Source organism: Sporomusa sp. 246TCP1, assembly GCF_057319775.1.
Genome location: NZ_CM170492.1, coordinates 565,188 through 795,873, shown reverse-complemented (window position 1 = coordinate 795,873; position 230,686 = coordinate 565,188). Strand labels below are relative to the sequence as shown.

Here is a 230,686-nt window from a genome sequence, read left to right as displayed (position 1 = left end):
AACAGGATTATCGCATTTTTCCATACACACTTTAGCATCAACTACGGCTAGATTATTATCCATCGTAATGGCACCATGCGGACATTCCTTCTTGCATAATGTGCAGCCGATGCAAGCAGCACTACAAGCTTTTTTAGCTACTGTGCCTTTGTCATGTGAGTTGCAGTTAACACGGACAGCAGCCCCAATTGGCATCATTGCAATAACATGTTTCGGACAGACCGTTTCACACTTACCACAACCGGTACATTTATCCGGATCAATAATCGGCAAACCATCTGCACTCATAGTCATAGCACCAAAAGGACAAGCTTTTACACAAGTGCCTAAACCTAAACAGCCATATTTACAGCTCTTGTGCCCCCCAAATAACAAGTTGGCAGCTACACAATCCTCTACCCCATGATATTCATTAGCTTTAACAGCTTTAGTATGACTGCCTGCACAGCGAACCTGAGCAATACGCGGCTCAACCTCAGCTGCAGCTTTACCTGTCAACTGACCAACAAGTTTAGCCACCGCATCTTTTCCTGGAATGCACAAATTAGGCGGTACATCAGGGTTAATTACCACGGCTTCAGCGTACGCCATGCAGCCAGCATAGCCACAGGCACCACATTGTCCTTTGGGCAACACGTCTTCGACAACGTGAATTAGTGGATTAACTTCAATAGCCATTTTTTTATTGGCATAAGCCAGAACAAGTCCGAATATAACGCCCAGACTTGTCAGAACCGCCAGTATTATCAGCGAATGTTGAACAACTCCATGCATTTATTTCTCACGCCCCTTTCTATTCACCTATAGCGGAATCATACCTGAAAAACCCAGGAAGGATAAGGCTAGCATCCCAGCCAGTATAAAGGCAATTCCCAGACCTTGCAAGGTTTTGGGGACATCCGCATACTGTAGTTTTTCCCGCAAACTAGCCATAAGAATAAGCGCAAGGGCAAAGCCTACGCCTGAACCAAAGGCATTGACAACACTTTTAATAAAACCATAGTTTTCGGTAGCGTTAATCAGCGGTACACCCAAAATAACACAGTTAGTAGCAATTAACACTAAGTAAATACCCCACATCTCGTAGAGTGCAGGTGCATATTTCTTAATAGCAATTTCTAAGAACTGCACGCAAACAGCCATTAATACCACTATTACTACAATTTTTAAAAACACTAAGTCATAAGGAACAAGAATAAAGTTATACACTATCCAAGCAAGCGACGACGATATAGTAAGAATGGAGGCAACTGCCATACCCATACCGATAGAAGCGCTTAAGCTCTTAGAAACTCCAAAGAAGATACACAAGCCGAGGAAACGTGTTAGTACGAAGTTGTTAACAATTGCCGCACCCATAAACAGAGTAAAATATTCCATTATACAGCCCCACTCCTTTGCATAGTAAGCTGCGATACCGCTTTGGCTTTGGCCGCTTGCTTATCCTGATATTCGCCAATAACATTAAACATGCCAATCATCAACCCGATTACCAGGAACGCACCAGGCGCAAGAATCATAATCATAGGGCCGTTATACGTCTCAGGAAACACCTGCATTACCATGGAAGTACCACTAAATAGTACACCGGTACCAAACAATTCACGAACTACGCCAATAAACAACATAGCCAGTGCAAAACCAGCACCCATACCCAACCCATCAATAGTAGAAGCTAATACGCCATTTTTCATAGCAAACACTTCAGCCCGAGCCAGGATAATGGCAAATACCACCACTAATTCCAAGTAAAGACCTAGTTCTTTGTAAACAGCAGGGGCATAGGCTTCAAGAACCAGGATTGTCAAAGTAACAATAGTAGCGATGATAGTGATAAACACAGGTACACGGACTTTAGGATTAACAAAGTTTTTCATGATTGATACAACTGCATTGTTAGCAGTAATAACTGCCATAACTGCAAACCCCATACCTAGTGAATTAAATACTGTTGATGTAACCGCCAGCGCCGGACAAAGACTTAACGCAAGGCGGAATATGGGGTTCATTTCAAAAATACCTTTTTTAAATATTTCCCAATAATTCATATTCACACACCTCACTTCTTCTGACTAGCTGAATAAGCGGCAACAGCTTCTACTGCTTCCCGCATGCCTTTAGTAACAGCCCGGGAGGTAATCGTTGCGCCTGTCAGCGCCTGGATGTTTTTATCAGTGGGAACTTTGACAACTTCCATATCTTTCGACTCTTTATTAGCGAACTGTCCCCGAAATTTCGGTTGCACCATCTTATCACCAAGGCCGGGAGTCTCAGCATGCTTTAAAACCTTAAAGTCCATTGCTTTACCATCAGTTGTTACAGCAGCAAGCATATCGATTTTACCGGCATACCCCTTACCACTGGCAGGTACTACATAAGCAATAACCTTGCCTCCTTTTATCCCCGCATACCAACCTTCTTTGCCATCAATAGGCTTAAAGGATTCGGCCTCTTTAACAAGTTCCTTCATTGCATCATTTTTTGCCTTAACACGTTGTTCAGCAGCGACTGGCTCGGTGATAGCGAACGCAGTCGCTAGAATGACCCCTGAAAGAAAACATGCTACGCCTAAGTTCATAGTTATTTTAAACACACTATTATTTTTGTCGTCATGTGCATCATGTGCCATGGTCATTTACCTCCTAGCCCCAAATTTCGCAGGCTTAACCACCAAGTCAATTGCCGGCGTTACACAGTTCATCAGCAAGATTGCATAGCAAACGCCTTCTGGATAGCCGCCTAGTAAACGGATTAACACAGTAAGCGCACCGGCACCAACTGCAAATATAATTTGACCCTTAAGGGTAATCGGAATGGTAACCATATCAGTAGCCATGAAGAAGGCGCCGAGAATAAGTCCGCCTGACATCATATGCATAATCGGATCATGTCCGAAAGCTGCAGTTAACAGACCGACAGTGCCAATCATACATACCGGAATCTGCCACCTGATATATCCGCGATAAATTAAGAATACACCGCCTAAAATTAATAGCAAGGCCGAAGTCTCACCCATACTGCCGCTGCGAGAACCGATAAAGAGGGATTGATACATTGTTACCTTATCACCAAAAATCGCAATAAGACTTTCATAACCCTGGAGTTTTAAAATGCCTAAAGGAGTAGCTGAAGTAACTCCGTCAATTTTACTTGCCATTTGTGGCCAGGTTGTCATCGCTACCGGCCAAGACGCTAGTAGGATTGCTCGTCCCACAAGAGCCGGATTAAAAATGTTGTAACCCAATCCACCCATAGTATGCTTGGCTACGGCTATAGCTGCCACAGTACCAAATACAGGCATATACCAGGGCAATGTCGCCGGAATATTCATAGCCAGTAAAAGGCCGGTCAAAAAGGCGCTGCCGTCATTAACAGTAATCGGTTTGTTCTGCCATTTTTGAATAAGATATTCTGTTCCCATAGCAACAACAATACAGAGAATCATAGTAGTTAATGCTGGCATACCAAAACGGTATACCGAAAAAAGAGCTGCAGGCGCTAATGCCAGATTAACTGCCCACATAATTTTAGCGATAGATTCGTCGCACCTGATGTGCGGTGATGCCGAAACTGTTAAGGTACCAACGTCAAGTTTTACTTCTGCGCTCATGCCGCCCACCTCCTATTTCTTCTGTGCAGCCGCAGCTGCCGCGTTTTGCGCTTTAGACAATTTAATATAGTGAACAATATTGCGCTTAGCCGGACATACATATACGCATGAACCACACTCGACGCAATCAAGAAGGTTGTACTCTTCCTTGGCAACAGCAAATGCATTTCGCTCGCCAAGAATACTCAGCATACTTGGTACAAGTCCCATTGGACAGGCATCAACACAGCGGCCACAGCGAATACATGGCTGCTCTGGACCAATGTTAACATCAGCAGCGCTTAACGCCAAAATACCAGACGTGCCTTTGATTACAGGTACATCAAGAGTTTGCTGCGCCATCCCCATCATCGGACCACCCATAATAACTTTAACCGGCTGCTCTTTAAAGCCGCCGCACATAGCTACAGCCTGAGAAAAGGTTGCGCCTACCCGTAGCAGTACATTTTTGGGTTCAGCAATAGCACCACCGGTAACAGTAGCCACACGTTCAATAAGCGGCAAACCTTTTTCTACGGCATCAGCTATGGCTACTAAAGTACCTACATTTTGTACAACAGCACCTACATCCATAGGCAAGCCGCCTGAAGGCACTTCTCTGTCCAGGATTACTTTAATTAATGTTTTTTCGGCCCCTTGTGGATATTTGGTTTTAAGAGGCACTATTTCGATACTGGAACCAGCGCAAGCTTTGCGCATAATTTCAATAGCATCTGGTTTATTTTCTTCAATACCAACATAACCTTTACTTACACCGATAATTTTCATGGCAATTTTCATACCAGTAACAATACGTTCGGTTTGCTCTAGCATAACCCGGTGATCAGCTGTCAGATATGGTTCGCACTCAGCTCCATTGAGAATGAAGGAGTCAATGGGTTTTTCCGGCGGAGGCGACATTTTTACATGTGTCGGGAAGGTAGCTCCCCCCATCCCTACCAGACCAGCTAAGCGAACTATTTCTTTAAGTTCTTTTACCTCCATTGACTGCCAGTCACGGTTTAGCGGCAGACCTGGAACCCACTCATCCTTACCATCACCTTCAATGACAACTGCTTGACAGGTGCCAAATACGGGATGAGGATATTCAGCAATTTCCACTACTTTACCTGATGTTGAAGCATGAATCGGACTGGCAACAAAGGCTTGTGCTTCAGCTATTACCTGTCCTTTCTTGACCAAATCACCCACCTTGACTACAGGGGCGCAAGGCGCTCCTATATGCTGCCTGGTAGGAATGATGACTTTTTGCGGTATAGGTGCCACTTCTATAGATTTAGCAGCTGTATACCGTTTGCGGTCGTCGGGATGAACCCCCCCGCGAAAGCTTTTTGCCATATTTTCACTCCTTTTATTTGGTGCAATCTAATCGCTTTATCCTAAAACAGCTATGACAGAATGCGAGTTATGACTGGTCGCATAGTATCATCTGTCCTGGCATGGCGATCAAAATATCTAATATAAATCAGGGAAATAACAACTGCAGCCACCCCGCCAGCAACCTGGTACCATATTGGGTCAGTCACCATTTTGGTAGTTGCCAGGTAAGTACCGGCAAAAGCTCCCGCAACAGCAGCTATAAGCGGTAACATATAAACAATAAATGCCGCTTTTAGCATATTGACTTCTTTTCCCTCAATGATCACCCGCTGCCCTCTTTTAGCTCCCACCGGGTTCAGCACCTCAACCACAATGGCATCATTTCCAGGGCAACTACCACAATTTTCACAATCACTATGGCGGCTGGCCTTTACTTTGGCCATTCCATCAAATACTTCCAATACAATGCCTTCTTGTTGCTTTCCCAAAGGTCCTCCCTCCTTTTCTAGAGGATTAATTTAGATTAGATATTTTTTGCTAAAACAGGTTATATATTCGCTTTATCATAAACATTTACCTGCATATTGATATAATTACTTTTTTCACTATCATTCCCAGTATTTTTAATATATTTTGCGAAATTGCATCGTATTTACACAATACCAGATTTCACGCAAAAATACTATAGTTTTTCAAAGAATCTTTACATAAATCACATGGTTATTTATAGAAACCACGACTTGCCGCGCTGAGCGATTATCCTACCTTTAAAATAATTTACCTACTAATTGGAAAAAAAGTCTCCCGAACAATAATTTGTAATGTACGGAAGACCTAACTTATTTAATTTTTGTTTACTTATATATAATTTTTCTATAAGTAGTTACTCATCCTTAGATTTACTCAATACCGATTTAATAACTTGCTCCTCAGACATTATGATCTTGCCTGGCAACTCCTGTAGCGCCATCAGAAGTTTTGCTCCAGGTTTAAAGTAAAAACGCCTGTTTTCAATTATTCCCCGCAAACCCACAGCAGTATACGCCAGTGTCCATACCTCCCGCCCATCAAGCGCTGAATGAAAACGATATGTCCGCCGAAATTTTAAAACACCCATCAACTGAGGCTTATAGCGATAGACACCCAAAATATCGCTATAGGGAACCTCATGGATGCTCTTGCCTAGCAGCCCGCATTTCGTCAGCCTAAGCACCTTTTTATCCATTTCATAGGTGTATTTGGCAGACGTGCGTTCAATTAGAACAAATAATACTAATGCTTCTGCCATTAATTCTAAAGGTTGAACTACGGTAAGAACAAACCATTTGTAGAGCGACCAAATAACAAGAAGTGCCAAAATGGCTACGGAAACTGTCATAATCTTAGCGTTCTTTTTACTGACCTCAGACCGTGCTACCAATTTGTCCAAATTAATCGAATCCGCTGTCATGGTGATAGCAGGCTATTCTTCGTCTTCATATTCTTCTTCCTCTTCTACTGGCGCAGGAAATGCGGCATGCAAGGCTTTTGTAGCCACAATGAAGACACTGATGACAGCAAACATAGTAGGCAGCGCAACTGTCATCAATGTTACAGCTTTAGAAAATGCACTTTCCATTATTATTCCTCCCTTATTTCGCCAGCGCCGGAATCAGGGCAAGTACTAAGCCGCCAGCCACAACAGAAGCAACCTGTCCGGCTACGTTTACCCCGATAGCATGCTGAATAATGAAGTTTGTAGGGTCTTCTTTGAGTGCCATCTTAGCAATTACCCGGCCAGACATCGGGAAGGCCGAAATACCGCAGGCACCAATCATCGGATTTATTTTAACCGGACTGAACATATTTAAAAGTTTGGCAAACAGTACGCCGCCAGCAGTATCAAATACAAAGGCGACTGCACCAAGTGCCATAATCAAAAAAACATCGAAAGTCAGAAAACGTTCAGCAGACATCGTACCGCCGATGGTGATACCCAGTACCAGAGTAATCAAATTAGCAAGTTCATTTTGAGCAGCGTTGGAAAGATTTTCAACAACACCACTTTCCCGCAGAAGGTTACCAAACATCAAGCTGCCGATAAGAGCAACAGAGATGGGAGCAACAATGCCGGCGATAACCGTAATCATGATTGGGAACAGAAATTTGGTAGTTTGAGAAACAGGTTCTTCCCCTTCAAAGCCCATCTTAATCTTACGTTCACTTTCAGTAGTCAATGCTTTAATAACAGGTGGCTGAATTACCGGTACCAACGACATGTATGAATAAGCAGCAACTGACAATGGACCTAACAGTTCTTGCGCGAAACGGCTGGCTACATAAATCGTAGTAGGACCGTCGGCAGCGCCAATAATACCGATAGAGGCAGCATGTTCAAAAGAAAAACCTACCAGTGTTGCACCAATGGCTGTAGCAAAAATACCAAACTGAGCAGCGGCAGCAAACAACATTACTGATGGCCGGCGAATCAACGGTGTAAAGTCACACATGGCACCAATAGCAATAAAAATAAGAACCGGAAACAATTCGTTAGCAATGCCGGCATTGTAAAGCACAACAAGAAACCCTTCCTCTCCCGGAGTAGCGGAAACTGCTGACGAATGTGGAATGTTAGCCAAAACCGCACCAAAGCCGATAGGGAGAAGAAGTGACGGTTCATAGTCATGTTTTACGGCAAGATAGATGAGCAAAGCACCTATAGCCCACATGATTACATGCTTCCAGGTAAGACCGAGGAAGCCCATGAGCAGCTCATCGAGCCAAGGATACTGCTGAATCAATACGTCCATGTGTGTTTTATACCTCCTAACCTATATTGGGAATAATAATCTTGCTCGGTTCACCGGTTACTATCTGGAATTAATGCGACGTCAGCTTAGCCGCACTAATTCCAGCTTGGCTGGCATTAACCGATAACAGCCATAACTTCACCCGGCTTAACACTTTGACCGGCGTTTACATTGATAGACTTAATCGTACCATCAGCAGGAGCACCAATTTCGTTTTGCATTTTCATCGCTTCAAGAATAAGGATAACATCACCTTTTTTCACCTTTTGGCCAACAGCAGCAACTATCTTAGTCACTTTTCCCGGCATTGGGGCATTTATCGGGGTATCACCGGCAGACACTTGAACAGGAGCAGGAGCAGCGGCAGCGGCTTTTGGAACCGCAACTGCGGCAGGTGCCGCAGCAACCGGAATCACCGGTCGAGGTTGGGCGGCAATAGCGCCCCCTACTTCTTCTACCTCTACCTCATAGGTATTACCATTAACTGTCACATTAAATTTTTTCATCCTAGCGGACCCTCCATTCATTGATGGTGTTCGTATTTTACTTAGGCAAACTGACGACTGTCCATAATCTTTTGCCGTCCCACACTTCCCCACTGGTTGCTGGTGCGAGTAATTCTAACGGCTAGGTTACCTGTTCCCATCATTGCGTAGATACTGGCAGTAATAACAGCAACCACTTCCGGGCTAATATTCTCTGCCGCTACCGCCATCGAAACTGAAGCCGCCATTTCGGTAGTTACTGTTGCATCTGATCTTTTCTTTTTTTTCTTAGCCTTAGGCGGCTCAGGCTTTCCAAATAAGGAATTTAAAAAACCCACATTAACTATCCCCTTTCTTTCCCGATATGAAAGTTCAACGAGAATTATAGCGGAATGTTACCATGCTTTTTGGCTGGCCGTTGTTCACGCTTACTAGCCAGCATGTTGAGTGCGGTAATAACCCGCGGCCGGGTTTCCTTCGGCTCGATAACTTGATCAACGAAGCCTCTTTCAGCCGCTTTATATGGAGTTGCGAAATCTTCCACATATTTCGCTGTTTTTGCTGTTGCGTCAGCATCATTGCGAAAGATGATGTTGGCAGCGCCAGCTGGTCCCATAACGGCAATTTCAGCGCTTGGCCATGCCAATACCTGATCAGCACCTAGATCCTGGGAACACATAGCCAGATAGGCACCCCCATATGCTTTGCGGGTAATGACTGTAACCTTGGGAACAGTTGCTTCACAATAGGCATACAACATTTTAGCGCCATGACGAATTATACCGCCATACTCCTGATCAGTGCCAGGCAGGAAACCCGGAACATCAACAAGGTTAACTACCGACAGGTTAAAAGCATCACAAAACCGAATAAAGCGGGCAGCTTTATCAGAAGCATTAATATCAAGGCAACCGGCCATAACATTAGGCTGGTTGGCAATAATACCTACAGGTTGTCCGTCAAAGCGGGCAAAACAAGTAATGATATTATTGGCATAATGAGCATGCCCTTCGTAGAATTCACCATTATCCACAATTGATTTAATGACATCTTTCATATTGTATGGTTGATTAGGATTGTCTGGTAAAAGAGTATTCAGTCCCTCATCCATCCGGTTAGCATCATCACCAGTTTCAACAACCGGCGCATCGTCCAAATTATTACTTGGTAAGAAACTTAAAAGATAACGAACTTGCTGCATACAGTCATCGTCATTTTCAGTTGCAAAATGAGCCACACCAGAGGTCGCGTTATGGGTCAGAGCACCGCCTAACTGTTCAGCAGTTACTTCTTCAGCAGTAACTGACTTAATAACCTGTGGGCCGGTAATAAACATTTGACTAGTGTTCTTCACCATGTAGATAAAGTCGGTAATCGCCGGCGAATATACTGCACCACCGGCGCAAGGTCCCATGATAACGGAAATTTGGGGAATAACACCTGAAGCTGCAGTATTTTGATAAAATATTTTTCCATATCCAGATAAAGCATCTATGGCTTCTTGAATCCGTGCACCACCTGAATCGTTGATACCAATTAAAGGAGCTCCCATTTTAAGAGCCAGTTTTTGTACTTTTACAATTTTGTTGGCATGCATTTCGCCTAATGAACCACCAATGACAGTAAAGTCTTGGGCGTATACATATACCAGGCGACCATCAATCGTGCCATAACCTGTTACTACGCCTTCGCCGGGAGATTCAACATTTTCCATACCAAAGTTGGTGCAACGATGACAGACAAACTGATCCAATTCAACAAAGGTACCAGCGTCCAAAAGTTTTTCAACACGTTCCCGGGCCGTTAGCTTGCCACCGGCATGTTGTTTATCAATACGCTTTTGACCGCCGCCTAATTTAACCTTTTCCTGGCGTTTTTTCAGATCATCAATTTTTTCCTGGATTGTTGCCATTTAAAAAACACCTCCATTACTTAGAAACTACTTGCGTTCAGACAGTTCTAACAAAATACCACCGGTTGCCTTCGGGTGAACGAAAGCAATGCTGGCACCACCAGCACCATAACGCGGTGTTTCATCAATTAGTCGAACGCCTTGTTCTTTAAGATCAGTGAGCGCAGCCTCAAGGTTGTCCACACGAAGTGCAAGATGTTGGATACCCTCGCCATTCTTTTCAATAAATTTGGCAACCGGCCCATCAGGAGAAGTTGATTCTAACAGCTCAACTTCGCTGTCGCCACAGGGAATAAAGCAAACTTTTACTTTTTGCTGTTCAATAACTTCTTCGCCCGTCGCTGCCATGCCAAGCACATCAGTGTAAAACTTCTTAGCTTGTTCCATATCTTTTACCGCAATCCCGATATGGTCAACTTTAAGCACTTGAAATTTGCGAGCATTAACACCGCAATTACAATCTTGACACATATTCCTGCCTCCTTGCTACAATTTTGACTGACTAATCTAATCTTTATATATAATACCATATTTTAATATCAGGTACTATAAATTCCTATTGTTTTTTTAAATTTCATTAACGCAGTACTTGCCGTAATAAATCAGCAACAACGCTGTATGGATCTCTTTCCCGTCTTTCAACAGCAGCTACCACAGAATCAAAATCCCCACAGACTATAACATTCTGAAGCACATACCGGCCAATTTTTTCATCAAGTAATGCCAGCAGTTCATTTCGGGTTCGCTTTGTGCGCTGAATAGATAGTTGACCAGAGCTGTGCAAATAACTGCTATGATCTTCTATAGCATTGTACAATTCAGTCAGTCCTTCTCCTCTACTGGCGGCAGTTCGTTTGACTGGCGGCCGCCAATCAACTTTGGTTTGATTCAATTCAAGCATCATTTCAATTTCGGTATTTAGCCGTTCAACGCCATCCCGGTCGGCTTTATTGATTGCAAATATATCTGCAATTTCCAAAATACCCGCCTTAATGGCCTGGATATCATCGCCAAGACCAGGTACCAGTACAACAATCGTAGTATCCGCAGCCTTGATAATATCAACTTCAGACTGACCAACACCTACTGTTTCAATAAATATAATATCTTTACCAAATGCATCCATAATTTGGACTGCCTCAGCAGTCTTGCGGGACAAACCACCCAGACTACCTCTTGTTCCCATACTCCGAATGAACACCCCTTCATCTAAGGTAAGTTCATTCATACGAATGCGATCTCCTAAAATTGCACCGCCGGAAAAAGGACTAGTTGGATCGACGGCAATTATCCCCACCGTCTTGCCTTGAGATCTGTACTCCCTGGCCAGCTTATCAGTAAGCGTACTTTTACCAGCGCCTGGGGGGCCGGTAATACCAATAACATAAGCTCTTCCGGTATGAGGATAGAGCAGCTGCATAATTTCAGCCGCTTCATCGAAATCATTTTCTACAGCAGTGATAGCGCGGGCCAAGGCCCGTTTAGACCCGGCCAGCACTTGTTCAACAACATTCATCCTTTATCACCTGTCATCTAGCATCTTAACTGCTACTATTTTACATTAGCCTTGATGAACTCAATAATAGTACCAGTCGTAGTGCCAGGCGTAAATACTTCAGCTATCCCGGCTGCTTTAAGACCGGGTATATCAGCATCAGGAATAACGCCACCACCAACAATAAGTACATCACTCATATCCTTTTGCCTGCATATTTCAACAATGCGTGGGAAAAGGTGGTTATGTGCACCAGATAATAGGCTTAAGGCTATTACATTTACATCTTCTTGCAATGCTGCTTCTGCAATTTGCTCCGGTGTCTGCCTAAGTCCAGTATAAATTACCTCAAAGCCAGCATCGCGGAGAGCGCGTGCTACGACTTTGGCGCCACGATCATGACCGTCCAGGCCAGGCTTTGCAACCAATACTCTAATACGTTTTTCCATCATTGTTCCCTCCACTTTAGCTTATAGGCATACATGCGCTTCGTATTCGCCGAATACTTTTCGCATTATGCCACAGATTTCTCCAAGAGTTGCATAGGCCTTAACGGCATCAAGAATCAGCGGCATAAGATTAGTGTTTTCATCTTTACAAGCAGATTCCAGTCGAACCAAAGTAGCTTGAACCGTCATATTGTCACGGTGAGCGCGCAGCTCTGCCAGCTTCTTCTTCTGTAGTTCACCAACAGAAGCGTCAACCCGCAAGAGCCCTGTAACCGGCTTTTCTTCAACTTGAAACTGATTAACACCAACGATAATTCTTTGCTTGGTTTCCACTTCCATTTGCCATTTATAAGCGCTTTCTTGAATTTCACGTTGAATATAGCCTTTTTCAATGGCTACGACGGCGCCACCCATACCATCAATCTTTTCAATGTAGTCCCAGGTTTCTTTTTCTATTTGATTAGTAAGCGCCTCGATATAGTAAGAACCTGCCAATGGATCAACTACGTCAGCCAGACCACTTTCGTAAGCCACGATTTGCTGAGTACGGAGCGCGATACGTACTGAATCTTCGGTAGGCAAAGCCATTGCTTCATCCCTGGAGTTAGTATGCAGCGATTGAGTACCGCCAAGTACAGCAGCTGCTGTTTGCAATGCCACACGGACAATGTTGTTGTCAGACTGCTGCGCAGTAAGCATAGAGCCGGCAGTCTGGGTATGCACGCGAAGCATCCAGGACTTAGGATTAGTAGCACCAAACCGCTCTTTCATTACTTTAGCCCATACCCGGCGTGAGGCACGAAACTTGGCCACTTCTTCTAATACATTATTATGAGCATTCCAAAAGAAGGATAGTCGTCCGGCGAAATCATCAACATTTAAGCCGGCTTTAATAGCGGCGTCAACATAAGCAATACCATCAGCAATGGTGAAGGCAATTTCCTGCGAAGCTGTGGAACCCGCTTCACGGATGTGGTAACCAGAAATGGAAATAGTGTTCCAATTCGGAACATTTTGGGAACAATATTCAAAGATGTTAGTAATAAGCCGCATCGAGGGCTTAGGCGGAAAAATGTAAGTGCCCCGGGCAGCATATTCTTTAAGGATATCATTTTGAATAGTACCTTTGAGTTTATCAAGACTAACACCCTGTTTTTCAGCCACTGCAATATACATGGCAAGCAGTACCGCGGCTGGGGCATTAATAGTCATTGAAGTCGATACTTTACCAAGGTCAATGCTATCAAACAGGATCTCCATATCTGCCAGAGAGTCAATAGCAACGCCTACTTTACCAACTTCACCTTCTGAAATGGGATCGTCAGAGTCATAACCAATTTGAGTTGGCAGATCAAATGCACAAGATAAACCAGTTCCACCTGACTCTAAGAGATATCGATAGCGTTTGTTAGATTCTTCTGCCGTTGAGAAACCGGCGTACATACGCATAGTCCAGAATCGCCCGCGGTACATAGTAGGCTGTACGCCGCGGGTAAACGGGTATTGACCAGGAAAGGCAAGATCTTTTTCATAATCCAGATCTTGAACATCAAGTGGCGTATAAACTCTGTTTTGAGACAGATTTTTGCGTTCTGGAAATTTGGCCAGTGCCTTTTCCACCTTGCCGGTGTACTCAGCCATTTTTTTTACCAGGCTATCTGTGTTAGCTGTGCACATATTATATAATTCCTCCCTTATAAGTATGTATTCCTTAGTCATTAGTACATTTGAAAGAAGTCCTATAGAAAGAAAAAACCTTCTTCCCATTTTATTTTCATACTGCCTGTTTCCAGGAAGCGAGTATGCAGAATTATTATTGTAGGAAAATGGCAAAAAATATACTAGCACGCATTCTACGCACAATAAAAAGCACCTATGGGTTCATTTTGTATTAACAAAACAAGCCAAGGTGCGCTTACCAGTCATCTATTACGGGGCATGTAACAGACCATAATGGCGTAGTATAAGCTATGCTTTTAGGATCAAAATGCCTGTCACCTGTCTGTATACTATGAATTTTATACGATTGTATTATATTATTCTACACTAAATCATAAATTCCTGCTTTTTTGTTAACACAGGGTTCTTTTTCCAAGTTAACAAGTTAATTAACTGTTTTGTCGCGAAAGGTAGTAAGAAATGCTGCTTAACCCTATTGATAAGTCCTCGCTGACAACATAAATATTAGCAGGAACATTTATTTTCATTGGGGCAAAATTCCAAATACCTTTAACGCCGGCTTCAACTAGACGATTCGCCATATCTTGCGCATAGGCAACAGGTACAGTTATGATGCCAATTTGGATATCGCACTTCTGGATAATTTCTTTCATATTGTCAATATGAAAGATTTCTACCTCATTAATATAGCGGCCAATTTTGTCATCATCAATATCAAAAATTGCCCGTATCTGAAACCCCTGCGAAGAAAAATTTGAATAATTTGCCAAAGCCCAACCCATATGGCCAACACCCACAATAGCAAGATTCCAATTGCGATTTAGCCCGAGTATCTCACCAATATTACGCATAAGCTCCTGCACATAATAACCTACTCCTTTCTTACCAAACTCACCGAATGCCGATAAATCTTTACGAATTTGTTCAGGAGTAACCCCGATCTTCCGACCCAATTCATCAGAAGATATGATTTCTAACCCTTCTTCCTGACTAAGTTTAAGGGTGCGAAAATAAAGTGGCAACCGATCAACCGTTGCTCTTGAAATTACCGCATTTTCTTTACTTTCCTTCATTAACAACTCTCCCTAGCAGTAGTCCGCGCTCACATAAGCAGCTTCTATTTTAATTTAAATTAATTTATTATTAGTAGTTTATTCTCACTTTGCGGTAAATTTCCTTCTTAAATATTTCAAAAAGCACCCTATTTGTTATATCTTTTCACATATTATTATAAATTATAATAAAAATCTCAAAAAAGGGACTGTCTTAAAGACAGTCCCTTTCTATTCTTAGCACTTTTCTTGCTTGTGATAGTGGGTATGGAGAAGATGATGTGATTTCTCACCCAGCGGTTTCCCAAGGAAAGTATCATACAATTCCTTAATTGCCGGATTATCATGTGACTTCCGAATCTCAGAAGATCGATCACATTCATAAATAGCATCCAAACGTTTTTGCCGTTTTTCAGCCGAAGTAATAATTGGCTGTCCACCACCACCAGAGCAGCCACCAGGGCAAGCCATGATTTCAATGAAGTGGTAATCAGCTTCACCAGCGCGAATCTTATCAAGCATCACCCGCGCATTTGCTAGTGTATGGGCGATAGCAACCTTCGCAGTTAAGCCTTCTTTTAACTCAACCGAGGCTTCTTTGATACCAGTCATACCGCGTACAGCTTGAAACTCTATATTTTCAAGTTCTTTACCTGATACCAGTTTAGCAACTGTCCGGAGAGCGGCTTCAGTTACGCCACCAGTAGCACCAAAGATTACGCCAGCGCCTGAGCCAATGCCAAGCGGGGCATCATATTCAGACTCAGCCAGCTTAGCAAAGTTAATGCCTGCTGCACGAATCATGCGGCCTAATTCACGAGTTGTCAAAGCATAGTCAACATCCTGATAGCCGCTGGAATTCATTTCAGGACGAGCGGCTTCCGCTTTCTTCGCTGTGCATGGCATGATTGATACGGAAACAATATCTTTAGGATCAATACCAGCTTTTTCAGCATAATAGGTTTTAGCTATTGCACCAAACATCTGTTGCGGCGATTTAGCAGTTGACAAATGATCTAACAGGTCCGGGTATTTTAATTCAATGAAGTTAACCCACCCTGGACTGCAAGAAGTAATCATCGGTAGTGTACCGCCATTAGTCAAGCGGTCAATAAGCTCTGATCCTTCTTCCCAGATCGTGAGGTCAGCACTGAAGTTGGTATCAAATACCTTATCAAAACCCAGTCGTTTTAACGCAGTCACCATTTTACCGGTAACAATAGATCCATTAGGCAAGTCAAGAGCTTCACCTAAGGCTACGCGAACAGCTGGTGCTGTCTGCACAATTACATGTTTTTTCGGATCGCTGAGAGCTGCCCATACTGCCTCGGTATCGTCTTTTTCGACAATAGCGCCGGTCGGACATACGATAGCACATTGACCACAAAAGGTACATGCCACTTGATCTAACCCTAAGCTAAAGGCTGGTACAACAGTGGTATTAAAGCCTCTGTTAGCAAAGCTATATACATGTACACCCTGACGCTCGCTGCAGGCACGGATACATCGACCACACAAAATACATTTATTCTGGTCACGAACTAAACACGGGTTTTTATCATCAAGCGGATAGTTTTTCTTTTCGCCATCAAAACGAATTTCTCTAACACCAAGGTCAGCCGCAATATTTTGTAATTCGCAATTTAAATTACGCTGACAGGATAAGCAATCAGTCGGGTGATTGGCCAGTAACAGCTCAACTACGGACTTACGTGCCTCGCGAACAGCAGCAGTATTAGTACGAACAACCATTCCCTCATTTACCGGATAAACGCAAGATGCAACCAAGCTGCGAGCACCTTCAACTTCTACCATGCACACCCGGCAAGCCCCTTCAACACGCAGCTCCGGATGATAGCATAGAGTCGGAACTTTTATGCCAAGCGAAAGTGCTGCTTCCAAAACAGTCGATGTTTTCGGCACAGCTACTTGCTGTCCATCGATTGTTAAATTAACCATTTCCATCGTCGTGTCACCCTCTCTCTTCTCAATAATTATTAGGCAGCATATTACCAGAAACTAACTGGCAAAGTTAGCTTTTAGCAATTGATTCGAATGGACATTTACCAAAGCAAGCACCACATCTAATACATTTAGCAATATCGATTACATGCTTCTCTTTCTTTTCACCGCTGATTGCCTCAACCGGACATACCTTTTTGCATAAACCGCAACCTTTGCAGGCATCGGTAATGCTGTAATTCAAGAGTTTGGTGCAGGCACCGGCCGGACAACGTTTTTCCTTGATATGGGCTTCATATTCATCGCGGAAATAGTGCAAGGTAGACAATACCGGATTAGGAGCCGTTTGACCCAAACCACAAAGAGCAGTAGTCTTAATGTTTTTGGCCATGGATTCTAATAACTCAATATCGCCTTCACGGCCTTCCCCTTCAGTAATCCGGGTGAGAATTTCCAACATACGTTTGGTGCCTTCACGACAAGGGGTACATTTACCACAGGACTCAGATTGCGTAAAGTTTAAGAAAAATTTGGCAACGTCAACCATACAAGTGGTCTCATCCATTACGACCAAACCACCTGAACCCATCATGGCACCAACTTTAATAAGTGAATCATAGTCTACTGATAAATCTAGCAGACTTTCAGGCAGACAGCCACCAGACGGACCGCCGATTTGAACTGCTTTGAACTTTTTGCCACCTTGAATGCCGCCACCAATCTCATAAATAATTTCGCGCATGGTAATACCCATAGGAACTTCAGCCAGACCAGTATTATTAATCCGGCCAGTAAGTGCAAACACTTTCGTGCCTTTACTGCGCTCAGTACCGATCGAAGCATACCAATCAGCACCCTTAGTGATGAGTTGCGGTACATTAGCAAAGGTTTCAACGTTGTTAATATTAGTAGGTTTACCCCACAAGCCGGAAACAGCTGGGAATGGAGGACGAGGACGAGGCATACCGCGTTTACCTTCAATTGATGCTATAAGTGCCGTTTCCTCACCACATACAAAGGCACCGGCACCTTCTTTGATTTTTAATTTAAAGTTGAAGCCTGAGCCTAGGATATTCTCACCTAACAAACCCAGTTCCTCGGCTTGCTTAATAGCTAGTTTCAGCCGTTTGATAGCCAGTGGATATTCTGCACGAACATAAAGATAGCCTTCATCGGCCCCAATTGCGTAGCCGCAGATAGCCATACCTTCAATTACACGATGGGGATCGCCTTCAAGTACGCTGCGGTCCATGAATGCACCAGGATCGCCTTCGTCCGCGTTACAAACAACATACTTTTTCGTACCCGGTGAGTTACTGGCAAAACCCCATTTCATACCGGTTGGGAAACCGCCGCCTCCCCGGCCACGCAGACCAGCTTTTTTAACTTCTTCGACCACGTCTTGCGGTTTCATTTCTGTCAAAACTTTACCTAAAGCTTCATAACCGCCCTCAGCTATATATTCATTGATCTCTTCCGGATTGATATGACCACAGTTGGCTAATACAAAGCGCATCTGCTTTTTGTAAAAATCCATATCGCTGTACTTAGGAATTTTTTCCTGGGTAACAGGCTCTTTATATAATAACCGCTCAACAATGCGACCTTTGTAAAGATGGCTTTCAACCAATTCAGCCACATCAGATTCCTGAACGCGAACATAGAAGGTGCCTTCAGGATAAACAATGACCAGCGGACCCATTTCACAAAAACCATGACAACCAGTTTCAACAACCTTTACTTCTTTATCCAAACCCTTTTTGACCAATTCTGCCTGGAGTGCAGCTTCAACTTTTTTTGAGCCTGCAGACCCGCAACCAGTACCGCCACAAATAAGCACATGTGCTCTAATATGATCCATATTATCCCCTCCTGTACTCTACAAAAAATTATTCGACGATTTTTCCAACAGCCAGCTCGGCGACAATACGCCCGTTAACTACATGTTCGGCAATAATTTTGGGGACATCTGCCGGCGTAACTCTGCCATACGTTATCCGCGGTTCACCGGGGCGTACAACATCAAGAAGCACTTCTTGTTCGCACATACCGATACAACCTGTTTGCCAGACTTTAACATCTTCCAGTTTCCGCTTGGCAACCTCTTCTAATACTGCAGTCATAACTTGCCTTGCTCCGGCAGCAATACCACAAGTACCCATACCAACAATTACCTGTGTTCCCCCGTCATGACGCAGGTTGTTTTTACTTTTAAGCTGTTCCCGCAGACGTTTCAAATCTTCAATTGTTTTCATCTTCAGCACCTCCGTACAAATTGGCTATGTTTTCTGACAAGTATCCGTGCAACCAGATCAATACATCCGGCTGCGTTAATGGTATACCATCCAAAATATCGGTTATCTCGTGGGAAGAAATTAAGAGACTTTTGTTATTAACGGTATGATGATAGGAAAATTGCAGTACCGGATTCGCAACAAGTATGCTCTTAATTGTTTCCACTAAATTTCCCATTGGTGGCCTATCCAAGTGGCTATGTTGGTACATCGCTTCAATCACTGTTCCCTGACCTTGTATTGAATCAATATTCAAATACCCGCCACAACGCTTAGTAGACATGTCCATTAGTGGTAGCCCCAATCCTACTCGGCGGGTAGTCCTGGTGGTGATAAAGGGGTCAATTACTAATTGCCGCATTTTTTTATTCATACCCCGACCATTGTCAGAAACCCTGATAATCATACTATTCCCAATTATATCTTCAATAATTTCTAATTTGGCGGCTGTCGCCCCAGCTTCAATTGAATTCTGAACTAAGTCAAGAATATGAAGTGATATTTCGCGCATAAGCCAAATGCTAGGCGTATTGGGCCAATAACTTAGGAATTGAGTCAGGGGTCAGGCGACCATGAGTATCGTCATTAATCATCAGTACCGGAGCCAAACCACAAGCACCGATGCAAGCCACGGTTTCTAATGTAAAAGTAAGATCAGGAGTGGTACCACCAGCTTTAATCTGCAGGTTGTCTTCCAGTGCTGCAAGAATAGCCTTAGCACCACGCACGTGGCAAGCAGTTCCCTGGCAAACACGAATGATGTTTTTACCACGGGGATTGAGATGGAATTGAGAGTAGAAAGTCACTACACCATAAATCTGGCTAACCGGGATTTTCAATTCTACTGCAATAGCCTGAATAATTTCTCGCGGCAAGTAACCGTAAGCCTCTTGTGCTTCCTGCAGCACCGGAATCAGAGCTCCTTTTAAGCCCTGCCATTTAGTGAGAATTGCATTCAATTGATCCAGAGCCAGCTTACCTGCTTCCCCGCCACCGCAGCAGCAGCAGTCATTAGTTTCTTTTTCGCTGTTCATGTTAACTCCTCCTTATGAAAAAAATCACATTTATACCTGAAAAACCAATAGTAAATAGTGGTTAAACCACCACCTTTCGCAAATTTTGAGCTAATAATGCCTGTCGGATTTCCCCCAAAGTCGGTTGCTCAATATAGAATACTGTCTTTGGACCATGAATAAAATCATCCATTACATGGGCATCCGAGGCTGTTATTATAGGAAAGCGTCCAATAGTGGGAATACGCTGTGACGCCTGCTCTACACTCATATTTTTGGACACTTCCACCGCGTCCAATTCAATATCAGGTGGAATAAATCCCAGTTGTGAAATTATACTATAGGTTGCCCTGTCTACATGGCTGGCAATACAAATTCCACCAAGTTTTTTCACTTGTGCCGTGATTTCTGCAATACCGGCAGTCAGCGATGCTAATAGCATTTCCGTTTTTTCAGCAACAAAATTATCGTCAGCATCAACAATAAACTGCGCACCAAAACGTTCAGCGTCATTAAGGCGTCCTGACATATGTTGCTGAACAAATTGTTCCCAAGCTTTAAGTTGCTGCATGTTTTCGAATAAAACAATAAGATGAACTTCTTCTTTACTCTCAACTTCCATCCCCGGCAAAATGGTGACAGAAGTAGCTTTTGCTGCCTCTAAAGCGGCAGCGACATTATCACAGGCGTTATGATCGGTAATGGCAACTATATCAACTTCATGTTGCGCTGCATGCCAAACAATATTACTTGGCGTCATTTCAATTTCAGCGCAAGGCGATAACAATGTGTGTACATGAAGATCGGCCACAAACCGTCGCATCATTCCCCCGTGACACCTAACTGATATAAGCGGCCAATCACTTTATAAGCAGAAAGAGTTGTAGTCAGTATAACTATTTCTTCTGTTAGGGCCTTTTGTACAGCCTCCGGATCTGGTTCCACGCCGCCGGCAATAACAATAGCGCTCAGTCCGGCCAGTAACGCTACAGCCACAACATTTTGGTGGCCCTGCATCGTAACCCATATATTACCTGCCTGTGCTTGACCCATGACATTACTCAGCAGATCTGACGCATATCCACCGCTGACCTCCTTATCGAGGTTAGACTGGCCAGATATTACTTTGAAAGGTAAGGCTTTCATTATTTCCTGAATAGTCATAATTATTCCCTCCAAAACTGAATACTATTCTTCTTTCTCTTTATCAAGCGGCGGCGGTAACTTGGCAGCCAGATTAACCATTTCATAGGCCAAATCCCGCACCTTATTGCGCAAAAGAAATACACAGTCAGTCAGGCTGGCTCGTCCCTGGGCAATGTCTTCAGCCAATGCCTTGCAATTGGGCGAACCGCACGAACCACAATCAAGACCAGGTAAACTTTTTAATGTTGCATCCATTATTTCGATTTTGGACATAGCTTTAGAAATATCGGCATCAAGACGCAGCGCCGGTTTAGGTTCAATGGCCCGGCGCCCGGTTAACCCGAGTTCAAAATCAGTGCATGCAGTGCGTGGCAATATACCGCGCTTGGGATCCTGAATTTTTTTCTTTTCAATTCGCCGTTTCATACGATGCTCAGCTACAAAATGGTTTTCTACTGTTAATGCTCCGCCAATGCAACCGCCGGCACATGCCAGCAGCTCAATATAATCAACGTCTTTGAGTTTGCCTAAGGCCACTTGCTCCAATACATTCGTAACATGATTAATATCATGTACTATTAATACGTTATCAACACCAATAGCTGATGTTTCGCCGCCTGATACCGCCCAACCGACACCTACCCAGGAAGCTTGCCGTCTGGCATCCTGAACTTCAGCAGTAACTACTTTAAATAAATCATGAAAAATCTTATTAATGGCAATGGCCCCGCTAATACTTGATTTTTCGATACCAAGAGGCTGGTATACTGCCGTCATTTTCGCCGGACAGGGCGTAATAAACCATACACCGATATCTTCAGATTTGAGACCGTGCAAGCGTTGAGCTTCAACCCTCGCTAACCGGGCTGCCACCTCAACCGGAGCGTCAAAAGGTACTATGTTCTCAATGAGCTCGGGGAATTTGACCTGAATAAGCCTGACAACAGCCGGACAAGCTGAAGAGATTGCCGGGCGAACAACATCCGGACGCTTAAGGTACTCTCTAATTGCCAACGAAATAATTTCTGCGCCATGCGCTACTTCAAATACTTCGTCAAAACCCAGTTTTAACAAACCAGATAAAATAGCTCTAACCGGGATATCAGCATTAAATTGACCATAAAGTGCTGGCGCCGGCAATGCAATATTATGCTTATATTTTTTAAGGTTCCATAGTTCATCGGTCACAGCAGTTTTAGCATGTCCTGGGCAATGCCTGATACATTCACCGCAATCTATGCAGCGAGAAGATGTGATATAGGCTTTGCCACCACGAATGCGGATTGCTTCCGTTGGACAATGTTTCGTACAATTCACACAGCCCTGACACAGTTCAGGTGTAAGCTGCACAGAATGAAACCGTTCCTCCGCCACTTCCATCACTTTCACCACTCAATCTATACAAATATCAAACACTTATAATTAGTGGTAAATAATCATACTAAGCTTTGTTCCAATATCTTTTTCACTTTTGATGTCAAACTTATCTGTACAGCGCACCATATTGGGTAAGCCCATGCCGGCACCAAAACCCATTTCGCGGATATGATCGGGAGCCGTAGAATATCCTGCCTGCATTGCAAGCTGAACATCGGAAATCCCCGGACCTTCATCATCCACAACCAACTCAGTACGATCAGAATAAATTTCTGCCCTCATCACACCGCGGCACGCATGAATAATTACATTCATTTCAGCCTCATAGGCGCTGATAGCGATTCGCCTGATAACATCAGGACGTACTCCAAGTTGCTGCAATGTGCGCTTGATCTTGCTTGATGCTTCTCCTGCACTGTCAAAATCTGCAGCCTCTAATACAAATTCTAGTTCTATTCCTTGTTCCGGCAACAAAGGGGTTCCTCCTTTAGCGTACAACCCGCAAGACCATCTTGATATAACAAACCGCAAGCTTCATACATCTGTTTTCTAGTTGAAAGCAAAGGAATTTCCATGTTCTTAGCCATTGCAACAACCTCTGGCCCTGGTCTTTTACCGCGTACAAACAATATGGCAACTAAGTCACTCACTTCAGCGGTACGAATTACTTGAATGTTTGTCAGACCAGTCAACAAAAGCCCATGTTCTCTAGTAAAAGCCAAAACATCACTCATTAGGTCTGCGCCGCAAGCGCTTTTAATTTCTCTGTCAAGCCATTCTATACCGCAAAGTACCTCAGCATCCAACATAATTTTTATTTGTGCCAGTTTCAACGCGGCACCTCCATGAGCCAAAATTAACTCTTGTTCGAAATTTCACTAAATTCTGCATAAAAAATTAAGGGGCTAATCCCCCTTCTATAATTATAAGAAATAACTCTATATTTGTATATATTCGCGTTATTTTTTATAAATCCTGCTGCGTCTTTAAAATAATTAGGTCTCCTCTCAAAAAACACATGGTATCCGGCAAACGGAAGCAGTAGCTAAAAACGCAGATATATTCAAGGCTTACCGCTGCAAATTGCTCAATTGTTATTAGTTGCAGCGGTCGTTTCCTTGCCATATGGTAATAATTACTGCATTCAGGAGCCAAAACAACATCGACATCTGCACATTAAACATAATATAATCAGTAAAACCATTGACTGCCAAACCTAGAACAGCTGCCACTATGCCAAGCATAAGCCCGGCTACCCAACGATTGTTGGTATGACTTAAAATATCCATTGCTTTCTTAGTATGTCCATAAATAATAATTAAAAAAACAAGCAATCCTGGTATCCCAATTTCAGCGGCAATATGTAGATACATATTATGAGCATGAACAATCCGGGCGGCAGGGTTATTCAGGAAAAAATCATACTCAGGATACACTAGCCAGTAGGCTCCCCAGCCAATTCCGAACAGTGGCTTATCCCAAATCATGGCAATTGTGCTTTCCCATAAGGCTATTCTCAAAGTTGAAGAAGTATCTGTGGGATTAAAAATCGACATTAACCGTTCCATTACTGCATCCTGGCCAAAAAGTGCACCCAGCGGAATTAATAAAAAAAGCCACAGCAACTTGCGATTATAGAACCGCCCGCAAATAGTTGCAACTGCTACTATGCTTAGCCATGCACCACGCGAATAAGTAAGTACCAGACATGTTCCCAGTACACCAACCAGCACAAACAACAATATTTTGTTGCCGATCCTTTCGGTATATAATCCCTGTCCAATCGCTAAGGACATAACAACCACTAAAAAACCGGCCAGTAAATTGGGGTTTTGCAAGGTGGAAAAAATCCGGACTTTTAGGTCTGGAAACTGTTCACCATCCACCCAGTGAAACGTGGAAATATCTACACCGTGTACATATTGATAAAACCCATAGGAAGTTACCAATAAAGCCGAAGCCATAACCGCCCACACTAATCGTTGTACTTGCTGCAAAGAACTTATATTATTAATAACAAGATAATATAGTAATATATATCGTCCCATAAGATGATAATAATTGTAAAAACTAAAGCCCGGGTCTGGTGAGCCACTAATAGACGCTGCTGACAAAATAACCAACAAAGCAATGCTCGCATCAAATGGTGTCCGTTTAAACAACAGTCTCTTCACTGCTATCATCTTAACTATCCATAAAGCAGTTCCCACTCCGAGAAATAAAGTAGCGGCATCCAGCGACATCGGTAAAAAAAAGGCTACAGCCAAAATGCAATGTTCTATGAGAAAGTCAAGACGATATTGGGTTTGACTGTTAAACGAATATGCAATATACACATTTTCACCTACGGTTCAAAAAATTCCTGGTTCGACTTACCTTTTCCTGTTAGGTTTTACAGTTATACCTTTCGCATGCAAAAAGTATAATGAATAGTGGCGCTTGCATTATGCCCCAAGCGCCACTATTCATTATATACAATTATAATTAAAATGTCTACTTATTAAAGATAATCTGACGAGCCTCTCCGATTAAGTATAGCGAACCTGCCACACAAACAAGCCCATCAGAACCAGCCAATTGCTTAGCACGCTCAATACCAGCCTCAATTGTGCTGGCAGCCTCCACATGACGCGCTTCTATTTCCCGGGCAATTTCCTCTGGAGTTGCTGCCCGGTAGGAGAGCGGCTGAACAGTAACAACCGTATCGGTCGTACGAATAAGCTCACGAATAATTCCTGCTACATCTTTATCTCGGAGAATACCTAAAGCAAAAGTAATCTCTCGTCCGGGAAACACCAGATCAAGATTTTTTCGCAACACTCTGGCCCCATCCGGATTATGTGCTCCGTCAATAATAATAACCGGACTACCAGGAACAATTTCAAACCGGCCTGGCCAGCATACTGTAGTAAGGGCGCTTTTAATTGTCTGCAAAGTAATGCGAGACTCCTTAGTCCCCAGAAGGAGTGCAGTCATAACGGCAACTGCACCATTTTCCACTTGGTGACAACCAATAATATTTAGTGCAATTTCAGCTTGACCTAAACCACCGGCATCAATAGACATTTGCTGTTTGCCATTGGCTAACCCTTGAAACTCACTTGAAAAATCCTCTTCTTTCACATACACTCTGGCACCTTTTGCAGCTGCTGTCTGCTTAATAATAGCAAGTGGCTCGCCTTTTGCGGCCGTTACCACCGGCACGCCATCTTTAATTATGCCGGCTTTATGGCGAGCAACATCAGCAATCGTAGAACCGCAACGATCAGTATGTTCCAGGGTAACATTGGTAATTACCGAAATCTCCGGAATAATAACATTCGTAGAATCCAAAAGCCCGCCCAGTCCGACTTCAATAACAGCATACTCTACACCCACAGCAGCAAAATAGTAAAAAGCAGCAGCCGTAATTACTTCAAATTCTGTGGGTTGCTCGAAACCCTCTGCCAGCATCTGTTCAACAAATTTATTAGTATAAGTAATTGCCTGCGCAAATTCATCTTTGGTTATTTCCTGTCCATTGACGACCATGCGTTCCGGATAGTCATGAAGATGAGGAGACGTATACATGCCGTTTTTAATCCCACTGGCGGTCAATATAGCTGACAGCATAGCTGTCGTGGAACCTTTGCCATTTGTGCCGGTAACATGAATAGATTTAAAACGTTGTTCCGGATGCTGCATGAGCTCAAGCAAGCGCTCAATACGAGCCATTCCCAGATTAATACCAAACTTACTCAAATTTTCAAGATAGGCTAATGTTTGTTCATAATTCATCTGTTGCACCTCCGTTTTTTTCATGCACCGACCTTACTATAGCTGAGCCAAATATGCCAAGCGTTCTCTAATAGCTACTTGCTTTTCTACGAATTCGGCCTGTTTAGTTTTTTCCTTCTCAATGACATCAGCAGGAGCCTTGGCGGTAAAGCCAGGATTACCTAATTTACCGCTAATACGTGATAACTCTTTATCCAAATTGCTGAGTTCTTTGTTCAAACGAGCAGTTTCTTTTTCAACATCAATAAGTCCCTTAAGCGGCAAATAAATTTCAACACCACTAACCACCGCTGTCATGGCATTTTCAGGAATGACATCACTAGCTGCAAGAATAGTTATCGGCTCGGCAGCGGCTAACGTTTTAATATAGCCACTATTATCCTCCATTTTCGCTTTGAGCTCACAGGAAGCCATTTTTAAAATTACCTGGCTCTTTTTCCCAGGATGTACATTGACTTCGGCCCGCATATTGCGCACTGCCTTAATGGTTTCCATAATGACGCCCATCAGTTGTTCGTCCTCATGGTTAGTAAGCTTCGTATCTTCCACTGGCCAGCCAGCTGTCATTATGCTAATTCCCTGGTGCGGCAGACTCTGCCAAATGGCCTCGGTAATAAATGGCATAAAAGGATGCAGCAGCTTTACTATATTACTAAGAACATAGTGTAAAAGATATTGCGCCACTTTGCGGCTTTCGTCATCTTCTTCATTATAAAGACGGCTTTTGGCCAATTCAATATACCAGTCGCAGAACTCATCCCAGATAAATTCATATACCATACGAGCCGCTTCCCCCAGCTCAAAACGCTCAAGATTGCGTGTTACATCAGCCACTGTAGCATTATAACGACTCAAAATCCAGCGGTCAGCCAGTGTAAACGCCTTAGAATCAGGCGTAACGTCCTGCTCAAAGCCTTCCAAATTCATCAATACAAAGCGTGAGGCATTCCAAATTTTGTTGGCAAAGTTCCGGCTAGACTCCACTCGCTCCCAATAAAAGCGCATGTCATTACCAGGAGTATTACCAGTTATTAACATAAATCGCAGTGTATCTGCACCGTATTTATCAATTACCTCTAGCGGGTCAATGCCGTTACCCAGCGACTTACTCATTTTCCGGCCTTGACTATCACGCACCAAACCATGAATAAACACATGCTTAAAAGGAATATTTTCCTGAAACTTCAGCCCCATCATAATCATTCTGGCTACCCAGAAGAAAATAATGTCATAGCCGGTTACTAGTACACTTGTGGGGTAAAATTGTTTGAGTTCAGCAGTATCCTCAGGCCAGCCCATGGTGGAAAACGGCCATAACCCGGAACTAAACCAAGTATCAAGCACATCTGGGTCTTGTTCAACCTTACCGCCGCACTTAGGGCAAACGGTTATATCTTCCCGGGATACAGTAACCTCGCCACATTCGCAATACCAAGCCGGGATACGATGCCCCCACCAGATTTGACGGGAAATACACCAGTCCCGAATGTTTTCCAGCCAATTGGTATAGATTTTTGTAAACCGCTCGGGAACAAATTGAATTTGGCCTGAAGTTACGGACTTAATAGCTGGTTTGGCTAGTTGCTCCATTTTAACAAACCATTGCTTGGATACTAATGGTTCAACTACTGTGTTGCAGCGTTGACAATGACCGACCGCATGACTGTGTTCATCAATTTTTACCAAATAACCTTGCTCTTTCAAATCATTTACCAAGGCCTTGCGGCATTCATAGCGATCCATACCCGCATATTTACCGGTCTCAGCTGCCATTGTACCATCAGGATTTATAACGGCAATTTCAGCTAACTTATGTCTAAGCCCCATATCAAAGTCATTCGGGTCGTGAGCGGGTGTAATCTTTACGGCCCCGGTCCCAAACGAAGGATCAACATATTCATCAGCTACCAGCGGCAGGCGGCGGCCAATAAGGGGCAGAATTAAATATTTGCCGGCCAAATGTTTGTAGCGTCCGTCATCAGGATGGACAGCTACACCACTGTCTCCTAAAATAGTCTCGGGCCGCGTAGTTGCTACCGTAACATACTCACTGTCAGTACCTTCTACCAAATACCGGACATGGTAGAGATGACCCGGTTGTTCTTCATGCTCAACTTCAATATCACTTAAAGCAGTATTACAACGCGGACACCAATTAGTGATGCGGTGTCCCTGATAAATAAGCCCCTGCTCAAACAAACTGACAAAAACCTCGCGTACGGCCTTAGAGCAGCCCTCATCCATAGTAAAGCGCTCTCGTTCCCAGTCACAGGAAGCACCTAGCCGCCTGAGCTGATTAGTTATCCGGCTGCCATACTGCCTTTTCCAATCCCAAACCTGACTAATAAATGTTTCACGCCCCAGATCATAGCGGGTTTTACCCTCCTTAGCCAATACTTCCTCCACTTTAATCTGCGTAGCAATTCCGGCGTGGTCAGAACCTGGCATCCATAAGGTATTATAACCCTGCAGACGTTTAAAGCGAATCAGAATATCCTGCAGGGTATTGTCAAGAGCATGACCCATATGGAGCTGCCCGGTTACATTCGGCGGCGGTATTACGATACTAAATGCTTGCTTTTGCGGGTCAACTTCAGCATGAAATAACCTGTTATCTTCCCAAAATTTATACCACTTGGCTTCCACTGCCTGTGGGGCATAGACGGTTGAAATATTGTTGGTCTGTTCCTGTTCCATAGTTCCTCCTTGGATAAATATAAAAATCTCTTTCGTCCTCTAAGGACGAAAGAGATTTTGTTTCTTCCGCGGTACCACCTTTGTTTCCGGCATAAACAACAGCCAGACACTCACATTGCCATTACGTGGCAAAACCGGCTGTACCTACTCAATTTTTCAACACAGCAGTTCCCGGATGACTTTCAGCTTGCGCACTGAGAAACCTTGCAGCCAAAGGCTTCCTCTCTGAACAGTCGCATTAGCGTACTCTTCCGTTCATCACTATTCATCATATATAATTGACCTTATTATACCTATCACAGTGGACAGTGTCAAGTTTTAACCGGTTCATTTTATAAGTGCTCAGCCTAAGTTAAATCTTTTGTGAAACTTAGTACAAATTTTTTTCTAAAAAGAAGGAAAATTAATTATAATGTTGAAGTTCATTATTGAATATTAAAAATATTATGTTCTTATTATCCGTTTTCCCTAGTAGTTTCTATACTATCACAAGGAGTGTGAACACAGTTAATGGTAAAACTTACTATTGATGGACAAGTCATCGAAATTGCCAAAGGAAGCACTGTCTTAGAGGCTGCCCAGCAAGCGGGAATTACTATTCCTACATTATGCCATCTTGCTGATTTAACCCCTGAAGGGGCCTGCCGCGTCTGTGTCGTAGAAGTGGAAGGAGCCAAAGGACTGGTTACCGCCTGCACCTATCCGGTATCTGAAGGGCTGGTTGTACGCACCAACTCGGCAACCATCCGTGAAGCACGCAAAAGTGTAGTTGAGCTTATGCTTGCTAACCATCCACAAGATTGTCTGTCCTGTCAGAGCAACCTGAATTGTGAGTTGCAGTCATTGGCAAACCAATTCGGTATCCGCGAAGTTCGTTTTGAGGGCGCTCGCCGTAAATATGCTGTTGATGACAGCAATCCCTTCATTATTCGGGATAATAACAAATGTATTCTTTGCGGACGTTGTGTCCGTGTTTGCCGGGAAGTACAATGCTGCGATAACCTTGAATGGACAAACCGTGGGTTTGATACCAAGATAGCACCAGCTTTTGACGAACCCATGATTGATTCGGCGAATTGCTTATTTTGCGGAACCTGTATATCGGCTTGCCCAGTAGGTGCTTTGACCGAAAAGCCTATGCATCATGCTGGCTTGCCTGATAAAAAAGTTAAAACAACCTGCCCCTTCTGCGGTGTAGGCTGTAACTTCGATCTAAATGTAAAAGACGATAAGGTCATTGGCGTTACCTCCAATCTAAGCAGTCCGGTTAATGGTCGTCTTACCTGCGTTAAAGGACGTTTCGGTACTGACTATATCCACAGCCCTGAACGCCTTACCACACCATTGATTAAGAAAGACGGCGAATTTGTTGAGGCAAGCTGGGATGAAGCACTTGATCTAATTGCCAGCAAATTTGGTGAAATAAAAACTACCTATGGTGGCGACGCGATAGGAGCACTTAGTTCTGCCAGATGTGTTAATGAAGATAACTATATCATGCAAAAATTTATGCGCGCAGCGATCGGTACCAACAATGTCGATCATTGCGCCCGTACTTGACACGCTCCCACTGTGGCCGGTCTGGCCACTTCATTCGGCTCTGGAGCAATGACTAACTCTATTAATGAAATTCCCCACAGTAAAGTTTTATTTGTAATTGGAGCTAACCCAACCGAAGCCCACCCTGTCATTGGCGCAAAAATGCGGCAAGCCCTTCGCAACGGTGCTAAACTCGTAGTAGTTGATCCGCGAAAAACCGAGCTGGCTGGCAAAGCCCATGTTTGGCTGCGTTTGAAACCAGGTACTGATATTGCATTAATTAACGGCATTATGCGCATCATTATCAAGTCCGGCTGGCAGGATAAAGCCTTTATTGAATCCTGCACCAACGGGTATGAGCAAGTTGCTGAAACAGTTGAAAAATATACCCCCGAATATGTTGAAAACATCACCGGCGTACCAAAAGATTTACTGCATGAAGCGGCTAAAATCTATGGTACTGCTGAAACAGCACAGATTTTTTATACCCTGGGAATAACCGAACACGTATGCGGTACAGATAACGTTATGAGTTTAGCCAACCTTACCTTACTGACAGGTAACATTGGCAAACCTAATACCGGTGTAAATCCGATGCGTGGCCAAAACAACGTACAAGGTGCCTGTGATATGGGTGCTTTGCCGAATGTTTATACAGGCTATCAGAAAGTCAATCTCCCAGAGGTTCAAGATAAATTTGAAAAAGCATGGGGAGTTAAACTATCGAACAAAGTGGGACTCATGATTCCAGATATGTTCGATAAAGCCGTTAGCGGCGAACTCAAAGCCATGTATGTTATGGGCGAAGATCCGGTGCTAACTGACGGCGATGCTAATCATGTACGCAAAGGACTCAAGAATCTGGATTTCCTTGTTGTACAAAATCTGTTTCTCACGGAAACAGCCAAGTTAGCTGATGTTGTTTTACCAGGAGCTTCCTTTGCTGAAAAAGACGGCACCTTTACCAATACAGAACGTCGCATTCAACGAGTTCGCCAAGCCATCAACCCGATCGGCAACAGTCGTGCAGACTGGAAAATTTTAGTCGATTTGTCTACACGGATGGGCTATTCGATGTCCTACAATGATGCGAGTGAAATCATGGATGAAATAGCTTCTCTCACCCCAAGTTTCGCGGGTGTCTCCTATGATCGTCTGGAAGAAAAGGGTCTACAATGGCCGGTTCCGGACAAAAACCATCCTGGTACCCAGTATCTGCATGCCAATGGCAAATTCACTTGCGGTATAGCCAACTTTAAGGCTATTGACCACCAACCGCCTGGCGAAGAACCAGATTCTGAGTATCCGTTCCTGCTAAGCACTGGCCGAATTCTTTATCACTACAACATAACTACCCCTGGTTACTCAAAAACACTGACTGACTTCCGTTCTGAAGAGCAAGCCATGCTGCATCCTGATGACGCAAAACGTCTGGGAATCCAGGATCAAGAAATCATTAGTGTGTCCTCACGCCGCGGCAAAGTACAAACCAAAGCGTGGATTACAGACCGTGTACTGCCGGGAGTTATCTGGATGTCCTTCCACTATCTCGCAACCCCAACCAATGAACTTACCAGTGGTAACTTAGACAAAATAACCAAAACCTACGAATATAAAGTATGTGCAGTCAAAGTCGAGAAGCTTAATTAGTAGTAAAACATAAAATCTGTGGCACTTAGCTAAGTGCCACAGATTTTTTTATAGCAGAGGCTATTATTACCGCAAAGTACGCAAAACACACTAAGGTTCTTTGTGGTTTTACAAACCTAACCCCATAGCCCAAAACCAAACCTATGAATACCTTTTCCTTTTCACACATTGCATTCCATCGACTACTTCAGCATACAAATCACATTTGTATGCTATTTTTTGACAACTACTTGCACTAAGATTCATCCTGCATTTATAATGGAACCTGTATATGCGATTAGATAAAGAAAAGAGGTAATTAATACAATGATTCCAGTAATATCAATTGTGGGACGGTCTGACTGTGGTAAAACTACCTATTTGGAAAAATTAATTCGCGAAATAAAACTGCGTGGCTACAAGATTGCCACAATAAAGCATGATGTTCATGGTTTTGACATTGACAAGCCTGGTAAAGATACCTGGCGTCATGCGCAAGCAGGGGCCGATATTGTTTGCATCTCCTCACCAGAAAAAATGGCAATGATAAAAAAAGTAAACAAAGAATTACTGCTTGAAGAAGTAGCCGCCCATATTAATGGGGTCGATATTATCTTTACAGAAGGCTACAAGCGAGAAAGTAAGCTTAGGATTGAAGTATTCCGCAAAGAAGCCTGTGAAAGCCCGCTATGCTCAAAAGAAGAATTACTGGCAATAGCTTCTGATACAACTATCTATGATGATATTCCTCATTTTTCAGTAAATGATCCTGCTCCTATGGCTGATTTCTTGGAAAAAGAACTCATGCAAAAAAATAAATAAATCCTGACTCGTATGCTAGATAAATTCAAGATACAGGAGGAATATGACTCAAAACCGCTTAGAATGAATAATTTTAAGCGGCTGTTTCTTTCTACGAAGATATTCTCTTTCCCTTTAAACATCTGCCAATAAGATAATCTCAACCTCGGTACCTACCCTTAGTGGCGGCGAATTCTCCGGAATAACAATCAGCGCGTTGGCGGCCATAGCCGATTTTAACATACCATTACCTTGAGCACGTGATGGTTCAACTAAAATATCTGTATCAGCCTGCCAGCACCGTGCCCAAACAAAACGTTTGTCACCTGTCTTTTTCTTAAAAGGAGAAGCCAATATGCCTTTAATTCTCGGTCGCCACCACACCTTACGCCCGGCCATTTTCATAAGCATAGGACGCCCCAATTGTTCAAAAGAAATTGCTGCTGCCGCCGGGTTACCTGATAAGCCCAGAAAGAGTTTTCCATCACGAACCCCGGCTAACACAGGCATTCCAGGTTTCATGCTCACTCTATCAAACAGCAAGGTAACGCCTAATTTTTTGTATACTTCACCAATAAGATCGTAATCCCCTACCGAAGCACCGCCGGTAGTTACAAATACATCACAGTCGGAGGCACTTTCTAATAAATGCGCAATTTCATCAATATTATCGGAAGCGTTACCTAAGAATACTGCCTGTCCACCTGCTTCAGCTACTTGCGCACTAAGCATATAACTATTGGAGTTACGAATTTTACCTGGTGCGAGGGGATAATCAATAGGTATAATCTCACTACCTGTAGCAATAAGTGCTACTCGTGGTTTACGAAAAACATAGGGCTGGCTTTTACCGAGGACGGCTAACATCCCCATTACCCCGGCATTTATGATCGTCCCCTGGGCAACAACCTCTTCCCCCTGAAATATTTCATCTCCCTTTAAACATATGTTTTTTTCTAGGCTTCTGCCATCTAAAATACTGACACTATCGCCATTTACAATCGTGTCCTCTAAACGAATTACGCCGGTAGCTCCAGGCGGTATAGGTGCACCTGTCATGATGCGACTGGTTGTTCCGGCACTAATAGTTTTACTAGGGTTTCCGCCTGCCGGAATATAGTCAATTTGCTTGAGCATTACTGGATTTTCGGAAGATGCAGTAGTCACTTCCTCGGCAATCATAGCATAACCATCCAGCGGCGAGCGATTAAACGGTGGAAAGTCCATGTCAGAGGTTACTGTTTCTCCTAAGATACGTTGCCAGCATTCTTGTAATGCCACTCGTTCCTTGGGCATTACTGTAACTAAATTTAATAAAATTTCCTGAGCAATCTCCAGTTTTACTGACACTAGATTATTTCCTCCTTTATTTTTCACGAATTAACCTGCTAAATTCCTCTGACTCGTTCCGGATGGCTATATACGTTTAAACGTTCACCCCGCGCAAAGCCAATAACCGTTACACCAAGTTCTTCAGCCATATCAAGGGCCAAAGTGGTAGGAGCTGAGCGAGCAATAAGGACCGAGATATTCATTTTACTGACTTTAAGCAATATCTCTGAGGATACCCGTCCGGAAAAAACCAACACTTTATCCTGAGTACTAATTCCTTCCATTAGACAACGACCATACAACTTGTCAAAAACGTTGTGCCGCCCAATATCTTGACTCCAACAAATCAACTCTCCACCAGCGGCCAACGCACCTCCATGCACACCGCCGGTGAGGCGAAAAGTTTCCGACGCTGCCTCTAATAATTTGGAATAGTGCATAGCCTCGCCAGGTGTAATTGTTAAATCTGTCGCCACTGTCTTCGCGGTCAAAATATCATTCACAAAATAAAAGGCACTGCGCCCTTTACCACAGCAAGCAGTCAGATACCGTTTTAAAAACATCTTTTCGGCGGCAATCTGACCTGAAGTTGTGGTAACATGTATGACACCTTTATCTGTATCAATAGCAAGAGTTTTGATATCATCAACCGCCTGGATAATACCCTCTGTAGCCAGAAAACCTACCACCAAATAATTTTCCTCACCAGCGGCAGCTAACATGGTAACAAGTTCCTTGTCATTCAAATAGATCGTAAGCGGTATTTCTTCGACAACCGGTTCCTCTGTCTTGATAATCTCCTGTCCACGAATTTTAATAACTGGATAATTACTCGTTCCTTTGAGTGCATCCATAAGCTCACTCCTTTTGGGTACGTTCCCGGTACAATTCCTTTAACCTGGCCGTAAAACAGCCAGGCCCAATTTGCTGTCTGCCAATTGGGCGGTCGTCAAGCATCTTTACCGGAATCACTTCCATAATAGAACTTGTTAAAAATATTTCATCAGCCTCGGCTAGCTCTTCAGGTTTAACTGGCCTTACTTCTACAGGCATTCCTGAAGCCTGTGCCATTTCAATAATACAATTCCGGGTAATGCCAGGTAAGATCCCACTATTTTCATCTGGTGTAATCAACCTGCCTGCGGTAACAAAAAACAGATTACTCATTGAACCTTCGGCTACAAAACCGGCAGTATTGAGCATAAGGGCTTCCTGAGCCCCCCGCGCTTTGGCCTCATTTTTAGCCAGAATATTGTCAAGATAGTTAGCTGACTTTATCCTTACCAGGGGCGAAGATAAGTTGCGCTGTAGCGTAACCGTAGCTATGCTCCAACCCTCTGGCGGCAGCGGCGCCGGCAGCGGCAAGGCAAACAAAATTATTGCCGGTTGACCGCAACTGCCAGGGTCAGGCCGCGGGTTGCCGCTTCCTCTTGATACAGTCAGACGTACTGAAGCATCTGTTAGCTGATTCTCGTTTAGCACGCTCGTAATAGCCGCCTTGAGTTCAGCGTGCGAAGGAAGTGTCGGCCACAATAAGTAATCTGCTGCATCTTTCAGGCGATCTAAATGTTCTTTTAATCTAAACACCCTGCCATTATAGACGCGCATAGTTTCAAATAAACCATGTCCATAAAGAAATGCATGGTCTAAGGGAGAAACAGCATATTCGTCGGCTGAAATAAGCCGTCCATTGAAATAAATAATCATTCTATCAGCCGCCTTTCGCGTTAGACCTGATAACCTAATGACCGCATAAGTGCCCGTGCCTTATCCAAACTTTCTTCATACTCAAGCTCTGGTATAGAATCGGCTATTATGCCGCCACCCACCTGATAGTACGCATACTCACCTTTAATAACAAAAGTCCGAATAACAATATTTAAATCCGCATCGCCGTTAAAATCAATATAACCAATAGATCCAGTATAAATGCTGCGACGTACTGTCTCAAGCTCATCAATAATTTCCATCGCGCGTACTTTTGGTGCGCCGGTAATAGAACCTCCGGGAAAAGAGGCCATAAGTAAATCAACAATATTTTTGCCTTCAGATAGTTTGCCGACTACTGTCGACACCAAATGAAATACTGTCGCATACTCTTCCAACCTGATTAAATCAGGCACACGGACACTGCCAAATTCACATACTCTCCCCAAATCATTGCGCTCAAGGTCGATAATCATAACTAATTCGGCTCGATCTTTCTCACTGGCAAGCAGTTCTTCGCGCAATAACCGATCAGCCTCAGGATCTTTGCCCCGCGGTCTTGTACCTTTAATTGGCCTGGTCTCTACCCGGTTACCAGTAACTAACAAGTAGCGTTCCGGCGAAGAACTGGCCACAATTACTTCGCCAAAATTCAAATAGGAAGCAAAGGGCGCCGGGTTAATATGCCGCAAATACCGGTATAACTCATAAGGCGGAACCGTTACCTTGGCCTTAAATCGCTGAGTCAGGTTAACTTGAAAAATATCGCCAGCGGCAATATAGTCGATGCCCTTTTGTACCATTGCACAGTGGCCCTCACGGGTAAAGTTAGATTGATAATCACCCTCAGGCACTTGCGGCTCAGGCACAGGTAAAGGTTTAGCCTGAGCAACTAGTGCCGTTAACTCTTCAATACGACTCTCTGCATGCTGCTGCCGGAGCAGTTCATCCTGCTCCGGAAAACCATTAGCGGCAACATAAGCCTTATTAGTATGGTGATCAAAAATCAGTACAGTATCATAAAAGCCTAACATACAATCAGGATTATTTAGGTCATCTATACTAAAATCCGGAATAGTTTCCAGTAAATAGCCCATATCATAACCAAAATAGCCGATAATTCCACCTGTTAAGGGTGGTAACCCGGAGACCTTTTTGGTTTTATATATTGCAAGCAACCGCTTTAACTCAGCAAAAGGATTACCCGCAAAAGTGCGGTCGCTGCCCTTTTTCTCAATGTGTATTGTCTGTCCTTTACTTGAGAACACCAGAAATGGGTCACGGGCAATAAAGGAATAACGCCCCATACCATGAATGTCCTTGCCACTGTCTAAAAATACACTATAAGGCTGCTGTGCAAATAGCACAAACACCTCAGCAGGCGATAAAGTAAGAGTTATTTCACGAATAATTGGTGTCGGTTTCATTTACCGGCTGGCCCCTTTCTCTGGCTTGTCCAGTTTGGGTTTGAAGCGAGGAAGTTAAGTAACATGGCATGTCCATTTTCGGTAAGAATAGACTCAGGATGGAATTGTACACCTTCAATCGCAAATTGTTTATGACGAATACCCATAATTTCGCCTAATTCGGTTTCGGCAGTAATAGCAAAGCAATCAGGCAGAGACTCTTTTTTTACAATTAGCGAATGATAACGAGTAGCTGTCAGCGGACTTTTTATGCCGCTAAAAACGCCTTTGCCATCATGATAGATAAGTGAGGTCTTACCGTGCATCAATCGTGGTGCCCGAATTACATCACCGCCAAATGCCTGTCCAATAGCCTGATGTCCAAGACATACGCCAAGAATCGGAATTTCACCCTTAAAATGATCAATAAGTTCAAGACTAACTCCAGCTTCATTCGGTGTACAAGGGCCAGGTGAAATAATAATATGGTCTGGCGACAACTCTTTGATCTGAGGAATAGTAACTTTATCATTACGAAAAACCCGAACATCTTCTCCCAGTTCGCCAAGGTATTGAACGAGGTTATAGACAAAAGAATCATAGTTGTCGATCATTAGTATCATCTGCCATTCCTCCTCGGCATTATTATACCAGAATTACTACTAAATTTACTATCTCATAATGAAATGGGCCAGGGCGAACCCTGACCCATTTCTGTTTGAATTAGCAGTACTACAAACTCTGCTTACCATTTGCAAAATACATTTCCACAGAATCATACTTTTTCTTTTCTACGAATACTGGAACATTACCAACTGCGGCAAGAATTGCCTTTTGCCCCTCAGTTGCGAAACCATCAGTATATAAAACATTTTTGTTGTTCGGCCAGTAAACCATTGCCCCAAAATCGGCTGCGTCCATGCCGGCATAATTGGAAACTTCACTGGCAATTGCTGCTCTGACATCAGCAATAGTATCATATTTAATGCCTAAGCTATCTAGGGTTTCAATCAATATTTGCAGCGTAGCTTTACCCGTTTTAGGTTGAATTGCCGCACGCACTGCCTGGATGCGACGGTCGCTCCGGGTGTAAGTGCCATTTACTTCAGCACTGCTTACCAGTGGAACTACCATATCAGCGGCAGTTGCTGTCTTGGTCATGAACATGTCATAAACAACCAGGAAGGACAGTTTTTGCAATAAGGCAAATTCTTGCGGATATGCGGCCGGATCCTCGCCAATAACCACCAATGCCTTAATTTTACCGCTTTCAATACCCTGAGCTACAGCGCTGACTGGCATCACAAAGCCCATGTCAACTGCACCCTGCGTATTGTTTTTGGTTCTTACAAGTATAATTCCACGATATGCAGCACCAATTTTACCAGTTAACACTGCCGCATAAGCCATTAGTTTTACCGCTTCTGCACTGACAGTGTCCTCATCAATTACAATGAGTGGTTTTGCTGCTTTCGCATATTTTTGGGCCAAAGCCTGTATTTCTTCACTGACCTTAACATCAGCCAGCGATGCTTTTAATTCGGCAAAACCTTCGGTTTTTTCAGCTACTTTGTTCTCATCCACACCCAAGTTCAGCAGCGCCTTAAGGAATACCTTCATATCTGCAGTATTTGCCAGTGATTGAGGCCAAGCTACGCTACAAACACCTGACAGTCTGATTTTGAAATCCAGTACTGGATGGTTTTCTTTAACATTGCCTAAAGTTAACACAAAGTCGCTATTATCAAGTTCGGCATAACTATTTGTGGAGGCATCATATCCTAGTACAGAACCCAGACCACTGCCACCATCGACACTGTATGAAGTCTTAATGGTTGTATTTACGGCATCAGCAAGCTTTCCAGCCAAGAACAATTCTTCATTGGTTAGCCGCGGAGATACGACTACACCAACACTGTCTTTACCATAAGCAGCGACAACGGCCTGCAGACGTTTAACCACTTCCAAATTGGCTTCGTTCCAGTCTACTTTGACATACTGTCCGTTACGTTTGATAACCGGTGCTGTCAGTCGGGCTTTATCATTAGCATAACCAAGACCGAATTTACCGCGCTGACACAACCAGCCATCGTCGTTAACCCTGTCTGGAGTAACACGGAATACAACGTCACCTTTATACTCTATATTAACGTTGCAGCCTACGCCGCAGTAGCCGCAAACCGAGGCCATGCTGTCCATATTGGCCGGTATTTGCTTATAGCTGACTTGTTTTTCCATACAGGCACCAGTCGGGCAGACATCGACACACTGACCACAAGATATACAAGCTGTCTCACTCAGCGGCAGTTTAAATTCCGGCATAATAACTGAATCAAAACCGCGGCCTACCAGGCCAATGGCAGTTGCACCAACAACCTCTTCACAAACACGGACACACAAACCGCATAATACGCATTTGTCCGGATTACGCTCGATGAATGGATGATTATCAAATTCAGTTGTTTTGTGGCATTCAACCTGGCTGTCTTTTTCCGTATTAACGCCATAATCCTGAATATATTTAATAAGCTGACATTCGAAGTAGTCACGGCAACCGCATTCCAAACAACGCTTGCTTTCGCGCAGAGCTTCTTCTTCAGTAAAGGTTTTTGCGACTTGCATGAAGCTCTGGTTTCTTACGTCAGCGTCTTCCACTGTCAGGCTAACCCTAGGCGCCTTGGCTCTGTCGGCCAAGTCAGCTGCAGTTATGTCCTTTTGAGTGAAATACTGACTATCGGCATGTGGTACCAAGCAGCCGTTAAGATAACTGTCAATTACTTGGGCAGCGTTTTTACCTTGGGCAATAGCATCAATAGCGATCTTCGGACCAGTGACAGCGTCGCCGCCGGCAAATACTTTGTCCTTATTAGTAGTAAATGCACCGCCGTTGACAATAATATTACCGGATTTATCGGTAGCTATATCTTTTATATTGCCGATCACTGTTTTTTGACCGATTGCGGCAATGATTCTATCGGCTTCATATACAACAGTTTCACCGGTAGGCTCAGGTTTTCTCCGACCGGAAGCATCCGGTTCACCTAACCGCATAATTTCACATTTTAAGGCTTTGGCCTGACCATTTTCACCCAATACTTCGACCGGCGCCACCAGCAACTGGAATTTAACGCCTTCTTCCTGGGCTTCATGAATTTCGATTTTTTCAGCCGGCATTTCATCAATGGTTCTGCGGTAGATAATGGTTACTTCTTCAGCACCCAGCCGCTTTGAAGTACGGGCCACGTCCATAGCGGTGTTACCGCCGCCCACTACCAATACTTTGCCGCCTAAGGTAATATTGTTATTCATGGTGACTTCCCGCAGAAAATCTATGCCGCCAAGAACGCCTTCCATGTCTTCACCTTTGCAACGCAGTCCCTGACTCTGCCAGGAGCCAATTCCCAGGAATACAGCATCATAGTTGTCATGCAGATAATCCAGACTGACATCATCGCCAATCTTGGTATTATAAATAATCTCTATGCCCATTTTCGTCATTAGCGCCACTTCAGCATCAAGCAAAGCTTTGTCTAACCGGTATTGCGGAATACCGTAACGCAGCATACCACCGGGATGAGGCATAGCTTCATAAATTACGACCTTATGGCCATCACGCGCAAGAAAATAAGCAGCAGTGAGTCCAGCAGGACCAGCACCCACAACGGCGACTTTTTTACCAGTCGCCGGCTTCATCGGCGGCTGATATTGGTTTCCATTGAGGTCGACCTCAGCAACAAAGCTCTTTAATTGAGCAATAGAAATTGGTTCTTCCACCAATTCGCGCCGGCATGCTGTTTCACAAGGATGTGGACAAATTTTCCCAATACTGGCCGGAATCGGCATTTTATCTTTAATGAGTTTTAACGCTTCTTCATACTGTCCATTAGCAATAAGGCCAACATAACCCTGGCAATCGGTTTGCGCCGGACATGCCAGCATACATGGCGGTCTGCAGTCACCACGATGGTCTGAGGCTAATAATTGCAAGGCAGTTTTCCGAGCTACAACTGTTCTGCTGGTATCTGTTCTAATAACCTGACCGTTTTGCACAGAAGTTGCACAAGAACGGACGAGTTTAGGGCTTCCTTCCACTTCTACCACACAAAGTCCACATGCGCCATATGGCTGGATTCTTTCATCATGACATAAATGCGGTATTTCTATTCCATGTTCAGCAGCGGCCTGTAGAATTGTTTGTCCTGCCGACACAACTATCTCACGGCCATTTATATTTATACTAATTTTGCTCATTATTCACCACTCCCTTCTACTCGACACAAACTGCGTCTAATCGACAAACGCTCGCACAGTTTCCACATTTGGTGCACAATGCCTGATCAATAACATGTGGTTTTTTCTTTTCGCCGGTAATAGCTTGTACAGGACATTTTTGAGCACATAAAGTACATCCCTTACAGTTATCTTGATTGATAGTGTATGTTAATAATGGCTTGCAAGACTTAGCCGGACATTTCTTATCTCTGATATGGGCTTCATATTCATCCCGGAAATAACGGATAGTTGTTAATACCGGATTGGGCGCTGTTTGACCAAGACCACATAATGACCCGTCTTTTATGCTAATAGACAGTTCTTCTAATTCTTCAATATCACCTTCACGGCCTTCGCCTGCGGTGATTCTTTCCAGAATTTCCAGCATTCGTTTCGTGCCGATACGGCAGTAGATACATTTACCACAAGACTCTTTGACGGTAAAATCCAGGAAGAATCTTGCCATGTCAACCATACAGGTAGTTTCATCCATAACGATCATACCGCCGGAACCCATGATAGCGCCGGTTTTATTGATCGAATCGTAATCAACAGGAGTATCCAGTAATTGTTTGGGTATACAACCGCCGGATGGTCCACCCATCTGTACTGCTTTAAATTCCCTGTCGTTGAGAATACCACCACCGATATCATAAATAACTTCCCGCAGTGACATCCCCATCGGTACTTCAACCAAACCGCCATTTTTGATTTTTCCGGCAAGTGCAAATACTTTAGTGCCTTTGCTTTTCTCGGTGCCATAGGCTGCATAGGCACTGCCGCCATTATACATGATCCAAGGAACATTGGCAAAGGTTTCAACGTTATTAATATTGGTAGGTTTTCCCCAGAAACCAGACTGGGCCGGGAACGGCGGTTTAAGACGCGGCATGCCCCGCTCGCCTTCCAGCGACGCAATCAATGCTGTTTCTTCGCCGCAGACAAAAGCTCCGGCTCCTTTTTTAATTTTCATATCAAAGGAGAAGTTGGTCCCCATAATGTTTTTGCCCAACAAGTTGCGCTGTTTGGCATCAGCAATCGCAATTTCCAATCTTTTTATTGCCAGAGGATATTCAGCCCGGCAATAGATGTGACCTTCATTGGCACCAATTGCATAACCGCAAATAGCCATGCCTTCTAAAAGAGCATGCGGGTCACCTTCCAGTACGCTGCGATCCATGAACGCTCCGGGATCTCCCTCGTCGGCGTTACATACTACATATTTGATTTCGCCTTTTGATTGTCTGGCTGCATTCCATTTGAACCAGGTCGGGAAACCTGCGCCGCCACGGCCACGCAAACCTGCTACCTTGATTTCTTCAATAACTTCTTCCGGAGTCATCTCTTTAAGTGCTTTCGACAACGCTTTGTAGCCATCATTTGCCTTATATTCATCCACATTTTCCGGATCTATTACTCCACAATTTCTTAACGCAATCCGCACTTGTTTGGCTAATATGGCATATGGTTTTTCTGTTGTGGATACAATATATTGAGTAAGAGGTTGTCCACCAATGATATGACTGTTGAATATTTCTGTAGCCATATCGGCAGTTACGTTAGCATAACTATATACCTTGTCACCATCAAATACATCGACAATCGGTTCATAAAAGCACATGCCAATACAGCCTGTTGGCAACAGTTCAATTTCTTTACCATGATTTTTAATTTCTTGGGCCAGTCTGTCCATTACTTTACGACCGCCGGCAGCAATGCCGCAACTGCCAAGACCTACTCTAACCTTCACTTACAACACCGCCTTTCTCGGCTTCTGCTATATCCTGTAAAATCTTTCTTACGCTGGTTGGCGTAAGTTTGCCATAAGCTTCACCATTGATCATAATTACCGGTGCCAAGCTGCAGCACCCTAAACAAGCAACATCCTCCAGGGTAAATAGTCCATCAGCAGTTGTTTGGCCGGGAGTAATCCCGAGTTCATCGCAAATAGCACTGCCTATCGCCTTGGAACCAAGTACATGGCAGGCTGTACCCTGACACTGCAGGATAACATATTTGCCGACAGGATTTAACCTGAATTGCGAATAAAAGGTCGCTATCCCATAAATCTTGGCCCGTTTATTATCAGTATTATCTGCTATTGCCTGCAATGCGGCTAATGGCAAATATCCGTAGATTTCCTGAGTTTTTTGCAGTATCCCGATAATACTGCCGGCTTTACCCGCATATTCTTTGAATACGGGTTCGAGCAATGTCAAATCTATTTTATCGGCGGGAAATTTTGTTTCGAGCTCTTTTTCGCACGAATTACACATAATTCTACCTCCTCGTAATTCCCAGTATCTTACGCCTCATATTTAGTTGTATATACAATATAAGATAAATAGTTAGTGAGGTCAGCTGGTTTCAGCTGACCCCACTACTAGGAAACGGCTTCGTCTGAAAACCTAAAGTATATATTTTCACTACAAAGTAACATTCCCTAACTTTATACTTTTGGCCTTGGTAAGAATCCAGCCCCCTTAACAATGTCCGGTAAGGCTGCTTCCCAACCAACAGGCATGATGTGAATACCAGCTACTCCTGGAATTTTCTTGAGTTGGTTGCACAATTCAATCGAAACCTGGATACCCTCTTTTTTCGGGTCCTCTGCTTTCTTCATGCGCTCAATCAAGCTGTCGGGGATTTCCATCCCAGCAACGTCTTTCTTCATGTACTGCAACGCTTTTACCGAACGTACAGGCAAAATACCAGCAGTAATCTTCGTTCTTTCATGAATACCACGGGCTACTACCATTTCCATGAAACGGGCAAATTTTTCAACATCAAATATTGCCTGCGTTTGAATAAAGTCAGCGCCTGCGTTTACTTTCTTTTCAAGACGAATGGCCCGGAATTCAAACGGATCACCAAACGGATTTTCTACGGCACCGATAAAAAACCGTGGTTCATTGGTCTTAATAGCAGCATCAGACAGGAGTTTTTTCTCGTCACGCATTTTTTTAACCATGGCAATTAATTGCACAGAGTCAACATCATATACATTCTTACAGGTCGGGTGGTTACCAAACGATTGATGGTCACCGCTTAGACACAAAACATCACGAATTCCTAAGCTATAGGCACCAAGTAAATCGCTTTGCATTGCAATGCGATTACGATCCCGGCAAGTCATCTGAATAATCGGTACTCCGCCGCCCTTCAAAACATGAACACCTGCCGCAATACTGGATAACCGTACAATAGCCGTTTGGTTGTCTGTGAGGTTAAAGCCATCAACAATATCTTTAAGTTCAACGGCATGATGCTCTAATTCATGACCATCAGAATGTTGCGGTGGTCCAAGTTCGCCTGTCACCACAAAATGCCCCAGAGAGTACAGTTTTTCCAATTTACTGTCTGTTTTCAAAACAGCTTGTTTATCAATTGCTACTTCGCTCATAACCGCACATCCTCCCTCACAATTTTGCGAGGACCGCCGTCTCTGTTTTTTGACCAGTCTTTAGCCGGTAATACTTCTGTCATCATGTCCAGACGTCCTTGGCCTTTTAGGCGGTCATAGATAAGCTGCCATGCACAAGGAGTATCTTTGCTTACTTCACATACCCCATTCTGTGAACCACCGCAAGGGCCGTTTAAGAGACTCTTAGAACATCGGATTATAGGACATACACCACCTGTTTTGGCAAGCACACACTCGCCACAAAGCATACAGCGTTCTTCCCAAATACCGTGTTCAACAGTAGCACCCGCAAATTTAGTATTTTGACCAGGAACAAAGATGATGTCAGGATAGGTTTCCGCCATGAACTGCACGCCAACGCCGCAGGCCATAGACACAACAACATCTACATCCTTGAGATGCTCTTTAAACCTGACCACATATTCAGGATCACATTGACGCTCATAGGTAGCTGTTTCAATTTTCACAGGATGCCCGTCAACTTCCATCTTCATTCGAAGAGCACTGGCCATAATATCAGTTTCTTTCTGTCCACCGGACAGACATACAGTAACACAGCCGCCACAACCGGCAACCAGTACTTTTTTTGCGCCTTTTATGGCTTTTATGGAATCAGCAATTTCTTCAATTGGCTTGATTTCTGCAACTATCATATCGCTTGACTCGTCTCCTTTCTAGGCCTTCCGGGCCTTAAGCGGACTCGGACCTAACTTTTCAAGCAGTCCGGCCATATCCCGGGCGATCTGGGCGAAACGTGGACCATGAGTTCCAGATACATTATACATAACTAGGCGTTCTCCGCCAACTCCCACTTGATCCAAAATTTCTTTGATGTGCTCCAAACGTTTCCGGGCACGGGAACTGCCTTTCACGTTCATGCACTCATGCTCAGGACAGCCAGCGACAAATACAGCGTCAGCGCCTTTTTCAAACGCCTCTAACAGCAGTCTGCCGTCAACTTTACCAGCACAGGGTAACTCGACGGTCTCGATGGTAATGCTAACATCAGCTGGTGGGCCAAGGTCAGAGCTAATTAGTGCGCACATACGACAAACAAATCCTACTACTTTAACATCACTCATAGTTAACCCACCTCCGTCAACGCGGTCTTAACCCGGGCCAGTACCTCATCATCTTGATAATGATGTACGAAAATAGCCTTATTCGGGCATTCTGATGCACACATGCCACAGCCGCGGCAATCGGCAGGAGAAATGTAGGCAGCGCCCATTTCTTTTTTCTCACGCGTAATTTGCGGAATTGTATAAGGACATGTCCGCACACAGGTTAAGCAAGCTGCGCATTTTTCCCAATCTACTTCAGCTACCATACCGCCCATCATTAACGCAGGTTGAGCTAAGATACGAGCAGCACGTCCAGCTACCCCTTTGGCCTGAGTCAAACATTCGACAACTGATTTTGGACCATGAGCCGCACCAGTAATAAAGATGCCGCCACCGGGGAAAGCAATTGAGCCAAAATTAGAGTGAGTTTCTGAAAGGAAACCATCGTCATTTACCTGGATTTTAAAGAGATCGGCAATCTGAGCTGCTTCCGGAGTTGCCGTTTGAGCAACAGCCAAAATCACTTGGTCAGGCTTTAGGTTTAGCTCCAGACCAGACTGCGGATCATTTATTTGCATCGCGAGATTACCAGCACTATCTTTTACTAATACCGGCTTATTAGTTTCTTCATAGTGAATAAACACTACACCCGCTTTACGTGCTTCGCGGTATTTCAATTCAAGGTAGCCTGGTGTACGAATATCGCGTGACAAAACATACACTTTAGCTTCAGGATTTTGCTCTTTAATTTTAGTCGCCGCAAATACCGTTTCCCCGCAACAAGTACGGCTACAGTATTTATGCTCCTCATTACGGGAGCCAACACATTGTACAAAGACGTAAGTAGCTTCCCCTTTAGCCGGTATACGCCCGTCTGCCAAGCGATGCATAGCCTCAACACCGGTAATCACACGCTGATCCTGACCATATAAATATTCAGAAGGAACATAGGAGGTAGTACCAGTAGCCAGAATAACTATTCCATGCTCTACTTTTTTAGTTGTTTTTCCGGTCGCAACTGTTGTAATGAAGTGACCTTGGCGACCACTAAACTCAACAACCTCTGAATTGATTAGAACCTCGATCTTGTTATTTTTCCGAACTTGATTTTCCATTTTATCAATGGTCTGCTTGAGCTCTTTGGTCTCTAAACAACCAGTAAGATCACGAACATATCCACCAAGCTCAGATGTTTTTTCAACAATAGTACAACCAAAGCCGCGGTCAGCTAATGCCAGCGCAGCAGCCATACCTGAAACACCGCCGCCAACGACAAGTGCACGAGATACTACAGGCTCAGCATGCCATTTAAGTGGCTTATATGTTTTGACATCACTCACTGCACGGGTAGTAACCTGCATAGCAGCACTGGTAGCCTTATCTGTTTTTCCTTCCCAAACTTTTACGGGCACAGCAGCCATTTCTACAAGCATTCGGTTTAAACCGGCAGCTTGTATAGTTTCTTGGAACAGGCTTAAGTTATGCTTTAATACACAAGGTGCAACAACAATACGATTCAGTCCTTGTGTAGCAATCAGTTTTTGCATTTTGGCTATCGCCTCAGGCTGACATACTGCTTGCTCACATTCCACCACAGTTACATCTGCCTGTTTTTTAGCAGCAGCAATCACCGCATTAACATCAGCACCCATGGCGGCTAAACCGCCTTTACAGAGGAATACACCAACCCGTACAGGTTCCTTACTGATATCACGCTCCGGTACTGGTTTGCGAGTTGGTCGCGCTTCCCCTTTTCCAAGAGCTTTGGTTGTAGCCGCAGCTGCTGCACTTGCCAATGCCATGGTTTCAGGAACATCAAGCGGCCCTTGGCTGCCACCAACCGAAAAAATACCTGGTTTCTTAGTTACCACTGGATCAAGCGGATCTGCCTGAACAAAACCGAACTCATTCAATGGTATTTGCAATATTCCAGCAGTTTCTTTTAAACGGGCAGATGGACGAATACCTGCAGCCAACACAACCAAATCAAATTCTTCCTTAACCGGTTTACTAGCCGCAGCATAGTTAATTGATAATCTTTCTGTTACCGGGTCTTCTTTTACTTCAGAAATCATAGTACGTATATATTTAGTCCCTAACTCCTGCGCGCGCGATAAAAAGGTATCAAAGTTTTTGCCGCATGCTCTTAAGTCAAGATAATAGACGGTAACGTCAGTTTTGGGAGCAAATTCTTTGGCCAGTATGGCTTCTTTAGCAGTAAACATACAGCAAATAGCTGAACAGTATTCACCTTTGGATACTACATCCCGGGAACCTACACACTGTATAAAAGCAATTTTTTCCGCACATTTTCCGTCTGACGGGCGTCTGATACAATCTGAGCGATAGCGGCTTTCGGATAAGAGATGTTCAAACTCTAGGCTGGTAACAACATTTTTATAGTACCCGTATCCTAATTCGCCTTTTTGGGAAACGTCATACATGCTGAAACCGGCTGCCAGAATAACCGCTCCGACGACAAGTTTTTGGGTAAGCTTGCCGGCTTTGGTATCGCTGATGGTAGCCTGGAAGTGACCTACATCCCCTTGTAATTCGACCAGCTTAGCACTGGTATAGATATGCACAAGTGGATTATTAGCGGCGCGGGTAATAAGTGAACCCAACACCGTACTGGATGCATGAAGATTGCCACCTAAATACAAAGCAGAAATATTTACCTGATCGCCCCATACGCAAGCAGACTGCTTGCTTTCTGAAGAATCAACTAATTTCCCGCCAAGATTTACTTCATCTGTTACCAAATGAACAGGGTATCCTGCCCCAGCTAATTCCAGAGCCGCCTGCAGACCGGCAATGCCACCGCCAATAACGAGCACATCCTTTTGCATGGCTCTCACTGCCTTTCGCTAAAATATCCTATTTTGCCATCATCACCTAGCTGATATAACCATAGAGAAACCGGACATAGCTATCAATATAATAATAGTTCTGCCGGTTTCCCTAACGTGGTTACAACAGGTGCAATGATGTCAAGAGCGGTATGGGATCAGTAATATGTTTCTTCATCCATTTTTTTGCTTGAGGATGTCCAAAACTAATCCCTAACAATTCGGTGAAGAAAAATATGGGTATTGGATTTTGAATTTCTTTCTGCCGGGTTTCCAAAGTCATCTGGCATAAAGGGCACGCAGTTACAATTGCATCGGCTCCTGCTCGTTGCGCCGCTGTTACCAAATTTTTAGTTATCTCATAAACGACATCTGTACGTGGCACCGTCAAACTACCACCGCAGCAGTCCGTTTTATATGACCACCGCTTCACGTCGGCACCAACTAAATTCATTAGTTGATCCATAGCTTGCGGTTGCTCAACATCGTCAAAGGCTACATAAGTAGGCCTTGTAAGCAGACAACCATAATAAGGAACAACTTTGAGACCCTTGAGTGGGTTCTTAACCTGAGGCTTAACTTTACCGACAATCTCTTTCCTCATGATAACTTCCAGCGGATGTGTAACATGGACTGTACCATTATAGGACGATCCCATTATGTTTTTCAGTTCTTCGTTAGCATCTTTAGCTTCCGGAGTACCTTCACGCACATAATGGTCAGCAGCCTTCACAAGGTTATAGCAAGCAGCACAAGGCAAAACTAATTCCTTTTGCTGTTCGACTTCAGCGATGACAAGGTTTCTGAGCGGCAAAGCAAGCGCGAGAAAATGATCCGTGGAGTGACCTGCGGAAGCTCCACAGCAATTCCATTCTGGAAGTTCAGCTAATTCAATATCTAAGGCATCAAATACAGCCTCAGTGGCCATATTATATTCTGCCGCAGTCGAATGAAGTGAACATCCCGGATAATAGCCTAATTTCATGGCGCTTTTTTCTCCTTTGCTCTCTGGAATATTTTCTTGATTTCACCCTTCCGCCGCTTAAGGGCATTATGAGGCAAAAATGGCATCTTGCCACGTTTTGTCATTTCCTTGCCGAGATCCATGTCCGCAAAAAAGTCCCCAGTGCAGAATTTGTACAGTCCCATGAGGCCAAGTTCATAACCCCGGCCTTCGCCGCCGATTATTGGAAACCCTTTCATGGAATCAAGAAACAATTCGTAGAATAATTTGATGTTGTAATGACTGGCCGGAATTTTATCTTCAGCAATGGTTTCCATTTTAATGGCTTCCATAACTTTAGAAGTGTCAATACCGTTCGGACACCTTACAGCGCAAGTTTTGCAACCAACGCAAAGCCAGGGAGTATTGGATTTATAGACTTTATCCTTTTCTCCCAGCTGAATCATCCGCAATATCTCGTAATTGTTATGATCCATAGCAAAGTTTATTGGGCAGCCACCAGCACATTTCATGCAATGATAGCATGAACTAATTGGTTGATGCGATTTTTCTTCAATTTCCTGACAGAAAGAAGCTTTCCCTTTAGTAGGTTGGTTCACTGTTGACATCATTGACCTCCTTTCCTGGCGTAAACCCAGCGATATTACCGCTGTCTGAACACCTTAGCATAGGAGTCGCAGTAAATATCTTGATTAAGAATTAAACGTGCAGTAGCAATAGCATCAACTAAAGCTTCGTCATTAGCATCGCAAATAGCTGAATCTAAACCAGCAGTCATAGCCATTACAGCAAAGGTGCGGTTAATAAGCGGACGAAACGGACTTTTTTGTGAAATGTTGGAAAGACCAACAGTAGTTTTCGGAGGAGGATTAGAAATCATTTTAATTTGGCGAATAGTTTCTAAAGCTTCAACGCCATGTTCCTGAGCCACGTTAACTGGCAAAATAATCGGGTCAATAAACAGATTATCCGGTTGCAAACCATATGCTTCAGCATTAGCAACAAACTCCATGGCCATAGCAACACGATCTTCAGCACTCTTAGGAATACCGACTTTATTAATGCACAGGCATACAACATCGGCTTGATATTTAGCAGCCATTGGGAAAACGCGATCAATTTTTTCTTGCTCGCAGCCAATGGAATTAATTAATGCACCGGGTTTACCATAAGCTATAAGTGCAGCTTCCATAGCGTCATAGTTGGTGGTATCAATAGCCAACGGCAGATCACTAACTTCTTTTACAACATTAATCATCCAAGGAAGATCGATAGTTTGATCTTCGGAGTTAGGTCCAGTGTTTACGTCAAGATAGCTAGCGCCGCCTTCTTTTTGTTTAACAGCCCATTCTTGTAGAGGTTTTGGGTCATGCTCCCGGATAGCTAAACCGATATCTTTGAACATACCATTAATTCTTTCGCCAATGATAATCATTGTAATCCTCCTCGATAATATTATTTTTTTTGGGAACTTTTAATTTAAGATACTTTACTGGAATCCTAATAAAAAGATATTGATTAAATTTCAGGTTTTACCATTAACGCCTCAGCATTAGCTTTGAAGAGACGAACAGCTTCTGGATGCCGCAGTACCATTATATGCGCACCGCCTTGTAATAGACCAGCTGCAGTCATTGCTTCCCACAAGATAGCACGTTCTGCCTGGTTACCCCAGTTAGGGAAATCTTCTTCAGAAGCATTAGCTTCTTTAGCACGCCATGCTTCATAGCCAACTTGGCAAATTACAGGCTGGGACAGCATTTTATCGCCTTGAAGAGCGCCCAGACGGCCACGTTCAAGGATGGAGTAGGTATATTCAATACCATAACCAAGAGCTGCAGTTGAAGGGTCAATAATTACATTTTCCGGACCGAAACCTAGTTCTGAAATAAGAATGTTAAGCTGTTTACAAATGTTGATGTCAAGTGGGCTTTGAGCCAGTACTTTGTGCTTGTGAACCATAGCAGCAGCAGTAACGGACTTGTAGTTGTCTTGCTTAGCCAAGCCAATTAACAGATTTTCACCTGTAGCAGCTTCTGCAACAACTGGCAAAACAGCGTTGTCTTTTTCTTCCTCGCCGCAACCAACAACAATAACAGGTACACCAACAGCTGCCAGTACATCTTTAACTACTTTAGCGCATTCTTCAGGGCTTTTATTGCCACTGTCAGGATGAGCACCGGCAAGTTTAATATAAATCAAATCAGCGCCGAATTCTACGCATTTTTTTGCCCAAGCAACCGGATCATTAATAACATCGGCATACACTTCATTTAATACAGGATGCCATTCAGGATTAATATCCTGAATCTCCATTGCCACAACTGGCTTTAAAGGCATTTCACCTTCAAAATGGAGGAATGGCATAGTGGAATCGCCACCAACGGTTACAGTGCTAGTACGAGTGCCACCCTGTTCTTTGGTTGCACCAATGGTAACGGTATTAATTTTACCGGAATATCTTTCTTTCAACATATTAGTTGCCATAGTTACGCTCCTTCCAAACATTTAGATTTGTGCTTCTTTACAAATGGCGTTGACCGCCTGTACAGCCAGCGAATTATCTGGTAAATCAAACAGTGGCTGACTTAATAAATCAAATTTAGCTACTTGCGGATCATAAGGAATTACACCGATTAATTTAAGACCGGTTTTATCAATCTCTCCTTGCAAAGTAGCAAGATCTTCGTCATTTTGCGTCTTAGTGACAATCAAATAAATGTTTTTCACATCTGATTTGAGTGTATCCACAAGATGACGCACCCGGCCTGCAGACCGAATACTCCGGGCCGAAGCATCACTGACCACAAACATATAATCAATATCCTGAGTTACCCGGCGGCTAATATGCTCCATGCCGGCTTCATTATCCATGAGTACATAGCCATAATTTTTGCCAAGCTTATCCATATAACCTTTTAGAAGGTTGTTGGGAAAACAATAGCATCCAGGACCTTCAGGACCGCCCATCACCAGCATATCAACATAATCTGATTCAACTAATGAGGCTTGGAGTTTATATTCAATATATGTTTCCTGTGTCATGCCGGCAGGAATATTCTTAGGATCTTTGGTACTGGTTAACAACTCAGATATTGTCTGCTCTACTTCCATACCCAGTGCTTCATTCAAATTGGCATTCGCATCAGCATCAACCGCCAGAATAGAGCCTTTATTGTTTTTAACCAGATATCGGATAAGTAATGCAGTAAACGTAGTTTTACCAGTGCCGCCTTTGCCTGCCACTGCAATTTGTTTTGCCATGTCTTGAAACTCCTTTCAATACGCCCGAACTTCAGTTTTAAATCAATTAAATACTGACATTAGGGAATAAAGTTAAATCAGTATGAGGGATAAACAAGGATGAGACAAATTCGTCCATAAACAAATTTCCAACCGACAATTCAATGTATGTCATTTTACCTGCCAGATTGTTAGCTTCCTGCCACGCCTCTTGGGATAAAAGCGCCATACAGGCACCTTTAGCCGAGGTATTACCGACATATTTATATTTTTCAACAGGTATATCAGGCAATAGTCCAATAGCGATAGCATCAGGAATGTTGAGATAGTTGCCAAATCCGCCGGCTACATAAATGTTTTCAATACTTTCAAGCTCAAAACCGACCACATTTAAGAGTGTACGAATTCCGGCAAATACCGCCCCTTTAGCTCTAAGCAGATTCTTGACATCGGCTTCACAGATAACGATATCACGGTTAATATCAGTATCTTCGCGCCACACAAGCACAAACTCAGGTCCTGTCTCTCCAATACGCATCCGTTCCGTAGGCAGGCTGGTTTGAAACTTGCCTGCACGGTCAATGACACCAGTACTTCTCAGCTTTGCCAAGCAGTCGATAAGACCTGAACCGCAGATGCCAATTGCCTTACCATTGTTAATTGTGGTATAAGCTACTTCATAGGTTTGAGGATCTATTTGCATCCGTTCAATAGCGCCATGCATAGCCCTCATACCAAACAGTATCCCTGACCCTTCAAATGCCGGGCCAGCCGAACAGGAACAAGTTACCAGCCAATCACCGGCTCCTAATACCATTTCACCATTTGTACCAATATCAATCAGAAGTGATATTGGTGCATCCTCATTGCCCATGCCTGTAAACAACGTACCGGAAACGATATCACCGCCGACATAACTGGCTACTGACGCATAGCTAAATACTAAAGCGTCAGGGTTAACTTTAAGCCCTAATTCCTGAGCCTTTACAACCGGATAGAAGTTGGCTGTCGGAATATACGGTTCCAGGCGAATGAACTTGGGATTAATCCCCAGGAACAAGTGCGCCATGGTCGTGTTGCCAGCTGTCATCATAACGCGAATATCAGTTTCTCTGATATGTCTTTGTTTCACTAACAAGTCCATAATGAGTGTGTTTATGGTGCCGATGATACTTTGATGAACTGTATTAAGTCCATCAGGTTCCTCGACAGCATACACAATACGGCTAATGACATCATCGCCAAAGCGTGCCTGGCGGTTATGAGTTCCTGCCGTATCAATAACTCTACCTTTTTCGAGATCAAGGAGGTAGGCTACTACAGTAGTAGTGCCAATATCGACAGCGATACCATATAATGGCTGATGGCCATGACCTGGCTCAACAGCAATTATTTCCACCTTACCACCGACCTCAGATAACAGTACAGTCACTTTAAACTGATCAACCCTGAGGATTTCTCCCAACTTCTGAATAATCGAAAGTGGAACATGAATGTCCTTACAGTTAATTTCTTTCTTAAGAGCCATTGTCAGGCGGTTTAGGTCATCACGGTTATCCTGCAGGTTAGCTACAGGCAGAGTTAGCCGGACACGTCGGCAAAGCGGATTAAGCGGATAACCATTAAGCGGGCTTTCTTGCTTTTCCAGAAGTAATTCTTTAAGCTGCCATACATGCAACAAATAATTACTTAAGGCATCTGAAACACCAGCGCCTACTGAAGCATTTTCACCTAGCACCTGATGCTTGCTCATGGACGAGGTATTAGGTATTTCTACCACTAGATCCTCATCTTGGACTAAAGTCTGACACGCTAGATTAAATCCTTTCTCAGCAATTCTTGTTGCTAAATGACTATCTCTTCTGGCTTTAACATTACCACTCTTAATTCGAACCGCACATTTGCCACATGTACCATCACCACCACAAGGGGCTTTTATCTCGATATTAGCTTTACCTGCGGCAGTAAGGAGATCCGTACCTGGCTCTACTTCTACTTGTACGCCTGCGGGAAGAAATGTTACCAACCTGTTTTTCATCCGTAATTTACCCTCCTGACTAGTTGCCCAAGACTGTTTTCTCATTTCAGACAGCAAGGTTGTAAATAGTTATTATTTCATGAGTTGGGGGTAACGAGCCTTGGCAAAAGCAGGAATACCAACAGCTTCTTGTGGTCCAACAATTACGTCCAACCCAGATATTTCTTTGAGTTTGCCGGTGATAATGGCAACATATCCTGGGATAACGATGTTATTATGATTAACTTTATCCATAATGCCACATGCTTTAATAGTCTCATAAATAGGCTCAGCAACGAATTTACCTGCAGCCCAAGCTGTAAGAACAGAAGCACCATCAGTATCAACAGCCACAATGTAGCCGGGGATTTTACTGCCGACAACTTCACCTTCAACAGCGAAGTAGGTAAGAGCAAAGTTAGTGCAGACATATACAGGGCAATCAGGACCAACTTCACCGATTTCATAAACTTTAGCTTCAACAGCCATTGGCTTTTGTGGATCAGTGTAGATGTTCATGCGCCATGCCATTAAAGGCAGTAAATGGTGTTTTTCGTCAGCTTTTAGGCATACGATGCTAGCATATTTAGCAACATAAGTGACTGCTTCTACCACTTCTTCTTTTGGATCAGCAGCTAAAGCGCAGGCAAGCATCGGATAGCCAAATGGACGGAATTTCTTTTTGATAGCCAAACGACGAGCATTAACCATATCACCAAGAGTTTTAGCCGGTGCAGTATTGCCAAAATCAATGACAATTTCTTTATATTCTTTAGCTACTTTTTCTACTAAAGCAGCAACATCATCAAGACCATTGCCTTTTACTACTACCGGGCAATTATTAGCTTTAGCAAGAGCTACAACCTTCTCCCAGTTTTCAGCAGTAGCAGCATGAATAAGAGGCTTCTTAGCAGCTACTGCAGGAACAGCAGCTTCAAGACCAGCTACATCAGCAACCAATAATAACGCAAAGTTAGCTTTAGCAGCTACAGCTTCAACAGCAGCCTTAAAGGTAGCAGCATCGCCGGAGCAATTAGTAATAGCAATCATATCAACAGCTATTCTTTGTCCAACACGATCCATTACCAAAGCGTTAACTTTTTCAATTTTGGCATCCAGCTCAGCACCGGATAATTTGTCGGAAATCTGAATTGCTAAAGCAGTAGGATGATAAAAAGTTTTATCATGACGGAAGAGGACGGTTTCGTCACCCAAAACTACTTCTTGCTCACCAACGCCGACCTTTACAGTTTTTACTGGTGGTGCAGTAGCAGCACCTAATGTTTCTTTAGCGGCCTCAGTTGCATGCGGGCACATATCAAGGGATGCTTTACCATTAGCCATTGCCATTGCAAAAGCTAAGCAAGTAGGTGAACCACAGTCTTTACAGTTTGTTTTGGGCAGTTGTTTGAAAATATCCAAACCGGTTAATGCCATTTTCTCTTCTCCTTTCGAATATAAGAACTTAAAATAAATATGAGAATCGGAACACATCTGATCATTATTATTTTTATCATAATGTGTTCCGAATTCTGCCTTAAATAAATACGTGGGACTTATTACATCATTGGATCTAATGTAAGAGCCGGATGTTGTTTTTCTTCCAGGAATGGCAGGATTTCATCCTCAGTAGTGCCAACAGTTTCGTCAGCAATCTTATCCACGAAATCTGCACCCAGACCATCAGCTACTGCACAATCAATAAGGTCTTGACCTAAAAATTCTTTGAGTTCTTTCGGCATCCAGACAAGACGTGCAAGGCCGCCGTCTGCTTTGATAAACTTTTTACTGGTAATGTACCGGCGACCAAGACCCATAAAACCTGGAGTCTGCATACCGCCACCGCAAGTACCAGCCAAAGCGGAGAAGGTCATGCCGCAAGGAGTATCGCCACCATGTTCACGAGTTGTAATCATGACACCATTACACATCGGCAAAATCGCCATAATGGCTTCAAAGCAACCACAAGAAGTCATCGGGTATTCCATAAGAGTATAGAAGTTTACGGCTTCGACCGTGTTATGGGAATTAGCATAAATGAAGTCATTCAGGTTTTTCCACTGACCTTTAACAGGATCAAGACATTCCCCTTTTTCAATCGGCTGATTTGGGCCAAGAGGATTGATTTCGTTAGAAGCTTTTGCGTCAAGCCAGCTAACAGCGCCGCATAAACCTAAGCGTTCTGGCGATACTACGCACACATGGTTTGGTGCAAAGGACTGACAAAGCAGGCATGAATAATATGTCTCAACATCATCAGTAAGATCTTTGAGTCGGGCATCACGGGTAGCGTATTTTTCAATAGCAATCTTGATTTTATCTTCAATAACATCTTTATCGGTAATAATGGTAACTTGTACGCGGTCAATGATCGCAGGGAAATCGGATTTAAATTTGGCAATCAGGATTTCTCCAAAATCTCTGATTTTGAAACCGGCGGCATGGGCATTCTTACCAATACGCACCCACATCATATTACGTTGGGCTACATGCCACAAGCCTTCACCATAGTTCAGGTTGTAGTGGATACGACGTTCGAGCACGCCTTCAAAGTCTTCCTGCATTTTACGGCCATAGATGTCAATCATAAAGCCAAGTGGGAAGACACTGCCTTCCGGCATCTCGTCAATTTCTGGTCCGATAACTTCAATTTTACCATCTTCAACTTCATCAACACCAACCATCCGAACAAGCTCAAAGCTGGTGGAGCGACCGCCACCGAACTCAACCCAAGCATCTTTCTTACGGATGGTTTCGCCTTCGAATGCAGGTCCAATGGTAATAGGTACAGGGATATCAACAATCTTAATTTTTACACCGCGGATCTCAAGACCCAGTTTGCCGATTTTTTCATAATCAGGCTCAGATTGATACCACTCAGGAATTTCTTCGGCTACCGGCTGATCGGTAACTGTCGGGAAGCCCATGAACATGGCACCAAATTCAGCAGCAGTTTTAACAACATCATTAGGTCCAAGCTGAATGACAAATGCAAAAACGCGTTTCAATTGATATTCTATAGCCCGTTCACGCTGACCGGCAGGAATACCACCGAAAGCGAGACCAGCCCGGAAAGCGAAGTTAACAGCATGGATAACCTGGGTAAAGTTACCGACTGGGAAGGTAATGAATTCAGAACCGATTTTAACGTTTTCTTCAATACATTGCTCAATTACTTCATTAACCAAGAAAATCATAATGCCTTTGGACTGAAGTTCTTTTACCAGTTTGGCAGTGGATTTGCTGTCTTTACCTTTACCAACAATAACGGCAACACCAGGAATTGTCTGGTCAACCAAAGGTACGCCAAATTTACGAAGAACAGGGTCAGTAACGAAGCCGCAATACGGATATACATCCGGTTTTGCGCCATTAATATAGCGCAAAGCTTCAATAATTTCTGCCGCATAAAGAGTTGCTTCACCATTGAGTTTAGCATTTTCCAAAGTCAGTTCTTCCCTGATATTGGAAGTACGAATTCTATTAAGAATTGGTGCAAGATCACCAATGGTATTTACTTCTTCACCGCTTAGAGCAGTGATTACAGGCAGTCGGTAGGCAGTATCAGGATATTTAACCGGGCAATCAGCACCGTGCACCTTAATAGCTTTTGTCAGAAGAATTTCTGCATAGCTGGTAGCTGTGACAGCACCTTCATAGGCGCCTTTAAAAAGCTCCATAGACATATTATTTTTCGTCCTCCTTCATAGAGTCAAATTCTCATTATCTATATAATAGCTAATAACCTCGTCCAAAACGTTAATTAGTTAGCTTCTCGTGCATCACGGGCTTTTTTACGCATAGCATTCTTCCAGTTACGTTCGTCCAGAATATCGACAATTCTGGCAGAAGCTTTATGCGCATCTGGTTCCCAGAAGAAATAACCGCCAAATACATCTTCCGCAATTTTGGTAACAACATCATTAACAAGTTGGCTGCCGACAGTCGGCGCAATTACGCCAACATGGGTTGGGTTACCATAAGCAACGTTCCAGGAACCGATAGCAACAGCCTTTTCAGACATAGCTTCCGGAGCACTGACAACATAAGGGATATCCGCATTATCCACGCCCATTTCATTAGCCATAGCAGTAGCGAAATCCTGGATACGACTGTTGTCAACACAAGAACCCATGTGGAACATCAACGGCAATTCTTCAGTTAAATCTGCTGCTGCGTTTAAACGAGCATAGAATTTTTTCAGTCCTTCACCGGCATATTTTTGTACAGCTTCGCCATTCATCATACCAGCTAAAGCATGGGCTTGAGCAGAACAACCAGTAGCAAGCAATAATACATCATTTTGGGCCAGTTCTTGCGCCATGGTAGTATGATTGAAGTCATGAGTGCCTTTAAGGTTATTACAACCAATAAGAGCAGCAACACCCTTAATTTCGCCAGCTTGAATTGCGTCAATTACAACTTGCATTGGTCTATCAGGGTTAATTTTTTTGAAGATATTAAGCATTGCCTCAAAACTGAAACCTGCTACAACCTTATTTCTAATATCAGGAATGCAAACTTTTGCTGCATCACGGGTTTTATAAGAGTCAATTGCCAGACGAATGATCTCTTTGGCACTATCCATAGCATGAGTCTCATCAAATGCCACATGATAAGAACCAGGAATCTTCATAATTGGCATGGTAGTAACAATCTTGGTATGATAGCACTCTGCTGCTGAACGAATACTTGGCATAATGCATTGAACATCAACAACCATGGCATCTAAAGCGCCTGTCATAATAGCTAATTCTTGGGTAGCATAGTTAGTGGCGATAGGAACACCTTCACGCATAAGCACTTCGTTACCAGTACAGCAAATACCAACCAAGTTAATACCTTTAGCGCCGGCAGCTTTTGCTTCTTCCTGCATCTCCTTAGCCGCATTAACAACAATTTGACTTAAGAGTGGGTTATGACCATGAAGAGCAATATTTACTTTATCGGCTTTAATAGCACCTAGATTGGCTTCCGTAACAACAGGAACCCCAGTCCCAAACAGAATATCTGATAGATCGGTAGCAAGATGTTCACCGGCTACGTCACTAAGTGCAGCCTTGAGTCCGCCAAAAATAATATTAACTGGGTCAGCATCCACACCAATATGAGTTTGATGCAATAATTTGGCCAAGCTAAGATTGATACCAGCAGGCATAATCGTAGTATCCCGGAACTTTTGATTTCTGGTATCATTCGAGTACTTGGCAATCCAAGTAAGCTCCTTGGTTTCATCTACCTCAGCAAATTCTTGTAATGCAAGTTTGCCAATATCTTTAGCAATTGCCAGTACTTCCCGGCCTTCGGTTTCAACACCAATATTTTTGGCTACCTGCATAAGTTTATTAGTATCAGTGATCTTATAATCTTTTACTTTGCCTTCAGCGACATGCATAAAAGTTTCCGCAATTTCGCGGCCATGGTCAGAGTGAGCAGCAGCACCGCCGGCAATATAACGCACCGTATTACGGGCTACAATAGTGTAATCACGCGCACCACAGATACCTTTGTTGCCACCAGGTTTCTTAGGCAGTATACGACAAGGACCTGCCAAACAAATCCGGCAACAAATACCAGTATTGCCGAAGGTACAGCGAGGCTCTTGTGCTTTGGCACGGTCAAATGTTGATAAAAAGCCAATTTCTTTGGCTTTGCCGAGCATTTGGGTTGCTGCCACATCGATTGTGTTGTATTCGGACATTCTTCTTTTCCTCCCTATGTTCATCATAGATGTTTTTCACTTAGGTCCACTTACCAGGAGCTTAGCTACCAGAGCATGTGATATTTTGAGGATTTTTTCACAAACTCTATATACAGGTATTCGCCCTTAGGTGGACGAATACCTGCAAGCTTTAAAAAAATTTTACACAGTAATCAGATTTTTTTGTTTGGTTTATATTGGATTAGAACAAGCCACTAACTTTCCCGGTTTTAACGTCAACATCAATGCGACGATAAGCAGGATCAGAGCTAGTTCCTGGCATCAAGCTGATTGCACCAGCCATCGGGCAGAGGAATTTGGCGCCGCCATAAACAAGGATGTCACGGATCGGCAATCTCCAGCCTTTTGGTACACCTTTCCAGGTAGGTTCATGCGACAAGGACAGGTGACTCTTAACCATCATGGTGCAGAAGTCGGCATACTTAGGATCAGACTCAAATCTCTCAGCTTTTTCCTGAGCAAGAGGAGCCCAATCAACACCATCAGCGCCATATACTTCTTTGGCAATCTTCTCAACACGCTGACGTAATGGCATTTCCAGCGGATACAGGAATTTGAAATCAACTTTTTCTTTACAAGCATCAATAACTGCGTCGGCCAAATCAAGAGCACCATCGCCACCGCTCATCCAATGCTGAGAAACAGCAGCGCGAGCGCCGGCCTGTTCGGCAATTCTCTTAACCAAAGCATGTTCAGCAGGAGTATCAGTGTAGAATGCATTGATGCAAACAACTGGTTTGATGCCAGATTTTTTGATCATGTTGATCAAATGTACCATGTTTTCGCAACCTTTTTCAAGCAGACCAAGGTTTTCTTTAGTATACTCATCAGGCAACGGACGACCTGGGATAACGGTAGGTCCACCACCATGCATTTTGAGGGCGCGAACAGTTGCTACCAAAATAGAAACGTTCGGAGTTAGTCCACTCAGGCGGCATTTAACGTTCCAGAATTTTTCAAAGCCGATATCTGCAGCAAAGCCAGACTCAGTAACATGGTAATCAAAGCATTTCAAACCAATACGGTCGGCAATAATCGATGATTGACCAATAGCAATATTAGCAAACGGACCAGCATGGACAAAGCAAGGTTGACCTTCAACAGTAGCACAGAGTGTCGGATTGATGGTATTACGCATCCAAGCAGTCATAGCACCGTCAACTTCAAGATCACCGGTGGTAACCGGGTTACCTTGTTTATTGTAACCAACTACAATATGTTTGAAACGTTCCCGCATATCGGCCAAATCTTTAGCTACAGCCAAGATAGCCATTAGCTCAGAACCAACAGCAATACCGAACTTGGAATGCATCATGAAACCATCTTTTTTACCGCCAAGACCCATAATAATATTACGAAGACCTTGAGCGGCAAAGTCAATGATCCAGCCCATTTCAATATTTTTCGGATCAATGTCAAGTCTTTTCAGACCTCTTTTAGCCAATTCAGCATCAGTGTAATTTGCTTCATGCTGCATTCTGGCATTTAATGCAACCATACCCAGGTTATGGGCATTCATAATATCATTGATATCACCAGTTAACCCTAGGGAGAACTCAGTCATTGGAATAAGTAAAGCGTTGCCGCCGCCGGCAGCAGTACCTTTAACGTTCATGGTCGGGCCACCGGAAGGCTGCCGTAATGCACCACCAACATTCATGCCGCGTTTCCCAAGACCTTCCATAATACCAATTGAAGTCGTTGATTTACCTTCACCAAGCGGGGTAGGAGTAATGGCTGTTACCTCAATATATTTTCCATCAGGTTTATTCTTTAGGCGGTCAATTACCTTTAAGAAGTCAACTTTCGGAGTTTTTCCGTAAGGAATGATTTCATCTTTTTGCAGACCCATCATTTCCTGATACTTCTCGGTAGAAGGGATATTACCCTCTGCTGCTTCAGCTATTTGCCAATCTTTCAATACTGTAGGATCCCATGCCATAAATCTAAATCCCCCTTTTTTTATTTAGCGTCAAGACTTTGCATTATTGCTTGTCTTTTCGCCGCTAAAATGAATAACACGCCGATAAATTTCTTCCATGCTCGCTTTGAAGGCTCCGGTAAGTATGTCTTCCTCGTTTCCGAGAGCAACATCCAGCAGTTCATCATCAAAACGAATGACGCCTAACAGTTCTTCCGCAGTAAACTGAGCTTGGATAAATGCTTCTTCTTTTGATGAATGTATTTTATTGGCAATTACTTTTGTTACTTCAATTCCTAAATCATTAGCTAACTGCATTACTACCCGTGCTGTCTGAACGCTGGTCTTGCTTGCTTCAGTAACCACAATCATAAGATCCATACCCTTAGACGTGCCACGAGTTAGATGCTCAATACCTGCCCCCATATCAAGGATGACTACATCATCTTTGTCAAGGATTAAGGAATCAACCACTGAAAACAAAAAAGCATTTTCACGACAATAGCATGCTGAACCGCCTGGTTTAATGGCACCCATTCTTAGGAATCGGATGTTACCCACGCTAATGGAATACTCGTCTAATATGTCGTCAACATCCGGATTAAGACTATAAAGTAAGCCACCACCGGCACTCTTTGCCTTAATCACATCTTCCATTTCAATTAAAGGAATTACTTTAGCCAAGATATCATCTGAAATTCCCAAGGCTAGTCCTAAACTTGCGTCCGGGTCAGCATCTACCGCGTATACACGACGGCCTTCACGGGCAAATAATTTAGCCAAACTGGCAGAGACAGACGTTTTACCGACGCCGCCTTTGCCGGAGACTGCGATTTTCAAGTCCTCACCTCCTTAAATAGACTTTTTTCTGAAAATTAAGTATTGTATATTATATATGTAATTGTCTGTCAAATTGTTAGACGTATAATCTCAACTAACTCAGCGTTCGGGATGTTTTATTTAGCAAGCTGGCACCAGCTGCTGCTGCGACTACCAAATCTTCAGTAGGCAGGTAATACTGGGCTGTGGCGTCAAATAATGCTGTAGCATTAGCAGGAAACTCTTCATCTCCCTCCCAAATGACGTAAGTCACTGGAACCCGAGGCAGAATATCCAATGTAATAGCCGCATTACCAAATGTAGCGGTATGACCACCAATTTTTTCGCCTGCTCTGATTAAAAGACTTGCATTTTTTCCAAAGAAAGCTTTAAAACCGCCAAGAACCCGACCATTAAATGGCTGTAGATAAATCATGCCACCCGGTATCTCTTTGAAGGATATCCATTGTCCGGCTAAAGGCTGTCCTTTTGCTGTAAGCAAATAATGCAACAATACAATTTTTGCTGGTATAGGAACTTCTTCCTGACGATCAGCAAACTTTACCTCACCTGCCGGATAGCTGATAGTGTAACCATCATTTATATAGTTAAGCGTAAATAGACCTTTAATCTCATCAAAAACAGCTCCACTGTTCGCGGCCATTTCCGCCGGGTTTCTGGCAGCCAATTCAGCACAAGCTTTTTCATATGCCAACTTATACCCATTCTGCAAACGCTGTGGGATAATAGTATCAGTTTCCATTAGATGTGCCTCCTAGTGCGCTAAAACAAGAATTACAGATACTCGAATACTCAGGTAAGCCATATTTTATACCAAACCGTTTTGCATCTCACAAGCCTGAATAGTCTGTTTACAAAGTACAACTGTGGTGACAGATCCAACTCCGCCCGGAACCGGGGTAATTTTAGCGACAATTGGTTCAACTTCTGCATAATCAACATCGCCGCAGTATTTTCCAGGATTATCCGGATCTTCGTTAATACCTACGTCAATAATTACTTGACCTGGCTTAACAAAGTTAGCTTTAACCATTTTTGCCCGGCCTACGGCAGCAATAAGAACGTCAGCATCAGCGCAAACAGCCGGCAGATTATCTGTCCGGGAATGACAAATGGTTACTGTAGCATGCTCCCTTAAAAGTAACATAGCAACAGGTTTGCCAACTACTTGTGAGCGGCCTAATACTACAGCCTTCTTGCCCTTTAATGGAATATTATAAAATTTGAGAATATCCATGCAGGCAGTCGGCGTACAAGGCGGGAAGCCTGTAGGATCATCTGTGTAAACTTTAGCAGCACTGCCGATAGTCATGCAGTCCACATCTTTTTCGACAGGAATGAGATTGCGAATTTTCTTTTCATCCAGTTGTTTGGGCAAAGGTGCAAACATCAAAATACCATTAATTTCCTTGTTTGCCCCAACACTAATTACAGCCTGTTCAAAAGCAGCCTGCTCTATATCGGCTGGATACTCGAAAACTTGGTAAGCCATTCCAATAGATTCACAGGTTTTCTTGGCGCCGCCTTCATAAAAAAGATCATCAGGACGGGCACCGACCCGGATAATTCCTAGTTTAGGGGTAATTCCCCTGGCTTTAATGGCAGTCACCTTTTGGGAGAGTTCTGCTTTCATAGCATCAGCAACTGCTTTACCGGCTAATCTTTCGGCCATTATCCAATCCTCCTATTTCTTTATTTTACCAAGAACAAGTGCTAAGGTAGCATCAGCAATCTTCGAGCCATCAGCTAACAATTGTTCCATTTCTGCCCGGTTTTTACTAACATATTCTTGGTCTTTTATCGTATTTAAGTTGATTACCACATTTAACATTCCGCTAATAAGCGCTGATTTCAGAAATACAACTCCGCAGCCCACATCAGAAATTGCCAGATTAGTTCCTATCTGTCCCATACGTTCGTGAATTTTTATGCCCGCATAACAGGTACGCATAATCTTCATAGGTCCTTCACAGGCATCTTTGGAGCATTTTTCCATAACTTGTTCTTTATAAGCAATCTGCTCCGGAGTGTCTTTAGGTAAGCCATATGCTTTAGATAGAGGTTCAAAAACTGCAGCATCCTCATCCACCAAGTTTTTTAACTCCGCAATTAACTGTTCACCTTTGATAATTAACTCTTTAACTTCCCCTTCTACTTCGGCATATTTCTTTTTACCCACAGTTAGATTACCAACCATGTTGGAAAGAGCCATCCCAATGGCACCACCAAGGGCTGCCGCACCACCGCCACCTGGCACTGGAGCTTTAGAGGCCAATACTTCCAGAAATTCGGAGCAAGACTTATCAAGCATACTCATACTTTTGAATCCTCCCGTTTCGTCTTGAATTTAACTACGCCTATAACCACTATAATGCTGCGTTTACTGCTGCTGATAAAATTAGTTTGTTATTTCACATACATTCTATTTGGAAAAATTCGCTTTATATTCTGAAATTCCTGCTAGTTTTTCATTATTCAAAAAAAATATTATTGTCAGCTTTTGTCGAAGAAGAGCAGTGTACGAAAAAAGTGCCTCTTGCACTGGGAAAGAAGGCACAAAAAAATAATGTAAAAGATCATGGATTTCGATACAGTAAAGCAATTATTGTAAATATGAATAGCAAGATTCCTACCAGACCATTGCGCATAAAATACCGTTGAGTAACTTTACTTAAATCACCGGCACTAATAATGATATGCTGGTATATAAGAACAATTCCAGCCAGTGTTACGCCGAAATAATAAGTGAAATGCAACTGCAAAAGCACACCCACAAGTACAAAACCAACAATACTAATACTATGCATGATTTTTGACAGCCGCAATGCTCCCTGGACACCAAACCGCACCGGCATGGAGTTTAGTCCATTTGCTTTATCAAAAGCTACATCCTGACAGCCATAAATAACATCAAAGCCAGCAATCCATACTCCTACTGCCAAACCTAAAAACAAGACGGCAAGCGATATGTCTCCCTTAACACCTATCCATGCACCAACAGGCGCGGCTGCTAGAGCTAATCCCAAAACCAAATGACATGTCCATGAGAAACGTTTCATATAAGGATATATAACCAAGGGAATCAAAGCAAGTGGCCAGAGTGTCAGGCAGAGCGGCTGCAACTGGGCTGCCGCCACTAAAAACAACACCAAACAGGAAACAATAAGAATAATGGCTTCCCACGGTTTAACAGTACCTTCAACCATAGGTCTTTTGGTAAAGCGTGGATGTAGTTTATCGTACTTTAGATCAATAAAATTATTAAGTGCCAGCGCTGCACTGCGAGCCCCGATCATAGCTACGGTAATCCAGATAAGGTCATGTCTGCTTGGCACAGAACCGGCAGCCAAGAAAGCCCCCATATAAGCAAATGGCAGGGCAAAAATTGAATGGGACAAAGCAATATTATCAAGATGGGCTTTCAACTTATTCAAGGCCCAGTTCCGCCCACTTGGCATCAACCATTTTTTTTATATCTGCGGACATGACTATTTCATCAGGCCACTCACGGGTTTGGCCTTCCTGCGGCCAGGTTTTGGTCGCATCAATACCCACTTTTGTCCCCCAGTTGGGCATTGGCGATGAATGATCAAGAACATCCAGCGGCCCGTCTACCATGACAATATCCCGTTTGGCATCAATGTTATTAAATACTCGCCACCAAACTTCATTCATATCTTGCACGTTAACATGATCGTCAACAACGATAATCATTTTGGTAAACATCATTTGTCCCATACCCCAGATGGCATGCATTACCTTTTTAGCCTGCTGCGGATAGCTTTTTTTTATCGCAACAACAGCGCAATTATGAAAAACACCTTCCAACGGCAAATTAATGTCAATAATTTCCGGTAATTGAGATTGTAATAGTGGCAAAAAGATGCGCTCAGTGGCTTTGGCTAAGAAACAATCTTCCATTGGAGGTTTACCGACAATAGTTGCCGGGTAAATCGGATTTTTACGGTGAGTTATACAGGTTATATGAAAAACCGGATAGTTATCTGCCAGTGAATAGTAACCGGTATGATCACCAAATGGCCCTTCTATCCTAAGCTCATCCATATTTACATAGCCTTCAAGTATGATCTCCGAACCTGCCGGTACCTCAACATCAACAGTTTCACATTTGACCATCTCTACCGCCTTTTTACGCAAAAAGCCAGCAAACACCATCTCATCAATATCACGCGGCAATGGTGCCGTAGCTGCATAAGTTATCGCAGGGTCGCCACCAATGGCAACAGCTACTTCAATTTTATCTTTGCCTAATTCTCTGTGTGCCCGGAAATTTTCAGCGCCATTTTTATGAATATGCCAATGCATACCTGTTGTCTGCTGATCAAATATCTGTAGCCGATACATGCCTACATTGCGTTTGCCAGTAAGGGGATTCTTTGTAAATACCAATGGCAGAGTAATAAAGCGCCCGGCATCTCCCGGCCAGCACTTCAGAATAGGAAATTTGTCAAGCGATGGCTTATCTTTAATGATAACCTCTTTGCATGGAGCATTTTTTACATACTTGGGGAAATTAATTGCCCGTTTGGCCGTTGGAATAATCTTAACCAAATCAAGTTTATTCTGCAGTGAAATATATGGCAATTTCAAAATTTGCCGTATTTCTTGGGCAATATCGTCAATTTTCTCCACCCCAAACACTAACGCCATACGTTCCATGCTGCCGAAAGCATTCATAAGCACAGGCATATCATACCCGGTAACATTTTCAAACATTAAAGCAACATTCTTATCTCCTTGCATTTTGGAGACCCGGTCAGTAATTTCAGTAATCTCAAGTTCACAGCTAACCGGTTGCGTAATCCGCTTAAGCCAGCCCCGCGACTCGAGTGCGGTAATAAACTCCCGCAGATCATTATAGGCCAAAACAATACTCCTTTCAGCAGAGCAGTAGTATATCTATTTCCGCAATATATATTTTACAATTAAGATGCTAATTTCGTATAACAGAATCATTGGCACTGCCACCATTGTTTGTGAGAAAACATCTGGTGTTGGTGAAATAAAAGCACCAATGACAAAGGATAGAAACAATACCATTTTACGTTTGGCCACTAAAAATTCCGAACCAATAATCCCCAGTCTAGCCATAACGAATATAAATAATGGCAATTCAAAGATGAAGCCAAAAGGCACTAAAAAGGAGATAACAAAAGAAAGGTATTGCCCAATGGAAAACATAGGCTGCAGGTTCTCCGTAGCAAACCCCATAAAGAATTTAATCCCTGCCGGCAAAACAAAGTAATAAGAAAAAAATAAACCAATAAAAAATAATACAATAGATGATGGAACCAATAACAGGCTGGCCGTGCGTTCCTTGTTAGTCATAGCCGGTACGATAAAAGCCCACAGCTGATACATAACTATTGGTAACGCCAATAAAAATCCTGCAAAAAAAGAAACCTTCAGATAGGTAAAGAAAGCCTCGGACGGGTTCATATAATATAATTTCCCTGCTGGCGCCGTTATGAAGGCAGTTATTTCAGCAGCATAAACATAGCAGAATGTACTGCCGATAACAATAGCAGCAATTACCACAATTAGTCGGCGGCGAAGTTCTTCCAGATGATCTAATAGCGACATTGCCCTTTCCGGCTGCTCTTCCTCGCTTGACTCATTGTGAGTTACATCTTCTGCAAGCGGTTCAACCGCTTGCACTATATCTTCCCGTATTACTTTGTCGCTATAAATTACACCTGAGCTTTCTGCAGACTCCGGTATAATTTTTTTATTGTTTTCATCATGCTCTGGCATCAATCAAACAACCTCACTTTTTCTCCTCAGGTTGCTTGCTATCTCTCTCTACCTTGGCCTCGACTTTTATCGGTTCTTCTTTGGGATTCATCATTTCATTGCTGGCCCGACGAAATTCCTGCATGCCTTTACCAATAGCCTTACCAACTTCCGGCAGTTTACCCGGACCAAATACAATCAGTGCAATAACCAATATTACAACCAATTCTGGCATACTAAAACTAAACATACTTCCATCTCCTTTGTAGTTTGTCTACTAGTTCTATTATACCTGTACGTTCAAAAAAAAACAATGCAACAAAATTAAAGCCCAAAAAACGGCTACCTGATATAGTTAGCAAAAGACACACTATCAGGAAAGCCGCAGTTTTTACCGCTGTTAATATTTGCGCAATCCCACAAAATCAGCTATTGACAGCAGGGCCTCGCGCACAGGGCCGTTAAGCGTTATTGGCAAACTATTGCGTGCATGTTGCAAATACTTACTCACTTGTGTATAGCTATATTCTACAGCATCTGTTTCATAAAGAATTTCCAGACCACGTCTAACATCATCATTAGACATATTTTGGTTCACAATGATACGCCTGAGTTCGTCACGGTGGGAACTTGTTTTTAACGCATAAATTGCAGGCAAAGTAACAATTCCCTGGCGTAAGTCATTGCCTACCGGCTTACCTAATTGTTCGGCTGATGCAGTAATATCCAAAATATCATCCGTGATTTGGAAAGCCATACCAATCGCATAGCCATATTCTCGAACTTGCATAACATCCCTGTTATCCAGTCCTCCGGTCAAAGCACCAAGTTCACAGCTGGCAGCAATAAAATCCGCTGTTTTTTGGGCTACCCGGAGACGGTAATCAGCCTCATCCTGCTCAGCGTTAAATGCTTCTTGCAGTTGAATTATCTCGCCTTCACACATGTTTGAAATAACATCAGTTAAAATTTTCAGCATATTCTGTTTAGCCCCTGTGGCTATGGCTGAAAATGCTTTAGCCCATAAATAATCTCCAGTCAATACCGAGCTATGATTACCCCAACGGGCATTGGCAGTCGGATGCCCCCTCCGAGTATCCGCATTATCAATTACATCATCATGCACCAACGTAGCCATATGAATAAGTTCAATGGCTACAGCCATGGGAAGTAATTCGCTGCTGGGATTAGGGTTGCCACCGCGGGCACATAAGAGATACAAGGCGGGCCGTAACCGTTTACCGCCCGCCTGTACCAAATGAACACTAATATCATTGACCAAATCTACCGGCGATTGGATAATAGAATACAGTTCTTTTTCGACAGCCATGAGATCTTCTTGGACTATATCAAATATCTTATTCGGGAATTTATTCACTAGTTAATCACCTACAAGACAAAATCTGTTTCTATAATACACCATTTTACCGGCACTAGTCTACAATATTAGTTGGTTTTATTTATTTTTTTCTACTCGAATGGCGCAATCCGGGCAAACCATCTGACAAATACCACAGATAATGCACTTTTTCATATCGGCTTCAACCCTTGGTGTGCCATATACTCCAAGATCCTCTGACCAGGTTATACATTTTACCGGGCATTTCTCGATGCACAAGCCACACCCTTTACATAAACCAGGAAAATTGGCCCAGAAGCCTTTTTCGCTGTCATAGGTTTTCGATTGCCAATTATCTTTAGCCATTTGTTCCCCTCCTTACATTGCACTCTTAATAAGTTGATAGCCGCGCTCAAGAGCTTTAAAATTCATGTCGCGAAGTACCGGATTTTTCTTAAATTTGTCACCAAGCTTAGTTTCAAGTGCTTTCTTAATAGCGTCCATAGGCAATACTTCTGTTGCCGCAATTACCGCGCCGAGAATAATGATATTGAATACACGTGGATGCAACTCATTTTTTGCAATATCGTTAGCCGGGATGGCCAGAACTTTCTTAACTTCCGGAATGTCACCCGGGTCAACACCAGGACCTGGTTTTGAAAATGAGCAGGTCTTGGGTTCTCCGGCAATCATATCCTGGGGTTGGTCATTATTAGGATGATCGGCAGTTGGACAAGGCGGAGTTACATCAAAATATTGCAGTCCCACAATGTTATCATTTACTTCCCCCTCTTGGATGAGCGAATTGTCATAAATATATACAGTATCTTTGCCTGCATACATAGCGGTCCGCTTCACGGCCCGCGGACTTACCGGAATAAGAATATCAGCTTTGGGGAATTTAGGAAAACCAATTTCATCTTCGCTTATTTGTACAAAAGCGATAGAAACTCCACCACGCTGTTCTACACCGAAGTTAGGGATATATAATGCATTTTTACCTTCTTCGTTAGCGGCTTCAGCCAAAATTTCAGCAATAGACTGAACACCTTGCCCACCTTCGCCGGCTATAGCCACTTTAACCACTTTTGCCATAATTTAGACCTCCTTTGCTTGCGGTGCGCGAAGTTCGCCGACTTTAAAGTATTGAGTCATATCTTTTTCTATAAATTCCCAAGTCTGCACAGCATTAGTTCGCCAGTTAGTTGGGCAGGAGGACAAGCACTCTACAAATGAAAAACCGTTGCCATCCATTTGATTTTGCAAAGCCTTTTTGATGAAACCTTTGAGTTGACGTGGATTAGCTATAGTACCACGGGCAACATAAGAACCTTCCGGAGCAACGGCGGCAACCATTTCCGGACCTTTGGTCGGGGGGCCAGTCTCCTCTATATCACGACCATAAGGCGTTGTTTCAGTTTTCATACCTGGCAAGGTAGTTGGTGCCATTTGGCCGCCAGTCATGCCGTAGTTACCGTTATTACATAGAATAACAGTTATTTTTTCACCACGAACCGCTGCATTGAAAAGGTGCTGCGAGCCAATAGCATAACCACCGCCATCGCCCATATATGCAACACCGATAATATCTGTATTGGCACGCTTCATACCGGTAATTACCGGAGTTGTCCGACCATGATGGGTTTGAACAGAATCAACATCAAAAAAATCCCAGGCTAGTAATGAACAGCCAATATCACAACCGAAAACTATTTTACTTTTGATGCCTAGCTCATCAATTGCCTCACCTAGACATTTCAGAATAATGCCATGACCACAGCCTGGACAAAATTTATGCGGTTTAGTAGCTTCATACCAACTGGTAGGCATAGCTGGCTGAAGAACGTTATCTTCTTTGAGTTCTTGCATGGTAATCCTCCCTCTTGTTTCTACTGCTTGTTATATTCATCAATAAGTTCTTCTGTAGTGATACCTACACCCGGACGAAGCATGGGCACAATTTCTATTGTGCTGCCAAATATTTCATGTTCAACCAGCTTCATCAACTGACCATATGCGGATTCCGCAATAAGTAATTTTTTCGCTCCTTTAATCGCATCTTTGAGTTGTTTGCCAGGGAAAGGCCGCACTGTGATTGGGCGAAAATAACCAACTTTCTTTCCTTCGGCTCGTAGTTGGTTATACGCGGTTAAAGCAGCCCGGGATACAATACCATGGGTTAGAATGATTACTTCAGCATCTTCACACCCCTTTGCATCCCATTCAACGACTTCCTCCGCCATTTTGTCCCAATCACGCTGATTCTTCATAACTACTTCGTAAAGCTCATCTTCTGTATTATACGTATTACGGAGGTGTCTGCTTTCCCGTTCGGGCTTTTCGGTGTTACCAAGCAATGCCTCCGGACTAACCAGTTTCTTGCCTTTTATTTCAGGATCATAAATTGTCAACGGTTCACGCATTTTAGCCTGATAACCATCACCTAATACAAAGGTAGGAAAATAGTAAGTCCAGGCAGCATTAAATGCTTTAATGGTGTAGTCGAACAATTCTTGGTGACTGGCTGTTGAATATACAATCCGATGCCCCTCACCATTGCCGCCAAAAGTAGTTAACGTAGTTTCTTGTTGCGCATAAATGACAGTAGCTGTCGACGGGCCGCCCCGCTGCTGGATAATGTACACGATGGGAAGCCGCATCATTTCCGCCATACCAGCCGATTCCTGCATCAGAACATTTCCCGGACCAGCAGTAGCCGTAAATGCCTTTCTGCCTGACATTACGCCGCCAAGAGTCGTAAAGCCGGCAGATATTTCATCCTCGGTCTGCAAAAAGCGCTTACCGTGCTTAGGAGCAAGCCTTGTCCAATAATGCATTATCTCGTTTTGGGGTGTGATTGGATAACCATACATAATATCGGCTTTAGCGGCTACCGCAGCCCAGGCACACACCTCATTGCCTGTCATGAATACTCTCTGTTCACCTTGCAGTGAAACTTCAGCCATATGAGCACCTCCTGAAATATGTATCCTATATAGTTTAAAGAAAATATAAGAATCTTATACAACAATAGGAAGGTAGGGCTATTTTCCCTACCTTCCTATCATACAGTACACTATAAATTTATATATTCTGCAACTGTTAAGAAAGTAACACTCCTAACGCAATCGACATAAGTTTTGCTTCATAGGTATCAGCCCGCGATGTTACTACCACTGGTTTAGCGGCACCTAAAATCAAGCCCGCCATCTTACCTTTGGCAGCATACACCAACGATTTTCCCAGTATATTACCTGCTTCAATATCAGGGGTAACTAAAATATCAGCAAATCCAGCAACTGGACTGATAATTCCTTTATGACTGGCCGCCTCCAAGCTAACGGCATTATCAAATGCTAACGGGCCATCAACAATAGCACCTCTAATTTGACCGCGGTCGGCCATTTTTGTCAAGGCGGCAGCATCCAGGGTTGCCGGCATATCTGGATTAACCACCTCAACCGCAGCCAAAATGGCTACTTTGGCTGGACTAATTCCTAATACGTTAGCCAGCTGTACACTGTTTTGGATAATATCTGCTTTTTCTTGTAATGCAGGGGCAATATTCATGCCGCCGTCAGTAATCATCAACAACCGCTGAAAACCAGGTAATTCATACACTGCAATGTGGCTTAGTACCCGCCCGGTTCGTAAGCCTACTTCTTTATCAAGTACTGCACGCAGCAAGTCGGCTGTAGTAATTAGTCCCTTCATCAGGACATCCGCTTGGCCACTAGACACCAAGGCTGCTGCCCGGTATGCAGCTCTACGGTTATCAGGTTCATGAATGATGGTAACCCCATCTAGATTAACGCTAAGCCGATGGGCAGTGGCTTTTATTTTGTCAATATCACCTACCAAGGTAAACTCTGCAATTTTTTGTTCACGTGCTCCACGAACAGTCTCAAGAACAGCATCGTCTTGAGCTGCCGCGACGGCTACCCGTCTAGGTATTTTATCTTTTACGGCATTTAGTATATCATCAAAGCTTTTGAGAGTTTTTTCCGGCAAAATTCCGTCACTCTCCTCCAGCATATTCGGGAAAATAAGTCATACTGGTTTTTTTCCATTCACGGGTACTAAATAGCAATTGGTAGTTTTCAAGTCCGGTTGCCTCGGCCAGTTCAGCGGCTAACGCCTGGCATTCCACCCTCGTATGCGCATGAAGCATTGTATAAAAATTATAAGGCCATTGTGATTGGGGAATACGCGAATAACAATGGGTAACTATTGTATAGGCTGCCATAAGCTGCCCCACTTCTTTAAGCCTTGCTTCAGGTACCAGCCATGCACAAAGTGCATTTGCAGCATACCCGACCTCCCTGTGACGTAACACAACCCCCATTTTGCGCAATTTTCCCGTTTTACGGTATTCTGTTAATTTCTCCAAAAGTTGGTGTTCCGTAATCCCAATACGCTGAGCCAGCTCTTTGTATGGCTCAGCTACCAGGGGAAACTCCCCCTGCATAACAGCAATAATCCTTTTGTCCAGATTATCTAACATAAAACACCTCACCAACGCTAAGTCTCATATTATAGATTGAACGCGACGCTCACTTTATACTTTTCAATGGCAGGCAGGCTAATAAGCGCCTCTACCCCAGGCAAACCGCCAATAGCAGCCAATATCTGATCCTGTTCCAGTTGATTTGCTGTGAGAAGTGTAAACCAGAGGTTGTACTCTCCATCCCGTTCATAATTATGTGTAACACCAGCATAGGCATTAATCGCCTGGGCAACTTCAGTCATCTGTTCCGGATATACTTTTGCAGCTGCCAGTGTACTGACATAGCCCAGATATGTCGAGTCAAAAAAAGCACCAAATCGTCTGATATAACCATGGTTTTTGAGCCAGGACAATCGTTCAATCACAGTGTTCTCATCAACTTCCAGCAACTTTGCCACTATCAAAAATGGACGTGATTCAAGCGGTAACCTTGTTTGAATAAGATTAAGTAACTCTTTGTCAAAATTAGTCAGCATATACGCCTCCTTGACTTAGGGAAACAAAAGGAACAGCCGGCTGACTGTTCCCCCCGTATAATATTATCATTTTAGCAAAATATTCTTGATAACGTCAAGAAGATCATTTCTGCCTACACCACTTACTATTGAATAAGGCAGAACCCGCCCTTCAGGATTGAGATTTAACATATCAAGGCCTTTATAAATTTCCTGACTATGTTTCAGAATATGGCTTTTAGGAATTTTATCGGCTTTGGTAGCTACTACCTGAACAGTAAGCCCATGCGCTACTAACCACCGGTAAACATTGCAGTCACTTTCCATTGGCGGATGGCGAAGATCAATCAATTGGCATACTAGTTTTAGCCGGGGTGATGTAAGCCAGTATTCTTCAATAAACTTTGACCAATTCGCACGGGCTGTCTGGGCTCTTTTCGCATAACCATAGCCGGGTAAATCAACCAGCATAAATTCCAGCCTGGATTCATCAGGAAGCTTGCCGGTAAGGGAAAAGTAATTAATGGTCTGTGTTTTCCCTGGTGTACAGCTGGTACGAGCTAACCCATTATAACGGCATAATGAATTAATCAATGAAGATTTACCAACATTAGAACGTCCAATAAAGGCAATTTCTGTTAACTCTCCCGCCGGATATTGGCTGGAATTAACAGCAGTGGCGACATAACTGGCTTTGATAATCGTAAAAGATGCAGTGTCAGACATTTACTCTGTCACCATGGCTGTTTTTAGCACTTCATCCATATGTTCCACCAACACAAAATCAAGACTACGTTTTATGTTTACAGGCAGTTCGTCCAGATCACGTTTATTTTCTTTAGGTAACATCACTTGTTTTATTCCCGCCCGGTGAGCAGCAAGTATTTTCTCTTTGATACCGCCGACAGGCAATACCCGGCCACGCAGAGTTATTTCTCCTGTCATAGCGAGCCCGCTCTTAATAGCTTTACCTGTCAGAGCTGATACAAGGGCAGTAGCCATAGTTATCCCTGCTGATGGCCCGTCTTTAGGAATAGCGCCTTCCGGTAAATGAATATGGATATCCAGATTTTCATGAAAATCTTCTTCGATACCCAAATCCTTAGCCCGTGAACGAATATAGCTAAAACCTGCCTGCGCTGATTCTTGCATTACGTCGCCCAATTGACCGGTTAGCAGCAATTTTCCTTTCCCTTTCATCGTTGAAGTCTCAACAGGCAACACCTCACCGCCGACTTCTGTCCAGGCTAAACCGGTGGCAACCCCTATTTGACTGCTTGCTTCGGCTTGTGCATGACGATATTTTGGGGTTCCCAGAAAGGTGTGCAGATTTTGCGCCGTAATTTTAATAACTGGTACCTGGTCCTGGACTATTTTGCGGGCTGCTTTACGACATAGTTTGGCAATATTGCGTTCTAGATTTCTCACCCCGGATTCCCGGGTATACTCACGAATTATTTTTTGAATGGTTCCTTCAGAAAAAGCAATTCGGTTGTCGGCCAAACCATGATCTGTTGTTTGCTTGGGAATTAAATACCGTTTGGCAATTTCTGCTTTTTCTTCCTCAGTATAGCCGGCAATTGAGATAACTTCCATGCGATCCAATAGTGGTCGTGGAATATTATGCATTCCATTAGCAGTAACTACCCATAATACCCGCGATAAATCATAAGGTAATTCGATATAATGATCACTAAACGTATTATTTTGTTCAGGATCAAGTACTTCCAGCAAAGCAGCTGACGGATCGCCACGAAAGTCAGCACTCATTTTATCAATCTCATCCATGAGGAAAACGGGGTTCTTCGAGCCCACAGTACGCATACCTTGAATAATGCGTCCTGGTAATGCACCGACATAAGTACGGCGATGACCTCTGATTTCAGCTTCGTCACGAACTCCACCTAAAGAAATACGGACAAATTTACGCTCCATAGCCCTGGCGATTGAGCGAGCCAACGAGGTTTTCCCAACACCAGGCGGCCCAACAAGACAAAGAATAGGGCCTTTCATCTTGTCAGTAAGTTTCCGGATTGACAAATATTCTAAAATCCGCTCTTTAACTTTTTCCAAACCATAGTGATCTTCGTTAAGAATCTCTTCAGCAACAGTAATATCTAAACGGTCATCTGTTTCAGTATCCCACGGAAGTGCCAACAACCAGTCCAGATAGGTACGAATGACACCGCTTTCGGCCACCATCGGCGGCATTTTTTCCAGACGATCAATTTCCTTGTTGATTTTTTCTGCTACTTCTTTGGGGAGATTTTGCTCTTTAACCCGTTCCCGATATTCTTCCACTTCGGCTGTACGTTCGTCTTTTTCACCCAGTTCTTTTTGAATTGCTTTTAGCTGCTCCCGCAAATAATACTCTTTTTGCGTTTTCTCCATTTGTTTGCGCACCCGAACATGAATTTTTTTCTCAAGTTCAAGGATTTCCATCTCACGTCCAAGAATTTCACACAACCGTTCAAGGCGTGCAGCAATTCCCACTGCCTCTAATAAGGTTTGCTTATCTTCAATTTTCAGTGATAAATGACTAGCAATAAGGTCTGTCAAGCGGCCTGGTTCCTCAACTACCACTACTGATACCAGTGTCTCAGGCGGTATTTTTTTACTCAGTTTAACCCATTGTTCAAATTGATTAATTGCCGTACGGGTAAGTGCTTCAATTTCAGGCGTCTTGGCCTCGCCCTCGACAAATTCACGAATTTGAACTTGGTAATAGGGGGCCAAGCTGATAAATTCCTCGATTTGACCACGATATAGGCCTTCCACAAGCACCCGGATTGTGCCTCCTGGTAATTTCAATAGTTGCTTTATTTCAGCAACAGTGCCCACAGAAAAGATATCCCCGGGTTGAGGTGTATCATTTTGAGCATCTTTTTGTGTAGCCAACATAATCAGCCTGTCTTGCACCATAGCTTCTTCTAAAGCACTGATGGATTTTTCCCGGCCTACATCCAGATGAATAATCATATATGGAAAAACTAAAATGCCCCTCAACGGTAAGAGTGGTATTGTACGCCTTTTTTCTTCCAACATTGCTTCCTCCCTTCGGTAACCCTGCAGTTATTTAAGTCGATTAACAGTAGTTTCAACACCGTTATATAAAATATTCTAACTACCTGCTAAAAAATCCTTTTATTCCCCAATAAAACAGCCGGGTTTAATTACCCGGCTAAATATTTTACACCTTATCAACACCAGCAGCCGCCAAAACCTTGGGCATAGCCGGCCCTACATCCAGCCTTACTGGTTCACCGGTTTTTACCATAGCATATTTCAGCACTTCTTGCAGTGTTTCAACAGGAATGACTTCGACATCCATATTCTTATATAAATCCTGCCAATTTTCACTAGGAATGATAATACGCTTGGCCCCCGCTTGTTTGGCTGCAACTACCTTTGCACTCACTCCACCAACCGGCTTTACCAACCCCCGAATAGAAATTTCACCTGTCATGGCAACCGTATTATCAATAGGTATATTGGTTACAGCCGAATAAATGGCCGTAGCCACCGTCACACCAGCCGACGGTCCATCGACAGGAATACCGCCTGGGAAATTAACATGTATGTCATAGTTATGATACTCAATACCACACTCTTTTGCTAATACTGTAAGTACATTATCCAGCGACCCTTTTGCCATACTTTTACGCCGCATGGTGCGCCCAGGCGAGCCAAATTCCTCTTCATCAACAATACCAGTAACAGTAAGTTTTCCTGTACCGTAATTATTAGGAACCGCTGTTACTTCCAGTTCCATAAGCATACCGATATTGGCGCCATAGACCGCCAAACCGTTAACTACACCAACCTGGGGGATAACCGGAATTTTTTTCTCAGGCCGTGGACTATATTGGCCAAAGTTAATAACCCATTCGACATCAGCTTGTGTAATGATTCGTTCCTGTTTGACTGTACTTTGAACAATCCCAACTGCTATTTGTATGATATTAACAGCCTCGCGCCCATTAGTTGCATACCGCTTAATTACCTCTAAGGCACCATCATCAAGACTATAATTAACCTTTTTAGCTGCCGTTAAAGCCACTATAGTAATTTCATCAGGCAAAAGCGGTCGAAAAAAAATCTCAACACAGCGTGAACGTATAGCCGGCGGAATGTCCTGTGGCGTCCGGGTGGTAGCACCAATAAGCCGAAAGTCTGCTGGCAGACCATTTTGAAATATGTCATGAATATGCTGGGGAATGTTGGTGTCTTCACTGTTATAATAGGAACTGTCCAGAAAAACCTTCCTGTCTTCCAACACCTTTAATAGTTTATTCATTTGGATATGGTGAAGTTCCCCAATTTCATCAATAAACAGCACTCCACCATGTGCTTTTGTTACCGCCCCTGCTTTTGGCTGTGGAATACCTGCCATTCCCATTTGGCCCGCCCCTTGGTAGATAGGATCATGTACTGTGCCAATAAGAGGATCGGCAATACCCCGTTCATCAAAGCGGGCTGTTGTTGCATCAAGTTCAATGAATTTTGCCTCAGGCTGAAAAGGAGAATAGCCATTTCGTCTGGCCTCATTGAGTATTAATCGAGCTGCCGCTGTTTTACCTACTCCAGGTGGTCCGTAAATGAGAACATGTTGTGGATTACCACCACACAGAGCTGCACGAAGTGCTTTTAACCCTTCCTCTTGACCGACTATTTCCGAAAAGTCAGTAGGGCGGGTTTTTTCAGCCAGTGGCTCAGTTAAGGATATTTCCCGCATTTTTTGCAGTTTATCCATTTCTTTTCTGGATTCGCGCTCTACCGCCATCTTATTACCCTGTTGTGATTTTAGCAGGTTCCAGAAATAGAGTCCAATAACCACGGCGAAAAACAACTGAATCACACTGATAATGTTAACAGCATAATCCAAAATTCCACGAACCTCCTTCCCGGGCAATCTTATAACTGCTTTTACTTTGTAATGAGTCTAGTATTGGCAATGACCATTATTTTATCCTGGCAAAACCCGGCAAGTTAGTTATATAAAAAAAAGAAGCCTTACGGCTTCTTTTAAGCAGATTCTTCTTTCTTCTTGTTTTTACGCTCAACAGCCACTAGCACTGGTTCCTCTTTGTTACTAATAACTTCCTTAGTAACAATGCATTTAGCAATATCAGTACGGGATGGAATGTCATACATAACATTACGCATTATGGTCTCAATGATCGCTCTAAGACCTCGAGCACCGGTATTGCGTTTTAAAGCTTCAGCAGCAATTTCTTTTAATGCTTCATCTTTAAATTCAAGCTGCACATTATCGATTTCCAAGAACTTCTGATATTGCTTAACAAGTGCATTCTTGGGTTCGATTAGAATGCGCACAAGTGCATCTTCGTCCAGAGCATCAAGAGTAACAATTACAGGTAATCTGCCGACAAATTCGGGAATAAGTCCAAATTTAAGGAGATCTTCCGGTAAAATACTGCGAAGCATTTCACCCACCTGTTTTTTCTCCTTGCTACGGACTTCAGCACCAAAGCCCATCGACTTTTTCCCTGTCCTGGCACCGATAATTTTATCAACACCGTCAAAGGCACCGCCGCAGATAAAAAGAATGTTGGTGGTATCAATCTGAATAAACTCCTGATGTGGATGCTTACGCCCGCCTTGCGGCGGTACACTGGCAACCGTACCCTCTAGAATTTTAAGGAGAGCCTGCTGCACACCTTCACCAGAAACATCACGAGTAATTGAAGGATTTTCCGACTTGCGCGCAATTTTATCAATTTCATCAATATAAACAATACCCTTTTCGGCTTTTTCCACATCATAATCGGCAGCCTGAATAAGTTTTAGAAGAATATTTTCTACATCTTCACCTACATATCCGGCTTCAGTTAATGAAGTAGCATCTGCTACAGCAAAAGGAACATTGAGAATTTTAGCTAAGGTTTGCGCTAACAGCGTTTTACCACTGCCAGTCGGGCCAAGCATGATGATGTTAGACTTTTGCAATTCCACATCATCCATTTTTGCACCAAGATTAATCCGCTTATAGTGATTGTACACAGCCACTGCCAGGGATTTTTTAGCTTCCTCCTGGCCAATGACGTACTGGTCAAGAATATCCTTTATCTCTTTAGGCTTGGGAACATCTCTGAGTTCGACATCTATATCCTCACTCAGTTCCTCTTCGATGATTTCATTGCACAATTCTATGCATTCATCACATATATATACTCCCGGACCCGCAACAAGTTTTTTCACTTGCTCTTGCAGTTTACCGCAAAAAGAACATTTCAGTTGACCCCTGTCATCACCGAACTTCAACATATTACCACCTCTCTACTTGGGAGTCTCCTTGTGTCTATCACCCCGCACCACGACAGCATCAATAAGGCCATATACTTTGGCTTCCTCGCTGGACATAAAGAAGTCCCTTTCGGTATCATTTTGGATTTTTTCCATCGGTTGGCCAGTATGGTGGACGAGAATCCCGTTTAAATGTTCCCGCATACGGATAATCTCCCGTGCGTGAATTTCAATATCGGTAGCTTGCCCTTGGGCACCACCAAGCGGTTGATGAATCATAATCCTCGAATTCGGAAGTGCATAGCGTTTGCCTTTGGCCCCAGCGGTAAGCAGCAGTGCACCGGCACTGGCTGCCTGCCCCATGCAGGTAGTAGTTACATCAGGCTTGACATATTGCATTGTATCATACATTGCCATAGCAGCAGTTACTACGCCTCCAGGGCTATTAATATATACGTGAATATCCTTGTCAGGGTCTTCAGACTCCAAAAACAACAACTGCGCAATAAACAAATTTGCTACATTATCGTCAATAGGGCCACCAATAAATACAATACGGTCTTTTAACAGTCGCGAGTAGATATCATACGCCCGCTCACCACGGTTAGACTGTTCTACAACAATTGGTACATAGGGCATTACAAATCACCTCAAACCTAAAATTTATTTTTTTGCTACATTATCGATTATAAACTCAACAGCTTTTTTACGAAGAACAGAAGCCTGGAGAGCCTGGAATCGATTAGTCTCACGAATTACCTTAACAATTTCTTCAGCTGTGGTCTGATAATTCGCTGCCATAGTCTCAATTTCCTGCTGCATTTCCTCAGGCGTAGCAGTAAATTCTTCAGCCTTTACAATAGCTTCTAAAACCAGATCGGTTTTAACATTGTATTGCGCAGAATTGCGGTAGTTAGCACGCAAAGCTGCCATATCCATTTTAGTATATTCAAGATATTTATCAATTTTCATACCACGTTGCTGCAAATTGATGTCAAAATCCTGAATCATATTGTCAATTTGGTTTTCAATCATAACGTCCGGCACATCAACTTCAGCGTTGTCAACTGCCAATTTGATAGCTGCAGTACGGAAATCGTGTTCGGCTTTGGCACTAGCAGCCTGTTCTAACTTATTCTTAATATCGGTTTTTAATTCCGCCAGAGTATCAAATTCACTGGTTTCTTTGGCAAAATCATCATCAAGCTCCGGAATTTCCTTACGCTTTACATCATTAATCTTAACATTAAATACAGCTGCTTTACCAGCCAATTCAGCAACAAAATACTCTGCAGGGAAAGAAACGTTTACTTCCTTCTCTTCACCGGACTTAGCCCCGATCAATTGGTCTTCGAAACCAGGGATAAAGCTGCCTGAACCAATTTCCAGCGGATAGCTCTTACCTTCGCCGCCTTCAAAGGCAACGCCATCGACAAAGCCTTTAAAGTCTATAATAGCTAAATCGCCTTGTTTAAGTTCAGCCTCTTCAACAACTACCATTTTGGCATTGCGGTTACGATTTTTTTCAAGCTCGGAATCTACCTCTGCGTCAGTGATTTCAGCAATAGTCTTTTCTATATCAAGTTCTTTATATTGGCCTAAAGTAACTTCAGGCATTTTTACGACAGTAGCTTTAAATACTAACGGTTGATCTTCTGCCAATGTTACAACTTCGATCTCTGGACGGCCAACCGGGTCAATGTCCTGCTCTTTAAGCGCTTTGGCAAAAGCCTCAGGAGCCAGTATTTCAAATGCCTCATCCAGCAGTGCTTCTTTACCAATACGTGCTTCTATAACTTTGCGAGGGGCCTTACCTTTACGAAATCCAGGGATGTTGACTTGATTAGCCAGCTTGCGGTAAGCCTTTTCCAACGCCTTGGCTACCTCAGTTTGGGGTATTTCTAAATTGAGCATCGTTTTATGATTGTCTATTCTTTCCGCTGTTACCTTCATTTATGTATTTCCTCCTTATGAAATTAACTGCTGACACAGCTTATAACTGTCAACATAGTCCCTTGCAATAGTATTCCCATTATTGACATATATTTCATGGGCGTTCTGGTTTAACCATTATTTTTTTCCAGTATCCACAAATTGCAGCAATGTCATGCATAATATCATACCACACTTAAAAACCAAAGACAAGATATGAGCAAAAAACCCAGCAGAATATGCTGGGTTATATGTGATATGGAGCGGAAAACGAGATTCGAACTCGCGACCCTCGCCTTGGCAAGGCGATGCTCTACCGCTGAGCTACTTCCGCACATGTCTTAACAACGAATTTGATTATATACCATAACCCAATCATTTGTCAACTGTATTTTTTTTGCACGCGAGTAACTCTATAGGCGGCGTTAGTTCAGGTAAGTAAATTATCCACCTGAACTAGTGTTTTAGCTTTATTTTTGAAAACTAACACATATTTAGTGGCTTGCATATTATGTATAAGACACATAAAAAAACCTTCTCCTAAAGGAGGCTGTTCAATTGCATTACTACTTGAAAGAGGAATGCGTACTTGTCGAAGGCAAAACACGCGGAGCTATCTATAATCTAGACTCAGGCCGGGTATATTCAATTAACCGGGGAGCGGTCGATCTCTTAAAAGCATGTCAGGACACAGCATTAGAAACACTACTAGATATAACTCACAAGGATAATAAGCTATACCTGTCCTTCCTTGATACCTTAACTGCCAAAGGATTAGGCGCCTTCTATACTGATCCCCAAACAAACACAAAGAAACACTATCCCCCCCGCTATCAACCGCAATTAGAATTTATTTGGCTAGAACTTACCTCAACCTGCAATAACCGGTGCTTACATTGTTATTCTACCAGCAGCCCGGAAGTACCAGCCGGTTGCGTACCACATAATCGTTGGCTTGAACTTATTACCGAAGCTCGCAAGGAGGGTGCCTATGGCCTCCAGCTTATCGGCGGTGAACCACTGCTCTATCCCAAATGGCGGGAACTAGTAATCAAAGCCCGCGAAGAAAACTATGACTTAATTGAAATATTTACCAATGCTACTCTTGTCGATGATGATTGTATTAATTTTTTCAAACAGTATGATGTCAGTATTGCCACCACGCTCTACGCTAATAATGCTGCAACCCATGACAAAGTGACCCTTCATCCTGGCAGCTTTAAAAAAACCATGACTGCAATAAATAAAATTTTAGCCAAAAATATTCCCCTTCGTATCGCCTCCATTCTTATGAAAGCCAACGAACACGAAGCCGAGAATATTATGGACCTCTGTACTAAACTTGGTGTAGAATCTGCACCTCCAGATGTTGTTCGCCCTACCGGACGCGGTAATGACCAGGATCTATTACCCACAGCCTATACCAAGCAAGCAATCAAACCACCTTTTTTTACTGACCCGGAATCCTTTGTCAAAGCCAAACAATTCCACAGTTGTTTAGCCGGACGCCTAGCCATAACTGCCAGCGGTGATGTTATACCTTGTATCTTCGCCCGCGACCAGGTTTGCGGCAACGTGTTAGCTACATCACTTCATACGATACTTAACGAACAGCCGCTGAAAACATGCTGGCAGACAACCAAAGATTGTATAACTAAATGTCAGGATTGCGAATACCGTTACGCATGTGCTGATTGCCGCCCCCTGGCACAAAGCATGGACACTCACAAATGCTGGACTGCAGCTCCTGCGGACTGTTCGTATAATCCTTATACAGGAAAATGGGAGGATGAATAGCAATGTCTGACGATAACTATAAAAATCCCAAATGGGAAATTCCAGAAATGAATGAATGGGATACCGATTTTGAAGAGGAAGAATTCGGTGAACGCATCACTAATGTTGGCTGCCGCCCTTCCTGGAGTCCTTGCCAGCCCACCTCGGCTCCCTGTTGGCCCCGTCACTGTTTTCCTCGCCAATGCAATCCGCGTCAATGCCGTCCGCGTTTTTGCTGGCCACGTCAATGTCAACCGCGCATGTGTACGCCAATCGCTCATCGCCTATGTAACCCGCTATAAAACAGGACTCACTTCAGGTGTAGTTTTTGCCCCAGTTGAAGTATGACAGCCAACCACATTACCGAAGATTGTTGTTTAAGTTTCCTACTAATATAATTGTTACATGAACAGCAGCTAACAGCGACCCCATTATGTCAGCAATCAAATCAAGATCCGTATCCAGCAAATTAGGTTGGCTTGGCATGCTTGGTTTAGCTATACTATCGCCCAGGAACTCACCAACTTCATATAATGCTCCCATACTGAGTCCTAATGTAAAAATAAAGATAAACGTAAACCCCCGCCCGATCATCGGCTGAGAGAGTTTACAAATAATACTATAGGCAAACAGCGAAAATACGTAGCTGCCAAACACATGCAGAACTTTATCAAAAATTGACGATATAACATAAAAATCCAAATATAAACCGAAATAACAATCACTAGTAAGTACTGTCATTACACTAGCTCGAATATAGTTACTAATTGCAATGCCTGACTTTACTTCCCAAAAAGTATATATTACCCATACAACTATTTTTATAGCTATATTCTGAGCATAGTCGTAGCGTCCCTGTTGCACTAAACTCCAAGCTATAGACGCCAAAACAGCTAGGAAAGTACCAGTAAGAATAAGCATTTTTTTCTTTTGCACAGTCAAGTACGTTTCCCCCATCTTCAGCGAAGTAGAGTTATATTGCTAACTCACGATTTTCATATCCTATTTAGTTTGTCAAATTTTATATGAATTATTTCATGAAACGAGGGAACAGGTAGTGTTTTCATAAAACACTACCTGTTCCCTCGTTTCTATCACGTACGTAACGCAGAAAAAGACTCGTATAACTACGAGTCTTTTTGAATTTGATGGTGCGGGAGACAGGAATTGAACCTGCACGCCTCACGGCGCTAGATCCTAAGTCTAGTGCGTCTGCCAGTTCCGCCACTCCCGCATAGGCTATTACTTTGTGCTGCAGTTGTTATATTACCATAGTTATTTTGCTATGTCAATATCAAATCAAGGAATGTTATGTATATTAGAAGAAAGAGATATTTGGCTCTTTGGTAAAGTGTCAAATATCTCTTTCTTTGCTTATCATTCACTCGCACACAATCAATTTTGAATATTTTTCAAGCTAAATTCCTGGATTACAGTGTCTATCTCCCGCTTCAACGCCTCAGGCAACCCCTCAATGTTCACATTAAGAAAGCCGCGAACAATTGTAGCTACTGCTTCTTCCTCATTCTGACCACGAGCCATCAGGTACTCAATTTCTTCGGGAGCAATCTTCCCGACTGCCGCTTCATGGCTGAGCTCCGCATTACCAGTCCGGGCTTCCAATTCCGGCACGGCATGAATGACTCCTTGTTCTGACAGCAGTAAACCATGGCACTCCAAATGCGCCTTAGTTTCTGGTGACTGTCCCAGCAAATGTCCGCGGTTAATCACCACCCCACCGGTACTGAGCGTACGGGCAATAATCTCAGCCTTGGAACCCGGTGCCGCTAGGATAGCACGCCCGCCAACATCCATATGCGAACCTGGCGGCGCAACCAAAATCGAATTAATACGGGAAACCGCCCCCCGCCCAACCAGCTTAGTCGTCGGATACATTTGCAAATCCCTTACCGGCTGCATACAGATATAATTTGAAAGGTACAAACCGTCTTCTTCAACGATAACACTGGTACGCGGCCTAACCGCAATTTCTTCACCCCAACGATGAATCATGGTAAACGTCAGTTTTCCGCCTTTTTTCACATAGAACTCGCTGATACCAACATGCATACCCTTCTTTACATGGGGATCAGTGGCGCAACCTGTAATAACATGTAGTTCCGCCCCTTCTTCCACAATGATAATATTATGTACATCCTGGATGATATCTTCCTGACCAATATATAGACAAGCCTGCACTGGATGATCTATCTTCGCCCCCGCTAAGGCTCGAATAAAATAGCCGTGTTCCTGATGCAAAGCCGCCCTGGCAGTGTATTTATCAGTATCTGGTTCAACCGCCTGCCACCAATAATCACTCAGCCAATCATACTTTTTCAGAGCCTCATCGGTACTAAGAATCTCTACGCCGTCACTGGCAACATTACAATGCACAACCGAATGATCAATCTGCATATACGTTCCTGATCGTTCTTCTCCCGCTATTTCCATGCCAATACCCTCTAGTTGGGTTTGTTGTTGCATAGAAAGCTGAGCGGGATCGGAAAGATAAGCTTGTTCAATACCCTTGTCAGCAAAAACCGCAAAATCTATATCCGCACCCAGCACAGCCTTTTTCTCAGCTGCGGCCTGCGCCTTGTCCCTGATGCTTGCCTCGTTCTTCATATTTTCACCCCCTCTAATGCGCAATTGATACATTCTTCATAGCCTTTGTCATGAATACAAGCCAGCATTTCCTGAGGATTGCCACTGCACGATAAGGTTCCCTGATACATTACATGAGCCATATCAGCAGGTACATAATCCAAAATGTGACCAGTATGTGTAATTATCAGTCCCGACTTTTGCCGGTCAAGCCGGCGTTTTTTGATAGTTTGACCGTTCTTTCTAGTACCGCGTTCCAAAATATAATTGGCAGCTTGTCCAACCACAGCGATATTATCAATGTCAACCCCGGATTCCGGTTCATCCAACATTAGCAACTCCGGCTGCTGCGCCATCAATTGTAACAGTTCGGAACGTTTGAGCTCACCACCGGAAAATCCTTCATTTACACCTCTATCCAAAAATTCCAGCATATTTGTTTTGCCAGCCAGTATTTCAACATCAGCCTGGTTTTTTCCACAAATATTTACCATTTCCCGCACGGAAAGTCCCCGTAAAGTCGGCGGTCTTTGGATCATAATGCCAATCCCCCTGCGGGCGCGTTCATCTATTGGCAGGTTCGTAATATCCTGTCCTTTAAAATAAATCTTTCCAGCAGTGATTGTATACCTGGCAAAACCCATAATTGCACCAATCAATGTAGATTTCCCAGTGCCATTTGGACCAAACAACACATGTACTTCGCCCTGTTTAATATGCAGGTTTACATCATGCAATATGGGGCGATTATTAACTGCCACCGACAAATTTTCCAGTTTTAACAACAGCATCTCCTCCAACGGCGAGAATAACTTCTACGCATGAATTCTACTCACTATAGTCTTATGACGTAAATAACTACCTTTGTAAACTACTTTAACCATTAAGTAAATAATGATATTATCATTATAACTTCGTTTTTATCTTATATAATCCTTCCAGCAGATTCAAATATTTTCTTTCTTGACATACTAAAATATTATATATTTCACAATTTGAAGGGAAACACTATGCCCCAATACCGGTATTTCCGTGTAAAAGTACATCCCCCCTCAAAAAAGTATCGCCTAAACATAAGTCTAGGCGAAAATAAGGTGCAATACAAAAGCTACGCCTTCCAGCGCCATTTACTGCTCGGCTTACCAAAAGAGCGGTTACAATCAAGCACGTTAAAATTCAAATTATAAAATTCCCTATAAAACATTTTAGCTTCGGAAATTATATCAAAACTAAACATTTCTGGATGTAATACATTGGCAATATACATGAGTCCCAATATCCATCTTGGACTGCCAAAATCCCAGCATGGCCCAGGATGAGTATAAATTCGGTGATTGTTTACCGCATCAATATCAAGCATCTCCTCAGGAAACTCGTGATAAAAATCTTCAACCGTAGAAGACAGAAAAGATGAAATAAAAATCACTTCTGGATTTAAAGACTTTAATACATCATAAGTTATCCCCACTCCCGGCCTGCCACTGCCGCTGATTTTCTTATTCTCGCTAATCCCACCGGCGACTTCAATTAATTGATTTTCAAAACGCTCGCCATTTAGACAGAAGTTTGGTTTGCCCATGGCATAATAGACCCGTGGTTTTTTCTTTATGTCGACAAGCGCTTGCTTAATAACCGTCAGTTTCGTTTCCATATAGACAGCAAGTTTTTCAGCAGCAGCATCATGTTGAATTAATTTTCCGAAATGGCGAATCAAACTAATATACGTTTCCGGATTTTGAATATCATGGTGCAGTTTCATTAAGCCGTTACCGGAAAGTACCTCTTCCCAGGCTCGCAACACCTTTTTCTTATCATCTGCGCCAATTGCAATCAATATGGCTTCAATCATCTCCAAGGCTCTAGTAAAAGGATAACCGCCCTGAAAGCCCTCTTCCCGATATAGTTCTTTCGCTCCACTCCCTGTAAAATTAAGCTTACGCCCACAATTGGGGCAAGTATTGCCTTCAGCCAGCCCCACTCCCGCAGCTCGCAATTTGGCACCCATAGGGCCATAAAAATCCCGTTTAAAGATCACCTCGCCACATTCCGGGCAAAAAGTACTGAGATACTCTGTCCCGGGAGAGTTAAAAACATAGACATAAGCCAACTGTTTCACTAAGATATTCCGCAACTCTTCCGTCTCTCTAATTGCCGGTTCCAATAATGGATCAGCACTTTCCAACGGAATAAACCGCATAATCTGTAAAGGGATTTCCCGGGAGATTTCAGATATTTCCCGGGAAAGGCTTACCAATTCCTCCTGATTATGATTGCAATGAATACAGGAAACCTCGACATGTATTCCCCGTTCATATAAGGCTTTAATGTTTCTAAGCACAGGCTCCGGCGTACTACCGCCACACTGCCGGTAAGCCTGATCTGACAGGCCTTTAACACCTATATTGACAAAATCTAATACCTCTGCAATTCGGTTCAGCGAATCACGGGTAAAATAGCCGTTTGATGAAAAGCCTACCAGCAGACCATGTTTTTTTGCGGTTTTGGCAACTTCTACAAAGGTTAGAAATGAAGCTAACGGATCATTCATTAAAAACACAATCCCGCAACATTCGTTATCCACCGCTTTTTTAATCACTTCTGCCGGTGATAATCTATGTAAAATCTTGCTGGCGGCGTCCATTTCCCTGACAATTACCGTAGAAATACAGCCGGCGCATTCAAAATTGCAGCCTGCTGTACTGATCTGTAAAAACTTCCCCCCCGGATAAAAGTGCAACATAGGCATTGTTTCTACAGAAATTGGCGTTGTAATCAGATATTTGTCGGGAAATAATTCAGTAATTGTTTCTTCTTTATTACCGTACATCCCACAAGCACCTATGCCTCCAGCCGGAATTACACAACCTCGTTCACAAATACTGCATTTCATTTCTTCATCACAACCCATAGACCGGCGTCATCCAGAATGATTTCAAACGTTGCTACGCCCGCCCGCTGCAATTCACCACGAAAAAGCTTCTCATTGTCTTTGCTGATATTTTTGCCAACCTTAGCCTTAAAATTTCCCGTCTCAGAGTTTTTATTTCTTTCCTCAATTCTATCAATAATTTCCCTTTTTAGTTCAGGGGTACCAAAACCTCCACCGACAAACGCCATGCCTCCCGGCGTGAGCACCCGATAAATCTCACGGAATGCCCGGGAACGATCCTCCCAAAAAAATATTGATCCCCTGCTTACAACCAATTCAATTGATTGATCGGAATACGGAATAGCGTGCACATCCCCCAATAATGTACGTGCCTTAGCTGTCAGGCCGTTATCACTAATCTTCCGGGTTACGAGTTCTAACATTTCCACAGACTGATCAAAAAAACAAATAGTTAAATCGGTTATTTGGGCCAACGCCAATCCCAAATAACCGCTGCCACAGCCAACATCCAGGCATGTTCCTTTGGTTATACCGGTTTTTCTTTTTATTTGCTCAGCAATAACAGGATAAATCGGAGCAAACACTTCCCGAGCAATTTCATCATATTTTTTAGCATCAATCTTCATTTTGCAAATTCCTTCTTTCCCTTTTTTTATTTCTGAACTATCTCATAAAAAGGCTAGCGCCTATACTATTAATCCAAATAAAATAACAGCTTTACTATTTTCGCATAATAACCCAAAATCCACCTTGCATTGATATCTTAAAATCTAAAATACCCGCCGCCATCAGCGCTTCTATAATTTTTTCGCCAAAATTTTCTCCAGTAAGCTTTTTTCTTTTCTCCTCCCATGAATCGTTGCTTTCCTTCCTTTTTTGCTCAATTTCAGCACGCAACTCGTCGGTGCCAAAACCACCACCTACATAAGCAAAGCCTCCGGGAGCAAGAATACGATATATTTCCGCAAACGCTTTCGGCTTATCTTTCCAGAAGATAAAAGAGCCGCGGCTGATTACCAAATCAACAGCTGAATCATTCAATGGAATATTATGAACATCGCCCTGCAAGGTCTGCATCCTGTTTTCTAATCCCTCTTCAACGATTTTTTTAGCGGCGAAATTCAATGCATTTTCCGAAATATCAAATAAACAAACATCCATCTCGGTAATTTTAGCGAAAGCGATACCCAAATACCCCGGTCCTGTACCAATATCTAAACATTTCCCCTTGGTTTTACCTGTTGTATTTACGATCTGTTCCGCAATCACGGGATAAATGGGAGCAAATAATTTTCCAGCTGACTCATCATAGGCATTCGCATCGAACTTATCCACAAAAAACAACTCCCTCTATTTTATACTCCAGCTAATACCGGCAAAAGAGTGCAGCATGTTAAAACTTCTTGCTCCATTCAACTCCGTACACGGCGCCGACATCATAATAATAGCCACTATTATATGTACTCACATACCTTTGGTCTGTAATATTGCGACCGTAAATAGTCACTTTTGTCTCCGGGTTGAGCATTTTGCTGAAATTAAGATCAACCCGCGTATAGCCTCCTAATGAAACTATTGGGGCATTCTTGGTGGCTTTAATAGCGTTTTTATAGGAATCCACTGTTCGTAGTGTTAAATTGGTGTCAAACGCCTTCCCGTTATGAGTTAACCGCAGTGAATAAACATTATGAGGCATTGTGGCATTATCTGAAGCATTATCTGATCTAATATAAGAATAACTCAGATAATATTTCAATCTATCCGCCAACTTTCCATCCAAACTCAGTTCCATCCCGTGCTGTTTTACATCAGCAGCTGTATAGACATTCACAATATTCGGGTCAGTACCCACCGTATGATCCACTATTTTATAGTCGTCAATATTGTGCTGGAAAAGTGTCAACCCAGCATGGAGATTTTTACTGTAATCGGCATTAATTCCAAGTTCGTATTTGAACCGCACTTCTGGATCAAGCGATGCATTGTTCACCGTGCTCATAAATGCATCGGCCGGCTGTCTGGAATAGGCTACTCTGGTTGACAATTTATACACAGAATCAAGCTTATACGCCGCCCCCAGCGCATAACTAGTCGCATTATTCATCCACATATCACTGATTACCTGCGTACTGGTTCCGGATGGATTATATTTGTCAATTCCTTTGCTAATATGTTTCCGGTCAATTCGCGCACTGGCATCCAAAGTTAATTTATCATTGACCTTTTGCTCGTCGGAAATATAGTATCCGTAAAATTCCTCTTTCCGCTCTTTTCCTGCATAGTATAACTCTCCGGTCGGAGTGTGCCACAAGATAGTCTGGTTGCCAAATTTCAAAGTGTTTTTTCCTGAATCAGAAATAATCGTGTGTGACAGGTTAAATTCGCGCAAATAGTCACGTTCAGGAAAAGTCGAACCTTTCGCCGTTGTTGTATCTGAATGCATGTCATCCCAAGTCTTGCTAAACCCATAGCTAAAGGATGTTGTATGGGCTTTATCCCATAACCGATTTATATCAAAAGAGAGCATTAATGCATTCAGCGGATCATAACCCCAAAGTGAAGTTGACATCACACCGGTGTTTGTAACACCGCGTTGGAAATTTCTTGAGCCGGTATCATAAAATAAGGAAAGATTGCTAGTTAAACCTTCATCAGCATAACCACCTTTTAAATAAAGCGAACTCGAACTAGCATCATTGTACCAATCATCTTTTCCCGCAGTGTGATACCTGTTAAAATCCGCTACGAAATAAGAATTGCTCGATTTCTCGCCATGATAAGTGTTGAATGAGTAAGTCTGATAAGTGCCGTAACTGGCTTTCACTTCAGTTTCCGCCTTCGTCGGTTTTCTGGTTTTAATAACAATAAAGCCGCCGTTTGGCGATCCCTGGGTTGAAGTAAAAGCAGAAACCGGACCCAAAGTCAACATGGTTGGGTCCCGCACAATTTGAACAGATTCCACAACCTCAAGCGGGAAATTTGCTAACTCGCGACCAGCTTGGGTTTGCGGAACATATATGCCATCAATAATCAAACCCAGACTGCCATTGCCGCGAATCTGAAAGAAATTTAAATTTTTCCGGCCTTGAAAAGTCGTCGTCACCCCAAGACCTTGTTCAATCACATCAATTATGTCCTTGGGATGCATCGCTTCAATGTCTTTGCGAGTAATCGTTTGTGTGCCTGCCTCACCACTTTGCGGAATAGCCAGACGGCTATATGCCGGTTCCTTGCCAATTGGTTCCTCAACAATATCTTTTTTAGCTGTTACCAAAACAGGATTCAGTTCTGTACTTTGCTTATCAGTACTCTCTTCCGCCACCGCAGGCAATGTTGCGCTGAATAGCATTAGTGTAACCAATGCCGGAAGCAGCTTTTCCTTTTTCATCATAATCAACTCCTAACTTAAATAGTGTCATGTTAAGCTAATCCTTCCAAAAAACACCTCCCACCCAAAGAATACAACCGCAGTTTTACCGTTGAACGTCGCCATTTCGCAGAGAATTTTTTAATAAATTTTCCACCTCCTGATCAGTCAGTTCATAGTGATAAAATAGTTTATAAAAATTTTTGGTTTCGCTTTTTATATCTATTTTGACGTAGTCAGGATATAAGAGATTAGCCAGCCAGCGAATTCCAAGAAGACGGTTTATTGACGGCGGACGGTCAAACCAGTTGAATGGCTGATTAGGTATATCATACACTTGCCCTGCTTTAACAGCCTTGATATTTTCCCATTTGGAATCATTGCGGATAAAATCATAAAAATTATCGGAATCGGTTGTTTTCGCATATGTAGCGATAATTACATCAGGATTCCACAGCATGATCTTCTCCACAGAAACAGCGGATTGACCAGAACCGGGATTCAACGGAACCTGTGCAACATTGATCCCCCGGACAAAATCAAGTACTGCGGTATGCCGCGAACCGGCGGGATCGGTTGCAAGCCCTGCCGGGCCTTCAGCATAATACACACGCACTCGTTTTTCTTCCGGAACTTTCTCCACCATTGTTTTCATTTCTATAATCGTATTACGGCAATAATCGGCCAGCATCTTAGCCCGTTCTTCCTGCCCCATTAATTGACCCATAAATTCATACGCTTTGTCCAGACTGGTCAAATTCATATTGATCACAATCACCGGTATTCCTAATTGGCTCTGCAGCCTGTCGGCAGCAGTAACTTCGGTAGCATTGTCTATATCTGACATTGTTGCCGAAATGATAATGTCCGGAGCCGTTTTGATAATTTTTTCCATATTAGCACTGGCACCTTCAGAGCCAAATGTTCCACCTACTACCGGTAAGTTCCGGTACGTCTCCGCTATATATTTTGCATTACTCGCCACAGCATTGTTTTGCCCGGCAACTTTGCCCGGATCAAAAGAATACACCATGATTGTACCAATGGGACTCGTCGAATACACTTTCTTTAGGTTACGAGGAACAGTCACTTTTCGACCAATCATATCGGTCACTTCCACTGTAGACCCGCTGACTTGCCTTGAAACCGCATATTGCCCGCACGCAGTCAACAGTAATGCCAGTACAGCAATCAGAAAACCTATGAGCAATTTTCTTGGCACAAATATACCCCCCTTATCTTGTAGCAATCAACTGCACTTTTTTCCTATTCTTAAGCCCAACCTTTCTTTTTGGAATTGATCAATAAATATAGAAAAAAAGGTGCACCAATCAGTGACGTAAGAATTCCCAGAGGAATTTCAACAGCATACAGTGTTCTGGCCAGATTATCTACCAACAGTAAAAAACAGGCTCCCAGCAACATCGCTGCTGGTAACAACACTTTATAATCCGGACCAACAAGCATTCGCGCCAGATGAGGCACAATCAACCCGACTAAACCGATCATCCCGCTTATCGCGACAGCCGAAGCAGTCATCATGGTGGCACACAGGATGACCACAAATCTCACCCTGCCGGTGTTTACACCTAATGCGCTTGCCTCTTCTTCGCCAAACGACATTACATTCAGGTTCCATCTAACTAGCATTACTGCGGCTAACCCCAAGACGATAGGGATACTGGCCACTTCCACATCATTTATGTTGATCGAAGCCAAACTGCCCATCAGCCAATACGTTATCGTCGGCAATTTGGTATAAGGATCTGCTGCATATTTAATCAAAGAAAGAAATGAAGAAAATAGCATCCCGACTATAATCCCGGTAAGAATCATTACCAGCATGGTGTCACCATTCCGGCCGAGCCATACACTTATGAAATAAGTAATCATTACAGCAAGCATTCCGCCAATAAACGCCCCCAGTTGAATACCGACAATGTTATACGAAAGCAATATTGCCAATGCTGCGCCAAAGCTCGCGCCTGCTGAAACTCCTAATATGCCCGGAGATACCATCGGGTTTTTAAACATACCCTGGTAGGCAGCGCCGGACGTGGACAAAGCTGCCCCAACTAATATAGCCGCAATAATTCGCGGCAGACGAATTTTAAATACAACAGTCTCCATGTCGTTTGTCCAATAGTGCGGCAGAGAAATAAATTTTCCCGCGATAATAGCCAAAACCGTTTCAATGGAAATCGGGTAACTGCCAACAACAAAAGACATGAAAAATACCACTACCAACACAACAGGCAATAGTAACAGCTTTAACGTGGCCCCCTCTGGCTGGGAAACGGCTTTTAACAAATTGTCACCCCCGGTTCCGCCGGTATTAGATCAATGCACCCTCCGTTACGCAAGATATCCCGAATAGAGGATAGTTGATGATCCAATTTCTCCAACAAGACCAAATTATGGCGTTCTTGTTCTGAAGTCACAATGACTTTCTTAATTCCACCGTTTTTGATCACCAACCGCTTATCGCCCGTTAATGCCAAAATCGGGTCGTGAGTAGCCATCAACACAATTTTTTGTCTGTCAACCAAAAGTCGGATTGCCTTTTGCCGGTCAATTCCGGCATTTTCAATCTCATCAACAAGTATAATTGGCGATTTGCTCAAATAGGCCGCATCCGCGATCATCAGAGATCGGGACTGTCCGCCGCTTAAGGAAGTAACCGGCGTACCTGGCAAAAACTTCTCACCAGCTAATTCGTTCGCTTTCACAATAATGTTCGTGCAAACTTCGGCCGCATTTTCCACCATTCTGCTTTCAGCATGCATCAAAACAAATTCCTCTGCCGTCAAATCCATGATAAAATTCATATTCTGCGAAAGTTGCGCAACCAGCTTATGTTCGACGGAAAAGCGCCGTTTCACATCAGGCACCTGATTATTAATCAATATCTTACGTTTGGTAGGTGTATCCCGCTGAGCAATCCATTCAATATCTGCCAACAAGCGGCTTTTCCCTGAACCAGTCGGTCCCACAATGCAAATTATTTCACCGGCATTAATTGTTAATAATATATTTTCACGCTGACCGTCTTTGTCTTGTCCGCCAACAATCGTAACAGACTTGACCAACTCCTCCTCAGTCTGCATTTGCTGCATCTGAGTCATAAAAGCGACAAACTGTTCGATAAGATTCTGCCGGTCCATTCCTACATCCTGTGAAGTTTCTTCATCTATAGAAAAAAAATAATCACGAACCCGGTCAAAATCTTTAATTGGCAATGGTAAAGCTTCGAAAAAATCAATCGCATATGGATATGCTGTAAACAATTCTTGGATAGTCATAGAAGACAGCTTTTCCCACACTTAAAAACCAGTCCCTTCTCAGTCCAAATCCATTTTTTTAACGTTGCCCATTTGGAAGTCTTCGCCAATACGAACTTGTCCCAAACAGTAAGAACAAGTGGCTGCAGGCATGGAAAATCGCAACTGACAGCCTATAAGACTTTCAAACGCCGCGGCTTCACAAAGCAATTCTTTCGCTTCCTGAGCCCCTTGCCCGGTAATACCATTGAAGTGAACAATTATCGCTCTAGGATTAGCCTGTTTGACGCGAAAAGCAAAAACTTCCCTTTCTCCTTGTGAGACGATGTCCCCTTTGGTAATTACCACAATATCAGCCAATTTTAGCATGGGCCCGATTTTTTGCGGGGTATTAACACCGCTCAAATTATCAACCACACATACCGCCAAAGCCCCGCGGATATGTGGCGAACAACGGTTACACAGTCCGGCACTCTCGCTGATTAACATGTCAAAGCCTTTACGGTTTGCCCAAGCTACACAATCTTCAATATTGCTGACGAAAAAATGATCTGGGCAAATGTTACCGGAAAATCCAGTCTTGGCAACAATACCTTTTTTTTGATAAAATTCTTGATCCTTTGTCGACAAACAGTCAAATTTCACAACCGCCACTTTTATTTTGTCATGCTGCAAGATTTCAGCAATCTTAGAAATCACTGCCGTTTTCCCTGCAGAGGGCGGACCAGATACAGTAATTAACTGCATGATTCTCACCCCCATCATATACTCTGTGTATTTAAACTTTCCTTGCCGGGATTACACCCACAAGCTGGAGACGAATTGTTCTCCTGACCGCCCTTGGCAGAATAACTCTCCCAACACTGCTTATTTAGTTTCTCTACCAATTCTTCAACATCGTTTTCTTTTATAAAATCCCATCCCAACCATTTAAACTTAGCATTGGCTGCCAATTTATTATTAACATCTGGATGTAGGGAAGGAAAATAGGCATCGGCACAAAGCTGTCCAAAGCGTGAACTGCTTACAAAATCAATTAATTCTTTCAGCTTTTTTGCTTTATCCGCCTTCACCATAAAGAAGAGCGGCATTACCAATGCCCCGTCTTCAGGCCAAACAATCTCTATATTATCTGAAGTACTTATGGCGTTAGCAAAAAAATGAGACATAATGTAAATAGGCGGCACATCCGCCTTGCTGCTCGTCATCCCTTTAATCATCTGCGCGGCATGTGATCCGCTATGTATTGCCCTGCCAAGCGCTTCAATTCCAGCATCACCAAATTCCTTATAAATGTTTAATAATACAACATCGCTAAAAGTGTCCCCGTAAGTGTTCATCAACACCTTGCGCTCATATTCAGGCTTTAACAAATCGCCCCATGTTCTTGGCATCGGCAAATCACCAAGTCTTGACTTATCCACTACCATAACGTTAGTAGTCAGACCGACAACATGATAATTTTCTTCTTTATCAAGCATATCAATGCCTGTCATTTGGTTATTTATCATCTGTCTTTGTGGCGTAACAAAATATCCGGGCTTAACAAATCGTTCAATGAAATTTTTGTTGAAGAAGTGATATCCTTTTGTCAGCACCATATCCGGTACTTCGTCAATGTTCAAAAAATGGGGTATCCATTCATTGAGATGGAGTAAATCGTTGCAGCATGCTCCGGTGTAATAGTTAATCGGTTCTTCACTATTTTTTTGGACTTGCTGGAAGACCGATTGCAGTTCCCGTTCTAAAGGAACTTTTAGACCACAGGGAATCTGAGCGACAAAGTTGAATCTTCCGGAATTGCTATCAACCATAGAGGTGAGAAGATTGTTAGTATTGGTGACATCGGCAATTTTTTCATCTAGTAGATTTAAAAAAGCTTCAGCCCCTATTTGTTTTGCTCGCAACGCAGTCTTGAGCTTAAGTATTGCTCCTAATTCGTTAATAACTTCTACATCGGCAAACGCTTCAAAACCGTTATTGCTAAATACCTCCAACGTCTCAGGATATTTTGTGACAATGTCCTTAATAGTCCAATCAAGCATATTTTCTTTCATTTTGTCCTCCTCCAATACTTTTCTACAACAAAAATAAACATAAATAAACACATTTACTTTTTTAAATCGTTACTATTCATTATTGTTTGTTTTTGTTGCAAATCATTGTCGATATATAGTATACTCATTTATAAAGCTACTGTCGGTAATCTCGATTACCAATCGAAAAAGGTTGTGATAATATTGCAAGAAGACTTAGTCAAACTAGTTTCAAAATTTGCTATATTCTCCGGCATTTCTGTTGATATGTTAAACACGATGTTTGCCTACCTTAAACCAGAATTGTTACATTACTCAGCCGATTCCTATATTATTAAACAAAATGAAAAAATAACTGAATTAGGTATATTAATTCACGGTAAGGTGTCACTTATAAAAGAAAACCTAACAGGCAAATGCATATTATTTAAAGAATTTGAAAGTGGGGATTGTTTCGGAATTAGAGCTATATTTTCGCAGCAAACTAATTGGCCAATATCTATAGTTTCCAAAACTGACTGTACGGTGATGTTTTTATCGCGTGCAAAAATTGCAGACAACAAAAATACTTTTTTAGGGCTTGAACAATTATTACGAAATATGTTAATGTTGGTATCAAAAAATGTTTGTTTTCTCCATCGTAAGCTGGAATATTTTGCGCTCAAAAGCTTGCGAAAAAAAATTTGCATGTATCTTCTGGAACAATATGAAGCTAAAGGAGAAAAAACGTTTACCCTATTATTAAACCGCAATGAATTAGCTGATTTCCTGTATGTCTCTCGCCCCGCTTTATCTAAAGAAATTTCTCGCATGCGCAATGAAAATATTATTGACTTTTATCACACATCTATCACGCTTCGTAATGTGGATATTTTAAAAGAAATCTTAGAATGTCCAGACTAGATTAGCTAAACAGCTTATCTTCCTCAGGGGAAGAAACATTAATTCAAACAATGGTATATTTTTTATGTGTTTTATTTGAGTATTTAAACTAAAATTGCCAAGCCCTGTCCTCGTGGATAGGCTTGGCAATTTTAGTTTAAGCTTTCCTTAATCGTTGATGTTACTATCTAAATACGATTATTCAAAAATTAGTCGAAAACTATATTATCTGACCAATACTGTCTCAAAATTCAAATATCGCTTCATGAGCATGGTGCCGCCACCTTCCGAAACAATGCGTAACACGGCGTCTGTATCAAGTACCCGGGATCCAGCCACATGGGTGATTTTTGTATCCTTGAAGACGTCACCACACAAAGGTGAAGATGGTCCTAACAACACAGCCGCGCGAGGCTCTCCCAGTCCGGCATTTAATCCGTCAAATGTTCCATTGATTAGCGACGTACCAGTAATGATGGCTACCGTACAAGAGCTCAAGACATTGCCGGCTTTTTCAGGGGGAAGCGTATCGCCGTGCTTATCATTTAATTCCAAGATATCAAGCTGACATCCTGTCTTGCGCAATTGGCCTATTACCGGTCCGAAATATCCAACCATAGCTACCCGGTCATTATGAGTAATATTAAGCGACGAGATGACTTCTTCCTTCAATGTCGAGGGGGTTGACAGAGACGCAAGCAAAGCATTTGCTGTCGCCAGGCCAAGCGCACGCGCCAAGCTAGACACCTCGTCGCTAAGCATAGTTAACAATTCTTTTACCGGGCGCCCAACAAGCGTTCCAGCGCCTTGGAAATGGGTACAGCTACTCGGCGAAGATTTTGGAGTCCACGCCACTCCTCCATGACCATTTTCAATCTTTACTGCAGTATACCCAAGCCCAATGCGTACATCTTTAATTGCTATCTGTTCCGCATGGGGTAGCAAAAAATTAATCAGTCGTTTTTGTACAGTCAACAATATTATTTCCTCCTTTATGTAACGATTAGGGATTAAGCAACTACCTCGCTTTGAGGACTACACAGATAGGCCAAATGAACCGTGTTTAAAGCCGGGTGGAAAGCTGTGGTCGGCAATTCGCATTCATTCTGGCAAAGGAGACTGTTTTTTCGACGCATAGCCAAAAAAGTACCCCGGAATACCGGGGCAAAGAGAGAAGGTTTTATGGCATATATTTTATTAAGAGATAACTATTTGAAGAATTTACGCAAATAAGTTGACAGTTCTTCCCATAAAGTATATATTATATACGGTAGAAATTATGAAATATATTTCAAATAATTAGAGGGATTTTCCGATATCAGGGCCTGGGGACGTTACTAATACTTCTTCAACATCAATAGTTATCACGCCTTTAGCTGTTAACTTAAGGGCGGATGCCATCGTATTACCCTGATCAACAAGCGGGCCTTCACTTAAATATGTAGCAGTCCCTTTAAGCTGGTACCCTTGAAGTTTCTCTGCATTATATACTGCAACTGCTACTTTAGAATTATTTTTAATGTTTTCAAGTGTCTTTTTCATAAAAACATCAACAAGCATCAACCTGTTGTCATCAAGCACCTTGGTAAAATATATAGGCACAGCATTTGGGGTATTTCCCGCAGTTGCAAGTACCCACATTTTATTTGCATCAAGAAAAGCCTTAACTTCCGAATTTAATGCTTTCATTACCTATTTCCCCTTTTATTATTTGTTTTTTCTATTTAGGCAGTTGCTAACATTATAATATACCTGCAGTTCCACAAAAACAAGTATGCACTTTTTGGTAACATAGATAACCAAAAGGTAATTAAACCTACTAACTTAGGTTTCACACATACAGTATAATAGGAGAACAATTTATGGAAATAACAAAATGCCCGATAGAGATAACCCTCTCTCTGATAAGTGGAAAATGGACAATTCTCATAATTCGTGAACTACTGGAAGCTGGAAAGCGCTTTGGTGAATTACATAAAAGTATTCGGCCTATCAGCGCAAAAATATTGACACAACAGCTTCGGGAAATGGAAACTAACGGACTTATTGAAAGAAAAGTATTTTCAGAAATTCCACCACGGGTTGAATATTCATTAACTCCTTTAGGTAAAAGTCTCTTACCAATTATGATTGCTATGAGAAATTGGGGACTAAACGCCACTAGTAAACACAAAACCAAATGCCGCTATTGTAAACAATGCGATCCAGTTTAACATTTGACTCGCGCCCAACATGCGTTTTTTCAATTCATAATAAATTTTGCATAGAAGAATATTCCTTGACATACTGGATAGAATATTATATATTAATTATGAAATATATTTCACAATTTGGAAGGAGCACTATGGCTCGCCCACACAAAGAACGTCGCGTTGAACAACTACCACCAACTACTCACTACAAGCCTGCAGGAGTTCCTTTACACAATCTAGAGGAAGTTACCTTAACAATTGAAGAAATGGAAGCTATTCGTTTAGCTGATATCGAACAACTCGATCAAGCCGCAGCAGCGGAACGCATGGAAATCTCCCGCCCCACCTTTCACCGAATTGTCAATACGGCGCATCAAAAAATAGCTGCCGCCCTATGGGGAGGTCATGCGCTTCGGGTTGACGGCGGAACTTTTCGCATCGACCGCCACTGCCAAACCGATCTACGGTATTTTGTCTGCCAAACCTGCGGTCATAAATGGACGTTGCCGCGTGGCAATGGACAACGTTGCCATGATCTCTCATGTCCCGCATGTCAAGCAACAACTGTCAGTCGCGACGATGAATAATTTATTCAAATTATGTAAATTATGTAATATGCCTCATGATTTACAAAGGAGGAAGCTACGTGCTTATCAGCATTGCCAGCGGCAAGGGCGGTACCGGCAAAACAACCTTAGCCTTATTGCTTGCTGCCGCGCATTCTCAGATCACCCTGATTGACTGCGACGTGGAAGAACCGAACTGCCATTTGTTTCTCCAGCCGAAGTGGCAAGGCCCAGGACAGGATATCACCATTATGGTGCCTCGCATTGATAGTGACCGTTGCAACGGTTGCGGCGCTTGTTCAGCTGTTTGCCTGTTCAGTGCCATCGCAGTTTCCGGTAAATCAGCCCTGTTGTTTGACGAACTATGTCATAGTTGCGGCGGTTGCCTGCTTGCCTGCCAACAAAACGCCATCTGCGAAGAGCAAAAGATAATTGGCACCCTTATGACCGGAACAGCTGCCGCCCAGCCTGGCATTCACCTTATAAACGGTACCCTCAAAGTGGGTACTCCCAGCGCTGTGCCGCTCATTAAACGAATGAAACAAGAAAGCTCACAGCTTACAGGCGATATCCTGCTAGATTGTCCCCCCGGCACCTCCTGTTCCATGGTCACTGCCGTCAAAAACAGCGATTTTTGTATCTTAGTTACTGAACCAACTCCTTTTGGCAAACATGATCTGGAATTAGCCATGAACATTACCCACCTGCTCCAAATACCAACTGGTGTTGTGATTAATAAAAGTGATGCTGCTGCTGGCGACGAAAATATTGAAGCCTTTTGTTCAAGCCGTCAAATTCCAGTCTTGACCAAAATTCCGCACAGTCTTTCCTTTGCCAAACAGTATGCTGCAGGTTGCATACCAGCTGACTTTCAAAACATCGCTGCTGCTATCTGGCAACAACTTGAAGCTGAAAGGAGCGCGAGAGCATGAAAGAATTAGTCATCGTCAGCGGCAAAGGCGGTACAGGCAAAACCAGCATCAGCGCAGCTCTCGCCTGTCTAGCACCGCAAAAGGTAATGGTGGACTGCGATGTGGATGCGGCCAACTTCCATCTGGTTAGCGGCGCTACTATCAAGGAAACCCATGTATTTACAGCCGGATTTCAACCACATATTGATATACAAGTCTGTACACACTGCGGCAAATGCACCGACCTATGCCGGTTTGGCGCCATTACTGCCGGTGTTATTACCACACCGCTAGACTGCGAAGGCTGCGGTGTATGCGCCTTTAACTGCCCCGAACACGCTATCGCCATGCAGGAAAAACAAGCAGGCCACTGGTTTATCTCTGACACTCGCTTTGGCTGTTTAATACACGCTGAACTCGGCCTTGCGATAGAAAACTCTGGCAAACTGGTTAGCAAGGTTCGGCAAGAAGCTAAAAAAATTGCTGCCGCCAGGCAGTTTCCCCTTATTATTACTGACGGACCACCTGGCATCGGCTGCCCGGCTATAGCTGCCTTATCTGGCGCCACTTTAGCACTGGCTGTCGTAGAACCATCTTTGTCTAGCATGCATGACTTAGCACGATTAACAGATTTAGTTGCCCACTTCCAATTGCCCATAGCCGTATGCATCAATAAAAGTACGCTGCACCCGGAAAATACGGAGCAAATAAGAACCTGGTGCCACGGCAAAGACATTCCGATATTTGGCCAAATCCCCTACAGTGACACCTTCCGCAGTGCTATTCAAGCCGGAAAAACAGTATTAGAAGTGGTAGATGGTAATGTCACTGAAGAACTGACCGGGCTATGGCAAAACATCGCAAGCCGATTAAACATCCCCCCAAATGACAGAAAATTTGACTCGTTCCGTCGGAAATTTAATATTTTCCGTTAATAAATACATTTCCAGGGAGTCTAGGCTGCTCCCCCTGTGGAACCGGCCATTCACCTGTGAGAAATAGTGCCATACAAAAAATTCTTAAGAAAGCGAGGAACCACACCATGAAAATTGCCATTACTGCGCACGGCGAAGACCGCCAGGCAACCGTCGATTCCCGTTTTGGCCGAGCCGATTATTTCGTCCTTTATGATCAAGAAAATGATACCTGGGACACCGTATCCAATACGCAAAATCTGGAAGCCGCCCATGGAGCCGGCATCCAGGCAGGACAATCCCTGGCCAAAACCGGGGCCAGCGTACTCATCACCGGCAATGTAGGCCCCAAGGCGTTTAAAGTAGTGAATGCAGCAAATATTGCCATGTATTCAATAGGCACCATGAATGGTACTGTTGAAGAAGCTTTAGCAGCTTTTCTAGCCGGTAAATTAACGCTCATCACAGCACCAGAGACTAAGTGAACTAGTTTCAGCATAAAAATAACATTACTATCAAAATATCAAGGAGATGGATTCTGAAATGGCCTGTAATAGTAGTGATCAAGAATTACAAGCACAAGATCAAAAAATCAACAAATTTTTACAAAATGTCAATCACAAAATTTTAGTCATGAGCGGTAAAGGTGGCGTCGGCAAAAGTACAGTTGCTACTAACCTAGCAGTCTTCTTGAGTAATCAGGGCTATAAAGTTGGCCTGCTTGATGTCGATGTGCATGGTCCCAGTATTGCCGGACTCTTAGGACTTACCGGTCTAAGACTTAATACCATTGGCGACCAATTTCAACCGTATCAATATAACGAGAATCTAAAAGTGGTGTCTATTCAAGGCTTATTGAATCAGCCTGACGATCCCCTTATCTGGCGCGGTCCAGTAAAAATCGGCATTATACGTCAATTCTTAGCAGATGTAAATTGGGGGGCACTTGACTTTCTGATTATTGACAGCCCTCCCGGAACAGGGGACGAACCACTGACCGTAGCCCAGACAGTAACTGATTGCCAAGCTGTCATCGTAACAACTCCGCAAGAAATTGCCTTAGCAGATGTACGCAAATCCATCCAATTTTGCAAGAAAGTCAATATGCCGGTTTTAGGCATTATCGAAAACATGAGTGGCTTTGTGTGTCCTTCCTGCGGCAATATGCATGCCATCTTCAAAAGCGGCGGCGGCGAAAAAACTGCAGCTGATTATAACCTTCCCTTCTTGGGACAACTACCGATTGACCCTAGCGTAGTTACCGCCGGTGATGCTGGTCAAAATATCGACACTTTAACCAGTCATACCAAAGAGAAAATGCAACATATTGTTGAACAGTTTCTGCAAAAACTTCCTAATAAACAGAAGGGTGTTGAAAAAACTATGAAAATTGCTATTCCCATAGTTCAAGGAAAACTTTGTACCCATTTTGGTCATTGTGAACAATTCGCTATCATCACTATAGCTGATGGCAAAATCGTCAAGCATGAGACCCTAACCCCGCCCCCTCATGCACCTGGTGTCATTCCTAACTGGGTAGCCGAGCATGGCTGTACCGACATCATAGTCGGCGGCATGGGCGAAGCCGCACAGGCTATTTTAGAACAACGCGGTGTAAAAGTATCATGCGGTGCCCCTTCAGATACGCCTGAAAACCTGGTTGCTGTATACCTACGCGGCGAACTTGTCGACTCCGGCAACACCTGCGACCACGAACACGGCGACCACGAACACGGTCATGGCTGCGGCGGTCATTAAGTAATTCATTCTCTAAGGCCGGGCGTAACTAGCTTATTCTAGTTGCGCCTTTATTTATCCAGATGAAGAGTAAGCAAATAGGGAGGATAGTATGAATATTGCGGTAGCTGCTGATGGGCAAAATTTAAACAGTGAAGTATCTGAACAATTTGATTCATGCAATTATTTACTAATTGTCAATATGAATAACTTAAATGTCATAGCTATTAAAAATGGAGATGATTTGTCAGAAGAAAAGCTTGCTAATGAAGTTATTAACTATGATTGCGAAGCCATTATTACCGGAAAATTAAATTCAACAGCCTTTGAAATACTAACAGCAGCCTGTGTAACACGATTTTTCGGGGTAGGCTACTCTGTAGAAACTGCACTTGATTTAATGGAACAACAATTATTAAAGTATATTAAAAATCCTGAAGGGACAGATAAATGCGAGGGGCATCATCATAAGCATTAAGAAACCTGGTATAAAAGATGGAAGGAAGAATTACGACAATGTATAAAGAAATTGAGTTTTCTGAAAGTCAAAAGGGATTTGGCTTAGCTTTTACTGATCCTTCGACGGGAATTAGGAACTTGGTAGGTATATTTACTACATATGAAGAAGCTAATAAAAAAGGTCAAGAGGGAAGTAAGCAAGCACTAATGATTAGACCGGAAGTTATAATATGGGATAGAAAGAATTACGAAAAATACGATTGGGTATATAATAAATAAGAAAATAGAGGAGGACACTATTGGAAGAGGCCAGAACAAAACTTACTCAACTAGTAACAACCCGCAAATGGAGTGAACTCGTTTCATCATTTAGGTGGAGATCTACTCCACCTAAATGATGAACGCTGCCTATGGAGGCGGGAGCAACATGAGCCCCCAAAGAATTTTCTTGACATTCCCAGTTACGTATTGTATATTTATTATGAAATATATTTCATAATCTGTATGTTGCTCATATACAAACATCAAACTTAAACCGACCTATCAAACTGCTACTGTTTGTCATGATAAGTAGTAAAAAAATTTCGTTAAATTATGAAATATATTTCATTATAACTCAGCGTATACCTGCTCCAACTTTATGCAACGATTGTAGCCTCTTGTTTTAATTTATATGATCAACTTATCAGGTGGCTTATTTATATTTTTTATAAAAGGAGGTTTCTTTGTGAATGAAACTATCAACTCCTTAAAACAGAATACAGCTCAACTTTCTGTGATCGCCACTTCTTTGCTGTTAATTTTAAAACTACTAGTCGGTATGTATACCAGCAGCATCAGTATCACTTCTGAAGCCATTCACACGGCAGTCGACTTACTAGCAACTCTTATCGCCTATTATGCCGTAAGAAAGTCTTCTTCCTCTCCTGATGCCGATCACCACTACGGTCACGGCAAATTCGAAAATCTGTCTGGTGCTTCCGAAGCATTACTTATCATCACTGCGGCTTTGTGGATCATATATGAAGCTTATGAAAAATATAACCATGCCAATTTCCCTGTCTATTTAGAATACGGAATGATCGTTATGCTCGTTTCTATTATAGTAAATTACTTTGTTTCCCGTAAAATGATGCTAGTCGCCAAACAAACTCGCTCTCCTGCCCTGGAAGCTGATGCACTGCATTTACAAACTGACAGCTGGACATCTGGCAGCATTCTAGTTGGTTTATTTTTTCTCCATCTAACTGGCTGGTCTTGGATTGATTCAGCAATTGCTATAATAGTAGGCCTGGTAATTTTAAAAACAGGCTACTCAATGATCAAAAAAAATCTATCTGAACTAACTGATATCTGTTTACCCCCAAATGAAGAACAAATGATTTCTGAAATCATTAATCGACATGATCAGGTGATATCATTACATCAATTACGCACTCGGCATTCTGGAAGTTATCGGCTAATTGATATGCATCTTATATTAGATAAACACATGCCATTAAATAAAGCTCATGCCATCTGCGATCAATTAGAAGCTACCATTAAACACCAGCTCGGTACATGTGATGTAATAATTCATTTAGAACCTGATAAAGGAAAATCGTCTTTTATACCTAACAACTAAAGCACCGAAAGGAGGTGATTTATACAGCTTATTCCTCCTGCTTACCTTTCTTTCTGCATTCCGGACAGTAGCCATAGACATCAAGCTTATGTCCGGCAATTGAAAAATTCGTTTCTTTTTCAAGGAATTTTTCATAAGACTCTAGCGGACAATGATTGATCGCCAAAATTTTTCTACACCTTATACAGACCAAATAGTGCCTATGCACCATTCTGTTGTATTCAAACAGTGTCCTACTGTCACCTACAATACTAAGTTTTGTTACCAGACTTCTATCAGTCAATGCCTCAAGAGTTCTGTAAACAGTAGACAAATTAATAGATATGTCCTTCTCCTTCAATTCAAAATAAACCTGTTCTGCCGCTATCGGCTGCTCGCTTTGCTCCAAAATTTCAAGTATAATAGTTCGGTTTTTCGTGTTTTTTAACCCACTATGTTTTAAATTATCTCCATAATTAGTATTTTTCTTCATAAAAATACACCTCTAATAATCATTACAACCGCCCCTAAATTGTTACAATCTTTTTTTTCTTAATTTCATGCCTAATGAAACACATCGCACACGATAAAAGATAACATATTACCGATAGAATTACTATAGTCGCTCCTGATGCAATATTAATTACATACGAAATCCACAGTCCTGTTATACAAAAAACATTCCCAATAATAACAGCATACATCATACGGTTTCCAAGTTTTGAAGACAGCATCCCTGCGATTGCCGCCGGAGCTGTAAGCAAAGCAAGCACCAAAATAATACCAACCACCCGAATCAAAACTACCACCGCCATTGCGATAAGAACTAAAAGCAGATATTCCAGAAAAGCAGTTTTTATGCCAATTATTGCGGCGAATTCCTCATCAAAGAGATAAGCTTTCCAATCATTAAACAAGACAAGAATTACGAATATCACAATAAGTGTTAAGCTGATGATTAAATAAAGATTTGATTTTGTCACTGACAAAATATTACCAAAAAGATAAGAACTTAAATCAGGAGGATAACCTGGCATCAAGGCAATAAAAAGAATACCCAGAGCCATTCCTAATGACCACAATAATCCTATTACAACATCAGAACGTGCACCGCCTCTTCTTTTAATAAATCCTATGCTCAATGCGGCACATATGGAAAATAAAAAAGCACCGATAATTGGCTCAAATCCCATAAGATATCCTAAACCAACTCCTCCGTACGAAGTATGAGCTATACCGCCACTCATCATAATCAATTTTTTTTCTACTATAACAACACCGATAATTCCACAGATTATACTGCCAAAAATACTTGCATATAAGGCATTTTGCAAAAATTGATATTCAAATATTGCCTCAATCAATTGGTTTCAACCTCCTTATGCTCTTTCAATACCCTGTGAGGCACTCCATGGGCAATCAGATCAACCGAACAGCCATAAAGACTATTTACAATATTCTCCGTAAGTTCGGGTTCTCCATGATAAATCAGCCGGCCGTTTAGGCAGGCCAAGCTGCGGACCTGTGACGAGATAGCGAACATATCATGTGTTACAAGTATAATAGTCATTTTTTTATTCAATTCTGCAAGCAGATTATATATTTGGTCCCGAGAATTTGTATCCACACTGGCGGTTGGTTCATCCAAAAGCAAAAGTCTGGGGTTTACGGCAAGAGCTCTCGCTATAAGCATTTTTTGAAATTGCCCTCCAGACAGTTCCGATATCTGACGCTTAGCAAGATTTGCGATTCCAACCCTTTCAAGAAGCTCATAGACTATGTCTTTATCTTCTTGTGTAAACTTCAAAAAAGGAGACAACCCTCGCTTTAACCGTCCTGTTAAAACAACTTCGAACAACGATATTGGAAATCGTTTGTCTAATGCAGCAAATTGCGGAACATACCCCACTAATGTTTTATTTTTCCCCGGACTATTCCCATAAACTTCTACAATCCCTGAATTTACAGAAACAAGACCAAGAATAGTCTTTAACAGGGTAGACTTTCCTCCCCCGTTAGGCCCTATAATTCCCAAATATTCACCATCGGTCACATCAAAACAAACACCTGCAATTGCAAGTGTTTGCCCATAATATACTGACAAGTTATCTATGTGAATAGCTGTTTCACTCATTGCATTACCTCTGCCATCGTTTCCGCCATTTTTTTAAGATTTTCAATGTAACTCGCATCTAGTGGAGCAAGCTGTATCGCCTTTCCTCCAATTTCCTCAGCAAATGCCCTGGATTGTTTACTGTCGATTTCTTTCTGATAGAAAATAACCTTAATGTTCTCTTTTTTTGCAAGATCAACCATTTCTTGTAACTGTTGTGCCGTTGCTTCTTTACCGTTCTTCTCCAATGCATACATTTGCAGTCCATAATCGTCGGCAAGATATCCAAAGGCTGGGTGATATACAATAAACTTCTTACTTTGCACACCATTAAGGGCTGATGTTATTTGTTTATCAACTTCGTCAAGCTGCTTGATATATGCTGCGGCATTTTTAGTGTATGTTTCTTTGTTTGCTTTATCAAAATCGCCCATCTCCTGAGCAATTGTTTCTACCATTACTTTAACTCTCTTTGGTGAAAGCCATATATGCGGATCCCTTTCGCCAGATTCAAATTTTCTATCGGAATAAACCGAAGCAACCTTATCCTGAAAAGAAATTACTTTGACATTTCCGATGTTAGGCAAAATATTTGCTTTTTCTGTCGGAACTCCAATAGAAAAATAAAGCGCAGCTTTACTAAACAGTTCTTTCTCTTTTGGGGTCGGCTCATAGTTTTCCGGGCTATTTCCTGGGGGAACCATGGTAATTACCTTCACCAAATCTTTGCAAACTGCTTCCACAAAAGTTTTTTCCGGAATAATAGTTACTGCAATGATTGTTTTTTCACCCGTTTGTTTTGCTGCCTGTTCATTACTACTACAACCGGTCACTAAGAAGAAACAACATACAATCACTAAACTCAACACAGTAAATATAACGTTTTTTGTTTTCATTCTTATCCACCTTTTACAATTAATAAACGCAAATGCAAACTATTTGCATTTATTATATTATACCAATAACTATATGTCAATATTTTCTTTGGTATATTTTTACAAGAAAAAAGGCTAGTCTTATATTTAAAAATCCCATTTCATTTCTTGACATTCACCACTCAGTATTATATACTAATTATGAAATATAGTTCATAATTAGTATGGATATATATAAGTCCCTCCACTATAAAGAACTCGCTTTAAACACTAGCCGCCATTCGCTTGGCGGATATCGAATAATTGACTCAGGCCACAGGAACCGAACAAATGGAAGTATCCTACTATTCATTATATTGTATTATATTGTTAGAATGATTCTGTTACACCATACAAAAGCAACACATCGATTGCGCACCAATGAAACACATGTTTTGCTTTGCCTGCAAAGAAAAGAATAAATTAAATTTTTTCGCCAGATTATGAAATATATTTCATTTGTTAAATATGAGGAGGAGGTATTTAATGTACTCCAAAACAGTTATGGAGCATTTCACTTCACCCCAAAATGTCGGACACATGCCAGATGCAGATGGTGTGGGAAACATAGGAGAACCCGGCTGTGGTGACAATTGCGTAATCTTTATCAAAATTCGAGAAAATACCATCCACGACATTAGTTTTCTTATTTTTGGTTGTGTATCCGCCATCGCTTGCGGCAGTATGACGACCGTACTCGCCAAAGGAAAAACCATCCGGGCAGCTCTAGAAATCACCGAACAGAATATTATTGATGCCTTAGATGGCTTACCCGAAGCGAAACAACACTGTTCTAATTTAGGGGTAGCCGCTCTACAGGCAGCCATCCAAGATTATTTTATCAAACAGGAACAAAGTCTGAAAGAGCACTATTAATTTTCCATCATGCTACATTCCCATTCCAATTCTTATGAAAGGAGGTGATTTTTATGCCAAGAGGAGACGGAACAGGCCCTTGGGGCACTGGACCACAAGGCCGTGGACGCGGTGGTTGCCAACGAATGGGGTTTGGCAATGGCTTTGGTCGTGGTCGCGGCCGCGGCATGCAAGGCGGCTTTAGCTTTACTAGTAACACAACTCCCTTAGCGCCCGAAACCATGGAAGCCCAGGCAGAACGCTTGGAAGCACAAGCAGCTAACCTGCGTAATCTAGCCAAGCAAAACCGCAAGACCGAATAGTCATTGAACCCTAGCTCTTCGCTATTGATAAGCACAGAGGATTCATTTCCCGCTTCCCCATCTGTCAGCTTACGTAGCGAAGAGCCCTTCATTATACATCATATTAAGGAGCCTAAAATAATGACCAAATATATCCCACATGGCGTATGCTGTAAAGAAATATACTTTGATGTTGAAAACGGTCTCTTAAAAAATGTGAAATTCATTGGTGGTTGTCCGGGAAATCTAAAAGCCATCAGCAAAATAATTGAAGGAATGCCGGTAAAAGAAATCATTGCCAAATTCAAAGGCAATCTGTGCCGCAACCAAACTTCCTGTGCCGATCAATTAGCACAGGCATTAGAAAATTATGGAAACGAAGTACGCGATTGAGATACTAAACATCGCCGTCAAAACCATGACCCAATCTGAAAAAAGCGAGGAAAAATAAGATGAAAATTGCCATTACAGCGCATGGCGAAAACCGCCAGTCGGCAGTCGATTCCCGATTTAGCCTGGCCAACTATTTCGTCCTCTATGATGAGGAAAGTAACACTTGGTCGTCCCTAGCCCTAACTAACATACAAAATCCAGAACATACCCAAAGATCAAGCATCCAATCAAGCCAGAACTTAGCAAAAACCGGAGCTAAGGTTCTCATCACCGGCCATGTTGGCCCCAAAGCCTTTAAGGTATTACAGTCCGAACAAATCGCCCTGTATTCTGTAGGCGAAATGAATAGCACCGTGGAGGAGGCTCTGGCAGCATTCCAATCCGGCAAACTGTCAGACCTCAATGTGCCAAATGCACTAGACTTTAAAAAATAATGTATCGTCATATGCAACAAGGTATGTACCTATATATTCATTTTGGCCACTGCAAACATTTGTCTACCGCAACTGTAGAAAAGTACAATACTATAACCTAACTCCGCACCATCACGTACAAGCGTCACCCTCAACTGGGCAAAAAAGCAAGCACATTTCAGACAAATAGTAATGTCTAAAATGCGCTTGTTGTTTTATAACCCTTTTTTCTCTAACCACCGAAATAAAATAACAGTTACCATTAAAAATGGATACAATAACCAGCTAATAATTAACCCCTAATACTTATTATTTTTCGGAAGAAAATGGCCAGGAAATAATCCCGCCTTCCATGACCTTCACATTCTCAAAGCCGGCACCTTCCAGGATTCCTTCGGCATCATAACCCCGTAGACTGATTTTGCAAAAAGCTACAACTTCATCTTGTTTGTTCAATTCCGCCACACGGTTGCGCAGTTGTCCTAAGGGGATATACTTAATACTGGGACTATCTGACAAACGTATCTGCTTGCATTCATCAGGAGTGCGAACATCAAGGAAAACTGTTTTACCATCTTCCAGCTTTTCCTTGGCCACCAGCGGCGAAATACCTTTGAATTTTCCTGCCAGTTTGTTCATGACGGCATTGGCAGCCACCGCTACATTATCAATAGGAGAATTATACGGTGGAGCATACGACAGATCAATATCAAATAAATCGTCAATAGTTCCGCCTAAAGTCAGCACTGCAGCCACCACATCCACACGTTTGGCAACTTCGCCTTCGCCTACTGCCTGCATCCCGAGAACCTTTCCTGTTTGCGCCTCGGCAATTAATTTTACAGTAATCGGCTTGGCACCAGGCATATAATGGGGCTTGTCATGACCTGCAACCATTGCTGTTATGTAATCATAACCAAGCTGTTTGGCATCACGTTCACTTAAACCGGTTTTACCAACAGTAAGATTATGTAGTTTAGCCACAACCGTGTTGAGCACACCTTTAAACTTGGCATGACCACCGCACAGATTTTCACCGATAACGCGGCCATGTTTATTGGCAGTTGAACCCATGGGAGCAAACACCTTTTGTCCAGATAAACGGTTGATATTTTCTATACAATCGCCACCAGCATAGATATCAGGATCGTTAGTGCGCATTTCCTCATCTACCACAATGGCACCAGTAACACCAATCGTCAAACCTGCGGCTTTAGCCAGCTCCACATTAGGCCGCGCACCAATTGCCAGAATAACCAGATCGGCGGGAAGTGTATGCTTGTCGGTTTCAACTGACTCTACGACGGTATTACCGTTAAAGCGAGTCACATTTTCTGACAATAACAAGGAAATCATTTTATCTTGTACATATTTACTTACGATACCAGCCATTTCTGGATCCAGAAACTTCCCAAAAACCTGCCCTTTTCTGGCTATGACTGTTACGGGGATGTTCCACTTACTCAGAGCTTCGGCCATTTCCATGCCGACCAGTCCGGCCCCGATAATAACAGCATTTTTGAACCGTTTCGATTCCAACCCTTCCCGAATTGCTTTAGCGTCATCCGGATGCCAGAGTTGATAGATATTGGCCAAGTCCACACCCGGCAACGGCGGTTTGATAGGTGAAGCACCTGTGGCAATAACTAACTTATCATAAGGTATAGTATCTGTTTCACCCGTAGCCAGCTTCTTCACGGTTACTACCTTGGCTTGCCGGTCAATGGCAGTTGCTTCTGTTTGAATTAAGACATCAAGGTCCTTAACATTTTTGAAAAAAGCTGAACTGCGTACAATACCTACCGGCGTTTTCATCAAATCTTCAATGTCATTAACGTCTCCTCCCACATAATATGGCATGCCACATGCGCCATAAGAAATGATTTTTCCTCTTTCCAGCACGGTAATACTTGCCTGCGGATCACCCCGACGCGCTTTAGCGGCAGCTTTAAGTCCGGCAGCCACTCCACCAATCACAACAATTTTTTTCATACAAATCCCTCCCTATTTATGTTAACATTGCAATACCTTTTCTACACCGACTGCATTTCAGACAATCGCTGCAAACTTGTAATTAACTGTTCTTTTCAGATTTTCTTTACCATAGCAAGCATTGTTTTGGTTAAATTCTCAATTCGCTGACGTACGTCAGCCTCAATATTAACATCATTCAAACAGGCTTCGGTATAACCTTCAAGAATATGCGCACTAAGCTTGTTGACTGCCCCCAATACAGCACTCAATTGAAAGAGAATATCCTCACATTGCTTGTCGTCTTCAACCATTTTTTCAATACCCGCAATATGACCTTTGATCGTACCTAATCTTTGAAGTACGCTTTTTTTCATCTGCTCACTAGCCATAACTCATACTCCTAACCGAAATAATGTTTCATATAGATTATCCACCCCCCCAGGGAGGGGGTTTATTAATACTATACTATATAAAATAGTTAAAATCAACCAAAATATAAAATTTAAACTAAAGCCCTGTAAGCGTATTTTTTCCTCACCGGTTGCATATTTTTCCGTCTATGGGTATAATATAAGAAAAGGACTGACATGTTGGCAGCACGTCAGCCCCACAGTTTGCCTAACCGAACGGTTAGCCTCAGTTTAGGTATTTCAAGAAATAACCGCAAACCTTAGCTAGGGGCGGTTATTTCTTCTTTATGTGCGCACTGTTCTTGAACAATCTGCTCCGAAATGAGCAATAAAATCAAGCGGAATGACAGTAAATCCGAATTTTGCACTCCAATAAACAGGAGAATATCCTGTAACGGACTGGATACCGGCAGACCGGCCCTAATACTCCGACGTGCGTTATGAGAGGTATCCTCATGGGGTACGAAGCTCGGTGAAGTCGGCGAAACGCAGACCTGCGAAGCGGTTAGCAAAGTAGTCGGGGGGCTATAAAACGACCATGTTTACACACCAGGAACTTCCGTATGTACGGCTCGTAAGAAATGAGATTTCTAAATGAAGAAGTCTACTCCCCAGTGGAGTCCAATCATGGAAATGAAGATATAAAACTTGCATTTCTGTCCCATATCAGTAAAGGTATGGAGTTTTTCATCCTCCGGTAACGGATAAAGAAACGGTTGGCGGGTTACAGGAAGGGACTAAAGTCGTCATGTAAAGCCAGAGTGCAAGAAACAGTGGAACTCCAAAAGAGAATGTAAACGCTGATACCAGCAAATGTCTCTAAGCAAGAGGAAATGCTTGCTGAATTCGGAGGGCGGCAGCCCGTAGTAGTGATGAAGCGGAGTAATGACCGTGGAGCAAAGGGGCATAGTCAATCCTTATCGCATTTTTCCAAACAGCCTGTCAGGGAAGGCGTGGCCCATACCTGACATGAAACCGGCAGGCACAATCCATGAAAAGGAGGAATGCCGGCCTGGAACAACAATCTGACTATCCCATCCTTAAACCACCAACTGATGAAATGGGATTGCAACACATTCTGGATCAATTGTATGCGAAGACAAGAGCAGTTCTGGAACAAAACAGACTGCCCAAATTTCACAGCCTGCTTGAATTAATCTCATCATCGGTGACCATTCAGACGGCATTTCACAATATTAAATCTAACAAAGGCGCAGACACAGCCGGAACAGATCATCTCACTATGAGGAATCTTTTGGAACTTCCCTACCCGCAAGTAATTCGTACAATACAACAATCATTGGAAGGTTATCATCCAAAGCCAATCCGCAGACAATACATTCCTAAACCGGGAACCCGCCAAATGCGCAAATTAGGAATTCCAACAGCAACTGACCGTGTGATCCAAGAATGCGTCCGTATGATACTAGAACCCATTCTGGAAGCACAATTTTTCCCGCACTCCTATGGGTTTCGCCCCTACCGCGACACCGCCATGGCTATGGCCCGTACAACTACCTTGGTGCACAATACAGGATATTCCTGGGTTGTAGAGGGTGATATCAAACAATACTTTGACACAATTAACCACACCAAACTAATAAAACAACTTTGGCATATGGGCATTCGTGACCGCCGCGTCCTCATGATCATCAGACAAATGCTCAAAGCTGGCGTTATGAACGAAATTGCGGTAAACCCAATGGGTACTCAACAAGGTGGTATTATTTCACCGTTGCTTGCCAATGTCTACCTCAATAGCTTCGACTGGTTCATTGCTAACTCCTGGGAAAACAAGCGTACTAAAACAAACTATGCTTATCCACGGGGACGCATTAGAGCGTTGAAACTGCGCAGCCATTTAAAGCCGGCGTATTTGATCCGCTATTGTGATGACTGGGTACTGATTACCGATACAAAGGTCAACGCGCAAAAATGGAAACAGATCATTCGTAATAAGCTTGCCACTCATTTCAAGTTGACTTTATCGGAGAAAAAGACCAAAATAACCAATCTCAAAAAGAAGTCCATTGATTTTCTGGGGTTTACTTACAAAATCATAAAATCAACGAAAGCGAGATTTGGTTACATTACCCGCACGAAACCCAATATGACCAGGTTAAAAACCAAAGTCAAAGAGATTGGACAACAAATTCGCCAGTTGTGCACCCATTCAGAGGCAGAACCAAGCGTTAAGAAAATTGAGCTGATTAATAGTAAAATACGGGGTATTATCAACTACTATCAGACGGCTACTCAAGTCATTGCCGCTATGAAGAAATATGCGTGGATTCTGGGCTATCTGTCTTACCGTGAAATGTACAAACTGGGTGCAAAGAAAATCCCGGCTAATCAAACAACCAACCTGCACAAGGTTCACCAAAAGTACAATAGCCACATACCTGCAGTCTTCATTAAAGATCAAATCATCGGACTCACATCATTGCTGTTTTGCCATTGGAAGAAACCGGAGCTGAAAAACCAAAAAGAAATACCCTATTTGCAGCAAGGGCGTAGTTTATATCAGACGCGCACCGGTAAAACTCCGCTTCTTCCTCGTCAAGATGAATTACTCTCTGTTCATCTTAACCAAAGGCTAGGAAAATGTCAGCACAGTTCCCAATATACTTTCGAGTATTTTCTCAACCGTGCTTATGCTTTGAACCGGGATAAAGGGAAATGCAGGGTTTGCGAAAAAACATTGGCCAAAAATGATATTGATTTCCATCATGTTCGTCCTCTATTGCCTGCTTATAGGCTAAACCGGGTATCTAATCTAGCCAGTGTCTGCAAAATGTGTCACGACACAATTCATTCAAAACTGCCGCCGAAAAATACTGCGAAGATCAATCGCAAAATTATAAGGATGAGAGAAAAGCTGTCACTGGAAAGTCATAAGGATTTGATGGAGCGCCGTATGAGGCAAAAGTCTCACGTACGGTGCGAAACAAGGGAAAAGGGACGCCGAACGGCGTATAAATGCGTGCGCGGACGTCCCTTACCTATTGTTGCGATCAAAACAACGAGTGTTGCAAATGCAATCATGAGATACATAGCCTCAAACATTGAAATCATCATACCACCCCCTTCTACAAAGGGAATGGCTAACCGCTCCTCGACAACCTGTTACGTTAATTATAGCATATTTTTCCAGAACGAACAAAATTTTTGTCGCTGGTTTTTATCAGATCACCATGCCGCCTTCTCAACACAAGGGCGGCTATTTTTATTTCTCCGCCGCGCAGCACCCAAAAGCCCCGGATCACGGTGGAAACATCCGCGCTCCGGGGCTTTTTCGTTCACATTGTTGTACGGTTGTTGTAAAAAGCAAAAAGCCTCCTGGAACCTGCGTCCAGAGAGGCTTGAATTTACTGGTGACCCACCCGCGACTCGAACGCGGGACACCCTGATTAAAAGTCAGGTGCTCTACCGACTGAGCTAGTAGGTCAGAAATAAATGATGTGGTGGTGCTTGTGTTAGCAGAGATTCCCACTTCTAACATCCCGCATCGCACATCTCAAATGGCAGGGGCGGCTGGACTCGAACCAACGCATGACGGAGTCAAAGTCCGTTGCCTTACCGACTTGGCTACGCCCCTATTAATATGGGGTGACTGGAGGGTCTCGAACCCTCGAATACCGGAGCCACAATCCGGCGTGTTAACCGCTTCACCACAGCCACCATATTATTGTCGCTAACGACAGAATTTATTCTATCATACCAATATCCTTATGTCAAGCACCCTATTAATCATTATTTGTATGACAGGTTCTGGCAATAAAGAACAGCCGATAATCACAATGCAGTGGTATCAATAAGGCATTATTTAATACGAACACGGTTAGTTGGAGTGGCAGCCAGAGGATTATCAGGCCAAAAATGTTTGGGATACCTACCCATTAAATCTTTTTTTACTTCAAAATAGGTAGTACGCCAAAAGCTGACCAAATCCTGTGTCATCTGCACCGGTCGCCTTGCCGGCGATAGTAGCTTCAGGGTTAACCGGACTTTCCCGCGCGCTATACATGGTGTTTCCTGGAGACCAAACATTTCTTGGATTCTTACTGCCAACATCGGACAATCAGGCTGGCTGTAATCTATAGGAACGTGTTGCTTACTCGGCACAATAAGGTGAGTCGGAGCATACTCAGCAAGCTCCTGCCGTTGCTCCCAGGTAAGCATATTTTCCAAAATAGCAGCAAGATTCAATTGCGTCAATTCTGCCTGGCTTGTTAAACCGTAGGCATAAGGCCCAAGCCAGGTATCCAGAGTGGAAAGAAGTGTCTCATCGGTAACATCCGGCCAGCCTGCTTGCCAGTGGTGAATGAATAGCAGCCGCTCATGCAATTGCCGCGCCGTTCGCGTCCAAGGCAATATCGCTAATCCTTCCTGAGCAATCCCGCTAAGCAAAGCCCCCAAAATGTCTGCTGGTTTGGGTTTAAGGCAAGGGCTAACCTTTAAGGTTAACGAACCTAATCGTTCATACACTCTGGCCCGCACGGCCTGTACCGCCCCATCCCAGGCAACTGTGGTTTCATTTACTATCTGCTGAGCAAAATGGGTTCTAATTTGTTCTATTTCAATAGGTGCCGCAAGAAAAATCCGACTCTCAGTACCCTGTCCATCAAGGTTAGCGGCAACAATATAATCAGCATTCGCTACCAGTTGCCTGTCAAGTAGTACTGCACCGCGTCCACTTTCCAGCAGGTATCTTCCCCCACCCCGCTGTTGCCCAATCCGGTCAGGATAAGCCAAGGCCACTAACAAACCACAATACGCAATATCTGCAGAGCAACTAACCAAATTACCAAATCCCTGTTTCAGGCGGTCACTTTCCTGTTTAATCTGCCAGCATAATGCGTTATCACTAGCTTGCGTTACCATCCGTTTAGGGTTAACCTTTGCATCATCAAGATTATGGATAGTTTCAAGCCGCAGACGCAAATCACTATCTGAACCTTGCAAAAAATCCCGTTCACTAAGAATAGCGGCAAGCTCACAGGCTATCCCGCCCAAACCGAGTTCTGCTGACATAAGTACCATGTGAGCCAGACGTGGGTGTAAACCTGTCTGCAGCATTTGCCGTCCATGTTTGGTAATAGTGCCACCCTCTGCTAACGCCCCCAGCTTGCCAAGCAGCTGTCTGGCCTGCAAAAATGCCAGTTCAGGGGGCAAATCAAGCCACTTGAGTTGCGTAGGGCTGGCAACTCCCCAAGCAGCCAGTTCTAGTACCAGCGGCGTCAAATCTGATGACAAGACTTCGGGAGTAGTATTGGATTCAAGGTAATGATCCTCTTGTTTTGTCCAAAGCCGGTAACACATTCCCGGCCCCAGGCGCCCTGCCCGGCCGCGTCGCTGATCAGCGGCAGACCTTGAGACCCGTATGGTTTCGAGAGAAGTAAGACCGGTACGTGGTGAGTAACGCGGAACACGCATTAACCCGCTATCAATCACCGTCCTGATACCCTCAACAGTTAGGCTTGTCTCAGCTATCGACGTGGAGAGAACCACCTTACGCCCGCCAACCGGACTAGGCAAAATAGCTGCATCTTGCGCAGCTATCGACAAAGCCCCATATAGTGGTGCAACTTGTGCATACCGGGCGATACCGCTTGCAGCCAGTTCCGCCTGAACCCGGCGGATTTCACCCGCTCCTGGCAGAAATACCAGTATATCGCCACTACTGTTGGTTAGTGCGCTAAAGACAGTTCGTACAACACTAGCCTCTATGCCTTCTTCATCCCGTCTTTCAAGATAATGTGTTGCTACCGGAAAGACTTGTCCTTTGCCGTAAATAAGCGGCGCATTGTTGAGCATACCGGCTACCGGCTCAGCTGCAAGAGTTGCCGACATAACTAACAGTCGCAAATCTTCCCGCAGAATGGCTTGTGTTTCCAAAGCCAGCGCTAACCCCAGATCGGCATGAATACTGCGTTCGTGAAATTCGTCAAAAATAACCATACCTATTCCATTAAGACCTTGATCAGTCTGAAGCATACCGGTAAGCACACCTTCTGTGATTACTTCAATCCGTGTCTTAGAACCGATACAAGTATCCAGCCTAACCCGGTATCCTACCGTTTGTCCTACTTGTTCTCCCAGCAGCTGCGCCATATAACGGGCCGCAGTGCGGGCCGCCAAACGCCGGGGTTCCAGCACAATGATGCGCTGCCCCTTGAGCCACTCTTCATCCAGCAGCGCCAGCGGAATACGTGTTGTCTTACCAGAACCGGGTGGTGCTACCAACACAGCGTTTACCTGTGAACCAAGCGTCGCCTTAAGCTCAGGCAGTATTTCATCAATAGGCAGGCTATCCATTTTCACGTTAGTCTACAACCTCTCCTGCCAGATAATCAATAAACTGTTTCGCAATCCGACCCGAACGGCCTGAATGTGACATCTCCCATCGCAAAGCTTCTGCCCTAAGCTCAGCAACCGACATGGGGATGCCGCTCCGGTGTGCAATTTCCTCAACAATCCGGAAATACTCTTCCTGATTAGGTAAGGTAAAGAACAGCGTAATGCCAAACCGATCAGCCAGGGATATTTTTTCATTGATCGTATCCTGACGGTGCAGTTCATTGCCGCTGCGATCATCCCAGGTTTCTTTGATCAAATTCCGCCGATTAGAGGTAGCATAAATCAGAACATTGTCAGGCCGCACCTCTATGCCACCATCAATCAGCGACTTTAAAATTTTGTACTCTGCTTCAAATTCCTCAAACGACAAATCATCAATAAATAGAATGAATTTCTTGCCCCACTGCCGCAGTGCCGCCATAATTTCGGGAATGTGCTTAAAATCAGTTTTGGATATTTCAATAAGTCTAATACCTTTATCAAAATAACGGTTGGCTATCGCCTTAACTGATGATGATTTTCCGGTGCCTCTGGCCCCAACCAGCAGCACATTGTTAGCCGGTTTGTTATTAATAAAAGCCTCGGTATTGCGGACAAGCTCAGCCTTTTGATATTCATAGCCCACAATATCCTTTAGCTGTACCGGATCGGTATATTCAATACCAGCAAGCTCCCGCCGCTCTAAATCCCATTTGAACGCACCATAACCGGCTAGCCTGCCACAGCCATAACGGTCATAATAGCGGCCAAGAGCCAGCACTACCTCTGCCGGCGTATAGTTTTTTGTCACATCAAAAAACAAATCCCTAAGCGTAGACAAGTCCTGGAACTTACCCGGTTTTTTACTTGGGCTCTCCTGGATAGGATGATAGTCATTAATAACTGCCTGGAGTTCCTCACCAAATTGCCGGCTCAACCCTTTGTTTAATAGCGCCTTCCATATTGTTATATCATGGATAGCTGCCTTTAACAGACTCCCTCCCGGCTGACCACCAGTTTTCCCAGCCGTACTGCTGAATATATTTTCATCACAGCCAAGCTGGAACAACAAATAGTTCTCTGCGATATTACCTGCCATACCAGTTTCTTCAGCCCAAATAATAAGACTGGCCGCAAGTGCATACTCATCACACTTTGCAGCCCCCAGTACCCCCAGAGTTTGTAGTTCTTTAACTAAACTATCGTTTAATAAATTGCGATAAACCAGCAATTTGCTAAGGTCAAAGCAAGTATCTGTCACAACAATACCTCCTGCATAAAATCAAAATCTGTTACATGGTAAACCACACTCTACTCCACAACTATTACCCGGATGACGGCCCGGTAAAGCCAGCTTCTTTCTGATTTCGTATAAGGTTTCAATTTGAGTAGTGGATAATTCATGAGCTGTGCCTAATTGTGTTGACAAAAACGTCAGCTTGGCATAAAACTCCACCGATTCCAGCTTATGATAGGCAGTAAGTAAATCCCGCCCCCAAGCTAATGCGCCATGATTTGCTAACAATACTGCATCAAAGTGTTCCAGGTAACGTGCCACCGCATCAGGAACCTCATTGGTGGAAGGAGTGCCATACTCTGCAACAGGCACGCAGCCAAGATTTACGACAGCCTCGGCAATGAGCGGTTTATCGAGGGGAGTACGGGCAACCGCAAACGTAGTGGCATACGGCGGGTGAGCATGAACAACCGCTTGTACATCAGGGCGCTCCTTATATACTCGTAAATGCATCTTTAGTTCCGATGACGGACGCCAACTGCCGGCAGCAGCCAACACCTGGCCCTCGCTATCCACCTTCACTAGCATTTCCGGCGTCATAAACCCTTTACTTACCCCAGTTGGAGTGGTAAGAATCTCTTTCGAATTTAGCTTAACACTGATATTTCCGTCATTTGCGGCAACGAAACCACTGTCATACATGCGCTTGCCGATTTGACATATTTGCTGTTTAAGTTCATTTTCTGTCATTTTTACTGCGGCCTCACTTTGCCAGTTATATGCTTGATAGTAATTTTTATTACGGTTGTTTTGTCCTCACTGTTTTCAATATATGCTTTTCCTTTTTCCAGATAAGCAGGCGAGTATTTAGCCAGAAACGCAAGTAACGCAGCCTTTTTTTCTTCTCCGGTTACTTGACTTGCCTGCCCAAAGATGACAACGCTTTCATAGCTTGTCGTAAATTTTTCTGGCAGTGACTGTTTCCCGCCTACAACACAAAAAGAAACGTTGTGGTTAGCGGCTATATTATCTAATTTGTGTCCTACGGCAGCGCTATGGAAGTAGATACTGGCGTCCTTATAGACATAGCTCAGTGGAACACCATAGGGATATCCGTCCTGGCTTACTGTGGCTAATATGCCATACTCACTTTTTTCGAGTATAGCAACTGCGCATTCCTCTGTACTCTGCCGCTCCTTGCGCCTCATATTTTTAAACATGGTATGCCCCCTTACTGTAGTCAGAAGTCATACCTATATTATTTTGACATTATTTATAAAAAACCTACTAATGTGACGAAAAATCTTATAGCGATGTTTTCATACTTTTACTTGCCGCTGCGTTTTGTGACCTTGCCCTTACTGTTTCTTTACGTTTTTGAGCCGCTGGGTAAAGCATCAGATAATAGGCTGAATCTCTCTTAAATCCAAGCTGCTCTAAAGTAGCTTGTTTATTGGGATCATCACTATAAATAGTACAACTTATTACCCCTTGTTTATAGCTGGCTTCAATCATATCAATGGCCTTTTTTAGCAGCGCAGGACGCAGGTATTCATAGGAGTGGTGAATGATAAGACTGATTATATGATTTTTGGTTTTAACATAACTATTGATTGTTACTAATGCCACTATTTTATCAGACTGCTCAACAACGTAATTGCTTTTCTGTTTACGCATCAAATAGTTTTTTGCCCAGTCCAAATGCCTAACCAGCATGCTGGGATTAAACTCCCGATAGCTGCGTTTAATGACTCGCCGCAGACTAGGTGGTACTGAGGCCTTATATAACCGGTATAATTGGCCTCGATCCTTCGCCGTAAGTTCCCGAAATCCAGGCAATTCATCATCAAGTGACGGTAATGAGCTGGTAGTACCGCCTAAGATCATTTCATAATGCAGTATTTCCGTTACCGCCCTAAATCCCAAACGCTGATACAATTTGTACGCCGGATTGTCAACCCGAACTTCAAGTACAACATCCTGATTATTGGCATCAGCAACAGTCTCAAGCAGCTTAGTTAGAACCCATCTGCCCAACCCCTGCCCGCGATATTGCTTACTAAATGCAATGTAATCAATATGCAATTGTGCAGAATTAAGATATGATAGCTGAATAAATCCCACTACCTGCCCGGCGATTTTTACAGCATATACATCGAAATGGTTTTTTATCCAGCCAGAGAACTTACTTAACGGCTGCAAAATATGATAAAACTGCCGAGCTCGACGGATGCGGCGCTTAATTTGCTGAATATCAATTTCGCCGGCAAAGGCGGTGGCGAATAATTTTTCCAGTTGCTCTAAATCAGAACGCTGTACTTTTTCGATTGTCACATTAGTAAATGGCTTTTTTGACATAGCATTCTCCCTAATAATAGTTTTAGTGCACTAAAATTATTATTAGTTAGAACCGGCTTTTTTACCCTAACAGAAAGCTTACTTTCTGTTAGGGTAAAAAAAGATTGCTAAACTATTGTTTTTGCAATGACAAGTAAGTTACCCGGAGTCATCGTGCACAACAGAATAGCAATCTCTGCTTTTTAATGCTCTATTATTTTCCGTATAATACCGCTAATTGCTTTTTCACGTCAGCATTATCCAAATATTCATCATAAGGCATCTGGCGATCAACCACACCGTTAGGGGTTATTTCAATAATGCGGTTGGCAATTGTTTGAATAAACTGATGGTCATGAGAAACAAACAACAGGGTACCCTCAAAGTTAATTAGTCCGTTATTCAGCGAGGTAATTGATTCTAAATCCAAGTGATTTGTTGGCTCATCCAATAGCAGAACATTGGCGCCACTTAACATCATTCTTGACAACATACACCGGACTTTTTCGCCACCAGACAAGACATTAGCTTCTTTTAAGCTTTCTTCACCGGAAAATAACATTCTTCCCAGAAAACCTCTAATAAATGACTCTTCCTGATCGCGTGAGAACTGCCGTAACCAATCAATAAGGTTAAGATCTACGCCGTCAAAATACTCGGCATTATCTTTAGGAAAGTATGCTTGGCTTGTAGTTACCCCCCATTTGAAAGAACCACTATCTGCTTCCATCTCTCCCATTAGAATCTTAAAGAGAGCCGTTTTAGCAAACCCATCCGGACCGACAAAAGCAATCTTGTCGCCCTTGTTTACGATAAAACTGATATCAGTAAGAACCTGCTCCTCTTCAACTTTTTTACTGATACTATCCACAGTGAGCAGCTGTGCACCTGCCTCGCGGTCAGGCTTAAACGCTACATAAGGATACTTACGGGAGGATGGTCTAATATCATCTATCGTTATTTTTTCTAACATTTTTTTACGGGAAGTAGCCTGCTTGGACTTAGATGCGTTAGCACTAAACCGCTGGATAAAACTTTGTAAGTCCTTAATCTTTTCTTCCTTCTTTTTGTTAGCCTCTTTAGCCAATTGCAAGGCAAGCTGGCTTGATTCCAGCCAGAAGTCATAGTTACCGACATATAGCTGGATATTTTGGAAGTCGATATCAGCAATATGAGTACATACCTGATTTAAAAAATGCCGGTCATGGGATACCACAATAACCGTGTTGGGAAAGTCGGCCAAAAAATCTTCCAGCCAAGTAATTGAGTCAATATCCAAATGGTTTGTTGGTTCGTCCAGCAGCAGAATATCCGGACTTCCAAACAGAGCTTGTGCCAACAACACCCTTACCTTTTCGTTGCCACTGATATCTCCCATCTTAAGTTGATGGAGTTCTTCTTTTATTCCCAAGCCATTTAAGAGTTTAGCGGCCTCGGTTTCGGCATCCCAACCGTTTAATTCGGCAAAATCGCACTCTAGCTCTGATACCCGGATACCATCTGCGTCAGAGAAATCCGGTTTAGCATAAAGAGCGTCTTTTTCTTCCATGATGGCATATAATCGGGCATGGCCCATAATAACTGTTTGTAAAACCTCAAACTCATCAAACTCATAATGGTTTTGTTTGAGCACAGCCAAGCGTTCCCCTGTGGTAATAGCCACATCGCCGGCAGTCGGCTCAACCTCACCGGAAAGCACCTTTAAAAAAGTTGATTTACCAGTACCATTGGCACCAATAAGACCATAGCAGTTGCCTGGCGTAAATTTTATATTTACATCTTTGAATAGAATGCGTTTGCCAAATTGCAATGTCAGGTTACTTGTACTAATCATTGTTATACCTATCTTTCTTAAATATTTATTATAAAGGTTAATAATAACATATTATTGAATAAAAATAAAGCCTGCCGTATTTGCGGCACGCTTTTATTTTTAGAACAACCTACTAACAGCCCATTACTGCCATACCATTGCAACGATATCTCCAGTTGCGGCACAAGCTTATGTTTTTGCCGTTGTTAGATACAAAAAATAAGTGGCTGCTAATAAATCGGCAACGCCGCCAGGACTAATATTACGTTCAATAAAGCTTTGATCAAGGGCACTAATTTTCTTCCTGCCAACACTGGAAAGCATACCGCCCTGAGCGATAATTTGTTTAGCCTGGTTTTGCACAGTTAGCAAAACCTCCATCCCATGACGGTGTAAAATGGTAGTATCCTGCACAACTGTCATCAAACTCATGAGAGTATGCACCAGCGCATCATTGAGCGATAAACCTTGTGCTAACGCTGCCGTTAATACCGGCAGCCCATACTCTCTTATACTGGGCAGACCGGCTTCTATTTCACCCCTGATACCGGTCACGCCATACTGTACATATAATTTTTCTCCTGCTGTCAGTTTAGCGTTACCTTGTCCCTCAGCAAGCGGCGCAAGCTCGCGCGCGACAATTCCCCTTGTAATGGCAGCTGCTGTAGCAAGAATTTGTGCAGCAGCCACACTACTTGATAGCTTTATCGTGTAAGCACTGGCCGCCGCAAGAATACCCAGTAAAAATACAAGTCCTTTTTGCGTATTAACCCCGCAGGTAGCGTGCAGCATCTGCTGTTCACCGTCTTTACCGACATAACGCAGCACTGGTAGTAAATCCTGGAGCAAGCCTTGATGCTGATAACCGGCAGCAGCACAGCGAAACATCGTACCGGCAAGGGCGCTGCTGCTCTTCAGAAACGTAAAAAAGTCCATATCCTGGTGAGCACCGGCATTATCGCGGTCTACCAACCCTGGTGATGGTGTACATGCCGCTTCCATCAGCATAGCCTCCAACGCCCAGGAGCCAATATCTAAAACGGCTTTCGGCCATGGATTAGTCGCTGCAGCGGCAAAGGAAGCTAACCGCTCACCAACATTATTCATAATATCCTTACTGGCGTGGGTACCTAAGCGCCGGCATAAAGCTGCCGCTTGCTTGCACAAAAAACAAGTACGTTCCGTTAGCCCTAAATCGCGGCGGGAAATTTGCCTGCCGGCGCCATCAAATACATCGAGATCAAAAAGTCTGGCAAAATATCCTGACTCTTCAATTATGATGCAAGCTAGTTTTAGCTTGTCCGGGTCACCGGCAACAGCCAGCACAGCAACTGGCCCAGTTAGTGGATAAATAAATCGTTCTTCAACAATAGAAAAGCCTTGTTCCCTGGACATACTCCTTACCCGGTCAACAGCCATCCGCAACAGACTCCGGCTTTCCGGACTGTCTTTGACTGCCCCTGGAATATTGGTGGTAATACTGATAATAGGAATATTATGAAGTCTGCGTAATTCAGCCTGAAGAGAAGCCAGTCGCTCTTTGGCCCCTAAAACGTCTGCTAACGTTACTTGCTGCAACTGCCCATCTCCCCTCATAAATCTCCACCAATTTTACCACAGTTGTGCAAAAATATAAAATTCTAGCCCCGTTTCTTCTCGATATCTTTAATTCTGGCGAAAAACTTTTCCACCTTACCTACCTCGCCGGTTACTTCATATTCATAAAGCCAGCCTGCAGTCTCACTGCGGCTCTCTACAAACCGGACAACTACCAGACATTCTTCACCCAAAATACCAGCACGTCGCGGCTCAAGCGGAGTAAAAATACTTTCAGTAACATTTACAAATTTGCGCATAGTGTAACCTCACTTACTACAACTTAAATTATAGTTACTATTATAACAAGGATACCTGCCAGCAACCATCCTTTTACTATTAACCTTGACTTTTTTTCACTTTCATATTACATTGGTATTGTCGAGATTTATATACTAATATAAATATGATAGGAGTGAAACACTAATTAATGTCTGAAAGAATGAACTTGCAAGATGTTCTGAGAGAGTATGGTATCCCACTCGCAACCCTTAACGTGACAGCATCCCAGCAAGATAGTCTAGCCCTTCGTGAACGCCTGTTAGCAATTAGAGACCTCAGCCAGGGTAAAGAACAGGGATACTTGGAAGTAGCTTGTTCCTTTTATATTGATGTTCATGATATTGACCGTTATTTATCAGGAGAATTGCCCGGTCTGGCTGAAATATACACTTTTCCTGAAGATGTAAAAACCCATAAGGAGGAGTAACCACTACATGAAAAAATTATTATTGCTTACCTTTGTATTCATGTTTGCATGTAACGCAGTAACTTTTGCCGCTATTGGCGGCTCAAAGTCAAAAATGTCAGCCCCTAAATCAAAACCATCAACAACTCAGACATCGCCAGCTCAAAGCGGCTCCAGCGATTATAAGCCTTCAGCACCAGCTCAAAGCTATAGTGAAAAAGCTCCGGCAGCCGCAGCTAAACCTAATACACAAGCGGCGACACAATCAAACAGCGGCGGCTTTCTCCGTACTGCCGGCCTCTTGGGCGGCGGTATGCTGTTAGGCAGTATGCTTGGTGGCATGTTTGGATTCGGTGGTTCAGGTATGTTTGCTAACATTATCGGCATGTTATTCAATGTTATGCTATTAGCCGGAGTATTTATGGCCGGACGCTTTTTGTGGAATAAATTTAAAAACAGAGACAAAGATACTAACCAGCGATATCGGTAATTAGTAACCGGGATGCAAACTGCATCCCGGTTTTTTTGTTTTTTATATCTTTTTCTCAATTGCTTCAATTACAGACTGAATAACCTTGACTCTGGCATATTCCTTGGAATTGGCCTCCACCAATGTCCAGGGTGCATAGCTTGTGCTTGTGCGGAAAAACATTTCATCCACTGCCGCCTCGTACGCTTCCCATTGTTCCCGGTTGCGCCAATCTTCCCCTGTTATTTTCCACTGCTTACCGGGATTAGCCAAGCGTTCTTCAAATCGTTTCTTTTGTTCCTCTTTATCAATATGCAGCCAACACTTGACAAGTACGACCCCAAAGTTTGCCCATTGTGCTTCCATTTCGTTAATCTCTTTGTAGGCCCTTCGCCAGTCACTTTCAAAGCAAAAACCTTCCACCCGCTCAACCAATACCCGTCCATACCAACTGCGATCAAAAATGGCGATATGACCCGCCTTCGGAACATTACGCCAGAAACGCCATAAATAATGATGGGCTTTCTCCTCATCTGTCGGCGCACTGGTAGGAATAACTGTATAACCGCGCGGGTCCATATGCTCAGTAAGGCGACGGATTGCCCCCCCTTTGCCGGCAGCATCCCAGCCCTCAAACGCAATTACTACCGGAACGCGTTTTTGATAGATAATGTGTTCCAGTTCTCTTATCCTTGTCTGGCACAACTTGATTACTTTCTCATACTCTACATCCTTTAACGTTTTTGTTAAGTCCGCCCCGGCAAGAATAGAGGATGTGAATATTTTGGCTGAGGCTAACCCGGACAAAGGGTTGCCAACAATGGCAACGTCAGGACAGCCAGCCGCCTCAGCAAGCGCAAACTGTTTCTCGATAGCTTGGACCACAGTTGCAATAATCTTTAAGATAGCATAACGCCGGTCATGAGCCTCAACAATAGTCCACGGAGCACTCTTGGCATCTGTCTGCTGCAGCATTTCTTCTATAACAGACAGATACTTATTATATTGCCGATGCTGTTCCCAGTCAACTTCTGTAACCCGCCAGGCAGCAGCTGGATCTTGCTCTAATACTTCCAGCCGTTTGCGCTGTTCTTTCTCACTAATATGTAAGAAAAATTTGATGATAAGCGTCCCGGCATCTGCTAGCTGCCGTTCAAAAGCGATGCTGTCATAAAACCTTTTTTCGGTTTCCTGGGCGCTGGCACTCTTACTTACGCGTTCAGCTACTATTTGAGTGTACCAGCTTCTGTCCAAAATAACCATCCGTCCACTTTGGGGGGTTTTGTTCCAGAAACGCCAGAAATAAGGCCGCATAGCTTCTTCTTGATTGAGTTCTCCGATCGAGTAGACATTAAAGCCACGCGGGTCAAGCGATAAGATAAGCTCATTGATTAAGGTTCCCTTACCTGCCGAATCCCAGCCCTCAAAAACTACTAGCACCGGAATTCCCAAATCCCTGGCCTGACGCTGCAGTTCACCCAGTCGCTCGCGTAATCCGTCAACCATACCTTTATACTCAACTTTACTAATCTTTTTCTTTAAGTCCACCTTTTCCAGCATACTGACGCCCCCCATTCCATGTAAGCTATGATACTTATCCCTATTTTACCAAATTCACCGATTCCCGTCACAGGTTAATGCGAATAAATATAGTAGTGGGCTTCTTTTTACCATAACGCTGAGCGGCATAGGTTACCCTATGCCGCTCAAGACTCGCTATGAGTGAAGCGTCCCTCCTTGTACAGTTTTTTTTTAAAATTTTGTGCTTAATTCAATTCCATAAACAGCACCAGGGTCATAGTAAAACCCTTCTGGAGTGCCGGTTCCTTTTTCTGAAACGACGTACTGGGTGGCGTAATGTTCATCTGTAATATTACGGCCGAACAGAGTAAGACTGGTAGCAGCATTTAACGTTTTTGTAACATTCACATCTATGGTCGTATAGTCACCTAAGCATTTACCATATTTGGAGAAGGATCCCACGCTGCGGGCGATAAGATTGCTGTCCCAGTCTTTTACATGATGGTGTAGACGCAATGTATAAAGATTATGGGGAATCTCTCCGTTATCTGTCACATTGCTGGAAGTTATGTAAGAATAACCAAGACTATAACTCCAAACTGGTGATAACCTTCCATAAAAACCGAGTTCCAAGCCTTTTCTTATTACGTCGGTATTATCGTATATATTAACCGTATCAGAACCTGACTTTTTGGTGCCAACAGAAACTTTATAATCATCAATATCATAAAAAAATGCCGTTAAGGAGGCGTTAAAAGCGTTACTATATTTCGCAGCAATCCCTGCCTCATATTTTAATCGAACTTCCGGATCTAAGACCTCATTATTCAGTGTCGTCAGATAACTATCAGTAGGTTGTTTGGAATAAGAAATACGAGTCGATAGACAATACACCGGATCTAACTTATAAGAGGCTCCCAGCGCGTAACTTGTTGCTTTTTCGGCCCACTGGTCTTCAAACCGATCGGTACCCTTGTTGCCGGTCACTAGGTAACGGTTGATACCTTTGGAAATATGTTTTCTATCGACTCGCATACCACCATCCAGAGTGAGCTTGTCATTGACATGGTTTTCATCATAGATGTAAAACCCGTATAATTCTTCCTTACGCTCAATTGTCTCGTAATAAAAAGCTCCTGTTGGCGAGTGCCACAGTAGAGCCTGTCCACCCAATTTTAGTGTATTGTTACCGGAAGTTATGGTATGGGATAAATTGAATTCACGCAGGTAATCTTTTTGATTATAAACGATCCTGCTTTTTTTGGAAAAGTATTCCTGGATAAAATCATCCTCAACCTTGCTGAACCCGAAACTAAACTGGGTTATATTGCGATCATCCCATGGTTTAGCCAGATTGAAGGAAAACATCATGGTTTTCAAGGGATCGTATTTCCATTTTGCATCTGACAGGGTAGAATCGACCGCCCCCCGCTGGAACTGTCGGCTCCCTCGATCCATATACAGAGATGTGCTGTAGGTAACATCTTTCCCCTCATAGCCGCTCTTTAGCAGGAAGCTGCCCGCATCACTGCCATTATACCAGTCGTCCTTGCCGTTCGTACTGGAGCGGGCGTAGCCTATGCCATAATAGTGATTATCTAGTTTTTCGCCATGAAAGATACTAAATTTCTCAGTATCAAAGGAGCTATAGCTGATTTTAGCTTCTGTAGCTGTGGTAGATGGCTTTTTGGTCGAAATGATAATAAAACCTTGGTTGGGTGAACCCAGGTTGGAGGTAAAAGCAGCCAGGGGGCCGACGGTCAAAACGGTAGAGTCGCGTATCAGTTTGACAGACTCGATCCATTCGACAGGCAGATTAACCAATATGCGGGACGACTGGGACCAGGGTATATAGATGCCATCTACGATAATTCCAATGGCATCGCCAGCCCGGCCCTGGACATTATTGAAGTCCTTTCTTCCTCTATAGGAAGTCATTATACCCATTCCCTGCTCAATGATTTCAAACACATCTTTTGGGTGCATGGATTCAATTTCTTTGCGGGTAAAAGTCTCAGTTGCAGTCTGACTGCTTGCGGGAAGAAAAAAACGATTATCGGTTTCTTCCGTTTTATTTATTTCCTCCACTCTGTTTGCCGATACTTTTACCGGGCTTAGCTCCGGAGGACTTTTTTCGGAGTTTTCTTCCGCAGTTGCCTGTACGGCTGAAGGAACGGTAAACATAGCCGCTAATAGCAGGACTGTCAGTATTTTCTTCACAAAATCACCTTCCTAACACTTGAATAAATTAATACTCTTATTTTCTTATTGCCCAAGTTTTCTTCATGTGCATCGACCTCCAAATTTTTATTATCAACTTAGCAGGGCCGCAGTAAGATGCTCCCCACAACGCAGCTGGTTGCGATAGTGAAGTAAAGTTGCATCCAGTGTCTGTAAGTGACTTAGAAAGGATTTTTCTTCTTCTGTTGTATCTATAATTTTATAAATTCCACCATTTTTGATTACAATTCGTTTATTTCCCATTAAGGCAAGAATGGGGTCATGGGTTGCCATCAGGACAATTTTTTCCCGTTTCAACAGTAGTTCTACCGCTTTCTTCCGGTCAATGCCGGCATTTTCGATTTCATCGATCAACACAATGGGCGATGTGCTCAAAAAAGCGGTGTCGGCAATCATTAAAGCACGGGACTGACCACCACTTAAAGCGGTTATCGGGGTGTGAGAAAAGATTTCTTCCCCGGCTAGTGAGTTAGCAATATAGAGTATGGTTTCGATCTTCTTTGCCGGATTCTCAATCATCCTACTTTCGGCGTGCATGCGAATAAAATCCACGACATTCATATCCATGACAAAATTCATGTTTTGGGATAGTTGAGCCACTAATTTATGTTCCAGTGAAAATCGCCATTCTTTTTTGGGTACACTGCCGTTAATAAGAATTTGTCTACCAGTCGGCGTATCATTCTGTGCCATCCATTCAATGTCGGCCAAAAGCCTGCTTTTCCCCGAACCGGTCGGTCCTACTATCGAGAGAATTTCTCCCGCCTTCATCGTCAAGGTAATGTTTTCCGCCTCACCAGATTTATTTCGCCCACCGATAATAGTAACAGATTCAATTTTAAATTCTACACCTTGATGAAGCTGCGACATATGCTGCATAAACAGGCAGAACTGTTCCTTCAGTTGTTCTTTTTCCAGCCCTTTGTCTTCCAAAAGCACGGGATCAAGGTTATTGAAGTATTCCAGCAGAGTAATGTCCTGTTCGGTCAACGGTAGTACCATGGTTTGAAAAAAATCTTTGGCATAACCATATTGTTGCAGAATACAAGGCATCGTCAATTGCAGTAATTTGGGCTCCGTCCTCATGACAAGTCATCCTTTTCATCAAATTGCATTTTACGTACATTGCCTAATTGAAAATCACGGCCTATTTTCGTTTCGCCGAGACAATAGGAGCATAACGCCGCCGGCATGGAGAAGCGAAGCTGACTGCCGCTTATTGAGTCGATATCAGGACTGTCCAGCAGGAGTTCGCTCAGTTCATGCCCGCCTTGACCTGTGATGCCATTTACATGCAGGATGATGCAGCGACCATTGGCCTGACGCACCCGAAATGCGAAAACTTCCCGCTCCGCCTGAGATACCACATCACCTTTGGTGATTACCACTATATCAGCCAGTTTGAGCATCGGCCCGATTTTTTTTGGCGTGTTGATTCCCATCAGATTATCAATTACGCAGACAGCTTTCACATTCTTGATGTGAGGTGCACAGCGATTGCACAGACCAGCGCTTTCCGAAAGCAAAATGTCAAAGTTTTTTTTCATTCCCCAGCGAACACACTCTTCGATATTACTCACAAAAAAATGATCAGGGCACAAATTACCGGAAATTCCGATAGCGACGGGAATTTTTTCCTGTTTATAGAGCAAATGATCATCGGTGGTGAGACAATCTAGTTTTATGACTCCGATAGCAATATTTTTTTGTTTAAAAGCTTTAATTGTATGTAGCAAGACTGAGGTTTTGCCGGACGAAGGCGGGCCAGATACGGTAATAAGTTTCATGCATTAATCCCCCGAAACGATTGAAGAAAAACCTGGTTCAACGTTTCTTTTAATTTTTCGATATCATTTGATTTTAGAAAATCCCAGCCCAACCATTTTAATGATGCATTTTCGGGTAACTGATTTTGGGCTTTGGGGTGAATACTGGGGAAAAATGCACCAGCGAAGATCTCGCCGATTTCCCTGCCGACGATATATTCGGCCAACTCCTTTAAATGAGGCGGCAAACCTGCTTTGACCATCATAATTAATGGATTAACAATGGCTCCGTCTTGGGGCCATATCAGAGTGACATGTTTCTTTTCCTTAACTAATTGAGCAAAAGAATAGGGCATAGCGCTTACTGCCGGAGAATCGGGGTTACCTGAGCCGATATATTTCACCATTTGAGAAGGATGCAACCCGGTTTTTGTTGCCCGTCCCAGCTTTGCGATTCCGTCTAAACCTTGGTCTTTGTAGGTGTTCATTAGAATACCCTCACAAAAATCATCGTCCGTGTGTCCCCGCAAAGCTAAAAGACCGGTATATTCCGGTCTTAGCAAATCAGCCCATGTCTCCGGCAGCGGCAAGTCCCGGTGCAAGGTCCGGTCAACAACTAGTACAGTTGGATTGAAACAGGGAATGGTATACTGGTGAAAAGCGTCGGGAATACCAACGCTTTTTAAGGTTTCATTAGTTTCATAAGGAATAACAAATTGAAAGAACCCCTTGTTGACAAACCGCTCAAGAAATCGCCGGAAAAAGAATCCGCTAAAACCCGGCGCCATCATGATATCCGGCAGTTCTGCTGCATCTTCACACAAAGCCAATTTAGAAAAAAAGCCAAGTTGTTGTGTGGCATTAGATACAATTTGATAATTAAGATCAACAGAATGAGTTCGTTTTAACCCCTGTACAAACATACTGACTTTTTGTTCGAAAGGGATTTTGAGCGGACATGGCATTAAAGCCAATAAATTTGTGTTCACAGTATCATTCTCTCCCCTCAATAGATGGTGCTGTAACGGTACCAGCATCAATACGCAGATTAATGGAACTCAAAATCATTTTTTGACCATAGTAAAAACGCAAATTTTTAACTTCAAGCAAATTAATGCACCTTCGAAAATATTTTCGGGGTATTATTTTAACAAAAACTAACTCATTAAAACAAAACCATGCTATTTGTTACTTCAATCACACTAATCATACTTATAAACAAAATATAACCTAATATAACTTAACTTGTCAATATTTTTCATTTTATACCTTAATTCGTCGTTATTGTTAAACTAACACATATTACAAAAAATTATGTCCTACAATTCAAAGGAATTTCCAAAGAATACTCTGGATATAACAATGGATAAATTACATTGAGGAGGAATAGAACTTGCGCATTCAAAGTGAAGACTACTCTCGTCTCTCAACAATTCAAAATGGAACTGAAAATACATCTTCTTCCACAGCATCACAGTCTGCAGCAACTCAGAGTAAAACTGATGAAAATAACTCAGACGCCTATGCTAAGAGTATTGATGGGGATACCGTTGAATTAAGTCAATCAGCCTTGCAAGCTTCAACAACAGGAACGCAGCCGCAAGCAAGCACAGCTGCTAGTTCCAATACTACAACTACACAGAGTACCGCTGCCGGAACTGAAGCAACCAATATTGATGGGGATACCGCCGAATTAAGCCAACTAGGCATGCAAGCTTCAATGAAGGGAACGCAATCGCAAACAAAACCAACAGACACCAGTACTACAACAGATACAACAGAAACCGAGATTGAAAATCTAGAAAAGAAACAAGATGAACTAGAGAAACAATTAAGCCAAATTCAACAACAAGCTACAACAGATGAAGAGACACAAAAACAAAAGGTACAAACGTTGAAAAATCAGATCCAGCAAATTGAGGCTGAGCTTCAGCAGTTAGAAGCTCAAGCGAGTGAAAGCGCCAATTAGTTCGGGTAACATTGAAATTAATAAAGACTCTGATGATGAGTTAAAATCGTTATCAGAGTCCTTTTATATGCAAGACCAGCATTGGCCGGGAAGAAATAAGTGACTTTTCAAAAGTATTGCTTTACAATTAAAGGTAACATACATAACTATAAAGATAGACAGAAGGAGCTTGTCTATGAGAATACTTTTAGTTGAAGATTCCTGCCGCCTGTCAGAAGCATTAGCCCATATTCTAAAAAAACATGGCTATATCGTTGAGACAGCCTTAGACGGCGAAACAGGTTTTACTCTGGCAACAACAGAAGCTTATGATATTTTAGTCTTAGATCGCATGCTTCCCCAAAGAGATGGCCTTGACATCGTCAAGACAGTTCGTAAGCTCAAAATTGACACTCCAATATTACTTTTAACAGCCAGGGACTCTACCCAAGACCGGATAGACGGTCTGGACGCCGGCGCTGATGATTATTTGGTTAAACCTTTTTCCACTGATGAATTACTTGCCCGTCTCCGTGCCTTAGCCCCATTTGTATATTCATTATCTGCGGAAAAAACTTGAAACTACCTGTATCAAAACTGTTAGAGGAATCGGTTATTACCTCATAAATGAATAACAGAGACGCTGGAATAATTATTCCAGCGTCTCTGTTATTTTCACAGCTTTCCCAATACCTGATAGACTTGCGCCACAACATCTTTTGGCTGCACACTGTTTATACATTCACTTGTCCCGATCCGGCATTTTGTCTTGTGACAAAATGAACACTGGCATTCGTTAACCACAAAGGCATTCTGATTACCAGGTGGCGTGTATGTGGCAGGATTAGTCGGCCCAAAGATTGTCACTGTTGGTGTTTCCAGGGCAGCTGCCATATAGAGTGGACCGGTATCACCGGCAATTACTACTGCCGCCTGTTCAAGCAGCGCCGCCATTTCTAAGAGGCTGGTTACGCCAATAGCATTGATTACCGGCACACCAGCCTTAATGGCTATCTCCCGCCCCCTGGCGACTTCACTCCGGCCACCACACAGCATAATTTTGAAATCCCGGGCAAGCATTCTGGCCGTTGTCGCAAACAGCTCAGGCGGCCAGTTCTTCGTTGGCCAGGTAGTACCAGGAACTACTATCGCCAATTTGTCTTGCACTGATACCCTTTCCCGGCTTAAATAGCTTTGGGCAAATTGCTTAGCGTTAGCAGGTACAGCAAGTGTCATCTTCCGAGTTACAGGAGTAATACCTAACGGGGATAATACGCCCAGGTACCTTTCGACAATATGGTTTCCCAGCGATTTAGCGGTCTTGGTCATCAGCAGCGGATTTAGTTCTCTGGCATCTTGCAGGCCAATCCGCAAGCTAGTCCTGGCCTGCCTGGCAATCATCCCAGTGAGAAAAAGCCCATGAATATCAAGCACCACATCATACGTTTTTGCTGCCAACTCTGCTTTCAAACGCCGCCACAGCCCAAAGGCCTGGGTAAATTCATAAGCCCGTAAATGTTTTTCAAAGCGTTCCCGTGACCAAATCATCAGGTGATCAATATCGGGATTATCTTTTAGTAGATCAGCACAGACTTCACCGACAAGCCAGGTGATTTTACAATCTGGCCAAGCCGCCTTCAGCGCTCCGGCCACCGGCGTACAATGAATAACATCACCGATTGAACTGAGCCTAATAATTAATATTTCTTTAGCCACAAAACTCCCTGCCTTTGACCATTCGGATAAGACTCCCGCCTCTATAGGCGGCGTTAATTCAGGTGGAGTAGACTCTCCACCTGAATTCCCAATGTTTCAGCTATGCTGAAACGAGTTCACTTCAGCTTTATTTTAGCAAGTGCTTCCGCAAGCGCATTATTGAAAGGCTGACCCTCTGTCTTTTGCTGCTGGTTCAGATAGCGTGACACATCTTTTTTGGAAATCTTGGTCTCGCCTTCTTTCTTTTTACGTTCAGTAAAGACCGCCAATTTTTCCCGGTAACCACAAACACAGGCAAAGGAACGCGCATCGCCTTCCCCCCGCAATTCAAGTTTCTTGTGACAGTTGGGACAGCGGGCGTTGGTTGTCAACGCAATGTTTTTCCGGTAGCCGCATTCACGGTCCTGACAGACAAGCACCTTGCCGCGCTTACCATTGACCTCCAGCAAGTACTTGCCACATTCAGGGCAGCGGGTACGGGTAATATTGTCATGCCGAAACTGTTCCTGACTGTTTTTTATCTCGATAATAATGGCTTTTGTATAGTCTCTTATCTCAGAAATAAAGGCTTGTTTTTGCAGCTTTCCTTTAGCAATCGCACTTAGTTTTTGTTCCCAGGCAGCAGTTAACGCCGGTGATTTCAGGTCAGTAGGCGCCAAGTCTAAAAGTTGCTTACCTTTGGCTGTAATAAAGATATCTTTACCCTTTTTCTCAATAACAAAACTACTAAATAGTTTTTCAATAATATCGGCTCTGGTGGCTACTGTACCCAGACCCCCGGTTTCACCGATAATTTGTTTAAGGGCCTGGCTCTCGCCTGACATATATTTTGCCGGATTTTCCATGGCAGATAGTAAGCTGGCTTCATTGAAAAGCGCCGGCGGCTTAGTTGCGCCCTTAGTCTGGGTAACCGTCGTAATCGGTAAAATATCACCTTTGCTTAGGCTAGGCAGCAGTTGCTCCGCAATATCATCAGTTTCTTCGTCCTCCAGGTGGTTGTTATATAACTCTTTCCAGCCAAGAGACAGCACTACCTTGCCCGTGGCAATAAAAGTTTCACTGCCAATTTGCGCTTGCACTGTTGTTTGCTCATATTCAAAAGGTGGATAAAGCACCGCCAAAAACCGTTTAACAACTAAGTCATAAATCTTCTTTTCCTTATCAGATAATGAGCTAAGCACTACTGACTGTTCAGTAGGAATAATGGCATGATGGTCTGATACCTTGCCGTTATCGACAAAATGACCGTTTGCCCTAATTGGGCTTTTGAGGACTTTGAGGATTTGTTTCGAGTAAAGACCGGTGTCACAAGCTTTCACCCTGTCTTTTAGTGTCTCTACAATATCTGTAGTGATATACCGTGAGTCGGTACGCGGGTAAGTCAAGGCTTTGTGGGTTTCATATAGCTTCTGCATAACTGATAGCGTTTCTTTGGCTGAAAATCCAAAAATTTTGTTAGCATCACGCTGTAACTCGGTTAAATCATACAAAAGCGGCGAGAAATTTTTCTTGTTCACTTTATGTACAGCTACAACCTCTGCCGATTTCCCTGTTATTGTACCCATTATTTTGTCACAGTAGGTTTTATCAAACGTCTTACTTTCTTTGGTCTTAGTATCTTGCCAGGTTAACTTGAGCCGCTCGGCAATTGCTGTAATGCCATAATAGGGTTGGGGCTGAAAACTCCGGATTTCCGCTTCCCTGCCAGCGATGATAGCTAGCGTAGGTGTCTGTACCCGCCCGCAAGATAGTTGCGCATTATATTTGGTAGTTAGCGCCCGGGTAGCGTTGATGCCGACAAGCCAATCAGCTTCTGAGCGGGCAACCGCTGAGGCGTAGAGATTCTCATAGTCTCTGCCAGACCGCAGCTTACTGAACCCTTCGCGAATAGCCTTATCTGTGACCGAGGATATCCAAAGCCGCTTTACTGGTTTATTGATATGGGCTTTCTCCAATATCCAACGGGCAACAAGCTCCCCTTCCCGTCCGGCATCGGTCGCAATAACAACTTCACTGACATCTTTTCTGCTTAACTGTTCTTTAACAGCATGAAACTGTTTGCCTGTTTGCTTTATTACCACAAGTTTAAGCTCTTTTGGCAGCATAGGCAAATCCTCCAGCCGCCAAGCCTTATATTTTTCATCATAGGCCTCCGGATCAGATAGTGTTACCAGATGTCCAAGTGCCCAAGTGACAATATATTTTGGTCCTTCAAGGTACCCGTTGCCTTTTGTATTACAATTTAATACCCTTGCTAAGTCCCGCCCAACAGAGGGTTTTTCAGCTAATACAACTATTTTACTCATAATAAGACCTCGCTAAAAATTATATAGCTATTATTATACCCGCTATTTGCCAATTTTGAAAGCTCAAGAAAACAGAGGCTTGCAGCAAGCCTCTGAATACTTTCCCCCTGGACAAGAGATAACTGCCGGTGGAAAGATCCCCCGGCAGTCTCCGAATAAAGCAAGATCTATTATATTAGTAAACGGGCTACCGGCGTACCGCCCTCGATGTGCTCTTCCATTATGGCCTCCACATCATCAGGCGTTACCGAGCCATACCAGACATTGTCCGGATAGACAACAACAATCGGTCCCTTATCACAAATTCCGAAACAGCCGGTGTTGGTGACAAAAACTTCTCCTCCTAGTTCTCGCTCCTCAATCTCCTCCATAAAGTTTGCAACAATTTCTACGCCGTCTTTAGTGTGACAATGACCTTTTTGCTGACCATTAGGCCGGGAACTTGTACACACAAAAATATGATATTTGGGCTTATTCATAGTTTACTCCTCCTTTTAATTAAAAAAAGTCGCTAACCCATATCTCTGGGCAGCGACTTCTACGTCACAAATTATATTATTCTATTTATATGAGTATACATAAAAATATCTTTAATGTCAAGAAGACGTTTTCTCTTCCCCATTGTTTTGTCCTTTATACAAGCCGATAATCCATGCTTCGGCCCTCACAAATGGCTGAGTTCCGGCTAAGGAAAATATGGTTAACGCCAGCCAGATTAAGCTAAATGATACTAGGTGAACAATTGTAAAAGGTTCATGATATAATACTACACCTATCGCTAAGGTAATTGTCGGCGACAGATACTGGATGAAACCCAGCAAGCTGAGCGGCAGGCAGTTAGCCCCACTGGCAAATAAGATAAGCGGCGTTGCTGTAACAGCACCGGCACCCATTAAAAAACCGGCTGTAAGCAAGGAAGATAGACTGAAAGAGCCACTTCCCTGTCCCTCAAGATAAAATAGATATAGCAAAGCGGCAGGTGACACAATCAGTGTTTCCAAAGTGGTAGCTGTTATCGCACCAATTTTTAACATTTTTTTGCACATGCCATAAAAAGCAAAAGAAATAGCCAGCGACAGCGAGACCCAGGGAATAGAACCAAAGCTTAGCGCCATATTCATAACACCAATACCAGCAAGCACAAAAGACACACTCTGCCATAAGGACAACTTCTCTTTCAACACAGCTACACCCAAAAAAACATTGACAAGTGGATTAATATAATAGCCAAGACTTGTTTCAACAACTCTGTTGGCATTCACGGCCCATATGTAGATCAGCCAATTAGCACTAATAAGCAGAGAAGCAATGACTAAACCCAATAGTTTTTTAGGCTGGTGGCTAATGTCCGCAGTTTCGTTACAAAACTGCCTTATCCCGCGCGTTACCAACAAAATAACAACCATAAATACACAGGACCAAATAACGCGATGAGCTAAAATCTCATAAGCAGGAACCTGGGACAGTTGTTTCCAATAAATAGGCAATACGCCCCATAGCAAATAGGCACCAGCAGCTGATAACACACCTACCATTTGTTCGTTTTTCTGTTTATCGTCAGTATTCATAACTTTGACCCCCACCGATTACCTAAACTTCGTGTTCTGCTTCATGCTGACCAATTGATTTTCGCCGCCAAAAGTAAAACGGATCATGTTCAATATCCTGGGCACGTCTCCCCATGATGTTAAATGCCCACTGAATGGACGGACCTAATGTAAAGGCTACAAGCAAAGTGCCAATACCGATAGGTCCACCAAGCAGGTAGCCCAAGGCTGCAACTGTCGCTTCCAGTATTATTCTTACCTTCCACACTGGCCACCCTGTTTTCCGAATTGCCCCGACCATAAAACTGTCGCGCGGCCCAGCCCCAAACGCAGCTGATAAGTAAAAGTAACTAGCCCAGCCAATAAGCCAAGTGCCGGCAAACAACATCGCCAGCTGCCCCACCCAGTTATCTGGTACAGAAATCCAATTGCCAGCCATAATAATATCGATAAACAAGCCAATAAAGTACATGTTTGCTAAACTGCCCCACCCTGGCTTGATTCCTAAAACCCAACTAAAGCTTATCACAATAATCCCTGTCATCTGTGAAACCTGCCCCATTGTTAAAGGCAGATAATTGGTTAGCCCCAGATGCAAAACATCCCAGGGCGCTGTCCCTAGGTCACTTTTTACTGTCAGGACTATTCCCAACCCAAATAGCCATAGACCAAAAAACAATCGGAGAATTCTCTTTAGCATCTGAACAGCTCCCTGAATTAACTAATATCAAATAGGTATTAGTTAAGCATATCACAACTCTGAAATATTTTACAGGAATAAAAACATTAGCGTATAGTAAAAAATACTTACCACCCTATTACAGACAGATACCTACTTCTGTACAAATTCTAAAAAAACACAATAACTTCTATAAAAATCCAATAACATCTGCAAGAAATTTCAAATTATAATTAAACTAACATTGTACTTTTGCGAAATGAGAGGCAAGTTATGAAACCTTCAGGAGACACTAAAAGTAATTTCAGGTGAAAAAATACATTTGCTATCTTGCCTAAAAGTAGGTATAATTTAGGCAAGATAAAGGAAGAATATTTATTAGTGGGGTGAGAAAATGGCTACACCAGTTATCAGACAGGTATCCGATATGCGAAAACCTGATGAAATCAAGGAAATTTGTTCGCACAATACTCCGGTCTTTGTCTTAAAAAATGGGGAAGTTCATTTTGTGGCTATCAGCCAGGATCAATTTGAGGATTATGAAAACTTGAAAGCACACCGTGAATTGCGAGCACAGTTGGCTATTGCGGAGGCGGAGAACCGCACAGGTGCACCAACAATAGAGCACAAGGAATTTATGGGTACTTTGAGGAAAAAGATACATGGCGATAAAACCATATAAAATTAGATATCTCCCCGCATCCCAAGCCGACTTACTAGGGATATTTGAGTATATTTCTCCTCTAAACATGTCCGCTGCTAATCATCTATTAGATGCCTTCGATAATGAAATAGCAAAGCTCGGGAGTATGCCGAGATTGGGCAAGGTAATTGATGATTATGAGTTAATGTCAAAAGGATACCGTGTATTGGTTGTAGAAAAACACTATGTCTTTTATGTGATAGATGAAGATGATCTTTCAGTCAAGGTTCACCGGATTTTATCAAGTCGACAAGAGTATTTACAGTGGCTTAATACAGCGATTATAGAGGATTAAACAAATATAAAGCCATCTACCAAGCCTTTGGCCGGATAGATGGCTTATTTATATAATGGAGAAATTGCTATGTCAAGTACCGCAAAAGGTTCGGTAAGGCCGGGTTGATGTTGATGGCTCAGGCAGTGTAGCGTAATCAACTTGTTCGGGGGAGTGCGCGTAAGGGCTTGCAAGAACCGCAAGAAGCCGCTCCAGCCTGCTGTAGTCTCCTTGTTTCACTGCAGCTTCCAACACGGCTTCTACCTGGTGGTTGCGAGGGATTATCGCCGGATTGCTGTTTTTCATCAACTGATGCGAGCAGACTTTGGTTTCCTGTTGCCTGCCTAACCTCGCCTTCCACAGCTCATACCACTGAGTAAATTCTGTGGTGCCAAACAGTACCGTATCCTCCGGCGTATCAGAAGTTAATGCGCGGAAAGTATTAGTATAGTCCACAGAATATTTCTGCATCATACTGAGGAGCCCTTCAATAAGAGATTCATCCTGGGCCTCCTGGTTAACTATTCCCAGTTTTGCTCTCATTCCCGCGAGCCAATTATTGCGATACAACTCCGTAAAATCTGCAATCGCCTCCTGGGCTAATGTAACAGCCTGTACCTGATCAGCATGCAATAACGGCAGCAGGGTTTCAGCAAATCGTGCCAGATTCCACCCGGCAATATACGGCTGATTGCCATAGGCATAGCGGCCTTGCATATCAATCGAACTGAATACCGTTTGGGGGTCATAGACATCCATAAAGGCGCAAGGACCATAATCAATAGTTTCTCCGCTAAGTGCCATGTTATCAGTATTCATTACCCCGTGGATAAATCCAACCAGTTGCCATTTGGCAATCAGGATAGCCTGACGCTTGATCACTTCTTTAAGCAGGGTAAGATATTGATTCTCATCAGCTGCAACATCCGGAAAGTGGCGCTTCAGCGTATAGTCAGCCAGAGCTCGTAAATCCTCAATAGTGCCCCATGTTGCAACATACTGAAAAGTTCCGACACGCAGATGACTGGCAGCAATGCGGGTCAGAATTGCCCCAGGCTGATTGGTTTCGCGGATTATTGACTCACCAGTTGTTACTACTGCTAAGCTGCGGGTAGTGGCAATACCTAGCGCATGCATTGCTTCACTAATGATATATTCGCGCAGCATCGGTCCAAGTGCCGCCCGCCCATCACCGCGGCGAGAGTATGGTGTTTTGCCCGAACCCTTGAGCTGAATATCAAATCGTTCCCCTTGGGGTGTGATCTGTTCGCCAAGTAACAGCGCCCGACCGTCCCCTAACATCGTAAATTGCCCAAATTGGTGGCCCGCATAAGCTTGCGCAAGCGGCACAGCGCCTTCAGGAACCCGGTTGCCGGCAAGCACTGCTACGCCATCTTTGCTTTGCAGTTCCTGGGTATTCAACCCCAGGGAGGCTGTCAAGGGATAATTAAGAATGACCAACTTCGGTGAAGGTACCGGGGTTGGCTTGAGATTACTAAAAAACAGCTTTGGCAGACAGGCATAACTGTTGTCTAATTTCCACCCTGTTTCTATTGTTGTTTTTTCTTTTATCATCTTATCTCCTTTTACTTGCGTACTTGTGCCTGGTAATGGGTTTGCAGTAGATGATGCGATTTCTCGCCTAATGGTTTTCCCAGCCAGGTATCGTATAATTCCTTAACTGCCGGATTTTCGTGGGACTTGCGAATAGCTGCCGCCTCATCGCATTCATAAATCGCGGCCATCCGTTGTGTACGAATTTCAGGTGATGTAGAGATTGGCTGACCACCACCGCCGATACAACCTCCAGGACAAGCCATGATTTCAATAAAATGGTAATCAGTTTCTCCTTTACGGATTTTGTCCAGAATGATGCGAGCGTTGGCCAACGTATAGGCGACAGCTACTTTTATCGTTTTTTCACCAATGGTAACTTCTGCCTCCTTGATGCCTTTAAGTCCACGCACATCATGATAGCCACTAGCACTCATCTCTTGCCGACCAGACTCAACCTTTTTGGCCGTACATGGCATTATTGATACAGACACAATATCTTGGGGATCGATTTTTGCTTTCTCCGCATAATAGGTTTTTGCTAGCACGCCAAATATTTGTTGTGGTGATTTTGTTGTCGATAAATGCTTGAGCAAGTCAGGATACATAAGTTCGACAAAAAGGCGTTACGGTAGTATTAAATCCCCGATTGGCAAAGGTATACACGTTAACCCCCTGAAGTCCGCTGCAAGCACGGATACACCTACCGCAGAGCACGCACTTATTCTGGTCGCGAACCAGCGCCGGATTCTCAGCATCAAGCGGGTAATCCTTCTTTTCTCTTTCAAATCTGATGTTGCGAATACCGCAATCAGCAGCAATTTTTTGTAGCTCACAATCCAAGTTGCGTTGACAAGAGAGACAATCTTGGGGATGGTTGGCTAATAGAAGCTCAACCACTGCTTTACGAGCTTCACGTACATCAGGGGGTATTCGTTTTAACAACCATCCCCTCGCTTACAGGAAAAACGCATGAAGCCACAAGGCCTTTTGCACCCACGACCTCAACCAAACATATCCGGCAAGATCCTTCAGGTCTATGCTCAGGATGATAACATAAAGTAGGAATCTCTACCCCAATATCTCTTGTGGCTTCCAGAACAGTTGCATCTTTCGGCACCTTAACTTGTTGTCCGTCAATCGTTATATTCACAAGCTCCAAAAAATCACGCCCCTTTGCGCAATTTAGCACTAACAAAAAAGAAGTTTTAAACCATTTATCTACTACTAGTATTTTGCTGATAAATTGATTAATACAAGGTATAATCTGTATCATGCCAAAGGCTAAATGTGTGGAAAAACTTGGCGATAAGTCAAGATCCAGTCCAACATTATTGCAATAAATAGCGCTTATGCGCGTAAAAATACCCACAACTTACTTTTTCAGTAAGCTGCGGGTATTTTCTCTGGTATGATCATAACAAAAGTTTCGCCACTGTCTACGCTTAACTACAAGCATTACCAATGCAGTCTAAGACTTACTATAAATGGCGATTATTGGTATGATTTATAAATTGTGAATACAAATTCATGTTGCTACCCCCAACGAAAGCAAGGCTTCAAGCACGCCCCCACCTACGGCCCTAGCTTTATCAGAAATACTAAAGCAATGTTCAAAACGGCAACGCGGATCGACATCGCCCACTTTCATTCCCGTATAAACCGCTAACCCATCGCGCAAAATACCGCGGAGTACGCCTGAGATTTTTACTTTAACAGGCATTTTATCTACGTAAGCAATAACATCGTTTTTACTAACGATGTCGCCGATATTTCGACGTGCCTGAAATATACCTTCGCTAGGAGCTTTTATAACCCTTTCATGAGTATAGCCGTCGATATTTCCTGGCACCCCGGTGTTAGGTAAAGCTTTTCCTTTGGTTATAACTCGCCCAAGGTCATGACCACGTACAGTTTCGACAACTGCATGGACATCATGTCCGGCTGTAAAACCAGGACCAATCCCAATTACAACGTCGGCATCGGTAATTGAAGTCCCCGTATTTTCCTTGGCTAAAATTGCATCTACGAGTGCCCATGGCTGAAGTAGATGTACCAAATTTGTCTTAGGGTCTATAAGCAGTGGAACTTTTCTTAAAGCCAGTAATTCTTCAATATTCTCTTTCTTCGCTAATCTTGCTTCAATGCCTTCGACTGAAGAAATGCCTGTATACACCGCTTCGGCAAAAGCTACCGTCCGTCTAATAACTGTTGGTTTATCTAATTCGGTAATAACAACGTCAAAACCGCTGCGAAAAAGTCTATGCACAATACCTGTGGCAATATCCCCGCCGCCTTTAACAACGACTAATTTCCTCATTAGCTTACCCTCATCCGCTATCATATTAGAATTATGCGTTTTGCTCCCAATCAGTATATACTTGGCCTATTGCCTGATTGAGCACTCTATGCACTAAGACAGGACTCGCCTTTTTTTTATATACGGCCGAAGCACGCTGCCCAAGTGTTGCGGTAATTTCCTGAAATGCCGCACTCACACTTTTCTCTACCGCCTCAACTGTTAATTTAGCTCCCAACAAAGCGTTTTCAGCATTCTGCATTCTAAAAGGGTTTTGAGCTAGTGAACCGGCTGAAATCCGACAGTCAGTAACAGTATTGCTTTCAAGTGAGTACCCGACTACCGCAGCCATACTAATTCGCGAAATTGCCAAGGCATTACGTCGGCCAAGCTTAACAAAAGCACTGCCACAAGTTTTAGGCAAGGCATCAAACGTAATCAATTTAACAAATTCGTCAGCTTCAAGTTTGGTCTTGCCAATACCTAGATAAAAATCTTTGAGCGGTATTTGCCTTTCTCCGCGCGCACTGGCTATCGTTAAGACGGCATCCAGCGCCATTAAAGCCGGCAGCGTGTCTCCAGCCGGCGAAGCATTTACTATGTTCCCACCCACCGTTCCAGCATTTCGTATTTGCGGCGAACCAACAGAAGCAGCAGCTTGGGCAAGCAAAAGTGCTTTTTCTCGAATTAAAGGCGCTTCCGCCAATTCAGTAAATGTAGTCATTGGCCCTACCTTTATTTTACCAGTTTGCTCTTTTATGCCTTTCATTTTTGTAATAAATTTCAAAGAAACTATGCATTCAGGATTAATACTTTGTTCACGCAACTGTATGACAACATCAGTACCACCAGCAAGAATTTTAGCTCCGGATTTTTCCCTTGCTAATATTTCAGCTAATTCTTCAATGCTTTTAGGCGCGTAATACGCCATCGATTCCATATACTTTTACCTCCTTTATTAATCTTGAAATTCTCTATTCCTCTTCAATCAATAACTCATAAGAACTAATGCTGCCAGATAGCATTACTCTCCCTTAATCAAATTTTCGGCCATATCATTAAGCTGTTGAGCTGTACCATTCACTTGCTGTACGGCCCCCGCAACCTGAGTGGAGGCTTGAGCTATCTGCCCAATTACGTCGTTTACATGAACTAACTGTTCATACAGTTGCCCGCTGTCTTTTTGTAATTCCCTTAAAACAGTGCCAATTTGTTTTGTCGAATCGGCACTGTTAGCCGCTAACTTTCTAATTTCTTCAGCAACAACCCCGAAACCGCGACCGGCATCCCCTACTCTGGCAGCCTCAATGGCTGCGTTTAACCCTAACAAATTAGTTTGACTGGCAATATCGTTAATAAACCGAATCACCTGATCTGTTTCGCCAACACGTATTTGGGAATTTTTTGCCACTTGGGAAAGAGTGTTGCTGACTGCAGCTATCTCTTCAGTCTGCGCTGAAATTTCCTCCGTGTTACTAGCTAGTAACTCCAGATTTTCCGCCAAATTTCCGGCCATGTCCCGCAAGAATTCTTCCCGTTCAATTGTCTGGGTAACTGCCATTGAACCAATTATTTCCCCATTCTCGGATTTAATTGGCATAGCCATAGTGATATATGGCACACCGTAATGAGACTTATCTACACGTCCAACTATGCGGTTACCTTCATGTACTGCCCGATAAATTCCCGTTCCCGGCAAAATTTTATCACCAGACTGACATTTTAAATCAAGTTTTTGCGCAGGCATATAAATTATTATTTGTTCACAATCAGTAAGTGTTACACCAATTTGACCGCCAAAAAGATTGTGCACTAACGGTAGTACACGGTTATAACAATCCAATTTGCTTGTAGTTTCCATGTTTTTCATCTCCTGAACATTACCATTATTTATAAAGCAATTATACATGGTTAGCTATGCTATATTATTGTTTCTCAATACTACTACTTTATAGCATTTTAATATCAGGTTCAATCTGAACATGGTTAGTAAGCTGCGCAAAATGATTTGGAATAAAAGCTCCATAATTATTAATAAAAATAGCTGCCCCTTTGATTTTCCCTTTGCTAAACCATTCCTGTGCTTTTTGCCAACCGTTGTTCAAAGCTGCCTCGACAATCTCCTGCGGCAGCTTGCCAACGTTAGCGACAACATAGTGACCTTTAATATCAATATTTGGGTCAATTGATTCCGCCAGCACCATTTGAATATTAGGATGAGGCGCATACGTAGCGTTACCTAAACTGGTTGCACAAGCATCAGCAAAGGCAGCGGAGCCTGCCGCAACTATAGCTGCTGTCGCTATTCCCTTAGTAAAACTGCGCCCACCAAGTCCGCTAGTTGTAATCCCGCCAATGCCATCGTGAGCGGTTATTTGTTTAACATGAGTAATTGATGCCCCAAGTGCAGGAGCCAATCCCACTGTTACACTTTCATCGTTCATCAGGCGAACAGCTATATCGCCGCCGTTATTTACTATTACCTTAGTCGAACCTTGTTCAACCAAATAGTCGGCAACAAGATCAGCAAATGAACCGGCAACTGCCGCCATCGGAGTAAGAGTTTCATCGCCTGATTCACGGACAGCGGCTACCATTTTTTGCAACACTATTGGAAATGCGCTTGTATCACCAATTCTTTCTTGCGGTTGCGCCGCAATATGCTTATATTCAGCTAATTCGTCAAGTAACTTCATCGCCCTCTGGGCAGCCGCCTTTTGGCATTCAATGAGCGGCTGTCCGTGGCAGCTTGCTTGAATATTCATTTGTATCGGGCCATAATCCAACCTTATCAGGCTTGAATTCAGCACTTCTATCATTTTTTCTGCTCCAAAACAACATCAACCAGTGGGCGAATTTTTTCCATATGACCGCCAATTTTCTTGTAAGTTTCTTTTGTTAACGTATATTCGACCGGAACAACGGTAGCTGGTGTAGCCACCCAAGTAAATGCTTTGGGAACAACTTTTTCGACATCTACCATAAAATTAATCCCGCCTCCTGGCAAAATAAACGTTGGCGCTCCGCCAATGGTCAGTTTTGCTTCGTTGGCGTGAACCGCTTTCGACAGCTTAATTGGATAGTTGGTAACACCGGCACGGGCACTTCCGCCTGTTCCACCAACGTAGACAGCAGCCACTCTGGCATCTTCACAATTAGCAGCAATCAGATCAACAGCCGCTTGAACGTCTGATGTCATAGTGATTTCTTTTACTGTCCCGTTAGCTTGCACTTCCACCAGGCCAGCCTTCTGACCAGTAGTTTCGGTAACGAGAATTTTCATGCCTTCATGTGCAATTTGCATATCAACTGCTTTGACTGCCTGAACAGGAGTTTCGATGTGTGTGCCACCCCATCCGTGACCAGCTTCTCCAAAATAGCGGCCACGGGTGCTCTTCCGTCCATTTACGACAACCCCGCTGAATTTCATACCAACTTCTTCACCAGCACGATGTTCAGACAGCAGTCCAATTACGTGATAGTCTAAAATAATGGCCTCCTCGACAACCTTGCACAACTGACTGGCAAACATCCCTATTGTGGCACTGCCACAGCCCACACGCATTTTTTTCTCAGCTACCTCGTCAATGACAGGAGCATGACCTACCTGCAATTCAAGTTTGCTACCATTTTCAACTTGCAGTGTTACTCTTTCGCCATTTGCTATTTGTACTATTGTTTTAGCTGCCATGAACCCGGCTCTACCACTGCTAAGAACATTTGCTCCGCCAATTGATAGCATTTTTGCCCCATATTCTTCCGTATCAACCATGCCAACAGTTTGGCCCTCACGGCGAACATTGGCTCCCTCAGCACCAATATGCTTGTTACAATCAATTTTAACCTTGATCCCGCTATAACTTAACGGTGCCTCAGTAACGACTGTTACAACTTCAACGCCGTCTACCGAATCTGAGACAATATATGGAGCAGGTTTACAACACGGATACTCCGTTCCGGCACCCACTGCAGTTATGAGTGGCTTAGCGGGAACTTCCGGATGCGGGTCGCCAGAATTCTCGTTATATATTACAAGCGGCCTAATCCGTACAAGTTTGCCGTCAATGTTGGTATAGCGCCTGCAAGCTCCCTGAAATTCCGGCTTAATCGCGCATTCAACCGGACAAGAACGACAGACGACCACATCAGCGGGGGTCTCTTCATTTTTTGTTACAGCGCCAACCGGGCAAACACGTAAGCAAATACTGCAACTTGCACACAGATCATAAATTTTTGCTTTTTTATCAACAATTTTTATTGCTCCAACTGGACAGTTCTTAACACAAATTCCGCAGCCTTTACATAGCTCTTCATTAACTAAAATCATTAAAGCCCCCCCTTAATCAACGTTGTCAGCGAAATAGTTAGCATGCTTGGGCAAAGAATATTTTCTTTGCCCAAGCATGCTATTCATTTTTATTTTAGCAAGGCTTTGACTGATTATCCGGTGCTTCCAGCGATTTGTTCATTGTCTCTTCACCCAAGACCAACACGTTCAACCCAATGAAGATTAATACACCGGCGAACATGGCAAATACAAGTGAAAACTTGTCCGGACCGGTAAACATAGCACCAACTATTATTGGTGCCAGCATACCACCGACACGTCCGAAGGCTCCTGCCCAGCCAGTACCGGAAGCACGTGCCTCGGTTGGGTACATTTCTGGTGTATAAGTATACATTAAACCCCATGCACCAAGGTTAAAGAAGGACATCAAGCAACCCCAAATCAGAATCTCGTTCCACGCAGTTGCAGTTCCAAACATATAGGCCGTACCTGCGCACAAGATGAGGAAGGCAGATATAGTCGGTTTACGACCAATTTTATCCACAAGAGCTGCAGCGGTAAAATAGCCGGGAATTTGGGCCAATGTCATCCACAACACGAATTCAAAAGACTGAACCATACTATGTCCTGCTTTAACAAGCAATGTAGGTAGCCACATGAAAATTCCGTAATAAGAGAATACTACGCCAAACCATAATATCCATAAGCATATCGTCTTTTTGAGATAAGGACCGGAAAACAATTGAGCAAGAGAAAATACACTTTTGGTAGGTGCAACCATGTCTGATGCTATAGGTGGTTCACCGCAAGCCACACCAAGTGAGCGTTCAACTTCACACACCAATTCATGTGCTTCTTGGAGTTTACCTTTTTTTATAAGATAATGTGCAGATTCCGGTACATGCCTCCATAAATAAAACACCCAGATTACAGGAAATGCACCTACATAGAAAGCAAGCTGCCAACCATACTTAGGAATAATAAGGTAGGATATAATTGCAGCTGCCAACCAGCCGAGTGCCCATGAACTTTCTAAAAGAACGATCAATCGTCCGCGATATTTGGTCGGTGCATATTCACTCATTAAGGTAACAGCAACCGGTACCTGACCACCAAGACCAAAACCAACGATAAAGCGAAATACCAATAGTGATTCGTAACTCCAGGCAAAACCACATGCGCCGGTACCAAGACCATAAATAAGTAACGTTGCCGCAAGTACTTTTTTTCGACCCATGTAGTCCGCTAAAGTACCTGCCAGAGCAGCACCCACGGCCATACCAACTAGGCCCATACTACCAATAAAACCAATCTGTGCCGGAGTCAATTTCCAAATAGCCATCAATTTGGGAAGTACAAATGAGACGATACCCGTATCCATTGCATCAAACGCCCAACCTACGGCAATAATACCTAATAAACGCCAATGCCATTGTCCCAGTGGTAAATTCTCTAAACGTTGAGTAACACTTGCCATTTTTTCTCCTCCTTATATCCGATTATCAAAACAATTTACTTTTTTTCCAGATGCAGTTTTTAATTCCTCTAGGGCAGCCAATACCTTCTCCGGCGAAATCGGCAAACTATATATTCTAACGCCGATAGCGTCATACACTGCATTGGCTATAGCAGCGGCAGTAGGAATCAACGCTGGTTCACCTACACCCTTAGCCCCAAATGGGCCAGATGGTTCGTTGTCTTCAACAATAATTGTTTCAAAATCAGGCGAATCTAGAGCTGTTGGAATAAGATAAGAATCGAAGTTGAGATTTTTTATATGGCCGTTTTCCACGTTAAGTTCCTCAAGCATACTAAAACTCATGCCCATCAAGCTACCGCCTTCAATTTGGCCTTCAACCAACAAGGGATTGATAGCTTTACCGACATCATGAGCAGCTATAACTTTGGTAACCTCAATCTTACCTGTCCCTGTGTCAACTTCAATTTCCACAACTTGCGTCGCGAAGGCATAGGTTCCAAAAGGCCGGCCCTGCCCGGTTTCCGGGTCAAGTCTGGTAGTATCAGGATTAAACCAGCCATGCCCAAGTGTTAAAATCCCTTTGCTACGGCAGGTTGCTATAACATCTTTAATTAACAGCTCGGTTTTATTACCATTAACCCAGACACATCCATCTGCAAAGCTAATTTTCTCTTCAGGTACAGCTAGTTGCTCCGCAGCTTCACTTATTACATTTTTTTTTGCCTCTTTTGCGGCCAATCTAACAGCATTCCCTGAAATATAAGTTTGACGGCTCGCCGATGTAGCACCACCTTCAGGAGTAACTAACGTATCAGCGGAAATAACTATTATCATTTCATAAGGAACCCCTAATTCTTCCCCTACAATTTGCGCTAATATAGTATCCGAACCTTGTCCTATATCGGCACAGCCTACTAAGACATTAACTGAACCATCACTATGCCATTCCACGTAAGCACTGGCCGGATTAGGAAGTCCGGTATTTCCAATACCATACCACATACATCCAATTCCTACTCCCCGTTTTTTCATTTTTTCACCTCCCTCATTACTGCCGAGCTTAATAGCCCTGCCTTCTCGGCGGCTTGTTCAAGAGTACCTTTTATCCCAACACTGTCCTTTAGCAGTTGTCCGGTTGCCGTAAAACTACCATTAACTAACACATTACGAAGACGAATTTCCACTGGAGTAATGCCAAGTCTCTCCGCAAGTAAATTCATTTGCGACTCATGGGCAAAAGCTACCTGTGGCACACCAAAACCACGCATGGCTCCTGCCATAGGATTATTTGTATAAACGCCATAGGCATCACCCCATACGTTAGGCACTTCATAAGGCCCCGTAGCGTGTACTGCCGCCCTTGTCAAAACACCAGGGCCATACGATGCATACGCTCCCGTATCGGCAATAATCTTTACCTGAACGGCAGTGAGTTTGCCGTTCCTAGTCGCCCCGGTTTTATATTCCATATAGTAGGGATGCCGCTTACTTGAACTTACCATTGATTCTTCCCGAGTATAGACAATTTTTACCGGACGGCCAGTATAATAGGCAAGCAAAGCAATATAACAATGGACCGAAATATCCAACTTTCCACCGAACCCTCCGCCGGTAACAGTCTGTACTATTCGCACATGACTGACATCCATGTTTAAAGTACGGGCGACCTCACCCCGGTCGTAATGAGCGTTTTGGGTTCCCACCCATAGGGTAATATCAGACCCATCATATTCCGCTACCCCTGCTTCAGGCTCAATGTATGAATGGGCAACTTGCTGAGTATGATAGACATTTTCAACAATTATATCTGCCGCAGCAAACCCTTCTTCAATATTCCCTTTACGAATTTTTTGTAAACACAGAATGTTACTTTTATGAACAAGAGGAGCTCCCGGCTTCATTGCTTCTAACGGATCAAACACCGCCGGCAGTTTCTTTAGTTTAACATCAATTAATTTTATTGCTTCTTCCGCCGCTTTTTCTGACTCTGCTGCAACCACAGCGATAGCATCTCCGATACGACGAATCTTGTCGTTTACTAAAACCGGCTCATCTTTAACAATAATGCCATTATTGTTTGTTCCTGGGATATCGTCTGCCGTTAATACCTTCACTACTCCAGGGTATGCAACGGCTTTTTTTATATCTATTGCTTCGACAACAGCGTGAGGAACCTTACTACGCAGCACCTTTGCATACAACATACCCGGACGCTTTATATCAGCGGCAAAAACTGCTTTTCCCATTACCTTGTACAGCGCATCTTTGCGAATAACAGAAGTCCCAACTCCCGTTTCACCCATACTATTTATTCTCCTTCCTGAGCATTGGCAACGGCTTCTACCGAGTCAACTATTTTCTTATAGCCGGTGCAACGGCATAGATTTCCTGAAATTGCAGTTTTAATTTCTTCCCGTGTTGGATGAGGATTTTTATCTAACAGTGCTTTTGCTGACATCAACATTCCCGGAGTACAAAAACCGCATTGAACAGCACCATGGTCAAGAAAGGACTGCTGCAAAGTGCTAATTTCTCCTTTACTAACCCCTTCAACCGTAGTAATTTCAGAACCATTAACCGTTGCAGCCAATACAAGACAAGAATTAACCGTTTTTCCATCCATAATAACAGTACAAGCGCCACACTCACCGACGCTGCATCCTTTTTTTGTACCAGTTAGATTGAGATCATCACGCAAAAAGTCTACGAGTAATCGATCTGTAGACACTTCTGCTGAGACTTTTTGACCATTCAGTATAAAACTAATTCTACTTTTCTCCATTTTCACATCTCCAATATTAAATGATTAGATTATTGAAAAATTGACATCTATGAAAGCGCTACTCATATATCTTTTGCTTGCCCCAAAGCCTCATCTCAGAAGTGAATACACGGTTTCTTTATTTTAATGGCTTGTAGGCAAATACTCATTTTCTAACTGCCGAATTTGCGGCAAGCCAATAAGTTCATTAAATTGACTGAATGGAATCATTTTATCAATAACTTCTTGGGTTGTTCCCTTTTCTTTCAATTCATTCATTAAATTAAACATCGCCTGTGCTGTAACATAGATTGATGCGGTGGGGAAAATAACCAGGTTATAGCCAATATTTTCAAGTTCATTAGCATTTAATAACGGAGTACGGCCACCTTCGACCATATTTGCCAATACCGGAACCTTGAAACTGGAAGTTATCATTTTCATTTCTTCAATGCTTTCCGGTGATTCAATAAACAGAACATCAGCACCAGCCTCTTCATAAGCTTTACCGCGGCGGATAGCTTCCTCTATACCCTGCGTTGTCCTAGCATCAGTGCGTGCCAAAATTACAAAATCCGGATCTTTACGGGCCGCTACTGCCGCTTTTATCTTGCCAACCATTTCCTCAATAGCAATAACCTGACGACCAATCATATGACCACATTTTTTAGGAGCTACCTGGTCTTCCAATTGAATAGCGGCTGCACCAGCCTCCTCGTACATACGAACAGTGCGCATTGCTGTTACAGCATTGCCAAAACCAGTATCACCATCAGCAATGACCGGTATATCTACAGCGTGCACAAAATTGCGTACACGCTCCACCATTTCAGTCATCGTCAATAATCCGACATCAGGCATACCAAGGTGACTTGCGGCCTGCCCATAACCGGTAAAATATACTGCTTCAAAACCAACCTTAGCAATAACTTTTGCCGTAAGAGCATCATGAGCACCCGGGGCAATAAGTATTTGTTTATTGGTCAATAGTTGTCGTAATTGTGTAGTTTTTTTCATAATTTAACTTCCTTTTAATTTTATATTTTATTACTCAAACCCAAAATGTCTCTTAACAAACCGCAATGCTTGCGTAGGTCGGTATTCAGCTAGTAATCCAATTGCATACAGCAAATAGGCTTTATCAATTATTACCCGGATGTTTGCTGTTGGTAACAAAGATATGCCGGGGGTGCTTATAGCGTCTGTTATAATTGTGGACGCTTCTTCGTTCGATAAGCACGTAAAAATCCCGCCAACCGCAATTACCGTTTTTATTCTTCTTAAGTCTCGTCCAACTGGAGTACCTGGAACAACGCCTATTACTGGATCAAAATGCTGAGCTATATATCCAGCATGGCGTTTGAATGCTATTTCCACAGCGGTCCTTGCCATAGCCTGATCAAACAATTTTTCCTGTTCAGATAAAGCCAAGTATTCAGGATTCGCCTCAAGTTGTATAGCATAGTTATCTAATTCTTTTTCCAATTCTTCTTTTTCAAGACCGCCACGAACTAAAATAGCCCTTTCTCCAGCAGCCTCTATTATTCCCCGCGCGCTTACCCTTAGGCCTAAATTACCTTCAACCGTGCGGTATGACAGTTGTTTCTCATTTGTTACTACCAAACCCTTTTCTTCTATTGACAGTTCATCAAGATAGGGTAAAACTGAGTGAATATCGGTCGTTGCTCCGCCAAGATCAACAATAGCTAAATTGCCAATGCCTTTTTCCTCGCGCGTGCCTTTCGCCAATAGTTCGGTCGCCAAAAGTATGGCTCCCGGTGTTGGAATGACTTTACTGACAGTCAAACGATCCATTAGTTTGCCAAGGCCCTTGGCGTTCGTAATCTGATGAATAAACTGTTCATGAATAGCCTCGCGCGCAGGCTTGACGTTCAAATTATGAATATTCGGCATCACATTAGCAACGCGTACTGTACTAATTCCCGCCTTCTCTAGGATCATCTGCACTTGCGGCTGTATGCTGACATTTCCGGCAATAACTACGGTAGCTTTAACTTTACTAGCTACAATTAGCTGTGCATCTTCTATAAGCGATTCTTGGTTGCCGCCATCGGTCCCCCCCGCCAAAAGAATAATGTCTGGCCGGATTTCGCAAAGCATTTCTAGTTTATTTTCAGGTTTATCTTCAAAAGACATAACCTCTAGGACTCTTGCACCCGCGTTCATAGCCACTTCTTTGGCAGCTTTCGCAGTAACCCTCGGCATATAGCCCATTGCAACCATGCGCAGGCCACCCGCAGCGCTGCTTGATGCCTGCACATTGCGAGCCATAACTTTTTCCGTTCCTAGAGCTGCTGCCAACCCATTCAATACCCCACTCAATCCATGGTCAATATCTTTCACGGTTGTAGGTGCCTGAGCTCTGGCAAGCCATACCAACTCACCATTTATGCTATCAATTGCGGTTGCTTTAGTAAAAGTGCTGCCAACGTCAAACAAAATTGTGTCAACTATCTTTTCATCCATTGCACTCATATATAGCCCCCGCTTTATTTAATAACGTATACGTTTCCGTCCATTATTCGTCTTGCAGTCCGGGACATCGCTGCCCGCGTGAGAACTATATTATTATCCTGATTATTGGTTGCTACTTCGACTTCAATTACACCGGCGGGGTGACCAAACCGGATCAACGGTTTATCAGCAGCACTAATCACTTGATTAACTACCGTGCCGGGAATCTTGGCAGCTACGCCTGTGCAGATTGTGCCTGTTCCGGCATAAGTTTTATGCATAACTTGCATAAACATTAACCGCGACACAAAATCAACTTCAGCTGCTTTTATAAGATGGCCTGTAGTAAAATCATTATAGTCAGTCGCTGAACTTACGAAAGCAATCATCGGAAAAGCTGGAATACGCTTCAAGGCATCATCCAAGTCTTTAGCCATACCAATTTTAACCGCAGCCGTACCGCGAATTTTTTCCAGCAAATTGAGCATATCTGGCCGATTGCTCAGTTCCTTCGGAGTTTCGATTCCTGTTAACCCTATCTCTTCCGCCTTTATAAAAATAACAACATTAGCCGCGTCGACTATACTCACAGTAACTTTACCAAAACCATCTACAGCAAGCGTATCTGTACTGTTTCCAGATGGCAGCAGTTTTCCTGTAACTGCACCAGCGGTATCTGAATAATCAAGCATAATTTTTGCACCTGTTCCAGGCACACCTGCAATAACATGGTCCCCAATCACCGCAGCCTTTCCTGCGACCGTTGGTACCTCTGCGACAATAATCTTACCAGTATTGGTATTATGAATACGAACTGTAGTAACACCTTCAACGACGGTAACCAGCCCTTCATCAATGGCAAAGGGGCCTACACCCGCGGAAATATTGCCGCAATTGCCGCTATAATCGATATACTTTTCGGTAAAGCTCACCTGCCCAAAAGTATAATCGACATCCGCGTCCGGTCGGGAAGCGGGGCCGATAATGGCGACTTTACTTGTAAGCGGATCGGCTCCGCCAAGTCCGTCAATCTGTCTGACATCAGGACTGCCAAATATCTTACAAATTAATGTATCCCGCTCGCCTTTATCCTTTGGCAAATCGACAGCTTTCAAGTAGATGCCTTTACTAGTACCACCCCGCAGAACAACACAAGGTACTTTTATCGTCTGGTTCATTATTTGTTTACCTCCTCTATATGCTTTTGCACCCATTGCACAATATCAGCCGGGTCGGTTCCAGGGCCAAAATAGGCATCTACACCCAAGAAGCTCGTCCCTTCCTGCTTAATTTTCTCTTCTACTGCTTCGTGCTCTTCCTCTTTTTCAGCAATTCGCCCACCGGAAATTAATGCGGTGTCTTTTCGTATACCAAGTTGTTCCATTCTATCATTAACCCTCGGATAAAGCGTAGTTCCCATTCCCAACAGATTGGTCACACCTATAACCTGCGCCTTTGCTTCTGCAGCAACTTCTGCCACCGTCTCCGGAAGATTCATACCCCTCAGATAAATTACCTCAAAACCAGCTTTTTGCAACGCTTCGCGAACAGTATTTATACCAACGAGATGAGCATCAGCCCCAACTGTTGCCAGCACAATTTTTGTCTTTTTGCTAACTTGTACCGGTTTTTCCACTTCTACTGGCTCTTTTGTAAAAGTAAGATATTTTTCTTCGATATCGGTTGGACCATAACCTGGCACATAACGACGAATACCATCTTCATCGCGGTGCGTACGCACTCCGCGCTTAAGATCCCAACCACCAGCACGTGGTGCATCCATTACACCATTTTTTCCTGCAATAACAATCATATCAATTAATTCTTTGGCAGCATAATTACGCCAAAAATTCGGTGTAATATCTTGCGGTGCAAGCATGCCATCGCGTTGTAATACGGCAGTAAGTACTGCCATCGCTTCGGAAATAATATTTTCTTTACGTGTATCAATATAAGAGTGCTGAATATCAATCTTGGCTGTATTGGTAAATACATTGTGGGAAGCCCAGATTGCTTTTGCCATGGAAGCACCTGTCGGTATACCAACCGACTCAGCCGCTTTCGGCCGGTAGAAATTGGCTCCACCTAACCGTGCACTGATAGCCATACGGGCAAAATGAGCCTGTTCCGCGATAAGATCAGCTGGAGGGTTTTGGAAAGTTTCCGGTACAACAATCAAAGAACCACTCAGCATCGTTTCTTTGAACGCCCGCATTACTGCGAGGTCTGCAAACAAATTGATCCCCGCAACATTCATCTGCAATGCGCTTAATTCTTTTGGCAAGCCCGCTAAGACACCCAAACCTTCGGCCAATAGGCACATTGCTAAAGCCATTCCATCTGTGCCACCGATATTATTTAAATGCTTATGTGAATCAGTCTGGACAAAGATATTGTTTTCCGCACAAATTTGTAAAGCCCGGTACCCATTGAGCACTTTCGTCTTATAATCGTGAATTCCCCGACCGCCAAAATGGACGTGAATTACCGGGCCGATATCTGTACCGTCAAAGCCGGCAATAAGTGCGTTAATAATGGAAAGGTGTGGTGTATCACCAGTTGCGTTTACCCGCATAGGATGTTTACTACCCCCACCCAACTGCACCAATTCTCGTTCCCCAGCAGGTGTAATCCCACCTTTGCCGCGTGACTGCTCGATTAGTTCCTCTCCATCAAGCGGGTCTATGTGCCGAGTAGCTTCAGAGTGAACAAAGTGAAAGATGGTCTCCCCAAATTGTTCGGCTCCTTTGTACATATCAAGTGCTTCTTTATATGTTTCCGCTCCCGAATTACGGCCAAGAATCGGGTTCATCACCGGAATACCCGTCCGCTCTGCTTTTTGAGCCAGTTCCCAAATACGATAACCGCTGCGTTCTACCCCAGCCACAACGCGCGGATAGGGGTCCGGCAAACCGGTTACATCTCCGTCCTTAGTCACTTGCGGCATTGGTACTTTGAAAACCTTTTCATAAGCCCGAACCCGTTCCTGATCAGCAATGATAATTTCTTTTGTTTTTTTCTGCATATGCTTCTACTCCCCCCGCTCTTGTTGCATTTGCTGCTTAACCTTAGGTATCAGCCCTCCAGCCTCTAATATAGTCAACACATTATCACCCGGACGCTGCCCCTTGATAACGGTTTTATCAGGCAGTGTAACTTCACCGACCGCAAGGTCTAGGATAATTTCGTCACCGTCCTTAACTTTGCCGCTAGTATCAGCACACATAACCGGCAGTCCTATATTTATAGAGTTACGTCGAAAAATTCTTGCGAATGATTGGGCAATAACCGCCCCCACACCTGCATCTTTCAACGCTACCGGAGCCTGCTCACGACTAGAACCCGCACCAAAGTTATTTCCGGCAACAATTATATCGCCAGGCTTTACCCTTTTGGCGAAGTCTGAAATCACGCTTCCGGCAAGAGCATGAAACTTAAGCTGTTCCTGCGGATAGGCCATAGCATAGCCAGGAAGTATTTGGTCCGTATCAACGTTATCGCCCAAACACCACACTCGGCCACGAACAGTCAACTTGCTATCCATGATTATTCACCCCCACCAGTGGTACTGCCGTACCAGGAAAAACTATCTTACCGCAAACTGCTGCTTCAGCAGCAGCACGGGGTGACGCCAAGTAAATATTGGCTTCTTTTGCACCCATGCGCCCGGGGAAATTACGGTTCGTGGTAGAGACAACAACATCATCCGCAGTAACAAGCCCCATATGTCCCCCATAGCACGGACCACAGCCTGGGCTCAGCACTGTCACTCCTGCTTCCCGCATAATATGCGTCAAACCTTCTATTTCCATCGCCTGAACCACTCTTTGTGAGGCAGGCATCACAATGCAAGTGACATTAGGATGTACATTAGCCTTGCTAAACACCTCGGCAGCGATCCGCATGTCGCTTATCCTCCCATTGGTACAGCTGCCGATTACTACTTGATTAACAGTCGTATTTAAAACATCCGCAATCGACTTGACATTACCGGGAGAATGCGGACAAGCCGTAACCGGTACAAGCTTATTCACTTCGATAATTTCAGTCTTACTCACCGGACCTACAGCTTCGCTTACTGAAAAATAACTAAGCATAGCTCCCATTTCTATAGCCATATTGCTAATCGTCATCTTTTCTTCAATATCAGCGGTTTTTACCCAGCTACCAGCAAATATAATTCCTTGATCGGTAAAACCGTCTGTACCAAATTTCCCAATAAGATGAAGTATAATATCTTTTGCATAAACTCCCGGGGCCATCTTCCCTTCAAGCCGTATCAACTGGATTGGCGGCACTTCGATGTCAAGTGTGCCTGTAGCCATGGCTGCAGCAATTTCTGTTGAGCCAACGCCAAAGGCCAACGCTCCATAGGCACCGGCAGTGCAAGTATGCGAATCAGCTCCGATAAGTACCGATCCCCTAATTAAACCGCCTTCTTCGGCCACTAATTGGTGAACAACGCCTTCACCCTTACCAAAACAGCGCACCTTATACTTTTCAGCAAAATCCATCAATTGTCTATGATTGTGACGAGCCGGAATAGTAGGCGCCGGAAAAACATGGTCAAATACAAACATAACTTTTGCCGGATCAAATACCCTGTCTACCCCAATTTTTTCAAATTGGCTAATTGCCATAGGCGCTGTCACATCATGTGCTACAGCTAAATCAATGTTAATCGTAATATCCTGACCTACGCTTACGGATTCCAGTTCTGCCGCGCGCGCCAAATAATTTTCAATTTCATTCAACGCCCTCACCCTTTCTAGTCAACAACCTCAATATTAAGTTTACGGGCAACAGATTTAGCCTCATCAATAGAACAGGAAGCATTGCGGAGAACAACCCTGCCACCGCCTCTGTTTAAAGCTTCCACAAACGATCCCTGTCCGGTCGCAAAAACAGTTATTCGCTGCAGTTGATATTCCTCAACTTCACAAATTTCAATTTTAAGCTTTCTCTCTTTAACCCTATCCATAACACTGCGATACAAATTTGCGTTGTCAGTCCCTGCGCCATATATAGCTGCCATAAGGATTCCCGGCACGTTGATACCACGCCGGACAAATAATTCCGGGTACAGTTCAATTTTTACACCAGTAATATCGCCTTTTACCAACTCATGCGCTATACGAGCCGTATTGGTGGGAGAACCTACCGCCTGACTGCTGCCGCCGACAACTGCATCACCAAACGGCTTCACTATTGAATTGGCCTTTATGGCTAAGGCCTGCGCCTCTAACGTGGCTTCCGCAATTGTGGCTTTTATTTGAGCGTCTTCCTTATCCTTTACTTCCTGTTGGACATAATTTTCTACCGACTCATTTGTTCTAAAGAAAGGTTCCATATATTTAATAACAACAGGAACTATATGTTTGGCAGATTCCGGATGTACCGCCACCGCCATAGAAATCATTACATCCACTGGTACGTTTACAGGTATCGATGTTTTTACTGCAAGCTTTGCAGCCAAATTACCATTCAAAATGGCACCACCGATATGCGTCGCGCATAAACCAGCAACCATAACCCTTGGTGTGCAGGGCACCGCTATCGTCGGCGACAACGCCAATACTATGGCTTTGCCAACCTGTTCAGGCGTACCGCCAAGCATCTCAGCCATTACTGCTGCTGTTGCCGCTGACCCGGCTCCAAACCCTTCCAGGTTGCAGCCTGTGCTTGTTTTGCCTACTCGGAAAATTGTACCTACTTTTAACATTAGCGCGGTTAAACAAGCTACCGTTTCTTTATTGTCGATAGTTTCAAGCATTGCTCTGAGTAAACCGGAATAAGGGCAGGAATCCCCAGTCCCGGCACATGGCTGCAGACCGACACAATGATTTCCGACCTGCGCCGCCAGTGTGTAACATAGCGCGTTGTTTATAAAAGTGTCCTCATTTAATTTTATGTCCCCTTCGACAAGCTCTTGGCCTACCTGCCCGAGGAGAAAGCTCGCACCATTTGTAATGCCCATCTCCACAGCATACAGATTGTGGCTGAATGCAGACATTATTGCTGACAATACTTCTTCCCGAGTCATTTTGTTTACTTCAATAGCCTCAGCGATTACAACCTCACTGACACTCGTACCACACTCACTAGCTAAGTCGATGCACTGTCCGAGGGTAAATCCTCCGATTGGATAACCTTTTTGCCGGGCTAAATCTAGCAACTTCTCCATGTTTAAATCTAGCAACTTCGCCATGTTTTAGCCTCCTATATTACTTTGCTAGTACCATCGCCAAACCCGCAAGTGCGCTTGATGCTCAAAAGATGGACACCAAGCGCACCCGGTTCCGTAATGCCCCTAGTTTAAGCAGCTAAATTCTATTTTCTTACTGTAACCCCAGCTAATTCTTCGTTAAGTGTTATAACCGCTGATATATCTTTTTTGCCAAGCCCTTTAGCCCTAGCCGTTTCATAGACCTGTTGCGCGAAATTAGCCATAACAAGCGGAATACCTAGCTCTTTTGCAGTCTGCACAGCCATCTCCAGATCCTTATACTGGAGATTAACTGTGAAGCCTGGATCAAACTTGCCTTTAAGTACAAAGTTTGGCACTTTCGCTTCCAGTGCGTAACTACGACCGGAACTGCTGCTAATAATCTCGAACAGCACTTGAGGATCAATCCCTGCTTTTACTCCTAATGTCATGGCTTCTGCTACAGCTACCATATTTACACCCAAAAGCAAATTGTTAACAAGTTTAATGGCATCACCTGAGCCAACTGGCCCCACGTGGTAGATTTTTTTGCCAATAACTTGTAATACCTCTTGGCAACGATCGAGGGCTGTTTTCTCACCACCAACCATAATTGTAAGAGTACCGGCGTCAGCTCCTGATACTCCGCCGCTAACCGGTGCATCAAGATAATCTACACCTTGGGCGGCTGCCAGCGAAGCCATTTTTTTGGTATGACTTGGCGTAACACTACTCAAGTCGATAAGAATCTGCCCTTGATGACTTCCTGTCAAAAGACCCTCTTTATCACTGACTACTTCTTCAACAATTGAGCTATTAGGCAGGGAGATCAAAACAACATCACTATTAAGTGCTACTTCCTTTGGTCCATTAGCAGCTTTTGCCCCTCTGGCCTTCATATCTTCAACAGCAGCAGCGACCACATCGCATACAGTTAAAGAATATCCTGCTTTTAAGATATTACTAGCCATTGGCCGGCCCATCGCGCCTAGTCCAACAAATCCAATTTTTAACATAAGTTTACCCCCGTCAAGTGTCAATTAACGCAGTCCGTCTTCACCTTTTACTTCTTCCTTTTTCAAGCCGCCAACCCGTGGAAGTGGACGTCCACCACTTGTAACTACAACAGCCAAAGCTATTTCGTTAGCACGCGGCCCATCTGAAACCCGGACTTCCATTGCATCAAAATGACTGCGTACAAAAGCTGCATCTTTAAAACCAAGCGGCACATCAAGAGCTGTACCAACACCACCAACTTTTTTGGCTGAAGGAATAAGAGCTTTACCGCCACCGATATTGTCGCGCATAGGCTTGCCAAGTTTCGGATGCATTAAAGCCGCAGCATGTTCTAGTTCACCATTTTCACCAACAATAACGCCTTTACCATAGCTTTCAACTTCCTCCGGAGCAATCTCCAGTGCTGCAACTGCTTTCTTCGTAAGCATATCACCAAGCTCAACGCTGGCATCAGTAAGTGGTGTCAAGTCTTCAATAAATTTACCCGCAAACGGATTTTCAAAAACCGCAACTGCTGCTGCCTTGCGTATCGGTTTTTCCAAAGTTTGACCCATTTCCATTTTTGCTTCCTCTACGATTGTCACGATCTTGCGAATTTTCATTGTAAAACCTCCATTTACTCCTAAAATTTGTATTTTTTTAGAATTGTTGTACCTACTCACTATACTTTTACATTACAGTTACCTTACGTTCCGCGGGAGGTGTGTTGCGACTCTTAGTAAACATAATTTCGCCATTGACAAGCACCATTGAGATACCCAATAGGTCACCGGCTTCCAATGCTTCCAGCGCATTGCTACCTACGGAGCCCATCGGTTTATCGGCAATAACCAAATCTGCCTCTTTACCCACAGCAACCATGCCTGTATTTAAACCAAAGGTCTTAGCAGTATTGCCTGTTGCCATTGCGATGGCCTCAGCTGCGGGGATTCCAGATATGCCAGCAATTTGGGCGATATTTCTTAGAATGCCGAGAGGAATAACGCCTGTTCCTGAAGGTGCGTCGTTACCGAAAATTACACGATTTAATTGTTTTTTTGCAGCAAGCTTTTTCACTACCATATCAGCGACTTTAATATTGCCACATTGAACAATTTCCAAAGTTAGATTAGTTTCGTCGATCAGTTTATCTACTTCTGCGGGAGAAATGGCGGTAGGTCCGCCGTTTACGTGTGAAACAACATCAGGGTTAACTGCAATAACATCAGAAGCCGTTACGGTTGAACTTCCAGGAATAGAAGTCCCACCAGTATGCATAGCAACTTTCATGCCGTGTTTCTTAGCCAACTTAACCATAGGAGCAGCCTCTTCCGGCTTTTTGATTGCTCCCAGTCCAACTTCGCCAACAAGCCAAACGCCAGCTGCTGCCATTTCAGCAAAATCAGCTTCCGTAAGGCCTTTTTCAAGAATAACAGCACCACCATGGAATTTAACTCCGCCCGGTTTAGCGATTTCAAATGATTTATGAGCCAAAATTGCTAACGCTTTTACCCCTGCCGGGTCTTTGGGCCTGCCGGGAGTATGACACTCGCCAGCTGAAATCATGCTAGTTACACCGCCATGTAGAGCGCTGCCGATAAAATCAAGCATTTTTTGACGGGGAGTAAAATCACCAATAACTGGATGAACATGGGAATCAATAAATCCAGGCATTACAGCCATGCCACCAATATCAATTTTCTTAACATCTTTTTCAGCTTTAACCTGATCCAAAAGCTTTTTGTCCCCGATTGCTGCAATTTTACCATCTTTAATTAAAATGGTATTTCCTTTTAAAATCGGATTATTGATGTCCCCAGATACGAGGATACCAATGTTGGTTAGTACTGTTGTCATATAAATCACTCCTTTATATTTTTGAAGGAACTTGCAACTTCCTTATGGGTTAAATTACAAATGTCGGTATCGTGTCCGCGGCACAACAGCAATGTAACCATTCTTTATAATCAATCACATTATTTACTATAAGCATGTTTCATGCCAATTCATAAAAAGCAAAAACTTTACTATTTTCTCAATATTCAAAAGCCATTGAATTCAAGTATTCAAAGTATTTTTAAAAAAGCGGCTTGTTAAGCATAGTAGCAACCGCACCGCTAAGAAAGGAAAACTTTTCAACATTGCAAAGTTTTCCTTTCAAACATGAAATATATCTTCAAATTAGCTACTTTCATGTACTTAAACGCGCATATTTAGAATAAATTCATTTCAATTTTGCAATATTCCTAGGCACCTCATCCCAATGACAAAGTGTCGTCAACTAATTCCTTCTTTCCGGTAAACCTAGAGATGCTCGTTCCCACTCAACAGATATGAACTTCTGCCGAGCGGAAACGAGCATCAATCTAAGCACCCAAATCCAATTATTTTATACCATAAAATCCTGCCTGCATACCTGAAACCCATAGAATCTCAACAGTCGAAAAACCGACTTCTTTTAGAAGATTTATATGTGCTTCAATAGTAATAGGCAAAATTTCAATCCCATACCGGCTTATATGCTTATCTACCGCTTCAGATCTTTTTCCGTTCAGCAATTGGGCATTCTGCCAGCGTTGAAGGCCAATCTGCGTTCCCAATTTATTGTTTGGTCTGATAGTCTCAAAAGTAACGTATACACCGCCTTTTTTAATCATCTTGTAACAGTTTTGAGTTGCTTTTCTGCGCATCTCATCATTTAAGTAATGATGAGCCATTATGGCGGTCACAACATCAAAGCTGTCATTACAGCACAAATTTTCACTGCCTTCTACCATGTATGTTATATCATTATTTACTAGCTTCTCTTGTGCAATCCTTATCATACCCTCTGCCGGGTCTGCTGCTACAAACGTTATTTGTCCAAAACATTTCAGTGCTTTTAAAATAAGAGTTCCTGTGCCGCAGCCAGTATCCAGCCAAGACTGAGGTTTGGGCACAGCTACTTTAACCAAGTCCAAAGTTTCTTCGTGAAACAAATGATACCGTGGAATAGTTTTATGGACATTGGCATCATACTCGTTTGCTGCCTGGGAGGTTTTATTGTCTCGCATATATTCATCTACTCCTTTAAAAAATCGGTGCTTATTGCAAACCCTGTCCTCGGGTTTCACTTCCCAAGGTAGCTACTACAATACCGGCAAATACGAATGCACCAGCAACAATGGCAATTGCTCCGGTAACGCCAATAAAGTTAAGGGCATAGCCGATGACTAACGGAGCCAACATAGACCCCGCACGTGAGCAAGTCGCCGCCATACTTGTTCCTGTTACCCTTATACTGGTAGGATAAAGTTCTGGCGTATAGGTATAGGTGATCCCCCATATTCCTGATACGAAAAAGGATGTTACTACTCCCAAAAATATAACAGAACTAATTTCCAAAGCACCAAAGCCTAAGGCCCAACCAAATATCACTGTAGCTACTCCTGCCAACAGCAGATTGGCTGTCAGTAGTTTTTTTCTTCCAACTTTATCCATGCCATATGCGCACAAAATCTGATTAGGTACATAAGCTAACTGCATAATAACCATATAGAGGAATGACTTGACCATGCTATGACCAGCCTTAACCAACAATGAGGGTAGCCAGGCAAAAAGCCCATAATAGCCGAACATTCCCAAGAACCATAGTACCCAAAGCATTACCGTTGTTTGCCGGTACTTCTCTGAAAATAAAGTTCCAATAGAGCCTTTACCTGCGACGGAAACAGCCGCCAAATTGGCTTCAGTTACCGGTGGAATAGCCTTGGTTTTCGCTATCTTTGTCTCTATCTGTTCTACAATTTCCAAAGCTTCCTTATCTCGCCCCTGCAGAGCAAGCCAACGGGGGGATTCTGGCAAATTCCGGCGAACTACCCAAATATAAAGTGCTGGCAAGGCCCCGGCAACAAAAGCCCAGCGCCAACCATCCTGAATGCCCGGAATAATAAAGTAGGAAAGAGCTGCGGCAGCAAGCCAGCCTAATGCCCAGAAAGTATTAATCAATCCCTGAACTTTCCCCCTGTCGCCTGCCGGAATAAATTCTCCCATTAATGCAGTAACGACAGGGGTTTCTCCTCCAAGCCCCAAGCCAACTAAGAAACGAAAACAAATTAACGAAGTAAAATCCCAAGCCAACGCGCAACCCAATGAAGCAACAGAAAACAGCAACATTGTCCATTGAAAAACTGCCTTACGACCAAACCTGTCTGCTGCCGGACCTGATAAAAAAGCTCCAGCCATCATACCGAACAAGCCTGAACTCAATAAAATACCAACCTGAGCCGAGCTTAAATTCCATGCCTGGATCAGCGCAGTCGCAATAAAGGTTACCAATCCAACATCAAACGCATCAAAGGCCCAGGCGCACCCATTAATAGTTAGTAACTTGTAGTGAAATCTGGAAAGGGGCAGCCTATCAAGCCTTGCTGCTACAGTTACTGGTGTTCCATAGTTATTCATAATAACACCTCAGATTAATTTTTTATGGATTCCAGTTCTTTGGAAAACGCTTAATTCTTTCATGCATTTCCCATCTTGCTGCACCATGTTCATTTTTTCTCAGTTATTATTGCTATGGAGTCTAGCAATGAATCTATCTACACACCAACCACAGCTTAGCTTAGACGTCATCGGCTATAGCTATGATGGGCGGAACTCAAATGGTCTCCCCACACCTTTACAGTAAGGATCTCTTTTAACGCAACTGCCCGTTTTCAATCCTGCTCTATACACAAGCATTTTTCATGCCAATTCTAAAAAACTTTTTATATTTTTCCAATATTCAAAAGTCATTTGATTTTTAATATTCAAGGCGAATAAAAAAAAGCGAGCTCACTAATGATACTAGCAAACGCACCACTAAAAAACTATATACCTTGCAATATTGCAAAGTATATAGTTCAAATATGAAATACATCATCACGATTACTACTTTTTTCTACATAAACACGCATATTCACAATAAATACATTTCAATCTTGCATAATTCCTAGATCCCTCATCCGGCGCCAAAGTGTCGTTACACTAACTCCCAGGCGCTTAGCAACCTTATTGCGATTACCCCTTTCCTCTTCCAGGACGCCTGCAATAATTTTCCTTTCAGCGTCACGCAACGCCATTCGTAAGTTGACATTTGTTGTTTTGTCAGTAACATGGCTGAAATGTTGAGTAGAATGAAATTGCGAAGGAAGGTGCCTGACAGTCAAAGATTTGTCACTGACACTTGCCATATTTAGTGCGCTTTCGATACAATTTTGCAACTCCCTAACATTACCGGGCCATTTATAACTACAAAATATATCAGTTACCTCTGGAGAAATCTTGGCAATATATTTCCCTAAAACTTGATTATATTTCTTTATAAAATGTTTAGCCAAAAGAATAACGTCATTAGACCGATCCCGCAAGGGCGGAATTTTCAATTCGACAACATTTATACGATAAAACAGATCCTCACGAAAACTTTTCTCTTCAACAAGACGTCGTAAGTGTTTATTTGTCGCACAAATAATACGAACGTCGATCGGTATTGGTTTCGTACTTCCGATACGGGTAACCTCCCGCTCCTGAATGACGCGCAGCAGCTTTACCTGTAAATCAAGGTTCATTTCACTAATTTCATCAAGAAAAACCGTTCCATGGTTTGCCCCTTCAAAAATTCCCGGACTTCCACCTTTTTTCGCGCCGGTAAATGAGCCTTCAACATAACCAAATAAGTTGCCCTCAATTAAAGAAGCCGGCAAAGCACTGCAGTTTATCGCCACAAATGGGCGATCCCGGCGATCGCTAACGTTATGAATGGCTTGGGCGAACAATTCTTTGCCAGTACCAGTTTCCCCATAGATAAGCACAGATGATATATTCTGAGCAATGTACTTCGCCATGTTTTTGCAATGCCCGATACTATCACTTTCACCAATAAGGTCGTCAAAAGTGTAACGGGCATATTGATACTTTTTCATTTCATCAACAAGCTTGTGCTTTTGTGAAACAAATACTTCATTGTTAAAACCCAACCCATATGCCTTGGTAATAGGAATACGCACCGCCATAGCACCAGGCACTGATATCGATGCTCCAATCATGGGGGTTTGTGTTGCCATAGCTTCACGAGCACTTTCACTCATTTTTCCAATAAAATTTTGCTTATGCCTGCCGTTATGATCAACACTGTCCAATCTCTGTCCATGTTTGTCAAACAAGACTGCTTCACCACCTGCGACTCTAGCAATTAGTGGTAAAGCATTTGTAAGTGCTTCCAACAGTTTTTTATCTCTTTCCACACGTTCAATATTGCTACAGGCAACAACATATTCACCAATAGATATTGCCAATGCATCAGCGCCTTTAATAAACTGCGACTCCCCAAAAACTGGCATTTGACTTTGCGAAGCTTTTACCGCAAGATCGTAAATCTGTCCAATATATTCCGGTTCTTCCTGCCCATTCGAATCCACTGTTTTTAACCTATGACCAGCAGCGTCGGTTACAGTCGCAAACCCCCCGGAAATACGTGCAATAACCGGCAACATTTCAAATAACTGCTTTAATAACTCCCGATTTTTCAATACATATCTCCCCTGACCAAAAAATCTTGTAGAACTATAGTATTTTTCTTGCCAAGGCACGAATTAACTAAAACCAATTACGTTACCACTGCATTCTTGGCGTTACAAGTTTATTGAATCATATTCAATGTATCTGTCAAGTGAAAATTGTACCACCCTAAGGCAAAAAAATTATTGAGCTAACACTCCAACCATTCTTGGGTTTCCTTTAGTCGATATGAAGATAGTAATGTATATAAAATTTAATCTTTCAACAAAAAATTACATTATAGCTATATATTTGCCACTTTTTGCTAAAAACCTTCAAATTATTTTTCATTTTGTTATAGGGTAGCTTTGCTTTGCCTTTTTTTTACTCAATATATTAATCCTCTTCTTTTTCTTCAGATGATTCATTTTTAGTCACTTGCTTTGCTATTCATTTCTTGTTTTTGGGGCTTTATGAAAATACTCATGCGCCCTTATTAATAATTAGCATCATTCATGCCAAGCCTGCTTTACTCAGTACCACAGCAGCACTTTATTTGTTATAACTGCGGTTACTATCAATCTCGTGTCCACTCCACTCAACAAAAAAAAAGCCGGGCAAGGTGATGGCAAATCCACCCCAACCGGCTCATTATCTGTCACTATAAACTCCCCCAAAGAGGTCTTAACAATTAATCATCTTCGCGCTTACAGTCCTTATGATCGTGATCACAGTCTTTATGATCGCAGTCACATTTCTTTTTTTTATCTGGCGCAGTGTCTGTCGTACCGTTGAAGGAATGTGTATGCCCAAGTACACAGCTTGTTTCACCGCAGAATTGATGTGTGTGTTCATCTCCTGCCACTTCAATAGCTGGCCCTGTAACCACATCAACTACATGCCAATGAATTGGTCCACCTTTCGGATCAGAAGTAGTAAGAACACAAATACGATGAAAATGACTGTGGCCTGAATAGATGGCCGGACCGGTTGTTCCCAGAATGCCATGTTGGTGATCGCGGGCTACATCCGCGATAGTGATAAAGGCATGATTGTGCTCTATGCTTTCGCAAGTGGGCTCTACATAATAATGCTGTCTCTGAGTTTCTTCACTCAAAATTTTCACCTCCTTTATCAACATAATATTCATTATATTTAGGATAAGTGATTACATAATGCCTTTTTTTTTGTATAAATATATATTTTGTTTAAGGTTCGACTCGTTCTTTGCCTCCCTGCTGCCTGAATAACAAAAATTCTTCTAATACCTCCCCAAAGCGCTGGATAGTGTCCGTTGCATCTTTTCCCTCTTTATACAGCCGATCAAGTTCTTCAGATATTGACTATTACACCACTGCATATTTCCCGGGTTCTGGTGCGAGAGTTATACAAAGACAAAGAACCCCCATCTTTTACTAAAATATCAAGCCGCGTTACCCATAACCTTGTTTATAAATTCAACCTCAGAAAGGGACAAATTGAATTTCTTCAACTTGTCCCTTTCTAATCATATCTCAACCATTATTCTATAACTGAGTGGTTACTTAAGGTACCAGCGGACGCAAACATTATGTTTCCACTTAAACAAATGCTGAGACATCATCTTACCATTTTCAAATTTCGAGTAAAATTATATCATGGCTTGGTTTTTTGTACCAGAACCATGCTTATACAATAACATCGTCTTCAATGTCTTTTCTACTGGCTGCAATTTTTTTTCTGGCTTTTTCATCAATAGGTGTCAGGGGGACGGGGTTATCGACGTTCAGCAGTCATCATCTCAATTAAAAAGTTGTCTTTCTTCGATTTTATACCATTCTTATATTGGGGAATGTACTCTTTTAGAATAATGGGAAACAACTCCCACAATTCTTTCAATGACATTTCTGATAAATCTTTTTTCATGCTTACCACCTTATCAGTAGGTTTGTAAAAGGTTACTACTCCAAGAGATGATTTTATCATAATATAAGACTAAATCCGTCCCATCCATTGCAGTTAGCTTTTTTCTATCCATACAAATATTCAGTATCTCTTTATCTATCCCATTTAAATGTTTTTCCAGATCTGTCTTGCTGCTTATATATTGATTTGTTTCATCAAAATATTTAGCTTGCAAAATAAAAAATGCCGACTTGTAAAGTGCCGATAACATTTCGGAACTATCTTCATAGATGAAATTATGGCAGCACGCATGATACAAATTGCACGCACCTATTTTTATCGCACGTTTAACATCCTCTTTGTTAATAAGCGACAGTAAATAGTCTATGCTGCCATAGATTGGCTGCGTATCATAATAGAATTGAAATAAATCAGATTTTTCCCAACTTGAAATTTCACTTTGTCCGGAAATAAATCCACAGGCTTTTTCCTTATAAGGCATTTGGGAAATTATAGCTCGATATTTTTTCAGATCTTTCATAGTTAGCTCATTCAGGATAACTACAATATCTATATCACTGCTATCACTTGCTTCTTTTCGTTTGTAGCTTCCTTGTAAGCCGATAAAAGTAACCCTATCTCCATATTCATTTTTTATTTTTATTACAAGTTCATCTATCCAATCATCTATAAAAAAGGACATCTTCTCACCTCGTAATTTATTCAAGGTATTCCATCCAAGCATACATTGTCAGTTGAGTACAAGATGCTTAAATTACCGCCTGTTCTACTGCATGGATGTCAGGGGACGGGGTTATCGACATTCATAGTTTTCATTGTCAAAAATCCCGTCCCCTGTCCCATTCCACCAGCCCAACCCGGCAGAAGGCAAAAAAATACCCCAGCTTAGTGCTGGGCCAAAGAAAGCGATTATAACTTGACATATAAATTATATACCTTTATGGTTATAATTACAATCATGATGCACTTTTTTCAGCTTTACCTTATAGTCCGATTCATAAATTTTTATAATATTGTGATGATGATATTTTTTTAGTGACTCGACAATCTGTGCTGCATGCCCATTAACTTTGACTTTTCGGTAAATATCTCGGATAATGCCCTCCTGATCAATTATAAAAGTAGATCGTTCAATACCCATAGTTTTTTTACCATACATATTCTTCTCTTTAATCACTTCGTATAGGTTACATACAGTACTATCAATATCACTAAGCAGCGTAAATGGCAGAGAGAATTTTGTTTTGAATTTTTCATGTGATGATTGACTATCTCGGCTAATCCCAATGATTTTTCCACCGCAAGCAGTGATTGCTGCATAAAATTCAGCAAATTGTTGAGCTTCTTTGCTACACCCTGCCGTATTACCTTTAGGATACTGTCCCGCTGTCCCACAGAATACCTTCAAAATTCCTAAAAACATATATTTTCGTCAAATGAATCCTGAATTTGCTGAAAATGTTGCCAACGATATTTTGATAGTTCCATTTTGATCACTGCTTCTCTAGGTGCAATATCCCAATCAGAAAAACTCCTATAGCTCTCTATCAATGGAATATGATCGCCAGTTAGAGGCTATCCTATTAATAAAGAAAACAAACCGTATCAGCCCAAACTTAGGGAGTGTTATAGATGGCGACTGAACATAAACCCCCGTTAACTTCCGGAGAAATTGGCATACTGTGGAGTAACTATCAGATTGACTCCATGTCGCTTTGCGTAGAGAAGATGCACGCAAAGCATGAGCAAGATGCACAAGTGCATGCATTAATAGTAGAATCCATAGCTTTTCTAGAAAAAAACATTGCCGAAATGCGCCGAATATTTGAGAAGGAAGAGTTGCCTATACCGGTTGGCTTCACTGATTTTGATGTCAATTTCGATGCTCCAGCCTTATACTCAAGTATATTCCGTTTACAATATGTTAAATCCAAAGTCAATATCAGAATGGTGGCTAACGGCCTTGCGTTAGCAGGCGTGACCCGCGCTGATGTCCGCAACTTATACCGTGATGTTACCATTGCCGTTTTGGATTTGGATGACAAGGCGACTAAGCTTTTATTAGATAGGGGTCTTTACATCCGCGCGCCATATATTGCTGTGGACAAGAAGCGTGAATTTGTTCAGGGGCAAGACTTTATGGGGTCATTTTTCAGTGCTGGAGAGCGCAACCTGTTGGCACTTGAAATCGGTGTGCTAAATACGAACATACAGAACAATATTATCGGTAAATCTCTGTTAACAGGTTTTGCCCAAACGGCAGAGTCAGCTGTGGTCCGTCAATACATGTGGCAAGGTGTAGAAATTGCCAACAAGCATATCGACATATTATGTTCTATCTTGCGCAAGGAAGATATTCCCGTTCCGGCACCTTGGGATTGGGGTGTAACAAGCTCAACTACTGCCCCGTATTCCGACAAACTTATGCTGAGTCATGTAGCCTTCTTGAACCAAGGTGGAATTGCGGCTTGTGGGATAAACACGGCTACTGCCAGCCGGAAAGATCTCCAGACAACGTATCTGCGTTTGGCGGCAGAAACTGGGCAATATGCGGCAGACGGGGCGAAGCTTTTGATCGATAACAAATGGATGGAAGAAGCGCCCAAGGTAGTTGATCACCAGGAATTACAAGCTCTGCACTAAAAAAATATGCCAGGCCAGGACACACCGAAGAAAAAAGCTGCCACCCTAAATTTTTAGTGCGACAGCTCCTTGTTTCATCAAAACATGTTTACAACTATATATATATATATATATTCTCTTATTCTGAATTACAAGAACACAGTTTCATCCTATGCCTTGCTTAAATTACTCCCTAACACTTTGCATTTATCAAGGCCTTGGTGATCAGGTATTTCCATAATAATCAGGCCTTCCCCCAAAACTTTTGCACCGCTGCCCTGCATTCTTTGTACCCAATCCTGCATCCACTCACCATTTCCCCAACCGTATGAACCGAACAAAGCTAGAGGTTTACCAGAAATTACTCCTTCAATTGACAATACAAAGGGCTCCATTTCCGATTCTTCCAAAACTTCAGCCCCCATAGACGGGCACCCCAGTGCAACAGCATCTGCATTTATGACATCTTCAATAGAAGTTTCCGATACGCTAAGTAAAGAAACTTCAGTATTTTCATTTTGGGCTCCTTCGGCGACAGCCTTGGCCATTGCTTCGGTATTCCCTGTCCCGCTCCAATAAATAACGACTATTTTTTTCATTTACATTTCCCCTTTTATATAATCAACTGCTAGGTAAATCCCATCAGCTTTACCCTCTAAAACTTTTTAAAATTCCGCAAATAACCAGTATTAATATAATGAGATATTTATATTTAAACAATAACTATGGACTATCTCCGGATTGTTTATTCTATAATAACCACCCTTTTTTTATTTAATTTATCTATTTTTTATTTTATAAATGATATTAATACTCATTCTCAATATGTAGTTAAATTTTTTTCTTTCCTGTACCCTGTACTTCTTAACACGTTCAAACTTGACCTCTTTCAAACCGCCCAGATTACAAAATAACCCTAATAGGCAGTATACCAAACATCAGCAAAGCAACAAGTAATCTCTATATTTCATAGTCACTACACCCACTTTGAGCCTGCCTATTGGTATACAACACTCAAATCGTCATTTTATCAATTAAGAATGATAATCATTCTTAATTTCGTTGTTTATATTATTACAAACATTCATCGTGTTGTCAAGAATTTTTTTCGGGTATTGCTTTCCCTTTAAGTCAAATTATTTTGGGAAATTTGCTATTTTTGGCCAAAGTGAACTCGTTTCAGCATAGCTGAAACATTGGGGATTCAGATAGAAAGTCTACTCCACTTGAATTAACGCCGCCTGTAGAGGCGGGAGTCTTGACATCTTTTGCTTGCAGTGCTTTTACCTCAATTGGCAAACTCTCTTCATCCAGTTATTGGGGCAAAAAATTCAATTTTGTTAGGTAATAGTTCCTTTAATGTGCAAATACCAATAACAGCATCGTCTGGCAAGACAAAATTTTTAGCAGCTACCCTATCGTCGCCCCGCAATAAAGCCAGACAATCAATACAAGCCAATCCCCCGCTTAATCCTTCACCGGTATATTTTAAATAGCTTTCTTTGACTGTCCATAATTTCAGCAACGCAGCATTCCGTTCCTCTTCCGGCATCATCAGCAGATGATTATATTCATTGACTAAAAAATGTTCTTTAGCAATCGCCATATCGATTTCCTGAGCAGTTTCAACATCGACGCCATTTATAATTTTGCCAATACTGCACACAACCCATTTACCACTATGCGAAATATTGAATTGAAACTCACTCTGCCTGCAAAACGGTTTGCCAAGTGTATCACGACCAAATGAAATATTTTCTATAGCCACACCGGTTCTTTCCGATAATAGATGTCTTGCCATCAACTCACCAAAGGCCGTCCGGTTGCGATCAGCGTTAAATCGAAATCTTAAAATTTCCGCCTGGCGATCCCGCGTAAACAAAGGCAACAGCTCGTCCACTGGTCTATCCAATATCGCAGCGATGGACATCGCATAAACTTCCACTTTATCCATTTTATTTAATCACCATGAAGTATAGGCACTCAAAAATTGAGTGCCTATACTTCTCCTCCACTGTTGTTAAGATTTATTCTGCATTCACCCACAAACGGGTAGATATTTTTAACTGGTCATGTACTAAACTCAATAAATTAATTTTCAACACAGCATATTTGCTCAGTAATTCCAGTATAGTAAACCGCTCCAACACTAAAACCTCAACATTGTCTGAAAATGCTGTAACTTCCCAAAAGCTCTTTGCTTCGTCAATGATTGCGTCAAGTCCAACCGTATCTCCGGCTTTAAGTATCCGTACAGGAGTTAGCCAACCTTCTAACGATTTAACCGATAGTTCTGCAAAACCGTTTAGGATAACCATAAATTGCTGCGGTTTGCCATCAAGTTTGACAATGCGGTCATCAGCTGTATAACTTCTCACTTTAGCCATTTGTAAGATACGTTTAATAACCTCATCCGTTAATCCGGCAAATAACTTCATTTCTTTTAATTTGCCAACCACTTGCAGACGTTCAAATTCTTCATTTTTTTCAATCTTCCTAAATGCTTCCATTGAATCTGTTTGTATCTGACTGATTGGCATGTCCGAATTATCACAAATTTGTTCAATTACGCGTACGAAATTATTCTGCAATAATTTTATTGTTCCAGTAGAAAAGGTATTCGCGTTATACACAAAATTTGCTTGCAACTTATTTTTTATTGTTACTAAATATACACACAAATCAGAAGCCAAATAATCAAAACTCTCTGTTCCCACTAAGGATATACCCGGTAAATCAGGCATTTTTCGCATATCAGCCGCTCCTGCGAAATTTTGAAAATTAAGCAAATGGTCAAATAGCGGCATTTCACGTCCTAACCATTTTTTGATTTCATTTGGTGAACAGTGTGCATTCTCCATCGACTCAAAAAATTGTTTGCGTACCTGGCTAACTAAATCTTTAAATAACAGGGAAGGATTTGCTTTAATTCGTACCGGAATTGCATTCACCATACCACCCAATATATGGTTTATATTTTCAACCGCACCTTCCCGCCCCGACGAAATCGCACCAATTGTAACATCTTCCATTTGGTAAATTCTCTGTAACATTACACCCCAGGCAGCTTGTATAACATTATTCAGCGTGGCCTTCGAGCGGGCTTGTACAGTCTGCAATTTTTGGCTAATCGCTTCATCAAGCACCACCGCCGAGCTGGCTTTCACAAATTCCAACGCACATGGCTGATGACCCGGAATCGGTCGAAACGCTGGTAAATCTGTTAATAGCTCAACCCAATACTTTTTTTCTTGCTCCTTATCGACCGTTGCCAGCCAATCCATATAATTTGTATATCTACCGGCAGCAATTTCTTCGATCGCCTTTCCTGATTCATTAAAAGCATAATCAACAAATAATTCTTTAAAAAGAATCATTGCGCTTACACCGTCAAACGTAATATGCGGCAGGGATATTAATATGGCCGACGACGCTTCATCCAATTTGTAAATTGCAATTCGAATTAAAACATCACGTTCTAAATCAAAGCCGCGGCGTCGGTCAGCCAACATTTGCTGTTCCAGTAAATCATCAATTTCAGATTCATCCTGCTGCGAAAAATCACGCAATAACAATTCTGCCTGACGCGATTTTAAAACTACTTGATATGGCTTGGTTAAACCAGTATGCACAAAAGCTGTACGCAAACCATCATGTTTATTAACAACTTTATCTAAATTTTGCCTAAAAGTTGCCACATTAACCTTGCCAACAATTTTCATCAGTGCTTGAGTAAAAAATGTCGAAGTTACCACTTGCGCTTCATCAAACATCCATTGTTGCCCAGGACTTAGTTCATAAATATCCTGCACATTTAAGCCATATAATTCAGTTATCTTATCCAAGGCAGCCGCATCCAAATTCTTAGCCGTAAACTTAGATACTTCCGCCAATAATGGATTGGTTGGTTTGGGCGGTTGCTTTTTTTCCGCCGCCATCGGCTGATATTTCATCGGCGGGGCTGAGCGTGGTGGCTGCTGAAATGCCGGTGGATTTACATAGGGAAAATTGGGCATTGCATAAGGAGTTCCATATAAATTGGGCTGCCCCATCATCCGACTACGCATGATATTTTGGTACATCAAAAACAGATACGGATTCATCATAAACCGCCAACCTGCCTTCTTCTTATATATTACTCTGCCGCCAACTTCTTAGCCAATTCTATTATCGTCGGATTACTTATTACATCTTGCATTGTAACCTGATAACCTTGTTCCCCACAACGTGTAATTATTTGCATAACATTAATTGATGTTAACCCTATTGCAAAGAAATTTTCAGACTCTTGAACCGGACGGCCAACAATGCTTTGTAAAACAATCGCTAACGCTTTTTCCGGAGAATTTACTTTTTCCCCTAATTTAGGTTTGTTAATATCTACTATTACAGGATTTTCTACCGGTGCTGCCGCATATTGCAATCCTTTCAACAAACCGTTTTGTTGTGGCATCTGTGGCTGCATCATCATTTGTTGCTGAGCTGCCATCTGTTCTGGCATGCATAACTGAGGCTGCATCTGCGGCGTGCATAGCTGTTCCTGCATTTGCGGCATGCATAGCTGTGGCTGCTGCATTTGTGGCATGCATAACTGTGGCTGCATTTGCGGCGTGCATAGCTGTGGCTGCATTTGCGGCGTGCACAGCTGTGGCTGCATTTGCGGCGTGCATAGCTGCTGCTGCGTCTGCGGCGTGCATAGTTGTTGCTGCGTCTGCGGCGTGCATAGTTGTTGCTGCGTCTGCGGCGTGCATAGTTGTTGCTGCGTCTGCGGCGTGCATAGTTGTTGCTGCGTCTGCGGCGTGCATAACTGCTGTTGCATCTGTGGCACACCTTGCTGTTGCTGCATTTGCGGCGTGCATAACTGTTGTTGCATCTGTGGCGCACCTTGCTGTTGCTGCATTTGCGGCGTGCATAACTGCTGTTGCATCTGTGGCGCACCTTGCTGTTGCTGCATTTGCGGCGTGCATAACTGCTGTTGTATCTGTGGCGCACCTTGCTGTTGTTGCATCTGTGGCGCACCTTGCTGTTGCTGCATTTGCGGCGTGCATAACTGTTGTTGCATCTGTGGCGCACCTTGCTGTTGCTGACCATTCATTGCCATTCCCTCTGTCGAACCTGGTTGTAAAGGAACAATTGGAGCCATTTCTTCCAAAATATCCATCTGCTCTTTAACTGTCGACGCAGAAAAAATCTTCATGATTTCGAGTTTAATGCCTTTTTGCATCAACCAGGTAACAATTTGAACCGCTTTTACCGAATCTCCTCCCATTTCAAAAAAATTGGACTCTTCCGTAATGTCGTCACTTTTAAAAACCTCACGCCAAGCTTTAATTAACTCTTGTCCCATTTCTTGTTTTGTCATGGATTAAACCCTCTTTCTTAGTCTTTTAGTTTTTAAATTGCTTTATATATATATTATGTTCCTTCATTACAATCAAACTTCCTTCAACAATTTATACACTTTGTAATTTTTTTCTAAACACCTTTGCTATATTTTGTATCTGTTCATAATTGTGATAACCACTATCATAGGCTATTGCTATGATAAGATTAGTACCTGGCACCACCATAACATTCAAGTGATGTATACTTTTATTGTGAGCACTCATTGCACTTATACCAGGTTTACTTTCCATTAACGGCGTATTTTGAAAAGTTAGAAAATGGTCAAAGGCTGCATGCCCTAACCTAGCCACTTGCTGGATTTCTCCTAACGATAAATACGCATATTTTTGTAGTTGGATAGTATCTGCCTGCAATTGCTGTAATTGCTTGTTGCCACTTTCTCCTACTCTCTTTATTCTAATTGGTATCGTATTGATAAAATTACCTACCATTTTTTCGATGCCAACTACTTCTTCCGCTCTTCCCGACAGGGTATAACCAAAGGTTACATCCTCTGTCCCATTCATCTCCATTAGGCTGCTTGCCCATGCGGCCTGTACATAGGTGCTTAAGGTTATATCATGCTTTTGGCAATAGGTATTGATTCGGCGGAGTTCTAGTTCATCTATAACCATTTTCTCTGTACATTGCCGACTAACTCCATTGGCTGTCCTTGGTATGATTGTCGCCTGCTTTGTTCCTCCCAGATATCTTCGCCAAAACTCCCGCGCCTGTTCTTTGTCCTGCCGCATTAACCATTCCGTATATTGATGATTCGACGGTGAATGTTCTATTTTTTCCTCTTTGCTCAATAGCTGACTCATTAGTATACTCATACTCCAACCATCTAATATTGCATGGGAAAAACAGATCATCAAGAGCTGTCTGGTTTCATTCAATTGTACTAATTTGACTCTAAATAATGGCGCCTTAGCAAAATCAAAACCCTGCTTTCTATCTAAGGACTGCAATGTTTCTATATAGCTTTGCTGTGCTTTTTTACTAAAGCTGCTGATATCTTGATAAAAGAAATCAATGGTATCGGCTTTGTTTACAATCTGCATAGCTTGGCCTTCCTGCGAAAAATCGAACCAGGTTCTAAGCACTTCATACGCCGCGGTTACTTTTTTCAGCCGTTCTTTTAGTTGCTGTGCATCTACAGGATCGGTTATTTCATACAGCGTCTGTTCATGATAATACGCCTCCGTACTATTCTTTGCCAGATACACCATGCTCTTTTGTACGCTGGTCATTGGATATACAGCTGCAATAGTAGATTGATTATACGTCGTAAACCCTTCTGCCTTGCTTTCTATAGGCATTGATTCTTGGCAATAAACTGGATTATCAAAAACAAAACTGTCAATATTGCTTACTTTGGCAGCGATTACCCGTATTGTTTTTCCTTTCATAATATCAGCTACCGTTACTTTCATTCCTTGTTGACGCAATAACGATGCTATGCGAATTGCTTTAATAGAGTCACCACCAAGCGTGAAGAAACTGTCATCAATCCCTACGCTTTCAATCTGCAATAATTTGGATATTGTTTGCGCCAATACTGTTTCAATTTCATTTCTGGGCGCTGCATAGGTTGCGTTAGCTAGCAACTGAACCAACGGCAATGCCTTGCGATTGATTTTCCCGTTTGGTGTTAACGGCAGTTTGTCAAGCTGCAGATACGCCGTGGGTACCATGTAATCAGTGAGCGTCTCTGCTAAGTAACTTTGCAGGTTCTCCGTATCAATTGCCTGATTAGCTGTAAAATACGCGCACAAGTGCCGCGTATCATTGATTTCTTTTACTTCGGCAACGGCTGACGTAATACCGGAATATGCTGCTATTCTGCTTTCGATTTCACCCAGTTCGATTCTAAACCCGCGCAGTTTTACCTGGCCATCGATTCTGCCGATGTATTCCAGTTCACCGTTTTCATTCCAGCGTACTAAGTCACCTGTACGATAGAGTTTATCATCAGCTTCGCCTCTTTGGTACGGGTTGTCCACAAAAACTTGTTTGGTTAACTCTTCCTGGAACAAATATCCTCTGGCTACCTGATTGCCACTGACACATAATTCTCCTGCCGCGCCGATTGGCTGCAGGTTTAAATGCTGATCCACAACATAACAACCAACATTTGCTACCGGTTTCCCGATCGGAATATTCTTATATAATTTATCTACGCTAAAGGCGGCAGAGACAACCGTATTTTCCGTCGGTCCATATTCGTTGACGATTTCATACGGTACAGGTTCGTAATGCTTTAATTTTTCCCCGCCGATGGCCATCGCCCGTAGCGAATTAATATTTTGGCTGATTTGCATGAACATTTCTGCAAACTGTGTCGGGAAGATACTCAGCGTAACTTCATGGCTTTCGATATATTCTTTGATTTTTTCGGGGGATAACCGTAGTTCTTCCGCCAGGATATGTACACTGGCGCCACTGAGCAGCGCAGGGAAAAGTTCACGCACTGAGCCGTCAAAACTGAAACTAAAATAAGCTGACTGCGCATCCTTTTCGGTCATGACAAAGCGTTCTTTTGCCCACAGGGTAACATTCAGCAAGTTATGCTGTTCCAGCATAACGCCTTTGGGTTTTCCCGTGGAACCTGACGTGTAAATTATATAAGCCAGGTCATGTGGCTGATAGGTTCTCTTTTGTTTAGCCCCACTTTGTTTAAAATCAAAGGTTTCTAAAGCGATAAATTTATTAGCAAAACCGACAGCTTTTTCTCTATATTCTTCGTGGCTGATTAGGACAAGCGCCCCACTGTCTGTCAGCATATACTCTATCCTTGCCAACGGATATTCGGCATCAATCGGCAGATACGCGCCTCCGGCTTTCATAATCGCCAAGACAGCAATCATATATTCGACCGTCCGCGGCAGCATAATTGCAACAATGCTTTCTGCCTGTACTCCCTGTTTGCTAAGTTCCCCGGCAAGTACATCAGCTTTTTCGTTCAATTCCCGGTAGGTCAGGGACATCGTCTTATCAACTACGGCGATATTTTTCGGTGTTTTTGCTGCCTGTTCTTCAAATAATTCGATATATGTCCTATCCTGCGGAATCGAATCATCTACGCTTTGGAAATCTATAAATAAGGTTTCTTTTTCTTCGTCTGCGATAAAATCTATATTTTTAAGCGCACAGTTTTTATAGGCAAGGACATCCTCGGTCATAGTTTTTATGCAATATTTCCAGTTTGCAATAAATCGCTGGATTGTTGCTTTTTCATATAGATTCGGATTATACTCCGCACCGATGAGATATGAATCTTTTAAGGGAAGCACCATAAATGTAATATCGAATTTCGCGTCTTTACCTTGCAGTGCTTGTACCTCAATCAGCAAGCTCTCCTCATCCACATCGTTTGTTTCAACATTTTGATAGGTATACAGAATATGAAAAATTGGCTTTTGCGAGCTTCCTACTGCACTTACCAATTCAGAATAAGAGTATAAACTATGGGCGATACTATCCTGCAAATTTTGCTGCACGGCAACTAGCAAAGTTGTTGTATCCTGTTCCATCTCGATTTTTTGATATAACGGTATTGTTCTTACAAACATACCTACGGTTTGGGCATACTTTTTATCTTCTCGTCCGCTTGTTACTGTTCCTAATACGACTTCTTCACTATTGGTATATTTAGCCAAACAATAGTCCAAAGCACTCAGGAATACGGCATTTTCGGTGATGTGAACCTGACGGCTAACCCTCATGATTTGTTCATGCAGCGCCGACTCTACGCTGCTTTCTACGGCAACGTTCCCTGTGATTGCTGCTTTTTCTTTTTTGTCATAGATAAGCTTTGTCACAACTTCCTGCTGCGAAAATCGTTCGACGAAAAACGCTTTGCATTCCTGATAATGCTGACTGCTGCGCATTGCGCTTTCCTCGATAGCCGCCTGAGCACAAGTTGCCTTATTGCTATTTAATGCATTTCCAGCTAATGCTTGCTGCAATTCCTCGAAGATCACAAACATAGAGGTCCGGTCATAAATAATATGGTGAATTTCGAACAGGACTTTTACGATATTTTCCACACAATGGATTTCCAGATGATATAACGGTCCTGTCTGCAAATCAAATGGTCGTGAAAATTCTTGTTTGTGCAATTCATAAGCAGCCGGTGTTTCTTCATAGATGGGAATAGCTGCAGCCTTATCTACTGCGACAAATTGCAGGATTTTTCCGCTAATTACCTTAAATGCGGTTCTAAAGCCCGGATTAGCCTCAATAACAGTTTGGAATGCCCTTTTTACTTTCTCCGGGTCGATCGCTGCTTTAAAGGTAATTTCACTGGCTTCGTTGTACTTCACAGAGTCTTGTTCTATCTCACAAGCTAAGTAAATTCCCTTTTGACTTTCCAAGCAGGGGGAGCAGCCGGCATATTCTTTGATTTTTTCGATATACGCAGACATATTTTGATAAAACCCTGCCATCCATTGGTTGATAAAGGCGGCATCCAGTTTATTGGCATCATAATCTACCGCAAACTCAAGATTTCCCTGTTTAACAAGTCCGTTCAGCGATAAAATATCGAGCATATGATTCTTTTCACTAGCCGGATGTTCTGCGTCAATTTTGGAATTTTTTAAAAGGTCATTCTCAATATTGGCAACTTCGCCGAGATAATTAAATGCAATGGTTTCTATTGGTTCTTTTGACAGCTTATTGGTGTGATAGCGCAACGCGCCATAAGAAATGCCATGATGTGGCACCTGTTGTAATTGACGTTTAACAACTTCAATCTGCTCTTCTAAATCCGACTTCGCTGCAAACACAAGCGGATAAATAGAAGTAAACCAACCCATTGTCTGGCTGATATCGAGATTATCAGCAATATTTTCCCGTCCATGCCCTTCTAATTTGATCACCAAATCTTGTTTGTGTGTGAGCTCTGCATACGCATGAATCAACGCACCCAAAAGAATCTCGTTGACTTTTGCCCCTTGCACTAAGTAACTATCTTTCAGCCACAATACTGCCGCTTCAAATACAAGTTTCTTGCGCTCATGTTTTTCTTCAACCAGGCCTGTCGCTATTCTACCCGCTAAACCGCTTGCTGTGTATTTTGCATCTATATCCTGCCAATACCTTACTTCATCTTCTTCAAGCCTTGCTGCAATGTTAAAAACTTCCTCACTCCATTGCCGGTAGCTGGTTCTTTTGGGTGCGTTTTTCTCATAGGAATGATTTTGCAAAGCTTGATAAATCTTAACAAACAAATCTGCAAATACCTGCCAGGAATACCCGTCGACTGCCCAATGATGGATGGATATAAATAGATACTGTTTGTCCTCCGTATCTTTGAACAAAACGCCTTGCAATAAGTTTCCTTCGGAAAGAGAATGTGTCCTCTCATAGGCATTCAATACAGATTTTATATCTTCGACAGGCTCTATAATGGATTGGAAACCAAAATTCACCGCTGCAGAATAACAGGATTTTTTCCCGTCCAAGCACAATCGTAGCGCATCCTGCTGTACTACGATTTCCTGCAAAGTCTGTTCTACCAAAATTGCATCTAGCGGATGCTTTGTTTCGAATAACAGCGACTGATTAAAATGATCGGGATCTTCCAGGTGATGCTCGACAAACCATTTCTGAATTGACAATAATTTTACGTCGCCTGTTAAAACTCCCTGTTCCGCCAAAATCTCCTGCTGCTTAGCCGATAACAAAGCGGCCAATTCATTGACATACTGTTTCTGCATGATATCTTGTACGGTAATATGATGTCCTTTGTTTGACAATGCAGCTACGATACGAATCGCCGACAGAGAATCCCCGCCAAGTTCAAAAAAGTTATCGAAACGCGTAACTGCTTTTACACCAAGGACACTTGCAAATACGTCGCAGATCATTTGTTCTTTCTCATCAATTGGCTGTGCATCTTCCTGATTATTTTCAGCATAGCCAAATTCCGGTTTTGGCAGTGCCTTTTTATCGATCTTGCCGTTCGGGGTTAACGGCATTTGCTCCATTTCTATGAATTTCACTGGCACCATATAATTCGGCAAAGTCATATGCAGCTGGCTTTTAATTGCTGCTTCGTCAATATTTGCAGTTTTTACATAATACCCGCAAAGATAGCTTCTGCCATGCTCGTCCGCAAAATCCACTACTGCTGCTTCTTTAATTTCTGCTATGTCCAGTAATGTTTGTTCAATTTCACCGATTTCTATCCGAAATCCATTGATTTTTACCTGTTTATCTATCCGGGAGATGTATTCCAGATTTCCATTTGCCAACCATCTTACCAAGTCTCCTGTACGATAGAGTTTATTGTCAGCTTCGCCTCTTTTGTACGGATTGTCCACAAATACTTGTTTTGTCAATTCTTCTTGATGCAAATAACCTCTGGCTACCTGGTTGCCACTGACACATAATTCTCCCAATGCGCCAATTGGCTGCAATTTTCGATTCTGATCCACAACATAACAGCCTACATTGGCTACAGGTTTGCCAATCGGGATATTCTTATATAATTTGTCTACGCTAAAGGCGGTAGAAGCAACCGTATTTTCTGTCGGTCCATATTCGTTGACGATTTCATACGGTACAGGTTCGTAATGCTTTAATTTTTCCCCGCCGATTGCCATCGCTCGTAACGATGTAATATTTTGGCTGATCTGCATAAATATTTCGGCAAACTGGGTTGGGAAGATGCTCAGCGTAACATGATGGCTTTCGATATATTCTTTGATTTTTTCAGGAGATAACCGTAGTTCTTCCGCCAGGATATGTACACTGGCTCCACTGAGCAGCGCAGGGAAAAGTTCACGCACTGAGCCGTCAAAACTGAAACTAAAATAAGCTGACTGCGCATCGTTTTCGGTCATGACAAAGCGTTTTTTCGCCCATAAAGAAACATTCAGCAGGTTGTGCTGTTCCAGCATAACTCCCTTGGGTTTTCCTGTGGAACCTGACGTATAAATCACATAAGCTAGATCGTGCAGCTGACGGGTTCTCTTTTGTTTAGCGCCACTTTGTTTAAAATCAAAAGTTTCTAAAGCGATAAATTTATTAGCGAAACCGACAGCTTTTTCTCTATATTTTTCGTGGCTGATTAGGACAAGCGCCCCACTGTCTGTCAGCATATGTTCTATCCTTGCCAACGGATATTCGGCATCAATCGGCAGATACGCGCCTCCGGCTTTCATAATCGCCAAGACAGCAATCATATATTGGACCGTCCGCGGCAGCATAATTGCAACAATGCTTTCTGCCTGTACTCCCTGTTTGCTAAGTTCCCCGGCAAGTACATCGGCTTTTTCGTTCAATTCCCGATACGTTAATGATATGGTTTTATCAACTACCGCGACATTTTCCGGCGTTCTTGCCGCCTGTTCCTCAAATAGTTCGATATATGTCTTATCCTGCGGAATAGTGGCATCTACGTTTTGGAAATCTTGCAATAAAATTTCTTTTTCTTCTGCGGCAATAAAGTCAATATTTTTGAGCTTTCCTTCCGATTTTCGGATTGCCGCTAAATAGCTCTTGAAGTTTGTTAGCAGCCGCTCTATCGTTTCTTCTCTGAATAAAACACTGCAATAATTCATATCCAGACATAAGGTTTCTGCCTGATCCAAAACCGTCAGTGTCATATCAAATTTACTTTGGTTATAGTCGGCCGCAAAACTTTGCAGCGAAATTTTCTCATATTTAATTTTCTGATTTGCCGGCAGAAAATTAAATATGATATCAAAAAGCGGATTGTGCGCCGCGTCTGTTTTTATCCCTAGTTTTCTGACAAGCCTTTCGATAGGATAATCCTGATTTTCCTGCGCTTTTTGCATCGTATCCTTGACTTCGTGCAGATATTCAGCAAAGGTTTTCTCTCCAACTGGTTTTACACGTATAGCCTGTGTACTGACAAACATGCCGACCATACTTTCGGTATCAGGATGCACTCGTCCGGAAAACGGTACGCCGATAACAATATCTTCCTGCCTTGTATAACGGGCAATACATGCCGCATACGCTGCAAAGAGTACGGTAAATAACGTTGTCTTCTCTTTTTGGGCGATTTGTTTTAAATCCTGCGTCAAATTCCGGTCAATTTCAAACAATATATCTCGGCCTGCATCGCTGCGTACTAGTGGTCTCGGCTCATCCGTTTCCAGTTCCAGTACCGGGACCTCATCTTTGTAGACCTCTAACCAATAGGCATCTTGTTTTTCGAATAATTCTTCTGCGATTCGTTCATTTTGCCACACGGCAAAATCTTTATAATCCACACGCTTTGCTTCCAGGGCTTTTCCATGGTACAGCTGCATTAATTCTTGCATCAATACAGTTACGGATAAGCCATCAATAATAATATGATGGGTATCTAAAAATACAATCGTGTCTTCCGGGCTGATTTCTATCAAACCCAGCCTGAAGATTCCGGGTCTGCTTAAATCAAACGGCTGTATCCAGGACGCAATAATATCCTTAGCCTGTTTTTCGGTTTCGGCCTGTTGCTGCAGAATTTCATATTGAATATGGTCGGCAATTCCCTGCCGGACATCTCCTTCTTTTTCAAAAAAATAGGTACGCAAACTGCTATGTCTGGCCACAATTGACGCAAAAGCCTGCTCAAATTTTATTTTTAAGAGTTTTCCTAGGATTCGGTAAGCTATCGGAATATTATAGTTGGTTGCACTGGTTTCGGTTTGCCTTAAAATATACATCTGACGCTGTGCAGGCGTCGTCAGATAGCTTTCTGCGTCCGGTGCAACCGGCAGCATTTCAGTTGCTTCCTTTTTTTCTAAAAGTTCCAGTATCATCCGCGGCGTGGTATACACAAATAAGTCGCTGATTTTTAGCTGCTTTCGCATTTGTTGATAAATCTTCAATTGCAGCTGAATAACCTTAAGCGATGTACCTCCCAGCGCAAAGAAATCATCATTCATACCTACTCGCTTTATGCCCAAAGCCTCCTGCATAATTTCACAGAGTTGCTCTTCTTCTTTGGTCGTCGGAGCTACGTATGCTGTTTGTAAATTTGCAAGGTCTGGTTTTGGCAATGCCTTTTTATCGATCTTACCGTTCGGGGTTAAAGGCATCTGTTCCATTTCCATGAATTTCGCCGGAATCATATATTTCGGCAAAGTCATTTGCAGCCGTCTTTTAAGCGTTGCCTCTTCAACCTGCTCATTCTTCACATAATACGCACAAAGATAGCTTCTGCCATGCTCGTCTGCAAAATCCACGACCGCTGCTTCTTTTATTTCCGCTATGGCCAGTAAAGTCCATTCAATTTCACCGATTTCTATCCGGAACCCATTGATTTTTACCTGTTTATCAATGCGGGAGATGTATTCCAGATTACCATCTGCCAGCCATCTTACCAAATCTCCTGTCCGATAGAGTTTAGCGTCAACTTCGCCTCTTTTGTACGGATTATCTACAAAAACTTGTTTTGTTAATTCTTCTCGATATAAATACCCTCTGGCTACTTGATTACCGCTGACACATAATTCTCCGGTCGCACCAATTGGCTGCAGTTTTAAATGCTGATCCACAACATAACAGCCTACATTGGCTACCGGTTTCCCTATCGGAATATTTTTGTACAGTTTATCCACACTAAAGGCGGTAGACGCCACTGTATTTTCTGTTGGTCCGTATTCGTTGACGATTTCATACGGTACATTTTCATACTGCTTTAATTTTTCTCCTCCAATTGCCATCGCTCTTAATGAGGTAATATTTTGGCTGATCTGCATGAGAATTTCGGCAAACTGGGTTGGGAAGATACTCAGCGTAACATGATGGGTTCCAATATATTCTTTAATTTTTTCCGGCGATAAAAGCAGTTCTTCCGCCAGAATATGCACACTGGCTCCACTGAGCAGGGCAGGGAACAATTCCCGCACTGAACCATCAAAGCTGAAACTAAAATAAGCTGACTGCGCATCCTCTTCCGTCATTGCAAAGCGCTTCTTCGCCCACAAGGCGACATTCAGCAAGTTATGCTGTTCCAGCATAACGCCCTTAGGTTTTCCCGTGGAACCTGACGTGTAAATCACATAGGCCAGATCGTGCGGCTGATGGTTTACCTGTTGTTTAGCGCCGCTTTGTTGAAATTCAAAGGTTTCTAAGGCGATAAACGTTTTAGCGAAGCCGACAGCTTTTTCTTGATATTCTTCATGGCTAATGAGGACAAGCGCCCCACTGTCAGTCAGCATATGTTCTATCCTTGCCAACGGATATTCAGCATCAATCGGCAGATACGCACCCCCGGCTTTCATAACCGCCAATACGGCAATCATATATTCAACCGTTCGCGGTAACATAACTGCAACAATGCTTTCTTTTTGCACGCCCTGGCAGATTAGCTCCCCAGCAAGTACATCAGCCTTTTCATTTAATTCCCGATAAGTCAGTGATATATTTTTATCGACTACCGCGATATTTTCCGGCGTTCTTGCTGCCTGTTCTTCAAACAATTCAATATATGTTCTATCCTGAAGAATCAAATCATCCACGTTTTGGAAACCTTTCAATAAGGTTTCTTTTTCTTCCATAGCAATAAAGTCAATATTTTTGAGCTTTTCTTCCGGTTGGCAAATTGCCGCTAAATAGCTCTTGAAGTTGGTTAGCAGCCGCTCTATCGTTTCTGCTTTAAATAAAACACTGCAATAATTCATATCCAGGCATAAGGTTTCTGCCTGATCCACAACCGTCAGCGTCATATCAAATTTACTTTGGTTATAGTCGGCCGCAAAACTTTGCAACGAAATATCCTCATATTGGATTTTCTGATTTGCCGGCAAAAAATTAAATACAACATCAAACAGCGGATTGTGTGCCGCATCTGTTTTTATCCCTAGTTTTCTGACAAGCCTTTCGATAGGATAATCCTGATTTTCCTGCGCTTTTTGCACAATTTCTTTCACTTCATGCAGGTATTCGGCAAAGGTTTTATCACCAGCCGGTTTTACGCGAATAGCCTGGATACTGACAAACATGCCGACCATACTTTCCGTATCAGGATGCACCCGCCCGGAAAATGGTACGCCGATAACAATATCTTCCTGTCTTGCATAACGGGCGATACATGCCGCATAAGCTGCAAAGAGCACGGTGAATAAAGTTGTCTTCTCTTTTTGCGCGATTTGTTTTAAATCCTGCATCAAATCCTGATCAATTTCAAACAAAATATCTTGGCCTGCATCACTGCGCACCAAGGGTCTTGGCTCGTCAGTTTCCAGCTCAAGTACCGGAATCTCATCTTTATAAACTTCCAGCCAATACGCATCTTCTTTTTCGAATAACCCCTCGGCAATTCTCTCATCCTGCCACACGGCAAAATCTTTATAATCAACCCGCTTTTCTTTTAAGGCTTCCCCCTGATAAAGCTGCATTAATTCTTTGATCAATAAATCTACTGATAAGGCATCAATGATAATATGATGGGTATCTAAAAATACGATAGTGTCCGCCGGACTGATTTCTATCAAGCCCAGCCTGAAAATGCCTGGCTTGCTTAAATCAAACGGCTGTATCCAGGACGCAATCATTTCCTTTGCCTGTTTTTCGGTTTCGGCCTTTTGCTGCAGAATTTCATATTGGATTTTATCAACAATTACTTGCCGGACATTTCCATCTTTTTCAAAAAAATAGGTACGCAAACCACTATGTCTTGCCACGATTTCTGCAAAGGCCTGCTCAAATTTTGATCGCGAAAGTTTTCCTAGGATACGATAGGTCATCGGAATATTATAGTTGGTTGCACTGGCTTCGGTTTGTCTTAAAATATACATCTGCCGCTGTGCCGGCGTTGTCGGATAGCTTTCAGCACTTGGAGCAACCGGCAAAATTTCGGTTGTTTCATTTTTTTCTAATAGTTCTAGCAGCAGCCGCGGCGTGGTATACAAAAATAAATCGCTGATTTTTAGCTGCTTTCGCATTTGTTGATAAATTTTCAATTGCAGCTGAATAACCTTAAGCGATGTACCTCCCAGCGCAAAGAAATCATCATTCATACCTACTCGCTTTACGCCCAAGGCTTCCTGCATAATTTCACAGAGCTGCTCTTCTTCTTTGGTCGTCGGAGCTACGTATGCTGTTTGTAAATTTGCAAGGTCTGGTTTTGGCAATGCCTCTTTATCTATTTTGCCGTTCGGAGTGACCACAAAGGTTTCAACCTTGATAAATACTGCCGGTATCATGTACCGTACTAAACTTTTTGCCAGATAGGCTCTTAATTTTTCTATATCAACTGCCGCTTCACCCTGATAATACGCACAAAGATACTCATTAGCCGCAATGCTTTGCACCAGGACAACCGCACGTTTGATTCCACCAAAACTCTGTATGGCATTTTCAATTTCTCCCAGTTCAATCCTGAGACCATTCAATTTTACCAGGTCATCTACCCGGCCTTTGAAGGACAATCTGCCATCTTGCCGCCAGGCGGCAAAGTCACCAGTCTTATACATTCTTTTGCCTTGCCACATGACAAATTTCTCCGCCGTAAGTTCCGGACGGTTATAATAACCGCGGCCTACACCGGCTCCTGCAATGCATAATTCTCCGTATACACCAAGCGGTACTTCATTGTCATAGGCATCTAAAATGTGAATTTCCACATTACTAATTGGCCGGCCAATTGTCACCAGATCGCCGGTAATCTCATCAAAGCTTACCCCGATACAACATTCACTCGGTCCATAACCGTTCAGTATTTTGGCGGTTGTCAGGCTTCGTATTTGCGCCAGCAGCTTCGGCGTAAATACTTCTGCCGCTGATAACAATACTGTCAGGTTTCCTAACGCTTTTCTAAAGGTACCGTCTTCTAAAAATGCCAACAATCTGGACGGCGTAATTTGCAGTACATCCACTTTTTCCGCCAGCATCAAGTTTCCGAGTGCAATGGGGCTGCGAGTCTCCTCTTCATCCGCCAATACTAAAGTCAAGCCATTAGCAAGCGCCGGAAAAATTTCGCTCAGCGCGATATCAAAGGCAATGGTTCCAATCGTTACTGCTGTATGGCCAAGTTCAGCGATGGATTTTGTCAAAAGCTGCTTGGTTAATGGCTGACTAAAATTAACTGCATTTTTATGCTCGATCATAACGCCTTTGGGTTTTCCCGTGGAACCCGATGTATAAATCATATAACATAAATCTTCCGGCCGGATATTACTATCTAAATCACTATGATTTTCTTCTGCCAATAACTCGGCAATATCGATATAATTGCCACTGGCAATTTTTTCTTTGTCGGCATCAGCTATCACAATATATTTTGCCTGGCTGTCTGTTAACACATGGGTAATCGGCTCTAGCGGATATTCCGGATCAATCGGCAGAAAAGCCGCACCGGCCTTCAATATACCAAATAAAGCACACAGCAAATTTGCCGTGCGCGGCAGCATAAAAGCAACAACATCTTCCCGGCCAATACCTCGTTTCTTTAAAGCCTTTGCAATCCGGTTTGTCTGTCTGTTCAGCTCAGCATATGTTAAGCTTATGTTGTTGCATTTCACGGCAATTCTATCCGGATATTTACCTACATTTTTTTTAAATAAATCTACAATTGTCAACTGCTCATCATATGCTTCCCGGGTATCATTAAACGTATGGAGCAGCTTCCTGTCTGTTTCATCCAGGACCCGGATGTTAGCTATCGTTACCGACGAGTCGGCAATTATTTCGCGTAACACCGCCAGATAGTGACGCGCGAATTGTTCCATCGTCGCTCTTTCAAACAAGGCTTTACTATATGTCAACTCGATATAATAAGACTTAGGCATTTTATTTACCCGGAAAGTAATATCGGAAACTGCCGGATCAACATCATCACGAACAAACTCCATTGATAACGCATCACTCTGCACTCCACCAATCGCCGGGATAAAATTAAATGCCACATCAAACAGGCTATTATGGGATGTATCGGTTGGTATCCCTAAAGTTTCCACTAGTTTTGCCAACGGATATTCTTGATTTTCGTTCATCAGTGCTTTCTTGGCATCAATTTCTTTGATGAAATTGTCAAGCGTTTTATTCGCAGACGGTTTCACTCGCCAGGGCAGATTATTAATAAACATGCCAATCGTTCTTGCATATTTTCGCTGCATACGTCCCGCAAAAGGCACGCCGATGACCATATCCTCTTTACCTGTATACCTGGACATTAACACACTATAGGCTGCTAACATCACAGAAAATGGCGTTGCCTTATTTTTTTTGGCAACTTGCTTGATTCCACTTGCCATCGCTTCATCCACATCAAAAACCATCCGGCGGCCCTCATGCTGTAAGATGGCAGGGCGAGGCAGATCTGTCGCCATATCCAAGGCCGGTACACCGTCTTGATATTCGGCAAGCCAGAACTTTTCCTGTTCTTCTAATAGACCGGATTTATGGCGTAAGGCTTCTTCCTCGGCAAAATCAATTGCCGTAACCTCTAATGGTTTTAACTCTTTTCCCGAATAAAAATCCAACGTTTCTTGAAACCATTCAATAACCCCGATGGTATCAGTGATCGAGTGATATACACAATAGAAAAAATACAGGTCATCTCCCCATTCAATTAAAGCAACTTTAAATAACGGTGCTTTGCTTACATCAAACGGCGTATTCAGCTTTGCTTTTAAGGCATATAATTCTTCCAGGGAATCGACCTTATATAAAGGAGTATCATAAGTAACTTTGGCCGCTATTTTTTGATAAATTTCTCCTTCTTGCTCTACAAAAAAGGCCCGCGTTTCAGGCTGTCTTTCAATCACAGCCTGATAAGCTTGCCAGAATTTTTCTATATCAATTGGGGCTTCACTATGTAATTTGAACAACCCCCACAAATTATACACTAGTGAGTCTGAAAGCAGTTGTCTTTCTAACACCATAGCTTTTTGTGATTTATTCACTGAATATAAAGTATCTTCTTTATACATTGGTTTCACCTCTGTTACTGATACAACGTATCTGGTGACATAACTTCAAGCCTGATCTATATTATCAGTATAGCATGCTTTAAGCAGCTATATTTTAAAGATTACTTAAAGTTTTGCTCAAAAGATTGCCCCCACCAAAGCTAATTTCATCGCTACGTTCACTATTCACTATGTTAAACGGCTTCATAAGCCTTCTCCAACTACCTAATTTGTGCTGCGAAAGTTGAGTTCCATAAATTTACATGAAAAAAAGAATAGTCGTCTAGAGCAATGTCATAATCTGCCTGTTCAAGGAAAGTTCCACCAGTCATTGCCCCAGCGTAAAAAGACGTTGCTGGGGTGATTTCTGGTTGGTTTAATGTGCAAATTAACATTATCTATTTATTACGTTTCTCGATTACCGCCGTACTTCCTTCAATAATTTATAAACTTTGTAATTTTTTTCTAACTATTTTTGCTATATTTTGTATCTGTCCATAATTGTGATAACCACTATCATAGGCTATCGCTATGATAAGCTCAGTACCTGGTACCACCATAACATTTAAGTGATGTATACTTCTATTATGACCCCTCATTACACTTATGCCAGGTTTACTTTCAATTAACGACATATTTTGAAAGGTTATAAAGTGGTCAAAGGCCGCATGCCTTAGCCTGGCCGCTTGCTGTATTTCTCCTAACGATAAATACGCATATTTTTGTATTTGGATAGTATCTGCCTGCAATTGCTGTACTTGATTGTTGCCACTTTCTCCGAATCTCCTGATTCTAATTGGTATCGTATTGATAAAATTACCTGCCATTTTTTCGATGCCAACTACTTCTTCCGCTCTTCCCGACAGGGTATAACCAAAGGTTACATCTTCTGTCCCATTCAGCTCCATTAGGCTGCTTCCCCATGCAGCCTGTACATAGGTGCTTAAGGTTATATCATGATTTTGGCAATATGTATTGATTCGGCGGAGTTCTACTTCATCTATAACCATTTTCTCTGTACATTGCCGACTAACTCCACTGGCTGTCCTTGGTATAATTGTCGCCTGCTTTGTTCCTCCCAGATATCTTCGCCAAAACTCCCGCGCCTGTTCTTTGTCCTGCCGCATTAACCATTCCGTATATTGATGATTCGACGGGGAACGTTCTATTCTTTCCTCTTTGCTCAATAGCTGACTCATTAGTATACTCATACTCCAAGCATCTAATATTGCATGGGAAAAACAAATCAACAGCAGCTGGCTGATTTCATTCAACTGTAATAATTTAACTCTAAATAATGGCGCCTTCGCAAAATCAAAACCCTGCTTTCTATCTAATGACTGCAATGTTTCTACATAGCTTTGCTGCGCTTTTTTACTAAAGCTGCTGATATCTTGATAAAAGAAATCAATGGTATCCGCTTTGTTTACAATCTGCATCGCTTGGCTTTCCTGCGAAAAATCAAACCAGGTTCTAAGCACTTCATGCGCGGCAGTTACTTTTCTCAGCCGTTCTTTCAGTTGCTGTGCATCTACAGGATTGGTTATTTTATACAGCATTTGTTCATGATAATACGCCTCTGAACTATTCTTTGCCAAATATACCATGCTTTTTTGCACACTGGTCATTGGATATGCATCGGCAATAGCAGCTTGATTATACATAAACTCTTCTGCCTTGCTTTCTGGTTCTATAGGCATTGCTTCTTGGCAACAAACGCAATGTGTAATTATTGCTTGCAATTGCTTGATAATAGTACTGCTTAATTGCTTTATAATTTCTTTTGGATATTCAGCCTGCTCATACCTTACAATAATTATCATTTGTTTTTGGACTATCACTGCATTGATCGTAATATCTGTACCCAAATGATTACGATCATCCACATCTTTGCCACATTGTATTTTATTTTCTAAAACAAATACCTGCCTGTCTGTTAAGTTTTCGCTTAGGTCTCCCAGGTAATTAAATGTTATGTCTGCCTGTTTTTCTTTTTTATCCGTTACCCACACCTTTTCCGGCCTGATCCCATAACCAATTCCATGCTTTGGAATCATTTCCAGTGTTTTTTTGACATTTTTTATATCTGACGCTACGTCGCTGCCAATATCTTGTATTATTACAGGATACAGACTCGTAAACCAACCAACTGTCCGGTCTATATCCAGCTTGGCATTTACTGTTTCGCGTCCATGTCCTTCTAAATTGATGCTAATTTGTTTCTGACCGGTTAGCTGGTTTATGCTTCGGCTTACAGCGCATAGCAATAAATCATTTATCTCTGTATTATAGGCCTTAGATGTTTGCAACAGTAATTGCTGCGTCTGTTTGTCTGATAGCTGCACCGTAATTGTGTTGATACCCTTTAGTCGTATTGGCTCCGGCTTAACTTCCTTTATTACTTTTTCCAGATTTTCTTTTAACCGTCCGGCTGCTGCTTGGCAATCTACGGCTTGCCAATACGCAGTTTCTTTTTGCAGGTTTTCACTTTGGCTATATTTTATAATTTCCCGGCTCCATTCTTGAAACGAGGTTGTCTTTGCCGGCAATTGTATTGTTTGATTGTTTATAGCTTGCTCATAAGCTCTATTAACATCTTCGATTATAATTCGCCATGATACTCCATCTACTACCAGATGATGTATCGCTATAAACAGCAGCTCCTTTTCCACGGTTCTTATGATAGCTGCTTTCACGATTTCTCCCTTTTCTAAATCCATACTTGCTTGCAGATCTGTACAAGCTTGGTTCACTTTTTGCTCCAAATCTTCCATATCCTGATAGCTTAGTTCCAGCAGTTCATAATATTTCTCGCCTGTTATTATTGGTCTAATCACTTGTTTCTTTTCTCTATATACTGCTCTTAACATATCGTGGTGCTCTGTTAACGCTTGCAATGCTTGTTGCACTCCACAGTAGCTGATTGGCTCATTACTTGTAAGCACGATCGATTGATTGAAATGATTTTCAACCGGTAAGTTTTGAGCAAAGAAATATCTTTGAATAAAAGTCAATGGAACTTCACCGCTTATTGGGTTATTATCAGCAACTACACTGTCAATATGGCTTACCTTGGCAGCGATTACCCGTATTGTTTTTCCTTGCATAATATCAGCTACCGTTACTTTCATTCCTTGTTGGCGCAGTAACGATGCTATGCGAATTGCTTTGATGGAGTCACCGCCAAGCGAGAAGAAACTATCATCAATCCCTACGCTTTCCAGCTGCAATAGCTTGGCCATTGTTTGCGCCAATACTGTTTCAATTTCATTTCTGGGCGCTGCATAGGTTACGGTAGCTGGCAACTGAACCAACGGCAATTCCTGGCGATTGATTTTCCCGTTTGGTGTTAACGGCAGTTTGTCAAGCTGCAGATACGCGGTTGGCACCATGTAATCAGTGAGCGTTTCTGCTAAGTAACGTTGCAGGTCCTCTGTATCAATTGCCCTATTAGCTGTAAAATACGCGCACAAGTGCCGCGTATCATTGATTTCTTTTACTTCGGCAACGGCTGACGTAATACCGGAATAGGCTGCTAGTTTGCTTTCAATTTCACCCAGTTCGATTCTAAACCCGCGCAGTTTTACCTGGTCATCGATTCTGCCGATGTATTCCAGGTTGCCGTCAGCTAACCATCTTACCAAATCTCCTGTCCGGTAGAGTTTTGCGTCTGCTTCGCTTCTTTGATACGGGTTATCCACAAAGACCTGATTTGTTACCTCTTCCTGGTACAAATAGCCTCTGGCTACCTGACTGCCGCTGACACATAATTCTCCTGCCGCGCCAATTGGCTGCAAATTTAAATGCTGATCCACAACATAGCAGCCTACATTAGCTACAGGTTTCCCAATCGGAATATTTTTATATAATTTGTCCACGCTAAAGGCGGTAGAGACAACCGTATTTTCCGTCGGTCCATATTCGTTAACAATTTCATATGGTACAGGTTCGTAATGCTTTAATTTTTCCCCGCCGATTGCCATCGCTCTTAGCGACTTAATATTTTGGCTGATTTGCATGAACATTTCTGCAAACTGGGTTGGGAAGATACTCAGGGTAATACACTTGGTTTCAATATATTCTTTGATTTTTTCGGGAGATAACCGTAGTTCTTCTGCCAGAATATGTACACTGGCTCCACTGATGAGGGCCGGAAAGAGTTCCCGTACCGAACCGTCAAAGCTTAAACTAAAATACGCGGATTGTGCATCGTTTTCGGTCATGACAAAGCGCTTTTTCGCCCACAGGGCAACATTCAGCAAGTTATGCTGTTCCAGCATAACTCCCTTGGGTTTTCCCGTAGAACCTGATGTGTAAATGACATAAGCCAGATCGTGCGGTTGATGGTTTACCTTTTGGTTAGTGCCGCTTTGTGTAAAATCAAAGGTCTCTAACGCGATAAATTTGTTAGCAAAGCCGGCAGCTTTTTCTCTATATTCTGCATGGCTAATTAGAACAAGAGCTTTACTGTCTGTCAGCATATGCTCGATCCTTGCCACTGGATACTCCGCATCAACTGGCAGATACGCACCTCCGGCTTTCATAATCGCCAATACGGCAATCATATATTCGACCGTTCGCGGCAGCATAACCGCAACAATGCTTTCGGTTTGCACACCCTGGCGGATTAGCTCCCCGGCAAGTACATCGGTTTTTTCACTTAGCTCCCGGTACGTCAGTGATATATTTTTATCAACTACCGCGATATTTTCCGGCGTTCTTGCCGCCTGTTCCTCAAATAGTACGATGTATGTCCTATCTTGAGGAATGGTAATATCTACGTTTTGGAAATCTTTCAATAAGCTTTCTTTTTCTTCCCGGGAAATAAAATCAATATTTTTAAGCTTTTCTTCCGGTTGACGAATTGCCGCCAAATAACTCTTGAAGTTTGTTAGCAGCCGCTCTATCGTTTCTGCTTTAAATAAAGCACTGCAATAATTCATATCCAAGCATAGGGTTTCTTCCTGATCCAAAATCGTCAGCGTCAGATCAAATTTACTTTGGTTATAGTCGACCGCAAACCGTTGCAGCGAAATGTCCTCATACTGAATTTTCTCATTTGCCGGCAAAAAATTAAATACAACATCAAACAGCGGATTGTGCGCCGCATCTGTTCTTATCCCCAGCTTTCTGACAAGCCTTTCGATAGGATAATCCTGATTTTCCTGCGCTTTTTGCATAATTTCTTTCACTTCACGCAGATATTCAGCAAAGGTTTTCTCACCGACCGGTTTTACGCGAATAGCCTGGATACTGACAAACATGCCGACCATACTTTTGGTATCAGGATGCACCCGTCCGGAAAATGGCACCCCGATAACAATATCTTCCTGCCTTGCATAACGGGCAATACAGGCCGCATAGGCTGCAAAGAGCACGGTAAATAACGTTGTCTTTTCTTTTTGGGCGATTTGTTGTAACGCCTGCGTCAAATCCCTGTCAATTTCAAACAAAATATCTCGGCCTGCATCACTGCGCACCAGTGATCTTGGCTCATCTGTTTCCAGCTCAAGTACCGGAATCTCATCTTTGTAGACCTCCAGCCAATAGGCATCTTGTTTTTCGAATAAGCCTTCTGCAATTCTGTCATCCTGCCACACAGCAAAATCTTTATAATCAACACGCTTTGCTTCCAGGGCTTCTCCATGATAGAGCTGCATCAATTCTTTCATCAATAAATCTACCGATAAGCCATCGATGATGATATGATGGGTATCTAAAAATACGATAGTGTCTTCCGGGCTGATTTCTATCAAGCCCAGCCTGAAAATACCTGGCTTGCTTAAATCAAATGGCTGTATCCACGACGCAATAATTTTCTTGGCCTGTTCTTCGTTTTCGGCCTGTTGCTGAAGAATCGTATATTGGATTTTATCAACAATGCCTTGCCGGACATTTCCTTTCTTTTCAAAAAAATAGGTACGCAGTCCCCGATGTCTTGCCACAATCTTTGCAAAGACTTGCTTAAATTTTTTTCGCGATAAATTCCCCAAAATACGATAGGTCATCGGAATATTATAGTTTGTTGCACTTCTTTCGCTATATCTTAAAATATACATCTGCCGCTGCGCCGGCGTTGTCGGATAGCTTTCTGGCGCAACCGGCAGCATTTCGGTTTCATCATTTTTTTCTAATAGTTCCAGCAGCAACTTCGGCGTAGTATACACAAATAAGTCGCTAATTTTTAGCTGTCTCTGCATTTTTTGATAGATTTTCAATTGCAGTTGAATAACCTTAAGCGATGTACCCCCAAGAGCAAAGAAATCATCATTCATGCCGACTCGCTTTACGCCCAAGGCTTCCTGCATTATTTTACAAAGCAGTTCTTCTTCTTTGGTCACTGGCGCTACGTATGCTGTTTGTAAATTTGCAAGGTCTGGTTTTGGCAATGCCTCTTTATCTATCTTGCCGTTCGGAGTGACCACAAAGGTTTCAACCTTGATAAATACTGCCGGTATCATGTACCGTACTAAACTTTTTGCCAGATAGGCTCTTAATTTTTCTATATCAACTGCCGCTTCACCCTGATAATACGCACAAAGATACTCATTAGCCGCAATGCTTTGCACCAGGACAACCGCACGTTTGATTCCACCAAAACTCTGTATGGCATTTTCAATTTCTCCCAGTTCAATCCTGAGACCATTCAATTTTACCAGGTCATCTACCCGGCCTTTGAAGGACAATCTGCCATCTTGCCGCCAGGCGGCAAAGTCACCAGTCTTATACATTCTTTTGCCTTGCCACATGACAAATTTCTCCGCCGTAAGTTCCGGACGGTTATAATAACCGCGGCCTACACCGGCTCCTGCAATGCATAATTCTCCGTATACACCAAGCGGTACTTCATTGTCATAGGCGTCTAAAATATGAATTTCCACATTACTAATTGGCCGGCCAATTGTCACCAGATCGCCGGTAACCTCATCATAGCTTGCCCCGATACAACATTCACTCGGCCCATAACCGTTCAGTATTTTGGCGGTTGTCAGGCTTCGTATTTGCGCCAGCAGCTTCGGCGTAAATACTTCTGCCGCTGATAACAATACTGTCAGGTTTCCTAACGCTTTTCTAAAGGTACCGTCTTCTAAAAATGCCAACAATCTGGACGGCGTAATTTGCAGTACATCCACTTTTTCCGCCAGCATCAAGTTTCCGAGTGCAATGGGGCTGCGAGTCTCCTCTTCATCCGCCAATACTAAAGTCAAGCCATTAGCAAGCGCCGGAAAAATTTCGCTCAGCGCGATATCAAAGGCAATGGTTCCAATCGTTACTGCTGTATGGCCAAGCTCAGCGATGGATTTTGTCAAAAGCTGCTTGGTTAATGGCTGACTAAAATTAACTGCATTTTTATGTTCGATCATAACGCCTTTGGGTTTTCCCGTGGAACCCGATGTATAAATCATATAACATAAATCTTCCGGCCGGATATTGCTGACCAAATCACTATGATTTTCTTCTGCCAATAACTCGGCAATATCGATATAATTGCCACTGGCAATTTTTTCTTTGTCGGCATCAGCTATCACAATATATTTTGCCTGGCTGTCTGTTAACACATGGGTAATCCGCTCTAGCGGATATTCCGGATCAATCGGCAGAAAAGCCGCACCGGCCTTCAATATACCAAATAAAGCACACAGCAAATTTGCCGTGCGCGGCAGCATAAAAGCAACAACATCTTCCCGGCCAATACCTCGTTTCTTTAAAGCCTTTGCAATCCGGTTTGTCTGTCTGTTCAGCTCAGCATATGTTAAGCTTATGTTGTTGCATTTCACGGCAATTCTATCCGGATATTTACCTACATTTTTTTTAAATAAATCTACAATTGTCAACTGCTCATCATATGCTTCCCGGGTATCATTAAACGTATGGAGCAGCTTCCTGTCTGTTTCATCCAGGACCCGGATGTTAGCTATCGTTACCGACGAGTCGGCAATTATTTCGCGTAACACCGCCAGATAGTGACGCGCGAATTGTTCCATCGTCGCTCTTTCAAACAAGGCTTTACTATATGTCAACTCGATATAATAAGACTTAGGCATTTTATTTACCCGGAAAGTAATATCGGAAACTGCCGGATCAACATCATCACGAACAAATTCCATTGATAACGCATCACTCTGCACTCCACCAATCGCCGGGATAAAATTAAATGCCACATCAAACAGGCTATTATGGGATGTATCGGTTGGTATCCCTAAAGTTTCCACTAGTTTTGCCAACGGATATTCTTGATTTTCGTTCATCAGTGCTTTCTTGGCATCAATTTCTTTGATGAAATTGTCAAGCGTTTTATTCGCAGACGGTTTCACTCGCCAGGGCAGATTATTGATAAACATGCCAATCGTTCTTGCATATTTTCGCTGCATACGTCCCGCAAAAGGCACGCCGATGACCATATCCTCTTTACCTGTATACCTGGACATTAACACACTATAGGCTGCTAACATCACAGAAAATGGCGTTGCCTTATTTTTTTTGGCAACTTGCTTGATTCCACTTGCCATCGCTTCATCCACATCAAAAACCATCCGGCGGCCCTCATGCTGTAAGATGGCAGGGCGAGGCAGATCTGTCGCCATATCCAAGGCCGGTACACCGTCTTGATATTCGGCAAGCCAGAACTTTTCCTGTTCTTCTAATAGACCGGATTTATGGCGTAAGGCTTCTTCCTCGGCAAAATCAATTGCCGTAACCTCTAATGGTTTTAACTCTTTTCCCGAATAAAAATCCAACGTTTCTTGAAACCATTCAATAACCCCGATGGTATCAGTGATCGAGTGATATACACAATAGAAAAAATACAGGTCATCTCCCCATTCAATTAAAGCAACTTTAAATAACGGTGCTTTGCTTACATCAAACGGCGTATTCAGCTTTGCTTTTAAGGCATATAATTCTTCCAGGGAATCGACCTTATATAAAGGAGTATCATAAGTAACTTTGGCCGCTATTTTTTGATAAATTTCTCCTTCTTGCTCTACAAAAAAGGCCCGCGTTTCAGGCTGTCTTTCAATCACAGCCTGATAAGCTTGCCAGAATTTTTCTATATCAATTGGGGCTTCACTATGTAATTTGAACAACCCCCACAAATTATACACTAGTGAGTCTGAAAGCAGTTGTCTTTCTAACACCATAGCTTTTTGTGATTTATTCACTGAATATAGAGTATCTTCTTTATACATTGTTGCCACCTCTGCTCTCTGTAAAATTTATCTCGTTTTAAAAAGGAAGTAAGCAGCCATCCCTAATATTAAAAAAGCAACTCCATTCATAAATATAACATTCTTAATTCCCAAAGAATCACTCAGAATTCCCGTCAGCGCCAAAGCAACCGGTGCAACGAGCAGTGCTCCCATCATACCCAAAGAAAAAATCCTGCCTTTGATTGCATCCGGAATGATTTTTTGCATTTTAGCCATAACTACAGCATTTGTCACACTGATACTCGATCCCATTAAAAATAGCGCAATACAAATAAAATAAAACTCTTTACTTTGTGAAATTGCCAGCAAAACACCGCTGTTTAGCAACATAGTAAAGGGTAATATCCGCTGCAAAGAAAATTCTCTTTGCCAACTTCCTAATATTCCACTCATAAAAACCGCCCCTAATGCCAAACTAAGTTCCAAAAGTGACATATCAAATGCAGTTCCATTAAAAACCTCTATTGTAAGAATCGGAATAGCAATCATAATTGGTGACATAAAAAAATTTGCTACGCAAAAAATGGCAACTAACCGTAGAACCAAAGTATTTTGCGTAAAATAATGGAATCCTTCTTTGATATCTTTCCACATACTTTGTTGTGTTTCTGGTTTAACTTGCTCTACGTGTAAATTACTTTTTATACGCAGTAAGCATAAAATTGCGATACCATAAGCTGCCGCATTCACATAAAAGGCTCCTATTACACCCGCAAGCATAATAAATGCCCCTGCCGCAGTCGAGCCAACTGCCTGTCCAATAAAAAGAATTCCGCCATCCATCGCAACCGCTTTCGCTATATCATCTTTATGCACAACTAATGGAAGACTGCTTGTTGAAGCTGCCATCATTAACGGTAAAAAACTGGCTATACAAAAATGAAACACCCATAAAGAAAGTAAATGCTGTTCTACCCAAGGAAAAACTAAAATTAACCCAGCTACAATAAACATTGGTATTATCGCAGCTGCAAGCATACATTGCTTTTTATTATATCTGTCTGCATAAACACCCATAACCGGACCAAATACAATCCGCGCTACAGTCGCTGCCCCCATAATAAAACCTAATAAACTATTGCTATTTTCTACCGGGCTATGCAGTACCCACCAGGAAACCGCTATCAAAAAGAAGCGTTCCCCAATATTGCTGACTAGTTTTGCAAGATAAATTCGGCGAAAGTCGGCAAAAACAAATACCGGATTCTGAAAAAACAAAGCATCACCTTTTTTCATTTTTTGATTTTTACTCCTTACATGAAATAAATGGAAATTTAATTCAAGAGCTATCTCAAACGATATAATACGCTCTTTCACTTCTTACGTAATACATTTCGGTAAAAATTCCTTGATATCCTTTTTTTGCATTAATACAAAAGGTAGTAACTCAAAACTAAGCTACTACCTTTTTCACGTTTGCATATTGATCTTGAATTTAATCCAAAAAATGCCCGGATTTAAATGTGCTTCAAGCGGACCTAAATGAGTTCCACCTATCCAACCTGCTAAACGGGTTTGCCCGGTTATTTCAAAACCTCTCTGTAGTGTATTGACTAATCCAGAATGACTGCACCCGCCGATAACTACTAATCCTTTATCGCTAGCATAGTAAAGGGATGTATCGTCTGGAATATCATCCTGGCAGTCACAGCCGTTTTCAGCACAAACAACCAGCTTAGTGTCACCTTTCTCAAAGTTTGTTTTTCTGGGCATACTGCCACTAAACCATAAATTTGGTGCTATTTCAAGTGGATCATTTGTTAATTTCCAATTAGCCTCAAGACAAATACTTTCTTCTTTCTCAAAAGAAATTCCAATGTGTTCTCGTCCCCCACCCGCGAGCGAATAACGCACCCCAAATATCTGGCTATGAGCATAAATGGGCATGGGTTTACGCCGATGCCTCAGAATATGCGGTATACCTCCGGTATGATCGTAATGCCCGTGACTAATCGCAATCGCATCTAGCTGAAGCGGATGAACGCCGAGCAGGCTTAAGTTATGGACAACAGCAGATGATTGTCCCGCATCAAGCAGAAGTTTAAATGAGCCCATTTCTAGCAAAAACGATAGACCATGCTCACCTAAAAAAGGTTTCGAGGCACTAATAGGGACTGAATTATCGACAACCACAGTTACTTTCATTAGGGTTACCTCCTACACAAGTTGAGTTTAGCTGACAAACTGACTGAAGATTAACAGTGTAATAAGTCCAACTACAGATGCTATTTAATTAGCCATAAATTCTTTTCCAATCACATCTTATCCTTTATAATAATGATAGGGTTCATCGGAATGTCAATATTATGGATAGAGATAGGATTATCATTGCTACCGGTCATCCGCACCGTTATAAGACACTGCATAAAGGAGCAAAGGATGTTATAGAAACTAGTACTATTATCGAAATATACCCAAACCAATTGTTTCTTTATCCTGGTGCTTTACAGGGGGTTAACCTACCTATTATATTTGATGAACAAATAGTAGGGGTTGTTGGTGTATTCGGGCATCCCGATAATGCAACCTAAATATAAATGCTACCGCCCAAATTCTTCACATTCACCGCAATACCTTGCTTTACAGATTAAGCCGACTTGAAGCTGAAACCGGACTAGCGCCATGCCATTCTATAGATGATATGATATTATGCCGCCTTTTGTTGCAGCTTGTGGGTCAAAGTAGCGTATTACCATAAACAAAATGTATCGAACGGTTAAAGAAGCAATTAGAGATTTAGGTGGAAAGTCTACTCCACCTGAATTAACGCCGCCTGTAGAGGCGGGAGTCTTGACTCGCGTACTAAGATCAAACATTGTATGAAAAAATGTTAAATACGAGTAGGAGGTAGAGCGGTATGATTATTGCGATTGAAGATCAAGCTATAATATATATTATGCGTAAACTAGAACAGCCGATCATTAGCATTAGTATTGAGGAACGCCCTAGGTTTGTTTGAAGCAGCGGCAACTGCGGGGCAACGCCCCATGCCCTGTCCGTGCGACTGGGAGTTACTGAAACAACAAGGAATTATGAGCAAACAGAGATTGACGGAGTTAAGGTCTTTTATCAAGCCGCAGTTGAGTCAAGCTTTAAAAAAGTGACAGTGAAGGTTGAAAAAGTATTGATCTTCAAGACTTTGGTCGCAGTAGGTAAAAAATAAGTAAGTTAACTATGACGAAAAATAAAAATACCCAAGTGGGGTTTCACGTTCAGCCCACTTGGGTTTTTAATTTTTATATAACTGATTTTCGCTGCTTCATCTCTGGGACGACACATGATTTTACAGTAACACTCTTCCTTGTTCCCCATATTATATAGCAGAGGGTTAGAATTTAGGTGTTAGCTGACGCTAACCATTTTTTCGCACTGGATGTTAGCTGCTGCTAACCTTTATTTATCCACTTATGTTAGTCGAAACTAACATAGTAGGTACGGTACTCATTTCAGCAAATAGCAAGGAGGTTATAGTATGCATACCCCTGAAAAATTATCTTCTTTGGCAGACCTTACGGTCGGCACTACCTGTAGAATATCGTCAGTAGAACTTCATGGGTTACTCAGAAGACGGGTTCTGGACTTAGGCATGGTACCAGGAACGCAAGTAGAGTGCATCCGTAAAAGTCCAGTTGGTGACCCTATTGCGTTTCGCGTGCGGAATACGACCATTGCACTGCGCAGCGATGACGCTAGCTTAATTAAAGTATACCCTATGTAAAATATGGAGGCGAATGACATTGAATATGCAAGTAGAAAACCGTGGCCGAGTACTGCGGGAACATTTTGGTATACCCGCTGCGCCGGGGCAATATGTAATCGCTCTGGCCGGGAACCCTAATGTTGGCAAAAGCACTGTCTTTAACTCCTTAACAGGTTTGCGCCAACACACCGGCAACTGGCCGGGCAAGACGGTAGATAACGCTCAGGGTACTTTTACTTATCGGAAGAAGCCTTTTCTACTGGTTGACCTGCCGGGAACCTATTCAATACTGGCACACACTGTGGAAGAACAAGTAGCTCGCGATTTTATCTGCTTTGGTCAGCCGGATGCGACTCTCGTAGTGTTAGATGCCACCTGCCTGGAACGCAATTTAAACCTGGCTCTGCAGGTGATGGAGATTACTCCAAATGTCATTGTTTGTGTCAATCTCATAGATGAAGCCAAAAAAAAGAATATCGCAATTGACGTTCCGTCCTTGGAAAAGGAACTCGACGTTCCCGTCGTGGCCACGGCTGCACGTAGAGGAGAGGGATTAGATACACTCCGGGAAACGCTCTATCAAGTCAGCACAGGGGTGCGAAAAAGCAGACCACGGCAGCTTGTCTATTCACCAACCGTAGAAGAAGCCATTGAGCAGCTTATGCCTTCGGTTCAACGCCTTATTGACCACAAACTCAATCCCCGATGGGTGGCTCTCCGCTTATTAGATGGAGATAAGGCCTTTATTGAAAGTATCAGCCGTCATTTAGAACTCCAACTAAATCCAAAAGCATTGCAGGAGGTAGCAGTCCTATGAGTGGAACACTTAAACCTATGACAACGCTAGCTAATATCTGTACTGAGGCGGATAAAATTCGCTTCAGTTCGGATAACACATTGGGAGACACTATTGTCTCTGACATCTATGCTAATGCAGAGCAGATTGCACGCAAAGTGGTTACTCATAAGAAACAGGAGCAATCCTCCTCCTGGGACACCCGGCTGGATGATATCCTCACCTCTCGCCTGTTTGGCTACCCGATTATGCTGGCCCTATTAGGCACCATCTTCTGGCTAACCATTGAAGGAGCTAATGTGCCTTCCAGTATCATCGCCGATGTACTGTTCGCCTTTCAAGACCAGCTCACCGAATGGTTTACACTAGCAGGGGCTCCTGTCTGGCTGCATGGAGTTCTGGTTTTAGGGCTTTATCGGGCTCTGGCCTGGGTTGTATCGGTCATGTTGCCGCCTATGGCCATCTTCTTTCCGCTGTTTACCTTGTTGGAAGACCTCGGCTATTTGCCGCGAGTGGCCTTTAACATGGATCATCTCTTCAAAAGCTGCAAGGCTTGCGGCAAGCAAGCATTGACGATGTGTATGGGGTTTGGCTGTAATGCAGCCGGTATCGTGTCCTGCCGAATTATTGATTCGCCGCGTGAACGGCTCATCGCTTTGCTTACCAACAACTTTGTTCCCTGTAATGGGCGTTTTCCCACCCTGATCGCGATAGCTAGCATTTTTGTTGGCGGTGCATTCGCGGCAGAATATGAAACAGTTGTTGCCTCGCTGGTCATCACGACCATCGTCTTACTCGGTATCGCCACTACCTTCGCAGTATCCTGGCTGCTATCTCATACCATCTTAAAGGGTGAACCTTCTTCTCTGGTATTAGAACTGCCGCCTTACCGTCCGCCGCAGATTAGCGCGATTATCTATCGCTCGCTGATTGACCGCACGCTTTTTGTATTAAAGCGGGCAGTAGTGATGGCAGCTCCCGCCGGTGCCATCACCTGGATACTTGGTAATGTTTACATAGGAAACCTGAGTATCCTTGGCCATCTTGGCGGCTGGCTGCAGCCGCTTGGCTATGCTCTCGGACTGGATGGGGTCATTCTCCTAGCCTTTATCTTAGGTCTGCCCGCTAATGAGATTGTTGTGCCCATCCTGCTTATGAGTTATCTGTCCACAGGTCAAATGATTGAGCTTAATAGCTTGGATGAACTCCGGCAAGTTTTACTTGACCACGGCTGGACCTGGCTCACTGCCGTCTGTTCGATGCTCTTTTGTCTGTTGCACTGGCCGTGTACGACCACACTGCTTTCCGCATACAAGGAATCAGGAAGCATTAAGTGGACTTTCCTCTCTTTCCTTATCCCGACCCTTATCGCTTTTGCTGTCTGTTTTGTCGTAGCACAAACGGCCAGAGGCCTCGGTCTTGCCTAAAAGCTAACAGGGGCACCCGCCCCTGTTTATCTCTCCTTATTTTTCCGCTTGTTTTCCTGGACGTAATCAACAAACCGCTGATAGATTGCCGGATGTTCTTTCATGAAGACCGTGAAACGTTGTATCGACACAATGGTTGATTTCGATAAGTAATGCTCCATCGCTTCGGCTTCTGCAGCAACATCACAATCAGCACAAATTGTCCTGAGAAACTCCTGTAAAAGCGTATTTCTTTCTACAAGGTACCCACCTGTCTGTCTGCCCTTGTCGGTCAGCCCGATCACACCATACTTCTGATAGGTAATATAGCCGCCGGCACGAAGTTTCCCCATTGCTTTGGTTACCGAGGGCAGTTTGACATTTAGTTTTTGGCTGATGTCCGTAACTCGTACTATATCGTGACTGACTGAAAACCTGTAGATTTCCTCTAAATAATCTTCCAGGCTAGGCGACAGCATAGGTTCACCCCCAAATCACCCAATCGTCACTGACGCTTGTGAATATCATTCTCATTTGTTCTTAAAGCCTATTACATTTCTATGCAGCATATCGTGTTTTATGTCTAGTGGAAGAGAAAAAAATGCACTTGCGCCATCATGTTACTATTAATCCAATAATTAATGTAATCTTCATCAGTCCAAAGTACACTGGATATGTATTCCTGTTTGCATTAGATTCTCAACAGACCTTTATCCTTAAGTCCTTTCACAACACCAACTGTCGATTCGCTTCTATCCATAGTATAGAAATGTAATCCGCTGACTCCTTCTTTAATAAGCTCTTCGCATTGATTACTCGCATATTTTATTCCAAAATTAATAAGCGCCTTAGTATCCCCTTCAGGCAGTTCCGCAATACCCTTGCGCAATTTATCTGGTATATTGGCTCCACAGTTTACTGCCAACATTTCCATCATCTTGATACTATAAACTGACATTATTCCTGGCAAAATAGGAATTGTAATGCCACTTTTCCGACAACGTTCCACAAAATTCAGGAAATAAGCATTGTCATAGAAATATTGTGTAATAATGAACTCGGCGCCTTGATCAACCTTATGTTTAAGATTTTCAATATCCTTATCCAAACTTGGCGCTTCAATATGGCCCTCGGGATATCCGGCAACCCCCAGACAAAAGTTATAATTCTGACGAATAAACGCTGTAAGCTCTGAAGCATACCTGAAACTGTCTGCCGGAACCTGATTAGTGGGTGTATTTTTGGGCGGATCTCCACGCAAAGAAAAGATATTCTCGATACCAAGATCCTTATAATGATCTAAAACAGTAGTTATCTCGTTCTTTCTCAAAGCAAAAGCTGCCAAATAAGCGATAAGTTCTTGTTTTTTTTCCTTTTTAAACTTTTTTACCAATTCATATGATCCATCTTTCGTAGAGCCTCCAGCCCCAAAAGTTACCGTAACAAAATCCGGCTTTAATTCGAGCAACTCATCAATAGTTTTGTTAAACTTTTCAGCCAATTCTTCTGTTCTGGCAGGAAAAAACTCAAAAGAAATAACCGGCTTTCCTTTTTTAAAAATTTCTGTTATTTTCATAATCAGTCTCCTTTTATTTACTTAATCTAGGTATTATTGTTTCATTAAATACACTTATCCCTTGATACGTTGGCAAATATCTTCAATCAGTTCGGGAGTTATCGTAGTTTTGCCCTTTTCCAGCCCCATTTCTGTCAACAAATAGTACTTGGCAGAAATCCCCGCATTCTCCATGACTTTGCGTGCACAAGCCGTGGGACAGCCATCAATCACGATGAGTTCATCCATCTTCTGTGCCGCTTCAATAAATGGTTTCAGATTAGCGGCGATCCCAGTAATGCAGCTCATGGGAGTTTTTGCAAATCCTTCCCGCCGCAATTTCCGACAAACTTGATCCGTCACTTCCCCTACATCCGCAGCGCCAGCGCAAGGATATACATATCTTGATACCGTTTTTTCTCCATTCATACAATTTGTTCCACCTTTCGTATTTATCATTATTTTTCGCCCATACATTTTGTTAAATCTTCTACAAATAACAAATATCCGACACTCAATTAACTACTATTCACTACCTGCTTTCACGCCATAACAGCAGTGTTTTCCAACAAACCAAGGTGCATGGCCCATTAAAATCCCCATAGTACCCCCTTATTTATGAACTATATTTCATTACCAATGTATACTGTTTTTTGGAAAATGTCAAGATGATGAAGCGGTGGTGTTAAGAATCTTCATTTCTTTCATACGTTTATAAGTGAATCATTACATCGCATATGCCGCATAAAAATTGGGGGTCTGGTTTGCAAACCCTATTTAACCGCACTATTCCCTATTTGGATAAAACGGACAATCACTATGTATACACATATTATTGTTAATAAACTGAGAACACTCGTATCTACGCTCTCCAAAATCGTTAAAAAATCTGAAATTCTTTTTGGCAGTCTCAATAGCAATCATGGAATCTCTTTTGCAACATCGGGGACCACCAAACTTACTAATAGCCATCAGTGCATGTGCCGTCATCCGGTTTGCTTCTCCCCGATCCTCTTTTGAGTACGGGGTAACTTTTTGGATAACCGAATACGCAATCCCCACACCGATGCATGCCCCGCACGTTCCATGAGTACCACATATTCCACCAAATATTGCCTTTCCCCGCAAAATGGCCTCTTTGATGGCTGGAATATCTTTTTTATTTATACTATTCCCATAGGCGGAAACTAAAACAGCCGGTACAATGCTGTGATATTCCGGTCCGTGCATATGTAGCTTCTTCAAATCAAAAATACATAATGCCAGTTCAACCGGGTCGGTTAAATCAGAGTCAATGCAAATTTGCTCAACAATCTCCAATACATCTTTTCGGTGGCATTCATCGCATACATAGTGACCGTCAAGGCAAAAAACGTTAGTGATATCTTCTTTTCCGCAGTAAAAGCAATTCGCTCGGACAGATATTTCAGGGAAATAACACAACTCTCGGCCGCATACCATGCAGCCGGAAATATGATCTGCATTTGAACAACAGTTATTATCATGATCCATTTACTTCACCTACACATTATCGAATTTCCAAACCCTAACAAACACAGGGCTGATCAAATCACTGGTCTATAAAGACCCCCTTATCCATCAACCATTATAACCCACTTCCAAAGTTGAATAAAGCATTAACCCTCTTTCCTCAAATACACTTTCCGGAGTCGCTTTGTCTGTTACAATCACTTCGATATTAGCATCAGAAAACACATAAGAAGGCCCCTTGCTATGAAAACCGTTTTTTACCAAAACAAAATCAACCATCTTCTTTGCCATGAATTCAGCCGACAAAATTCCTTTGCCCTTTTCAGTTTTGCTGAAAGGATTCTCCACGACATCTATCTTTTTTGCCGTTTTATTCTCTATATCAAAGGTTACAAACATAAAAAACAAGGCTTCGCCAAAATGACTGCTGATTGAAGATTGATCCTCGGTTAACGGCAGCGCATAGACAATCTGCTCCTTCTGTACTGGTTCATAATGAATAAGAATCTGGTCAATATTTTTAACCTGCTCTTTAATACGCCCTTCTATTTTATCTGCAACAAAATGCGCTTTATTCAAGTTACGCGTCTTAATCACTATGCTGGTTTCAATAAATTTAAATCTTCCGGAATTGCGTCCAGTTAACGCCTTCACGCAAACTACTTGAGGTGTATCTATAATAATTTTCTCTACTTTGCTGAGCGTTTCATAATCCAAGGACGCGTCTAAAAGCACCCTGACCCCATCCTTTAATATTTGAAAACCTGTTTTTATAATAAAACCAACAATGATAACCGCCGCCATTTTATCTAAGTGATAGCCTATCATACTTGAAGCAATAGCAAATAAAACCACGACGTTACTCAATACGTCAATACGAATGTGTGTTGCATCGGCTAGCAAAATTGGCGAATTGATTTCTTGCCCTATCTTCATTTCATAACTAGAAAACCAAAAAGTAAGCGCTATAGAAACTAACAAGCTTGCTATGGCAAGCCACAAATCTTTCAAGCCCTCTTGATTGTTATTAACCGCTTCTAAAACAATTTCATAACCTGAATAAAGAATTACTAAAGAGATCACCACAGACATTAGATTTTCTATTTTATAAAGGCCATATGGAAAAGACTTTGTTTTTCGCTTAGCAAGCTTTACCCCTGCAAACACAGTTACAGCCGCAATAAAGTCTGCAAAACTATGAAACGCTTCCGCTTTTAGAGCAATGCTCCCAGAAGCAAGCGCAGACAAATACTTTATTCCAAATATAACAAGGTTTATAGCAATTGAAAGCACCGCTACCCTCTCGCTTGCATCCATTTCAGTCAACCCCTTCCTAACGCCGAGGATCTTTTTCAATCCGGCAACTTTCCTAAGACAGTAACTCCGCCTTTTACGTGATCGCCTTTTTTAACTAAGATTTCAACCCCTCTTGGCACAATAATTTCTGTACAAGATCCAAATTTAATCATTCCGTACAATTGTCCCTGCTCTAATAAACTGCCTAAAGTAACCCAAGACACGATGCGCCTGGCCAACACTCCGGCAATCTGCGTAACCAAAATGCGCATATTGGCACTTTCCATACCAATAGTATGACGCTCATTTTCCCAGCCTACAGAATCCTTATACGCCGGGCGAAATCGACCACAACAATACTCTTGATATTTAATTTCCCCGGCAATTGGGCTACGGTTCACATGGACATCCAATACCGATAAAAAAATGGTGATTTTTGTTCCTTCACCATTCAAAAATTTTTCTTCAAACTTATCTGCAATACTCATTACTTTTCCATCAGCCGGCGAAAGAATATTCCGGTCATTAAAATCTATACACCGGCGTGGATTACGAAAAAAAAAGACCATAAACAAAGTGAGCACACCCGGAAATATACTCCAGTAAGGGCCCAGTAAAACAGCAGTAAGACCCGATAAAACAGCAAGCGCTGCAATATATATATAACCATCTTTAATAATCAATGATTTTATCTTCAAAGCAAGTTCCCCCTATATACAGCCCTCAAAAACTAAAGGGATTCGTCATATTTCCGACCACTTCTTTGCACTGACAGTCAAAACAATCATATGCCCTTATCCGCTTTTATAAGCTGAATGATAATAGCACACTCAATTCTCTTTTTTTGAAATGTACAGGCAATGTGATTCGGCTCGGAAATACTGCCATTTGAAAAATAGGCATTGGCGTGGCAGCCTCCGGAACAAAACAATTTAGCCCAGCAATCCCTGCAAGCTTCTTTGGTCAGAATATTATTTTTCTTAAACATCTCATACATTTCATTATTATTAATGCCAGTTACCACATTCCCAAGCACAAATTCATCTTGACCTACAAATTGATGACAAGGATACAAACAACCGTCAGGAGATACCGCCAAATACTCATAGCCGGCTCCACAAGCTGTCACTCTTTTATATAAACAGGGGCCGTTGTAAATGTTTATATTAAAGTGATAAAAGCTAAGCTGCTGATCCTCGGATAGTCGCTTAATATACTGCAATGACAAATTTTCATATTCTATCAGTACATCGGAAACATCCGACTCTTTAAAATGCAAGCTTCGACCGAAACCTACCACCGGCTCCACGGAGATTTCTTTAAATCCCTGATCAAAAAGATACATAACATCCTTAGAGAAATCTTTATTTTTAGCGGTAAAAGTACCACGTACAAAATAGCTTTTCCCATTTCTGCCGGAAACAAGATTCCGGGCCAAAGGTATTATTTTGTCGTGACTTCCACGCCCCGCCCTGTCATGGCGAACAGCGTCATGCACTTCTCTGCGGCCATCAATGCTTATGACCACATTGTCCATGTTATCATTGATATAATCAATTTTTTCTTTATCAAGCAATGTTCCGTTTGTTGTAATTGTAAAATAAAAATGTTTATCTATCGTCTTTTCAAGCTGCCTGCCGTATGCAACAACGTCCCTAACCACATCAAAATTCATTAGTGGTTCGCCGCCAAAAAAGTCTATTTCAATGTTGCGTCGATCCTGCGATCCTGCAACAAGATAGTCCACAGCTTTCAATGCAATATCCGTGCTCATTAACTTTCGTCCGCTGTTATAATCTCCTTCTGACGCAAAACAATATTCACATCTTAAATTGCAATCATGGGCTACATTTAAGCAAAGCGCTTTCAAACTATGATTAACCGATTTAGCGCCAACCGCAGCTTCCAAATTACTTGCCGAAGAAAACAGCATTCCATTTTTATGTAAATCTTCAATTTCATTATAAGCTTCACTAATTTCGTTGACGTCATATTTATCTTTAAGTTTTTCTTGTACACTTGTCAACGAGGGCATTTTCTCTTCACCCTTCAATAATCCAAAAGTAACACCGTCGAGCAAATGTATTGCCCCACTGTTTCCGTCCACTGCAATATTATATCCATTCAAGGAATACGTATGAACCACTAATTCTGCTCTCCTTTTCGTGCACTGCCACCTGCTCCAACGATAACTTCAATGTTCTTTTCGTTAAAAATATCCTTCTTGTTACAGAAAATTAATTTTTGAAAAATCGATATTTCCTTCGGCATCTACTAATTTTGCATCGGCATGAACATACTCGATTTTACCGATAAACATCTCATGTGATCCCGTCATAATCGAATCAACGATCGTGCATTCGATATTGACCGGACAATCCGGCAAGATTGGCGCATTGACTTTTTTACCGTCGGCAAGTCTGACTTTCGCCGCTGCCAATTTATCATCATCGCGTTTACTATGACTCCCCAAATAAGCAAAAGTTTCCTGATAGCTTTTATCAACAAGGTTTACCACAAAGCAACAGGACTCTTTAATCAGCTGATATGAATAGCGAGTCGGAACAATACCTACCATTACCATCGGCGGGTTATAACTGCAATTTCCGCAATAAGCTACCGCGAGAACATTGTTTTCGCCATTTAAACCTCGGCAGGAGACCAGCACTTTGGGCAGCGGTTGAAGGCAAGATTTCATATTTGCCGAACTTTTTTCCATGTTATTCACATTCCTTTTGTTGTTTATTTAACCCATTACATTTGAAGCGAATTATTCTATTATTTCCGTTAAAACTTCTTCCCTTCGCATCTGTTTTTGTCCGCATCTTTGTCTACGGCATCCTCCGCAGCCATGCAGTTGTTCACTTTCGTCGTAAAGCTTATAGTCTCCGCCTTCAATCTTGAGAATACTTCCATTAACCAAGGAATCAGCAAGCTTGCCTCGTGCATCATTATAAATCTTCTGAACGGTCGCACGTGCGACATGCATCCTTTCAGCGCACTCTTCCTGCGTCAAGCCGTCAAGATCGATAAGACGGATAGTTTCATACTCTTCAACTGTCATCGCAATAAATTCACTGTCGACATTTGGCCTGTTTAGCGGCCCATAAAGGTTGCTCTCCGGCAGACAACAGACTTTTTTCCATTTTCTAGGTCTTGGCATATAAGTACACCTCGTTTAAACGCCATGAATTAAAGCCTGTGCAAAATCCAGACCTCTTCCAACCATCGACCTGCACCCATTGGGCCTATTCCATCTCTTCCCAGCGTTTTAAACCTTCCCCTTTCTATTTAATCTCTCTTCCTGGCATGCTTATTCTCTCACATATTATTGACATATGCTATTTGTGCTTTCATTATATCTCTTTTTTGGCATATGTCAATAATCATTTTTTCTTGCACTAAGTGAACTCGTTTCATCATGCTGAAACATTGGGGATTCAGGTGGAGAGTCTACTCCACCTGAATAAACGCCACCTGTAAAAGTAGGAGTCTTGACTCGCGAAACAAACCAAACTGTCCACCCGTATCCTACAACTAGTTTAGCAACTATGCTATAATTAATTGAACATTTCATTTGATTGGGGGAAATTCATGTCCTATAGTGTCGAAATAATACAGCAGCAGGATCAAACTACCAGTAATTGGTCTGGCGGCACAACAACGCAAATTGCCATTTATCCCAAACAATCCGTTTATGCTGAGCGCAATTTTATTTGGCGTATTAGCTCGGCCCACGTTGATTTAGATAAATCGAATTTTACTTCCCTACCAGGAATCTGGCGACTAATCATGGTACTGGAAGGAGAAATGAGACTTGAGCATACAGACCACCATAGCATCTATCTAAAACCGTTTGAACAAGACAGCTTTAGCGGTGATTGGACAACCACAAGCTTCGGGAAAGTGCGAGACTTCAATTTAATGCTGGCAGAAGGCTCTTCCGGAAAATTGACAGCGATTACCCTAGCCCCAAAAACGACTCGTGCATTGGACATACACAACCCTAATTCTGACCATTTTTTACATATGACCTCAGCACTCTATTGTGTTGATGGAGCACTAACTATCCGTATTCCCACTGGTGAAATTTACAAGCTAACCGCCGGAGATATGTTACTGGTAACTACTAGTCAACCAATGGAAAACCTGCCTGTTACCTTATCTAATGCGGGAAATAACCTGACCCGTATAATTATATCAGACATACAGTATCGTTAAAATTAAGAAAGCACTATTTGTCTTAGTTGACAAATAGTGCTTTAGCCAGGCTTATAGGAATTTTTTCTTTCCTCAGCATCTTTGGCAGTTTTCTCAAAGAAAGCTTCAGCATGTTCCGGGAATTTATTCATTATTCTGAACGGCAAATGTCAATGGTTCCAGATCAGATGAATTTGCTTATTATCTACTGATAAATTCACCTTTGACCCTACTCTTAAAGCAAGTTTTTGCCATTCATTCCGTGATACGGCTACATTCCAACATCCGCTTCCCCGACAGATCAACTCAACATGCGTGCTATTTATCATAACTTTTTCGATGCTAGCTTCCCATGTATTAGGTTTGTTTAAAGACAAAATATTGCTCAAAGCTATCTCTATCTGTCCGGCATGAAGCATGACATAGACATCATTTTGATTTCTGCCCAGGACCAGCTTCTCAGGCAATGGCCCCAATGACCACTCGTTTTCCCTATCTCTGAACCGTGATATACCATTAATAGTTTCGATTATTCCTTTGATAATATTTTCACTTTGGAGAAAACCAGCTACAAAAAGCGAACGGGGCTGTTGAAACACAGTCAAAGGTTCTCCCCGCTGCACTATTTTTCCGTTATTCATCACAATTACCTGCGTTCCAAGCTGTAAAGCCTCATTAAAGTCATGTGTCACATGAATTATTCCCAATCCTTCTGAACGATGTACTTCTCTCAGCAATTCCCGCATAGAATGGCGTGTCTGAGGGTCCAACGCAGATAATGGCTCATCTAGCAAAAGAACAGGCGGATCAACTAAGATTGCTCTAGCTAGGGAAACCCGCTGTTTTTCTCCCCCGCTTAAGTCGCGTGGATACCGCTGCAGAAGATGAGAAATCCCCATTGCTTCCGCTAGTTTGTCTAGTCTTTTTAGTGTATTTGTTTCTCTGTGCTTTTTTTGAGCTCTGGCTCCGAATAAAATATTGTCTTTTACATTTAAAAAAGGATAGAGTAAGCTATCCTGGTAAGCAAATCCCAATCCCCTTGCTTCTGGAGGCCATGTGGTAATATTATTATTACCCAAAAATATTTGCCCGCCAACCGGTTTACGCAATCCTGCCAAAGTCTCCAGCAACATTGTTTTTCCGCAGCCAGTAGGACCTAAAATAATTAAATACTCCTTACTGTGCAAAGAAAAGGAAATATCTTGTAAGTCAAACTCCCCAGCCTGGACGTAAAGCTTTTCAACTTGAAAAAAAGCTGTTTTCATACCTGCACCTCATTTCGCAGGACCATTTTTAAAATAATAAGCAGCACCAGGGCAATAAAGAGCATAACAATAGCCGTTGAAATAGCAAATTTAATATCGCCAATTGACATATTAAGGAAAACTGCCACAGAAAGTGTTTCCGTTTTCATCCGGGTGATTCCCGCCAGCATAGCAGTGGCTCCGAATTCTCCCATAGCACGCGACCAAGCCATCATAATTCCGCTCATAAGTCCATTTTTTGCTAAAGGCAAAGTAACCTTGAGAAAAACCATTGGAGGAGAAAACCCTAAAGTGCGGGCTACTTTCTCCATCCGTTGGTCAATAGAAGCAAACGACTGCTTAAAGGTTTTGATAGCAAAAGGCGTTGCAATAAACCATTGAGCGACAATAACTCCTAACGGAGTAAATACAATATTTATACCAGCTTGGGCCAGATGCTTCCCCCAAAACGGACCAAAGAAAATTAATAAAGCAATCCCGCTGACCAAGGGAGGAAGAACAATTGGCATATCCAGTAACGTATCCAACAAGGCACTGCCGGGTAGTTTATATCGAGCTAAAAGATAGCCGCAAGGCAAGGCTGTAATCGTCGCAAAAATTGTAGCCAGTAACGATGTCTTCAACGTAAACTGTAAAGCAAAGTAAAATTCTGGTTGATTCAGAACATTAAAAAGTGTACCGATATCACTATAAGACAATAATCCAATGATTAGTAACAGGAAAAACGAGATGATAAAGGCAAAAACTATCCACAACGCACTAAAAAAAGTAGTATTTTTCAGTTGATTAGGATTATTTGGTCTTGAATCCATATTTTTCAAAAACAGCAGGGCCATTCTCCTTCATGTATTGCATAAAATCTGCTGCCAGTTCTTTGTTGGTTGAATAGACTAAGGAAGCAACCGGAATCTGCTCCACTTCATTTACTTTGGGGTCAATTGGAATGACTTCTATTTTTTCTTTATCTTTAAAGGTATTGCTATATTCAACAATACCTGCATTTCCTTGCCCCATGGTGATTACAGCCAATACCTTAGCAGGACTCTCTAAATTGGCAATAATATTATTTTCTATTTCAGCACTTTTTCCTGTTTTATTGAAAATCTTATATGCTGTTCTGCCAATAGCAGTAGCATCCTTATCAGGGATCACTAATTTTACACCTTCCTTGGCAAGGTCTTCAATCCCCAATACCTGACCAGGGTTTCCCTTTGGTGTAATGATCACCGGAGTATGATAAGCAATCGGACCAAGCACCTGATCAATAATTCCTTTTTGCTTAGCTTTTTCTACAAAAGATATTCCACCTGGCATATAGATATCGCCTTTTTTCGTTGTGTCTATTTGATTCATTAACGCGCCCGAATTGTTAAACGTAAGTTCCACTTTTACTCCTGTTTTTTTCTCATAGGTTGCTACGAGATCGCTAACCGGATCTTTGAGGTTCGCTCCGACATAAGCTAACAACGTTTTAGGTTCTTCATGCTTTTGCAGGACTTCTTTGCTGCAACCTCCAAGTAACAATAGACTCACAGACAGAATTGCAATAAAGATCATACTTCTTAGTTTAACATTATTATCCATTATCCCATATCCCCCTTATGTAATAGATACAGATCTTGCTCACCAAGTCCAAAATGAGTTACTTCAGGTTATATCAAGCGGCATATCATCGCATAAATTCTAATTTACCGGTACAAAACCGCTCTTTTTAAATACAGCATCCCCAATTCCGATTGACTGTAAAACTTCAATGCCATGGCCAACAGGCGTGGATGTAGCATCGGCTATCCCATAAGATTTACGGCATTTTTTGTCAAATCCTTAAAACTGGTTAAACCTAGCGGTAAATTTTTTGCCACATTATTTCCTCATTAAACTCATAATATTACATGGACAAATATAAGTCAACAATATCAAACTATTAATCGCATTATTATTTATATTTGTTCATTGTTATAGCATTTAGTGAAAAAAAGACAAATATAATTAACAAAACAAGTTCGACTTTAAAAATTTTCCAATTTACTTTACTAACATCAAGCCAAATTCTTGACATTCCCCTTTGAATATTATATATTAATTGTGAAATATGTTTCATAATATTGTATCTTGGCCATTCGCTTGTGATTAAGAATGAGCTAATTGATACTTAACAAACAATCAAGTCCACAATTGCATTGGAAGTATGTCTGCAGGCAAATGGAACCTACTTGACTGCTCGCTTACCTCGGTGATGCATATATACTATCAAAAAAGGAGATTTATATGACACTTTTAGAAGAAGCAAAAACAAAGCTTTCACAGTTAGCTAAAGATCATAATTGGGCATTTAATGAAAAAGTTATGATCGTATCTGCACGCAATCTTACGCCTGAAGAGGCAATTGGGCAACCGGATCGCGATGATTATCCTCTACTTACTGGTAAAGAAGTCATGATGGAAGCACGATTGCGTGATGGCGTAGGACAAGCCTTCACTGATCAACCTGGAAAATTCGAAGGTACTCTTGAAGATGTATTACAACTGCCACTTGATACCAACTTTCATCGTGCAGTGTTTGTTGCAACTCTAAATGCAGCGATGCGAAGTTTGCAGATGATGGAAGCAACAGTCCACTGCAAAGATAAAGAACCGGCCCTTTGTGCTAAAGAACTGCCTGCCTATATTGAAAAAAAATATGGGAGACCCAAAATCGCCTTTGTCGGCTTACAGCCGGCCTTAATTGAAGCACTAAACAATGCGTCCTTTGAACTTAAAGTCACTGACCTAAATCCGGATAATATCGGTCAAATCCGTTGTGGTGTTCGTATCGAGGATGCAGCCCTTAATTCTCAGCACGCCCGTTGGGCAGATATCGTTTTATCTACAGGAAGCGTCTTAGTAAACGATACTTACCACGAATTGTCGCAAGGAAAACCCGTAATTTATTATGGTGTAACGGCAGCGGGACTAGCAAAATTATTTGATTTGCCAAGATTTTGTTTCTGTGGCCGCTAAATGACATCCCGCCATCCAACTGACTCTGTCACCTTCTAGAACCATATTATACACATTTCAAATTCTCACCGTTAATTTTCAAATTGGAGATTGCAATATATTAGGTCTCTGATAGCTAGTCTATCAGAGACCTAATTAAGCCCGCATAGCTCATGTTTTATTATGTCCGAGTACCATACCCGAAAAAGAAAGCACCCTTGCCCTACCTAGGTAGGCAAAGAGTGCTTTCTTTTTTGACTATCTTTTCAACTATAGCTGAATCTTCTTAGCAACTGTCGGCTGTTGCTGCTTACATATCCTTGGCCAAACGCTTATAGGAATTCCTTCTTTCCTCAGCGTCTTTGGCTGTTTTCTCAAAGAGAGCTTCAGCAAATTCCGGGAATTGCTTTTTGAGTGAAGCATACCGAACTTCGCCCATGAGGAATTGTTTAAAATCAGCTGTCGGTTCTTTGGAATCCAGGCTAAACGGATTCTTACCTGCTTCTTTAAGAGCCGGGTTGTAGCGATACATATCCCAGTAACCAGCCTCAACAGCTTTTTTGGCTTCAAGCTGGCTATTGCTCATATTGATACCATGGTTTATACAAGGTGCATAAGCAATAATGAGAGACGGACCAGGATAAGCCTCAGCCTCAGCAATGGCTTTGAGGGTTTGGGCTTTATCAGCACCCATCGAGATTTGTGCTACATAAACATAGCCATAACTCATGGCTATCATGCCCAAGTCTTTTTTCTTAGTAGTTTTACCGCTAGCGGCAAATTTAGCAATAGCTGCAGTCGGCGTGGATTTAGAGGCTTGCCCACCAGTATTAGAATATACCTCGGTATCAAATACCAGAACATTAACATCTTCGTTGCTGGCCAGTACATGATCAAGGCCACCGAAGCCAATGTCATAAGCCCAGCCGTCACCACCAAAGATCCACTGCGAGCGTTTTACGAAGAAATCTTGATTATCATAGATATCATTTAACAGCGCATTATCGCCCTTTTCAGCAACCAATAAACCAATAAGCTTATCGGCGCGTTCGCGGGTACCACTGCCATTGTCTTTATTAGCCAGCCAATCTTCCATGGCAGCTTTGAGAGCGGCACTGCTAGTAAGCTTGATAGCTTCTTCTACTTTAGCAGCTAATGTATCACGAACCTTTTTCGCGCCAAAGTACATACCCAGACCATATTCGGCATTGTCCTCAAATAAGGAGTTCGCCCAGGCCGGGCCATGACCCCGGTGGTTTTTGCAGTATGGCATTGAAGGTGCGCTAGCGCCCCAGATGGAAGAACAACCAGTAGCGTTAGCCACCATCATACGATCACCGAACAGTTGCGTAACAAGCTTAGCATATGGGGTTTCACCACAACCAGCACAAGCACCAGAGTACTCTAACAGCGGCTGCTCAAACTGGCTTCCTTTAACTGTCAGTTTATTCATCGGATTGGATTTCGGAGATACATTCATTGCATAATCCCATAAAGGAATTTGATTATGCTGAGATTCCTGAGGCTTCATGATCAGTGCTTTTTCTTTAGCCGGGCACACTTGAACGCAGTTGCCGCAACCGGTGCAATCCAGCGGAGAAACAGCTATCCGGAAGTTCAGGTCATTTATACCTTTACCATTCTTAGCAGTAAAGCCTTCCGGAGCTGCTTTGATTTCTTCCTCATTTACCAAAATAGGGCGAATGGCAGCATGCGGACAAACATAGGCACATTGGTTGCATTGGATACAGTTATCTGGTTGCCATTCGGGAACATCAATGGCAATACCGCGTTTTTCAAAAGCTGCAGTACCTGTTGGGAAAGTGCCGTCTGCCATGTCCACAAAGGCACTGACAGGTAGGTTGTCCCCTTCCTGACGGTTCATAGGAATAAGGATCTTCTGAATAAACTCTGGAACTTCGCAAGCAGCGGCAGCCTCGTCCTCAGCTTGTTTCCAAGCAGCAGATACATTAATCTTAACAATAGCATTAACACCTTGATCAATAGCCGCATTATTCATATCAATAATTTTTTGGCCTTTTTTGCCATAAGAATCAACAACAGCCTGTTTAAGATACTTAACAGCATCTTCCAGCGGAATGATATTAGCCAGCTTGAAGAATGCTGACTGCATAATCATGTTAATCCGGCCACCCAAGCCAATACTCTGGGCAATACCAACAGCATCCACTGTATAGAACTGTATGTCATTTTTAGCAATAAACTGTTTCATCGCGGCAGGTAATTTCTCATCAACTTCCTGCTGGCTCCAAATGCAGTTTAAGAGGAATACACCGCCTGGCTTCAAGCCATCCAGTACATTATATTTATAAACATAAGACTGATTATGACAGGCAACAAAATTGGCTTTATTAATAAGATATGGTGATTTAATCGGAGTTTTGCCAAATCTTAAATGAGATACAGTTATGCCGCCAGACTTCTTGGAATCATAGGAGAAATAGCCTTGGGCATACATATTGGTGTGGTCGCCGATAATTTTGATAGCACTTTTATTAGCACCAACCGTACCATCAGAGCCTAAGCCCCAGAATTTGCAAGCCGTTGTGCCTACAGGTGTAGTGTCAATATCATAACTAAGAACAGGTAACGAGGTATGGGTAACGTCATCGACAATACTTACCGTAAAGCCATCTTGGGGTTTGTCAAGACGAAGGTTTTCAAATATAGGAACAATATGTGCCGGAACCACGTCTTTTGAGCCTAAACCGTAACGACCACCAACAATAACTGGCTGGAATTCTTTGCCATAAAAAGCATTCTTAACATCAAGATATAATGGTTCAGCAATACAACCAGGTTCTTTAGTACGGTCAAGCACAGCAATTTTTTTAACTGTTTTAGGAATATATTTGAAGAAATGCTCCAATGAAAATGGGCGATACAGGTGTACCGTCAACAGACCGACTTTTTCGCCTTTCGCATTCAGGTAGTCAACCGTTTCTTCAATAGCTTCACAGGCTGAGCCCATAGCAATAATCATGCGGTCGGCATCTGGCGCACCATAGTAGTTGAAGAGATGATAGTCGCGCCCAGTCAATTTGTTAATTTCCACCATATAGTCTTCGACAATAGCAGGCAGATTTTGGTAGTATTTATTTGCTACTTCCCTTTCCTGGAAGTAGATGTCCGGGTTTTGCGCAGTACCCCTTACTACCGGATGGTCAGGATTAAGTGCGTGGCGACGGAACGCAGCAACAGCATCCATATCCACAAGTTTTTCTAAATCGGCATAATCCATTACCTCAATTTTTTGTACTTCATGAGAGGTGCGGAAGCCATCAAAGAAGTTAACAAATGGTACTTTCCCTTTAATTGCTGCCAGATGAGCTACGGCACCTAAATCCATAACCTGTTGAACACTGCTTTCAGCCAGCAGAGCAAAACCAGTTGCGCGAGCTGCCATAACGTCTTGATGGTCACCAAAGATATTTAAGGAGTTTGCTGCAAGTGCTCTGGCACTAACATGAAATACACAAGGTAAAAGTTCACCAGCAATTTTGTACATATTAGGAATCATGAGCAGTAGGCCCTGGGATGCGGTATAGGTAGTAGTCAATGCCCCTGCTTGCAAAGAACCATG

At 42.7% G+C, this 230,686-nt stretch carries 197 protein-coding genes, 5 tRNA genes, 1 pseudogene and 1 other annotated feature (2 of these 204 only partly in view); of the genes and pseudogenes, 34 read left to right on the top strand and 169 right to left on the bottom strand.

Translation table 11 applies throughout. The annotated features are described in order from the left end of the window. The 31 genes from rnfB to AC1ECB_RS03630 form a co-directional block, all read right to left on the bottom strand. On the bottom strand, window positions 1-774 hold the 5' portion of the coding sequence (gene rnfB / locus AC1ECB_RS03780; RefSeq protein WP_485667528.1) for an RnfABCDGE type electron transport complex subunit B. The gene continues 81 nt to the left of window position 1, outside the view; only the first 774 of its 855 coding nucleotides appear in the window; it begins with the start codon at window positions 772-774; the stop codon falls past the left edge of the window. 27 nt (window positions 775-801) lie between these two features. Beyond that, a complete protein-coding gene (locus AC1ECB_RS03775) occupies window positions 802-1,380 on the bottom strand; it encodes an electron transport complex protein RnfA (protein ID WP_485667527.1) in 579 nt (192 codons plus the stop codon). Further along, window positions 1,380-2,048 carry an electron transport complex subunit RsxE gene (gene rsxE / locus AC1ECB_RS03770; RefSeq protein WP_485667526.1) on the bottom strand — a complete coding sequence of 223 codons (669 nt, stop codon included), beginning with the start codon at window positions 2,046-2,048 and terminating at the stop codon, window positions 1,380-1,382. Before rsxE ends, AC1ECB_RS03775 begins: the two co-directional genes overlap by 1 nt. An 11-nt stretch (window positions 2,049-2,059) precedes the next feature. Further along, window positions 2,060-2,629, bottom strand: coding sequence for an RnfABCDGE type electron transport complex subunit G (locus AC1ECB_RS03765; RefSeq protein ID WP_485667525.1), 570 nt, complete (start codon window positions 2,627-2,629; stop codon window positions 2,060-2,062). 6 nt (window positions 2,630-2,635) lie between these two features. Then, entirely contained in the window at window positions 2,636-3,610 is a 975-nt protein-coding gene (locus tag AC1ECB_RS03760) for an RnfABCDGE type electron transport complex subunit D (RefSeq protein WP_485667524.1), read from the bottom strand. A gap of 12 nt (window positions 3,611-3,622) precedes the next feature. After that, entirely contained in the window at window positions 3,623-4,948 is a 1,326-nt protein-coding gene (gene rsxC, locus AC1ECB_RS03755) for an electron transport complex subunit RsxC (protein WP_485667523.1), read from the bottom strand. A gap of 50 nt (window positions 4,949-4,998) precedes the next feature. Next, a complete protein-coding gene (locus AC1ECB_RS03750) occupies window positions 4,999-5,418 on the bottom strand; it encodes a SoxR reducing system RseC family protein (RefSeq protein WP_485667522.1) in 420 nt (139 codons plus the stop codon). Window positions 5,419-5,813: 395 nt separating this feature from the next. Continuing rightward, window positions 5,814-6,359, bottom strand: coding sequence for a hypothetical protein (locus AC1ECB_RS03745; RefSeq protein ID WP_485667521.1), 546 nt, complete (start codon window positions 6,357-6,359; stop codon window positions 5,814-5,816). 33 nt (window positions 6,360-6,392) lie between these two features. Then, window positions 6,393-6,548: a hypothetical protein gene (locus tag AC1ECB_RS03740; RefSeq protein ID WP_485667520.1), complete on the bottom strand. Its 156-nt coding sequence runs from the start codon at window positions 6,546-6,548 to the stop codon at window positions 6,393-6,395. A 13-nt stretch (window positions 6,549-6,561) separates the two neighbouring features. Further along, window positions 6,562-7,719 carry a sodium ion-translocating decarboxylase subunit beta gene (locus AC1ECB_RS03735; protein WP_485667519.1) on the bottom strand — a complete coding sequence of 386 codons (1,158 nt, stop codon included), beginning with the start codon at window positions 7,717-7,719 and terminating at the stop codon, window positions 6,562-6,564. Window positions 7,720-7,835: 116 nt separating this feature from the next. Next, the gene (locus AC1ECB_RS03730; RefSeq protein ID WP_485667518.1) at window positions 7,836-8,225 is read right to left on the bottom strand and encodes a biotin/lipoyl-containing protein; all 390 of its coding nucleotides are present in this window, start codon (window positions 8,223-8,225) and stop codon (window positions 7,836-7,838) included. Between the two features lie 41 nt (window positions 8,226-8,266). Next, complete coding sequence (locus AC1ECB_RS03725; protein ID WP_485667517.1) at window positions 8,267-8,542, bottom strand: hypothetical protein; 276 nt, start codon at window positions 8,540-8,542, stop codon at window positions 8,267-8,269. 44 nt (window positions 8,543-8,586) lie between these two features. Then, window positions 8,587-10,116, bottom strand: coding sequence for a methylmalonyl-CoA decarboxylase subunit alpha (gene mmdA, locus AC1ECB_RS03720; protein WP_485667516.1), 1,530 nt, complete (start codon window positions 10,114-10,116; stop codon window positions 8,587-8,589). Window positions 10,117-10,143: 27 nt separating this feature from the next. Further along, window positions 10,144-10,587, bottom strand: a complete 444-nt coding sequence (gene mce, locus AC1ECB_RS03715; RefSeq protein WP_485667515.1) for a methylmalonyl-CoA epimerase — start codon at window positions 10,585-10,587, stop codon at window positions 10,144-10,146. 106 nt (window positions 10,588-10,693) lie between these two features. Further along, window positions 10,694-11,632 carry a methylmalonyl Co-A mutase-associated GTPase MeaB gene (gene meaB, locus AC1ECB_RS03710; protein ID WP_485667514.1) on the bottom strand — a complete coding sequence of 313 codons (939 nt, stop codon included), beginning with the start codon at window positions 11,630-11,632 and terminating at the stop codon, window positions 10,694-10,696. A 35-nt stretch (window positions 11,633-11,667) separates the two neighbouring features. After that, entirely contained in the window at window positions 11,668-12,060 is a 393-nt protein-coding gene (locus tag AC1ECB_RS03705; protein WP_485669274.1) for a cobalamin B12-binding domain-containing protein, read from the bottom strand. A gap of 21 nt (window positions 12,061-12,081) precedes the next feature. Next, on the bottom strand, window positions 12,082-13,701 hold the full coding sequence (locus AC1ECB_RS03700; RefSeq protein ID WP_485669273.1) for an acyl-CoA mutase large subunit family protein: 1,620 nt from the start codon (window positions 13,699-13,701) through the stop codon (window positions 12,082-12,084). A 467-nt stretch (window positions 13,702-14,168) separates the two neighbouring features. Then, on the bottom strand, window positions 14,169-14,813 hold the full coding sequence (locus tag AC1ECB_RS03695) for a redox-sensing transcriptional repressor Rex (RefSeq protein ID WP_485667513.1): 645 nt from the start codon (window positions 14,811-14,813) through the stop codon (window positions 14,169-14,171). A gap of 216 nt (window positions 14,814-15,029) precedes the next feature. Then, window positions 15,030-16,757, bottom strand: a complete 1,728-nt coding sequence (locus tag AC1ECB_RS03690) for an NADH-dependent [FeFe] hydrogenase, group A6 (RefSeq protein ID WP_485667512.1) — start codon at window positions 16,755-16,757, stop codon at window positions 15,030-15,032. Between the two features lie 67 nt (window positions 16,758-16,824). Next, the gene (gene nuoF, locus AC1ECB_RS03685; RefSeq protein WP_485667511.1) at window positions 16,825-18,615 is read right to left on the bottom strand and encodes an NADH-quinone oxidoreductase subunit NuoF; all 1,791 of its coding nucleotides are present in this window, start codon (window positions 18,613-18,615) and stop codon (window positions 16,825-16,827) included. A 28-nt stretch (window positions 18,616-18,643) separates the two neighbouring features. After that, window positions 18,644-19,009 carry a (2Fe-2S) ferredoxin domain-containing protein gene (locus tag AC1ECB_RS03680; protein ID WP_485667510.1) on the bottom strand — a complete coding sequence of 122 codons (366 nt, stop codon included), beginning with the start codon at window positions 19,007-19,009 and terminating at the stop codon, window positions 18,644-18,646. Next, window positions 18,996-19,559, bottom strand: coding sequence for an ATP-binding protein (locus AC1ECB_RS03675; protein WP_021167209.1), 564 nt, complete (start codon window positions 19,557-19,559; stop codon window positions 18,996-18,998). Before AC1ECB_RS03675 ends, AC1ECB_RS03680 begins: the two co-directional genes overlap by 14 nt. A 10-nt stretch (window positions 19,560-19,569) precedes the next feature. Continuing rightward, window positions 19,570-20,082 (bottom strand): NADH-quinone oxidoreductase subunit NuoE, encoded by a 513-nt coding sequence (nuoE, locus tag AC1ECB_RS03670; protein ID WP_485667509.1) that lies wholly within the window; start codon window positions 20,080-20,082, stop codon window positions 19,570-19,572. Window positions 20,083-20,143: 61 nt separating this feature from the next. Beyond that, window positions 20,144-20,887 carry a PHP domain-containing protein gene (locus AC1ECB_RS03665; protein ID WP_485667508.1) on the bottom strand — a complete coding sequence of 248 codons (744 nt, stop codon included), beginning with the start codon at window positions 20,885-20,887 and terminating at the stop codon, window positions 20,144-20,146. Next, window positions 20,884-21,225 carry a DRTGG domain-containing protein gene (locus AC1ECB_RS03660; protein WP_485667507.1) on the bottom strand — a complete coding sequence of 114 codons (342 nt, stop codon included), beginning with the start codon at window positions 21,223-21,225 and terminating at the stop codon, window positions 20,884-20,886. The genes AC1ECB_RS03665 and AC1ECB_RS03660 overlap by 4 nt, the downstream gene beginning before the upstream one ends. Window positions 21,226-21,249: 24 nt before the next feature. Next, window positions 21,250-22,587: a [Fe-Fe] hydrogenase large subunit C-terminal domain-containing protein gene (locus AC1ECB_RS03655; protein WP_485669272.1), complete on the bottom strand. Its 1,338-nt coding sequence runs from the start codon at window positions 22,585-22,587 to the stop codon at window positions 21,250-21,252. Between the two features lie 42 nt (window positions 22,588-22,629). Then, window positions 22,630-23,058 (bottom strand): ATP-binding protein, encoded by a 429-nt coding sequence (locus AC1ECB_RS03650; protein ID WP_152523921.1) that lies wholly within the window; start codon window positions 23,056-23,058, stop codon window positions 22,630-22,632. Beyond that, window positions 23,037-23,417, bottom strand: coding sequence for a DRTGG domain-containing protein (locus tag AC1ECB_RS03645; RefSeq protein ID WP_485667506.1), 381 nt, complete (start codon window positions 23,415-23,417; stop codon window positions 23,037-23,039). Before AC1ECB_RS03645 ends, AC1ECB_RS03650 begins: the two co-directional genes overlap by 22 nt. Before the next feature lie 264 nt (window positions 23,418-23,681). After that, a complete protein-coding gene (locus AC1ECB_RS03640; RefSeq protein WP_485667505.1) occupies window positions 23,682-24,920 on the bottom strand; it encodes an O-antigen ligase family protein in 1,239 nt (412 codons plus the stop codon). 157 nt (window positions 24,921-25,077) lie between these two features. Further along, window positions 25,078-26,361 (bottom strand): bifunctional folylpolyglutamate synthase/dihydrofolate synthase, encoded by a 1,284-nt coding sequence (locus AC1ECB_RS03635; RefSeq protein ID WP_485667504.1) that lies wholly within the window; start codon window positions 26,359-26,361, stop codon window positions 25,078-25,080. Between the two features lie 36 nt (window positions 26,362-26,397). Continuing rightward, window positions 26,398-29,058: a valine--tRNA ligase gene (locus tag AC1ECB_RS03630; RefSeq protein ID WP_485667503.1), complete on the bottom strand. Its 2,661-nt coding sequence runs from the start codon at window positions 29,056-29,058 to the stop codon at window positions 26,398-26,400. A gap of 38 nt (window positions 29,059-29,096) precedes the next feature. After that, window positions 29,097-29,326 (bottom strand) — a binding site (T-box leader). A 242-nt stretch (window positions 29,327-29,568) separates the two neighbouring features. Between AC1ECB_RS03630 and fdhF the strand changes: the two genes are divergently transcribed. After that, a complete protein-coding gene (fdhF, locus tag AC1ECB_RS03625; RefSeq protein ID WP_485669271.1) occupies window positions 29,569-32,247 on the top strand; it encodes a formate dehydrogenase subunit alpha in 2,679 nt (892 codons plus the stop codon). A 306-nt stretch (window positions 32,248-32,553) separates the two neighbouring features. After that, on the top strand, window positions 32,554-33,048 hold the full coding sequence (mobB, locus tag AC1ECB_RS03620; protein ID WP_485667502.1) for a molybdopterin-guanine dinucleotide biosynthesis protein B: 495 nt from the start codon (window positions 32,554-32,556) through the stop codon (window positions 33,046-33,048). A 114-nt stretch (window positions 33,049-33,162) separates the two neighbouring features. Here the strand turns inward: mobB and AC1ECB_RS03615 are convergent, their stop codons facing one another. The 45 genes from AC1ECB_RS03615 to AC1ECB_RS03395 form a co-directional block, all read right to left on the bottom strand. Continuing rightward, window positions 33,163-34,377 (bottom strand): molybdopterin molybdotransferase MoeA, encoded by a 1,215-nt coding sequence (locus AC1ECB_RS03615; RefSeq protein ID WP_485667501.1) that lies wholly within the window; start codon window positions 34,375-34,377, stop codon window positions 33,163-33,165. A 38-nt stretch (window positions 34,378-34,415) separates the two neighbouring features. Further along, window positions 34,416-35,213 (bottom strand): formate dehydrogenase accessory sulfurtransferase FdhD, encoded by a 798-nt coding sequence (gene fdhD / locus AC1ECB_RS03610; RefSeq protein ID WP_485667500.1) that lies wholly within the window; start codon window positions 35,211-35,213, stop codon window positions 34,416-34,418. Window positions 35,214-35,217: 4 nt separating this feature from the next. After that, on the bottom strand, window positions 35,218-36,066 hold the full coding sequence (locus AC1ECB_RS03605) for an aminotransferase class IV (protein ID WP_485667499.1): 849 nt from the start codon (window positions 36,064-36,066) through the stop codon (window positions 35,218-35,220). A 20-nt stretch (window positions 36,067-36,086) separates the two neighbouring features. Next, window positions 36,087-37,493 carry an aminodeoxychorismate synthase component I gene (gene pabB / locus AC1ECB_RS03600; RefSeq protein ID WP_485667498.1) on the bottom strand — a complete coding sequence of 469 codons (1,407 nt, stop codon included), beginning with the start codon at window positions 37,491-37,493 and terminating at the stop codon, window positions 36,087-36,089. Next, window positions 37,490-38,095: an aminodeoxychorismate/anthranilate synthase component II gene (pabA, locus tag AC1ECB_RS03595; RefSeq protein ID WP_485667497.1), complete on the bottom strand. Its 606-nt coding sequence runs from the start codon at window positions 38,093-38,095 to the stop codon at window positions 37,490-37,492. Before pabA ends, pabB begins: the two co-directional genes overlap by 4 nt. 109 nt (window positions 38,096-38,204) lie before the next feature. After that, complete coding sequence (locus tag AC1ECB_RS03590) at window positions 38,205-41,723, bottom strand: FAD-dependent oxidoreductase (protein ID WP_485667496.1); 3,519 nt, start codon at window positions 41,721-41,723, stop codon at window positions 38,205-38,207. Between the two features lie 16 nt (window positions 41,724-41,739). Then, window positions 41,740-43,494, bottom strand: coding sequence for an NADH-ubiquinone oxidoreductase-F iron-sulfur binding region domain-containing protein (locus AC1ECB_RS03585; RefSeq protein ID WP_485667495.1), 1,755 nt, complete (start codon window positions 43,492-43,494; stop codon window positions 41,740-41,742). Continuing rightward, window positions 43,484-44,020 (bottom strand): NADH-quinone oxidoreductase subunit NuoE, encoded by a 537-nt coding sequence (nuoE, locus tag AC1ECB_RS03580; RefSeq protein ID WP_021167189.1) that lies wholly within the window; start codon window positions 44,018-44,020, stop codon window positions 43,484-43,486. The genes AC1ECB_RS03585 and nuoE (AC1ECB_RS03580) overlap by 11 nt, the downstream gene beginning before the upstream one ends. A gap of 173 nt (window positions 44,021-44,193) precedes the next feature. After that, window positions 44,194-45,147, bottom strand: coding sequence for a methylenetetrahydrofolate reductase (locus AC1ECB_RS03575; RefSeq protein ID WP_485667494.1), 954 nt, complete (start codon window positions 45,145-45,147; stop codon window positions 44,194-44,196). Continuing rightward, a complete protein-coding gene (locus AC1ECB_RS03570) occupies window positions 45,144-45,821 on the bottom strand; it encodes a methylenetetrahydrofolate reductase C-terminal domain-containing protein (protein ID WP_485667493.1) in 678 nt (225 codons plus the stop codon). Before AC1ECB_RS03570 ends, AC1ECB_RS03575 begins: the two co-directional genes overlap by 4 nt. 21 nt (window positions 45,822-45,842) lie before the next feature. Further along, entirely contained in the window at window positions 45,843-46,250 is a 408-nt protein-coding gene (locus AC1ECB_RS03565) for a hydrogenase iron-sulfur subunit (RefSeq protein WP_145098336.1), read from the bottom strand. 2 nt (window positions 46,251-46,252) lie between these two features. Further along, a complete protein-coding gene (locus tag AC1ECB_RS03560) occupies window positions 46,253-49,081 on the bottom strand; it encodes an FAD-dependent oxidoreductase (RefSeq protein ID WP_485667492.1) in 2,829 nt (942 codons plus the stop codon). Between the two features lie 121 nt (window positions 49,082-49,202). After that, window positions 49,203-50,066, bottom strand: coding sequence for a CoB--CoM heterodisulfide reductase iron-sulfur subunit B family protein (locus tag AC1ECB_RS03555; RefSeq protein ID WP_021167184.1), 864 nt, complete (start codon window positions 50,064-50,066; stop codon window positions 49,203-49,205). Beyond that, window positions 50,063-50,656 carry a 4Fe-4S dicluster domain-containing protein gene (locus AC1ECB_RS03550; protein WP_485667491.1) on the bottom strand — a complete coding sequence of 198 codons (594 nt, stop codon included), beginning with the start codon at window positions 50,654-50,656 and terminating at the stop codon, window positions 50,063-50,065. The genes AC1ECB_RS03555 and AC1ECB_RS03550 overlap by 4 nt, the downstream gene beginning before the upstream one ends. 32 nt (window positions 50,657-50,688) lie before the next feature. Further along, window positions 50,689-51,480 carry a methyltetrahydrofolate cobalamin methyltransferase gene (locus AC1ECB_RS03545; protein ID WP_145098327.1) on the bottom strand — a complete coding sequence of 264 codons (792 nt, stop codon included), beginning with the start codon at window positions 51,478-51,480 and terminating at the stop codon, window positions 50,689-50,691. 83 nt (window positions 51,481-51,563) lie between these two features. Continuing rightward, window positions 51,564-52,532 (bottom strand): CO dehydrogenase/acetyl-CoA synthase subunit delta, encoded by a 969-nt coding sequence (gene cdhD / locus AC1ECB_RS03540; RefSeq protein ID WP_485667490.1) that lies wholly within the window; start codon window positions 52,530-52,532, stop codon window positions 51,564-51,566. A gap of 21 nt (window positions 52,533-52,553) precedes the next feature. After that, window positions 52,554-53,309: an ATP-binding protein gene (locus AC1ECB_RS03535; RefSeq protein ID WP_485667489.1), complete on the bottom strand. Its 756-nt coding sequence runs from the start codon at window positions 53,307-53,309 to the stop codon at window positions 52,554-52,556. Between the two features lie 46 nt (window positions 53,310-53,355). After that, entirely contained in the window at window positions 53,356-55,326 is a 1,971-nt protein-coding gene (locus AC1ECB_RS03530; RefSeq protein WP_485667488.1) for an ASKHA domain-containing protein, read from the bottom strand. Between the two features lie 72 nt (window positions 55,327-55,398). After that, window positions 55,399-56,742 (bottom strand): acetyl-CoA decarbonylase/synthase complex subunit gamma, encoded by a 1,344-nt coding sequence (gene acsC, locus AC1ECB_RS03525; RefSeq protein WP_485667487.1) that lies wholly within the window; start codon window positions 56,740-56,742, stop codon window positions 55,399-55,401. A gap of 122 nt (window positions 56,743-56,864) precedes the next feature. After that, window positions 56,865-58,991 (bottom strand): acetyl-CoA decarbonylase/synthase complex subunit alpha/beta, encoded by a 2,127-nt coding sequence (gene acsB, locus AC1ECB_RS03520; protein ID WP_485667486.1) that lies wholly within the window; start codon window positions 58,989-58,991, stop codon window positions 56,865-56,867. 77 nt (window positions 58,992-59,068) lie between these two features. After that, window positions 59,069-61,006 carry an anaerobic carbon-monoxide dehydrogenase catalytic subunit gene (gene cooS / locus AC1ECB_RS03515; RefSeq protein WP_485667485.1) on the bottom strand — a complete coding sequence of 646 codons (1,938 nt, stop codon included), beginning with the start codon at window positions 61,004-61,006 and terminating at the stop codon, window positions 59,069-59,071. 202 nt (window positions 61,007-61,208) lie between these two features. Beyond that, window positions 61,209-62,969 carry a formate--tetrahydrofolate ligase gene (locus AC1ECB_RS03510; protein WP_485667484.1) on the bottom strand — a complete coding sequence of 587 codons (1,761 nt, stop codon included), beginning with the start codon at window positions 62,967-62,969 and terminating at the stop codon, window positions 61,209-61,211. Between the two features lie 30 nt (window positions 62,970-62,999). Then, window positions 63,000-63,788 carry an ATP-binding protein gene (locus tag AC1ECB_RS03505; protein ID WP_485667483.1) on the bottom strand — a complete coding sequence of 263 codons (789 nt, stop codon included), beginning with the start codon at window positions 63,786-63,788 and terminating at the stop codon, window positions 63,000-63,002. A gap of 94 nt (window positions 63,789-63,882) precedes the next feature. Continuing rightward, window positions 63,883-64,530 carry a DUF3786 domain-containing protein gene (locus AC1ECB_RS03500; protein WP_485667482.1) on the bottom strand — a complete coding sequence of 216 codons (648 nt, stop codon included), beginning with the start codon at window positions 64,528-64,530 and terminating at the stop codon, window positions 63,883-63,885. A 66-nt stretch (window positions 64,531-64,596) separates the two neighbouring features. Continuing rightward, window positions 64,597-65,460: a bifunctional 5,10-methylenetetrahydrofolate dehydrogenase/5,10-methenyltetrahydrofolate cyclohydrolase gene (locus AC1ECB_RS03495; RefSeq protein WP_485667481.1), complete on the bottom strand. Its 864-nt coding sequence runs from the start codon at window positions 65,458-65,460 to the stop codon at window positions 64,597-64,599. A 12-nt stretch (window positions 65,461-65,472) separates the two neighbouring features. Next, the gene (locus tag AC1ECB_RS03490; RefSeq protein WP_485667480.1) at window positions 65,473-66,105 is read right to left on the bottom strand and encodes a cyclodeaminase/cyclohydrolase family protein; all 633 of its coding nucleotides are present in this window, start codon (window positions 66,103-66,105) and stop codon (window positions 65,473-65,475) included. A gap of 259 nt (window positions 66,106-66,364) precedes the next feature. After that, the gene (locus AC1ECB_RS03485) at window positions 66,365-67,222 is read right to left on the bottom strand and encodes a UbiA-like polyprenyltransferase (RefSeq protein ID WP_485667479.1); all 858 of its coding nucleotides are present in this window, start codon (window positions 67,220-67,222) and stop codon (window positions 66,365-66,367) included. Continuing rightward, entirely contained in the window at window positions 67,215-68,675 is a 1,461-nt protein-coding gene (locus AC1ECB_RS03480) for a menaquinone biosynthesis decarboxylase (RefSeq protein WP_485667478.1), read from the bottom strand. The genes AC1ECB_RS03485 and AC1ECB_RS03480 overlap by 8 nt, the downstream gene beginning before the upstream one ends. Window positions 68,676-68,708: 33 nt before the next feature. Next, entirely contained in the window at window positions 68,709-69,563 is an 855-nt protein-coding gene (tatC, locus tag AC1ECB_RS03475; RefSeq protein ID WP_485667477.1) for a twin-arginine translocase subunit TatC, read from the bottom strand. 13 nt (window positions 69,564-69,576) lie between these two features. Further along, on the bottom strand, window positions 69,577-69,792 hold the full coding sequence (locus AC1ECB_RS03470; RefSeq protein WP_485667476.1) for a Sec-independent protein translocase subunit TatA/TatB: 216 nt from the start codon (window positions 69,790-69,792) through the stop codon (window positions 69,577-69,579). 150 nt (window positions 69,793-69,942) lie between these two features. Continuing rightward, a complete protein-coding gene (locus tag AC1ECB_RS03465) occupies window positions 69,943-70,920 on the bottom strand; it encodes a polyprenyl synthetase family protein (protein ID WP_485667475.1) in 978 nt (325 codons plus the stop codon). Window positions 70,921-70,998: 78 nt separating this feature from the next. Beyond that, window positions 70,999-71,247, bottom strand: a complete 249-nt coding sequence (locus AC1ECB_RS03460; RefSeq protein WP_094604825.1) for a 4Fe-4S dicluster domain-containing protein — start codon at window positions 71,245-71,247, stop codon at window positions 70,999-71,001. A gap of 12 nt (window positions 71,248-71,259) precedes the next feature. Then, window positions 71,260-71,976 carry a 2-oxoacid:acceptor oxidoreductase family protein gene (locus tag AC1ECB_RS03455; RefSeq protein ID WP_485667474.1) on the bottom strand — a complete coding sequence of 239 codons (717 nt, stop codon included), beginning with the start codon at window positions 71,974-71,976 and terminating at the stop codon, window positions 71,260-71,262. A 3-nt stretch (window positions 71,977-71,979) separates the two neighbouring features. Next, on the bottom strand, window positions 71,980-72,750 hold the full coding sequence (locus AC1ECB_RS03450; RefSeq protein ID WP_485667473.1) for a thiamine pyrophosphate-dependent enzyme: 771 nt from the start codon (window positions 72,748-72,750) through the stop codon (window positions 71,980-71,982). Window positions 72,751-72,770: 20 nt separating this feature from the next. Further along, window positions 72,771-73,847, bottom strand: a complete 1,077-nt coding sequence (locus AC1ECB_RS03445) for a ferredoxin oxidoreductase (RefSeq protein ID WP_485667472.1) — start codon at window positions 73,845-73,847, stop codon at window positions 72,771-72,773. Between the two features lie 136 nt (window positions 73,848-73,983). Continuing rightward, a complete protein-coding gene (locus tag AC1ECB_RS03440) occupies window positions 73,984-74,892 on the bottom strand; it encodes a phosphate butyryltransferase (protein WP_485667471.1) in 909 nt (302 codons plus the stop codon). A gap of 7 nt (window positions 74,893-74,899) precedes the next feature. After that, a complete protein-coding gene (gene ahbB, locus AC1ECB_RS03435; RefSeq protein WP_485667470.1) occupies window positions 74,900-75,385 on the bottom strand; it encodes a siroheme decarboxylase subunit beta in 486 nt (161 codons plus the stop codon). Between the two features lie 29 nt (window positions 75,386-75,414). Beyond that, complete coding sequence (gene ahbA / locus AC1ECB_RS03430) at window positions 75,415-75,864, bottom strand: siroheme decarboxylase subunit alpha (RefSeq protein ID WP_485667469.1); 450 nt, start codon at window positions 75,862-75,864, stop codon at window positions 75,415-75,417. Between the two features lie 66 nt (window positions 75,865-75,930). Beyond that, a complete protein-coding gene (gene yihA / locus AC1ECB_RS03425; RefSeq protein ID WP_485667468.1) occupies window positions 75,931-76,569 on the bottom strand; it encodes a ribosome biogenesis GTP-binding protein YihA/YsxC in 639 nt (212 codons plus the stop codon). Next, window positions 76,570-78,885 carry an endopeptidase La gene (lon, locus tag AC1ECB_RS03420; RefSeq protein WP_485669270.1) on the bottom strand — a complete coding sequence of 772 codons (2,316 nt, stop codon included), beginning with the start codon at window positions 78,883-78,885 and terminating at the stop codon, window positions 76,570-76,572. 148 nt (window positions 78,886-79,033) lie between these two features. After that, entirely contained in the window at window positions 79,034-80,728 is a 1,695-nt protein-coding gene (lonB, locus tag AC1ECB_RS03415; RefSeq protein ID WP_485667467.1) for an ATP-dependent protease LonB, read from the bottom strand. 140 nt (window positions 80,729-80,868) lie between these two features. Then, window positions 80,869-82,131 carry an ATP-dependent Clp protease ATP-binding subunit ClpX gene (gene clpX / locus AC1ECB_RS03410; protein WP_021167155.1) on the bottom strand — a complete coding sequence of 421 codons (1,263 nt, stop codon included), beginning with the start codon at window positions 82,129-82,131 and terminating at the stop codon, window positions 80,869-80,871. Window positions 82,132-82,143: 12 nt separating this feature from the next. Then, window positions 82,144-82,749 carry an ATP-dependent Clp endopeptidase proteolytic subunit ClpP gene (clpP, locus tag AC1ECB_RS03405; protein ID WP_485667466.1) on the bottom strand — a complete coding sequence of 202 codons (606 nt, stop codon included), beginning with the start codon at window positions 82,747-82,749 and terminating at the stop codon, window positions 82,144-82,146. Window positions 82,750-82,773: 24 nt separating this feature from the next. Continuing rightward, window positions 82,774-84,063 (bottom strand): trigger factor, encoded by a 1,290-nt coding sequence (tig, locus tag AC1ECB_RS03400; protein WP_485667465.1) that lies wholly within the window; start codon window positions 84,061-84,063, stop codon window positions 82,774-82,776. A gap of 238 nt (window positions 84,064-84,301) precedes the next feature. Next, window positions 84,302-84,376: transfer RNA gene (locus AC1ECB_RS03395), tRNA-Gly, on the bottom strand. 224 nt (window positions 84,377-84,600) lie between these two features. Between AC1ECB_RS03395 and AC1ECB_RS03390 the strand changes: the two genes are divergently transcribed. Then, window positions 84,601-85,839: a radical SAM protein gene (locus AC1ECB_RS03390; RefSeq protein WP_485667464.1), complete on the top strand. Its 1,239-nt coding sequence runs from the start codon at window positions 84,601-84,603 to the stop codon at window positions 85,837-85,839. A 2-nt stretch (window positions 85,840-85,841) separates the two neighbouring features. Next, window positions 85,842-86,120 (top strand): hypothetical protein, encoded by a 279-nt coding sequence (locus tag AC1ECB_RS03385; protein WP_485667463.1) that lies wholly within the window; start codon window positions 85,842-85,844, stop codon window positions 86,118-86,120. A 58-nt stretch (window positions 86,121-86,178) separates the two neighbouring features. Here AC1ECB_RS03385 and AC1ECB_RS03380 read toward each other — a convergent pair whose 3' ends face one another. The 13 genes from AC1ECB_RS03380 to AC1ECB_RS03320 form a co-directional block, all read right to left on the bottom strand. Continuing rightward, window positions 86,179-86,754 (bottom strand): DUF2238 domain-containing protein, encoded by a 576-nt coding sequence (locus AC1ECB_RS03380; protein ID WP_485669269.1) that lies wholly within the window; start codon window positions 86,752-86,754, stop codon window positions 86,179-86,181. 213 nt (window positions 86,755-86,967) lie between these two features. Beyond that, window positions 86,968-87,052: transfer RNA gene (locus AC1ECB_RS03375), tRNA-Leu, on the bottom strand. Between the two features lie 161 nt (window positions 87,053-87,213). Continuing rightward, on the bottom strand, window positions 87,214-88,443 hold the full coding sequence (locus AC1ECB_RS03370; RefSeq protein ID WP_485667462.1) for a SufB/SufD family protein: 1,230 nt from the start codon (window positions 88,441-88,443) through the stop codon (window positions 87,214-87,216). Further along, window positions 88,440-89,207, bottom strand: a complete 768-nt coding sequence (locus AC1ECB_RS03365) for an ABC transporter ATP-binding protein (RefSeq protein WP_485667461.1) — start codon at window positions 89,205-89,207, stop codon at window positions 88,440-88,442. The genes AC1ECB_RS03370 and AC1ECB_RS03365 overlap by 4 nt, the downstream gene beginning before the upstream one ends. A gap of 323 nt (window positions 89,208-89,530) precedes the next feature. Then, window positions 89,531-91,330 carry a radical SAM protein gene (locus AC1ECB_RS03360; protein ID WP_485667460.1) on the bottom strand — a complete coding sequence of 600 codons (1,800 nt, stop codon included), beginning with the start codon at window positions 91,328-91,330 and terminating at the stop codon, window positions 89,531-89,533. After that, complete coding sequence (locus AC1ECB_RS03355) at window positions 91,309-91,938, bottom strand: class I SAM-dependent methyltransferase (protein ID WP_485667459.1); 630 nt, start codon at window positions 91,936-91,938, stop codon at window positions 91,309-91,311. Before AC1ECB_RS03355 ends, AC1ECB_RS03360 begins: the two co-directional genes overlap by 22 nt. Window positions 91,939-92,032: 94 nt before the next feature. Further along, window positions 92,033-92,647, bottom strand: coding sequence for a class I SAM-dependent methyltransferase (locus tag AC1ECB_RS03350; protein ID WP_485667458.1), 615 nt, complete (start codon window positions 92,645-92,647; stop codon window positions 92,033-92,035). 58 nt (window positions 92,648-92,705) lie between these two features. Beyond that, entirely contained in the window at window positions 92,706-94,703 is a 1,998-nt protein-coding gene (locus AC1ECB_RS03345; protein ID WP_485667457.1) for a TonB-dependent receptor plug domain-containing protein, read from the bottom strand. An 82-nt stretch (window positions 94,704-94,785) separates the two neighbouring features. Next, window positions 94,786-95,901 carry an ABC transporter substrate-binding protein gene (locus AC1ECB_RS03340; RefSeq protein WP_485667456.1) on the bottom strand — a complete coding sequence of 372 codons (1,116 nt, stop codon included), beginning with the start codon at window positions 95,899-95,901 and terminating at the stop codon, window positions 94,786-94,788. Between the two features lie 50 nt (window positions 95,902-95,951). Further along, a complete protein-coding gene (locus tag AC1ECB_RS03335; RefSeq protein WP_485667455.1) occupies window positions 95,952-96,989 on the bottom strand; it encodes a FecCD family ABC transporter permease in 1,038 nt (345 codons plus the stop codon). After that, window positions 96,983-98,002, bottom strand: a complete 1,020-nt coding sequence (locus AC1ECB_RS03330; RefSeq protein WP_485667454.1) for an ATP-binding cassette domain-containing protein — start codon at window positions 98,000-98,002, stop codon at window positions 96,983-96,985. The genes AC1ECB_RS03335 and AC1ECB_RS03330 overlap by 7 nt, the downstream gene beginning before the upstream one ends. An 18-nt stretch (window positions 98,003-98,020) precedes the next feature. After that, window positions 98,021-98,707: a GTP-binding protein gene (locus AC1ECB_RS03325; protein ID WP_021167140.1), complete on the bottom strand. Its 687-nt coding sequence runs from the start codon at window positions 98,705-98,707 to the stop codon at window positions 98,021-98,023. A 14-nt stretch (window positions 98,708-98,721) separates the two neighbouring features. Beyond that, window positions 98,722-100,017, bottom strand: coding sequence for an ABC transporter substrate-binding protein (locus AC1ECB_RS03320; protein WP_485667453.1), 1,296 nt, complete (start codon window positions 100,015-100,017; stop codon window positions 98,722-98,724). A 183-nt stretch (window positions 100,018-100,200) separates the two neighbouring features. On the opposite strand from AC1ECB_RS03320, the gene AC1ECB_RS03315 reads away from it, so the two are divergent. Next, window positions 100,201-100,899 carry a Crp/Fnr family transcriptional regulator gene (locus AC1ECB_RS03315; protein WP_485667452.1) on the top strand — a complete coding sequence of 233 codons (699 nt, stop codon included), beginning with the start codon at window positions 100,201-100,203 and terminating at the stop codon, window positions 100,897-100,899. 204 nt (window positions 100,900-101,103) lie between these two features. Here the strand turns inward: AC1ECB_RS03315 and AC1ECB_RS03310 are convergent, their stop codons facing one another. Together AC1ECB_RS03310 and AC1ECB_RS03305 are read right to left on the bottom strand one after the other, a co-directional pair. Further along, window positions 101,104-101,856 carry a Rossmann-like domain-containing protein gene (locus AC1ECB_RS03310; RefSeq protein WP_485667451.1) on the bottom strand — a complete coding sequence of 251 codons (753 nt, stop codon included), beginning with the start codon at window positions 101,854-101,856 and terminating at the stop codon, window positions 101,104-101,106. A gap of 321 nt (window positions 101,857-102,177) precedes the next feature. Next, window positions 102,178-102,567, bottom strand: a complete 390-nt coding sequence (locus tag AC1ECB_RS03305) for a pyridoxamine 5'-phosphate oxidase family protein (protein ID WP_021167136.1) — start codon at window positions 102,565-102,567, stop codon at window positions 102,178-102,180. Between the two features lie 173 nt (window positions 102,568-102,740). Here AC1ECB_RS03305 and AC1ECB_RS03300 point away from each other — a divergent pair, with 173 nt between their 5' ends. The 9 genes from AC1ECB_RS03300 (at window position 102,741) to AC1ECB_RS03260 (ending at window position 109,281) form a co-directional block, all read left to right on the top strand. Continuing rightward, window positions 102,741-103,091, top strand: a complete 351-nt coding sequence (locus tag AC1ECB_RS03300) for a winged helix-turn-helix transcriptional regulator (protein ID WP_485667450.1) — start codon at window positions 102,741-102,743, stop codon at window positions 103,089-103,091. Window positions 103,092-103,222: 131 nt separating this feature from the next. Further along, window positions 103,223-103,657: a DUF134 domain-containing protein gene (locus AC1ECB_RS03295; RefSeq protein ID WP_485667449.1), complete on the top strand. Its 435-nt coding sequence runs from the start codon at window positions 103,223-103,225 to the stop codon at window positions 103,655-103,657. 59 nt (window positions 103,658-103,716) lie between these two features. After that, window positions 103,717-104,568 carry a nucleotide-binding protein gene (locus AC1ECB_RS03290; protein WP_485667448.1) on the top strand — a complete coding sequence of 284 codons (852 nt, stop codon included), beginning with the start codon at window positions 103,717-103,719 and terminating at the stop codon, window positions 104,566-104,568. Continuing rightward, a complete protein-coding gene (locus tag AC1ECB_RS03285; RefSeq protein WP_485667447.1) occupies window positions 104,565-105,482 on the top strand; it encodes an ATP-binding protein in 918 nt (305 codons plus the stop codon). The genes AC1ECB_RS03290 and AC1ECB_RS03285 overlap by 4 nt, the downstream gene beginning before the upstream one ends. A 107-nt stretch (window positions 105,483-105,589) precedes the next feature. After that, window positions 105,590-105,946: a NifB/NifX family molybdenum-iron cluster-binding protein gene (locus AC1ECB_RS03280; protein ID WP_485667446.1), complete on the top strand. Its 357-nt coding sequence runs from the start codon at window positions 105,590-105,592 to the stop codon at window positions 105,944-105,946. 58 nt (window positions 105,947-106,004) lie between these two features. Further along, complete coding sequence (locus tag AC1ECB_RS03275; RefSeq protein ID WP_485667445.1) at window positions 106,005-107,219, top strand: iron-sulfur cluster carrier protein MrpORP; 1,215 nt, start codon at window positions 106,005-106,007, stop codon at window positions 107,217-107,219. A 91-nt stretch (window positions 107,220-107,310) separates the two neighbouring features. Then, window positions 107,311-107,676, top strand: coding sequence for a NifB/NifX family molybdenum-iron cluster-binding protein (locus AC1ECB_RS03270; protein WP_485667444.1), 366 nt, complete (start codon window positions 107,311-107,313; stop codon window positions 107,674-107,676). A gap of 38 nt (window positions 107,677-107,714) precedes the next feature. After that, window positions 107,715-107,936 carry a hypothetical protein gene (locus AC1ECB_RS03265; protein ID WP_485667443.1) on the top strand — a complete coding sequence of 74 codons (222 nt, stop codon included), beginning with the start codon at window positions 107,715-107,717 and terminating at the stop codon, window positions 107,934-107,936. Between the two features lie 448 nt (window positions 107,937-108,384). Further along, window positions 108,385-109,281: a cation diffusion facilitator family transporter gene (locus tag AC1ECB_RS03260; RefSeq protein ID WP_485667442.1), complete on the top strand. Its 897-nt coding sequence runs from the start codon at window positions 108,385-108,387 to the stop codon at window positions 109,279-109,281. Between the two features lie 28 nt (window positions 109,282-109,309). Here AC1ECB_RS03260 and AC1ECB_RS03255 read toward each other — a convergent pair whose 3' ends face one another. From AC1ECB_RS03255 to AC1ECB_RS03240, 4 genes are read right to left on the bottom strand one after another with little or no spacing between them, the layout of a single operon-like run. Continuing rightward, window positions 109,310-109,753 (bottom strand): Fur family transcriptional regulator, encoded by a 444-nt coding sequence (locus AC1ECB_RS03255; protein ID WP_485667441.1) that lies wholly within the window; start codon window positions 109,751-109,753, stop codon window positions 109,310-109,312. A 34-nt stretch (window positions 109,754-109,787) separates the two neighbouring features. Continuing rightward, the gene (locus AC1ECB_RS03250) at window positions 109,788-110,624 is read right to left on the bottom strand and encodes a metal ABC transporter permease (RefSeq protein ID WP_485667440.1); all 837 of its coding nucleotides are present in this window, start codon (window positions 110,622-110,624) and stop codon (window positions 109,788-109,790) included. Continuing rightward, window positions 110,621-111,394 (bottom strand): metal ABC transporter ATP-binding protein, encoded by a 774-nt coding sequence (locus tag AC1ECB_RS03245; protein ID WP_485667439.1) that lies wholly within the window; start codon window positions 111,392-111,394, stop codon window positions 110,621-110,623. Before AC1ECB_RS03245 ends, AC1ECB_RS03250 begins: the two co-directional genes overlap by 4 nt. Further along, window positions 111,391-112,269, bottom strand: coding sequence for a metal ABC transporter solute-binding protein, Zn/Mn family (locus AC1ECB_RS03240; RefSeq protein WP_485667438.1), 879 nt, complete (start codon window positions 112,267-112,269; stop codon window positions 111,391-111,393). The genes AC1ECB_RS03245 and AC1ECB_RS03240 overlap by 4 nt, the downstream gene beginning before the upstream one ends. 504 nt (window positions 112,270-112,773) lie before the next feature. On the opposite strand from AC1ECB_RS03240, the gene AC1ECB_RS03235 reads away from it, so the two are divergent. From AC1ECB_RS03235 to AC1ECB_RS03220, 4 genes are all read left to right on the top strand, one after another. Continuing rightward, window positions 112,774-113,163 carry an iron-sulfur cluster assembly scaffold protein gene (locus AC1ECB_RS03235; protein ID WP_485667437.1) on the top strand — a complete coding sequence of 130 codons (390 nt, stop codon included), beginning with the start codon at window positions 112,774-112,776 and terminating at the stop codon, window positions 113,161-113,163. A gap of 53 nt (window positions 113,164-113,216) precedes the next feature. After that, on the top strand, window positions 113,217-113,465 hold the full coding sequence (locus AC1ECB_RS03230) for a DUF5320 family protein (protein ID WP_485667436.1): 249 nt from the start codon (window positions 113,217-113,219) through the stop codon (window positions 113,463-113,465). A 120-nt stretch (window positions 113,466-113,585) separates the two neighbouring features. After that, a complete protein-coding gene (locus AC1ECB_RS03225) occupies window positions 113,586-113,837 on the top strand; it encodes a TIGR03905 family TSCPD domain-containing protein (RefSeq protein ID WP_021167125.1) in 252 nt (83 codons plus the stop codon). A 59-nt stretch (window positions 113,838-113,896) separates the two neighbouring features. Next, window positions 113,897-114,271: a NifB/NifX family molybdenum-iron cluster-binding protein gene (locus tag AC1ECB_RS03220; protein ID WP_485667435.1), complete on the top strand. Its 375-nt coding sequence runs from the start codon at window positions 113,897-113,899 to the stop codon at window positions 114,269-114,271. Window positions 114,272-114,559: 288 nt separating this feature from the next. On the opposite strand, the gene AC1ECB_RS03215 is transcribed toward AC1ECB_RS03220, so the two are convergent. Then, window positions 114,560-116,242 (bottom strand): FAD-dependent oxidoreductase, encoded by a 1,683-nt coding sequence (locus AC1ECB_RS03215; RefSeq protein ID WP_485667434.1) that lies wholly within the window; start codon window positions 116,240-116,242, stop codon window positions 114,560-114,562. Between the two features lie 95 nt (window positions 116,243-116,337). Continuing rightward, a complete protein-coding gene (locus tag AC1ECB_RS03210; protein WP_485667433.1) occupies window positions 116,338-116,613 on the bottom strand; it encodes a metal-sensitive transcriptional regulator in 276 nt (91 codons plus the stop codon). A gap of 1,012 nt (window positions 116,614-117,625) precedes the next feature. Here AC1ECB_RS03210 and ltrA point away from each other — a divergent pair. Further along, a pseudogene (gene ltrA / locus AC1ECB_RS03205) lies at window positions 117,626-119,443 on the top strand (group II intron reverse transcriptase/maturase); the annotation flags it as partial. 563 nt (window positions 119,444-120,006) lie between these two features. On the opposite strand, the gene AC1ECB_RS03200 reads toward ltrA, so the two are convergent. From AC1ECB_RS03200 to AC1ECB_RS03150, 11 genes are all read right to left on the bottom strand, one after another. Further along, window positions 120,007-120,082, bottom strand: a tRNA-Lys gene (locus AC1ECB_RS03200). A gap of 74 nt (window positions 120,083-120,156) precedes the next feature. Then, a tRNA-Gln gene (locus AC1ECB_RS03195) sits at window positions 120,157-120,232 on the bottom strand. 7 nt (window positions 120,233-120,239) lie between these two features. Continuing rightward, a tRNA-His gene (locus tag AC1ECB_RS03190) sits at window positions 120,240-120,315 on the bottom strand. 141 nt (window positions 120,316-120,456) lie between these two features. Continuing rightward, on the bottom strand, window positions 120,457-122,952 hold the full coding sequence (hrpB, locus tag AC1ECB_RS03185; protein WP_485669268.1) for an ATP-dependent helicase HrpB: 2,496 nt from the start codon (window positions 122,950-122,952) through the stop codon (window positions 120,457-120,459). A 7-nt stretch (window positions 122,953-122,959) separates the two neighbouring features. Further along, a complete protein-coding gene (locus AC1ECB_RS03180; RefSeq protein WP_485667432.1) occupies window positions 122,960-124,234 on the bottom strand; it encodes an ATP-binding protein in 1,275 nt (424 codons plus the stop codon). A 21-nt stretch (window positions 124,235-124,255) separates the two neighbouring features. Further along, window positions 124,256-124,960, bottom strand: a complete 705-nt coding sequence (locus tag AC1ECB_RS03175; RefSeq protein WP_485667431.1) for a class II aldolase/adducin family protein — start codon at window positions 124,958-124,960, stop codon at window positions 124,256-124,258. Window positions 124,961-124,962: 2 nt separating this feature from the next. Further along, a complete protein-coding gene (locus AC1ECB_RS03170; RefSeq protein WP_485667430.1) occupies window positions 124,963-125,430 on the bottom strand; it encodes a pyridoxamine 5'-phosphate oxidase family protein in 468 nt (155 codons plus the stop codon). An 85-nt stretch (window positions 125,431-125,515) separates the two neighbouring features. Further along, window positions 125,516-126,568: a GNAT family N-acetyltransferase gene (locus AC1ECB_RS03165; RefSeq protein ID WP_485667429.1), complete on the bottom strand. Its 1,053-nt coding sequence runs from the start codon at window positions 126,566-126,568 to the stop codon at window positions 125,516-125,518. 193 nt (window positions 126,569-126,761) lie between these two features. Next, the gene (locus tag AC1ECB_RS03160) at window positions 126,762-128,381 is read right to left on the bottom strand and encodes an ABC-F family ATP-binding cassette domain-containing protein (RefSeq protein WP_485667428.1); all 1,620 of its coding nucleotides are present in this window, start codon (window positions 128,379-128,381) and stop codon (window positions 126,762-126,764) included. A 168-nt stretch (window positions 128,382-128,549) separates the two neighbouring features. After that, complete coding sequence (gene citG, locus AC1ECB_RS03155; RefSeq protein ID WP_485667427.1) at window positions 128,550-129,956, bottom strand: triphosphoribosyl-dephospho-CoA synthase CitG; 1,407 nt, start codon at window positions 129,954-129,956, stop codon at window positions 128,550-128,552. 44 nt (window positions 129,957-130,000) lie between these two features. After that, on the bottom strand, window positions 130,001-130,216 hold the full coding sequence (locus tag AC1ECB_RS03150) for a hypothetical protein (RefSeq protein WP_485667426.1): 216 nt from the start codon (window positions 130,214-130,216) through the stop codon (window positions 130,001-130,003). A gap of 170 nt (window positions 130,217-130,386) precedes the next feature. Between AC1ECB_RS03150 and AC1ECB_RS03145 the strand changes: the two genes are divergently transcribed. Then, window positions 130,387-130,665: a hypothetical protein gene (locus AC1ECB_RS03145; protein WP_485667425.1), complete on the top strand. Its 279-nt coding sequence runs from the start codon at window positions 130,387-130,389 to the stop codon at window positions 130,663-130,665. 7 nt (window positions 130,666-130,672) lie between these two features. Beyond that, window positions 130,673-131,134 carry a hypothetical protein gene (locus AC1ECB_RS03140; RefSeq protein WP_485667424.1) on the top strand — a complete coding sequence of 154 codons (462 nt, stop codon included), beginning with the start codon at window positions 130,673-130,675 and terminating at the stop codon, window positions 131,132-131,134. 42 nt (window positions 131,135-131,176) lie between these two features. Here AC1ECB_RS03140 and pap read toward each other — a convergent pair whose 3' ends face one another. From pap to AC1ECB_RS03115, 5 genes are all read right to left on the bottom strand, one after another. Further along, a complete protein-coding gene (gene pap, locus AC1ECB_RS03135) occupies window positions 131,177-132,673 on the bottom strand; it encodes a polyphosphate:AMP phosphotransferase (RefSeq protein ID WP_485667423.1) in 1,497 nt (498 codons plus the stop codon). 192 nt (window positions 132,674-132,865) lie between these two features. Then, window positions 132,866-134,854, bottom strand: a complete 1,989-nt coding sequence (locus tag AC1ECB_RS03130) for a TonB-dependent receptor plug domain-containing protein (RefSeq protein WP_485667422.1) — start codon at window positions 134,852-134,854, stop codon at window positions 132,866-132,868. Between the two features lie 93 nt (window positions 134,855-134,947). After that, complete coding sequence (locus AC1ECB_RS03125; RefSeq protein ID WP_485667421.1) at window positions 134,948-135,961, bottom strand: ATP-binding cassette domain-containing protein; 1,014 nt, start codon at window positions 135,959-135,961, stop codon at window positions 134,948-134,950. Beyond that, window positions 135,958-136,662 carry a GTP-binding protein gene (locus tag AC1ECB_RS03120; protein ID WP_485667420.1) on the bottom strand — a complete coding sequence of 235 codons (705 nt, stop codon included), beginning with the start codon at window positions 136,660-136,662 and terminating at the stop codon, window positions 135,958-135,960. Before AC1ECB_RS03120 ends, AC1ECB_RS03125 begins: the two co-directional genes overlap by 4 nt. Further along, window positions 136,659-137,630 carry an ABC transporter substrate-binding protein gene (locus AC1ECB_RS03115; RefSeq protein WP_485667419.1) on the bottom strand — a complete coding sequence of 324 codons (972 nt, stop codon included), beginning with the start codon at window positions 137,628-137,630 and terminating at the stop codon, window positions 136,659-136,661. The genes AC1ECB_RS03120 and AC1ECB_RS03115 overlap by 4 nt, the downstream gene beginning before the upstream one ends. Before the next feature lie 404 nt (window positions 137,631-138,034). Between AC1ECB_RS03115 and AC1ECB_RS03110 the strand changes: the two genes are divergently transcribed. The 3 genes from AC1ECB_RS03110 to AC1ECB_RS03100 all read left to right on the top strand — a co-directional run bounded on the left by AC1ECB_RS03110 (window position 138,035) and on the right by AC1ECB_RS03100 (window position 139,224). Next, window positions 138,035-138,610 (top strand): FlxA-like family protein, encoded by a 576-nt coding sequence (locus AC1ECB_RS03110; protein WP_485667418.1) that lies wholly within the window; start codon window positions 138,035-138,037, stop codon window positions 138,608-138,610. Window positions 138,611-138,785: 175 nt separating this feature from the next. Beyond that, a complete protein-coding gene (locus AC1ECB_RS03105) occupies window positions 138,786-139,169 on the top strand; it encodes a response regulator (RefSeq protein WP_485667417.1) in 384 nt (127 codons plus the stop codon). Continuing rightward, window positions 139,138-139,224 carry a winged helix-turn-helix domain-containing protein gene (locus AC1ECB_RS03100; RefSeq protein ID WP_485669267.1) on the top strand — a complete coding sequence of 29 codons (87 nt, stop codon included), beginning with the start codon at window positions 139,138-139,140 and terminating at the stop codon, window positions 139,222-139,224. The genes AC1ECB_RS03105 and AC1ECB_RS03100 overlap by 32 nt, the downstream gene beginning before the upstream one ends. Window positions 139,225-139,264: 40 nt before the next feature. Here AC1ECB_RS03100 and AC1ECB_RS03095 read toward each other — a convergent pair whose 3' ends face one another. The 5 genes from AC1ECB_RS03095 to AC1ECB_RS03075 form a co-directional block, all read right to left on the bottom strand. Beyond that, a complete protein-coding gene (locus tag AC1ECB_RS03095) occupies window positions 139,265-140,305 on the bottom strand; it encodes a glycosyltransferase family 9 protein (RefSeq protein WP_485667416.1) in 1,041 nt (346 codons plus the stop codon). A 116-nt stretch (window positions 140,306-140,421) separates the two neighbouring features. Next, window positions 140,422-142,611 carry a DNA topoisomerase III gene (locus AC1ECB_RS03090; protein WP_485667415.1) on the bottom strand — a complete coding sequence of 730 codons (2,190 nt, stop codon included), beginning with the start codon at window positions 142,609-142,611 and terminating at the stop codon, window positions 140,422-140,424. A 170-nt stretch (window positions 142,612-142,781) separates the two neighbouring features. Next, window positions 142,782-143,090 (bottom strand): 2Fe-2S ferredoxin, encoded by a 309-nt coding sequence (locus tag AC1ECB_RS03085; RefSeq protein ID WP_485667414.1) that lies wholly within the window; start codon window positions 143,088-143,090, stop codon window positions 142,782-142,784. A 117-nt stretch (window positions 143,091-143,207) separates the two neighbouring features. Beyond that, window positions 143,208-144,179, bottom strand: coding sequence for an EamA family transporter RarD (rarD, locus tag AC1ECB_RS03080; RefSeq protein WP_485667413.1), 972 nt, complete (start codon window positions 144,177-144,179; stop codon window positions 143,208-143,210). A 22-nt stretch (window positions 144,180-144,201) separates the two neighbouring features. Beyond that, window positions 144,202-144,858 carry a YczE/YyaS/YitT family protein gene (locus AC1ECB_RS03075; RefSeq protein ID WP_485667412.1) on the bottom strand — a complete coding sequence of 219 codons (657 nt, stop codon included), beginning with the start codon at window positions 144,856-144,858 and terminating at the stop codon, window positions 144,202-144,204. A 373-nt stretch (window positions 144,859-145,231) separates the two neighbouring features. On the opposite strand from AC1ECB_RS03075, the gene AC1ECB_RS03070 reads away from it, so the two are divergent. Then, entirely contained in the window at window positions 145,232-145,519 is a 288-nt protein-coding gene (locus AC1ECB_RS03070) for a hypothetical protein (protein ID WP_485667411.1), read from the top strand. Further along, on the top strand, window positions 145,500-145,835 hold the full coding sequence (locus tag AC1ECB_RS03065) for a type II toxin-antitoxin system RelE/ParE family toxin (protein WP_485667410.1): 336 nt from the start codon (window positions 145,500-145,502) through the stop codon (window positions 145,833-145,835). Before AC1ECB_RS03070 ends, AC1ECB_RS03065 begins: the two co-directional genes overlap by 20 nt. Window positions 145,836-145,907: 72 nt before the next feature. Here AC1ECB_RS03065 and AC1ECB_RS03060 read toward each other — a convergent pair whose 3' ends face one another. The 30 genes from AC1ECB_RS03060 to AC1ECB_RS02915 form a co-directional block, all read right to left on the bottom strand. Then, window positions 145,908-147,389, bottom strand: a complete 1,482-nt coding sequence (locus AC1ECB_RS03060; RefSeq protein WP_485667409.1) for a protein adenylyltransferase SelO — start codon at window positions 147,387-147,389, stop codon at window positions 145,908-145,910. An 11-nt stretch (window positions 147,390-147,400) separates the two neighbouring features. Beyond that, complete coding sequence (locus tag AC1ECB_RS03055; protein ID WP_485667408.1) at window positions 147,401-147,976, bottom strand: [Fe-Fe] hydrogenase large subunit C-terminal domain-containing protein; 576 nt, start codon at window positions 147,974-147,976, stop codon at window positions 147,401-147,403. After that, complete coding sequence (locus tag AC1ECB_RS03050; RefSeq protein ID WP_485667407.1) at window positions 147,966-148,313, bottom strand: 4Fe-4S binding protein; 348 nt, start codon at window positions 148,311-148,313, stop codon at window positions 147,966-147,968. The genes AC1ECB_RS03055 and AC1ECB_RS03050 overlap by 11 nt, the downstream gene beginning before the upstream one ends. Beyond that, complete coding sequence (locus AC1ECB_RS03045; protein ID WP_485669266.1) at window positions 148,291-148,521, bottom strand: 2Fe-2S iron-sulfur cluster-binding protein; 231 nt, start codon at window positions 148,519-148,521, stop codon at window positions 148,291-148,293. Before AC1ECB_RS03045 ends, AC1ECB_RS03050 begins: the two co-directional genes overlap by 23 nt. 375 nt (window positions 148,522-148,896) lie before the next feature. After that, entirely contained in the window at window positions 148,897-149,688 is a 792-nt protein-coding gene (gene yqeB, locus AC1ECB_RS03040; RefSeq protein ID WP_485667406.1) for a selenium-dependent molybdenum cofactor biosynthesis protein YqeB, read from the bottom strand. A 31-nt stretch (window positions 149,689-149,719) separates the two neighbouring features. After that, window positions 149,720-150,607, bottom strand: a complete 888-nt coding sequence (locus AC1ECB_RS03035; RefSeq protein ID WP_485667405.1) for an FAD binding domain-containing protein — start codon at window positions 150,605-150,607, stop codon at window positions 149,720-149,722. Window positions 150,608-150,691: 84 nt separating this feature from the next. Further along, entirely contained in the window at window positions 150,692-151,528 is an 837-nt protein-coding gene (locus AC1ECB_RS03030) for a methyl-accepting chemotaxis protein (RefSeq protein WP_485667404.1), read from the bottom strand. An 88-nt stretch (window positions 151,529-151,616) separates the two neighbouring features. Next, the gene (locus AC1ECB_RS03025) at window positions 151,617-152,486 is read right to left on the bottom strand and encodes a hypothetical protein (protein ID WP_485667403.1); all 870 of its coding nucleotides are present in this window, start codon (window positions 152,484-152,486) and stop codon (window positions 151,617-151,619) included. Further along, window positions 152,483-153,994 carry a DUF362 domain-containing protein gene (locus AC1ECB_RS03020; protein ID WP_485667402.1) on the bottom strand — a complete coding sequence of 504 codons (1,512 nt, stop codon included), beginning with the start codon at window positions 153,992-153,994 and terminating at the stop codon, window positions 152,483-152,485. The genes AC1ECB_RS03025 and AC1ECB_RS03020 overlap by 4 nt, the downstream gene beginning before the upstream one ends. 94 nt (window positions 153,995-154,088) lie before the next feature. After that, complete coding sequence (locus tag AC1ECB_RS03015) at window positions 154,089-155,432, bottom strand: MFS transporter (protein ID WP_485667401.1); 1,344 nt, start codon at window positions 155,430-155,432, stop codon at window positions 154,089-154,091. 12 nt (window positions 155,433-155,444) lie between these two features. Then, window positions 155,445-156,467 (bottom strand): xanthine dehydrogenase family protein molybdopterin-binding subunit, encoded by a 1,023-nt coding sequence (locus AC1ECB_RS03010; protein WP_485667400.1) that lies wholly within the window; start codon window positions 156,465-156,467, stop codon window positions 155,445-155,447. Continuing rightward, a complete protein-coding gene (locus AC1ECB_RS03005; protein ID WP_485667399.1) occupies window positions 156,464-157,738 on the bottom strand; it encodes a xanthine dehydrogenase family protein molybdopterin-binding subunit in 1,275 nt (424 codons plus the stop codon). The genes AC1ECB_RS03010 and AC1ECB_RS03005 overlap by 4 nt, the downstream gene beginning before the upstream one ends. 5 nt (window positions 157,739-157,743) lie before the next feature. Continuing rightward, the gene (locus AC1ECB_RS03000; RefSeq protein WP_485667398.1) at window positions 157,744-158,217 is read right to left on the bottom strand and encodes a (2Fe-2S)-binding protein; all 474 of its coding nucleotides are present in this window, start codon (window positions 158,215-158,217) and stop codon (window positions 157,744-157,746) included. 123 nt (window positions 158,218-158,340) lie between these two features. After that, window positions 158,341-159,213 (bottom strand): isocitrate lyase/PEP mutase family protein, encoded by an 873-nt coding sequence (locus AC1ECB_RS02995; protein ID WP_485667397.1) that lies wholly within the window; start codon window positions 159,211-159,213, stop codon window positions 158,341-158,343. A gap of 30 nt (window positions 159,214-159,243) precedes the next feature. After that, window positions 159,244-160,692, bottom strand: a complete 1,449-nt coding sequence (locus tag AC1ECB_RS02990; RefSeq protein ID WP_485667396.1) for a glutamate mutase L — start codon at window positions 160,690-160,692, stop codon at window positions 159,244-159,246. Window positions 160,693-160,706: 14 nt separating this feature from the next. Then, the gene (locus AC1ECB_RS02985) at window positions 160,707-161,849 is read right to left on the bottom strand and encodes a PrpF domain-containing protein (protein ID WP_485667395.1); all 1,143 of its coding nucleotides are present in this window, start codon (window positions 161,847-161,849) and stop codon (window positions 160,707-160,709) included. Beyond that, entirely contained in the window at window positions 161,849-163,696 is a 1,848-nt protein-coding gene (locus AC1ECB_RS02980; protein WP_485667394.1) for a cobalamin-dependent protein, read from the bottom strand. The genes AC1ECB_RS02985 and AC1ECB_RS02980 overlap by 1 nt, the downstream gene beginning before the upstream one ends. Window positions 163,697-163,702: 6 nt before the next feature. Further along, window positions 163,703-164,215, bottom strand: a complete 513-nt coding sequence (locus AC1ECB_RS02975; protein WP_485667393.1) for a LeuD/DmdB family oxidoreductase small subunit — start codon at window positions 164,213-164,215, stop codon at window positions 163,703-163,705. Next, on the bottom strand, window positions 164,208-165,425 hold the full coding sequence (locus tag AC1ECB_RS02970; RefSeq protein ID WP_485667392.1) for a 3-isopropylmalate dehydratase large subunit: 1,218 nt from the start codon (window positions 165,423-165,425) through the stop codon (window positions 164,208-164,210). The genes AC1ECB_RS02975 and AC1ECB_RS02970 overlap by 8 nt, the downstream gene beginning before the upstream one ends. A gap of 14 nt (window positions 165,426-165,439) precedes the next feature. Next, window positions 165,440-166,879: a serine dehydratase alpha family protein gene (locus AC1ECB_RS02965; protein ID WP_485667391.1), complete on the bottom strand. Its 1,440-nt coding sequence runs from the start codon at window positions 166,877-166,879 to the stop codon at window positions 165,440-165,442. Window positions 166,880-167,001: 122 nt separating this feature from the next. After that, window positions 167,002-167,892, bottom strand: a complete 891-nt coding sequence (locus tag AC1ECB_RS02960; RefSeq protein WP_485667390.1) for an NAD(P)-dependent oxidoreductase — start codon at window positions 167,890-167,892, stop codon at window positions 167,002-167,004. A gap of 24 nt (window positions 167,893-167,916) precedes the next feature. Beyond that, window positions 167,917-168,495, bottom strand: a complete 579-nt coding sequence (locus AC1ECB_RS02955) for an amino acid synthesis family protein (RefSeq protein ID WP_485667389.1) — start codon at window positions 168,493-168,495, stop codon at window positions 167,917-167,919. Window positions 168,496-168,562: 67 nt separating this feature from the next. Further along, on the bottom strand, window positions 168,563-169,729 hold the full coding sequence (locus tag AC1ECB_RS02950) for an amidohydrolase family protein (RefSeq protein WP_485667388.1): 1,167 nt from the start codon (window positions 169,727-169,729) through the stop codon (window positions 168,563-168,565). A 527-nt stretch (window positions 169,730-170,256) separates the two neighbouring features. After that, window positions 170,257-170,925, bottom strand: coding sequence for a class I SAM-dependent methyltransferase (locus AC1ECB_RS02945; protein ID WP_485667387.1), 669 nt, complete (start codon window positions 170,923-170,925; stop codon window positions 170,257-170,259). A 31-nt stretch (window positions 170,926-170,956) separates the two neighbouring features. After that, on the bottom strand, window positions 170,957-172,315 hold the full coding sequence (locus tag AC1ECB_RS02940; RefSeq protein ID WP_485667386.1) for an MFS transporter: 1,359 nt from the start codon (window positions 172,313-172,315) through the stop codon (window positions 170,957-170,959). A 512-nt stretch (window positions 172,316-172,827) separates the two neighbouring features. Continuing rightward, window positions 172,828-174,423, bottom strand: a complete 1,596-nt coding sequence (locus AC1ECB_RS02935) for a sigma-54 interaction domain-containing protein (RefSeq protein WP_485667385.1) — start codon at window positions 174,421-174,423, stop codon at window positions 172,828-172,830. Window positions 174,424-175,082: 659 nt separating this feature from the next. Continuing rightward, complete coding sequence (locus AC1ECB_RS02930) at window positions 175,083-175,508, bottom strand: YmaF family protein (RefSeq protein WP_485667384.1); 426 nt, start codon at window positions 175,506-175,508, stop codon at window positions 175,083-175,085. Between the two features lie 638 nt (window positions 175,509-176,146). Continuing rightward, window positions 176,147-176,296, bottom strand: coding sequence for a hypothetical protein (locus AC1ECB_RS02925; RefSeq protein ID WP_485667383.1), 150 nt, complete (start codon window positions 176,294-176,296; stop codon window positions 176,147-176,149). A gap of 13 nt (window positions 176,297-176,309) precedes the next feature. After that, window positions 176,310-177,002, bottom strand: a complete 693-nt coding sequence (locus AC1ECB_RS02920; protein ID WP_485667382.1) for a nucleotidyltransferase domain-containing protein — start codon at window positions 177,000-177,002, stop codon at window positions 176,310-176,312. Between the two features lie 222 nt (window positions 177,003-177,224). After that, complete coding sequence (locus AC1ECB_RS02915; protein ID WP_485667381.1) at window positions 177,225-177,719, bottom strand: peroxiredoxin; 495 nt, start codon at window positions 177,717-177,719, stop codon at window positions 177,225-177,227. A 209-nt stretch (window positions 177,720-177,928) separates the two neighbouring features. Here AC1ECB_RS02915 and AC1ECB_RS02910 point away from each other — a divergent pair, with 209 nt between their 5' ends. Continuing rightward, window positions 177,929-178,939 (top strand): DUF3231 family protein, encoded by a 1,011-nt coding sequence (locus tag AC1ECB_RS02910; RefSeq protein ID WP_485667380.1) that lies wholly within the window; start codon window positions 177,929-177,931, stop codon window positions 178,937-178,939. A 149-nt stretch (window positions 178,940-179,088) separates the two neighbouring features. Here AC1ECB_RS02910 and AC1ECB_RS02905 read toward each other — a convergent pair whose 3' ends face one another. From AC1ECB_RS02905 to AC1ECB_RS02870, 8 genes are all read right to left on the bottom strand, one after another. Then, on the bottom strand, window positions 179,089-179,517 hold the full coding sequence (locus tag AC1ECB_RS02905) for a flavodoxin (RefSeq protein WP_485667379.1): 429 nt from the start codon (window positions 179,515-179,517) through the stop codon (window positions 179,089-179,091). 707 nt (window positions 179,518-180,224) lie between these two features. Further along, on the bottom strand, window positions 180,225-180,872 hold the full coding sequence (locus AC1ECB_RS02900; RefSeq protein WP_485667378.1) for a 4'-phosphopantetheinyl transferase family protein: 648 nt from the start codon (window positions 180,870-180,872) through the stop codon (window positions 180,225-180,227). Window positions 180,873-180,945: 73 nt separating this feature from the next. Continuing rightward, on the bottom strand, window positions 180,946-183,024 hold the full coding sequence (locus AC1ECB_RS02895) for a condensation domain-containing protein (protein ID WP_485667377.1): 2,079 nt from the start codon (window positions 183,022-183,024) through the stop codon (window positions 180,946-180,948). Window positions 183,025-183,053: 29 nt separating this feature from the next. After that, window positions 183,054-184,280, bottom strand: coding sequence for an acyl carrier protein (locus tag AC1ECB_RS02890; RefSeq protein WP_485667376.1), 1,227 nt, complete (start codon window positions 184,278-184,280; stop codon window positions 183,054-183,056). Window positions 184,281-184,371: 91 nt separating this feature from the next. After that, window positions 184,372-199,206 (bottom strand): amino acid adenylation domain-containing protein, encoded by a 14,835-nt coding sequence (locus AC1ECB_RS02885; protein ID WP_485667375.1) that lies wholly within the window; start codon window positions 199,204-199,206, stop codon window positions 184,372-184,374. A 422-nt stretch (window positions 199,207-199,628) separates the two neighbouring features. After that, window positions 199,629-208,373: an amino acid adenylation domain-containing protein gene (locus AC1ECB_RS02880; RefSeq protein WP_485667374.1), complete on the bottom strand. Its 8,745-nt coding sequence runs from the start codon at window positions 208,371-208,373 to the stop codon at window positions 199,629-199,631. Window positions 208,374-208,400: 27 nt separating this feature from the next. Continuing rightward, window positions 208,401-209,630: an MFS transporter gene (locus AC1ECB_RS02875; RefSeq protein ID WP_485667373.1), complete on the bottom strand. Its 1,230-nt coding sequence runs from the start codon at window positions 209,628-209,630 to the stop codon at window positions 208,401-208,403. Between the two features lie 174 nt (window positions 209,631-209,804). After that, the gene (locus tag AC1ECB_RS02870) at window positions 209,805-210,539 is read right to left on the bottom strand and encodes an MBL fold metallo-hydrolase (protein WP_485667372.1); all 735 of its coding nucleotides are present in this window, start codon (window positions 210,537-210,539) and stop codon (window positions 209,805-209,807) included. Window positions 210,540-210,637: 98 nt separating this feature from the next. Here AC1ECB_RS02870 and AC1ECB_RS02865 point away from each other — a divergent pair, with 98 nt between their 5' ends. The 5 genes from AC1ECB_RS02865 (at window position 210,638) to AC1ECB_RS02845 (ending at window position 214,317) form a co-directional block, all read left to right on the top strand. Further along, window positions 210,638-210,925, top strand: a complete 288-nt coding sequence (locus AC1ECB_RS02865) for a sugar diacid recognition domain-containing protein (RefSeq protein ID WP_485669265.1) — start codon at window positions 210,638-210,640, stop codon at window positions 210,923-210,925. A 2-nt stretch (window positions 210,926-210,927) separates the two neighbouring features. Next, window positions 210,928-211,092 carry a helix-turn-helix domain-containing protein gene (locus AC1ECB_RS02860; RefSeq protein WP_485669264.1) on the top strand — a complete coding sequence of 55 codons (165 nt, stop codon included), beginning with the start codon at window positions 210,928-210,930 and terminating at the stop codon, window positions 211,090-211,092. A 774-nt stretch (window positions 211,093-211,866) separates the two neighbouring features. Then, window positions 211,867-212,112: a FeoA family protein gene (locus AC1ECB_RS02855; RefSeq protein WP_485667371.1), complete on the top strand. Its 246-nt coding sequence runs from the start codon at window positions 211,867-211,869 to the stop codon at window positions 212,110-212,112. Between the two features lie 25 nt (window positions 212,113-212,137). Next, window positions 212,138-212,911: a FeoB small GTPase domain-containing protein gene (locus AC1ECB_RS02850; protein ID WP_485669263.1), complete on the top strand. Its 774-nt coding sequence runs from the start codon at window positions 212,138-212,140 to the stop codon at window positions 212,909-212,911. After that, window positions 212,908-214,317 (top strand): nucleoside recognition domain-containing protein, encoded by a 1,410-nt coding sequence (locus tag AC1ECB_RS02845; RefSeq protein ID WP_485667370.1) that lies wholly within the window; start codon window positions 212,908-212,910, stop codon window positions 214,315-214,317. The genes AC1ECB_RS02850 and AC1ECB_RS02845 overlap by 4 nt, the downstream gene beginning before the upstream one ends. 26 nt (window positions 214,318-214,343) lie before the next feature. Here AC1ECB_RS02845 and AC1ECB_RS02840 read toward each other — a convergent pair whose 3' ends face one another. The 9 genes from AC1ECB_RS02840 to AC1ECB_RS02800 form a co-directional block, all read right to left on the bottom strand. Next, a complete protein-coding gene (locus AC1ECB_RS02840; protein ID WP_485667369.1) occupies window positions 214,344-214,775 on the bottom strand; it encodes a metal-dependent transcriptional regulator in 432 nt (143 codons plus the stop codon). Window positions 214,776-214,987: 212 nt separating this feature from the next. Next, window positions 214,988-215,872 (bottom strand): methylenetetrahydrofolate reductase [NAD(P)H], encoded by an 885-nt coding sequence (gene metF / locus AC1ECB_RS02835; protein ID WP_485667368.1) that lies wholly within the window; start codon window positions 215,870-215,872, stop codon window positions 214,988-214,990. A 54-nt stretch (window positions 215,873-215,926) separates the two neighbouring features. Beyond that, window positions 215,927-216,280 (bottom strand): putative zinc-binding protein, encoded by a 354-nt coding sequence (locus AC1ECB_RS02830; RefSeq protein ID WP_485667367.1) that lies wholly within the window; start codon window positions 216,278-216,280, stop codon window positions 215,927-215,929. Between the two features lie 357 nt (window positions 216,281-216,637). Next, window positions 216,638-217,363 (bottom strand): DUF5714 domain-containing protein, encoded by a 726-nt coding sequence (locus AC1ECB_RS02825; RefSeq protein ID WP_485667366.1) that lies wholly within the window; start codon window positions 217,361-217,363, stop codon window positions 216,638-216,640. A gap of 87 nt (window positions 217,364-217,450) precedes the next feature. After that, window positions 217,451-218,659, bottom strand: a complete 1,209-nt coding sequence (locus AC1ECB_RS02820) for a cation diffusion facilitator family transporter (RefSeq protein WP_485667365.1) — start codon at window positions 218,657-218,659, stop codon at window positions 217,451-217,453. A 35-nt stretch (window positions 218,660-218,694) separates the two neighbouring features. Further along, on the bottom strand, window positions 218,695-219,330 hold the full coding sequence (locus AC1ECB_RS02815) for a phosphatidylserine decarboxylase family protein (protein ID WP_485669262.1): 636 nt from the start codon (window positions 219,328-219,330) through the stop codon (window positions 218,695-218,697). A gap of 92 nt (window positions 219,331-219,422) precedes the next feature. Beyond that, window positions 219,423-220,784 (bottom strand): thioether cross-link-forming SCIFF peptide maturase, encoded by a 1,362-nt coding sequence (gene scfB, locus AC1ECB_RS02810; protein ID WP_485667364.1) that lies wholly within the window; start codon window positions 220,782-220,784, stop codon window positions 219,423-219,425. An 81-nt stretch (window positions 220,785-220,865) separates the two neighbouring features. Next, window positions 220,866-221,357, bottom strand: a complete 492-nt coding sequence (locus AC1ECB_RS02805) for a flavin reductase family protein (RefSeq protein WP_021167050.1) — start codon at window positions 221,355-221,357, stop codon at window positions 220,866-220,868. Window positions 221,358-221,408: 51 nt separating this feature from the next. Then, on the bottom strand, window positions 221,409-221,801 hold the full coding sequence (locus AC1ECB_RS02800) for a DUF134 domain-containing protein (RefSeq protein WP_485667363.1): 393 nt from the start codon (window positions 221,799-221,801) through the stop codon (window positions 221,409-221,411). A 431-nt stretch (window positions 221,802-222,232) separates the two neighbouring features. On the opposite strand from AC1ECB_RS02800, the gene AC1ECB_RS02795 reads away from it, so the two are divergent. Next, entirely contained in the window at window positions 222,233-222,859 is a 627-nt protein-coding gene (locus AC1ECB_RS02795) for a HutD/Ves family protein (RefSeq protein ID WP_485667362.1), read from the top strand. A 149-nt stretch (window positions 222,860-223,008) separates the two neighbouring features. Here AC1ECB_RS02795 and AC1ECB_RS02790 read toward each other — a convergent pair whose 3' ends face one another. From AC1ECB_RS02790 to modA, 3 genes are read right to left on the bottom strand one after another with little or no spacing between them, the layout of a single operon-like run. Next, window positions 223,009-224,103, bottom strand: a complete 1,095-nt coding sequence (locus AC1ECB_RS02790; protein ID WP_485667361.1) for an ABC transporter ATP-binding protein — start codon at window positions 224,101-224,103, stop codon at window positions 223,009-223,011. Further along, window positions 224,100-224,915, bottom strand: a complete 816-nt coding sequence (locus AC1ECB_RS02785) for an ABC transporter permease (protein WP_485669261.1) — start codon at window positions 224,913-224,915, stop codon at window positions 224,100-224,102. The genes AC1ECB_RS02790 and AC1ECB_RS02785 overlap by 4 nt, the downstream gene beginning before the upstream one ends. Beyond that, entirely contained in the window at window positions 224,896-225,687 is a 792-nt protein-coding gene (gene modA / locus AC1ECB_RS02780; protein ID WP_485667360.1) for a molybdate ABC transporter substrate-binding protein, read from the bottom strand. Before modA ends, AC1ECB_RS02785 begins: the two co-directional genes overlap by 20 nt. Before the next feature lie 684 nt (window positions 225,688-226,371). Here modA and AC1ECB_RS02775 point away from each other — a divergent pair. Beyond that, window positions 226,372-227,103 (top strand): Rossmann-like domain-containing protein, encoded by a 732-nt coding sequence (locus tag AC1ECB_RS02775; protein WP_485667359.1) that lies wholly within the window; start codon window positions 226,372-226,374, stop codon window positions 227,101-227,103. Between the two features lie 289 nt (window positions 227,104-227,392). On the opposite strand, the gene nifJ is transcribed toward AC1ECB_RS02775, so the two are convergent. Then, window positions 227,393-230,686 carry the 3' portion of a pyruvate:ferredoxin (flavodoxin) oxidoreductase gene (nifJ, locus tag AC1ECB_RS02770; protein WP_485667358.1) on the bottom strand. The gene runs 210 nt beyond the window's last position, so 3,294 of the gene's 3,504 nt are visible here — the last part of the coding sequence; the start codon falls outside the window, past its right edge — the gene reads right to left on this strand; its stop codon occupies window positions 227,393-227,395.

Bases quoted from the DNA above. Each gene is read 5' to 3' on its own strand.
- pap (WP_485667423.1), bottom strand. From the start codon at position 132,673: ATGCTGGAAAAGGTGGACTTAAAGAAAAAGATTAGTAAAGTTGAGTAT.
- AC1ECB_RS02900 (WP_485667378.1), bottom strand. From the start codon at position 180,872: ATGGATAAAGTGGAAGTTTATGCGATGTCCATCGCTGCGATATTGGAT.
- AC1ECB_RS03665 (WP_485667508.1), bottom strand. From the start codon at position 20,887: ATGATGCGACGGTTTGTGGCCGATCTTCATGTACACACATTGTTATCG.
- AC1ECB_RS03630 (WP_485667503.1), bottom strand. From the start codon at position 29,058: ATGGAACAGGAACAGACCAACAATATTTCAACCGTCTATGCCCCACAG.
- modA (WP_485667360.1), bottom strand. From the start codon at position 225,687: ATGGATAATAATGTTAAACTAAGAAGTATGATCTTTATTGCAATTCTG.
- AC1ECB_RS03270 (WP_485667444.1), top strand. From the start codon at position 107,311: ATGAATATTGCGGTAGCTGCTGATGGGCAAAATTTAAACAGTGAAGTA.
- AC1ECB_RS03570 (WP_485667493.1), bottom strand. From the start codon at position 45,821: ATGATAGTTGCAGAAATCAAGCCAATTGAAGAAATTGCTGATTCCATA.
- nuoE (WP_485667509.1), bottom strand. From the start codon at position 20,082: ATGAACAGCGAAAAAGAAACTAATGACTGCTGCTGCTGCGGTGGCGGG.
- AC1ECB_RS02995 (WP_485667397.1), bottom strand. From the start codon at position 159,213: ATGAAAAAAACTACACAATTACGACAACTATTGACCAATAAACAAATA.
- AC1ECB_RS03105 (WP_485667417.1), top strand. From the start codon at position 138,786: ATGAGAATACTTTTAGTTGAAGATTCCTGCCGCCTGTCAGAAGCATTA.
- AC1ECB_RS03140 (WP_485667424.1), top strand. From the start codon at position 130,673: ATGAAAAAATTATTATTGCTTACCTTTGTATTCATGTTTGCATGTAAC.
- AC1ECB_RS03085 (WP_485667414.1), bottom strand. From the start codon at position 143,090: ATGAATAAGCCCAAATATCATATTTTTGTGTGTACAAGTTCCCGGCCT.
- AC1ECB_RS03705 (WP_485669274.1), bottom strand. From the start codon at position 12,060: ATGGAAAAACGTATTAGAGTATTGGTTGCAAAGCCTGGCCTGGACGGT.
- acsB (WP_485667486.1), bottom strand. From the start codon at position 58,991: ATGTCTATGGAGCTTTTTAAAGGCGCCTATGAAGGTGCTGTCACAGCT.
- AC1ECB_RS03655 (WP_485669272.1), bottom strand. From the start codon at position 22,587: ATGGAAGTGGCGGAGGAACGGTTTCATTCTGTGCAGCTTACACCTGAA.
- AC1ECB_RS03145 (WP_485667425.1), top strand. From the start codon at position 130,387: ATGTCTGAAAGAATGAACTTGCAAGATGTTCTGAGAGAGTATGGTATC.
- AC1ECB_RS03370 (WP_485667462.1), bottom strand. From the start codon at position 88,443: ATGAAGAACGAGGCAAGCATCAGGGACAAGGCGCAGGCCGCAGCTGAG.
- AC1ECB_RS03170 (WP_485667430.1), bottom strand. From the start codon at position 125,430: ATGTTTAAAAATATGAGGCGCAAGGAGCGGCAGAGTACAGAGGAATGC.
- AC1ECB_RS03555 (WP_021167184.1), bottom strand. From the start codon at position 50,066: ATGAAATTAGGCTATTATCCGGGATGTTCACTTCATTCGACTGCGGCA.
- AC1ECB_RS03065 (WP_485667410.1), top strand. From the start codon at position 145,500: ATGGCGATAAAACCATATAAAATTAGATATCTCCCCGCATCCCAAGCC.
- AC1ECB_RS03355 (WP_485667459.1), bottom strand. From the start codon at position 91,938: ATGAAGATTGATGCTAAAAAATATGATGAAATTGCTCGGGAAGTGTTT.
- AC1ECB_RS03635 (WP_485667504.1), bottom strand. From the start codon at position 26,361: ATGAATTATGAACAAACATTAGCCTATCTTGAAAATTTGAGTAAGTTT.
- AC1ECB_RS03740 (WP_485667520.1), bottom strand. From the start codon at position 6,548: ATGGAAAGTGCATTTTCTAAAGCTGTAACATTGATGACAGTTGCGCTG.
- rsxC (WP_485667523.1), bottom strand. From the start codon at position 4,948: ATGGCAAAAAGCTTTCGCGGGGGGGTTCATCCCGACGACCGCAAACGG.
- AC1ECB_RS03695 (WP_485667513.1), bottom strand. From the start codon at position 14,813: ATGAAGGAAAGTAAAGAAAATGCGGTAATTTCAAGAGCAACGGTTGAT.
- tig (WP_485667465.1), bottom strand. From the start codon at position 84,063: ATGAAGGTAACAGCGGAAAGAATAGACAATCATAAAACGATGCTCAAT.
- AC1ECB_RS02975 (WP_485667393.1), bottom strand. From the start codon at position 164,215: ATGGATAGCAAGTTGACTGTTCGTGGCCGAGTGTGGTGTTTGGGCGAT.
- AC1ECB_RS02905 (WP_485667379.1), bottom strand. From the start codon at position 179,517: ATGAAAAAAATAGTCGTTATTTATTGGAGCGGGACAGGGAATACCGAA.
- AC1ECB_RS02890 (WP_485667376.1), bottom strand. From the start codon at position 184,280: ATGACAAAACAAGAAATGGGACAAGAGTTAATTAAAGCTTGGCGTGAG.
- AC1ECB_RS03020 (WP_485667402.1), bottom strand. From the start codon at position 153,994: ATGATTTTAGTTAATGAAGAGCTATGTAAAGGCTGCGGAATTTGTGTT.
- AC1ECB_RS03030 (WP_485667404.1), bottom strand. From the start codon at position 151,528: ATGGAAACTACAAGCAAATTGGATTGTTATAACCGTGTACTACCGTTA.
- cooS (WP_485667485.1), bottom strand. From the start codon at position 61,006: ATGTCCGAATACAACACAATCGATGTGGCAGCAACCCAAATGCTCGGC.
- AC1ECB_RS03070 (WP_485667411.1), top strand. From the start codon at position 145,232: ATGGCTACACCAGTTATCAGACAGGTATCCGATATGCGAAAACCTGAT.
- AC1ECB_RS02910 (WP_485667380.1), top strand. From the start codon at position 177,929: ATGGCGACTGAACATAAACCCCCGTTAACTTCCGGAGAAATTGGCATA.
- AC1ECB_RS03550 (WP_485667491.1), bottom strand. From the start codon at position 50,656: ATGATGTCAACAGTGAACCAACCTACTAAAGGGAAAGCTTCTTTCTGT.
- mobB (WP_485667502.1), top strand. From the start codon at position 32,554: ATGATTCCAGTAATATCAATTGTGGGACGGTCTGACTGTGGTAAAACT.
- AC1ECB_RS03015 (WP_485667401.1), bottom strand. From the start codon at position 155,432: ATGGCAAGTGTTACTCAACGTTTAGAGAATTTACCACTGGGACAATGG.
- AC1ECB_RS03530 (WP_485667488.1), bottom strand. From the start codon at position 55,326: ATGAAAAACAGGTTGGTAACATTTCTTCCCGCAGGCGTACAAGTAGAA.
- AC1ECB_RS02980 (WP_485667394.1), bottom strand. From the start codon at position 163,696: ATGCAGAAAAAAACAAAAGAAATTATCATTGCTGATCAGGAACGGGTT.
- tatC (WP_485667477.1), bottom strand. From the start codon at position 69,563: ATGCCAGAGCATGATGAAAACAATAAAAAAATTATACCGGAGTCTGCA.
- AC1ECB_RS03675 (WP_021167209.1), bottom strand. From the start codon at position 19,559: ATGCGCGAAATATCACTTCATATTCTTGACTTAGTTCAGAATTCAATT.
- fdhD (WP_485667500.1), bottom strand. From the start codon at position 35,213: ATGGATGCACTCAAAGGAACGAGTAATTATCCAGTTATTAAAATTCGT.
- AC1ECB_RS02825 (WP_485667366.1), bottom strand. From the start codon at position 217,363: ATGGATCATGATAATAACTGTTGTTCAAATGCAGATCATATTTCCGGC.
- AC1ECB_RS02875 (WP_485667373.1), bottom strand. From the start codon at position 209,630: ATGAAAAAAGGTGATGCTTTGTTTTTTCAGAATCCGGTATTTGTTTTT.
- rsxE (WP_485667526.1), bottom strand. From the start codon at position 2,048: ATGAATTATTGGGAAATATTTAAAAAAGGTATTTTTGAAATGAACCCC.
- cdhD (WP_485667490.1), bottom strand. From the start codon at position 52,532: ATGGCAACTAATATGTTGAAAGAAAGATATTCCGGTAAAATTAATACC.
- AC1ECB_RS03060 (WP_485667409.1), bottom strand. From the start codon at position 147,389: ATGATAAAAGAAAAAACAACAATAGAAACAGGGTGGAAATTAGACAAC.
- AC1ECB_RS02965 (WP_485667391.1), bottom strand. From the start codon at position 166,879: ATGGCGAAGTTGCTAGATTTAAACATGGAGAAGTTGCTAGATTTAGCC.
- AC1ECB_RS03575 (WP_485667494.1), bottom strand. From the start codon at position 45,147: ATGAGCGAAGTAGCAATTGATAAACAAGCTGTTTTGAAAACAGACAGT.
- AC1ECB_RS03025 (WP_485667403.1), bottom strand. From the start codon at position 152,486: ATGATAGAAGTGCTGAATTCAAGCCTGATAAGGTTGGATTATGGCCCG.
- AC1ECB_RS03000 (WP_485667398.1), bottom strand. From the start codon at position 158,217: ATGGAGAAAAGTAGAATTAGTTTTATACTGAATGGTCAAAAAGTCTCA.
- meaB (WP_485667514.1), bottom strand. From the start codon at position 11,632: ATGAATGTTGTTGAACAAGTGCTGGCCGGGTCTAAACGGGCCTTGGCC.
- AC1ECB_RS03210 (WP_485667433.1), bottom strand. From the start codon at position 116,613: ATGGCTAGTGAGCAGATGAAAAAAAGCGTACTTCAAAGATTAGGTACG.
- AC1ECB_RS03385 (WP_485667463.1), top strand. From the start codon at position 85,842: ATGTCTGACGATAACTATAAAAATCCCAAATGGGAAATTCCAGAAATG.
- yihA (WP_485667468.1), bottom strand. From the start codon at position 76,569: ATGTCTGACACTGCATCTTTTACGATTATCAAAGCCAGTTATGTCGCC.
- AC1ECB_RS03295 (WP_485667449.1), top strand. From the start codon at position 103,223: ATGGCTCGCCCACACAAAGAACGTCGCGTTGAACAACTACCACCAACT.
- AC1ECB_RS02855 (WP_485667371.1), top strand. From the start codon at position 211,867: ATGCATACCCCTGAAAAATTATCTTCTTTGGCAGACCTTACGGTCGGC.
- AC1ECB_RS03120 (WP_485667420.1), bottom strand. From the start codon at position 136,662: ATGAAACTTATTACCGTATCTGGCCCGCCTTCGTCCGGCAAAACCTCA.
- AC1ECB_RS03545 (WP_145098327.1), bottom strand. From the start codon at position 51,480: ATGATTATCATTGGCGAAAGAATTAATGGTATGTTCAAAGATATCGGT.
- AC1ECB_RS03075 (WP_485667412.1), bottom strand. From the start codon at position 144,858: ATGCTAAAGAGAATTCTCCGATTGTTTTTTGGTCTATGGCTATTTGGG.
- AC1ECB_RS02845 (WP_485667370.1), top strand. From the start codon at position 212,908: ATGAGTGGAACACTTAAACCTATGACAACGCTAGCTAATATCTGTACT.
- AC1ECB_RS03450 (WP_485667473.1), bottom strand. From the start codon at position 72,750: ATGCAAGAACTCAAAGAAGATAACGTTCTTCAGCCAGCTATGCCTACC.
- nuoE (WP_021167189.1), bottom strand. From the start codon at position 44,020: ATGTGTAATTCGTGCGAAAAAGAGCTCGAAACAAAATTTCCCGCCGAT.
- AC1ECB_RS02950 (WP_485667388.1), bottom strand. From the start codon at position 169,729: ATGACAACAGTACTAACCAACATTGGTATCCTCGTATCTGGGGACATC.
- metF (WP_485667368.1), bottom strand. From the start codon at position 215,872: ATGAAAATAACAGAAATTTTTAAAAAAGGAAAGCCGGTTATTTCTTTT.
- AC1ECB_RS02775 (WP_485667359.1), top strand. From the start codon at position 226,372: ATGACACTTTTAGAAGAAGCAAAAACAAAGCTTTCACAGTTAGCTAAA.
- AC1ECB_RS03455 (WP_485667474.1), bottom strand. From the start codon at position 71,976: ATGGCAAAAGTGGTTAAAGTGGCTATAGCCGGCGAAGGTGGGCAAGGT.
- AC1ECB_RS03325 (WP_021167140.1), bottom strand. From the start codon at position 98,707: ATGCAGTTAATTACTGTATCTGGTCCGCCCTCTGCAGGGAAAACGGCA.
- clpP (WP_485667466.1), bottom strand. From the start codon at position 82,749: ATGCCCTATGTACCAATTGTTGTAGAACAGTCTAACCGTGGTGAGCGG.
- AC1ECB_RS03055 (WP_485667408.1), bottom strand. From the start codon at position 147,976: ATGTATCCTGACTTGCTCAAGCATTTATCGACAACAAAATCACCACAA.
- AC1ECB_RS02985 (WP_485667395.1), bottom strand. From the start codon at position 161,849: ATGAACCAGACGATAAAAGTACCTTGTGTTGTTCTGCGGGGTGGTACT.
- AC1ECB_RS03590 (WP_485667496.1), bottom strand. From the start codon at position 41,723: ATGAGCAAAATTAGTATAAATATAAATGGCCGTGAGATAGTTGTGTCG.
- AC1ECB_RS02885 (WP_485667375.1), bottom strand. From the start codon at position 199,206: ATGTATAAAGAAGATACTTTATATTCAGTGAATAAATCACAAAAAGCT.
- AC1ECB_RS02925 (WP_485667383.1), bottom strand. From the start codon at position 176,296: ATGAAAAAAGATTTATCAGAAATGTCATTGAAAGAATTGTGGGAGTTG.
- AC1ECB_RS03265 (WP_485667443.1), top strand. From the start codon at position 107,715: ATGTATAAAGAAATTGAGTTTTCTGAAAGTCAAAAGGGATTTGGCTTA.
- AC1ECB_RS03680 (WP_485667510.1), bottom strand. From the start codon at position 19,009: ATGAAAACAATTGAAGATTTGAAACGTCTGCGGGAACAGCTTAAAAGT.
- hrpB (WP_485669268.1), bottom strand. From the start codon at position 122,952: ATGGATAGCCTGCCTATTGATGAAATACTGCCTGAGCTTAAGGCGACG.
- AC1ECB_RS03470 (WP_485667476.1), bottom strand. From the start codon at position 69,792: ATGTTTAGTTTTAGTATGCCAGAATTGGTTGTAATATTGGTTATTGCA.
- AC1ECB_RS03035 (WP_485667405.1), bottom strand. From the start codon at position 150,607: ATGGAATCGATGGCGTATTACGCGCCTAAAAGCATTGAAGAATTAGCT.
- AC1ECB_RS03460 (WP_094604825.1), bottom strand. From the start codon at position 71,247: ATGGCTAAAGATAATTGGCAATCGAAAACCTATGACAGCGAAAAAGGC.
- AC1ECB_RS03735 (WP_485667519.1), bottom strand. From the start codon at position 7,719: ATGGACGTATTGATTCAGCAGTATCCTTGGCTCGATGAGCTGCTCATG.
- AC1ECB_RS03500 (WP_485667482.1), bottom strand. From the start codon at position 64,530: ATGGAAACTGATACTATTATCCCACAGCGTTTGCAGAATGGGTATAAG.
- AC1ECB_RS03175 (WP_485667431.1), bottom strand. From the start codon at position 124,960: ATGACAGAAAATGAACTTAAACAGCAAATATGTCAAATCGGCAAGCGC.
- AC1ECB_RS03360 (WP_485667460.1), bottom strand. From the start codon at position 91,330: ATGGGTTGTGATGAAGAAATGAAATGCAGTATTTGTGAACGAGGTTGT.
- AC1ECB_RS02945 (WP_485667387.1), bottom strand. From the start codon at position 170,925: ATGCGAGACAATAAAACCTCCCAGGCAGCAAACGAGTATGATGCCAAT.
- AC1ECB_RS02895 (WP_485667377.1), bottom strand. From the start codon at position 183,024: ATGATGAATCCGTATCTGTTTTTGATGTACCAAAATATCATGCGTAGT.
- AC1ECB_RS03690 (WP_485667512.1), bottom strand. From the start codon at position 16,757: ATGGAAATGGTTAATTTAACAATCGATGGACAGCAAGTAGCTGTGCCG.
- AC1ECB_RS02805 (WP_021167050.1), bottom strand. From the start codon at position 221,357: ATGGAAAAAAGTTCGGCAAATATGAAATCTTGCCTTCAACCGCTGCCC.
- ahbA (WP_485667469.1), bottom strand. From the start codon at position 75,864: ATGCTGACTAATTTTGACAAAGAGTTACTTAATCTTATTCAAACAAGG.
- AC1ECB_RS03510 (WP_485667484.1), bottom strand. From the start codon at position 62,969: ATGGCATGGGATCCTACAGTATTGAAAGATTGGCAAATAGCTGAAGCA.
- AC1ECB_RS03230 (WP_485667436.1), top strand. From the start codon at position 113,217: ATGCCAAGAGGAGACGGAACAGGCCCTTGGGGCACTGGACCACAAGGC.
- mmdA (WP_485667516.1), bottom strand. From the start codon at position 10,116: ATGGCAACAATCCAGGAAAAAATTGATGATCTGAAAAAACGCCAGGAA.
- AC1ECB_RS03605 (WP_485667499.1), bottom strand. From the start codon at position 36,066: ATGATTATTTATTTCAATGGACGGCTTATTTCAGCCGACGAATATGCT.
- AC1ECB_RS03125 (WP_485667421.1), bottom strand. From the start codon at position 135,961: ATGAGGACGGAGCCCAAATTACTGCAATTGACGATGCCTTGTATTCTG.
- AC1ECB_RS03245 (WP_485667439.1), bottom strand. From the start codon at position 111,394: ATGAGTGAAACAGCTATTCACATAGATAACTTGTCAGTATATTATGGG.
- AC1ECB_RS03275 (WP_485667445.1), top strand. From the start codon at position 106,005: ATGGCCTGTAATAGTAGTGATCAAGAATTACAAGCACAAGATCAAAAA.
- AC1ECB_RS02785 (WP_485669261.1), bottom strand. From the start codon at position 224,915: ATGGATTCAAGACCAAATAATCCTAATCAACTGAAAAATACTACTTTT.
- AC1ECB_RS03535 (WP_485667489.1), bottom strand. From the start codon at position 53,309: ATGGCAAAACAAATTGCAGTGGCAGGCAAAGGCGGCACTGGTAAAACT.
- AC1ECB_RS02840 (WP_485667369.1), bottom strand. From the start codon at position 214,775: ATGCTGTCGCCTAGCCTGGAAGATTATTTAGAGGAAATCTACAGGTTT.
- AC1ECB_RS03010 (WP_485667400.1), bottom strand. From the start codon at position 156,467: ATGAAAAAACGGGGAGTAGGAATTGGATGTATGTGGTATGGTATTGGA.
- AC1ECB_RS02850 (WP_485669263.1), top strand. From the start codon at position 212,138: ATGCAAGTAGAAAACCGTGGCCGAGTACTGCGGGAACATTTTGGTATA.
- AC1ECB_RS02795 (WP_485667362.1), top strand. From the start codon at position 222,233: ATGTCCTATAGTGTCGAAATAATACAGCAGCAGGATCAAACTACCAGT.
- AC1ECB_RS03660 (WP_485667507.1), bottom strand. From the start codon at position 21,225: ATGACTATTCAGGAAATAATGAAAGCCTTACCTTTCAAAGTAATATCT.
- AC1ECB_RS03215 (WP_485667434.1), bottom strand. From the start codon at position 116,242: ATGAAAAAAATTGTTGTGATTGGTGGAGTGGCTGCCGGACTTAAAGCT.
- AC1ECB_RS03150 (WP_485667426.1), bottom strand. From the start codon at position 130,216: ATGCGCAAATTTGTAAATGTTACTGAAAGTATTTTTACTCCGCTTGAG.
- AC1ECB_RS03090 (WP_485667415.1), bottom strand. From the start codon at position 142,611: ATGAGTAAAATAGTTGTATTAGCTGAAAAACCCTCTGTTGGGCGGGAC.
- citG (WP_485667427.1), bottom strand. From the start codon at position 129,956: ATGAGGGGAGATGGGCAGTTGCAGCAAGTAACGTTAGCAGACGTTTTA.
- AC1ECB_RS03300 (WP_485667450.1), top strand. From the start codon at position 102,741: ATGGAAATAACAAAATGCCCGATAGAGATAACCCTCTCTCTGATAAGT.
- AC1ECB_RS02830 (WP_485667367.1), bottom strand. From the start codon at position 216,280: ATGAATGGAGAAAAAACGGTATCAAGATATGTATATCCTTGCGCTGGC.
- AC1ECB_RS03235 (WP_485667437.1), top strand. From the start codon at position 112,774: ATGTACTCCAAAACAGTTATGGAGCATTTCACTTCACCCCAAAATGTC.
- clpX (WP_021167155.1), bottom strand. From the start codon at position 82,131: ATGTTGAAGTTCGGTGATGACAGGGGTCAACTGAAATGTTCTTTTTGC.
- pabA (WP_485667497.1), bottom strand. From the start codon at position 38,095: ATGATACTAATGATCGACAACTATGATTCTTTTGTCTATAACCTCGTT.
- mce (WP_485667515.1), bottom strand. From the start codon at position 10,587: ATGTGTCAAGATTGTAATTGCGGTGTTAATGCTCGCAAATTTCAAGTG.
- AC1ECB_RS02870 (WP_485667372.1), bottom strand. From the start codon at position 210,539: ATGAAAGTAACTGTGGTTGTCGATAATTCAGTCCCTATTAGTGCCTCG.
- AC1ECB_RS02820 (WP_485667365.1), bottom strand. From the start codon at position 218,659: ATGGATGCAAGCGAGAGGGTAGCGGTGCTTTCAATTGCTATAAACCTT.
- pabB (WP_485667498.1), bottom strand. From the start codon at position 37,493: ATGAAACCGACACCAATTATTCGTGAAATAACTCTTACTTTATCGCCT.
- AC1ECB_RS03775 (WP_485667527.1), bottom strand. From the start codon at position 1,380: ATGGAATATTTTACTCTGTTTATGGGTGCGGCAATTGTTAACAACTTC.
- nuoF (WP_485667511.1), bottom strand. From the start codon at position 18,615: ATGGATCATATTAGAGCACATGTGCTTATTTGTGGCGGTACTGGTTGC.
- AC1ECB_RS02880 (WP_485667374.1), bottom strand. From the start codon at position 208,373: ATGTATAAAGAAGATACTCTATATTCAGTGAATAAATCACAAAAAGCT.
- AC1ECB_RS03765 (WP_485667525.1), bottom strand. From the start codon at position 2,629: ATGGCACATGATGCACATGACGACAAAAATAATAGTGTGTTTAAAATA.
- AC1ECB_RS03220 (WP_485667435.1), top strand. From the start codon at position 113,897: ATGAAAATTGCCATTACAGCGCATGGCGAAAACCGCCAGTCGGCAGTC.
- AC1ECB_RS03225 (WP_021167125.1), top strand. From the start codon at position 113,586: ATGACCAAATATATCCCACATGGCGTATGCTGTAAAGAAATATACTTT.
- AC1ECB_RS03160 (WP_485667428.1), bottom strand. From the start codon at position 128,381: ATGATTAGTACAAGTAACCTGACATTGCAATTTGGCAAACGCATTCTA.
- AC1ECB_RS03700 (WP_485669273.1), bottom strand. From the start codon at position 13,701: ATGGCTGAGTACACCGGCAAGGTGGAAAAGGCACTGGCCAAATTTCCA.
- AC1ECB_RS03285 (WP_485667447.1), top strand. From the start codon at position 104,565: ATGAAAGAATTAGTCATCGTCAGCGGCAAAGGCGGTACAGGCAAAACC.
- AC1ECB_RS03560 (WP_485667492.1), bottom strand. From the start codon at position 49,081: ATGCAAAAGGATGTGCTCGTTATTGGCGGTGGCATTGCCGGTCTGCAG.
- rarD (WP_485667413.1), bottom strand. From the start codon at position 144,179: ATGAATACTGACGATAAACAGAAAAACGAACAAATGGTAGGTGTGTTA.
- AC1ECB_RS02990 (WP_485667396.1), bottom strand. From the start codon at position 160,692: ATGAGTGCAATGGATGAAAAGATAGTTGACACAATTTTGTTTGACGTT.
- AC1ECB_RS03165 (WP_485667429.1), bottom strand. From the start codon at position 126,568: ATGTCAAAAAAGCCATTTACTAATGTGACAATCGAAAAAGTACAGCGT.
- AC1ECB_RS03305 (WP_021167136.1), bottom strand. From the start codon at position 102,567: ATGAAAGCATTAAATTCGGAAGTTAAGGCTTTTCTTGATGCAAATAAA.
- AC1ECB_RS03565 (WP_145098336.1), bottom strand. From the start codon at position 46,250: ATGAGTGATGTTAAAGTAGTAGGATTTGTTTGTCGTATGTGCGCACTA.
- AC1ECB_RS02790 (WP_485667361.1), bottom strand. From the start codon at position 224,103: ATGAAAACAGCTTTTTTTCAAGTTGAAAAGCTTTACGTCCAGGCTGGG.
- AC1ECB_RS03240 (WP_485667438.1), bottom strand. From the start codon at position 112,269: ATGAAAACAAAAAACGTTATATTTACTGTGTTGAGTTTAGTGATTGTA.
- AC1ECB_RS02940 (WP_485667386.1), bottom strand. From the start codon at position 172,315: ATGAATAACTATGGAACACCAGTAACTGTAGCAGCAAGGCTTGATAGG.
- AC1ECB_RS02955 (WP_485667389.1), bottom strand. From the start codon at position 168,495: ATGAAAATTCGCAAGATCGTGACAATCGTAGAGGAAGCAAAAATGGAA.
- AC1ECB_RS03495 (WP_485667481.1), bottom strand. From the start codon at position 65,460: ATGGCCGAAAGATTAGCCGGTAAAGCAGTTGCTGATGCTATGAAAGCA.
- AC1ECB_RS03320 (WP_485667453.1), bottom strand. From the start codon at position 100,017: ATGAAAGAAAATATGCTTGATTGGACTATTAAGGACATTGTCACAAAA.
- ahbB (WP_485667470.1), bottom strand. From the start codon at position 75,385: ATGTTAGATAATCTGGACAAAAGGATTATTGCTGTTATGCAGGGGGAG.
- acsC (WP_485667487.1), bottom strand. From the start codon at position 56,742: ATGGCATTAACCGGTTTGGATATTTTCAAACAACTGCCCAAAACAAAC.
- AC1ECB_RS03445 (WP_485667472.1), bottom strand. From the start codon at position 73,847: ATGGCTGAAGTTTCACTGCAAGGTGAACAGAGAGTATTCATGACAGGC.
- AC1ECB_RS03280 (WP_485667446.1), top strand. From the start codon at position 105,590: ATGAAAATTGCCATTACTGCGCACGGCGAAGACCGCCAGGCAACCGTC.
- AC1ECB_RS03345 (WP_485667457.1), bottom strand. From the start codon at position 94,703: ATGATGAAAAAGGAAAAGCTGCTTCCGGCATTGGTTACACTAATGCTA.
- AC1ECB_RS02915 (WP_485667381.1), bottom strand. From the start codon at position 177,719: ATGTTTTTAGGAATTTTGAAGGTATTCTGTGGGACAGCGGGACAGTAT.
- AC1ECB_RS03490 (WP_485667480.1), bottom strand. From the start codon at position 66,105: ATGAGTATGCTTGATAAGTCTTGCTCCGAATTTCTGGAAGTATTGGCC.
- AC1ECB_RS03730 (WP_485667518.1), bottom strand. From the start codon at position 8,225: ATGAAAAAATTTAATGTGACAGTTAATGGTAATACCTATGAGGTAGAG.
- AC1ECB_RS03760 (WP_485667524.1), bottom strand. From the start codon at position 3,610: ATGAGCGCAGAAGTAAAACTTGACGTTGGTACCTTAACAGTTTCGGCA.
- AC1ECB_RS03005 (WP_485667399.1), bottom strand. From the start codon at position 157,738: ATGGGTGAAACGGGAGTTGGGACTTCTGTTATTCGCAAAGATGCGCTG.
- AC1ECB_RS03255 (WP_485667441.1), bottom strand. From the start codon at position 109,753: ATGAAGAAAAATACTAATTATGGAGATAATTTAAAACATAGTGGGTTA.
- yqeB (WP_485667406.1), bottom strand. From the start codon at position 149,688: ATGAGGAAATTAGTCGTTGTTAAAGGCGGCGGGGATATTGCCACAGGT.
- AC1ECB_RS02800 (WP_485667363.1), bottom strand. From the start codon at position 221,801: ATGCCAAGACCTAGAAAATGGAAAAAAGTCTGTTGTCTGCCGGAGAGC.
- AC1ECB_RS02960 (WP_485667390.1), bottom strand. From the start codon at position 167,892: ATGTTAAAAATTGGATTTGTTGGACTAGGCGCGATGGGCCGGCCAATG.